182 protein-coding genes and 3 tRNA genes (2 of these 185 only partly in view) are annotated in these 230,686 nt (G+C 66.1%); 101 read left to right on the forward strand and 84 right to left on the reverse strand.

What is annotated here, in order from left to right; translation table 11 throughout:
- The 3 genes in view from ACP2AH_RS18635 to ACP2AH_RS18645 are tightly spaced (at most 31 nt apart) and all read right to left on the reverse strand, a layout consistent with a single transcriptional unit that may run on beyond the window.
- Positions 1-670, reverse strand: the 5' portion of a protein-coding gene (locus ACP2AH_RS18635) for a creatininase (protein ID WP_425107177.1). 107 nt of this gene lie to the left of the window's left edge; 670 of the gene's 777 nt are visible here — the first part of the coding sequence; the start codon lies at positions 668-670; its stop codon lies beyond the left edge, outside the window.
- A gap of 31 nt (positions 671-701) precedes the next feature.
- A complete protein-coding gene (locus ACP2AH_RS18640) occupies positions 702-1,442 on the reverse strand; it encodes an SDR family NAD(P)-dependent oxidoreductase (RefSeq protein ID WP_425107178.1) in 741 nt (246 codons plus the stop codon).
- Complete coding sequence (locus tag ACP2AH_RS18645) at positions 1,436-2,194, reverse strand: SDR family NAD(P)-dependent oxidoreductase (RefSeq protein ID WP_425107179.1); 759 nt, start codon at positions 2,192-2,194, stop codon at positions 1,436-1,438. The genes ACP2AH_RS18640 and ACP2AH_RS18645 overlap by 7 nt, the downstream gene beginning before the upstream one ends.
- 139 nt (positions 2,195-2,333) lie before the next feature.
- Here ACP2AH_RS18645 and ACP2AH_RS18650 point away from each other — a divergent pair, with 139 nt between their 5' ends.
- Positions 2,334-3,245 (forward strand): LysR family transcriptional regulator, encoded by a 912-nt coding sequence (locus tag ACP2AH_RS18650; RefSeq protein WP_425107180.1) that lies wholly within the window; start codon positions 2,334-2,336, stop codon positions 3,243-3,245.
- 98 nt (positions 3,246-3,343) lie between these two features.
- Here ACP2AH_RS18650 and ACP2AH_RS18655 read toward each other — a convergent pair whose 3' ends face one another.
- The 5 genes from ACP2AH_RS18655 to ACP2AH_RS18675 all read right to left on the reverse strand — a co-directional run bounded on the left by ACP2AH_RS18655 (position 3,344) and on the right by ACP2AH_RS18675 (position 8,312).
- Positions 3,344-4,417 carry a serine/threonine protein kinase gene (locus ACP2AH_RS18655; RefSeq protein ID WP_425107181.1) on the reverse strand — a complete coding sequence of 358 codons (1,074 nt, stop codon included), beginning with the start codon at positions 4,415-4,417 and terminating at the stop codon, positions 3,344-3,346.
- Positions 4,414-5,847, reverse strand: coding sequence for a methylenetetrahydrofolate--tRNA-(uracil(54)-C(5))-methyltransferase (FADH(2)-oxidizing) TrmFO (gene trmFO, locus ACP2AH_RS18660; RefSeq protein WP_425107182.1), 1,434 nt, complete (start codon positions 5,845-5,847; stop codon positions 4,414-4,416). Before trmFO ends, ACP2AH_RS18655 begins: the two co-directional genes overlap by 4 nt.
- Before the next feature lie 151 nt (positions 5,848-5,998).
- Positions 5,999-6,160: a DUF1127 domain-containing protein gene (locus ACP2AH_RS18665; RefSeq protein ID WP_244376008.1), complete on the reverse strand. Its 162-nt coding sequence runs from the start codon at positions 6,158-6,160 to the stop codon at positions 5,999-6,001.
- Positions 6,161-6,433: 273 nt separating this feature from the next.
- A complete protein-coding gene (locus ACP2AH_RS18670; RefSeq protein ID WP_307020038.1) occupies positions 6,434-7,726 on the reverse strand; it encodes an O-acetylhomoserine aminocarboxypropyltransferase in 1,293 nt (430 codons plus the stop codon).
- Positions 7,727-7,871: 145 nt separating this feature from the next.
- Positions 7,872-8,312 carry a CoA-binding protein gene (locus ACP2AH_RS18675; RefSeq protein WP_425107183.1) on the reverse strand — a complete coding sequence of 147 codons (441 nt, stop codon included), beginning with the start codon at positions 8,310-8,312 and terminating at the stop codon, positions 7,872-7,874.
- Positions 8,313-8,580: 268 nt separating this feature from the next.
- On the opposite strand from ACP2AH_RS18675, the gene rplM reads away from it, so the two are divergent.
- Both rplM and rpsI read left to right on the forward strand, forming a co-directional pair.
- Positions 8,581-9,042: a 50S ribosomal protein L13 gene (gene rplM, locus ACP2AH_RS18680; protein ID WP_307020040.1), complete on the forward strand. Its 462-nt coding sequence runs from the start codon at positions 8,581-8,583 to the stop codon at positions 9,040-9,042.
- A 2-nt stretch (positions 9,043-9,044) separates the two neighbouring features.
- Positions 9,045-9,521, forward strand: a complete 477-nt coding sequence (gene rpsI / locus ACP2AH_RS18685) for a 30S ribosomal protein S9 (RefSeq protein WP_421700443.1) — start codon at positions 9,045-9,047, stop codon at positions 9,519-9,521.
- A gap of 189 nt (positions 9,522-9,710) precedes the next feature.
- On the opposite strand, the gene glnA is transcribed toward rpsI, so the two are convergent.
- Both glnA and ACP2AH_RS18695 read right to left on the reverse strand, forming a co-directional pair.
- The gene (gene glnA / locus ACP2AH_RS18690) at positions 9,711-11,120 is read right to left on the reverse strand and encodes a type I glutamate--ammonia ligase (RefSeq protein WP_421700444.1); all 1,410 of its coding nucleotides are present in this window, start codon (positions 11,118-11,120) and stop codon (positions 9,711-9,713) included.
- Between the two features lie 132 nt (positions 11,121-11,252).
- Positions 11,253-11,591 carry a P-II family nitrogen regulator gene (locus tag ACP2AH_RS18695; protein WP_018386933.1) on the reverse strand — a complete coding sequence of 113 codons (339 nt, stop codon included), beginning with the start codon at positions 11,589-11,591 and terminating at the stop codon, positions 11,253-11,255.
- A gap of 350 nt (positions 11,592-11,941) precedes the next feature.
- Between ACP2AH_RS18695 and ACP2AH_RS18700 the strand changes: the two genes are divergently transcribed.
- From ACP2AH_RS18700 to ACP2AH_RS18745, 10 genes are all read left to right on the forward strand, one after another.
- Positions 11,942-13,429, forward strand: a complete 1,488-nt coding sequence (locus ACP2AH_RS18700; RefSeq protein WP_425107184.1) for an NAD(P)H-hydrate dehydratase — start codon at positions 11,942-11,944, stop codon at positions 13,427-13,429.
- A gap of 145 nt (positions 13,430-13,574) precedes the next feature.
- Positions 13,575-13,659: transfer RNA gene (locus tag ACP2AH_RS18705), tRNA-Leu, on the forward strand.
- 130 nt (positions 13,660-13,789) lie between these two features.
- The gene (tig, locus tag ACP2AH_RS18710) at positions 13,790-15,145 is read left to right on the forward strand and encodes a trigger factor (RefSeq protein WP_425107185.1); all 1,356 of its coding nucleotides are present in this window, start codon (positions 13,790-13,792) and stop codon (positions 15,143-15,145) included.
- Between the two features lie 152 nt (positions 15,146-15,297).
- Positions 15,298-15,930, forward strand: coding sequence for an ATP-dependent Clp protease proteolytic subunit (locus ACP2AH_RS18715; RefSeq protein WP_425107186.1), 633 nt, complete (start codon positions 15,298-15,300; stop codon positions 15,928-15,930).
- Between the two features lie 375 nt (positions 15,931-16,305).
- A complete protein-coding gene (clpX, locus tag ACP2AH_RS18720; RefSeq protein WP_244376030.1) occupies positions 16,306-17,577 on the forward strand; it encodes an ATP-dependent Clp protease ATP-binding subunit ClpX in 1,272 nt (423 codons plus the stop codon).
- A gap of 252 nt (positions 17,578-17,829) precedes the next feature.
- Positions 17,830-20,268 carry an endopeptidase La gene (gene lon / locus ACP2AH_RS18725; RefSeq protein ID WP_425107187.1) on the forward strand — a complete coding sequence of 813 codons (2,439 nt, stop codon included), beginning with the start codon at positions 17,830-17,832 and terminating at the stop codon, positions 20,266-20,268.
- Between the two features lie 317 nt (positions 20,269-20,585).
- Positions 20,586-20,864, forward strand: coding sequence for an HU family DNA-binding protein (locus tag ACP2AH_RS18730; protein WP_018386927.1), 279 nt, complete (start codon positions 20,586-20,588; stop codon positions 20,862-20,864).
- 816 nt (positions 20,865-21,680) lie between these two features.
- The gene (gene dcm, locus ACP2AH_RS18735; protein WP_425107188.1) at positions 21,681-22,919 is read left to right on the forward strand and encodes a DNA (cytosine-5-)-methyltransferase; all 1,239 of its coding nucleotides are present in this window, start codon (positions 21,681-21,683) and stop codon (positions 22,917-22,919) included.
- A gap of 4 nt (positions 22,920-22,923) precedes the next feature.
- Positions 22,924-23,379 (forward strand): very short patch repair endonuclease, encoded by a 456-nt coding sequence (locus ACP2AH_RS18740; RefSeq protein ID WP_425107497.1) that lies wholly within the window; start codon positions 22,924-22,926, stop codon positions 23,377-23,379.
- Positions 23,366-24,601: a type II restriction endonuclease gene (locus ACP2AH_RS18745; RefSeq protein ID WP_425107189.1), complete on the forward strand. Its 1,236-nt coding sequence runs from the start codon at positions 23,366-23,368 to the stop codon at positions 24,599-24,601. The genes ACP2AH_RS18740 and ACP2AH_RS18745 overlap by 14 nt, the downstream gene beginning before the upstream one ends.
- Before the next feature lie 100 nt (positions 24,602-24,701).
- Here ACP2AH_RS18745 and ACP2AH_RS18750 read toward each other — a convergent pair whose 3' ends face one another.
- Positions 24,702-24,959 (reverse strand): hypothetical protein, encoded by a 258-nt coding sequence (locus ACP2AH_RS18750; RefSeq protein ID WP_425107190.1) that lies wholly within the window; start codon positions 24,957-24,959, stop codon positions 24,702-24,704.
- Positions 24,960-25,406: 447 nt separating this feature from the next.
- Between ACP2AH_RS18750 and ACP2AH_RS18755 the strand changes: the two genes are divergently transcribed.
- Entirely contained in the window at positions 25,407-25,754 is a 348-nt protein-coding gene (locus tag ACP2AH_RS18755; protein ID WP_425107191.1) for an H-NS family nucleoid-associated regulatory protein, read from the forward strand.
- Between the two features lie 48 nt (positions 25,755-25,802).
- Here the strand turns inward: ACP2AH_RS18755 and ACP2AH_RS18760 are convergent, their stop codons facing one another.
- Positions 25,803-26,489 (reverse strand): hypothetical protein, encoded by a 687-nt coding sequence (locus ACP2AH_RS18760; RefSeq protein WP_425107192.1) that lies wholly within the window; start codon positions 26,487-26,489, stop codon positions 25,803-25,805.
- A gap of 749 nt (positions 26,490-27,238) precedes the next feature.
- On the opposite strand from ACP2AH_RS18760, the gene ACP2AH_RS18765 reads away from it, so the two are divergent.
- Genes ACP2AH_RS18765 through ACP2AH_RS18780 form a run of 4 tightly spaced genes read left to right on the forward strand, consistent with a single transcriptional unit; the run spans position 27,239 to position 29,584 of the window.
- On the forward strand, positions 27,239-27,958 hold the full coding sequence (locus ACP2AH_RS18765; protein ID WP_425107193.1) for a hypothetical protein: 720 nt from the start codon (positions 27,239-27,241) through the stop codon (positions 27,956-27,958).
- Positions 27,955-28,113 carry a hypothetical protein gene (locus ACP2AH_RS18770; protein ID WP_425107194.1) on the forward strand — a complete coding sequence of 53 codons (159 nt, stop codon included), beginning with the start codon at positions 27,955-27,957 and terminating at the stop codon, positions 28,111-28,113. The genes ACP2AH_RS18765 and ACP2AH_RS18770 overlap by 4 nt, the downstream gene beginning before the upstream one ends.
- Positions 28,114-28,136: 23 nt before the next feature.
- Positions 28,137-28,541 (forward strand): RusA family crossover junction endodeoxyribonuclease, encoded by a 405-nt coding sequence (locus ACP2AH_RS18775; protein ID WP_425107195.1) that lies wholly within the window; start codon positions 28,137-28,139, stop codon positions 28,539-28,541.
- A 38-nt stretch (positions 28,542-28,579) separates the two neighbouring features.
- The gene (locus ACP2AH_RS18780) at positions 28,580-29,584 is read left to right on the forward strand and encodes a DUF1036 domain-containing protein (RefSeq protein ID WP_425107196.1); all 1,005 of its coding nucleotides are present in this window, start codon (positions 28,580-28,582) and stop codon (positions 29,582-29,584) included.
- Positions 29,585-29,587: 3 nt separating this feature from the next.
- Here the strand turns inward: ACP2AH_RS18780 and ACP2AH_RS18785 are convergent, their stop codons facing one another.
- Genes ACP2AH_RS18785 through ACP2AH_RS18800 form a run of 4 tightly spaced genes read right to left on the reverse strand, consistent with a single transcriptional unit; the run spans position 29,588 to position 31,387 of the window.
- A complete protein-coding gene (locus tag ACP2AH_RS18785; protein ID WP_425107197.1) occupies positions 29,588-29,812 on the reverse strand; it encodes a hypothetical protein in 225 nt (74 codons plus the stop codon).
- A gap of 9 nt (positions 29,813-29,821) precedes the next feature.
- The gene (locus tag ACP2AH_RS18790; protein ID WP_425107198.1) at positions 29,822-30,232 is read right to left on the reverse strand and encodes a single-stranded DNA-binding protein; all 411 of its coding nucleotides are present in this window, start codon (positions 30,230-30,232) and stop codon (positions 29,822-29,824) included.
- A complete protein-coding gene (locus tag ACP2AH_RS18795) occupies positions 30,225-30,605 on the reverse strand; it encodes a hypothetical protein (RefSeq protein ID WP_425107199.1) in 381 nt (126 codons plus the stop codon). Before ACP2AH_RS18795 ends, ACP2AH_RS18790 begins: the two co-directional genes overlap by 8 nt.
- A 2-nt stretch (positions 30,606-30,607) precedes the next feature.
- A complete protein-coding gene (locus ACP2AH_RS18800; protein ID WP_425107201.1) occupies positions 30,608-31,387 on the reverse strand; it encodes a Rad52/Rad22 family DNA repair protein in 780 nt (259 codons plus the stop codon).
- 255 nt (positions 31,388-31,642) lie between these two features.
- Between ACP2AH_RS18800 and ACP2AH_RS18805 the strand changes: the two genes are divergently transcribed.
- The 5 genes from ACP2AH_RS18805 (at position 31,643) to ACP2AH_RS18825 (ending at position 34,079) form a co-directional block, all read left to right on the forward strand.
- Positions 31,643-31,795, forward strand: a complete 153-nt coding sequence (locus ACP2AH_RS18805; protein ID WP_425107202.1) for a hypothetical protein — start codon at positions 31,643-31,645, stop codon at positions 31,793-31,795.
- A gap of 72 nt (positions 31,796-31,867) precedes the next feature.
- The gene (locus tag ACP2AH_RS18810; protein ID WP_425107203.1) at positions 31,868-32,998 is read left to right on the forward strand and encodes a PcfJ domain-containing protein; all 1,131 of its coding nucleotides are present in this window, start codon (positions 31,868-31,870) and stop codon (positions 32,996-32,998) included.
- A complete protein-coding gene (locus ACP2AH_RS18815) occupies positions 32,995-33,426 on the forward strand; it encodes a hypothetical protein (protein WP_425107204.1) in 432 nt (143 codons plus the stop codon). The genes ACP2AH_RS18810 and ACP2AH_RS18815 overlap by 4 nt, the downstream gene beginning before the upstream one ends.
- Positions 33,427-33,486: 60 nt before the next feature.
- Positions 33,487-33,705 (forward strand): hypothetical protein, encoded by a 219-nt coding sequence (locus ACP2AH_RS18820; RefSeq protein ID WP_425107205.1) that lies wholly within the window; start codon positions 33,487-33,489, stop codon positions 33,703-33,705.
- Positions 33,706-33,719: 14 nt separating this feature from the next.
- Positions 33,720-34,079, forward strand: coding sequence for a hypothetical protein (locus ACP2AH_RS18825; protein WP_425107206.1), 360 nt, complete (start codon positions 33,720-33,722; stop codon positions 34,077-34,079).
- Between the two features lie 30 nt (positions 34,080-34,109).
- On the opposite strand, the gene ACP2AH_RS18830 is transcribed toward ACP2AH_RS18825, so the two are convergent.
- Positions 34,110-35,372, reverse strand: coding sequence for a hypothetical protein (locus ACP2AH_RS18830; protein ID WP_425107207.1), 1,263 nt, complete (start codon positions 35,370-35,372; stop codon positions 34,110-34,112).
- An 11-nt stretch (positions 35,373-35,383) separates the two neighbouring features.
- Positions 35,384-36,214, reverse strand: a complete 831-nt coding sequence (locus tag ACP2AH_RS18835; protein ID WP_425107208.1) for a hypothetical protein — start codon at positions 36,212-36,214, stop codon at positions 35,384-35,386.
- A gap of 156 nt (positions 36,215-36,370) precedes the next feature.
- Between ACP2AH_RS18835 and ACP2AH_RS18840 the strand changes: the two genes are divergently transcribed.
- From ACP2AH_RS18840 to ACP2AH_RS18905, 14 genes are all read left to right on the forward strand, one after another.
- Positions 36,371-36,790: a hypothetical protein gene (locus ACP2AH_RS18840; protein ID WP_425107209.1), complete on the forward strand. Its 420-nt coding sequence runs from the start codon at positions 36,371-36,373 to the stop codon at positions 36,788-36,790.
- Between the two features lie 43 nt (positions 36,791-36,833).
- On the forward strand, positions 36,834-37,322 hold the full coding sequence (locus ACP2AH_RS18845; RefSeq protein WP_425107210.1) for a transposase: 489 nt from the start codon (positions 36,834-36,836) through the stop codon (positions 37,320-37,322).
- Between the two features lie 22 nt (positions 37,323-37,344).
- Complete coding sequence (locus tag ACP2AH_RS18850) at positions 37,345-38,679, forward strand: terminase large subunit domain-containing protein (protein WP_425107211.1); 1,335 nt, start codon at positions 37,345-37,347, stop codon at positions 38,677-38,679.
- On the forward strand, positions 38,680-40,800 hold the full coding sequence (locus tag ACP2AH_RS18855) for a portal protein (protein ID WP_425107212.1): 2,121 nt from the start codon (positions 38,680-38,682) through the stop codon (positions 40,798-40,800).
- 310 nt (positions 40,801-41,110) lie between these two features.
- A complete protein-coding gene (locus tag ACP2AH_RS18860; RefSeq protein WP_425107213.1) occupies positions 41,111-42,106 on the forward strand; it encodes a hypothetical protein in 996 nt (331 codons plus the stop codon).
- Positions 42,107-42,112: 6 nt separating this feature from the next.
- Positions 42,113-43,084: an SU10 major capsid protein gene (locus ACP2AH_RS18865; RefSeq protein WP_425107214.1), complete on the forward strand. Its 972-nt coding sequence runs from the start codon at positions 42,113-42,115 to the stop codon at positions 43,082-43,084.
- Positions 43,085-43,129: 45 nt separating this feature from the next.
- Entirely contained in the window at positions 43,130-43,396 is a 267-nt protein-coding gene (locus tag ACP2AH_RS18870) for a hypothetical protein (protein ID WP_425107215.1), read from the forward strand.
- A complete protein-coding gene (locus ACP2AH_RS18875) occupies positions 43,397-43,765 on the forward strand; it encodes a hypothetical protein (RefSeq protein WP_425107216.1) in 369 nt (122 codons plus the stop codon). It abuts the gene before it with no gap.
- A gap of 2 nt (positions 43,766-43,767) precedes the next feature.
- Positions 43,768-44,388, forward strand: a complete 621-nt coding sequence (locus tag ACP2AH_RS18880; protein WP_425107217.1) for a phage adaptor protein — start codon at positions 43,768-43,770, stop codon at positions 44,386-44,388.
- Positions 44,388-45,878, forward strand: a complete 1,491-nt coding sequence (locus ACP2AH_RS18885; RefSeq protein ID WP_425107218.1) for a hypothetical protein — start codon at positions 44,388-44,390, stop codon at positions 45,876-45,878. The genes ACP2AH_RS18880 and ACP2AH_RS18885 overlap by 1 nt, the downstream gene beginning before the upstream one ends.
- Complete coding sequence (locus ACP2AH_RS18890; RefSeq protein WP_425107219.1) at positions 45,878-46,249, forward strand: hypothetical protein; 372 nt, start codon at positions 45,878-45,880, stop codon at positions 46,247-46,249. Before ACP2AH_RS18885 ends, ACP2AH_RS18890 begins: the two co-directional genes overlap by 1 nt.
- The gene (locus ACP2AH_RS18895; protein WP_425107220.1) at positions 46,234-46,656 is read left to right on the forward strand and encodes a hypothetical protein; all 423 of its coding nucleotides are present in this window, start codon (positions 46,234-46,236) and stop codon (positions 46,654-46,656) included. The genes ACP2AH_RS18890 and ACP2AH_RS18895 overlap by 16 nt, the downstream gene beginning before the upstream one ends.
- Position 46,657: 1 nt before the next feature.
- Positions 46,658-47,659, forward strand: coding sequence for a hypothetical protein (locus tag ACP2AH_RS18900; RefSeq protein WP_425107221.1), 1,002 nt, complete (start codon positions 46,658-46,660; stop codon positions 47,657-47,659).
- Positions 47,659-48,777 (forward strand): hypothetical protein, encoded by a 1,119-nt coding sequence (locus ACP2AH_RS18905; protein ID WP_425107222.1) that lies wholly within the window; start codon positions 47,659-47,661, stop codon positions 48,775-48,777. The genes ACP2AH_RS18900 and ACP2AH_RS18905 overlap by 1 nt, the downstream gene beginning before the upstream one ends.
- 48 nt (positions 48,778-48,825) lie before the next feature.
- Here ACP2AH_RS18905 and ACP2AH_RS18910 read toward each other — a convergent pair.
- A protein-coding gene (locus ACP2AH_RS18910; protein WP_425104891.1) for an IS3 family transposase occupies positions 48,826-49,928 on the reverse strand; the annotation gives its coding sequence in 2 pieces (ribosomal slippage) (positions 48,826-49,667 and positions 49,667-49,928; 1,104 coding nt in all).
- 306 nt (positions 49,929-50,234) lie between these two features.
- Between ACP2AH_RS18910 and ACP2AH_RS18915 the strand changes: the two genes are divergently transcribed.
- The 6 genes from ACP2AH_RS18915 (at position 50,235) to ACP2AH_RS18940 (ending at position 54,227) form a co-directional block, all read left to right on the forward strand.
- Positions 50,235-51,668 carry a hypothetical protein gene (locus tag ACP2AH_RS18915; RefSeq protein ID WP_425107223.1) on the forward strand — a complete coding sequence of 478 codons (1,434 nt, stop codon included), beginning with the start codon at positions 50,235-50,237 and terminating at the stop codon, positions 51,666-51,668.
- A complete protein-coding gene (locus ACP2AH_RS18920) occupies positions 51,661-52,947 on the forward strand; it encodes a hypothetical protein (protein ID WP_425107224.1) in 1,287 nt (428 codons plus the stop codon). The genes ACP2AH_RS18915 and ACP2AH_RS18920 overlap by 8 nt, the downstream gene beginning before the upstream one ends.
- Before the next feature lie 65 nt (positions 52,948-53,012).
- Positions 53,013-53,306 (forward strand): hypothetical protein, encoded by a 294-nt coding sequence (locus tag ACP2AH_RS18925; RefSeq protein ID WP_425107225.1) that lies wholly within the window; start codon positions 53,013-53,015, stop codon positions 53,304-53,306.
- Positions 53,307-53,309: 3 nt separating this feature from the next.
- Positions 53,310-53,702: a D-Ala-D-Ala carboxypeptidase family metallohydrolase gene (locus tag ACP2AH_RS18930; protein ID WP_425107226.1), complete on the forward strand. Its 393-nt coding sequence runs from the start codon at positions 53,310-53,312 to the stop codon at positions 53,700-53,702.
- A gap of 52 nt (positions 53,703-53,754) precedes the next feature.
- Positions 53,755-53,961 (forward strand): hypothetical protein, encoded by a 207-nt coding sequence (locus ACP2AH_RS18935; protein ID WP_425107227.1) that lies wholly within the window; start codon positions 53,755-53,757, stop codon positions 53,959-53,961.
- Positions 53,961-54,227, forward strand: a complete 267-nt coding sequence (locus tag ACP2AH_RS18940) for a hypothetical protein (RefSeq protein WP_425107228.1) — start codon at positions 53,961-53,963, stop codon at positions 54,225-54,227. Before ACP2AH_RS18935 ends, ACP2AH_RS18940 begins: the two co-directional genes overlap by 1 nt.
- Positions 54,228-54,284: 57 nt before the next feature.
- Here the strand turns inward: ACP2AH_RS18940 and ACP2AH_RS18945 are convergent, their stop codons facing one another.
- Together ACP2AH_RS18945 and ACP2AH_RS18950 are read right to left on the reverse strand one after the other, a co-directional pair.
- Positions 54,285-54,824 carry a hypothetical protein gene (locus ACP2AH_RS18945; RefSeq protein ID WP_425107229.1) on the reverse strand — a complete coding sequence of 180 codons (540 nt, stop codon included), beginning with the start codon at positions 54,822-54,824 and terminating at the stop codon, positions 54,285-54,287.
- A gap of 94 nt (positions 54,825-54,918) precedes the next feature.
- Positions 54,919-55,863: an ArdC family protein gene (locus ACP2AH_RS18950; protein ID WP_425107230.1), complete on the reverse strand. Its 945-nt coding sequence runs from the start codon at positions 55,861-55,863 to the stop codon at positions 54,919-54,921.
- 61 nt (positions 55,864-55,924) lie between these two features.
- Here ACP2AH_RS18950 and ACP2AH_RS18955 point away from each other — a divergent pair, with 61 nt between their 5' ends.
- On the forward strand, positions 55,925-57,418 hold the full coding sequence (locus ACP2AH_RS18955; RefSeq protein WP_425107231.1) for a type IV secretory system conjugative DNA transfer family protein: 1,494 nt from the start codon (positions 55,925-55,927) through the stop codon (positions 57,416-57,418).
- A gap of 67 nt (positions 57,419-57,485) precedes the next feature.
- On the opposite strand, the gene ACP2AH_RS18960 is transcribed toward ACP2AH_RS18955, so the two are convergent.
- Positions 57,486-58,931, reverse strand: coding sequence for a MobA/MobL family protein (locus ACP2AH_RS18960; protein ID WP_425107232.1), 1,446 nt, complete (start codon positions 58,929-58,931; stop codon positions 57,486-57,488).
- Between the two features lie 296 nt (positions 58,932-59,227).
- Here ACP2AH_RS18960 and ACP2AH_RS18965 point away from each other — a divergent pair, with 296 nt between their 5' ends.
- The 7 genes from ACP2AH_RS18965 (at position 59,228) to ACP2AH_RS18995 (ending at position 64,901) form a co-directional block, all read left to right on the forward strand.
- Positions 59,228-59,668, forward strand: coding sequence for a hypothetical protein (locus tag ACP2AH_RS18965; RefSeq protein ID WP_425107233.1), 441 nt, complete (start codon positions 59,228-59,230; stop codon positions 59,666-59,668).
- Positions 59,669-59,986: 318 nt separating this feature from the next.
- Complete coding sequence (locus ACP2AH_RS18970; protein ID WP_425107234.1) at positions 59,987-60,376, forward strand: helix-turn-helix domain-containing protein; 390 nt, start codon at positions 59,987-59,989, stop codon at positions 60,374-60,376.
- The gene (locus tag ACP2AH_RS18975; RefSeq protein WP_425107235.1) at positions 60,373-61,338 is read left to right on the forward strand and encodes a site-specific integrase; all 966 of its coding nucleotides are present in this window, start codon (positions 60,373-60,375) and stop codon (positions 61,336-61,338) included. Before ACP2AH_RS18970 ends, ACP2AH_RS18975 begins: the two co-directional genes overlap by 4 nt.
- A gap of 7 nt (positions 61,339-61,345) precedes the next feature.
- Positions 61,346-61,421 (forward strand) — tRNA-Val (locus tag ACP2AH_RS18980).
- Positions 61,422-61,584: 163 nt separating this feature from the next.
- Complete coding sequence (locus tag ACP2AH_RS18985) at positions 61,585-63,285, forward strand: methyl-accepting chemotaxis protein (protein ID WP_425107236.1); 1,701 nt, start codon at positions 61,585-61,587, stop codon at positions 63,283-63,285.
- Between the two features lie 189 nt (positions 63,286-63,474).
- A complete protein-coding gene (locus ACP2AH_RS18990) occupies positions 63,475-64,146 on the forward strand; it encodes an HAD-IA family hydrolase (protein WP_425107237.1) in 672 nt (223 codons plus the stop codon).
- Positions 64,143-64,901, forward strand: a complete 759-nt coding sequence (locus ACP2AH_RS18995) for an ATP12 family chaperone protein (protein WP_425107238.1) — start codon at positions 64,143-64,145, stop codon at positions 64,899-64,901. Before ACP2AH_RS18990 ends, ACP2AH_RS18995 begins: the two co-directional genes overlap by 4 nt.
- Positions 64,902-64,960: 59 nt before the next feature.
- Here the strand turns inward: ACP2AH_RS18995 and ACP2AH_RS19000 are convergent, their stop codons facing one another.
- The 3 genes from ACP2AH_RS19000 to ACP2AH_RS19010 form a co-directional block, all read right to left on the reverse strand.
- Positions 64,961-66,145: an acetate/propionate family kinase gene (locus tag ACP2AH_RS19000; protein WP_425107239.1), complete on the reverse strand. Its 1,185-nt coding sequence runs from the start codon at positions 66,143-66,145 to the stop codon at positions 64,961-64,963.
- Between the two features lie 5 nt (positions 66,146-66,150).
- Positions 66,151-67,119 (reverse strand): phosphate acetyltransferase, encoded by a 969-nt coding sequence (locus tag ACP2AH_RS19005; protein WP_425107240.1) that lies wholly within the window; start codon positions 67,117-67,119, stop codon positions 66,151-66,153.
- A 156-nt stretch (positions 67,120-67,275) separates the two neighbouring features.
- The gene (locus tag ACP2AH_RS19010; protein WP_307020080.1) at positions 67,276-67,653 is read right to left on the reverse strand and encodes a RidA family protein; all 378 of its coding nucleotides are present in this window, start codon (positions 67,651-67,653) and stop codon (positions 67,276-67,278) included.
- Between the two features lie 186 nt (positions 67,654-67,839).
- Between ACP2AH_RS19010 and ACP2AH_RS19015 the strand changes: the two genes are divergently transcribed.
- On the forward strand, positions 67,840-68,922 hold the full coding sequence (locus ACP2AH_RS19015) for an aldose epimerase family protein (protein WP_425107242.1): 1,083 nt from the start codon (positions 67,840-67,842) through the stop codon (positions 68,920-68,922).
- 9 nt (positions 68,923-68,931) lie between these two features.
- On the opposite strand, the gene ACP2AH_RS19020 is transcribed toward ACP2AH_RS19015, so the two are convergent.
- Together ACP2AH_RS19020 and ACP2AH_RS19025 are read right to left on the reverse strand one after the other, a co-directional pair.
- A complete protein-coding gene (locus ACP2AH_RS19020; RefSeq protein ID WP_425107243.1) occupies positions 68,932-70,422 on the reverse strand; it encodes a carboxypeptidase M32 in 1,491 nt (496 codons plus the stop codon).
- A gap of 46 nt (positions 70,423-70,468) precedes the next feature.
- Positions 70,469-71,398 carry a LysR substrate-binding domain-containing protein gene (locus tag ACP2AH_RS19025; RefSeq protein ID WP_425107244.1) on the reverse strand — a complete coding sequence of 310 codons (930 nt, stop codon included), beginning with the start codon at positions 71,396-71,398 and terminating at the stop codon, positions 70,469-70,471.
- Positions 71,399-71,559: 161 nt separating this feature from the next.
- Here ACP2AH_RS19025 and katG point away from each other — a divergent pair, with 161 nt between their 5' ends.
- The 6 genes from katG (at position 71,560) to ACP2AH_RS19055 (ending at position 81,267) form a co-directional block, all read left to right on the forward strand.
- Positions 71,560-73,737, forward strand: coding sequence for a catalase/peroxidase HPI (gene katG, locus ACP2AH_RS19030; protein WP_425107245.1), 2,178 nt, complete (start codon positions 71,560-71,562; stop codon positions 73,735-73,737).
- A 134-nt stretch (positions 73,738-73,871) separates the two neighbouring features.
- A complete protein-coding gene (locus ACP2AH_RS19035; RefSeq protein WP_425107247.1) occupies positions 73,872-75,413 on the forward strand; it encodes an FAD-dependent monooxygenase in 1,542 nt (513 codons plus the stop codon).
- Positions 75,414-75,431: 18 nt separating this feature from the next.
- The gene (locus tag ACP2AH_RS19040) at positions 75,432-75,914 is read left to right on the forward strand and encodes a cupin domain-containing protein (RefSeq protein ID WP_425107248.1); all 483 of its coding nucleotides are present in this window, start codon (positions 75,432-75,434) and stop codon (positions 75,912-75,914) included.
- Between the two features lie 139 nt (positions 75,915-76,053).
- Entirely contained in the window at positions 76,054-77,133 is a 1,080-nt protein-coding gene (gene recA, locus ACP2AH_RS19045) for a recombinase RecA (protein WP_425107249.1), read from the forward strand.
- A gap of 199 nt (positions 77,134-77,332) precedes the next feature.
- Positions 77,333-79,984, forward strand: a complete 2,652-nt coding sequence (gene alaS / locus ACP2AH_RS19050) for an alanine--tRNA ligase (RefSeq protein ID WP_425107250.1) — start codon at positions 77,333-77,335, stop codon at positions 79,982-79,984.
- A 26-nt stretch (positions 79,985-80,010) separates the two neighbouring features.
- Positions 80,011-81,267, forward strand: a complete 1,257-nt coding sequence (locus ACP2AH_RS19055; protein WP_425107251.1) for a cyclic nucleotide-gated ion channel — start codon at positions 80,011-80,013, stop codon at positions 81,265-81,267.
- Positions 81,268-81,475: 208 nt separating this feature from the next.
- On the opposite strand, the gene ACP2AH_RS19060 is transcribed toward ACP2AH_RS19055, so the two are convergent.
- The 4 genes from ACP2AH_RS19060 to ACP2AH_RS19075 form a co-directional block, all read right to left on the reverse strand.
- On the reverse strand, positions 81,476-82,234 hold the full coding sequence (locus ACP2AH_RS19060; protein WP_425107252.1) for a SapC family protein: 759 nt from the start codon (positions 82,232-82,234) through the stop codon (positions 81,476-81,478).
- A gap of 68 nt (positions 82,235-82,302) precedes the next feature.
- A complete protein-coding gene (locus tag ACP2AH_RS19065) occupies positions 82,303-82,923 on the reverse strand; it encodes an invasion associated locus B family protein (protein ID WP_425107253.1) in 621 nt (206 codons plus the stop codon).
- A 132-nt stretch (positions 82,924-83,055) separates the two neighbouring features.
- Positions 83,056-122,511, reverse strand: a complete 39,456-nt coding sequence (locus tag ACP2AH_RS19070) for an autotransporter-associated beta strand repeat-containing protein (RefSeq protein WP_425107254.1) — start codon at positions 122,509-122,511, stop codon at positions 83,056-83,058.
- 349 nt (positions 122,512-122,860) lie between these two features.
- Positions 122,861-124,072, reverse strand: a complete 1,212-nt coding sequence (locus tag ACP2AH_RS19075) for an NADP-dependent isocitrate dehydrogenase (protein ID WP_425107255.1) — start codon at positions 124,070-124,072, stop codon at positions 122,861-122,863.
- A 287-nt stretch (positions 124,073-124,359) separates the two neighbouring features.
- Here ACP2AH_RS19075 and ACP2AH_RS19080 point away from each other — a divergent pair, with 287 nt between their 5' ends.
- The 4 genes from ACP2AH_RS19080 to rpsD all read left to right on the forward strand — a co-directional run bounded on the left by ACP2AH_RS19080 (position 124,360) and on the right by rpsD (position 128,427).
- Complete coding sequence (locus tag ACP2AH_RS19080; RefSeq protein ID WP_425107256.1) at positions 124,360-125,196, forward strand: RNA methyltransferase; 837 nt, start codon at positions 124,360-124,362, stop codon at positions 125,194-125,196.
- A gap of 144 nt (positions 125,197-125,340) precedes the next feature.
- Positions 125,341-126,183 carry a glutamate racemase gene (gene murI, locus ACP2AH_RS19085; RefSeq protein ID WP_425107257.1) on the forward strand — a complete coding sequence of 281 codons (843 nt, stop codon included), beginning with the start codon at positions 125,341-125,343 and terminating at the stop codon, positions 126,181-126,183.
- A gap of 114 nt (positions 126,184-126,297) precedes the next feature.
- Complete coding sequence (locus tag ACP2AH_RS19090) at positions 126,298-127,563, forward strand: lytic murein transglycosylase (RefSeq protein ID WP_425107258.1); 1,266 nt, start codon at positions 126,298-126,300, stop codon at positions 127,561-127,563.
- Between the two features lie 246 nt (positions 127,564-127,809).
- Entirely contained in the window at positions 127,810-128,427 is a 618-nt protein-coding gene (gene rpsD / locus ACP2AH_RS19095) for a 30S ribosomal protein S4 (RefSeq protein WP_425107259.1), read from the forward strand.
- A 96-nt stretch (positions 128,428-128,523) separates the two neighbouring features.
- Here rpsD and ACP2AH_RS19100 read toward each other — a convergent pair whose 3' ends face one another.
- From ACP2AH_RS19100 to purC, 7 genes are all read right to left on the reverse strand, one after another.
- Positions 128,524-128,967, reverse strand: a complete 444-nt coding sequence (locus ACP2AH_RS19100) for a contact-dependent growth inhibition system immunity protein (protein WP_425107260.1) — start codon at positions 128,965-128,967, stop codon at positions 128,524-128,526.
- A gap of 255 nt (positions 128,968-129,222) precedes the next feature.
- The gene (grxD, locus tag ACP2AH_RS19105) at positions 129,223-129,561 is read right to left on the reverse strand and encodes a Grx4 family monothiol glutaredoxin (RefSeq protein WP_307018437.1); all 339 of its coding nucleotides are present in this window, start codon (positions 129,559-129,561) and stop codon (positions 129,223-129,225) included.
- 72 nt (positions 129,562-129,633) lie between these two features.
- Positions 129,634-129,867 carry a BolA family protein gene (locus ACP2AH_RS19110; protein WP_244376087.1) on the reverse strand — a complete coding sequence of 78 codons (234 nt, stop codon included), beginning with the start codon at positions 129,865-129,867 and terminating at the stop codon, positions 129,634-129,636.
- A 13-nt stretch (positions 129,868-129,880) separates the two neighbouring features.
- Positions 129,881-132,094, reverse strand: a complete 2,214-nt coding sequence (gene purL / locus ACP2AH_RS19115) for a phosphoribosylformylglycinamidine synthase subunit PurL (RefSeq protein ID WP_425107261.1) — start codon at positions 132,092-132,094, stop codon at positions 129,881-129,883.
- Between the two features lie 50 nt (positions 132,095-132,144).
- Complete coding sequence (purQ, locus tag ACP2AH_RS19120) at positions 132,145-132,843, reverse strand: phosphoribosylformylglycinamidine synthase subunit PurQ (RefSeq protein WP_421700470.1); 699 nt, start codon at positions 132,841-132,843, stop codon at positions 132,145-132,147.
- Between the two features lie 5 nt (positions 132,844-132,848).
- Positions 132,849-133,091 carry a phosphoribosylformylglycinamidine synthase subunit PurS gene (purS, locus tag ACP2AH_RS19125; RefSeq protein ID WP_425107262.1) on the reverse strand — a complete coding sequence of 81 codons (243 nt, stop codon included), beginning with the start codon at positions 133,089-133,091 and terminating at the stop codon, positions 132,849-132,851.
- A 150-nt stretch (positions 133,092-133,241) separates the two neighbouring features.
- Positions 133,242-134,051, reverse strand: coding sequence for a phosphoribosylaminoimidazolesuccinocarboxamide synthase (gene purC / locus ACP2AH_RS19130; RefSeq protein WP_307018429.1), 810 nt, complete (start codon positions 134,049-134,051; stop codon positions 133,242-133,244).
- A gap of 311 nt (positions 134,052-134,362) precedes the next feature.
- Between purC and ACP2AH_RS19135 the strand changes: the two genes are divergently transcribed.
- On the forward strand, positions 134,363-134,686 hold the full coding sequence (locus ACP2AH_RS19135; protein WP_425107263.1) for a DUF1476 domain-containing protein: 324 nt from the start codon (positions 134,363-134,365) through the stop codon (positions 134,684-134,686).
- Between the two features lie 212 nt (positions 134,687-134,898).
- A complete protein-coding gene (locus ACP2AH_RS19140) occupies positions 134,899-135,594 on the forward strand; it encodes an SH3 domain-containing protein (RefSeq protein WP_425107264.1) in 696 nt (231 codons plus the stop codon).
- Between the two features lie 64 nt (positions 135,595-135,658).
- Here ACP2AH_RS19140 and purB read toward each other — a convergent pair whose 3' ends face one another.
- Positions 135,659-136,966, reverse strand: a complete 1,308-nt coding sequence (gene purB, locus ACP2AH_RS19145; protein ID WP_425107265.1) for an adenylosuccinate lyase — start codon at positions 136,964-136,966, stop codon at positions 135,659-135,661.
- 106 nt (positions 136,967-137,072) lie between these two features.
- Here purB and ACP2AH_RS19150 point away from each other — a divergent pair, with 106 nt between their 5' ends.
- The gene (locus ACP2AH_RS19150; RefSeq protein ID WP_425107266.1) at positions 137,073-137,702 is read left to right on the forward strand and encodes an N-acetylmuramoyl-L-alanine amidase; all 630 of its coding nucleotides are present in this window, start codon (positions 137,073-137,075) and stop codon (positions 137,700-137,702) included.
- 4 nt (positions 137,703-137,706) lie between these two features.
- Here ACP2AH_RS19150 and rpe read toward each other — a convergent pair whose 3' ends face one another.
- Positions 137,707-138,393, reverse strand: coding sequence for a ribulose-phosphate 3-epimerase (gene rpe / locus ACP2AH_RS19155; protein WP_425107267.1), 687 nt, complete (start codon positions 138,391-138,393; stop codon positions 137,707-137,709).
- 78 nt (positions 138,394-138,471) lie between these two features.
- Positions 138,472-140,637 (reverse strand): inverse autotransporter beta domain-containing protein, encoded by a 2,166-nt coding sequence (locus tag ACP2AH_RS19160; RefSeq protein WP_425107268.1) that lies wholly within the window; start codon positions 140,635-140,637, stop codon positions 138,472-138,474.
- Between the two features lie 289 nt (positions 140,638-140,926).
- Between ACP2AH_RS19160 and ACP2AH_RS19165 the strand changes: the two genes are divergently transcribed.
- Entirely contained in the window at positions 140,927-141,310 is a 384-nt protein-coding gene (locus ACP2AH_RS19165) for a hypothetical protein (RefSeq protein ID WP_425107269.1), read from the forward strand.
- 267 nt (positions 141,311-141,577) lie between these two features.
- Here the strand turns inward: ACP2AH_RS19165 and ACP2AH_RS19170 are convergent, their stop codons facing one another.
- The 4 genes from ACP2AH_RS19170 to ACP2AH_RS19185 all read right to left on the reverse strand — a co-directional run bounded on the left by ACP2AH_RS19170 (position 141,578) and on the right by ACP2AH_RS19185 (position 145,689).
- Entirely contained in the window at positions 141,578-142,432 is an 855-nt protein-coding gene (locus ACP2AH_RS19170) for a glycine betaine ABC transporter substrate-binding protein (protein WP_425107270.1), read from the reverse strand.
- A 70-nt stretch (positions 142,433-142,502) separates the two neighbouring features.
- Complete coding sequence (locus ACP2AH_RS19175) at positions 142,503-143,357, reverse strand: ABC transporter permease (RefSeq protein ID WP_425107271.1); 855 nt, start codon at positions 143,355-143,357, stop codon at positions 142,503-142,505.
- Positions 143,358-143,369: 12 nt separating this feature from the next.
- A complete protein-coding gene (locus tag ACP2AH_RS19180) occupies positions 143,370-144,569 on the reverse strand; it encodes a quaternary amine ABC transporter ATP-binding protein (protein ID WP_425107272.1) in 1,200 nt (399 codons plus the stop codon).
- 127 nt (positions 144,570-144,696) lie between these two features.
- Positions 144,697-145,689 carry a P1 family peptidase gene (locus tag ACP2AH_RS19185; RefSeq protein WP_425107273.1) on the reverse strand — a complete coding sequence of 331 codons (993 nt, stop codon included), beginning with the start codon at positions 145,687-145,689 and terminating at the stop codon, positions 144,697-144,699.
- A 126-nt stretch (positions 145,690-145,815) separates the two neighbouring features.
- On the opposite strand from ACP2AH_RS19185, the gene ACP2AH_RS19190 reads away from it, so the two are divergent.
- On the forward strand, positions 145,816-146,547 hold the full coding sequence (locus tag ACP2AH_RS19190) for a cytochrome c biogenesis CcdA family protein (protein WP_425107274.1): 732 nt from the start codon (positions 145,816-145,818) through the stop codon (positions 146,545-146,547).
- A gap of 101 nt (positions 146,548-146,648) precedes the next feature.
- Here the strand turns inward: ACP2AH_RS19190 and ACP2AH_RS19195 are convergent, their stop codons facing one another.
- The 6 genes from ACP2AH_RS19195 to ACP2AH_RS19220 all read right to left on the reverse strand — a co-directional run bounded on the left by ACP2AH_RS19195 (position 146,649) and on the right by ACP2AH_RS19220 (position 152,463).
- Positions 146,649-147,749, reverse strand: a complete 1,101-nt coding sequence (locus ACP2AH_RS19195; protein ID WP_425107275.1) for a branched-chain amino acid ABC transporter substrate-binding protein — start codon at positions 147,747-147,749, stop codon at positions 146,649-146,651.
- A gap of 131 nt (positions 147,750-147,880) precedes the next feature.
- Positions 147,881-148,252 carry a DUF6867 family protein gene (locus ACP2AH_RS19200; protein WP_425107498.1) on the reverse strand — a complete coding sequence of 124 codons (372 nt, stop codon included), beginning with the start codon at positions 148,250-148,252 and terminating at the stop codon, positions 147,881-147,883.
- A 101-nt stretch (positions 148,253-148,353) separates the two neighbouring features.
- Positions 148,354-149,130, reverse strand: coding sequence for an ABC transporter ATP-binding protein (locus ACP2AH_RS19205; protein ID WP_425107276.1), 777 nt, complete (start codon positions 149,128-149,130; stop codon positions 148,354-148,356).
- Positions 149,127-150,089: an ABC transporter ATP-binding protein gene (locus tag ACP2AH_RS19210; RefSeq protein ID WP_425107277.1), complete on the reverse strand. Its 963-nt coding sequence runs from the start codon at positions 150,087-150,089 to the stop codon at positions 149,127-149,129. Before ACP2AH_RS19210 ends, ACP2AH_RS19205 begins: the two co-directional genes overlap by 4 nt.
- Positions 150,089-151,534: a high-affinity branched-chain amino acid ABC transporter permease LivM gene (livM, locus tag ACP2AH_RS19215; RefSeq protein WP_425107278.1), complete on the reverse strand. Its 1,446-nt coding sequence runs from the start codon at positions 151,532-151,534 to the stop codon at positions 150,089-150,091. Before livM ends, ACP2AH_RS19210 begins: the two co-directional genes overlap by 1 nt.
- An 11-nt stretch (positions 151,535-151,545) precedes the next feature.
- Entirely contained in the window at positions 151,546-152,463 is a 918-nt protein-coding gene (locus ACP2AH_RS19220; protein ID WP_244376129.1) for a branched-chain amino acid ABC transporter permease, read from the reverse strand.
- 392 nt (positions 152,464-152,855) lie between these two features.
- Between ACP2AH_RS19220 and ACP2AH_RS19225 the strand changes: the two genes are divergently transcribed.
- Positions 152,856-153,380, forward strand: a complete 525-nt coding sequence (locus ACP2AH_RS19225) for a flavin reductase (protein WP_425107279.1) — start codon at positions 152,856-152,858, stop codon at positions 153,378-153,380.
- A 182-nt stretch (positions 153,381-153,562) separates the two neighbouring features.
- Here the strand turns inward: ACP2AH_RS19225 and ACP2AH_RS19230 are convergent, their stop codons facing one another.
- The gene (locus tag ACP2AH_RS19230) at positions 153,563-154,693 is read right to left on the reverse strand and encodes an NAD(P)/FAD-dependent oxidoreductase (RefSeq protein WP_425107500.1); all 1,131 of its coding nucleotides are present in this window, start codon (positions 154,691-154,693) and stop codon (positions 153,563-153,565) included.
- A 53-nt stretch (positions 154,694-154,746) separates the two neighbouring features.
- Complete coding sequence (locus ACP2AH_RS19235) at positions 154,747-155,835, reverse strand: lysine-2,3-aminomutase-like protein (protein WP_425107280.1); 1,089 nt, start codon at positions 155,833-155,835, stop codon at positions 154,747-154,749.
- A gap of 87 nt (positions 155,836-155,922) precedes the next feature.
- Here ACP2AH_RS19235 and ACP2AH_RS19240 point away from each other — a divergent pair, with 87 nt between their 5' ends.
- Both ACP2AH_RS19240 and ACP2AH_RS19245 read left to right on the forward strand, forming a co-directional pair.
- Positions 155,923-156,246, forward strand: a complete 324-nt coding sequence (locus ACP2AH_RS19240; protein WP_244376135.1) for an XdhC family protein — start codon at positions 155,923-155,925, stop codon at positions 156,244-156,246.
- A complete protein-coding gene (locus ACP2AH_RS19245) occupies positions 156,246-157,583 on the forward strand; it encodes an XdhC family protein (protein ID WP_425107281.1) in 1,338 nt (445 codons plus the stop codon). Before ACP2AH_RS19240 ends, ACP2AH_RS19245 begins: the two co-directional genes overlap by 1 nt.
- Positions 157,584-157,594: 11 nt before the next feature.
- On the opposite strand, the gene bcsS is transcribed toward ACP2AH_RS19245, so the two are convergent.
- Positions 157,595-158,353 carry a cellulose biosynthesis protein BcsS gene (gene bcsS, locus ACP2AH_RS19250; RefSeq protein ID WP_425107282.1) on the reverse strand — a complete coding sequence of 253 codons (759 nt, stop codon included), beginning with the start codon at positions 158,351-158,353 and terminating at the stop codon, positions 157,595-157,597.
- A gap of 143 nt (positions 158,354-158,496) precedes the next feature.
- On the reverse strand, positions 158,497-158,955 hold the full coding sequence (locus ACP2AH_RS19255) for a DUF488 family protein (RefSeq protein ID WP_371346682.1): 459 nt from the start codon (positions 158,953-158,955) through the stop codon (positions 158,497-158,499).
- Positions 158,956-159,171: 216 nt separating this feature from the next.
- Here ACP2AH_RS19255 and ACP2AH_RS19260 point away from each other — a divergent pair, with 216 nt between their 5' ends.
- A complete protein-coding gene (locus tag ACP2AH_RS19260; RefSeq protein ID WP_425107283.1) occupies positions 159,172-160,647 on the forward strand; it encodes an ATP-binding protein in 1,476 nt (491 codons plus the stop codon).
- A gap of 68 nt (positions 160,648-160,715) precedes the next feature.
- Here the strand turns inward: ACP2AH_RS19260 and ACP2AH_RS19265 are convergent, their stop codons facing one another.
- The 3 genes from ACP2AH_RS19265 to ACP2AH_RS19275 all read right to left on the reverse strand — a co-directional run bounded on the left by ACP2AH_RS19265 (position 160,716) and on the right by ACP2AH_RS19275 (position 163,995).
- Positions 160,716-162,044 carry a TRAP transporter large permease gene (locus tag ACP2AH_RS19265; RefSeq protein ID WP_425107284.1) on the reverse strand — a complete coding sequence of 443 codons (1,329 nt, stop codon included), beginning with the start codon at positions 162,042-162,044 and terminating at the stop codon, positions 160,716-160,718.
- Positions 162,044-162,673, reverse strand: coding sequence for a TRAP transporter small permease subunit (locus ACP2AH_RS19270; RefSeq protein WP_425107285.1), 630 nt, complete (start codon positions 162,671-162,673; stop codon positions 162,044-162,046). Before ACP2AH_RS19270 ends, ACP2AH_RS19265 begins: the two co-directional genes overlap by 1 nt.
- 182 nt (positions 162,674-162,855) lie before the next feature.
- A complete protein-coding gene (locus tag ACP2AH_RS19275) occupies positions 162,856-163,995 on the reverse strand; it encodes a TRAP transporter substrate-binding protein (protein ID WP_425107286.1) in 1,140 nt (379 codons plus the stop codon).
- A 349-nt stretch (positions 163,996-164,344) separates the two neighbouring features.
- On the opposite strand from ACP2AH_RS19275, the gene ACP2AH_RS19280 reads away from it, so the two are divergent.
- On the forward strand, positions 164,345-166,561 hold the full coding sequence (locus ACP2AH_RS19280; protein ID WP_425107287.1) for an esterase-like activity of phytase family protein: 2,217 nt from the start codon (positions 164,345-164,347) through the stop codon (positions 166,559-166,561).
- A 236-nt stretch (positions 166,562-166,797) separates the two neighbouring features.
- On the opposite strand, the gene ACP2AH_RS19285 is transcribed toward ACP2AH_RS19280, so the two are convergent.
- Entirely contained in the window at positions 166,798-167,418 is a 621-nt protein-coding gene (locus ACP2AH_RS19285; protein ID WP_425107288.1) for a helix-turn-helix domain-containing protein, read from the reverse strand.
- A 133-nt stretch (positions 167,419-167,551) separates the two neighbouring features.
- On the opposite strand from ACP2AH_RS19285, the gene ACP2AH_RS19290 reads away from it, so the two are divergent.
- Positions 167,552-168,541: a threonine ammonia-lyase gene (locus tag ACP2AH_RS19290; protein WP_425107289.1), complete on the forward strand. Its 990-nt coding sequence runs from the start codon at positions 167,552-167,554 to the stop codon at positions 168,539-168,541.
- Between the two features lie 3 nt (positions 168,542-168,544).
- Here the strand turns inward: ACP2AH_RS19290 and ACP2AH_RS19295 are convergent, their stop codons facing one another.
- From ACP2AH_RS19295 to ACP2AH_RS19310, 4 genes are all read right to left on the reverse strand, one after another.
- The gene (locus ACP2AH_RS19295) at positions 168,545-169,600 is read right to left on the reverse strand and encodes a glycosyltransferase family 4 protein (RefSeq protein WP_425107290.1); all 1,056 of its coding nucleotides are present in this window, start codon (positions 169,598-169,600) and stop codon (positions 168,545-168,547) included.
- Positions 169,600-170,457: a UDP-2,3-diacylglucosamine diphosphatase gene (locus tag ACP2AH_RS19300; protein ID WP_425107291.1), complete on the reverse strand. Its 858-nt coding sequence runs from the start codon at positions 170,455-170,457 to the stop codon at positions 169,600-169,602. The genes ACP2AH_RS19295 and ACP2AH_RS19300 overlap by 1 nt, the downstream gene beginning before the upstream one ends.
- Positions 170,458-170,538: 81 nt before the next feature.
- Entirely contained in the window at positions 170,539-171,141 is a 603-nt protein-coding gene (locus ACP2AH_RS19305) for a LysE family translocator (RefSeq protein WP_425107292.1), read from the reverse strand.
- Positions 171,142-171,296: 155 nt separating this feature from the next.
- Entirely contained in the window at positions 171,297-172,112 is an 816-nt protein-coding gene (locus ACP2AH_RS19310) for a universal stress protein (RefSeq protein ID WP_425107293.1), read from the reverse strand.
- A gap of 225 nt (positions 172,113-172,337) precedes the next feature.
- Here ACP2AH_RS19310 and ACP2AH_RS19315 point away from each other — a divergent pair, with 225 nt between their 5' ends.
- From ACP2AH_RS19315 to ACP2AH_RS19325, 3 genes are read left to right on the forward strand one after another with little or no spacing between them, the layout of a single operon-like run.
- Complete coding sequence (locus ACP2AH_RS19315) at positions 172,338-172,778, forward strand: c-type cytochrome (RefSeq protein WP_425107294.1); 441 nt, start codon at positions 172,338-172,340, stop codon at positions 172,776-172,778.
- Positions 172,775-173,482, forward strand: a complete 708-nt coding sequence (locus tag ACP2AH_RS19320) for a cytochrome b/b6 domain-containing protein (RefSeq protein WP_425107295.1) — start codon at positions 172,775-172,777, stop codon at positions 173,480-173,482. The genes ACP2AH_RS19315 and ACP2AH_RS19320 overlap by 4 nt, the downstream gene beginning before the upstream one ends.
- A gap of 58 nt (positions 173,483-173,540) precedes the next feature.
- Complete coding sequence (locus ACP2AH_RS19325; protein ID WP_425107296.1) at positions 173,541-174,467, forward strand: DMT family transporter; 927 nt, start codon at positions 173,541-173,543, stop codon at positions 174,465-174,467.
- Between the two features lie 5 nt (positions 174,468-174,472).
- Here ACP2AH_RS19325 and ACP2AH_RS19330 read toward each other — a convergent pair whose 3' ends face one another.
- Entirely contained in the window at positions 174,473-174,709 is a 237-nt protein-coding gene (locus ACP2AH_RS19330) for an Lrp/AsnC ligand binding domain-containing protein (protein WP_018391378.1), read from the reverse strand.
- Between the two features lie 312 nt (positions 174,710-175,021).
- Here ACP2AH_RS19330 and thiD point away from each other — a divergent pair, with 312 nt between their 5' ends.
- Positions 175,022-175,828 (forward strand): bifunctional hydroxymethylpyrimidine kinase/phosphomethylpyrimidine kinase, encoded by an 807-nt coding sequence (gene thiD, locus ACP2AH_RS19335; RefSeq protein WP_425107297.1) that lies wholly within the window; start codon positions 175,022-175,024, stop codon positions 175,826-175,828.
- 65 nt (positions 175,829-175,893) lie between these two features.
- Positions 175,894-177,072, forward strand: coding sequence for an MFS transporter (locus tag ACP2AH_RS19340; protein WP_425107298.1), 1,179 nt, complete (start codon positions 175,894-175,896; stop codon positions 177,070-177,072).
- Here the strand turns inward: ACP2AH_RS19340 and dgcA are convergent.
- Entirely contained in the window at positions 177,042-178,031 is a 990-nt protein-coding gene (gene dgcA / locus ACP2AH_RS19345; protein ID WP_425107299.1) for an N-acetyl-D-Glu racemase DgcA, read from the reverse strand. The genes ACP2AH_RS19340 and dgcA overlap by 31 nt on opposite strands.
- A 233-nt stretch (positions 178,032-178,264) precedes the next feature.
- Between dgcA and ACP2AH_RS19350 the strand changes: the two genes are divergently transcribed.
- The 4 genes from ACP2AH_RS19350 to ACP2AH_RS19365 are packed head-to-tail and all read left to right on the forward strand — an operon-like array spanning position 178,265 to position 182,017.
- Positions 178,265-179,413 carry an ABC transporter permease gene (locus ACP2AH_RS19350; protein WP_425107300.1) on the forward strand — a complete coding sequence of 383 codons (1,149 nt, stop codon included), beginning with the start codon at positions 178,265-178,267 and terminating at the stop codon, positions 179,411-179,413.
- A gap of 8 nt (positions 179,414-179,421) precedes the next feature.
- Complete coding sequence (locus ACP2AH_RS19355; protein WP_425107301.1) at positions 179,422-180,252, forward strand: ABC transporter ATP-binding protein; 831 nt, start codon at positions 179,422-179,424, stop codon at positions 180,250-180,252.
- 7 nt (positions 180,253-180,259) lie between these two features.
- Positions 180,260-181,306 carry an MlaD family protein gene (locus ACP2AH_RS19360; RefSeq protein WP_425107302.1) on the forward strand — a complete coding sequence of 349 codons (1,047 nt, stop codon included), beginning with the start codon at positions 180,260-180,262 and terminating at the stop codon, positions 181,304-181,306.
- A 60-nt stretch (positions 181,307-181,366) separates the two neighbouring features.
- Positions 181,367-182,017, forward strand: coding sequence for an ABC-type transport auxiliary lipoprotein family protein (locus tag ACP2AH_RS19365; protein ID WP_425107303.1), 651 nt, complete (start codon positions 181,367-181,369; stop codon positions 182,015-182,017).
- Between the two features lie 106 nt (positions 182,018-182,123).
- Here ACP2AH_RS19365 and ACP2AH_RS19370 read toward each other — a convergent pair whose 3' ends face one another.
- From ACP2AH_RS19370 to groES, 3 genes are all read right to left on the reverse strand, one after another.
- Positions 182,124-182,921 carry an outer membrane protein gene (locus ACP2AH_RS19370; protein ID WP_425107304.1) on the reverse strand — a complete coding sequence of 266 codons (798 nt, stop codon included), beginning with the start codon at positions 182,919-182,921 and terminating at the stop codon, positions 182,124-182,126.
- Positions 182,922-183,261: 340 nt separating this feature from the next.
- Positions 183,262-184,908, reverse strand: coding sequence for a chaperonin GroEL (gene groL, locus ACP2AH_RS19375; RefSeq protein WP_425107305.1), 1,647 nt, complete (start codon positions 184,906-184,908; stop codon positions 183,262-183,264).
- A gap of 47 nt (positions 184,909-184,955) precedes the next feature.
- Positions 184,956-185,270, reverse strand: a complete 315-nt coding sequence (groES, locus tag ACP2AH_RS19380; protein ID WP_244376186.1) for a co-chaperone GroES — start codon at positions 185,268-185,270, stop codon at positions 184,956-184,958.
- Between the two features lie 301 nt (positions 185,271-185,571).
- Between groES and ACP2AH_RS19385 the strand changes: the two genes are divergently transcribed.
- From ACP2AH_RS19385 to ACP2AH_RS19395, 3 genes are all read left to right on the forward strand, one after another.
- Complete coding sequence (locus ACP2AH_RS19385; RefSeq protein WP_425107306.1) at positions 185,572-185,907, forward strand: usg protein; 336 nt, start codon at positions 185,572-185,574, stop codon at positions 185,905-185,907.
- A gap of 122 nt (positions 185,908-186,029) precedes the next feature.
- Entirely contained in the window at positions 186,030-186,632 is a 603-nt protein-coding gene (locus ACP2AH_RS19390) for an exopolysaccharide biosynthesis protein (protein ID WP_244376190.1), read from the forward strand.
- A gap of 108 nt (positions 186,633-186,740) precedes the next feature.
- Positions 186,741-188,081: a DUF2235 domain-containing protein gene (locus tag ACP2AH_RS19395; protein ID WP_425107307.1), complete on the forward strand. Its 1,341-nt coding sequence runs from the start codon at positions 186,741-186,743 to the stop codon at positions 188,079-188,081.
- A gap of 18 nt (positions 188,082-188,099) precedes the next feature.
- Here the strand turns inward: ACP2AH_RS19395 and ACP2AH_RS19400 are convergent, their stop codons facing one another.
- From ACP2AH_RS19400 to ACP2AH_RS19425, 6 genes are all read right to left on the reverse strand, one after another.
- On the reverse strand, positions 188,100-188,846 hold the full coding sequence (locus tag ACP2AH_RS19400; protein ID WP_425107308.1) for an SDR family oxidoreductase: 747 nt from the start codon (positions 188,844-188,846) through the stop codon (positions 188,100-188,102).
- 268 nt (positions 188,847-189,114) lie between these two features.
- Positions 189,115-189,855, reverse strand: coding sequence for a peptidase (locus tag ACP2AH_RS19405; protein WP_425107309.1), 741 nt, complete (start codon positions 189,853-189,855; stop codon positions 189,115-189,117).
- A gap of 129 nt (positions 189,856-189,984) precedes the next feature.
- Positions 189,985-190,821, reverse strand: a complete 837-nt coding sequence (locus ACP2AH_RS19410; protein ID WP_425107310.1) for a transglutaminase family protein — start codon at positions 190,819-190,821, stop codon at positions 189,985-189,987.
- A gap of 13 nt (positions 190,822-190,834) precedes the next feature.
- Entirely contained in the window at positions 190,835-191,779 is a 945-nt protein-coding gene (locus tag ACP2AH_RS19415) for an alpha-E domain-containing protein (RefSeq protein WP_244376200.1), read from the reverse strand.
- A gap of 12 nt (positions 191,780-191,791) precedes the next feature.
- Positions 191,792-192,415 carry a LysE family translocator gene (locus ACP2AH_RS19420; protein WP_244376202.1) on the reverse strand — a complete coding sequence of 208 codons (624 nt, stop codon included), beginning with the start codon at positions 192,413-192,415 and terminating at the stop codon, positions 191,792-191,794.
- Between the two features lie 130 nt (positions 192,416-192,545).
- Entirely contained in the window at positions 192,546-193,967 is a 1,422-nt protein-coding gene (locus ACP2AH_RS19425; RefSeq protein WP_425107311.1) for a circularly permuted type 2 ATP-grasp protein, read from the reverse strand.
- A 214-nt stretch (positions 193,968-194,181) separates the two neighbouring features.
- Here ACP2AH_RS19425 and ACP2AH_RS19430 point away from each other — a divergent pair, with 214 nt between their 5' ends.
- The 7 genes from ACP2AH_RS19430 to ACP2AH_RS19460 all read left to right on the forward strand — a co-directional run bounded on the left by ACP2AH_RS19430 (position 194,182) and on the right by ACP2AH_RS19460 (position 199,389).
- A complete protein-coding gene (locus ACP2AH_RS19430) occupies positions 194,182-194,928 on the forward strand; it encodes a competence/damage-inducible protein A (RefSeq protein WP_425107312.1) in 747 nt (248 codons plus the stop codon).
- 136 nt (positions 194,929-195,064) lie between these two features.
- Positions 195,065-195,571: a xanthine phosphoribosyltransferase gene (gene gpt, locus ACP2AH_RS19435; protein ID WP_307018344.1), complete on the forward strand. Its 507-nt coding sequence runs from the start codon at positions 195,065-195,067 to the stop codon at positions 195,569-195,571.
- 9 nt (positions 195,572-195,580) lie between these two features.
- Positions 195,581-195,982, forward strand: a complete 402-nt coding sequence (locus tag ACP2AH_RS19440) for a hypothetical protein (RefSeq protein WP_425107313.1) — start codon at positions 195,581-195,583, stop codon at positions 195,980-195,982.
- 114 nt (positions 195,983-196,096) lie between these two features.
- A complete protein-coding gene (locus ACP2AH_RS19445) occupies positions 196,097-196,507 on the forward strand; it encodes a DoxX family protein (RefSeq protein WP_425107314.1) in 411 nt (136 codons plus the stop codon).
- A 54-nt stretch (positions 196,508-196,561) separates the two neighbouring features.
- A complete protein-coding gene (locus tag ACP2AH_RS19450) occupies positions 196,562-198,256 on the forward strand; it encodes a formate--tetrahydrofolate ligase (RefSeq protein ID WP_425107315.1) in 1,695 nt (564 codons plus the stop codon).
- Between the two features lie 42 nt (positions 198,257-198,298).
- Positions 198,299-198,384 (forward strand) — tRNA-Leu (locus ACP2AH_RS19455).
- A 207-nt stretch (positions 198,385-198,591) separates the two neighbouring features.
- Positions 198,592-199,389, forward strand: a complete 798-nt coding sequence (locus tag ACP2AH_RS19460) for a GNAT family N-acetyltransferase (protein WP_425107316.1) — start codon at positions 198,592-198,594, stop codon at positions 199,387-199,389.
- Between the two features lie 173 nt (positions 199,390-199,562).
- Here ACP2AH_RS19460 and ACP2AH_RS19465 read toward each other — a convergent pair whose 3' ends face one another.
- Positions 199,563-203,039, reverse strand: coding sequence for an indolepyruvate ferredoxin oxidoreductase family protein (locus tag ACP2AH_RS19465; protein WP_425107317.1), 3,477 nt, complete (start codon positions 203,037-203,039; stop codon positions 199,563-199,565).
- An 893-nt stretch (positions 203,040-203,932) separates the two neighbouring features.
- Here ACP2AH_RS19465 and ACP2AH_RS19470 point away from each other — a divergent pair.
- From ACP2AH_RS19470 to ACP2AH_RS19480, 3 genes are read left to right on the forward strand one after another with little or no spacing between them, the layout of a single operon-like run.
- Entirely contained in the window at positions 203,933-207,823 is a 3,891-nt protein-coding gene (locus ACP2AH_RS19470) for a hypothetical protein (protein WP_425107318.1), read from the forward strand.
- Between the two features lie 12 nt (positions 207,824-207,835).
- Positions 207,836-209,623 (forward strand): hypothetical protein, encoded by a 1,788-nt coding sequence (locus ACP2AH_RS19475; RefSeq protein WP_425107319.1) that lies wholly within the window; start codon positions 207,836-207,838, stop codon positions 209,621-209,623.
- A gap of 6 nt (positions 209,624-209,629) precedes the next feature.
- A complete protein-coding gene (locus ACP2AH_RS19480; RefSeq protein ID WP_425107320.1) occupies positions 209,630-211,930 on the forward strand; it encodes a pentapeptide repeat-containing protein in 2,301 nt (766 codons plus the stop codon).
- Positions 211,931-211,970: 40 nt separating this feature from the next.
- Here ACP2AH_RS19480 and ACP2AH_RS19485 read toward each other — a convergent pair whose 3' ends face one another.
- From ACP2AH_RS19485 to ACP2AH_RS19510, 6 genes are all read right to left on the reverse strand, one after another.
- Positions 211,971-212,447, reverse strand: coding sequence for a hypothetical protein (locus ACP2AH_RS19485; RefSeq protein WP_425107321.1), 477 nt, complete (start codon positions 212,445-212,447; stop codon positions 211,971-211,973).
- Between the two features lie 177 nt (positions 212,448-212,624).
- Positions 212,625-213,386, reverse strand: a complete 762-nt coding sequence (locus tag ACP2AH_RS19490) for an SDR family NAD(P)-dependent oxidoreductase (protein WP_425107322.1) — start codon at positions 213,384-213,386, stop codon at positions 212,625-212,627.
- Positions 213,387-213,393: 7 nt separating this feature from the next.
- On the reverse strand, positions 213,394-214,209 hold the full coding sequence (locus tag ACP2AH_RS19495) for an ABC transporter permease (protein ID WP_425107501.1): 816 nt from the start codon (positions 214,207-214,209) through the stop codon (positions 213,394-213,396).
- Complete coding sequence (locus tag ACP2AH_RS19500; RefSeq protein ID WP_425107323.1) at positions 214,209-215,069, reverse strand: ABC transporter permease; 861 nt, start codon at positions 215,067-215,069, stop codon at positions 214,209-214,211. Before ACP2AH_RS19500 ends, ACP2AH_RS19495 begins: the two co-directional genes overlap by 1 nt.
- Before the next feature lie 88 nt (positions 215,070-215,157).
- A complete protein-coding gene (locus ACP2AH_RS19505; RefSeq protein ID WP_244376222.1) occupies positions 215,158-216,321 on the reverse strand; it encodes an ABC transporter substrate-binding protein in 1,164 nt (387 codons plus the stop codon).
- Positions 216,302-217,441 (reverse strand): ABC transporter ATP-binding protein, encoded by a 1,140-nt coding sequence (locus ACP2AH_RS19510; RefSeq protein WP_425107324.1) that lies wholly within the window; start codon positions 217,439-217,441, stop codon positions 216,302-216,304. Before ACP2AH_RS19510 ends, ACP2AH_RS19505 begins: the two co-directional genes overlap by 20 nt.
- Before the next feature lie 140 nt (positions 217,442-217,581).
- Between ACP2AH_RS19510 and ACP2AH_RS19515 the strand changes: the two genes are divergently transcribed.
- Entirely contained in the window at positions 217,582-218,481 is a 900-nt protein-coding gene (locus ACP2AH_RS19515; protein ID WP_425107325.1) for a helix-turn-helix transcriptional regulator, read from the forward strand.
- A gap of 3 nt (positions 218,482-218,484) precedes the next feature.
- On the opposite strand, the gene ACP2AH_RS19520 is transcribed toward ACP2AH_RS19515, so the two are convergent.
- Together ACP2AH_RS19520 and ACP2AH_RS19525 are read right to left on the reverse strand one after the other, a co-directional pair.
- The gene (locus ACP2AH_RS19520) at positions 218,485-219,345 is read right to left on the reverse strand and encodes a hypothetical protein (RefSeq protein ID WP_425107326.1); all 861 of its coding nucleotides are present in this window, start codon (positions 219,343-219,345) and stop codon (positions 218,485-218,487) included.
- A gap of 34 nt (positions 219,346-219,379) precedes the next feature.
- Positions 219,380-220,492, reverse strand: a complete 1,113-nt coding sequence (locus ACP2AH_RS19525; protein WP_425107327.1) for a linear amide C-N hydrolase — start codon at positions 220,490-220,492, stop codon at positions 219,380-219,382.
- A 303-nt stretch (positions 220,493-220,795) separates the two neighbouring features.
- Between ACP2AH_RS19525 and ACP2AH_RS19530 the strand changes: the two genes are divergently transcribed.
- The 5 genes from ACP2AH_RS19530 to ACP2AH_RS19550 all read left to right on the forward strand — a co-directional run bounded on the left by ACP2AH_RS19530 (position 220,796) and on the right by ACP2AH_RS19550 (position 227,044).
- Positions 220,796-221,083: a YtcA family lipoprotein gene (locus tag ACP2AH_RS19530; RefSeq protein WP_425107328.1), complete on the forward strand. Its 288-nt coding sequence runs from the start codon at positions 220,796-220,798 to the stop codon at positions 221,081-221,083.
- 3 nt (positions 221,084-221,086) lie between these two features.
- Complete coding sequence (mdtN, locus tag ACP2AH_RS19535; protein ID WP_425107329.1) at positions 221,087-222,136, forward strand: multidrug transporter subunit MdtN; 1,050 nt, start codon at positions 221,087-221,089, stop codon at positions 222,134-222,136.
- On the forward strand, positions 222,120-223,982 hold the full coding sequence (locus tag ACP2AH_RS19540) for an FUSC family protein (RefSeq protein ID WP_425107330.1): 1,863 nt from the start codon (positions 222,120-222,122) through the stop codon (positions 223,980-223,982). Before mdtN ends, ACP2AH_RS19540 begins: the two co-directional genes overlap by 17 nt.
- A 234-nt stretch (positions 223,983-224,216) precedes the next feature.
- Positions 224,217-225,533 carry a TolC family protein gene (locus ACP2AH_RS19545; protein ID WP_425107331.1) on the forward strand — a complete coding sequence of 439 codons (1,317 nt, stop codon included), beginning with the start codon at positions 224,217-224,219 and terminating at the stop codon, positions 225,531-225,533.
- A 182-nt stretch (positions 225,534-225,715) separates the two neighbouring features.
- Entirely contained in the window at positions 225,716-227,044 is a 1,329-nt protein-coding gene (locus ACP2AH_RS19550; protein ID WP_425107502.1) for a glutamate decarboxylase, read from the forward strand.
- 45 nt (positions 227,045-227,089) lie between these two features.
- Here ACP2AH_RS19550 and putA read toward each other — a convergent pair whose 3' ends face one another.
- Positions 227,090-230,686, reverse strand: the 3' portion of a protein-coding gene (gene putA / locus ACP2AH_RS19555) for a trifunctional transcriptional regulator/proline dehydrogenase/L-glutamate gamma-semialdehyde dehydrogenase (RefSeq protein ID WP_425107332.1). 243 nt of this gene lie beyond the right edge of the window; only the last 3,597 of its 3,840 coding nucleotides appear in the window; its start codon lies beyond the right edge, outside the window; it ends in the stop codon at positions 227,090-227,092.

Genomic DNA, 230,686 nt, shown 5'->3' on the forward strand with positions numbered 1-230,686 from the left:
CGGAGGGCGGCAGGCCGAAATCGTCCGGCACCGGGAAGCGGTCATAGGGCGGGAAGGTCGCCGGGCCGTCGGAAGGCGCCTTGTCCATCTCCACAAGATCGGGCCGCAGCACCAGCATCAGCGAGGTTTCCATCAGGCTGGCATGCTCCAGCTCGATGCCGGGGAAACCGGCGGGGAAGATGCTCTCCAGCGTCGCGCGCTGGGCGAAGTCCCAATATTCCAACCGCATCACAGTGAGGTCGGTGATGCCGTCGCGGGCGATCTCGCGCCGGGCGAGGTCCAGCCCTTCCACCGATGGCCAGAGATTCTCGTAATGGCCGTTGACCACCACCAGACGCCGCACGCCCTGGCGGACAAGGTTGCGGATCACGTCGCGCACGACCAGCGCGAAGGTGTGGGCATCGACGCTCAGCGTGCCGGGGAACTGCTCGCCGCCGCCCGAGCGCGGCATCGACTTGCAGCCATAGGCGACGGTGGGGGCGACGAGGCCGCCCACCTCGCGGGCGATGCGCTCGCACACCCCGGTGGGCAGCACGACATCGACATTGAGCGGAAGATGCGGGCCATGCTGCTCGGTGGAGCCGAGCGGCAGGAACACCGGCGCGCCGGCGGCCATTTTCGCCGCGAATTCCGGCCAGCTGAGTTCGTCGAGACGTACGCTGTCGACCATGCGGTCCCCCTGAGTGTGATGGCGTGCCCGTTCAGTGCATCGCGGCGCCGCCATCGACGCTGAGGCACTGGCCGGTGATGAAGGTGGTGGTGCGGCTCGCCAGGAAGAGAACCGCCTGCGCGACCTCTTCCGGCCGGCCGACACGGCCGGACGGGTTGCCGGTTTCCAGGCGCTTCAGTTCCTCGCTCAGATTGGCGAAGTCGAGCAGCGGCGTGTCGACCGGCCCGGGCGCGATGGCGTTGACGAGAATGTCCGGCCCGAGTTCCCTCGCCCAGGAGCGGGTGAGGGTGAGGACCGCGCCCTTGGTGCCGGCATAGCCGGAGAAGCCGGCGCGGCCGAGATAGGCGAGTTCGGACGCGATGTTGATGATGCGCCCGCGCACCGGACCTTCAGCGCTGAAGCGCGACAGCGCCTCGCGCGCCATCAGCATCGGCCCGCGCACATTGACCGCCGCCATCCGCTCATAGGTCGCGATATTGAGGCTCGCCAGCGGCGTCTCCTCGCAGATGCCGGCGCAGTTGACGATGACATCGAGCCCGCGCAGTTCCGCCACTGCCGCCTCCATGCCGCCAATGACCGAGGCTTCGTCCGCGACGTTCACCAGAATGGTCGGCCAGCGGGTTTCGTCGGGTGGGGGGTGAAGATCGAAGCCGATGACCTTGGCGCCGGCGGCGCACAGCGCATCCGCGCTCGCCCGGCCGATGCCGCTTGCCGCGCCGGTGACGATGACGCGTAAATCCCGGTGGGGGTGGTCCTTGTGGTGGGCTACCATGGCAGTTCTCCGCGATCGACCCCGAGGCTCTGGCCGGTGATGTTGGCCGCCAGGTCCGAGGCGAGGAAGAGATATGTACCCGCCACATCTTCCGGGTCCATGAAGCCCGGCAGAATCTGCGCGGCGACGATTTCCCCCAGCAGCACGTCGGGCGCGAGGCCGGTACGCGCGGCCATGGCGTGGAGCGAGCGCAGCGAGGCTTCCGTGCGCACCCAGCCGGGGCAGACGGCATTCACTGTGATGCCGCGCGGCCCGAGTTCCTTGGCCCAGGTCTTGGTGAGGCCGATCACCGCGTGCTTGGAGGCGACATAGGCGCCGAACAGCTGCTCGGCGCTGCGCGACCAGATGGAGGCGGTGTTGATGATGCGCCCGCCGTGGGCGAGGCGGGGGAGCAGGGCGCGGGTGACGAGAAACGTGCCCACGACATTGATTTCCACCACACGGCGGAACACCGCTTCGTTGTCGCTGCTTACGTCGTCCAGAGGGGTAACGCGCTCCAGCCCGGCATTATTCACCAGAACGTCGAGATGAGGGATCGCTTCCGCCACCGCCGCCACCTCCTCGGCCGAGGTAATGTCGGCGCGGTGGCCGCGCGCGCCGAGGCGTTCGGCGACCTCGATAATCGCGTCGTCATCGGCCAGCATGTGCATTTCCGCTCCCGCTGCGGCGAAGGCGCGGGCGATGCCGAGGCCGATGCCACGGCTGGCGCCGGTGACTAGCACGGTGCGGCCTGAAATGCCGTCGAGGCTCATGAGCGGGGCCGGGTGAGGCGGGGGAAGGAGGGCATGGCGGGCTCCCTTTGGCCCCGCCATGCTGGCGTATCTTCACATCAAGAGAAATCGGAATTAATGGAACGATACATCGGCAAAAGTCGATGTGAGCGGAGGGGCGATGCGCCGTCTCGACAATATCGACCTGCGGCTGCTGCGCGTCTTCGTCACGCTGGCGGAGGAGGGCGGCTTTCAGGACGCGCAGATCGCGCTCAACCTGTCGCAATCCACGCTCTCCACCCATCTCGCGGCACTGGAGCGCAAGCTGGGCGGGCAGCTGTGCGAGCGCGGGCGGGCCGGCTTTCGGCTCACGCCGTTCGGCGAATCGACCCTCGCCGCCGCCAAGCGGCTGTTCGACGACATCGACGCCTTCCACGGCCGCATTGGCCAGGACCAGCGCCGGCTGGTGGGGCGGCTGCGGATCGGCATCGTCGATGGCGTCGTCACCAACCCGCAACTCGGGTTGCAGACGGCCCTGTCGCGCTACATGGCCTATGCGTCCGAGGTGTTCGTCGATCTCGAACTCGGCACGCCGCTGGTGCTGGAGCGGGCGCTGATGGACGGGGCGCGCGACCTCGTGGTCGGGCCATTCTCGCAGAAGGTGCCGGGCCTTACCTATGTGCCGCTCAACCGCGAGGCGCAGGCGCTCTATTGCGGGCGCGCGCACCCGCTCTTCGCGCTGCCGGGCACCGAGATCACCCATGCCCGCATCGAGGAGGCGCTGTTTTCGGTGCGGCGCTATCGCCACCTCGATGACCTCTACCGGGTCAACCACCCGCGCGCCAGCGGCGCCATAGTGCAGATGGAGGCACAGGTGATGATGATCCTCTCCGGCCGCTTCATCGGCTATCTCCCGCGCCATATCGGCGAGGATTGGGTGGCGCGGGGAGAGATGCGGGTGCTGCGGCCCGAGGCCTATGGCTTCGAGACCACCCATTTCGCCGCCACGCGGCGGCTCAAGGGCGAGCAGCCGCTTGTCGATGCCTTCGTGCGCGAATTGAAGGTGCAGGCGGGCGGCGGCGCAGCCGGCTAGAGCGTTTTCGAGCGAAGTGGATAAAGGTTCGCGTGAAGAAAACGCGACAAAACAAAGAATTAGATCATTTCACTGTTTCCGTGAAACGGTGAAATGATCTAGATGCCGCCGCGCACGCGGTCGCTCAGGTTGCGGCGCTCGCGGACGATGACGGCTAGCGCCGCCTCCTCTTCCGGCCCGCGCGGCAACTGGGAGAGCTGATCGAGCTGGTTCAGGGCAACGAGGCGCAGCAGGTCGTCGCGCACCGCGCCTGCAGCGTCGCGGGGGAGGGTCGGCACCAGCTGGAGGTGCTCGGGCGGCAGCAGGTCCGGCAGGCGGGCAGCGAGGTGCGCGCGCAAGGTCTCCTCAGTGGTGCCCTCCGCCTCGACGAAGGCATAGAGCCCGAAGGAATGGCCCGCGGTGGGGAAGTCGCAGATATGCACATGGCGCACACCCGCCACCTCGCCGAGCGCGGCAGCGATGCGCGGGCCCTGCTCCATGGCGCGCGGGCCGCGACCCTCCGTGTCGTGGTAGTTCAGCAGCCGGCGGGTGACGAAATTGTAGATTTTCTTGCCCGTCTTCATCCACACGCGGGTGTACAGGCTCTTGCGGGCGAGGATCTTTTTCTCGCGCGCGGTCAGCGCCTCCGGGCAGTAGCTGCGCTTCTGCTTGAGGAAGTGGCGGATGTCTTCATAGGCCGCGACGCGGAAGGCCTTGCTACGCCGGGAAAACACCATGGCGAGCTGAAAGTCCATCAGCACCGCGCGCCCGTCGGCGGCGTAGAGCCAGTTCTGCGGTTTGGCGAGGTCGTTATGGGCGATGTTGCGGCGATGCACCTCGCGCAAGCCCTTGCGGGCGGAGGCGAAATAGGCGCGATCGCCGCGCGGGCGGGCGATCTGCAGCGGGATTCCGTCGACAAAGCCGCGGACCAGATAGCCTTCCTCCAGCGCATAGACCGGCACGGTGTGGCCGCTGCCCTCCGCACGCATCAGCGCGCGCGCCTCGCGGGCGGCGAAGTGGCGGGCGAGCGGCTTCACCCACCATTTCACCTCGGCATAGTTGCGCCGTACCGCCGGGTAGACGGTACCGGCGGCATCGCGCCAGAAGCCGCGCTCGATGGTGGAGAAGGTGTCGCGCTTGAGCACGGTGTCGAGCTCGAACACGCCGCCCTGGGCGGGGACCGTGAGGCTCACGCGGCGGCCTCGTTCGGCTCATCCGCGTGGGCCTTGGCCCAGGCGTCCATATCGGCAAGGGCGCGGGCGGCGAGCACCTGCTTTTTGGCGACGGTCTTCTGCGTGCCGCGCAGGCGGTTGCCTCCGGCGTCGCGGGTCGGGTTGGCGTCGAGCGGCGGGAACAGGCCGAAATTGACGTTCATCGGCTGGAAGGAGCGCGGGCCCGCCTCCACCGTCTCGATATGGCCGCCGGTGATGTGGTTGAGAAGGGCGCCATGGGCGGTGGTCGGCGGCGGTAGAGCCGGAGTCTCCCGACGCTGCTCCGCGCTGGCGAACAGGCCGGCCATAAGCCCCATGGCGGCGCTTTCCACATAGCCCTCGCAGCCGGTGATCTGGCCGGCAAAGCGCAGGCGCGGCTCGGCTTTCAGCCGCAGCGTGGCGTCGAGCACGCGGGGTGAGTTGAGATAGGTGTTGCGGTGCAGACCGCCGAGCCGCGCGAATTCCGCCTTTTCCAGCCCCGGAATCATGCGGAACAGGCGGGTCTGCTCGCCATGGCGGGTCTTGGTCTGGAAACCGACCATATTATAGAGCGTGCCCAGCGCGTTATCCTGCCGCAGCTGGACCACCGCATAGGGCTTCACGGTGGGATTGTGCGCGTTGGTCAGGCCCATCGGTTTCATCGGGCCGTGGCGCAGCGTTTCCGGGCCGCGCGCGGCCATCACCTCGATCGGCAGGCAGCCGTCGAAATAGGGCGTGTTGGCTTCGAACTCGCGGAAGGGCACGGTGTCGGAGGCGACCAGGGCGGCGACGAAAGCCTCGTACTGCTCCTTGTCCATGGGGCAGTTGATGTAGTCGGCGCCGGTGCCGCCGGGTCCCATCTTGTCATAGCGCGACTGGAACCAGCACACGTCCATGTCTATGGAATCAAAGTGAATTATCGGCGCGATCGCGTCAAAGAAGGCGAGCGCCTGCTCGTCGGCGCGGGCGCGGATCGCTTCGGCGAGGGCCGGGGAGGTGAGGGGGCCGGTGGCAACGATGACGCTGTCCCATTCCGCCGGCGGCAGGCCGGCGACCTCGCCGCGCTCCACCGTGATCAGCGGATGGGCGGCAATGGCGGCGGTGACGGCCTCGGCGAAGCCCTCGCGATCCACGGCCAGCGCGCCACCGGCGGGGATCTGGTGACGGTCGGCGCAGCCCATGATGAGCGAGCCGAGGCGGCGCATCTCGGCGTGCAGCACGCCGACGGCATTATTGGAAGAATCGTCTGATCTGAAGGAGTTAGAGCAGACGAGCTCGGCCAGGCTGTCGGTTTTGTGGGCATCGGTGCCGCGCGTCGGGCGCATTTCGTGCAGCACGACAGGGGTGCCGCGACGGGCGAGCTGCCAGGCGGCTTCGCAGCCGGCGAGGCCGCCGCCGACAATGTGAACCGGGCGCTTTTCGGTGATGCTCATATCCTGCCGCTGCTCAACACATCCGCGCGCGGCTTAGCACGGAACGGGGGCAAAAAAGAACGGCCCCGGAAAATTCCGGGGCCGTACGATCAGTGCAGTGAGGTGGACGATGTGTCCGATTCAGACGCGAGCGTCCGGCCTCAAGGCCGCATCACGCCGCAGCGGCGGCGCGACGGGCAACGCTGGTGATTTCGCCACGCGACACGTTGATGTCGGCGAGGGTGCGGTCGTCGAGCTGGGAGAGCTCAACGAGAGTGCGGCGATACGCCTGGTAGCGGCGGATCTGCTTGGCAACGAGGCCCCAAAGCAGCATGTCAGTCTCCATCGGTTGTAGTTACCGGATCGCGGCCTCCGAGCATCCCCGGCAGCTGCACGTCCGTTAATCATTCCTGTGCCTAGATATTCGACATCCTGCTTGTTTGGTAGGAAATATACCGCATCCCAGCCCTGCGAGGCGCGCATGCCACGCTCACAATTCATTCACGATCTGCAAGGTTGGCGAAACCTTGGTGTGAATCAGGCGCCCGTGGGCGCCTGATCGAGATCGGCCGAGGTCCGCCCGCAGGCGCCCGTTCGCTGGTGGTCCTCAGGCGTTCGCCAGCGCCTGTTCGAGGTCGGCGATGATGTCCGCCGCGTCCTCGATACCCACGGACAGGCGCACCACATCCGGGCCGGCGCCGGCCAGCGTCTTCTGCTCGTCGGCGAGCTGGCGGTGGGTGGTGGAGGCGGGGTGGATGATGAGCGAGCGCGTATCGCCGATATTGGCGAGGTGCGAGAACAGCTTCACCCCGGACACCAGCGCCACGCCGGCTTCGAAGCCGCCCTTGAGGCCGAAGGTGAACACCGCGCCAGCGCCCTTGGGCGTGTATTGCTGGGCGAGGTTGTAATAGCGGTCGCCCGGCAGGCCGGGATAGCTGACCCAGGACACTTTCGGGTGGTCGGCGAGGAATTTCGCCACCGCCAGCGCATTGTCGCAATGGCGCTGGATGCGCAGCGGCAGGGTCTCAATACCGGTAAGCAGCAGGAAGGCGTTGAACGGCGACAGCGCCGGACCGAGATCGCGCAGGCCGAGCACGCGGGCGGCGATGGCGAAGGCGAAATTACCGAAGGTCTCGCCGATGACCACGCCCTCATATTCCGGGCGCGGCTGGGAGAGGAAGGGATAGCGCCCCTCGCGCAGCCAGTCGAAGGAGCCGCCATCGACGATGACGCCACCGATGGAATTGCCATGGCCGCCGAGGAATTTGGTGGCGGAATGGATGATGATGTCGGCGCCGTGCTCGAACGGACGGATGAGGTAGGGCGTCGCCAGCGTGTTGTCGACGATCAGCGGCACGCCGGCGCGCTTGGCGATCTTCGATATGGCGGCGATGTCGGTGACGATGCCGCCGGGATTGGCGATCGACTCGATGAAGATCGCCTTGGTGCGCGGCGAGATGGCGCGCTCGAAGGAGGCGACATCGTCGGAGTCCGCCCAGACCACGTTCCAGCCGAAGCTCTTGAAGGCGTGGTTGAACTGGTTGATCGAGCCGCCATAGAGCTTGCGCGCGGCGATGAACTCGTCGCCGGGAGTCAGCAGCGTCTGGAAGGTGAGCAGTTGCGCGGCATGGCCGGACGCGACGGCCAGCGCGGCGGTGCCGCCTTCCAGCGCCGCGACGCGCTCTTCCAGCACCGCATTGGTGGGGTTGCCGATGCGCGTGTAGATATTGCCGAACGCCTTCAGCCCGAACAGCGAGGCGGCGTGGTCGACATCGTCGAACACGAAGGAGGTGGTCTGGTAGATCGGCGTGGCGCGCGCCTTGGTGGTCGGGTCGGGCGCGGCGCCGGCATGCACGGCGAGGGTGGCGAAGCCCGGAGCGGGGGTGGTTGCGTCGGTCATTGGCGTTCTCCTGTCGACGGCTCGGCGGCCGCGCGAGCGGTGCGCGGCGGCGAGCGTCTTGGGAGGTAGTGTCGCGCCTTGGCTAAAAAACGCAACAGGTCTGGAGAAAGAATTAAACAGCGAAAAGTGGCTGTTGATATTGCGTCTAGGCGAGGCGTGGCAGCCGCAGCCGGGGAATCTCGATGGCGGGGCAGCGGTCCTGAATGACGGCGATGCCCTGCGCCTCGGCGGTGGCGGCGGCCACATCGTCGCGCACGCCGAGCTGGCTCCAGATGAGCTGCGGGCGGGGCGAAAGCGCGAGCGATTCCGCCACCACGGCGGCGAGATATTCCGGCGCGCGGAACACGTCCACCATGTCGATCGGCTCGGGCACATCGGCGAGGCGGGCATAGGTGGGCAGCCCGGCGATGTCGCGCCCGGCCTGGCCGGGATTGATGGCGAACACGGTGTGGCCGTGCAGGGCGAGAAAGCGGGCGACGCCATGGCTGGGGCGGGCCGGATTCGGGCTGGCGCCGACCACGGCGATGGTGCGCACGCGGCCGAGCCACCCGGCGATGAAGGCGTCGTCATAGGAATCGTGATTCACGGGGCCTCCTGGGGCAGATGGAGGGGTTTCTGCCCGCCATATGGTGCGCGGGTGCGGGCACGGGGAGGGGCCGAATGCGCTGGAGAGCGACGGGCCGGAAGGCGAATTTCAAGGGGTTAGAACGTGGTATTAAAATACCTAAATCGTAACTCATTGATTTGTAACATGAATATCCGATAACGTGGGATTGACGTTGCGCGGGCGCTCGTCTAGAACCCCGCCACGAGAGAGGTGCGGGTACTCCGCGCCCTTGCATATGGATTTTCCCATGAAGACGTTTTCGGCAAAACCCGCCGATATCCAGAAGAAGTGGGTGGTGATCGACGCCACCGGCCTCGTGGTCGGCCGTCTCGCCACCATCATCGCCACCCGCCTGAAGGGCAAGCACAAGGCGATCTACACCCCCCACGTCGATTGCGGCGACAACATCGTCGTCATCAACGCCGACAAGGTGGTGCTGACCGGCCGCAAGCGCGATGACAAGGTGTATTACCACCACACCGGCTTCCCCGGCGGCATCAAGGAGCGGACCGCGAAGTTCATCCTCGAAGGCCGGTTCCCGGAGCGGGTCGTCGAGAAGGCGGTGGAGCGCATGCTGGCGCGCGGCCCGCTCGGCCGCAAGCTGATGGGCAATCTGCGTGTCTATAAGGGCGCCACTCATCCGCATGAGGCCCAGCAGCCGGAGACGCTCGATGTCGCCGCGCTCAACCGCAAGAACGTGGGTATCTGATCATGGCTGAGCTCATCCAGTCGCTCGACGGGCTCGAAGCCCTGAAGTCCCAGGCCGCCGAGGCCCCCAAGCATGTCCAGAAGCTGGACAAGCAGGGCCGCGCCTACGCCACCGGCAAGCGCAAGAACGCGGTCGCCCGCGTGTGGGTGCGCCCCGGCACCGGCAAGATCCTGGTCAATGAGCGCGACGTCGAGGTGTATTTCGCCCGTCCCGTGCTGCGCCTCATCATCCAGCAGCCGTTCTCGGCGGCGGCCCGCAGCGGCCAGTATGACGTGGTCTGCACCGTTTCCGGCGGCGGCCTCTCCGGCCAGGCCGGCGCGCTGCGCCACGGCATCTCCCGCGCGCTCACCTATTACGAGCCCGAACTGCGCGGCCCGCTGAAGAAGGGTGGCTTCCTGACCCGCGACTCGCGCGTGGTCGAGCGCAAGAAGTACGGCAAGGCCAAGGCCCGCCGCAGCTTCCAGTTCTCCAAGCGCTGATCGGCGCTTCGGCTTCCAATGCGAAAGGGCGGGTCCTGCGACCCGCCCTTTTTGTTTGCGCATTGCGCCGCGCTAGAGACTGATACGATCAGGTTGAAACGACCTGAGCGGTGGATCGGTGAGTGCTCTAGGGGCACAAAAAAGGGGCGCCTCGCGGCGCCCCTTTCCGTTGGTCGACCGGCGTGCCGATCAGACCGAGTAGTACATCTCGAACTCGACCGGGTGCGGGGTCATTTCGAACCGCATCACCTCGACCATCTTCAGCTCGATATAGGCGTTGATGAAGTCGTCGCCGAACACGTCGCCCTTCTTGAGGAACTCGCGGTCCTTGTCGAGCGAGGCCAGCGCCTCACGCAGCGAGCCGCAGACGGTCGGGATCTTCTTCAGCTCCTTCGGCGGCAGATCATAGAGGTCCTTGTCCATGGCCGGACCCGGATCGATCTTGTTGATGATGCCGTCGAGGCCGGCCATGACGAGCGCGGCGAAGGCGAGATAGGGGTTCGCGCCGGGGTCCGGGAAGCGGGTCTCGACGCGCTTGGCCTTGGCCGAGGTCGTGTAGGGGATGCGGCAGGAGGCCGAGCGGTTGCGCGCGGAATAGGCGAGCAGCACGGGCGCCTCATAGCCGGGGACCAGCCGCTTGTAGGAGTTGGTCAGCGGGTTGGTGAAGGCGTTCAGCGCCTTGGCGTGCTTGATGATGCCGCCAATGTACCACAGGCATTCCTGGCTGAGGTCGGCATATTTGTTGCCGGCAAACATTGGCTTGCCGTCCTTCCAGATCGACTGGTGCACATGCATGCCCGAGCCGTTGTCGCCGAAGATCGGCTTCGGCATGAAGGTGGCCGTCTTGCCATAGACATTGGCGACCTGGTGGATGCAGTACTTGTAGACCTGCAGCTGGTCGGCCATCGTCACCAGCGTGTCGAACTTCAGACCCAGCTCGTGCTGGGCGGAAGCGACCTCGTGATGGTGCTTCTCGACCTTGGCGCCCATGCGGGCCATGGCCGCGAGCATCTCGCCGCGCAGGTCCTGGCAGCTGTCGACCGGCGGCACCGGGAAGTAGCCGCCCTTGGTGCGCACGCGGTGGCCGAGATTGCCGCCTTCATATTCGGTGCCGCCATTGGTCGGCAGTTCCACCGAATCGAGCTTGAAGCCGGTGTTGTAGGGGTCGGCGGTGAAGCGCACGTCGTCGAAGATGAAGAACTCGGCCTCGGGGCCGATATAGATGGTGTCGCCGATGCCGGTGGACTTGAGATAGGCCTCGGCCTTCTTGGCGATGCCGCGCGGGTCGCGCGCATAGGGCTCGCCGGTGGTCGGCTCCAGCACGTCGCACACCACGACGAGCGTGGTCTCGGCGAAGAACGGGTCGATGCTGACGGAGTCGAGATCGGGCTGCAGATGCATGTCCGATTCGTTGATGGCCTTCCAGCCCGCAATGGAGGAACCGTCGAATGCCTGACCTTCGGCGAAGAAATCTTCGTCGACCATCGAGATATCGAAGGTCACATGCTGCCACTTGCCGCGGGGATCGGTGAAGCGCAGGTCGACGTATTTCACGTCGTTGTCCTTTATCAGCTTCATTACATCCTTGGCCGTCGTCATATTGTTCGTACCTCTTCTGATACTGCCGTCTTTTGCAGGGCAGATGGATCCCAAGCGGATGGTCAACGACGATACGCGCCGCATCCGTGGGGATGCGGCGCGCTCATATGCGCCACCATACTACGCTGGCTGTCAGATGGCGTCGACGCCCGACTCACCGGTACGAATGCGAATGGCTTCTTCGATGTTGGAAACGAAGATCTTGCCGTCGCCGATGCGGCCGGTCTGGGCGGCGCGGCGGATGGCGTCGATCGCCGTTTCCACCGTCTCGTCGGCGACCACGATCTCGATCTTCACCTTCGGCAGGAAATCGACGACGTATTCGGCGCCCCGATAGAGTTCCGTGTGTCCCTTCTGCCGGCCGAAGCCCTTGGCTTCCGTGACGGTGATGCCCTGCAAGCCGATCTCCTGCAGCGCCTCCTTCACCTCGTCGAGCTTGAAGGGCTTAATGATGGCCTCAATCTTCTTCATCTGACCTCGTCTCCCTGACTCGTCGATCCGCGACGCCCGGCCGAGTCGGGTCGCGAAGAAGCAGAACCCATGCCAAGCACCCTAGTGTCGCCGGAAACCGTTAATAGCGCATCATCGCATGACGCTACCGCACGGGCCAAACAGCTTCGATTTCCGGGAATGATGAAGTTATGGGCGATGTGCCGGCAAAGTAGGCAAGAGTGGCCGCGCGGCCGGCCGAAGGGCTGCGCTAAAGCTAGGCATTTGCCGTCGATTGTTGCGGCGGCCGCGGCCTCGCACGGCTGATGCTGTTTCCGCTAAGCTAAAGCTGACGCCGCCGCCAGCGCCGGACCGTGCAGGATCAGGGACCGATGGAACTTCTTACCCCCACCGAAATGGCTCGCGCCGATGCCTTCACCATCGCCGCCGGCGTTCCCGGCGCCGTGCTCATGGAACGGGCGGGACACGCTGTCGCAGCCTTCGCCGCGCGTGTGACGGTGGCGGGCGGGCGGGTGCTGGTGCTGTGCGGGCCGGGCAATAATGGCGGAGACGGATTCGTCGCCGCGCGGCTCCTGGCGGCGGCCGGCTACCGGGTGCGGCTCGCTCTGCTGGGCGACCGGGAGGCTCTGCGCGGCGATGCCGCGTTCATGGCGGCGCGCTGGACCGGAGCTGTCGCGCCGGCGGAGACGGTGGACCTCGCCAGCGCTGATCTCATCATCGACGCGCTGTTCGGCGCCGGGCTGGCGCGCGATCTCGACGGCGCGGCGCGGGCGCTGGTGGAGCGGGTGAACGCCGCCGGCCTGCCGGTGCTGGCGGTGGACCTGCCTTCCGGCATCGACGGCGCCACCGGCGCGGTGCGCGGGGCGGCGATCAAGGCGCGGTGGAGCGTCACCTTCTTCCGCGCCAAGCCCGGCCATGTGCTGCTGCCGGGGCGCCTGCATGCGGGGGAGGTGACCGTCGCGGATATCGGCATCCTCCCCGCCGCGCTTGACGTCCTCGCGCCGCGCGCCTTCGCCAATGTGCCGGAGCTGTGGGCCGGCCATTTCCCGGTGCCGGCGCCGGAGGGGCATAAATATTCGCGCGGCCATCTCGTGGCCGTTTCCGGCCCGGCGCAGGCGACCGGGGCGACGCGGCTTTCCGCCCGCGCGGCGCTGCGGGCCGGGGCCGGGCTAGTGACGGTGGCGTGCCCGGCCGAGGCGCTGCCGATCCACGCGGCGAATCTCTCCGCCATCATGGTGCGGCCGGTGGAGGACGCGGCGGGGCTGGCGCATCTGCTGGCCGACCCCCGCCTGACGACGCTGGTGCTCGGCCCCGGCCTTGGCGTCGGGGAGGCGGCCCGCGCCAAGCTTGGCGTGTGCGGCGACCGGCGGCTTGTCATCGACGCCGATCTCCTCACCTCGTTCAAGGGCGAGGCGGACGCGCTGGCGCAGGCGCTGGCGGGCGCGCCAGCGGCGGTAGCGACCCCGCATGACGGCGAATTCGCGCGGATTTTCGAGCGCTGCCCGCAGGTGCTGGAGGCGCCCTCACGGCTGGAGCGGGCGCGTGCCGGCGCCGCGCGCCTGGGCGCGACGCTGCTGCTCAAGGGGCCGGACACGGTGGTGGCGAGCCCGGACGGGCGCGCCAGCATCGCCGCCAATGCGCCGCCTTGGCTGGCGACGGCCGGGGCGGGGGACGTGGTGGCGGGAATCGTCGGCGGGCTGCTGGCGCAGGGCATGCCGCCCTTCGAGGCGGCGAGCGCTAGCGTGTGGCTGCATGGCGAAGCCGCGCGCGAGGCCGGGCCGGGGCTGGTGGCCGACGATCTGATCGACGCGCTGCGTCCGGTCTATCGCCGCCTCTTCGCCCGGCTGGGGGCTGTGTAGCGGCGGGCGGGCGCGCGCATTTTGCACTGGCGCAGCGTCATGACCGTGTTATAAGCCCGCACCCGGCTGGCGGCGCCTTCTCGGGTGCGCGCCCATGTGCCCATGCGCGTCCTCGCGGACGACGTGGCGGGCGACAGGCGCAACCGCGGGCGTGGCGGAACTGGTAGACGCGCTGGATTTAGGTTCCAGTGGCGAGAGTCGTGGGGGTTCGAGTCCCTCCGCCCGCACCAGTGCCTTACCCTTGTCCGGTGCCGCCTTCCGACCCATTTGCACCGAGCGCGGCCGTCGGCGATCACGCGGCCACGCACACCGACATTCGAGAGCCCGCGCACGCGGCAAACTAGACGAAGGCCGATTAAAATGCAGGTCACCGAACTCCTCGCCGAAGGTCTGAAGCGCGAATATCGCGTGGTGCTGCCGGCCTCCGAACTTGACGCCAAGGCCAATGCGCGCCTCAGCGAACTCAAGGACAAGGTCCGCCTCAACGGCTTCCGCCCCGGCAAGGTGCCGGTCGCGCATCTCAAGCGCATGTATGGCAAGTCCGTGCTCGCCGAGGTCATCGACCAGGCGGTGAACGAGGCCAACACCAAGATCATCGAGGATAACGGCTTCAAGCTTGCGATGCAGCCCAAGGTGGAGCTGCCGCAGGACCAGGAACAGGTGAACGAGGTCATCGAAGGCAAGGCTGACCTGTCCTTCACCGTGAACCTCGAAGTGCTGCCGGCGATCACGCTCGGCGACTTCAGGTCGATCACCCTCGACAAGCCGGTGCTCGCGGTCTCCGACGAGGAGGTCGAGGAGACCGTCAAGCGCATCGCCGACGCCAACCGCCCCTATGCCGCCAAGCCGGAAGGCACGGCCGAGAACGGCGACCGCGTCACCATCTCCTTCGTCGGCTCGATCGACGGCGAGAAGTTCGAGGGCGGCGCGGGCGAGGATGTGCCGCTGGTGCTCGGCTCCAGCAGCTTCATCCCCGGCTTCGAGGAGCAGCTGGTCGGCATCAAGGAAGACGAGACCCGCACCGTCACCGTCACCTTCCCCGAGGCCTATCAGGCCGCTCATCTCGCCGGCAAGGAAGCCTCGTTCGAGGTGACGGCGAAGATGATCGAAGCCCCGACCGAGATGGAAATCGGCGACGAGTTCGCCAAGACGCTGGGCATGGACAGCCTCGCCGCGCTCAAGGAGCAGGTGAAGAGCCGCATCGCCCAGGAGCACAACGCGCAGAGCCGCAACAAGGCCAAGCGCCGCCTGCTCGACGCGCTGGACGGCCTGCACCAGTTCGACGTGCCGCCGACCCTGGCGGAACAGGAATTCGATGGCATCTGGGGTTCGGTCACCTCCGAGATGGAAGCCCAGAAGAAGACCTTCGCCGATGAGGGCACCACCGAGGAGGCCGCCCGCGAGGACTACCGCAAGATTGCCGAGCGCCGCGTGCGCCTCGGCCTGGTCCTTGCGGAAATCGGTGAGAAGAACAACATCCAGGTCACCGACGACGAAGTGACCCGCGCCGTCGTCGAGCGCGCCCGGCAGTTCCCGGGGCAGGAGCAGCAGGTGTGGGAGTTCTACCGCAAGAACGCCCAGGCGCTGGCCAGCCTGCGCGCGCCGATCTTCGAGGAGAAGGTCGTCGACTACCTGCTCGAACTCGCCACCGTCAACGAGGTCCCCGTCACCCGCGAGGAACTCTATGCCGAGGACGAGGACGACAAGGCGGCCTGATTTCGGCGGAACGCGCGGAGTCGTGCACGGCGCGCGGCTCCGCCTCCCGCCGCGGCCGCACCGGCGGGCTGGTAGGGACGCGCTTTCCCTTTATTGTGGGGTAGGTGGATTCGCGGGCGGCGCAGGCGCGCCGTGCCGCCGAGGATCGAAATATGCGTGACCCGATTGATACCCTGAACAACTACCTGGTCCCGATGGTGGTCGAGCAGACCAACCGGGGCGAGCGTTCCTACGACATTTATTCGCGGCTGCTGAAAGAGCGCATCATTTTCCTGACCGGGCCGGTCGAGGACGGCATGGCGACCCTCATGGTCGCCCAGCTGCTGTTCCTCGAAGCGGAGAACCCGAAGAAGGAAATCTCGATGTACATCAACTCCCCTGGCGGGGTGGTGACATCGGGTCTGGCGATCTACGACACCATGCAGTTCATCAAGCCGGCGGTGTCGACGCTGTGCATCGGCCAGGCGGCCTCGATGGGCTCGCTGCTGCTGACCGCCGGCGAGAAGGACATGCGCTTCGCCCTGCCGAACGCGCGAATCATGGTGCACCAGCCCTCGGGCGGCTTCCAGGGCCAGGTGACCGACATCATGCTCCACGCCAAGGAGATCATGAGCCTCAAGCAGCGGCTCAACGAGATCTACGTGAAGCACACGGGCCAGGACCTCAAGTCGGTGGAAGACGCGCTGGAGCGCGACAACTTCATGACCGCCGACGTGGCCAAGTCCTTCGGCCTTATCGACAAAGTGATCGACAAGCGCCCGGATGAGGCCGCAGTGAAGCCCTGACGGGCCTTCGCGCCGTGTTTCCGAATGCGGCGCGACTTTCTATATTGACACCTGAGCCCGCGTCGAGATGAAGCGCGGGCTTGCATGCGTCGCGGTATCGCGCTTGCATGGCATCAGCATGAAGTGTCGCCTGGAGGTGTGACGGGGGGACGACGGGCAGGCGCCCATTTTCGCGAAATCGGGGATGGTGCGAATGCCTTCTTGATCGGATCGTGGCCAGCGTGCTTGGCTGTGACGGAACAGGGACCCTTAAGTCGCTTCCTTTTGACGGCCTTTTCGAGCCGTCGCGTTTCTCCCCCCTTGGAGGCCCGCGGCGGCCGCGGGACTGGGGCGGTTCCGGGCAGTGCCTGGACCGCCGAGCGGACGGAGAGACGCATGAGCAAGGTTGGCGGCGGCGACAGCAAGAATACTCTTTACTGCTCGTTCTGCGGCAAGAGCCAGCACGAGGTCCGCAAACTCATTGCGGGACCGACCGTGTTCATCTGCGATGAATGCGTCGAGCTGTGCATGGACATCATCCGCGAGGAGAACAAATCCTCGCTGGTGAAGTCGCGCGACGGCATCCCGACCCCGAAGGAAATCTGCAAGGTCCTGGACGACTATGTGATCGGCCAGTTCCATGCCAAGCGCGTCCTCTCGGTGGCGGTGCATAACCACTACAAGCGCCTGAACCACGCGACGAAGCACGCCGGCGATGTCGAGCTGGCCAAGTCCAACATCATGCTGATCGGGCCGACGGGCTCGGGCAAGACGCTGCTCGCGCAGACGCTCGCCCGCATCCTCGACGTGCCCTTCACCATGGCGGACGCGACCACGCTGACCGAGGCGGGCTATGTCGGCGAGGATGTGGAGAACATCATCCTCAAGCTGCTGCAGTCGGCCGACTACAATGTCGAGCGGGCGCAGCGCGGCATCGTCTATATCGACGAGATCGACAAGATCAGCCGCAAGTCCGACAACCCGTCCATCACCCGCGACGTGTCGGGCGAGGGTGTGCAGCAGGCGCTGCTGAAGATCATGGAAGGCACGGTCGCTTCCGTGCCGCCGCAGGGCGGGCGCAAGCATCCGCAGCAGGAATTCCTGCAGGTGGACACGACCAACATCCTGTTCATCTGCGGCGGCGCCTTCGCCGGCCTCGACAAGATCATCTCCTCGCGCGGCAAGGGCACGTCCATCGGCTTCGGCGCGGTGGTGGCGGCGCCCGAGGACCGCAAGCCGGGCGAAGTGTTCCGCGAAGTGGAGCCGGAAGACCTGCTGAAATACGGGCTGATCCCGGAATTCATCGGTCGTCTGCCGGTCATCGCCACGCTGGGCGACCTCGACGAGGCCGCGCTGAAGAAGATCCTCTCCGAGCCGAAGAACGCGCTGGTGAAGCAGTATCAGCGCCTGTTCGAGATGGAGAATGTCGAGCTGACCATTCATGAGGAAGCGCTGGGCGCCATCGCCCGCAAGGCCATCGAGCGCAAGACCGGCGCGCGCGGCCTGCGCTCGATCATGGAAGGCATCCTGCTCGACACGATGTTCGACCTGCCGGGCCTCGAAGGCGTGGAAGAGGTCGTCATCAGCAAAGAGGTCGTCGAGCAGAACGCACGTCCGCTCTACATCTATGCGGACCGCGCAGCCGGCGATGCGGGCGCGAGTGCGTAGTCGACCGGCGGTGGACAGGGCCGGGCCATCAGGTCCGGCCAGCGACGCGGCCCGCTCCCTTGACGGGGGGCGGGGGCATCGCCATCTGAGCCTCAACCACCGGTCCTCGACCGCATCGACGTGCCCCGCGCGCCTGACGCAGCCCCCGCACAGAGATCAACGTTCGCGTTCCGGCCGCATCGCGGCGCGGTTCTCCCCGGGGACGTGTGTCCTCGGGTCTGGTCGCCTGCCGCCCAAAGAAAGGAAAGAGCCATGACGAGCCCCAAGCCTCGCACCGCGCTCACCCCGGGAGTGGCGCAGACCTTCCCGGTCCTGCCGCTGCGCGACATCGTCGTCTTCCCGCACATGATCGTGCCGCTGTTCGTCGGCCGCGAAAAGTCGATCCGCGCCCTCGAAGAGGTGATGCGCAACGACACCTTCATCCTGCTGGCGACGCAGGAGAACGCCTCGGACGACGATCCGGCGACCTCCTCCATCTACAAGATCGGCACGCTGGCCTCGGTGCTGCAGCTCTTGAAGCTGCCGGACGGCACGGTGAAGGTGCTGGTCGAGGGCATTTCGCGCGCCAAGGTCAACCACTACACCGACCGCACCGACCTCTATGAGGCCGAGGCGCAGGCGCTGGAAGAGGAACTCGGCTCCAAGGTCGAGGCCGAGGCGCTCGGCCGCTCCGTGCTGGCCGAATTCGACAGCTATGTGAAGCTGAACAAGAAGGTTTCGCCGGAAGTCGTCGGCGTCGTCACCCAGATCGAGGATCACTCGAAGCTGGCCGACACCGTCGCCTCGCATCTCGCGGTGAAGATCCCCGAGAAGCAGGCGGTGCTGGAGATTCTCAAGGTCACCAGCCGGCTGGAGAAGGTGCTTTCGCTGATGGAGAGCGAAATCTCGGTCCTTCAGGTCGAGAAGCGCATCCGCACGCGCGTCAAGCGCCAGATGGAGAAGACCCAGCGCGAGTACTATCTCAACGAGCAGATGAAGGCGATCCAGAAGGAGCTGGGCGACGGCGAGGATGGCCGTGACGAGCTGGCCGAGCTGGAAGAGCGCATCAAGACCGTCAAGCTCTCCAAGGAAGCGCGCGAGAAGGCGACGCATGAGCTGAAGAAGCTGCGGCAGATGTCGCCCATGTCGGCGGAAGCCACCGTGGTGCGCAACTATCTCGACTGGCTGCTGTCGATCCCGTGGGGCAACCGCAGCAAGGTCAAGAAGGACCTGCCCTTCGCCCAGAACGTGCTCGACACCGATCATTTCGGCCTCGACAAGGTCAAGGACCGCATCGTCGAATATCTCGCCGTGCAGAGCCGGCAGAACAAGCTCACCGGGCCGATCCTGTGCCTGGTCGGCCCGCCCGGCGTCGGCAAGACATCGCTCGCCAAGTCCATCGCCAAGGCGACGGGCCGCGAATATGTGCGCGTCGCCCTCGGCGGCGTGCGCGACGAGGCCGAGATCCGTGGCCATCGCCGGACCTATATCGGCTCCATGCCCGGCAAGATCATCCAGTCCATGCGCAAGGCCAAGAAGGCCAACCCGCTGTTCCTGCTGGATGAGATCGACAAGATGGGCGCGGATTTCCGCGGCGACCCGTCCTCGGCCCTGCTTGAGGTGCTCGACCCCGAGCAGAACCACACCTTCGCCGACCACTATCTGGAAGTGGATTACGACCTCTCCAACGTGATGTTCGTGACCACCGCCAACACGCTGAACATCCCGCCGGCCCTGCTGGACCGGATGGAGGTGATCCGCATCGCCGGCTACACCGAGGACGAGAAGGTGGAGATCGCCCGTCGTCACCTCATCCCGCAGGCGCTGACCAAGCATGGTCTGCAGCTGAAGGAATGGTCGATCGACGACGAGGCGCTGCTCACGCTCGTGCGCCGCTACACCCGCGAGGCGGGCGTGCGTAACCTTGAGCGTGAGATTTCCAATCTCGCCCGCAAGGCGGTGAAGGACCTGATGCTGACCAAGAAGAAGACGGTCAAGATCACGGTCAAGCAGCTGGAGGACTATCTCGGCGCGCCGAAGTACCGCTATGGCGAGGCCGAGAGCGAGGATCAGGTTGGCGTCGTGACCGGCCTTGCCTGGACCGAGGTGGGCGGGGAAATCCTCACCATCGAAGGCGTCATGATGCCCGGCAAGGGCAAGATGACGGTGACGGGCAATCTGCGCGACGTGATGAAGGAATCGATCTCGGCGGCGGCCTCCTATGTCCGCTCGCGCGCGCTCGATTTCGGCATCGAGCCGCCGCTGTTCGACCGCCGCGACATCCACGTCCACGTGCCGGAGGGGGCGACCCCGAAGGACGGGCCGTCCGCCGGCGTCGCCATGGCCACGGTGCTGACCTCGGTGCTGACCGGCATCCCGATCCGCCGCGATGTCGCCATGACCGGCGAAGTGACGCTGCGCGGCCGGGTGCTGCCGATCGGCGGGCTGAAGGAAAAGCTGCTGGCGGCGCTGCGCGCCGGCATCAAGAAGGTTCTGATCCCCGAGGAGAACGCCAAGGATCTGGCGGAAATCCCGGACAATGTGAAGAACGCGCTTGAGGTCGTGCCGGTGTCGCGGATGGACGAGGTGCTGCAGCACGCGCTGGTCCGCCAGCCCGAGGCGATCGTCTGGGAAGAGAAGGTGCTGGCGCCGGCCACCGAGGTCGAGCCTGTCATCGCCCGCGACGAGATCGGCGTCATCGCCCCGCACTGAGCGGGCGGACCCGGCCTTTACAACGTGAAGATGAGGCGGCGGTGCCCATGGGCGCCGCCGTTTTCGTTTGGCCGGGCCTTGGCCGCTCCGACGCCGATTCGGTGAGGGAAAAGCCAGGCGTTCGCCCAAAATGCGGGCGCGGCAGAACCGTCACAAATTACGGTATCCCATTACACGCAATCGCCCCGAAGTCGTGTATTTGTGCGGGTTTCGCGGTGGGAGCGCTTGCAATCGCCGCAATTTGGGGAAAGTGTGCCCGCCCGTCGTCGGTGCATGCGACCGACGATTCTTGTGCAATCAAGGGAAGGACCGGTCAAATGACCACGAAGAACGAACTCGTCGCCGCTGTGGCCGAGCAGGCCAAGCTGACGAAGGCTGCTGCGGCGGCCGCGGTCGACGCGACCTTCGATGCTATTGCCGCCTCGCTGAAGGCCGGCGAAGAAGTCAAGCTGATCGGCTTCGGCAGCTTCTCTGTCGTGACCCGCGCCGCGCGCGAAGGCCGCAACCCCCGCACCGGCAACCCGGTCAAGATCGAGGCCTCCAAGGCCCCGAAGTTCACGCCCGGCAAGGGCCTGAAGGAAACCGTCAACGGTTGATCCTCGCGGCGTCGCGCCCCCCGTGCCTGAGGGTGCGGGGTGCGGTGCGGCGCCGAGGGCGCAGGTTCGCCGGCCATGCCGGCGGACCCGCGCTGCGCCCACACCCCCGTGGTGGCGCATGGCGGCAGCGACAGACGCGCCGCGCCTGCCTTTTTCAGATATCCATCCGCATGAGCGGCGCGCCCTGTGCGCCCCGACTCAACTGTCGAGATGGCACGGCCACGGGCCGATGGCGCGTCTGCTGGCGCGTCTGCGCCGCCCGTCTCACCCACAGCCTCTTTGACACCGGCGCCGCTTTCTCGTCAGAGGCTCTTGCCGCCTCGCGGCGGCGATGCTTAAACGCGGCCGGCGAAAGCCGTGCGGGCGGTTAGCTCAGTTGGTAGAGCATCTCGTTTACACCGGAACGCCCTAAAACGCCTCTAGGAGCGCCAAGGGCTTGATAGGGGTGGTGTGTCGCCCCGGCATGCGCCGGAAGGCGCCACGGGGCGCCTGAGGGCGGCCAATACGGGACAATTACGCGCCAGCGTTTCCTAGCCTCTGACCATTTCGAGGATATCCTCGAAATGGTTCCCTTTTGGGAACGGCGCAGGCACCCGTTCCCTTTTCCATGGCGGCCGACGCAGGGCGGGATGCTCGCAGGCATAGAGCCAGTGTCTTGCAGGCCACCCGCGCCCACGGGCGGAGAGGGTGGGTTGTAAGGTGCCGAAGGCACGGCGCGGAAATGTCAGAACAAAAAATGAACAAAAAATGGCAAGTCTCGCTTGCTGCCGAGTCCCTCATGTGCCAGCATGTCACAAAATGTCCCGGGGGTGAGTCTTGACCAAGTTCGTGAGTACCAGGCAGCGTGCGCGTCTGTCCGTCAATGAAACGGCAAGACGCGTAAGCCGGACCCGCAGGACGGTCTACCGGTGGCAGAAGGGTGATACGGCTCCCGACCAGAGCGCGATGGAGCTGTTGCAGGGGCTTTGCCCCAAGCCTAGCTCTGCGTCCGCTGCCGATTTCACCTTCATCGACCTCTTTGCCGGCATCGGCGGGCTGCGAAAGGGGTTCGAGGGGGCAGGGGGGCGCTGTGTATACACTTGCGAGTGGGACAAGTACTCGCGCCAGACGTACGAGGCCAATTTCCCTCACGACGATCATGAGATAGCGGGTGACATTCGCGAAGTGTCAGCCGACGAAGTGCCTGACCACGATCTCCTTCTGGCGGGATTCCCATGCCAGCCCTTTTCCATTGCCGGTGTGTCGAAGAAGAACGCGCTGAATCGTCCGCACGGCTTCGCTTGTGAGGCACAGGGGACGCTTTTTTACGACGTCGCCCGCATCATCCGTGAGAAGAAGCCCAAGGCTTTCCTGCTGGAGAACGTCAAAAACCTGCTGAACCACGATCGCGGGCAGACTTTTCGTGTGATCCACGACGTTCTCAAAAACCAGCTCGGGTACCATATTTCGTTCCGAGTGCTGGACGCCAAGTCATGGCTGCCTCAGCATCGCGAGCGCATTTTCATCGTTGGCTTCCGGGAAGAGTGCGGTTTCGACCTCGCAGATCTGGTGGTGCCAGACCCCTTTAAGGGGCCAAAGCTTCGTTCGATTCTTCACGCGGAGGATGGGTCAGAAAGTGTCGATCGCCATTACATCGGCCGCGACGGCAAGGTCTCTGATCGCTACACCCTCACTCCGCACCTCTGGAAATATCTTCAGGATTATGCGGAGAAGCACCGTCAGAAGGGCAACGGGTTCGGATTTGGACTTTTCGGACCTGAAGATGTCGCCCGTACGCTGTCAGCCCGGTATTACAAGGATGGGTCGGAGATTCTGATCCGTCAGGCAGGGGAAACTCCCCGCCGTCTGACGCCAAGGGAATGCGCCAGGCTTATGGGATTTGATGAGCCCGGCAAGAGCGAGTTTTTCATCCCGGTTTCGGATACTCAGGCTTACAAGCAGTTTGGCAATTCGGTCGCTGTCCCGACGGTGAGGGCCGTAGCTGATTTCATGAAGCCATACCTGACCGGTACTGCCGTGAAGCACCAGCTGATACCGGAAGCCGAGTGTGCCTGACATTGTGGATGTCGCTACCCGCAGCCGGATGATGTCCGGTATACGCGCTAAGGACACCAAGCCCGAAATGATAGTTCGCCGCGGGCTCCATTCTTCCGGCCTGCGATACACACTGCATGTTCGATCTTTGCCGGGTACCCCGGACATTGTGTTTCCGCGCAAGAAGGCCGTGATATTCGTTCACGGCTGTTTCTGGCATGGGCATGACTGTCATCTTCACAAGGTGCCGGATACGCGGAAAGAGTTCTGGTCACAGAAAATCGATGGAAACCGCATCCGGGATGTGCGTCACCAGCGTGACCTGTCTTGTCTGGGATGGAGGTATCTTGTTGTCTGGGAATGTGCGCTGCGCGGGAAAACGCGCCGGCCTGTCGATTCGGTGATCGAGGAAACGGCCGAATGGGTCAGGTCGGGTTTAACAAGCGCCGAGATCGGGGGACGAGAAGGTGGCGCTCGCTGATGTAACTGACTGGATGGATGAGTTCGGCAGGCCCGGCTTCCTTTGGTACGTGAAGCGGCTGTCATCAAACGACACGGGCGCCAACGGCACTCATCAAGGCGGGCCGTATATTCCGACTGAGCTTGCCTTTAAGCTTTTCCCCGATCTGCCGGGTTCTACGGAAACGAACCGCGACGCCCGGGTCGACATTTACATTGACTCCCATCCTGAAGTCAGAAATGTGCGTGTCGTCTGGTACAACGGAAAATATCGCGACGGCACCCGCGATGAAGTGCGCATGACACAATTCGGCGGCCGGGCGTCGCCTCTACTCGATTTCGACAATACCGGCGCCCTCACCGTCTTTGCCTTTGAGGTCACTGAGAACGGACACGCACTCAGCTGCCACATCTGGGTTTGTGGAGGCGACGGTACGGAGGCCGACCTCTTTGAAGAGCGATTGGGGCCAGTAGAACCGAAACAGCACATAGTCTGGACGCCAGGCGATATGCTGCCGTCGATGGACCTTTTTGCCGAAGCGGCGAGCGGAAAGTCGAGCTGTCGGCTCCCCTCATCAAAGATTCCGCCTGAATGGTTCGTCAAATTTCCCAGCGGCGAGGAGATCATCCGTCGCACGATTGAAAAGAGGCCTCTCGCCACAGCCAATATCGATGTCCGGCTCATGGCTCGCCGCAAGTGCGAGTATGAGATGTTTCTTGGCGTCGAGGAGGCCGTGTTCCTTCCGCGTATTACCGAGGGGTTCACCAGCATCGACGGCTTTCTCAGCCTCGCGCAGACCGTGCTGCAAAGCCGGAAATCACGGTCGGGCAGATCCCTTGAGCTGCATATTCGGGAGATCCTGAAGGAGGAGGGGCTCGTTGCGGGAACAGACTTCAGCCACAACGCTACCGTGGATACGAACAGCAAACCTGACTTCCTGTTTCCTTGCGACGCCGATTACCGCGACCCGGAGTTTCCTGCTGCCAAACTCCGCATGCTGGCAGCCAAGACGACCTGCAAGGATCGGTGGCGCCAGGTCACCAAGGAGGCCAGCAGGGTGGCTGAGAAGCACCTCCTGACTTTGCAGGAAGGTGTTTCTGAAAATCAGTTCGAAGAAATGCGGGAGGCTGGTGTTCGGCTGGTTGTGCCAGCCTCACTGCATACATCCTACCACGAGAACATTCGCCCTCATCTCATCAGCTTTGAGAGTTTTGTGGCCGATGTTCGTCACCTAAAGCTTTAATCTTCGCCCGCAGATACGCCAGTGGGTCTTCATCATCGAACCGCAGCTCCGGCTTTTTCTCCTCAAGCAAGTGGAAGAAGCCGAGCTGTTCCATGACCGGCTACGCGTACCTGATTTTGCCAGACGTAAACACGGTGGCGTAATGGTCGAATTCCCTGCGCCCGCTAGGAAACTCGGTGGCAATATCCACATTAACGCGGTGGCCAACGTCAGCAGCCAAGCGCTTGGCGGCGTCTAATGCCACCTGCTCTGACTGGTGCAGCGCATCTACGCTTTCATCAAATGCAGCGTCTTCGCTGGCCAGGTCATCGCCATCAAATTGGTTGGGGCAAATATAGTAATATGTAGGCAATTCCAAATCTTTAGCTTTCTTTATTGTGAAAGCATAATGATACCATTAACGCTATACGTCAATATTATTGTGAATAAAGCGAGAAAATTAAAATAAAAAGCCCGGCTTTAACCGGGCGTGTGTCTGACAGAAAAGCCAAGGATGCTACAATCCGGCGCCAGATATACCCCGACACAAGGGCATAATCAGCGTCGGCAAGGCTCTCCCCTAAATCAAGAAATGCGCTGACCTGACCAGCCGTGTACCATCTCGCGCAATGTCCGATGGGCTCATTTCATGCGCTGGCCTGATGGTCATTTCCACCAATTACCTACTCCAGCTTGCTTGAACCGGGTAGAGGCGTAGCCCCAAGCAGGGCCGCATTCGGTGCGCCTTGACTATAAGGCTAAAAGGTATAGGTACGTCAACGGATTTTAATTCCTCACAGTCGTAGCTCGCCTTTAGGAGGCAATCATGGCAATCAAGTCCTCGGCCCTTCCCGACTTTTCCGAAATGTCGATGGCCGAACTGCAAGAGCTGGTTGATGCCGCTCAGGCTGCCTTGAATGAAAAGAAGGACGCCCGACGCCAGGAACTGCTGGCGGAGTTGGAGGCCCTGGGAGGTGTCCCCCAAGCGACGCACCGTACACGGCCCGTGAGTGAAAGTGATGATACACGTACGCGCGCAACCCCGGCTCCTAAATATCGCAGCAAGCGCGATGCTGCGGTGACCTGGACGGGGAGGGGGGCAACGCCCCGCTGGATGCGGGAGGAGATGGATGCGATGAACATATCCACAAAGGACGAGTTTCTGATAAAATAAATTGTAGGTTTTTGTAGAGCAAAAGCCCCGGCAAGCGTCGGGGCTTTTTTATTTGTTGAGCACGCCTTTCTGAATAAATTCAGATTGAAGCCGCTTTAAGCGACGTGAGTGCGGATATTGTTTTAAGGCATCTTGAAAGGCGCTATGTGTATTTGCGTATGCTTGATGAATGCTATAGGGTTCCATTAGGCTCTGAAACCACTCTCGATCCCGAACCTCATCGGCTTGCTGAAAGCCAGCATTCTTGTATTGGATGTAGCGTCGATAGGTGTGTCCATGCATAAGAACTCCCCGATAAACATCCCATACGGCATATTTGTCGACGTAGTTGTATGCGTGTAGTGTCTCTACCAAGGCAATTAGGTCACGGTCCCGCTGCGTTATGTCCTCCGAAGCTTTTGAGAGGTGGTAATAGGCGTCACTATATAGTCCCTTTATGTGAAGTTCATACCGGTAGGATTTTGCAACGGCCCGGCCTTTGGATTCAAGCTCTGCTCTAAGGCACTTTGCGCGGATCATTGGTTTCGAAAGAGATTCATTGAGAAGGCGCAGCTCTTCGATAGACATCTTACGAATAGCCGCTACATCGGGAGCGGGTATCAGATACTCCTCGTCAAGAACTGGTTTATCGATATCGCGTACCAAATCTCTGTAAAGGCAAATCGAGTGCGAGAGGTCTAGCCGTTCCTGTCTCTCTCTCGCCCAACGCCAGAGCTTCTTTATCCATCCGACCATTTTGGTTACCTCTGGCTGCTCGGGATGATGTTACCAGCGTTGAATTGGCATGAGAATGGGAAAAGTCCTCGAAAGCGGTGGTCTTTGTGTTGCGCAATTGCCAGTCGAAGCGCAGCGGCGTTGCAAAATTGCCGGAAGAAACACGTTATCCTGGATGAATGTTCCAAGAGTTAGTCAATAATATTGACGAAAAATGAAGGTTAAGCGAACGTTCTGTTAAGGGCGGCTGCACCACACCGCGTCGCCCTGTCGATTGACGGTGTGGCGACAAACAATAAAGGTGTGGCCTCAACATGCCGAAATATTCGCAATGAATAAGCTCCGCAAACAGCGGGCGTCATTTACCCAAGTTCCCAATGAAATGCTCTGCGACGCGTCTCTTAGCCTGAAGGCGAAGGGTCTTTACGCGCTTATGTACAGCAAGCCTGACGGCTGGCAATTCTATGAAAGCGCCCTCGTCAAAGAGAGTAAGGACGGCAAGGATGCCGTCAGTACCGGCCTGAAGGAGTTGATAGACGCTGGATGGCTGAAGCGCTCAGGAGATCGCGTTGATAGCGATGGGCGGTTTACCGCTTATGACTATGAATTATTTGTATACCAGGGCGGATTTTCCGGAGCGGATAAACCGCAGCGGGAAAACCGCAGCGGAAAACCCGCAACTAATAATACTTATCTAAGTAATACTGAAAAAGATATAATCCCTGTATCCCTTTCGCCGCAGGAGGAACCAAAGAAGAAAGCCACCAAACATGCCAACCCTCGCACAAGCCTTGTCCAGTTTCTCGCAAACACTGACGGACTCCCGCCAGCCGAATGGGCAGAATACCCACGGCAAGAGCATGGATGGAACGCAGAGCGTCTCAACAGCACCTGGCGCGCCTTTAGCCGATACTGGAACAGCCCTGACTGTCCGAAGCCACTCAAACGAGATTGGAAGGGCACTTGGGAAAATTGGTGCGATAGAGAGGCCTCGAACGGCGGACGAAGCCGCCCGGCTGGCCCAGCAGCTGGTGGGAACCTTGCTGCCGCAATCAATGGATTTGTGGCTCGCCGCACAGGAGCGCAAGGCGCTGGATGGGATGGAGGTATATCCGCCGGTTCCCAAGCCGGAACGGACGCCAGAGATGCTGGAATGCCTCTCGCTGACGGTGAAATCCCTTTCTGAGATTACAGCGCCTGCCAAGGGACGGCCCGCCGAGTTGGCGCTGGAGCTGGGCAAGCTCTTCGCCGGGATGAACACGTTCACCGGCGACGCCGCAAAGACCGCAACCATGGTCGAGGTCTGGGGGGAACAGCTGGCGGAATTTCCGCTGTACGCCATCCGCAAAGCTGCTGTGTGGGCTTTGCGCGGCTCGGACAAGCTGCCCTCGCTCGCTGCGTTCATCGCCGATGTGCGCCTGGCAGTCGGCAGCAAGGTGCTGACCCGGCAGAAGCTGCTCCAGCGATACCTGACGGACGAACGGGCATGAGCGACTTGCGAAAAGCTACCGGCGAGCTGGAGCGCTATAGCCCGGCCTGGTGTGAGGTGATGTTGCCTGTCTTGGTGGCTGAAGCCGGAGTACAGCGCGTGCCGGACTACGGCTCCGGCACATTGGTAGAAATCAGCGGAAAGCTGGGCGCATAGAATTCACCGTGCCCCTAAAGCCGATGCCCGCGCCGCGCCCACGGGTCACGCGGGGCGGTATCGCGTACATGCCGGCGGCGTACAAGACGTGGAAGCGCGACTTTGCCCGCTGCGTGCCCTACCAGCTGCGGACGCAGTACGAAGGCGCTGTGAGCGTTTTCATAGACTGCATGGTGTGCGTGCCTAAGAGCTACAGCAAAAAGCAACGTGCGGCAGCGCTGGATGGCTTTGCGTGGCCTGCGGGTGACCTAGATAACAGCGCCAAGTCCGTTCTCGACGCCATGACCGAGGCTGGGGTGTGGAAGGACGACCGGCAGGTGGTGCTGCTCACGGTGCGCAAGCGTTATGCCGAGCAGGACGGCATCTTGGTTCGGGTTCTGCATGCCGCAAACGACAATCACGAGAGGTACGGCTTGACCGGAACCTGACGTTGCGGCGAAGATTCGGCGTGCGGATGGGGGACGGCATGGCAGCGCGTCGGTGGTGGGTTCTGGCGTTCGTGATTGGCATGGCTCCGTCGGCGCATGCGCAGGTATGGAGTACCTATTTCGAGCGGGATGGCTCCGCCGTCACAATGGCGCTGAAGGGTGATGCCAAGGGCACTCAGCCCCATGCATTGCATTGCAGCTACAGTGACAATAACCACATTACGATTGAATTTCCCGCCGGGGATAACTTGCCCGGAGAATGGTCAAGTTTCACTGTGTCAAGCAAGGACACACCGACGGCAGCCGAGGGCGTTGTATGGCTGAACCAAAATAAAGATGGTTATACTTGGCACGTCCGAGTTCTGAGAGATGCAATCGAAAACGTGGTAGATAGTCCCGATCCGTTCAAAGTAACAAAAGGCTTCAAAGATCACGAGATTCCGGTTCAGAAGGCCAGCCTGAAAGCGTTTCTGGACTCGTGCGCAGATGTCAAAGAACCCCGGCGCTCTCGCCGCCAGGATCTGCCGGTCACTCTAGCCGCCTGGAGTAAGGCAATAAAACCGGCTCCGACAAAGCCGATTGAGCCTGTAAAGCCGGTAAAGCCTGTGATGGCCCCTGCGCAGGTTGATGCTGCGGCCAAGAAACTCGCAGCGGATGCACTGGCGTCGATTAATGCAACTGAGGTGCAGCCTTTTGTGCCGGGAATGTCGAATTTGGAATTCTGCAATCGGACAAGCAAGACACTCTGGCTGTTTATAGCCTCACCAATCGATGAAGAAAGTGGAAAATGGCACGTCCAGGGCTGGTTCGAAGCCAAGCCCAAGAAGTGCGGCAATGTCTTGGTGCCAAAGGGCCTAATGCACTATTTTGCGCAAACAGAGACCCGTCAGTGGAAGGGCAAGGACGGCTATTACTGCATGCCCCAACGCGCTGTCGATAAAATCGCGTTCCCAAAGGAAAAGTGCATTGCGGGCGAACAGCGGTTGGGGGCGGTAGAGATGCTTCTGGAAAACGACCAGTCAAAAATCGACTTCAAGCCATAGCAGTTAGCCAGTCCGCACCACCTTGGTGCCCTTGCCGCATGGCCCGCACCACAGGGCCAATCCGTATATGCGGGCCGCACGGTAAACATGCAGGCGGAATGTGCGGTATGGCAAAGGCGCGATAAATGCCTGATCAACCTGTAAGGTCAGCCATGGGTATTTGAGCGGGCGCCCGCGCTTTAATTTCGCGGGCGCTTCCTTGTTTTTGAACACGGTGATTTTGCTCATGGCGACGACCTAGAATGGGATTTCATCGTCAAAGGGGGCATCCGCGACAACCTGCTTCGCTTTGGCAGCTGGTGCCGGGCGGCTGCTCTCGTCGCGGTCGGACTTTTCGCCAAGCAGGATGAAGCTGCCGACTGATAGCTCCAGCGACTGGCGTTCGTTGCCATCCTTGTCTGTCCAAGGACGCAGGGAGGCTTCCCCGGTAAAGCCGATAGGCATTCCCTTTGCGAGGTTGAACTTCTCAAGCGTTTCGGCTGTCCTGCCAAACGCAGTCACATTCCGCCAGGTTGTGCGCTTGTTATCGCCATAGCCGGTGTTCACGGCCAAGGCAGCGTTGAATATCAGCTTGCCTGCCTGTGTTGTGCGAGTTTCCGGGTTCCGGCCAAGGTGGCCGATGATGGTTGCGGATGAGTGGTTAGGCACGGTTTGTAGCTTTCATTGGTTTTAGTTTAAGGCGGACGGCCCAAGTCGTATCGAGCGTCATGCCTTGGTCTGCCAGCCACTGCTCCACCTTTGGCCAGTCAATCGCTGCGCTGATTTTCTCGGTGATGCACTCTGGCGGCAAATCTTTCTTCTCGAAACCGTACTGGCGTTTAAGCCATGCCTCGCTCAAAGCCTCTTTTGTCAGGCTGGAGCTGGCAGTCTCGTTTTCCAGGCAAACCTCGCCTGTCTCCTGGTGGCGCCGCAACAGCTCGCGCTTGATGTCGTCCAGGCGGGCGTAAAGCTCGTCAGCGTGGGCTTTCGTATCCATAGCCTCGGTGATGAGCTGGTCATTGGAAAATGTGGTGAAGTCCATGGCTAGACCCCACCATCTTCAAGAATCTGCGCGGCCTCCGGGTATGCCCAGCAACGCTCAATCACCCTTGCGTTTTCCAGCCGGTAAGCCTTCAACAGCTCGGGATCGGATGGCCTCATCTCAACCAGCGCCTTGGCCTGATAAACGGCCTTGGCGGTTTTCTCCTCCAGAGTCAGTTGTGGTTGTGGTTGGGTCTGAGGGGCGGGGGAGGTCGAAGCGCGTTGGGGCTTCTTGCCATCTAGCAGCGCCGCCAGCCGAGAGAACTCGCTTTTCTCGATGCCTCGAACTATGGGGTTGCCGTTCTTGTCCTTGATTAGCTCGCCGGACTTATCACGAGCCAATTCTAACGCCACCCAAGGGCTTGCCACGTCGTACAGATAACGACCAATTCCCCATTTTACGGCTGCCCGTTTAAAAGCATCGCTCAGTGCGCCTTTCTCGGCCTCAATGTCGCTGTCGCCAGCACCATCGGCCTTTGTGACCCAACTGCTGCGTAGAAACTCTATGACGCCTTCCGGGAAAGTTGTTGAGCCGTCTTTAAATCCTGGGACAAAGGCACGCTGGCAGATGCTCAGGTAGCAGATAGTTTTTCCGCCGTGAACCTCGTACCGATCTTGCCAATTTTCAGGGCCGACGATGGCATCAAGGCGCTCCATAACGTCGCGCGCATCTATGTACGCTAAAGCCAATCCTTTTGTTTTATCTTTACTGGTACTGCCAACCCGCCAACTAATCTTATCGGCGGGAAACGCGGCGGCAAGCTGTGCAAAAACGTCGTTCACTCAATGCTGCCTCCTATTTGTTATAACCAACAGGCGCGCTGTCGTAATCTGCGCTGCCGTTTACCCAATCGACGTCCTCGCCGCCGCCGTGCGAATAGTGCTTAAGTTGTTTCATTATGGTTTCCTTTCTTTGTTGGTATCTGAACCTTACATTAAAGGTATAATAAAGGCAATAATAAAATATGTAATAAATATATTGACGACCTTTAAATATTGGGTCAGAATTAAATTACATAAAGAAAAGGACTATAAGAAATGGAAACGTATAACCCTATCAAGCCCGTTAAAGTGTCAATGGGCGATCTGTTGCGGGAACTCTATTGGGTGCATCGCTTTGAGGTGCACATGAGCGCAGCGCTTTTTGTGGCAGGCTCTGCATTTACCGCCTGCGCACTGGCCATCATCTAACCCTAAGAGAAAGTGAGGAATGTGAATCCGCAGTATCTACAGCAAGCCCGCACCCCAGAAGTGGGGCAGTGGGTGACCAGCAATCTCGCCAACCACCTCAAAAAAAACGAGGAGAACATGGGTGAGATTGAACACATCATCGACTACCTTAACAGCGACAAAGCCCCGCAGCGGCTCAAGAAAATGAGCTACAAGCAAGCTCGTGCGGCTGCCGAGCGTTGGAACACCAGTCTCCAGAAGAAGGGCGCATCAGTACGCGAGGATGAAGCCGACACGGCTGAGTTTATCGATTTTGGAGACGGCTTTCGCTTCGTGCGCCTGGTCGGAAAGAAAGCTTACGAGCGTGAAGGCCACCTTATGCGCCATTGCGTGGCTTCGTACTTTGGCCGTGGGGTTGAAATTTATTCCCTGCGCGATTCCGATAACCAGCCTCACTGCACCATTGAGCGCGACAGCGGCATCAATCAAATTAAAGGTAAGGGAAACGGCCATATTCACCCGCGATATGTCCACTACGTCGTCGCGTTCTTAGAAAAGTGCGGCCTGACGGTACGCGAGAGCGAACTGGCCAACCTGGGTTATACGCCGGTCACAAAAGAGTACCTGCATCTCGCGCAAACCGTATACGTGACGGTGCCAACCGCTGAGATAGGTGGCAAAACGTATTTGTACATTCACGGCGCTATGAAAACGAAACCCTATGATAAGAAGAAGGTTTTGGCGCTTTTAGAAAACAAGGCGGATGAGGCAAGTCTCATTCGAGCCATAAAAGCCAATCACACGCATTTGGCGTCGTTGATGGTTGCGCGCGGCCTGACCGTGGGCGACTGGCTCGACCTGAGGGGCACCGGCATCACGTCTCTGCCCGAGAACCTGACCGTGGGCGACTGGCTCGACCTGAGCGGCACCGGCATCACGTCTCTGTCCGAGAACCTGACCGTGGGCGGCTCGCTCTACCTGAGCGGCACCGGCATCACGTCTCTGCCCGAGAACCTGACCGTGGGCGGCTCGCTCTACCTGAGCGGCACCGGCATCACGTCGCTGTCCGAGAACCTGACCGTGGGCGGCTGGCTCGACCTGAGGGGCACCGGCATCACGTCGCTGTCCGAGAACCTGACCGTGGGCGGCTCGCTCGACCTGAGCGGCACCGGCATCACGTCGCTTCCTAAGTCGGCGAAGCTCAAAGGGAGGGTCATTCGATGAAAAACGCAGCCGTCTTTGGCATCATGATGGAGCAGCTTCAGCGCCATTATGAGCCTGGTCTGCCAATCACGCCAACCGACTTTGGCGTATCGTCAGCGCCTTCGGAACAGCTGTTACGGCCCAAGTCCGCCAACACGCAATGCGGTTACGTTCTGAAGGAGCTGATTGCAGGTCGGCGAGTGTCGTCCATGAGCATCATCTCCGGTGGGAACATCGTGAAGCCCACAAACCGCATTTCTGAGGTGCGCCGGACGTTGCGCTCCCACGGCATCACGTTGCGCCATGAGGTCGTGAAGGCCAACGGAAAGCGGTTCTACTCGTACTTTCTCGATGGGGCAGACCAGGCCCGCGCGGCTGGCCTGTTAAAGCCAGCTCAACCGAAGCCGGAGTGCTCGTGTCTGGACTGCTTAGGGGAGTGCACAGCATGATTGAGGTCATCATCTTTCTGGCTGGCTGCGCATTCTCGGCATGGCTTCGGGAGCAAAGCCATGAATAGCTTTCACGATTTCATGCGCCTGAGATTGTTGTACATCGCTGAATGCCTCATTCGTCTAGCAAATTGGCATCACGCGCGAATGTCACCGCAGGAACCATGGCCAGATTTGCCGTGGAAATCACCGGAACCGGGCTTTCTCCAACGCACAGCAGCGCAGACGGCTTTTGCGATGATGGATAGCTTGCCGGTGGAACAGCGTAAATATCAATAATAGAAGCCCGAATAATGGACACCACACGCATGGCCGAGGAATTGGCCAAAGGCATACAAAACCTGATTGAATCAGCCTATAGCGCGCATGTTATTGCCGATTGGACTGCACTCATCGCCACAGCTCTCGAAGCCGCAGCAAATAGTGAGCAGTCAAAGTGGAACACTGATATGAGCGCAGCGCCCAAGGATGGCACAATTATTAATGTAGTTGCTCGTTATCCCATGGCCACTGCCGGTTCTCCTACATACTCCGGTTATTATGAGGGGCGTTGGTATGAGTATTCCAAAAATCCCCCAGCAGTTGTTATCCCATGGGCGTGGCGCCCACGTGATGAATGGCCGCAAGAGCCCGCCGCGCCCGCAGCCGAATAAGTTATAAATGGCGCCGTGGTGAAATAATGCCTACTTGGATTTATCCTTTAAAGAAAAGGTGACGTCGAACACCTTCCAGCTGTCGTATTTGTCCTTGGGTAGGGTGTCAAACGGAGCGCTCTTGTAGATTGCCGCGATGGCCCGCTGGAAAGCCTGCTGGGCGAGGGGGTGGTCAGGCAACTTGCCACGCAAGGTTGGCGTACTCTCGATGTTGCCGTCTTTATCGAGTTTGATGGCAATATCGATGTTCGGGTAATCCAGCTTCTTCCCACTGGCATCGAGCGTGTTCCAGTTGGCCAGAATGCGCTTAAGAACAGCATTCATCTCGTTTTGTGGCGCTGTTTCGCTCGCTTCCGGTAAGTGGCTCCAATCTATCGGATTGAATGCCATCTCGATATCGTTCCAGCTGGCGTATTTTTCCGGTGGAAGCATGTCGAAAGGTTGCGCCTCGATAATCGAGCGCACGATGCTGTCGCGGGCCGCCATAAAATCCTTGCCAGATCCTTTTGTGAGAATTGCGGGCGGGGAGGATAAAGTGCCGTCGATACTCAATCTTATCCCCACAATGATGGGTTCTTTAAATTCTTCTGGCGCTCTCCATGAAGAATTTATTTTCTTCCTCAGGTCGTCAAGCTCCTGCTGGTTTAGCGGTACGGTTTGAGATTGCGCAGAGAAAGCTCTGGCTGGCTCGTTTAGTTTAGTGCCGAGAAGATCAAAGCGAAAAATTACGTTTTTAAACTGCGAAAATGCCAGAGACGGCAACTTCAGGGTGTTTGCGCACGAGAATACGGCATCCACTGCCAGGCGCTTGAATGCATCGGCGTCTGTTGGAGTCGGGCCGGACACCGTAGGTACCGATGGCGTGCCCGTTACATTACTATCTTCGTTCAGCAGCGCGTGAACTTCGGCAAAATAGCTACCCATATCTGGAAGCATGTTCACGGGAATATCCCAGCAGGCCAGAAAGCGGTCTTGTGCCTCCTTTAATCCCTGCGCAGTCATTAACGATCCTGTAGGCATTCCTTGCGGCAAGGGGTCTCTTATCGTCAGGCTTATTACCAACACCTGATCGGCTCTCGGAAGCTGGTCGGACTTTGCGGCCGAGGATCCCTTTTTAAGAGTATCGGCTATTGCGTTGGGATTGAATGTTTTTGGAGGTAGATCGTTCGGCTTCTTCGGCGCCACGGGCGGTGCCGGGGTTTCTGACCCGGTTCCAACCTGTTGTGCCCATGTTGGCGCCGCGGCCATTGCCAGGCAAACTGCCAGCAACCCGATCCAAAGATGCCTGCGCATGGTTGCTCCGCTCAAAAGTCGGCAATGATGGTCTGCCAGTGCGTGAAGGTGCTCTTCGGCAGGAAGGAGTACGGGGCACATCGGTAGATAGCAGCCTTGGCCCGCTTTATCGCGTTGTCCCTGGCAGCCCCCTTTGGAGCGTTCTTTGATGGCGATGTCGGGTCGTCGTCATAAAACACCGGCTCCTTGGCGACGTTGCCATCCTGCTTCAACTGAAACTGCATGCTGATGCGTGGCAGTTTGTCCAACTCGGCCTTAGCGGCGCTACGTCTCCAGCAGCCGGTCAGCCTTTCCCCAAGCTCCAAGGTCACCGCTTCCGTCACATTCCGCCAGGTGGGCGAGCGAACGTAAACCTCACGCTCCACCACAGTGCTGCCGGACTGAGCTTGTCGCTCAAACGGTGCAAACCGCACCAAAATGACCTTCCAGCGGTCATGCTTGGCTGATGGCAAGTCAACCGGAATGCAGCGTTTGACGCTCCTGATAGCGCTGTCGTGGAGGGCATCCACCGCTGGGTTATTTTTTGGCGAAGGGGTCATATCGCCTATTGGTCCCGCGCGGCTGCCATCCGCATTCAACATCGCCATGATCTCGATGGGCTCTGTATTCAGGCTCTTCACGGCACTCGCTGCAATGCGCCAGCACCCCATCAACTTTGTGCCGAACCCCTTCAGTTCCTCGTCCGTCAGTCGTGGGGATGAACTCCCTTCCGGGTTGGCAAAGACCACTGCGCCATTGAGCGTGAGTGTCACGACAAGAAGCGGGGTAGCCGCCGCGTGAGCAGGAATGACCGGTAAAATCCAAAGGGCCGCGGTTACGGCGAACGCAAGTGAACGGCGCATGCGGCCTCCAGCGGCTGGACGATATCAACATTGAATCAGGCGCCGGCCTCATTCGCAACTCCTTATGCGGCATCGCAGCACCTCTGCACGTCATAATGGTATTGACGGTAATTTAATAAGGTCTCACTCTCGCAATACCCGAAAGGGTTCATTGCAATGAAAGAAACCATAATGAAAAACCTAAAGAAACTTCTGGCCGTATCTGCGCTTGTGGTCGCCGCCAGCTCCGCCAATGCGGTAACCACTATTTGGACTCAGTACGAGAACGGCCCAAACTTCACCGTTTCCCGCGCTAAGGTCACGTCTGGAACCACCCCGGCTGTACTCGGCCCGATCAAGGTCAATCCGCGGGCCAATGTCGCCATCTCTCTCAAGGCCAGCACTCCGGTCAGCGTCACGCTGAGCAAAACGCTGAAAGACGGCACTGTCCTGGAATCCGAGGCCATTGCTGTCGGTACGTCCAACGTATCGCGCTCAATTGTGGCTCCTCTGACGTTTGAATACCTGGTCGTCAGCGCCACCACCGCTTTGTCGGCACAGAACAACGTGTCGGTAAGCCTTATTCAATCCAAATAGCTCCTCACCTATCTGGAATGGATAAACCCCCTCATGGGGGTTTTTGTTTGCCAGCGGCGTAATCCTGCGCCATGCTTTTGGTATGGCTGCACCAATATCCACATCATATACTCCAGAAGAGAAGAGCGAGATAATCACACGCATCTGCGGATTGATTATTCAATCGAGCGTGGCTCAGGCCTGTAAGCAGGCTGGTATTGCGGAATGTACGTTTTACGCTTGGGTGGCTGCTGATGATGAACTTGCCAAGGAATACGCGCGCGCAAGGAAGGCAATTGCATACAAGGACGAGAACGAAATCGACAAGCTGGCCGTAGCAGCGTCCAGCGGTGAAATTGATCCAGCCGCAGCGCGTGTTGCAATAGATGCGCGCAAATGGCTCGCCGGAAAGCGGCACCCAAAGATTTACGGCGACAGACAGGATATCAACCTCGGGGGCCAGGAAGGAAACCCCATTCAGTTAGAACAAACCCTCAAAGGCCTGACGCTTGAGGAGCTAAAAGCCATCGCCAAGCGTGGAACTGAGCAGTAGCCAACAGCGCAAGCTGGCATCAATGGCTCGCGAGGAGCTTAAACTTCGTGGCGAGATATATGAGCCATACGACAAGCAGCTGGAGTTTCACCGGCTGGGCGCCACCAAGCGGGAACGCTGCCTGTCCGCGGGCAACCAGCTTGGAAAGACGCTTGCAGGGGCTGCTGAGACCACGTTCCACCTGACAGGCATCTATCCCGAATGGTGGGAGGGAAAGCGTTTTAATCGCCCTGTGTTGGCGTGGTGCGGCGGGGTGACCGCAGAAAGCACCCGCGACGGCCCGCAGAACAAGCTGCTTGGCACCATGGGCGAGCCCGGAAGTGGCACAATCGCCACATCACTCATCACGAATGTTGCCAAAGCCAGCCACGGCATCCGCGACGCCGTGGACTTCATGCGGGTGCGGCACGTCTCCGGCGGCGAGAGTGTCCTGAACTTCAAGAACTACGCGCAGGGCCGCCAGAAGTGGCAGGCCGCCAGCGTGGACGTGGTGTGGGAGGATGAAGAGCCGCCCGATGATATCCACTCCGAGGCTCTGAGCCGCACCAACGCCACCGGCGGCATCGTCTTTCTGACGTTTACGCCCCTCATGGGCATGACCCGGCTGGTGTTCGACTTCTGGAAGAACCCGACCAAGGATCGCGCCCTGGTCTGCATGGGCATTGCTGACGCCAAGCACATCTCACCGGAACAGCGCCAGCAGATCATCGACAGCTACCGGCCGCACGAGCGCGAGGCTCGCACCAACGGCGTTCCTTCGGTGGGGAGCGGCCTGGTGTACCCGGTGGACATCAACAAGCTTCTGGTCGAGCCGCGGGAAATCCCGGCCTACTGGCCCCGCTGCTATGGCCTCGACTTTGGCTGGCACAATACGGCGGCGGTGTTCCTCGCCCATGACCGGGACACCGACACCGTATACGTGACATCGGAATACAAGCAGGGCGAGCGCACGTTGGAAGGGCACGCTCTGCACCTTCAGGGGATGGGTGCCAACTGGATACCCGGCACCTGTGACCCGGCTGGCGGACAGCGCAACCAGCAGGACGGCGAGACATTCCTGAACCGCGCCCGGCGGGTTGGGTTGAACCTGACGCCTGCCGATAACTCGGTAGAGGCGGGGATTGATGAAGTGCTGACCCGCATGCACACCGGGCGGTTTAAGGTGTTCAATACATGCGCAGCCTGGCAGCAGGAGTTTCACCTTTATGCGCGGAACGAGAAAGGCCTGATCAACAAAGAAAGTGACCACCTTATGGATGCGACGCGCTACGCGGTAATGACCGGGTTAAAGGTTGGTGCTGTACGGCGTAATAATTCCGGGGTATCGTTCAGAATGCCTAAAGTAGGGATAGTTTAGATGGCGCGTAAGGTATTGTCACAAAAGCCAATAAGAACGGACGGTGGCACTGCCGCGTACCTGAACAACCGTTTCCAGTCGGCGTATGACGCCACCAACAAGGTGCGCGAGACCCGCCGCGATATGCTGGAATACTACCGGCAGGAAATGGATCACATCCCCAGCAATGAGGGGGAAAGCCAGATCACCACCGCCGAGGTGCGCGATGTGATCGAAACCCTGCTTCCCCAGATGCTGGAACCCTTCATGACCAGCGAAGGGGCAGGGGTGTTTGAGCCGAATAATGATGACGATGTGGAGCAGGCCAAGCTGGAAACGGCCTATACCCAGCATGTGATGTTTACACAGAACCGTGGCTTTGAGCTGTTTGTGGCATGGGTCAAGGACGGTCTTTTACAGAAGAACGGCTACGTCAAAGCCTGGTGGAACACCGAGGCCAAGGTCGTGCCTGAGAGCTATCAGGGCCTTTCGCTCGATGAAGCAGACAAGGTGACTGCGGACGCCGGGAACATCCTGCAAATCGCCGTCAGGGGCTTCCTGCCCACCGGTAAGGAGATACCAAGCCTTGAAGCGCTTGCCACATTGCCGCCGGAGATGGTGCAGGCGATGACCGTCAATATCGACCTGGTGCGCGAGGATCTGAACGAGCAGGTGCGCATTGCTGCCGTCGCGCCGGAGAACATCGTGGTGGAAGAGGGATACACGAAAGTGGATCTATCCGAGGCCCGCTATGTCGCCGAACGCATCGTGGACAAGACGCGCGGCGAGCTGAAGGCCATGGGTTATGACCCGGCACTGGTGGACAAGCTCTCGACGATCTCGCCGCAGCTGGATGACCCGGAAGCGAAAGAGCGCGCCAGCAATCAGGGAACGTCAAACGATTTGGCTAGCCCGGCCCGCGGTGACGACGCCATTGTGGAGGTGCGCGAGCACTACATCCGCACCGACCTGGACAACAGCGGCATCATCAAGCTCTGGAAGGTGTGCACCGGCGGCGCCGGCAGCAGCATCGTTCTCTCGCAGGAGCTGGTCTCCCGCATTCCCTACCACGCGTGGACGCCTATTATTGCCCCGCACCAGCACCACGGGGGCTCGGCCGCCGAGCTGGTGAACGACCTTCAGGATATTCATACCGTGCTGTGGCGCCAGTCGCTCAACTCTGTCGTGGCCAGCAACCGCCAGCGGCCGGTTTTGAACGAGAACAACACCACAGAAGATACGTTCAACGATCTGATGCAGACCGTTCCCGGCCATCCCGTTCGTGTGCGCGGTAACATTGCTGACAGCCTGCAATGGACAGCACCGCCCAACACCGGGACGATGACGCTGCCAATCATGGAGTACCTGCAAGGGATGCTGGAAGCCCGCACAGGCCTGTCCAAGCAGGCGGCTGGTCTCGATTCACAGGCATTGGCAGACAGCACCAACATGATGGGCGCCATGATCATGAGCCAGAGCCTGCTGCGGGTGAAGATGATGCTGCGCACCTTTGCCGAAACCGGCGTGCGTTCGCTCATGGAGCATGTGCGCGAACTGGTGATGAAGAACGAGAAGCGCGAGCGGATGTTCGAGTTCATGGGCAAATACGTGGCCGTGAACCCCACCGACTGGCGCACCCAGCGCAACACGGTGATCAAGGTCGGCCTCGGCTATGCTGACCGCCTGGAGAAGATTGCCTCGCTCAACAGCGCATACAACGTGATGAAGGAGGTTGTCGGGTTGCAGGGCGGCGTAGATGGCCCGCTGGTGTCGCTGGAGAACGCCTACAACGTGCTGCAAGACCTGCTGGTGGCGCAGGGACTGGTGACCAAGGGCCGCTATCTCACTGACCCTGTGGCAAATCCGCCAGAGCCACAACCCCCGTCCCCAACCGCCATTGATGTGGCTGAAGCGGAACTGGTTTCCAAGAACGCCATTGAGGAAGCCAAGCTTAAAGCTGACGTGCAAAAGCACCAGACAGATACCAAGGTAAAGGTATTGGAAATCTGGTTGCAGGACGTTAGGGAACGTGAAAAGCTACAGATGCAGAGTTTCAAGACTCTGGCCGAAATTGAAAAAATGGTGACCGCGAACGATAATGAGCAGGATAGAGGCAGCCAACCAAGCGCAAACGCTGCTTAATGCCCCATTCTTTAAGGATGCCTGCGAGCGCGTTGAGCGCGACATTATTTCCCGGTGGAAACAAGCTTTAACGGCGGACAAGCGAGAGCTGGCGTGGTGCGAACTGCGCGGGCTTGAAGCCGTTAAGACCGAGCTGGCGAATATCGTCAGTTCCGGGCGCATGGAGGCTGCTGCCCAGGAAGCCAAGGCCCCTCGCAGCGGCGTAACGCAACGAAAGTAAACAGGCGTGACGAACATTAAAGAAGCTCAGACCCCCGCCGCACCAGCGGTGCAAGGGGAACGGAGCCCTGCTGTCGAGCAGCCGAAACAAATGAACGAAAGCGACGCTTTTGCCATGCTCAAGGCAAAGCGTGACGCGGCCTCCGCGAAGGCGGCTGAAGCCAGTGGCCAACCCAATGACGGTGCCGACGCGCCCTCTGCCGATGGGCAGGGAAGCGGCGAAGGAGAGCCCGAGGGAGATGGTGCGGCCGATGCTCCGGCGGATGGTGGCGGACAGGATGATGATGGCGCGGCCGGTTCCGGCGAGCCCACGTTCACCGTAAAGGTGAATGGTGAAGCTCGGCAGGTTCCGTTGTCGGAGCTGACACAGACCTATTCCTCGGCCAAACACCTTGAGGGAAAACAGCACGAGATCCTGGCGCGCGAGCGCGAGGTGACCACGCTGAAAGACCAGGTGAATGGCCTGGCCAACCAATACCAGCAGAATCTGGGTCAGCTCGCGCAGATGATCCGCCCGAACCTGCCGGACCAGAACCAACTGAGTGCGCTGCTTCATGCAGCCACCGTCGAAACCGACCCCGCAAAGCGTGCCGAGGCCAACACCCGGTATCTTCAGGGTAAGGAAGCCATTGACCGCTACCAGGCGGTAGTGGCCGAACAGCGACGCGTGCAAGCACAGCAAGATCAACAGGCCAAAGCCGAGCGTGACCAGTTTGAGGCGCAGCAGGCGGATTTGCTGAAGAAGGCCAACGCCGACTTTGCGAATCCCCAGTACGTGCAGAAGACGGTTGGTTACCTGAAGAGCCTTGGCTTTGAGGATGCGGAGCTAGCCGATTTGGCTGACCACCGCGCCTGGCTGATCGTGGACAAGGCCCGGAAGTGGGACGAGCGTAACCAGAACATCGGCAATGGCGTCCGCAAGGCCGCCAAGGAAGCGAAGGCTCTGGCTCCCTCGGGAGAAGCACCGAAGCAAGACCCGAATGCTGTGCAGAAGTTGGCCGCAAGGGATGCCTTTGAAAAGAACCCGAACGTGAAGAACGCTCTGGCTCGGCTCAAGGCCTCAAAACAACAACCCTTACGGGAATAAAACAAAATGGCTCAGCCAGCAAATACGTACGACAGCTACGACTTAACCAATGACCATGAGGATTATGCCGATACCATCAGCATGATCTCGCCCACCGACACGCCTTTTATGAGCATGATCGGTGATGCGGAGGAAGCCAGCAACACGCAGAAGGACTGGACGACAGATACCTTGGCGGCTGCTGACACAACCAACGCCCGAATGGAAGGCGCGGATGCCAGCCCGGAAGCGCTTACCCCTCCGGTACGCGTGGGCAACGTCACGCAGATCTCCGATAAAGCCTTTGTCGTGTCCGGCAGCGCCCGCGCGATTGACGTGGCCGGTGCCGAGGACGAGTACCTGCGCCAGAAGATCAAGAAGGGTCTTGAGCTTCGCCGCGACATGGAGAAAATCCTGCTCGGCAACCAGTCGGCATCCGCCGGCAGTGATGGTGCCCCAACGCGCCTGACCGGCACGATGCAGGCATGGATCAAGACCAACACCAACAAGGCTAACGACGGCACCGACCCGGTGATCACGAACGGCCTGCCGGTTGCTCGTGTTCCTGGAACGCCGCGGGCGTTTGACGCTGCTCAGATCACTGATCTTGCTGAGAAGTGCTACGACAACAGCAGCGAGTGGCCAACGGTGATGATGGTTGGCACAACGCGCCGCAAGAGTGTCAGCGAGCTGATGACCCAGAACACCATGAATAACCGGGTTGAGTTCATGGAGGGCAAGTTGGTCACCAGCGTGCGCGTCTACGAAACCGACTTCGGCGACCTCAACCTGGTCACCAACCGCCATATGGACGACGACGTGATCGCTCTGCTGTCTCCCGACAAGTGGGGCGTGTCCTACCTGAAGGGCCGGAAGTTCGTCAGCCAGGAACTCGGAAAAACGGGTGACAACACCAAGCACCAGCTCATTTCCGAGTACATGCTGAAGTGCGAAAACGAAGCAGCCAACGGTCTGATTGCTGATCTGATCGCTGCCTAAAACGGGGCGGGCAACCGCCCCCCAATTAATCAAGAAAGAATACCTATGAACAACACTAGCGATATCGCAAAGAACTACGCAAAGAATCAGACGTTGTGTGGTGCGCAGCAGTTGCAGTCCACTGATCAGTTCAGCCAATTAACGGAGGTTCTGCGCACGCTCACTATTGAATACGATAATCGCCTGACAGCGATGAAGGTTCAGGCTGAATCGCTGGATTTCGAGATTAAGCGCATTTCTGAGCAATATAAGCGCGTTCGTGCGGCCTTTGGTATGGTGGCGGATGGCGAAGGCCCTGAAAGGCCGCTTTAAATGGCCAAACCGCTACGCCTTCAGAGTGACGGGCTCATCACCAAGATCGAAATCGAGAATCTTGGTGGTGGGCGCCGCCGGGTAAACGTCACCCGCACGGAGGACGTAGAGGCTGTCCTGAAGCATGCTGCAGACATCCGCACCAGCGGCCTGCGCCATCGCCGGAACGATGCCGAGGCGATAGACCAGCAGCCATTCGCTGTTATTCCCCCAACGGTCGTATTCGAGTGGATCAAGAAGTTTGGCTTTAACGTCACGCTGTCGCCCGCGCGCAACGGCCTGACAAAGGATGAGTTTAAGGCAAAGCTTCGCGCGCTGCTCAACTCGTCGGATTACTGCAATCTTAAAACCTATAACGGAAGACTGTAAGGGTGGCCCTGGATAGCTATGCCGGTTTGAAGGATGAGATTGCGGACTGGCTGGCCAGACCTGACCTTGCGGCCAAGGTTTCGACATTCATCGCGTTGTTTGAGGCCGACCTTCGCCCGAAGGTGAGCGCGCTCGAACAGATTACCACCACCGTCATCACCACCACGCCGGGCACTGCGACGGTAAGCCTGCCTGCCACGGCCAAGGGCGTATCGGCTCTGGCACATGTTCGCGTTGGCATGCCAAAAATGACCCAGCGCTCTCCCTTGGCGCTTCTGGAAGGGCCGCGCGCCAATATCTCCGGCGCCCCGTGCGAGTTCTCATGGGAAGGCGCCAACACCGTGCGCCTGGCGCCCGTTCCCGACGGCGCATATGAGCTGCGGGCCATCTACCGGGAGAACTTTGTTCCGCTGTCGGATGCGGTCACCACAAACTGGGTGCTGGAGGAGTTCCCTAACCTCTACCTCTACGGATCTCTGGGTCACGCCAAGACCTACATGCAGGACGCTCAGATAGCCGAAATCAACACCATGTACGCCCCGGCGCTGGATGATTTCCGCCGCGAGCTGAACCGGCGGAAGCTGGTGCAGGGCTCGACGTCATTTCACCGGAAGTTCATGTAATGCAGCCCGCGCTGTCCGATATTCAGGCTATCGGGGAGTGGCGCCCGGACGTTGCCGGGCCGTTCTCACCCTACAGCAGCGTTGCGCTGAACTGCATCAGCCAGGGCTCGGATTACGCGCCATTCAATTCATTCACCGCTTACGGCGCCGACACACTGGGCGGGGTATGCCGCGGGGCTGTTGCGGTTCGCGACAGCAGCGGGAATGTCCATTTGTTTGCCGGGACGGAAACCGGCCTCTTCAAGCTGAACGGCTTCTCATGGACGGATGTCTCGCGTGAGGAGGGGGGAGCGTATGCCGTGCCGGATGGCGGCCGGTGGGTATTCACGCAGTACGGTGATCGCGTGATCGCCGCTAACTACACCGACGATACGCAGTGTTTTGACCTGGGCGTGAGCACATCCTTTGCCGCGTTGCCGAACGCACCCAAATGCCGCGCCATGACGGTGGTGAACAACTTCGTCATGATGGTCAACACATTCGATGATGAAGATGGCGCCCGCCCAAAACGCAGCCGCTGGTGCGGTCTGGATAATACCGAGGCCTGGGCGGTTTCTCCCATCACGCAGTCAGACTTTCAGGATCTGGAAGACGAGTTTGGCGAGGCGCTGGCCGTCCTAGGCTATCAGAACTACGCCATCATCCTGAAAAGGGCAGCCATCATACGGGCATCCTATGTCGGCACGCCGGGGGTATTTACCTTTGAAACGATAGTTACAAACCAGGGTACGGTGGGAGGAAACACCGTTGTGGGATGGGGTAACCGCATTTTCTTCCGTGCTGAAGATGGGTTCTGTTTGTTTGACGGCACGTCAATTATCGATATCAGCGATAAAAAGATCGAAAAGACGTTCCTGGCCGACCTCAAGCCCGGTTCAATTCCTCAGATTGCCGCTTCCATTAATCCCATGAAGAAGATCGCCACTTGGGCGTATGTGAGCAATCTGAGCCCCAACGGTCTTCCCGATAAAATGCTGGTCTACAGCTGGTCGGATCTGCGCTGGACAATCGTCGAGCAGGATGTGGCGGTGTCGTTCGTCAGCCTACAGGTCGGAAAGACAATCGAGGATCTTGGCGAGGAATACGGCAACCTGGAAGACATTCCCCTGTCGCTGGATAGCGCGGCATATGCCGGCGGCGCCACGCTGCCCGCGGCGTTCAATTCGGACGGCGTGCTCGGGTATTTCAACGGCGAGCCGATGGAGGCCACGCTGGAGTGTGTGGAAGCGCGCCTTAACCTCAATGGCCGGGCGCTCATATCCTCGATTTTCCTGGTGTCGGATGCGCCTACGGTTGACGTGAAGGTTCTCAGCCGGAACCTGCCGACGGAGGCCCACACCGAGAGTGCCAGTCTGGCGTTCAGTGCGGCTACCGGCGAATATTGCGGCCGGGTTGACGCGCGCTTTCACAAGGCGCGGTTCACCTTGTCAGGGGCCTGGAGTTACGTGCGTGGCCTCCAGTTCAGGGCCAAGGCAACGGGGATGCGCTGATGCAGCTTTCCCTGACGGTTCGTACCGATAACAGCCCGGATTATGTCCGCAGCCTGGCCGACAACCTGAAGCGCCTGTTCGACTACGCGCGCCCCTACATCGTCACGGCGAGCGGTGACCACACCATCACCGCGAGCAACGAGTGGGTGGTGGTCGATGCCAGTGGCGGGGCCGTGCTGGTGACCCTTCCGGCCGCAAAGGATTTTGCCCGCGACGTGGTGGCGGTGGTGCGCACCGATGCCAGCGGCAACACGGTCACCATAGCGGCTGCGGACGGGGAGGCGGTGAATGGCGCTGCCAGCGTCACTCTGGCAGGGGGCTATTCAGTCAAGCATCTGGTCAGCACGGGGGTGGAATGGATTGGGGTGTAACCCTTCATGGACTACTGCCGCATGAGCTGGATGCGCTCTGGCCGCAGTTCTGGGAACTTTTGTCCAAGGCCAACGAATTTGATCCCGCGGTGCAGATAGAAAAAGAAGCCACCTTCAAAGCATTATCCCGGAATGAGGTTGTTGGTTTTTACGCTCTTGATGGTGGCCACATGAACATGGCGGTCACATTGGAGATAAAGGAAACGCATCGGGGGCGTGTCGCCGAGGTAACAGCTATCGGCGGCGAGGATATGCCGAAGTGGATAAAAGGAATTGACTTAATTTCTGCTTGGGCAAAGAGTAAGGGCTGTGAATACCTTCAGGCATCTGGCCGCTGTGGTTGGGAGCGTGTCCTGAAAGATAAGGGTTTTCGCAAGGTGGCGATAACGGTGGAGAAAGCTTTGTAGAGTGACTAGCGGCAAGAGCAAGACGCAGACTACGACCTCCACGACGGCGCCGCCTTCGTGGATATCTGATCAGCAGAAATTTGCTCTGGATGAAGCGCGCTCACTCTATGACCAGGGCGCGCCTGCTTTCTACCCCGGCCAGACCTATGCTGACCTGTCGCCGGAGACGCAGCAGGCCATGGATATGACCGTGGCGCGTGCCACAAACGGAAGCCCGGTGGTCGATGCTGCCCAGACCAACATCACGGATACGCTCAACGGAACGTACCTGAACGGCAACCCCTACCTTTCCGGCGCCATCGACGTTGCCAACAGGGGCACCGTGAGCAATTACCAGAGCAGCGTGTTTCCCACTATCGCAAGCGGTAGTGCGCGCTCTGGCCGATACGGCTCCGGCCTGTATGCCAATGCCCAAGACCAGGCCCGCGAAACGCTGGCGCGCCAGCTTTCCGATAACGCCACCACGATGTCGTACAATAACTACAATCAGGAGCGGCAGAACCAGCTGTCAGCTGCCGGGTTGGCTCCCGCATTGGCTGCGCAGGACTACACAGACATTGCGGCACTTGGCCAGGTAGGGGCCAAGAATGAAGCGCAAACGCAGAAGGGCATAGATGAGAGCGTTGCCCGATACACCTACGATGCGAATGCGCAAGGTGAAGCACTGAACCAGTTCCTACAACGTCTTGGTATCCTGACGCCAGGTGCGGGTTCCACAGTTACAAATACACAACAGGTTCCAAAGAGCGATGCGCTCGGCCAGATAGCCGGGTTGGCACTGACCGGAGCAGGTTATTATTTCGGAGGCCCCGCTGGTGGCGCCGCAGCCGGTACTGCATCTCAAGGCCTGTTCGGTGGTGGCGGCGTTCCGGGTACTGGAAGCGCAGGCGGGTGGAACTCGCAACCGATGTCCGACTCCTTGTCCAGGGCTTATGGGATCAACTGGAACTCGCAACCGATGTCCGACTCCTTGTCCAGGGCTTATGGGATCAACTGGGCATAATGGGCATCCTTGATCTCCTTTCGGGCCAACCACAGAGCGGCGTTCTCCGCTACCTGTCGCTGCCGCAGTCTCCAGAGCCACCGGTTGCCGCAGCACCGGCCACCCAGCAGCGCACCAATCCGATTTTGGAAAGCCCGACGTTCGCCAACTCGCTGACGCGGCTTGGCCTAAACTTGATGGCCGCCAGTTCGCAGCCTGGCGCCACCACGCTTGGCGCATTCGGGCAGGCTGGCAGCGCAACGCTTGGGCAGCTTGACCAGATCCGCCAGCAGGGTCTTGAGAACCAGCAGCGCCAGCAGCAGGTGGATGCAATGACGGCTGAGGCACAGCGCAATGCACAATATGGCGTGCGGAGCAGCGGGTTTGAGGGCGATCTTGCCCGTGCCATGCAGGTGCTGCGCGATCCCGCATCCAGCGCCCGCGACAAGTCCATTGCGCAGTCGGTGGTTGATACGGCTTCGCGCCTTTCTCCAACCTTCAACAGCACGACTGGCGCGTTCGTGAACCTGCCGAAAGCAATTCTTCCCGGTAACCAGCCATATCAATCGCCCACTGGCGCTGGTGCAGCCCAGGGCGTGCTGCCACCGCCCAACGCGGCACCATTGCCGGATGGCCAAGTGCTTATGCCGCCGCCAGCACAGGGGCAGGTGCCAGACGCTGGCATGTTCGATTACCAGGGCACGCCTAAGACCCGCGCGTCTCAGGCAGAAGCGGTCACCAGCGGCATTGCCAAGGTCGATACCGACACATTCGGTGAAATTGCCGGACAGACAAAGAAGCTCTCCGACCTGGTGCCTGAGCTGCAACGTGTGCGCTCGCTGGCCAAGAACACGAAGCTGGGCGGAACCGGCGCCGCCCGCCTGGCCTTTGGTAAGGCCCTTGGCCTCAGCGATAACGAACTTGCTGGAATGTCCGAGGCGGAAACCATCCAGTCCATCGCTTCCCGGCTGGCTCCGGCCATGCGCACGCCCGGCAGCGGCTCCAGCAGCGACACTGACGTGCAGATGTTCCTAAACAGCCTGCCGAGCCTCTGGAACTCGCAGAACGGCATCGACAAGATCGTGGACGGCTACGAGCGCATCCTGGATCGCCGGAAACAGGAAGAGAAGATTGCCTGATCCGAGACCATTTTCTGGACCGCCGGAAGCTGGAGTTTCCGGCCTGCTTCACGGCGGTGGGCTGGCTACGCCGCCGGGGTTCTGCAACGCGATCGGGGGCTTGTGGCCGATGGCCCCGTGCGGCCGATCCTCGTTGTAGTATCTGAGCCAAGTCTCCATCTTTTCGGCCGCGTCCGCAAGCGTCAGGAACCAGTGCGTGTTCAGGCACTCGCTTCGGAAGCGGCCGTTGAATGCCTCGATGAAGGCGTTGTCGGTGGGCTTTCCCGGCCGGGAGAAGTCCAGCGTCACCCCCTTCGCATAGGCCCACAGATCGAGGTCGCGGGAGATGAACTCCGAGCCCTGGTCGACACGGATCGTGCGTGGATAGCCCACCTTGGCGCAGACCCTTTCGAGGGTCGCGACCACGTGCTCGGCCCGATAGCTGAAGCGCGGATCGACCACCGGCGAGAAGCGCGAGAAGGTGTCGACGACCGTCAGCACGCGGATCTTGCGGCCGGTGGCGAGCTGGTCATGGACAAAGTCCATGGCCCAGACATCGTTCGGCCGGGTGGCCGGTGCCCGGTCCTCTCTCAGCTTCGCCTTGACCCGATGCTTGGGCGTCTTGTTGCGCAGCTTTAGGCCTAACTCATTATAGATCCTACGGGTTCGCTTCTGGTTGATCATCCAGCCCTCCCGGCGCAGCAGCACCTGCACGCGCCGATAGCCATAGCGGACACGGGTTTCGCAGATCGTCTTGATGCGGGCCGCCAACGGGGCCTGGTCGGGCCGGCAGGATCTATAGTGGTAGGTGGACGTGTCGAACTCCAGGGCCGCACAGGCCCGGCGGATCGACACCTGCCACTCGCCACACATCATGCCGACGAGCTCGCGCTTGCGACCAGGCCTCAGATTTTTCGGCGGACGATATCCTGCAACATCTCCCGGTCGAGCGAGAGGTCGGCGACGAGCTTGCGCAGCTTCGTGTTCTCATCCTCGAGCTGCTTCAGCCGCCTCATCTCGAGCGGGGCGAGCCCCTCGTATTTTTTCTTCCAGTTGAAGTAGGTCGCCTGGCTGATCCCGGCCCGCCGGCAGATATCCGCCACCGGCACGCCGTCTGCTCCCTGCTTCAGGATGAACGCCTTCTGCGCGTCCGAAAACTTCGATGCCTTCATCGTCTTCCGCTCCTCCCAGCCAGGGGATTTTGACGCGGAAAACTCCACCTTCAAACGGTCCAGTTTTCGGGGATCAGATCATGCCCGCCGCCTTCTGCGCTCTGACAACAGCCTGGAGGGATTTTACGACGAAACCGCCAAGCTTGGCCCGATCTTCAAAGAGAACGAGCTGCTTACCCCGGCGGCGTCCTCCACATCGGCCACAACACCGTCCGCACGCGTGCTGAAGTTCAATCCCACCACCGGGAGGGTTGAATAGTGCAAGTGCAGCTCCCGAACGGGGATATCGCGGAATTTCCCGATAGCATGGCGCCGGCCGATGTCGAGGCCGTGTTGCGCCGTCAGTTTGGTGGCACTGGCACGGCGGAGGATGTTGCCAAATCAGCTGCAAGTGGCGTCGGTATCGGCGCAGGGATGTTCGCCGACGCGCTGAACCCGGTAAACTGGGCGCGTGACCTTGTGGGCAACACGCAGGCGCTGGTGACGGGCGATTTTTCAACGGCAGCACCATTCCGCGGGCCGTCTTCCCCGGCTACCGAAGCCATGTCCTCGCTGTATCAACCCCAGACCAAATCGGGCGAGTACGCCCAGTCCATCGCCACAGGTGCCACTACAGGGGCAGTTGGCGGCCTTCCCGGCATCCTCACCAGGGCTATTGGTGCAGCCGGTGGGCAAGCCGGTGGCGATGCTTCTGCAGCAACTCTTGGGGAGTGGGCGCGCCCTTACGGGGGACTGGTAGGCGCTCTATTGGGCGGTAAAATTGGCAGTTCTGCTTACAACGCCACCAGAAATGCGTTCACGCGCCCGGTGGAAACAGCGCGTTCATCGGTGGATGCCAGAGCGAAGGCCGCATATGAGGCAGTTGACCAGTTCGGCGCTCGGATCTCTCGGAAAGCGGTTGGCCAGTTTGCCAACAGCGTGAAAGAAGGCCTGAAGCGCGAGGGATACGTTGAAAGCGCACCGGAATATGCGGCGATCACGCGCAAGCTGAACGAGTTGAAAGCCAAACCTCAGACCGATCTGACCCCGGCTGGCTTTGACGCTTACATGAAGGGCCTCGATGACATTGCAGGGGGCACGACAGAGAGCGCCCGGCTGGCGGGTCGGCTGAAACAGCAGGTCAACGGCTTCCTGGACAACATCACTCCTGCACAGATGCGCTCAGGCACACCGGAAGATGCGCAGCTTATTTCTGCCGCCCGCTCGGCCTGGCGGGACAAGCAAGCCTTTGGACTGGCCGATGATGTAGAGCGGCAGGTTCGCCAGCGCGCACCAGGCACGACGAAGCAGACCCGTGCGCGGGATGTTTTTCGCGGCATAGCTGATGATGAACAGCAGATGTCCTATCTACGCCCTCAGCAGCGCCCCGCTGTCGAGCGCGCAGCCACCACCACCGGGGGCGAACGCGCGTTGCGTGAGGCGGCAAAGCTATCGCCGAACCGCCTACTTGGCTTCGGTGCCGCGGGTGGGGCGATGGGTTCCGCCGCGGCCGGGGCATTCAATCCCGCTTTCCTGATACCTAACGCCATTGGATTGGCTGCGGAGGCTGGCTATCGCGGTTCGGTAAACCGCAGCACCAATGCCGCCCTGAATTCCCTCCGGCAGATACAGCCCGCTCCCGGCTATGCATTGCCCGGCGGAACGATTGGAGTGGCCGCAAGCCAATCTCCCGACATGAATGAATATGCTGGGCTTTTACGGTTTCTGTTCAACGATAATGAAAGCCTGACAGGTGAATAAGTATGCACTGTTATTGTGGACTGCCCTTGTAGCGACATTGGCCGTACCGTCTTTTGCCGACGGCCTCGCTGATTACTCGACCAGCCCTGGCAGCAACGTATTTCTGTTTCCTGAGCCAATGCCCGCCGGTCAGGTGAACGACGCGGCCCGCCAGCTCATGGCGGACGTGCGTGGGTTCTACCAGGCACCTCAGTGGATTGACCTCGGGCTGGCGCCAACGCAGCTCAACAGCAACACGTTCCTGGTTGCTGGGGACCGCACCAGCTTTTTCCCGGCTGGGCGTCGCATAAGAGCCGACGATATCCTGACCTATTACGGAACCGTCAGCAGCAGCATTTACAGCGCGCCGAACACGTCGGTGGAGCTGAAAATGGACAGCGGTGACCTTACGTCATCGCTGGAGAGAATTTACGTTGGGTTAGTTGATGGCCAGAGCAAGCCAATACCTGCAAGCGCCATCAGCGGCTCTCTTGTCAGTGTGGGTCTTGAGGCACCTGCCACGTTCGCAGTAAGCCGCACGCCGGTCACGTCGAGCGATACCATCTCGCTCACCTGGGTAGCACAGCCGAGCAGAACCGTTTTAGCAGGCCCAATTACTGGGGTAAGTGCAACGCCGAATTTTAGAGAGCTGACAAATACAGATACTCCATATCTGCCATTTGGAAGAATGATTGTTTTTACAACATCGTCGACTGACTTTGTTCCTTCAAGCAGCCTGGTATACGTAAAGTTATGGGGCGGCGGCGGCGGTGGTGGTGGGTCTAATGCCACGAACGTACAGGGCGCAGGTGGAGCGTCCGGACAGTTTTCAGAAGGGTTTTTGACAGTTACGCCAAATGTGTCGCTAACCGTTGTCGTTGGAAACGGTGGCGCTGGTGGTAGTACGTCTGCCGGAGCGGGCGCCCAAGGTGGAACGTCTAGTGTAGTAGGGGCCAGCATGACGGTCAGCGCTTCCGGCGGTAATGGCGGAAGAGGAGCGCCATCAGGTAATGCGAGTTGGGCTGGTGGATCTGGAACAATTATTGTGAATAGCGGATTTAATGATATTGCTGGTGTTGCTGGAGCTAACGGGCTTACGGGACCTAATGGAGCCTATCCAGGCGGATTTGGAGGTAATGCTCCTTCAGGAGGATCGGGTGGATCCAATCCTAGTTTATTTTCTGGGCAATCTGCGGGAAGTAATGGTAGCGAACCGGGCGGGGGAGGGGGCGGAAGCTTTGGTACATCACGAGCGGGTGGCCAAGGTGCAAATGGTCGTGTAATTATATACTATCCATAGTCCATTTTAAACAAAGACCTAGATATGCAGCAGTTGAAGCGACGATTCATTCAGTGGCTTAGAGAATGGATTATATTCACAAGCTCTGTATCCAATATGTGGATGCATGCATAATGAGCCGTGATGTTCGCCTTGACCGTCTTGAGAACAAGCTAGATACGGTAGTGGACACGCTCACGCGGCTTTCCACGCAGTTCGACGGGGTTCCAGTCCGCATTCGCTTGCTGGAGGATAAAGCGCTCCAGTGGGAAACCGGGCGGCGCATGTCGCTTTGGTTTCTAGGGGTGGTCGGAAGCGTCGCTGGCGCGATTGGGGCAGCTGTCGGCTGGTTTGTAAAGCTGGTCGCTACGAACGCCTAGGCCATGGACTGGAACGACATTCAGCACTTCAAAGTCGGGGAGTTTGACAGCTCCGATCAGCCTGGTTCTGGCCAGAAGATGGTGCTGTCCTTCGTGGCCAAGCTGGACGCGCTCAGGACGCTTTGGGGCCGTCCGATGCGTGTCACGTCAGGCTACCGGACGAAAACACACAACAGAGCCGTTGGCGGCACCGCCAACAGCGCTCACCTGCGGGGCAGGGCGGCGGACATTCACATTATGCCGGAAGACCAAGCAGCGTTTGCAAAGCTTGCCCGGCAGGTCGGTATGACCGGTATCGGATATTACCGCAGCTGGGTTCATCTCGATGACATGACCCTTGCCGAGGGTTACTCACGCCCAACGGAATGGCCTGGCAGAGGAAGGTCGGGTGAATAGTGGACGGCTTTTTAATTGCGTGAAATAATAAGAATAACGAAAGGGTAAATAGGTGGATGACGTTAAAGGTATTTTGCAAAGCCGTACAGTCTGGTCGGCGCTTGTGAGCGTGTTGGCAATTTTGGCCAGCAAGGCAGGCTACACCATCGTTGAGGCTGATCAGGCGATGATTGTGGATGCAATTGGCACGCTGGTGGCCACTGTGGGTGCCGTCGCGGCAATTGTGTTCCGCGCCAAGGCTACCAAGGCCATTCAATAGTGAAAGAGCTGCTGGCGGCGCTGGGTGCGCTATGGGCGGCGATAAAGGATTACATCCCGCAACTGGTGGCGTTTTTGGTCGGCCGGGAGTGGGAGAAGGGAAAGCAGGCACGGGAGGCACTGAGTGATGTTGAAAAGGCTGCCCGTGCTGCTGCTCGCGTTGAGCTGCTTGCTCATAATGATGTCATGCGCGAGCTTAAGGAGCGAGGCCTCATCCGCGTGTCTGACATACGCGATGAACCGTCCAACCGTGGCCTCGACGGATAGCCCCAATACGCTGCGGGCGGTTCTGAAACTTGACGCAGCGATGGAAGCTGCATGTCATTAGTTCTGCTGTTGGACGCACTCTGACTGGAGCTTGTTAAAAACTTGGCGTCCTGTATGGGAAAATGAGGATTTTATCTTTGAGTTGAATACTTCGACCGAAAACTCATCGCCTTCAAAGGTTTTAAATCGGTTCTCAAATTCAATAACCCCATCGTAAGTGTCTGTATCGTTAGGGTCTGTCCAGTACCAAGTGCTATTTGAATCGGTCTGGGCGCGACATTTCATAATAAATTCCACAAACCGATCTCCAAACTTAACCGTAGCTAAATCAACCCCATAGAGTTTGTTCTGGTCTGTGGCGCAATAGCTATTAAGTCCGGGCGATAGGAAAAAATAACTTCTCCTATTGGCTACACTTTGGTCTGCGTTGCAAAACATTCCGAATGTCAGTTTTGGACCATAATCCCACAAACTGTAGACCGCAACGGTCTTTGAGCCGTCCGCAGACAGGGTGGACTGCCATTCAGGACGCGTTCCCTGAGCGTGAGCTTGGGCACATGCAAATAGGACGCTTGCAACGATAAGGGCGGTTTTCATAGCGGTGTTCCCATTGACGCGTGTGGGTAACATACGACGGATTCAGCGTCACGATGCTGAACAGCAAGAAGCCCGCCATGTGGCGGGCTTCAGCTCAGAACGGGATAGCGTCGTCCATCGCGATGGATGGCTGTGGCGCGCCGTGGTGTGATTTCTCCACCTCCGGCGTTTCCTCCTGCTCGGCATAAAATGCCTGTTCCCACATGAAGTCCGTGGCCTGCGACGCATGGGACGCCGCGCGGAAGATCGCCTGGTTGTCGCCCTTCAGCACCTTTAGCCAGTTCTCGATGTAGGCGGAGCTGCGGAAAGAAGGCGGGATGCCAATCCTGGCGGAGGTGAACGCGCTGCCCAGTTCCGCCACCAGCTCTTCGGCAGCGTAGGCCTCACTGCCAAACCGGCCAGACAGATTGCGGTTCAGCCGTTCTTTGTGGCCGCTGGCGTGGATTACCTCGTGGAAGAAGGTGCCCCAATAGGCATCCTCGTCCTCGAAACTGCCAAAGGCCGGAAGCACGATCTGGTCGCGCTGCGGGTAGTAGGCCGCCTTGTTGCCGCCGTGGACGACGGTGACGCCGCAGTCCTTCTGGTACTGCAAAGCCTCGTCACGGGACTGCTCGATGTCCGAAGGGCCGGGAAGCCGCTCGTACTGCGGAGGCACGTTCTCAAGCTGCGCCTGGTTGAAGACGTAGTAGCTCTTAAGAATGGTGCTTTGCTTCTTCTCGCCGGTCTGTTCGTCCTCCTTTTCCACCCGTTTGACGAACACCACAGGTGTTGCCTTCTCACCCTTCCGGACGCGGGCCTTCATTTCGTTGGCCTGCTGGAAAGTGCACCAGCCGTGGGTGGGGTAGCCCTTGTTCTGGACTTCGCACCACAGGATGAGGGTGTTGATGCCGGAATACGGCCGGGCGGTAACGAGATTGGCCGGAATAAGGAGAGTGGCGTCTGATTGGCCAGACCACGGACGTACCCATGGGACGGTTCCTTTCTCCAGTTCGTTGATGATACGCTGCGTTACAGACGCATAGAGTTCTGCCGTCTTCATGATGAAGAAGCCTCCAAAAAGGTTATAGATGTTTGGGAAATACCCAATAGGATATTAAGCGATGAATATGGTATTGGGAATTATATTGGCGCCAATCATTGTCCTCATTGAGGTTGGCGGAGCTATGTTAAACGCCCTATGGGATGTGGCGAAGTATGCGTATCGGTCATTTTGGGGGCATAAAGAGGCGCCACGGCACGGCGACGCCGCCTGGGCTGACAGGAAGGAGCTAAAGGGCAATGGGAATCTGGAGGCGCGGGGCTTTTACGTCGGCCGAATGGCGAAGCCGGATTTGCCGCTATTCAGCCATTTTGAGCGTAGCTCGATTGTGATGGCCGCACCGGGCACCGGTAAAAGCCAGACCATCATCGCCGGGTTGCACGCGCTAAAGATGCTTCCGCCGGAACAAAGGCCCCACATCATCGTCAGCGATGCGGCAAACGAGATTTACCGGGCCGCGACGCCGCTATTGGTTGAGATGGGTTATTTGGTCGGCAAGATCGACCTGGAAAGCCCTAAAGAGGGTGGAAAATACGACGTTCTGTCGTTCGTTCGCACGACGGATGATACCGACATGGACGGCGATATTGACGCATTATGCGAACTGCTGGTTCCGCGCGACCATAAGGAACGCCAGCCGCACTTCCGCGACTTCGCCCGGCAAATGTTGCATGACGCCATCCTGCTGAACGTCAAATATGAGGGAAACGGTAAGACAATTGGCCAAATTGCCGAGGAGATCATCGACGACGATTTGCGGGACGCGATGATCAAGCGGATGAAAATTCACGGCAGCACGTTTGCTGCCATCAAGACCTTTCAAAAGCTGGGCACAAATGAAGGCCCCAGCATGCTCTCGACCTCGCTGAACCGGCTGAAGATCTGGCGTTCAGAGCGCATCAAGGAAGTCAGCACTTTTGGGCGGGACGAAGAACAGAACGCCCAGCGCGGCTGGAAGTGGGAAGACGTGTTTATGCACGGCCAGCCTACCGTTATGTTCGTGCGGGCTGGCCTGGCGGGAGGTGATACGGGAGGGGAGTTTACCCGTGTTGTGTTTGGCAATGCCGTCAACACCATCATGCGCATGTGGGACAGGATGAACCGTCCCCTGCCGCGCCCGGTTCGCATAATAGCGGACGAAGCAAAAGATATGGGCCACTGCGGTGCCATCGTAAAAGCCCACAACGTGCTGCGGAAGGCGGGCGTGGCCGTGATGCTGTGCTTTTTGTCCAAGAAGGATTTAGACACCACCTACCAGGACGACGCCGACACCTTGTGGAATGGCTGTGATCACGTGGTTTTCGGCGGCTGTAAGGACATGGCCACGAATGAGGCCTACAGCAAGATGGTGGGTGACCGCACGATTGAGAATCAAAGCTATAACGTCAGCTCTCATGGCGAAAGCAAGGGTGCAAGCGAGATGGGCGTGAGGCTGATTAAGCCAGACCAGATACTGCGGCTGAAGCAGGATGAATGCCTGCTTATTCTCGGCAATCTGTCAATAAAAGCAAAAAAGGCTTTCAGGATTACAAAAAGTGGGCCAAAGTATTTATGAAGGTGGTTTTTTCTTTTCTTACGCCTTCTGTTAATAGGGGACCAAAGCCCGCTCAAAAGGCGGGCTTTTACAATTCAGGCCCCTGATCCTGCTGCTGATGGAATTCGTGGTTAGCCAGCTCCTCTGCATCATGGTCGCGCCCCATGATTTGCAAAGCTTCAACGGCCTCACCCACGCTGATTTCCCCTTCTTCAACCATCACCACCAGCTCTTCCATGGAGATACCCTCCATGTAGGCCGTGACGGACGCTTCGTGCGCCTTCAACGCCTCGTCGGCCTCCTGATCTGTGCCATACACTGTCTGAAGGTATTGAACGTGCTTCTCTGCCTGGTCAAAAAGCTCCTGCGCGCGGCGGCTTTCGGTCTGGCTCTGCGCGGATAGCGCGTCCAGATCCTTTTTGGCGAACTCGGCCTTATAGTCGGCGCCCGCCAGGGACTGTTCGGCTTCCTCGGCCTTCCGGTTTGCCTCTGACTGCCACAGTGTCTTGCCGAACACGGCCAGTTTGAACCCTTTGGCCCGGCCGCTCTCAGTGTGCGTGGCTTCATAGGCCTGCTTTGCCTGGTAGTACGCATGCTCTGCGGCCATGGTAACAATGCCCTGCGAGCTGAAGGCCTCAGCTGCCCGCTGTGCCACCAGTCGTGCTGCCTCATAGCGCTGAACGGCGTTGTTCCTGCGCTCGATGGCGCCCTGGATGGCTTTTGCCTCCTGGTGGGCCATACGGGCCACATAAACGCGCTCGGCAGCTGAAAGCTCTTCAGGCTTGCGCTCGTCAACGGCGACGTAGGCCATCTCTTCTTCGCCCTGGCGGGCGTCCTCTTCGTCGGGTTGGGCGACGCTATCCGGTTGGAGGGCCGGCTTCTCGTCGCTTATCGGTGCATGCGGGGGCACAACGTCCAAGGCGTTGTCGTTCTCGGCCTGCCAGCCGCGATGCTCACCAGCCTCTTCAATGCCGCGTTCCAGATTGCTTCGCCGGTCAACCTCAAGGGAGTATCCGAACTCGGAGAAAACGCTGTTGCAGTCGGTTTCCCACGTCTTTCGCAGCCATTCGGTGGCGTTGGGTTCGAGGCCGGCCTTCAGGCGGTTCTGCCGGTTGGCGCCCATCAGGGCAACCGGCTGACCCGTCTGCACATCCCGGTCGAGAAGGATTACGTGCGCATGCGGGTTGTGGGCATGGTCAGAGTGATAAAAGGCTATCGCCCGCGTGCGACCGTCAAAAGTGATGGAGCGCAGGAACCGCCGCAAGGCTTCGTGGCGGTGTTCCTCTGTCAATTCCACCGGCAATGACAGCAGCACCTTATCGGCCACGCGCGCGTTTTTCCTAGTCAGCGAGTACTCGTGGGCTGAGATCAGGTTTTGGATGGCATGGCGGTTGTCAGCGCCATTCACATGGATAATCTGGCTGCACTTGCGCACATTCGCGGCGTAATTGGCATGCGCGGCAAGGTAACCCCAACCCTGTCGGGCGCGGTTTACCGCTGAATGTTCCAGCCGGAAGTAAGCTGCTTGTGCCATGTGTGAATAATACAACCAACAGGCGCAGCTCTGCCGGACAATTCAGCATGAATTGTCTAACTGCGCTATCCCTACATGGCAGCCTCGGCTAACTGATGCTTTTGTGCAACTTACAGTGTCAGCGCATAGCGGTGCATTACGGGGCATGGGATGGTGGGCCTACTCGACACGGGGTTCCCGCATGGGCAGTATCTGATTGCCGCGCGCAAGCCACAGTTCCCCATCTGCTGGTGGAATAGGGGTGAAGAGAAGCGGCATGATAACCGGCGCTGGTTCCGGCTGGGGGAGGGTGGGAGTTGCAGTCGGGCCTTTTCAATATATTTGCGTCGGCTGTTCTTAAAACATGCAAGGCCCCAGCTGGGCTTTATTCCGGCGAACAGCTTAATGAGGTGGTGAGCTGGTTTCCCGAGCCCATCGAAACCATTAAGCTTATGAATTACACGGTCTGGGACATGCCGATTCTATTCCAAGATGTCGGGTTTCAGCATATTGGCCCTTTTTTTATCGATCTTATGAACAGGGGCGAGCCAATGATGCCAGTGTTTTTGGTGCCCCATGATGTGGTTTGGGCAATTCAGGAAGATCCCCATTTCAAAACGCTTGAGGCGCATCTAGGGGCAAACGATATCGCTATCTCGCTCAACATTACCGCGGAGAGGTATATGGTAAGAGGCGAAGATGTTCGGGTGATTGATATTCGCCCTCGATTTTTAAAGGGAATTGCGTGGGAGGGGTAGCTTCCTAGCTGGTTATGAAGTCTGGCAAAAAACATCAGCCATATATTTATGTATTGGGCGTTTTGGTGCTTCTCTATGTGGCGAATTTCATGTTCGTCCAGTGGGGATGGTCGCCGTTTCTGTACTGCGCCGGGAGGCAGGTGGCCACACCCGTTTACGAGGCGGCGGGTGCTTTCTTGACGCTGCCCGCCATAGGGTACTTTGTTTTTATCGTTATAGGGCGGCGATACGATAGAATGGGGGAGGGGGGATTGCTAGTGGTTATAGCCTTTGGGTTGCCGCAATTCTCCGATACCATATTCAGGCTTGGTGGTTCCTGTGGTTGATGAGCGTCAAAAAATGCGCGAGGGAATAGCCCTTGAATACGGCATTGCTCTTTATCGCCAATACGGCGAGGAGCAGGCGGCGCATTTTCTGAACATCGACGTCAGCACCTTGAAGCGCTGGCGGCGGAGGGGAATAACGCCGCACATTCGCATGGGCGAACGCGGTGTTCGATACCTGGGCCAGCATATTGTGGATTTGCTGCTAAAGGGGACTGAGGGATGGGACGACGCTCAACAAGCGACTTCCGGCTCGGAGAGTGGTTCCTTGCCCGGCGAGGTGAAAGCCCCTCATGGTATCGGTGCCGCTTCAACCAAGAGGCCGGACGGACAGACCGTTACAGCCTTGGCACAACAGACTTTCAGGAAGCCCAGCAAAAGTTGACCGAGTGGTTTATCGCCAATGTCAGGCCTCAAAAGGCCGACACGGCGGATATCCCGCTCGCTGACGTTCTTCTGGCTCATTGGGAGCGTCACGCCAAAAAGCAGCGTAGCGCCCCTACGCAGAAGATGGCACTCGCTTATTGGAATGAACATTTTGGGGCGGCTTCCGTGGCGAAAGCCACAACGCGCGCGTCGCGCGACGGCTTCGTGGTCTTCCTTCAAGAGAAAGGCATGAAGCCGTCTGCCGTCGCGCGCGTTATCAGCGTGGGCAAGGCTGCTCTGCGGGCGGCGTGGGAGTATGGCGAGCTGACGAGCCTTCCTCCGTTCAAGAACGTGGAAGAGGGCGATAAGCAGCCTCGTGGTCGTCCGCTGTCTGTTGAGGAAATCCAGAAGCTGCTGGCGCAATCCAGTGGCTACATGCGCACCTACATCATGCTGCTCGCGGGCACCGGTGCGCGGCCTGAGGCGCTTTTGCAGCTTACCTGGGAGCGCATTGACCTAGGCAGTGGGATTATCACCCTGAACCCGCCAGGACGTGCGCAGACCAAGAAGCGGCGTCCTACGGTGCGCGTCTGCGAAGCCACCCGCGCCTATCTCGTCGAACTCCACGCACAGATGCAACCCAGCAACGCCGCCGCGCTGGTCAGCCCGAACGGGGAGGTGCTTGGTAGCGTCAAGACGGCGTGGCGCACGCTGCGAAAGGATGCCGGCCTTGATGACAAGACGGTGCAGCCCACGTCATTCCGGCACACCATCGCGCGCTGGATGAGGTCACACTCGGTTTCGCCATGGGAGGTGGCTGCGTTCCTTGGCCATCGCATGCCGGGATATTCAATCACGGAGGTTTACGCTGCCGCTGACCCGCTTTATATGGCGGCGAGCCGCGAGGCTCTGGAAAAGCTGGTACGCGCCATTTACGGGACACCGTTGAAAGACGGAGAAGCGGAAAAGGCAGCAGCCTGAACAGGTCGGGCGGTTAGCTCAGTTGGTAGAGCATCTCGTTTACACCGAGAGGGTCGGCGGTTCGAGCCCGTCACCGCCCACCATCGCTTCCCGATGCCGGGGCGGCGCATCCGCAGGGGTTGTGACCCAGCGGCACGACAGCTTCACACAAGGCGGCGTTTTCATGGTGGCGACGGTAGGTCTCGGCCGGCACCGCGCAGCGACGCGCCCGGGCTGGGGCTGGGTTAGCTGTCCCGTGGAGCTCACATGTCCTTCAAGAATTTGCCGCTCATCGGCAAGATATCGGCGCTGCTGCTGCTGCTTGCCGCCTTCGCCACCGGCGGGGTGATTTTCGCCGGCACCCGCATGCAGGCGATCAGTTCGCAATATCACGAGGCCCTGACGGGCCCCGCCTCGGCCGCCGTGGCGCTGGCCCGGGCCAACCGCTTCACTGTCTATTTCAACCAGGGTGTCTACCAGTCGCTGTCGGCGTTGACCGACGAGGACAATGAGGCGGCGGCCAAGACCCAGAAGGAGGCCGTCGCCGGCTTCCATGACCGCATGGCGGACGCGGCGACCAAGGACCCGTCGGTGGCCGAGCAGGTGAAGACGATGGTGGCGAAGTTCGACCGTTTCATCGGCGAGCAGTGCGGCGACATCGTCGCGCGCGCCAATGCCTCGACCTCGGTCGAAGAGAACAACAAGACGGCCGCAGAATGGAATGCGCGCTGCATGCCCATTTCCAAGGCGATCATCGCCGACATCGCCGCTGAGGTGAACACGCGGGCGAACGACATCACCAAGCTTTCCGACAGCCTGCGCGCGGACGCCGATTCCACCGTGACCCTGGTTTACAGCGTGATGGCTGCCGGCCTCGTGCTGGTGCTGCTGCTGGCCTTCCTGGCGACGCGCTTCGGCGTGGTGAAGCCGCTGGAGCAGTTGCGGAAGGTGTTCGACAATCTCGCCCAGGGCGTGCTCGCCGTGACCGTGGAAGGCACCGAGCGCAAGGACGAGATCGGCGGCATGGCCCGTTCGGCGGACGTGCTGCGCGGCGCTCTCGTCGATGCCGAGAAGGCGCGCGAGGAGGCCCGCCAGGCCGAAGTCCACGCCGCCCAGCGCGTCGTGGCGCAGCGCCAGGCGATCGCCGACGAGTTCGAATCGAAGATGGGCACGCTCGTCAACGCGCTGTCGAACTCCTCCACCGAAGTGTCGGAAGCGGCCCGCAACCTCGCGGCCAGCGCCGAGGAGACCTCCCGCCAGGCGGCGGCGGTCGGCAGTGCTGCGGCCGAAGCCTCGGGCAGCGTGCAGACCGTCGCGGCGGCGACCGAGGAACTCACCTCCTCGATCCGCGAGATCGGCAACCAGGTCAGCGGCGCCGCCGGGCGCGCGGTGAGCGGGGCCGAGGTGGTGAACCGCACCGCCTCCGAGATCCGCGAGCTTTCTGAGGCCGCGGCCAAGATCGGCGAAGTGGTCAACCTCATCACCGACATCGCCGCCCAGACCAACCTTCTCGCGCTCAACGCCACCATCGAGGCGGCGCGGGCGGGCGAGGCGGGCCGCGGCTTCGCGGTGGTCGCGCAGGAAGTGAAGCAGCTTGCCGAGCAGACCGCCGGCGCCACCAAGGAGATCGGCCTCAAGGTCAACGATATCCAGCAGGCGACCGGCCGCACCGTGGGTTCGATCGAGCACATCGTCACCACCATCGCGCAGATCCGCGATGCCACGACCACCATCGCCAGCTCGGTCGAGCAGCAGGGTTCGGCCACGCAGGAAATCGCTGTGAACACCAACCAGGCCGCCAGCGGCACCGGCATGGTGAGCGAGAACATCGTCGGTGTCGGCCGCGCGGCCGAAATGACCGGCGCCGCCTCCGCGCAGCTGACCTCGCTCTCCGGTGCGCTGGCGCATCAGGCCAGCGACCTGAAGCAGCAGGTGGGTGAGCTGGTGCGCAGCCTGCGGGCGGCCTGACCGTCCACACGCTCCCAGCCCCGCCGCGCGCCGCTTCCCCCAGCGGCGCGCGGTTTGCTTTTCGGGAGGCCGCCCGGCCGGCCCGGCGCCGGGGGTTGACATCCCCGGCCGCATCCCCGACTTCGACGGCTCTCCCGCGCGGCCGTGCCCCCACGTGCCGCGCCCCGTCAGCCGCGCCGTGGTGTGCCGATGAAACTCGTCCTGTTCGATTGCGACGGCACGCTGGTGGACAGCCAGCACGTCATTGTCGCCGCCATGGGCCGCGCCTTCGCCCGCGCGGAGCTCGCCATGCCCTCGCGCGAGGCGGTGCTCGGCATTGTCGGGCTGTCGCTGGTGGAAGCGATGCAGCGGCTGGGCGAAGACGATCCGCGCTTTCCCGCCGAGCGGCTGGCCGATCTCTACCGCGAGGCGTTCCGCGAACTACGCACCGAGCCGGATTTCAGCGAGCCGATGTTCCCCGGCATGCGCGCGCTGATCGACCGGCTCGCCGCCCGCGACGACCTGCTGCTCGGCATCGCCACCGGCAAGTCGCAGCGCGGCGTGGCGGCGGTGCTGGCCCATCACGGGCTGGAAGGGCGCTTCGTCACCATCCAGACGGCGGATGACGCCCCCTCCAAGCCGCACCCGGCCATGGTGCTGCAGGCGATGGCGGCCACCGGCGCGGAGCCGATGGACACGGTGCTGATCGGCGATACCAGTTTCGACATGGTGATGGCGCGTGCCGCCGGCGCCCGGGCGATCGGCGTGAGCTGGGGCTATCACGCGCCCGATCTGCTGACCCAGTCGGGCGCCGAGCGTCTGGCCACGGATGCGGACGAGCTGCAACGGGCGATCGACGAACTCTGGGAGACGGTGGCGTGAGCGGAGGGATCCCCGAAGCGCCGCCGGCGCCGGCCCGGCCGGGCTTCACCGAGCGCAAGCCACTGCCCAAGCGATTCTACCGCGAGGCCGGAGCCGCGGCGACGGAGGGCGGCCTGTTCCGCGTGGAGCTGGACGGACGCCCGGTGCGCACGCCGGGGCGCCACCTCGTCGCGGTGCCGAGCCTGACGCTGGCGCAGGCTCTGGCGCAGGAATGGCAGGCGCAGGGCGAATTCATCGACCCCATGACCATGCCGATGACCCGGCTGGTCAATTCGGCCCTCGACGGAGTCGCGCCGAACATGGCCGAGGTCGGCGGCGAGATCGTGCGCTACGCCGGCAGCGACCTGCTGTGCTACCGCACCGACACTCCGGCGCAGCTGGTGGCGCTGCATGCGGAACTGTGGGACCCGGTGCTGGCCTGGGCGCGCGAGCGCTTTGGCGCCATGTTCATGCTGAGCGAGGGCGTCGTCCATGTCGCCCAGCCGCCGCGCACGCTGGAACTCATCGCCGGCACGCTGCCGGACGATCCGCTGCGGCTCGCCGCGCTCAACCTGATGACGACGCTGAGCGGCTCGGCGCTTCTGGCGCTGGCCGTGGCGCATGGCCATCTCGATGTGGACATGGCATGGCGCGCCGCCCATGCGGATGAAGAGGTGCAGGAGCAGCTCTGGGGCACCGATGCCGAGGCGCTTGACCGCCGCGCCCGGCGGCGCCGCGACTTCGAGGCCGCCGCGCGGGTCTACGCGCTTCTCTAACTCTTTGATTATACGCAATTCCTGGCGCAAAACCGCTATGCACTTTTGCGGGAATTGCTCTAGGCCGGCCGCAGCAGGGCCAGCGTCGCCAGCGCGATCATCCGCTCCTCATCGGTGGGGATGACCAGCACATGCGGTCCGGGCCCGTCGGCGTCGATCCAGGTGGCGTTGGCGCCATTGGCGGCGTCGTCCAGTGCGACGCCGAGCAGGCCGAGCCGGGCGCAGATGCGGGCGCGGATTTCCGGGGATCGCTCGCCGATGCCGGCGGTGAACACCAACGCGTCGAGCCCGCCCAGCGTGACGGCGAGCCGCGCCACCGCCTGCGCCACATGGAGGGCGAAATACTCCACCGCCAGCGCGGCGGCGGGCGCCTCGCTCGCCAGCAATTCGCGCATGTCGCTGGAGAGGCCGGACAGGCCCTTCAGCCCGCTGTCGTGATAGAGCATGTGGCCGACCTCGGCCGCGCTCATGCCCTTCTGCTCGATGAGATGCAGCACCACGCCGGGATCGAGCGCGCCGCAGCGCGTGCCCATGGGCAGGCCGTCCAGCGCGGTGAAGCTCATCGTTGCATCCTGGCTCGCGCCGTCCTTCAGCCCGCAGGCCGAGGCGCCGGAGCCGAGATGGCAGATGACGACGCGCCCGCGCGCCAGTTCCGGCGCCAGTTCGCGCAGCGCGCCGGAGACATATTCATAGGACAGGCCATGGAAGCCGTAGCGGCGCACGCCGTCGCGGTAGAGCGCGTCGGGCAGGGCGAAGCGGTCGCAGATTTCCGGGTGGCTGCGGTGGAAGGCGGTATCGAAACAGGCGACCTGCGGCAGGTCCGGCCGGCGCTCGCGGATGGTGCGGATCGGGTCGAGATTGGTCAGCTGGTGCAGCGGGGCGAGCGGGATGAAGCTCTCCAGCGTGCGCAGCACCTCGTCATTCACCACTTCGGGGTGGGTGTAGTGCGGCCCGCCATGCACCACGCGGTGGCCGACGCCGATCAGATCGAAGCCGTCGAGATGCGGCAGCACCCAGTCGCTGATGGCGTGCTGGGCCTCCGGCGCCTTGGCGATCTCCTCCGGTGTGAAGGTGCGTTCGACCAGCACCGTGCCGGCCTCGTCCTTGGCGAGGAGGCGCGGCCTAGTGCCGATGCCGTCCAGCGCCCCGCCGAGGACCAAAGCGACATCGCGCCCCGCGACGCGGTAGAGCTTGAACTTGATGCTGGACGAGCCGGCATTGACGACGAAAATGGCCTCGTTCATCGCGCTCATCCTCCCAGCCCCGGCTGGCGCAGCCGCGCCTGCCCATAGAGCACCGCCACCGCGCAGGAGGCGAGGCGGGTTTTCAGCGTGTCGGCGCGGCTGGTGAGGATCACCGGCACCCGCGCGCCGAGCACCACGCCGGCGGCATCGGCGCCGGCCATGAAGGTGAGGTTCTTCGCCAGCATGTTGCCGGCTTCGAGGTCCGGCGCGACGAGAATCTGCGCCCGGCCGGCGACCGGGGAGACGATGCCCTTGATGCGCGCGGCTTCCGGCGAGATGGCGTTGTCGAGCGCCAGCGGCCCGTCGAGATCGCCGCCGGTGATCTGGCCGCGATCGGCCATCTTGCACAGGGCGGCAGCCTCGATGGTGCTGGGAATGGAGGTGGTGACGGTTTCCACCGCCGAGAGAATGGCGACGCGCGGGCGGCCGAGGCCGAGCCCGACATGCAGGTCGATGGCGTTCTGCACGATGTCGCGCTTGGCATCGAGATCGGGGAAGATGTTCACCGCCGCATCGGTGATGAACAGCGGCTCGGCATAGCTCGGCACGTCCATGACGAAGACATGGCTGATGCGCCGCCCGGTGCGCAGGCCGGTGTCGCGGGCGGTGATGGCAGCGAGCAGCTCGTCGCTGTGCAGGCTGCCCTTCATCAGCAGCGCGGCCCCGCCCTCGCGCACCAGCTCCACCGCCTTGGCGGCGGAGGCGACGCTGTGCGGCGTATCCACGATCGCGATGCCGGCGAGGTCCAGCCCTTCCGCCTGCGCCACCGCCTCGATGCGGGCGCGGGGGCCGACCAGGATCGGCACGATGAAGCCGGCCTTGGCGGCGTCGAGCGCGCCGTGCAGGGAGGCGGCGTCGCAGGGATGGGCGATGGCGGTGGGCATGGCCTCCACCGTGCGGGCGCGGCCGACCAGGCGCTCATAATTGCCGTGATCGATCGGGGGCACCGTGCCGGGGCTTGTGGCCATGTCCATGTCTTCGCCTCCGTTGCGCCGGTGTCGCGGCGCGGATGTCGCGTTCAGTGTCGCCGCCGTGGCTGACGGCAGAACGACACAGACCGGCCTTTTGTGCCCGCGTCCATGACCTCACGCAAAGATCGCCCGACCCGCACCGGTCGACTGTGGGCGGGTTCAGCCCGGGCGGCGGGCGACGAGGTCGATCTCCACCAGCGCGTCGCGGGCGAGGCCGGTGACGCCGACACAGGTGCGCGCCGGGCGGCGATCGGCCGGGAAGTATGAGGCATAGACCGCGTTCATGGCGGGATAGTCGCCCTTGAAATCGGTGAGATAGACGCGCGCCTGCAGCACATGCGACAGGTCGAGCCCGATGCCGGCGAGCACCAGCACGAGATTGTCCATCACCCGGCGCGTCTGCGCCTCCACGCCTTCCGGCAGCGGGCGCGAATCATCGTCCGGCCAGGTGGGCATCTGCCCGGTGATGAAGACCCAGCCATCCGCCTCCACGGCATGGCTGAACGGGGCGACGGGGGTCGGGGCACCGGCAATCATGTGGAACTGCGCCAAGATCGCGTCTCCTGCGGGGATCGGGGCCGCGAGCTTCCCCCGGCGACGGCGGCGCGGTCAATGCAGGAGGGGGGACGCGCGGCCGGGGGGCTGGCCTTCGCGCCGGAGCGGGTGGACAATGCCGCCCGTGAAAGCGGTGCCGGGCAAACCCGGATGTGTCGTGAGTCGAGCATGAACCAGCATGTGAGCGCCCATATTCTGCGCGAGCCCTTCGGCACCCTCGCCGACGGCACCGAAATCCAGCGCTTCCGCCTGTTCGGGGAGGGGGGCATGGAGGTTTCCGTTCTCGACCTCGGCGCCACGGTGCAGGCGCTGCACGTGCCCGACCGTTCGGGCCGCCGCGCGGATGTCGTGCTCGGCCATGACACGCCGGACGCCTATGTGCGCGAGCCGCGCTTTTTCGGCGTGGCGGTGGGCCGCTACGCCAACCGAATCGCCGGCGGACGCTTCACGCTCGATGGCACCGAATACCGCGTTCCCGCCAATGATGGCGACCACGCCCTGCATGGCGGGCCGGAAGGCTTCGACCGGCGCGTGTGGCGGCTCGCTGAGCTGTGCGAGGGGCAGGCACCCTCGCTGCGCCTCACCCTTACCAGCCCGGCAGGCGATCAGGGCTTTCCCGGCACGCTGGACGCGAGCGTGACCTATACGCTGAGCGGGGCAGGGGAGCTGACCATCGCCTTCGAGGCGACGACGGACGCGCCCACGCTCGTGAACCTGACCCATCACGGCTATTTCAACCTCGGCGGGGTGGAAGCGGGCGGCGATGTGCTCGACCATCTGCTGACCATTCATGCCGACGATTATCTGCCTGTGGACGCGGCGGCGATCCCGCTCGGCGGACCGGAAAGCGTCGACGGCACGCCCTTCGACTTCTGCACGCCGCGCCGCATCGGTGACCGCATCCGCCAGGCGCATGAGCAGCTGCGGCGCGGGCGCGGCTATGACCACAATTACTGCCTCGAAGGCGGCGCGAGCGCACGCCCCCGCCTCGCCGCGCGGGTGGAACACCCCGCTTCCGGCCGGGTGATGGAGCTGCTGACCGACCAGCCGGGGCTGCAATTCTATTCCGGCAATTTTCTCGACGGCACCGCGCTCGGCAAACAGGGCCGGCTCTACCGCCAGGCCGACGGTTTCTGCCTGGAGCCGCAGGTCTGGCCGGACGCGCCGAACCGGGCGGACTACCCCTCGGCCCGGCTGGACCCCGGCCAGACCTATCGCCACGTCTCCGTCTACCGCTTCTCCACCGACTGAGGCCGGCCCTCACGCCGGCAGGTAGCGCCGGGCGAGATGGGCCTTGAACACGCCGGCATCGAGCGGGCGGCCGGTGGCGCGGGTGAGGAGTTCATCCGTGTCGAGAAGCGAGCCGAGCCCATGCACATGGGTGCGCAGCCAGCCGACCAGCGGGGCGAAATCGCCGCGGCCGATGGCGGGCAGCGTGTCCGGTTCGGCCCGGCAGGCGGCGTCGAACAGCTGTGCGGCGGCGATGGCGCCGAGCGTGTAGGTGGGAAAATAGCCCCAGCCGCCGCTCGGCCAGTGAATGTCCTGCAGGCAGCCAAGCCGGTCATTCGGCGGCGTGGTGCCGAGCAGTTCCTTCATCCCGGCATTCCACGCCCCCGGCAGTTCCGCCAGCGGGAGATCGTCGGCGATCATCGCCTTTTCCAGCCGGGTGCGCAGGATGACATGGGCGGGATAGGTGACCTCGTCGGCATCGACGCGGATGAAGCCGCGCTCGATGCGGGTGTAGCGGCGCCACAGCGCCTCCGCCTCCCATTCCGGCCCCGTTCCGCCGAAAGCGGCGCGCATCAGCGGCGCGGCGAAGCCGAGGAATTCGCGGCTCCGGCAGGCCTGCATCTCCATGAGCAGCGACTGGCTCTCATGCAGCACCATGCCGCGTGCCTGCCCGACCGGCTGGTTCATGTAGCCGGCGGGGCGGCCCTGCTCGTAGAGCGCGTGGCCGGTCTCGTGGATCACACCCATCAGCGCCTTGGCGAAATCGGCCTCGTCATAGCGGGTGGTGATGCGCACATCATGGTCGGCGCCGCCGCAGAACGGGTGGGTGGACACGTCGAGCCGGCCCCGGTCGAAATCATAGCCGAGCGCCGCCATCATCCGCTGGCCGAGCCCGCGCTGCGCCTCCACCGCGAAGGGGCCTTCCAGCGCACCCGGCGCGGGGCGGCGGGCCTGCGCCGCCAGCGCTTCCTCGGTGAAGCCCGGCAGGAAGGCGGCGAGATCGTCGAACAGCGCGTCGATGCGGGCGATGCGTGCGCCCGGCTCATAATCGTTCAGCAGCGCGTCATAGGGCGAGAGGCCGAGAATCGCGCCCTTGGCAGCGCCGGCTTCGCACTGCAGCCGCAGCACCTCGGTGAGGTAGGGCAGCAAGGCGGGGAAGTCGGACTCCGCGCGGGCCTGCCGCCACGCCATCTCGCAGGCCGAGATCGCCTTGCTGGAGGCTTCCACGAGATCGGCGGGGAGGGCGGTCTGCGCCGTGAAGACGCGGCGCATCTCGCGCAGATTGGCCCGCTCCCAGTCACTGAGCGTGTCATCGCCGGCGGCGGCCTCCAGCCAGTCGCCAAGGCGCGGGTCCACCGCCATCTCGTGCTGGAGCACGCGCAGCAGCGCCAGGCTTTCCGCCCGGCTGGCGGCGGCGCCCTTCGGCATCATCGTGTCACTGTCCCATTGCAGGATGCCGACGGCGTTGGACATCGCGCTGATGCGGCCGAAATGGGCGGCGAGGGAGGCGTAGGCGGACATGAACCTTCTCCGGCGGCTGCCGGCGCGGGCCGGCCTCGCCCCTGTTCTAGCCGAGGGCCACCGCCGGCGAAACCGTGGTGCCGGGGTCGGGCATGGCGGCCTCGCGGACGATTTCCGCCATCCGCTCGAAGGAGGCGGCGAGCGGATTCGTCCGGCGCCAGACCATGCCGATAGTGCGGGTGGGGCGGGGCGTCGCCAGCCGCGCGACCGCGACGGCGGCGGAGCGCGTTTCAATTCCCACCGCCATTTGCGGAATCAGCGTGACGCCGATGCCGGCGCCGACCATCTGCACCAGCGTGGTCAGCGAACTGCCCTCCATCAGGTCGCGCGGCAGCTGCGAGGAGAGATTGCAGAAGGAAAGCGCCTGTTCGCGGAAGCAATGGCCTTCCTGCAGCAGCAGCAGGCGCATGGTGCGCAGTGTCTCGGAATTCGGCACCGGCAGGTCCGCCTCGCTTGCCGGGCGCACGAGGACGAACTCCTCCTCGAACAGCGCGTGTTCGCTCAGCGAGGGCTCGGAGACGGGCAGGGCGACGAGGGCGGTGTCGAGCCGCCCGTCGATGAGATCGTCGACGAGGCGCTGCGTCACCGCCTCAAGCGGGCGCAGGTCGAGGCCGGGAAAGCGCTCGCCCACCCGCTGCATCACGGCGGGCAGCAGATAGGGGGCGATGGTGGGGATGACGCCGATGCGCACCCTTCCGGCCAGCGGGCTGTGCGAGGCGCGGGCGAGATCGCCCAGTTCTTCCACCGCCCGCAGGATATTGCGCGCGCGGGCGGCGAAATCCTCGCCGAGCCGGGTGAGCCGGATCTGGCGCGGGCCGCGCTCCACCAGCGGCGCGCCGAGAATTTCCTCCAGTTCCTTCACCTGCAGCGACAGCGCCGGCTGGGAGATGGCGCAGGCCTCTGCCGCCCGGCCGAAATGGCCGTGCTGGGCCAGCGCCTCGAAATAGCGCAGATGCCGCATGGAAATGTCTGTCATAAGCTCAGATTATCGTGGCAATTAGAAAATGCAAATTTTCATTATCCCGCGCCTACGATAAGACCTCTTCCAATTCCAAACGCCTGCCCGCGCGCCTCGCGTGCCCGGGCGCGCGCCGGGCGAAGCTCGCCACCGGCCTCTTCTCACGATCGGAGACTGCAATGGACGACATCACGAACAGGCCGGCCGGCAAGTGCCCGGTGATGCATGGCGCGATCACCGAAACCGGCACGTCGAACATGGATTGGTGGCCCAAGGCGCTCAATCTCGACATTCTCAGCCAGCACGACACCAAGACCAACCCGCTCGGTCCGGACTTCAATTACCGCGAGCAGGTGAAGACGCTCGATTTCGACGCGCTGAAGGCCGATATGCGCGCGCTGATGACCGACAGCCAGGAATGGTGGCCGGCGGACTGGGGCCATTATGGTGGGCTGATGATCCGCATGTCGTGGCACGCGGCCGGCTCCTACCGCCTCGCGGACGGGCGCGGCGGCGGCGGCACTGGCGACCAGCGCTTCGCTCCGCTCAATTCCTGGCCGGACAATGTGAGCCTCGACAAGGCCCGCCGCCTGCTGTGGCCGATCAAGAAGAAGTACGGCAACAAGGTGAGCTGGGCCGACCTGATCGTGCTCGCCGGCACCATTGCCTATGAGACCATGGGGCTGAAGACCTTCGGCTTCGGCTTCGGCCGCGCCGATGTGTGGCACCCCTCCAAGGACACCTATTGGGGTTCCGAGCGCGAGTGGCTGGCGCCGAGCGACAACCGCTACACCGATGTGAACGACCCCTCGACGATGGAGAACCCGCTCGCCGCCGTGCAGATGGGCCTCATCTACGTCAACCCGGAAGGCGTGAACGGCAAGCCCGACCCGCTGAAGACCGCCGCGCAGGTGCGCGAGACCTTCGCCCGCATGGCGATGAACGATGAAGAGACCGCCGCGCTCACCGCCGGTGGCCACACCGTCGGCAAGACCCATGGCAATGGCGACGCCAAGGCGCTCGGCCCCAACCCGGAAGCCGCCGCTCTGGAAGACCAGGGCATGGGCTGGTCCAACCCGAACCAGAACGGCCTCGCCAGCCGCGCCGTGACCTCCGGCCTCGAAGGCGCGTGGACGACGCACCCGACGCAGTTCGACATGGGCTTCTTCGAGATGCTGTTCGGCCATGAATGGGAACTGCGCAAGAGCCCGGCCGGCGCCTGGCAGTGGGAGCCGATCAACATCAAGGAAGAGGACAAGCCGGTCGACGCCAGCGACCCCTCGATCCGCCACAACCCGATGATGACCGACGCCGACATGGCGATGAAGGTCGACCCGATCTACAACGCGATCTGCCAGAAGTTCATGGCCGATCCCGAGTATTTCAAGGACACCTTCGCCCGCGCCTGGTTCAAGCTGACCCATCGCGACATGGGCCCGAAGGCCCGCTATATCGGCCCGGACGTGCCGGCCGAAGACCTGATCTGGCAGGACCCGGTTCCCGTCGGCCCCACCGACTATGACGTGACGGCGGTGAAGGCGAAGATCATCAATGCCGGCCTCACCATCGGCGAACTGGTGAGCACCGCCTGGGACAGCGCCCGCACCTATCGCGGGTCCGACATGCGCGGCGGCGCCAACGGCGCGCGCATCCGCCTCGCGCCGCAGAAGGACTGGGAAGGCAACGAGCCCGCCCGCCTCGCCAAGGTGCTGGGCGTGCTGGAAGGCATCGCGGCCGAGACCGGCGCCAGCCTGGCGGACGTGATCGTGCTCGGCGGCAATGTTGGCATCGAGCTGGCGGCCAAGGCGGCCGGCCATGATGTCACCGTGCCGTTCGCGCCGGGCCGGGGCGATTCCACCGATGCCCAGACCGACGCGGCTTCGTTCAGCGTGCTGGAGCCGCTGCATGACGGCTACCGCAACTGGCTGAAGAAGGACTATGCGGTCACCCCCGAGGAAATGCTGCTCGACCGCACCCAGCTGATGGGCCTCACCGCGCCGGAAATGACCGTGCTGGTCGGCGGCCTGCGCGTGCTGGGCACCAATCACGGCGGCAGCAAGCATGGCGTGTTCACCGCCCGCGAGGGCGCGCTGACCAACGACTTCTTCGTCAACCTCACCGACATGGGCAATAGCTGGAAGTCGGTGGGCGAGGGGGTCTACGAGCTGCGCGACCGCAAGACCGGCGCGGCGAAGTGGACGGCCACCCGCGTCGATCTGGTCTTCGGCTCGAACTCGATCCTGCGCGCCTATGCTGAGGTCTATGCCCAGGACGACGCGCAGGAGAAGTTCCTCAGCGACTTCGTCGCCGCCTGGACCAAGGTGATGAACGCCGACCGCTTCGACCTGGTGAAGTGATCGCCTGACGGCTTGCCTCTCCGCCCTGCGGCGGGGAGGGGCGGCTCCTCCAAGGCCCGTTGCGCCCGGCGCGACGGGCCTTTACTTTTGGCGCGCCGACAGCGCCGCGCGCCGTTCGGCCCGGGGGAACGCGCATGACTGACCGCCGTCCCGACCTCCGTCCCGACCTCCGTCCCGACCTCCGTCCCGACCTCCGTCCCGATCCCGTGCTCATCGCCGGCGCCGGCCCGGTCGGGCTGGTGATGGCGCTGGAACTGGTGCGCTATGGCGTGCCGGTGCGGATCGTCGACCCGATGACCGCGCGCGCCACGACCTCCCGCGCCGTGGCGATCTGGCCGCGCACGCTGGAACTGCTGGATCGCGCCGGCGGCGACCTTTCCGCTGAGCTCATCGCCGCCGGCAACAAGGTGATCGCGGCCCATATGCTGGCCGATGGCAAGAGCCTCGCCCACGTGAAGCTGGCCGAAATCGAGTCGCCCTATCCCTTCGTGCTGATGCTGCCGCAGAGCGAGACCGAGCGCATTCTGCTGCATCATCTGGAGGCCCGCGGCGTGCGGCCCGAACTGGCCACGGCGCTGGCGGACTTCACCCCGGACGAGGACGGCGTCACCGCCACGCTCCGCCGCGCCGACGGCACCGAGGAGACCACCCGCTTTGCCGCGCTCATCGGCTGCGACGGCGCCCACAGCCCGGTGCGCCACCGGCTGGGTCTCGCCTTTGCCGGCGAGACGCTGGGCAGCGACTGGGCGCAGGGCGATTTCCACCTCACCGGCATGCCGTTCCCGGTCGATGAATTCGCCACCTGCCTGCACAGCGACGGGCCGGCGGTGCTGTTCCCGCTAGCGCCCGGGCGCTACCGCGTCATTGTCGGCCTCGGCCCGAACCCTGCGCCGACCGCGCCGCCACCGCCGGATATGGCCGGCTTCCAGGCGCTGCTCGACCGGCGCGGGCCCGGCGGCATCACCCTGACCGAGACGCTGTGGTCGACCTCGTTCCGCATCAATGAGCGCCAGGTGGAGAGCTATCGGGTGGGGCGCGTCTTTCTCGCCGGCGATGCCGCCCATGTGCACAGCCCCGCCGGCGGGCAGGGTATGAACACCGGCATGCAGGACGCGGTGAACCTCGCCTGGAAACTCGCTTTGGTGCTGCGCGGTCGCGCGACCTCTCCGCTCTTGCTCGACAGCTACGACCCGGAACGGCGGGCGGTGGGGGCGGCGGTCATCGCCACCTCCGGCCGGCTGATCCGGCTCAGCACGCTGAGCAATCCGGTGGCGCGGCAGCTGCGCAACGTCGTCATGCCCTTCGTGCTTGGCTTGGCGCCGGTGCGGCACGCCCTCGCCGGCGAACTCACCGAGACGGCGATCCACTATGCCGATAGCCCCCTCAACGGCGCCTCCTGGGAGGCCGGCCGCCGCGCCGGCATGCGGGTGGCGCCGCTGGCCGGGGAAGTGCCCTATGGCGCGGGCGATACGCCGCGCTTCACCCTGCGGCTCGGCGACGGCGTGGCCCCGCCGCCGGACGATCTGCCAATGGCCCTGCTCGATCCGGTGATGCGCGCGAACCCGGTGTCCGGCGGCATCGAACTGGTGCGGCCGGACGGCTATCTCGCTCTGGCGGTGGCCGAGGGCGAATGGGAGCCGGTTGCCGCCTATCTGAACCGGCTTGGCCAGGCATGATCGCGAGCGGGAGATCGAATGAGGGTGTCCTTCCTATATTCGCGCGGCAACGAGCCGCCGATCAGGATTCCGGCCATCGGGCTCGACCAGTTCGTCCGTCTGCCGCCCGCGACGAGCGGCGGTGATTTCTGCTTCATCGAGACCATCAACGCCCCCGGTGCCGGCCCGCCCCGCCACCGCCACCGCGAGGCAGAGATCTTCCGGGTGCTCGAAGGGCGCTATCTCTACGAGGTCGACGGCCGGCGTTTCTTTGCCGGGGCGGGCGACGTGGTGAGCATTCCCGGCGGGGCGGCGCATGGCTTCGTCAATGTCACCGACGCGCCGGCCCGCCAGTATATCCTCATGGCTCCGGCGCTGGACGCGGTGGCGTTCTTCACCGAGCTCGCCGGGGTGATGCATGACGGCCTGCCCGACACCGGCGCGCTGAACGCTTTCGGTGCGAAATGGCAGGTGGAGTTCCTCGGGCCGCCGGTGCGGGCGACGGAGGGGCCGACGGGGTGAGGGCGCGGGCGAGGGCGGTCGCCCGGTTTAGACGGTAAAAGGCGCGAGAACATATTGCGAACAGCGAACAAACCAAGTACGTTCGCGTCAGTCCTTGAGCTATCCCCCTTTTCCCTTGCGCACAGCCCGGAGCCCGGCAATGACTCAGTCTTCACTGCGACTCGTTGAAGGATCTTCCATGGACAAGTCCAAGGCGCTCGACGCCGCCCTGACCCAGATTGAGCGCCATTTCGGCAAGGGCTCGATCATGCGGCTGGGCAAGAACGACAAGATCATGGAGATCGAGACGGTCTCCACCGGCTCGCTCGGCCTCGACATTGCCCTGGGCATTGGCGGCCTGCCGCGCGGGCGGGTGATCGAGATTTTCGGGCCGGAATCCTCCGGCAAGACCACGCTCGCCCTGCACACCATTGCGGAAGCGCAGAAGAAGGGCGGGGTATGTGCCTTCATCGACGCCGAGCATGCGCTCGACCCGATCTATGCCCGCAAGCTCGGCGTGGACCTCGACAATCTTCTGATCTCGCAGCCCGATGCCGGCGAGCAGGCGCTGGAGATCGCGGACACGCTGGTGCGCTCGGGCGCGGTGGATGTGCTGGTGGTGGATTCGGTCGCGGCCCTCACCCCGCGGGCGGAACTCGACGGCGAGATGGGCGACAATCAGCCGGGCATGCAGGCGCGGCTGATGAGCCAGGCGTTGCGCAAGCTCACCGCCTCGATCAACCGCTCCCACACCATGGTGATCTTCATCAACCAGATCCGCATGAAGATCGGCGTGATGTATGGCAGCCCGGAAACCACCACGGGCGGCAATGCGCTGAAATTCTATGCCTCCGTTCGCCTCGACATCCGCCGCATCGGCGCGATCAAAGAGCGCGAGGAGGTCGTCGGTAACCAGACCCGCGTCAAGGTGGTGAAGAACAAGCTGGCGCCGCCCTTCAAGCAGGTCGAGTTCGACATCATGTATGGCGAAGGCGTCTCCAAGATGGGCGAACTGATCGATCTCGGCGTCAAGGCCGGCGTGGTCGAGAAGTCCGGCGCCTGGTTCTCCTATGACAGCCAGCGCCTCGGCCAGGGTCGGGAAAACGCCAAGACCTTCCTGCGCCAGCACCCCGAGGTTTCGGGACGCATCGAGGCGACCATCCGTCAGAATGCCGGCCTCATCGCCGAGCAGATCCTGGCGGGTAGTGAAGAGAGCGAGGACGGCGACGACGCCGAGTGAGGCGGCGGCCGGGGTGGCGGCGGGCTTGCCTGCGGTATCTCCGGCTGTTGAGCGACGGGTCGGCAGCGGAGCGGGGACGACGCCCCGCTGCTTTCTGGACAAGGTGTTGATGCGTCGTTAGAACCGTTGCGCCCGCGCCGGTCGGTGCGGGTCGGCGCCCTTCGCGGCGCTGCTATCCAGCATCGGCGGACCCGGGTTCATGAGCGGCGTAAACGAGATTCGCGCGACCTTCCTCGACTATTTCGCCCGCAACGGGCACCAGGTGGTCGACTCCTCCCCGCTCGTGCCGCGCAACGACCCGACATTGATGTTCACCAATGCCGGCATGGTGCAGTTCAAGAACGTCTTCACCGGCATCGAGAAGCGGCCCTATTCGCGCGCGGTCACCTCGCAGAAATGCGTGCGCGCCGGCGGCAAGCACAACGACCTCGACAATGTCGGCTATACCGCGCGGCACCACACCTTCTTCGAGATGCTCGGCAATTTCTCCTTTGGCGACTACTTCAAGGAGAACGCCATCGAGCTCGCGTGGAACCTGATCACCCGCGAATTCGAGCTGCCGGTCGAGAAGCTGCTCGTCACCGTCTATCATGAGGATGACGAGGCGTTCGGGCTGTGGAAGCGCATTGCCGGCCTGCCGGACGAGCGCATCATCCGCATCGCGACGTCGGACAATTTCTGGCAGATGGGCGATACCGGCCCGTGCGGCCCGTGTTCCGAGATTTTCTTCGACCACGGCCCGCATATTCCCGGCGGCCCTCCCGGCTCGCCCGACGCGGATGGCGACCGTTTCATCGAGATCTGGAATCTCGTTTTCATGCAGTTCGAGCAACTGCCGGGCGGCGAGCGGGTGCGGCTGCCGCGTCCGTCCATCGACACCGGCATGGGGCTTGAGCGCATCTCCGCCGTGCTGCAGGGCACGCACGACAATTACGAGATCGACCTCATGCGCGCCCTGACCGGCGCGGTCGAGGAACTGACCGACGTGCCCGCCAATGGCCCACAGAAGGCCAGCCACCGGGTGATCGCCGACCATCTGCGCGCCTCCACCTTCCTGGTCGCCGATGGCGTGCTCCCCTCGAATGAGGGGCGCGGCTATGTGCTGCGTCGCATCATGCGCCGCGCCATGCGCCATGCGCAGCTGCTCGGCGCCCGCGATCCGCTGATGCACCGCCTGGTGCCGATCCTGGTGCGCGAAATGGGCCGGGCCTTCCCGGAGATCGTCCGCGCCGAGGCACTGGTGGCGGAGACGCTGCGGCTGGAGGAAACCCGCTTCCGCAAGACGCTGGAACGCGGCCTGTCCATCCTCGAGACCGAGAGCGAGGGCCTGGAGGCCGGCGCGAAATTCTCAGGCGAAACCGCGTTCAAGCTCTACGACACGTTCGGCTTCCCGCTCGACCTTACCGAGGATGCGCTGCGCGCGCGCGGCGTCGGCGTCGATGTCGAGGCGTTCAACACCGCCATGGCGCGGCAGAAGGCCGAGGCCCGCGCCTCCTGGTCGGGCTCGGGCGAGGCGGCGACCGACACGGTGTGGTTCGCGGTGCGCGAGGATGCCGGGGCGACCGAGTTCCTCGGCTATGACACGACGAGCGCCGAGGGCACCGTGACGGCGCTGGTCACTGACGGGCGGCAGGTCGCGGAGCTGGGTGCGGGCGCCACCGGCCTGGTGGTGCTGAACCAGACGCCGTTCTATGGCGAATCCGGCGGCCAGACCGGCGATACTGGCGTGTTCAGCGGCGAGGATGGACTTAAGGTCCGCGTCACCGGCACGCAGAAGAAGCTCGGCGATGTGTTCGTGCATGAGGTCACGGTCGAGAGCGGCACGCTCAAGGTCGGTAGCGCGCTGGCGCTCACCGTCGATGCCGAGCGCCGTCAGGCCATCCGCGCCAATCATTCGGCCACCCATCTGCTGCACGAGGCGCTGCGCCGCGTGCTCGGCGACCATGTGGCGCAGAAGGGCTCGCTGGTCGCGCCCGACCGTCTGCGCTTCGACTTCTCGCACCCCAAGCCGGTGGAAGCGGACGAACTGCGGCGGGTCGAGGATCTGGCCAACCGCATCGTGCTGCGCAATGAGCCGGTGGTGACCCGTCTGATGGCGGTCGATGACGCCATCGCTTCCGGTGCGCGGGCGCTGTTTGGCGAGAAATATGGCGAGGAGGTCCGCGTCGTCAGCATGGGCACCGACCCCGGCAATGGCGCGCCCTATTCGATCGAGCTGTGCGGCGGCACCCATGTCGGGCGCACGGGTGATATCGGCGTCATCAGCCTCGTCAGCGAAAGCGCCGTCGGTGCCGGCGTGCGCCGGGTGGAGGCGATGACCGGCGATGCCGCCCGCCACGCGCTGACGGCCGACCGCCAGGCGCTGCAGGGCGCGGCGGCGCTGCTCAAGGCGCCGGTCACCGAGGTGGAGGCCCGTCTCGCCCAACTCGTCGAGGAGCGCCGCAAGCTCGAGCGCGAGCTGGGGGAGGCGCGCCGCAAGCTGGCCATGGGCGGCGGTGCGGGGGCGGAAGAGCCCGTGCGCAGCGTCGGCGACGTCAAGCTGCTGGCGCGCGAGGTCACCGGCATCGAGCCGAAGGATCTCAAGAGCCTGGTCGACGAGGGCAAGAAGCGCATCGGTTCCGGCGTGGTGGCGATTGTCGGCGTCACCGAGGATGGCCGTGCCGGGCTCGTGGTCGGCGTCACCGAGGATCTGACCGGGCGTTTCGACGCGGTGGCGCTTGTGCGGCGCGGCGCCGAGGCGCTGGGCGGCAAGGGCGGCGGCGGGCGACCGGACATGGCGCAGGCGGGTGGGCCGGACGGCGCTCGTGCGGCCGAGGCGCTGGCGGCGATCGAGAGCGCTCTGGCCGGCTGATCGCGCCGAGGAGCGGGGGGCCGTTGATGGCGGCGCGCAGACACGAGCCCGGCGGGTCGACGGCGTCTCTGTGGCGCGCGCGGCGGCGGCGCTGCTACGAGATATTGGAGCGCGACGCCGCGCATGACCGCACGGCGCATCGGGTCGAAATCGGCCTGATCGTGCTGGTGGTTCTCAACGTCATCGCCGCCGTGCTGGAGACGGTTCCGAGCCTGTATCTGCGCGACTACCGCGCCTTTCTCGGCTTCGAGCGGCTGTCCCTGCTGGTGTTCGCGCTCGAATATGCGCTGCGCCTCTGGGTGGCGCCGGAGAATCCGCGCTATCGCGGCCTCACACCGCTGCGGGCGCGGCTGCGCTATGCGCGCACGGCGGTGGCGATTGTCGATCTCATCGCCTGGCTTCCCTTCGTGCTGTCGGCGGCGTTCGGGGTCAATCTCGTCACGCTGGCCATCTTCCGCCTGCTGCGCTTCATCAAGCTGGTGCGCTATTCGCCGGGCATGCAGTCGCTGCTTGAAGTGCTGCACCGCGAGAGCCAGGCGCTGATGGCGTGCTTCTGGCTGCTGTCCGCCGCCGTGCTCGTCGCCGCCTCGGCGATGTATGTGGCGGAAGGCCATGTCCAGCCCGAACACCTCGGCTCGATTCCGGCGGCGATGTGGTGGGCCATGGCGACGGTGACCACGGTTGGCTATGGCGATGTCTATCCCGTCACCGTGGCCGGCCGGGTCATCGCCAGCCTCACCATGGTCACCGGCATCGTGATGATCGCCCTGCCGGTCGGCATCATCGCCACGTCTTTCGTCGATGTGATCAAGCGCCGCGATTTCGTCATCACCTGGGGCATGGTGGCGCGGGTGCCGCTGTTCGCCGATCTCGACGCGTCCGGCATTGGCGAGATCCACAAGATGCTCTCGGCCCATACCGCGCAACCCGGCGAGGTGATCGCCCGTCGCGGCGAGGTGGCGCGCTCCATGTATTTCATCGCCTCGGGCGAGGTGGAGCTGGAATTCGCCGACAGCGTGCATGTGCTGGGCGAGGGGCAGTTCTTCGGCGAGATGGCGCTGCTGCACCAGACGCACCGCGCCGCCACGGCGCGGGCACGCGTGCGCAGCATGCTGCTCATCCTGGAGGCGGAATCGCTGGCGGAGGTGATCCGCCGACATCCGGAAATCGGCAAGCGCATTCGCGCCATGGCCAAGGATGAGGAAGGCCCGCATCCGGTACGGCGCAGCGCCGATATCGCCAATGATGAACTGGTGGAGCCACCGGCGCCTGACGGCACATAGGTCGTGCAATTCGGCGAAGACGCCGGGGGATCGAAGGCGCGTTCAGATCAAGATGGGGCAGGTCTGCGGCAGTGTCGCGCCCGGGCCGGCGCCATCGCTGACCTGCGCGCTTGGGTACAGGCGTTGCGGCCTGTCACCCGATTTGGCTTGTGAGGCCGTCTGCGAGCGGCGGCGCTGCCGTGGCGCGCCGCCGTTTCGCTTATGCGCCTCAGGCCGCCGGGAAAGCGCGGGCGACGAGGCCGCGCCAGGCCTGCTGCGAGGCGAGGTGGAGGACGATGAGGTCCGTCCAGCCATTGGCATGGAAGGTCTCCAGCGTCGGGCCGGACAGCGCGCGGAACGCCGCTTCATCGACCAGGCGGAAGCCCTGGATCAGCTTCTCCGTCCCGTCCGGCAGGGTGACGCGGGCCTCGCGGCCGGTCAGCAGGTTTTCGGATTCGAGCGCGGCGGCGAAGGCGCGCGTGCGCTCATGCTCCACCGCGTAGGCCTCGCAAAAGGCGATGGCGGCGGTCGCGACCTCGGTCGCCTTGCCGTCTTCGGCGAAGAGCGGGCGGGCGCCGTCGCGCACCGCGTCGGTCGTCACGTGAGGGGCGGAAAGGTCCACACCCAGCAGGATCGCTTCGCCCTCGCCCGGCGTCATGCCGATGAAGGGGTAGCGGCGCACATAGCTCGGCACATAGTCGCCTTCCGTCCAGCTCCCTTCCGCGCGGACGAACAGGTTCTGGCCAGTGGTGAGCCCGGTCACCGCCAGCGGCGCGGCGCCTTCATCGGTCGCGAACACGATGGGGTAGCTGCGCTGGACGTGAACGAACTCGCTCGCCACCAGCGGGATCGCCGTCGCCGTCCGGGCGAAGCCGAAATCCACGCCGTCGCGCAGACCGATCAGGCGATGGTCAGGGAAGCGCAGGAGCGCGGGGGAGCCGTAAAAGGGCGGAAGCCCGGGAGCAGGAATTGGCGTGCCGGCCGACATGGGAGGAGCTTTCGTGGAGAGGAAGGAGCGCCGCAGCCGGGCCGGCTGCGGCCTTCGGTGGGCAGGGATCAGGGCTTGAGGCTGGCGTCGAGCGCGGGCGCGAAGCCCTTGAACGACACCGGCAGGGTAACGGGACGCTGGGCGCCGTCCTGGAAGGTGAAGCTGCCGGCCTCGGCGGTGGTCTTCATGGTCTGCACCAGGGCGGCGTCGAGCTGGGCTTCGGCGACGCAGACCTGCGCGCAGCGCTTATATTCGAGATCGAGCTCCTTGCCGTTCTCGCCGATCTTCAGCGACATGCCGGCCGGCAGCCACACGCCCTGCGGCACCTGGATGAGGATGATCATCGGCGACTTCGGGTCGGCGCGGCCGACGGCGATGGTGGCGACGAGGCCCTGGCCCTGCACCTGCAGCTTCTGGATCACTTCGCAGGCGCGGGGCTGGTCGGCCGGGGTGACGCAGCGCATCAGCCAGTCCTGATAGGTGGCCGTGGTCTCCGCCGGCTGCGACGCGTCGCCTGCGGCGGCCGCAGGTGCCGGCGCCGCCGGACGGGCGGCGGCGGGCGCCGCCGGGCGGGGCTGGGTCGCCTGGGCCGGCGCCGGGGCGGTGGTGGTCTGCTGCGCCTGCGCGGGCCCAGCGATAAGCGCGCCGGCCATCAGGGCGGCGCCGAGCATTTTCAGGCTCGCATGCATGTCTCTGCTCTTTCTTGAACGCGAGGGAAGGGATGGGAGCGGCGCCGGCCGCGGCTGCGGCACGGCGACGCCGTGTGACGACGTCGGTTCGGCGGCGACGCGAGGCGGCTGACACAAGTCTGCGGCATCCGGTCAGAACCTCACCGAGAACTGGGCGCTGAAGGCGTTCTGGCTCGCCTGCGCGGCGATCTGCCCAGCATAGTTCAGCTGGAGCGTGACCGTATCGGACAGCCCATAGGCGAGGCCGGCGCCGACGAGCAGCGTGTCCTGCGCGATCGGCACGCCCTGGATCTCGAAGGGCGTGGTGCCGGACAGGAAGCGCATCGTCGCCGTCGAGTCCGTGTCGCCGAAGGCGTGCTGCCAGCCAAGCGTCGCGCTCGGCGTTACGGTGCGACCGCCCCACTCGAAGGAGGTCGCCATCCGCGCGCCCACCGTGGAGTAGAACGTGTCCTGCCCGGCGACATCGACCGCGAGCCCCGCCGCCTTAAGCCAGCTCTCGCTGGCCGAGCCGCCGGCCACGCCGACATAGGCGAGACCGACGAAGGGCTCGATCTCGTAGCCGGCATAGGCCATGCGATAGCCGGCCTCGCCGAAGATCTGCGTGGTGCCGACCATGTAGCTCGCGCTCTCCTGTTCGGCGAAGCCGGGGAAGGCCACGGTGCGCTCCACGTCGATATCGTGCCAGCTGTAGGAGGCGCCGCCGCGCAGGCCGAGGGCGCCGAACTGCGCGCCGAGATAGACGCCCAGATCGACATTGTCCATCGAGCCGGACGAGGAGCGACCGTCCACGGCGAAGGTCGAGCGGCTGTAGCCCGTCACCACGCCGGCGCGGACATTGTCGGCGATGGCCGCGTCGACGCCGCCGAGGAAGCCGCCGATCGAGGAGGAGATGGTCGCCGCATTGCCATTGCCGAAGGCATCGCCCCAGGCGCCGTAGCCCTGCGCCCACAGCGTGGGGGCCAGTTCGCGGCTGAGCGCCGCCGTGGCGGGGCCCGCCGCCTTGGCGGCATAGCCGAGCGCGCTGGTGTCCGTGCTCATATCCGCCTGGCGCAGGCGGGCGCCGACCGCGTCGCGCAGATAGACGCTCTCCTGCTGGATCACGGTGTTGATCGACGGGTAAATCTCGCCGGTCAGCTGGTTCAGCGCCGGCGCCACGGCGCTGTCGGGCAGCATCAGCAGCGCCTCGAACACCGCGTTGCCCTCGCCCAGCGCCTGCGCCGCCACTGCGACATGGGCCTGGTTCGGGGTTGTGGCGTAGTCGACGAATTCGGCGCCGCTATAAACGAGGTCAAGATAGACATTGTGCAGGTCGTAGGTCAGCGTCGGCCGCAGGAAGGCGAAGTTCGAGCTGACCGTACCGAACTTGCCGGTCACGGTGCCTGAGGTGGTCAGGATGGTGACCTGGCTCTGGCGGTCATAGGTGCCCGCCGTCGCCACCACCTTCACGCTCGCCCCCGAGGAGATCGTGACATTGCCGGAGGCGACGATGAGGTCATGCGCGCCCTGCGGCGTCACATCGACGGAATAGATCGAGCCGCTATTGAAGGCCACCGGTCCGTTGATGGTCAGCGTGCCCGGCGAATAGCCCGGTGCCACCACGCCGCCGCTGTTGACCGTGAGGCCGGCAATGGTCGCCGAGCCGCCCAGCACGCCGCCGGCATTCACCACGAAGGTGGCGTCCGTCGTCGATCCCGCCACCAGCTTGGTCGTGGAATTCTGCAGCGTCACCTGACCCGCATAGGACGAGTCGAACACCGCCGTGCCGCCGCCGGTGAGGGTCAGGGTGCCGGTGCCGGTGATCTCGCCGCTGATCGTGTAGGTGTCGGAGCGGTTGAACACCAGATTGGCGTTGTTGACGATGTCGCCGACGACCGATCCCGTGGTGCCGCCATTGCCGATCTGCAGCGTGCCGGCGGAAATGGTGGTGGTGCCGGTATAGGTGTTGTTCGCCGTCAGGATCAGCGTGCCGGTGCCGGTCTTCTCCAGATCGCCGCCGCCCGAGACGACGCCAGAGATGGTCAGCGTCTTGCCGCTGTCCACCGCGATCGTCGCGTCGGACGGCGAGGACAGCGCCGTCGACAGCACCACGCCGCCGGCGAAGGTGAAGGTGCCGCTGGCCTGCAGCGTCGCCCCGCGCTCGATGGTGAGCCCGCCCGTGCCCATGCTCTGCGCGGTGAGCACGCGCAGCGTGCCCGCGCCGATGGTGGTGCCACCGGAATAGCTGTTGGTGCCTGCGAGCGTGAGCACGCCCGTGCCGTTCTGCGTCACCGTGCCGGTGCCGGAGATCGCCCCGCCGAAGCTGGTGTCGGCGGAGAGGTCGAACACCAGCGCGGCATTGTTGGCGACATCGCCGAGGATCGCGCCGGTGGCGCCGCCATCGCCGATCTGCAGCGTGCCGGCGCTGATGGTGGTACCGCCGGTGTAGCTGCTCGCTCCCGTGAGGATCAGCGTGCCGCGATCGGTCTTTTCCATGCCCACCGAGCCGGTGAGGGCGCTGGCGATGGTCGCCACCGTCGCGGCGCCTGCGTCGGTGCCGTCACCGACGCGGATCTTGGCCGGCGCGCTGCCGGTGAGCGCGATCGCGCCGCCGCTGAGGCTGTAGCCGCTGGTCACGAACTGCATGCCGCTGGCGCTGACCTGACCGGAGCCATTGTCCACCGTCACCGTGCCGGCCGTGCCCTGGAACACGGCGAAGCCGCCATTCCAAGCTTGCGAAATGGTGCCCGACGCGTTGGTCCAGTTGGTGGCAGCACCCGCTGTCCAGGTGCCGTTGCCGCCATTGACGGACTGCGACGGCGTGGTGGTGGAGCCGTTCCAGAACTGGATCGGCGCGTCCGCGCCCTCGACGATGAGATTGACCTCGCCCGCGACCGAGGTCTGCACCCCGCCCGCGAACCCGCCGGTGAGCGGCGCCACCACCATGCCATTGTCGGTGAGGCTGCCCGTATAGGTGATGAAGCGGTAGACGCCCGCGCCGAAGCCCGCTTCCTGGGTGACGTTCAGCGTGCCGTTCAGCGTCACGTCGCCGTTCACGGTGAACACGTCGCCATCCGTGGTCTGGCCGAGCGCGATGTCCACATTGGCGCCGGCCTGGAGGTCGAGCCCGCCCATGGTCAGCGCGTCCGCCTGCGCCCCCTTGAGCGTGCCGCCGGCCAGCACCTGGACGGTGCCCGCCACCGTGCCATCGCCCGAGAGCGTCGCCCCGCTCTCCACCGTCGCGCCGCCGGCGACGCTGCCGGTCAGAGCCAGCGTGCCGCCGGAGACGGTGGTGGTGCCGGTATAGGTGTTGGTGCCGCTCAGCGTCAGCGTGCCGGTGCCGGTCTTGCCGAAGCCGCCCGTGCCCGACAGCACGCCGGAGAAGCTGGTGGAACTGTTGTCGCTGCCCGCCGTCACGTTGGCCGCGTTCATCTTCACGCTGCCGGCGCCGCTCAGCGCGCCGAGCGCCTTGGTGCCGGTCATCTGCAGATCGAGGATCGCCCCCGCCGCCACCGTCACGGTGCTGCCAGTGGCCAGCGCCCCGGAGCCGTCCGCAACCAGCGTGCCGGCATCGACCTGCAGCGTCGCCGCGCCATTGCTGCCGCTGAGGGTCAGCGTGCCCGCGCCCTGCTTGATCAGCCCGCCCGTACCGGTGATGGCGCCGGAGAAGGTGGTCGTCGTGCCGTCGCCGCCGGCGGTGAGGACATGGGTGCCGAGGGACAGCGTGCCCGCCCCGGCGAGCGAGCCCACCGTCTCATTGGCATCGCCGAGCGCGAGGGTCGCGCCGGCATCGATGGTCAGGCGCGCGCCGTCGGCCAGCGCCGCGCCGCCCATCAGCTGCAGCGTGCCGGCGGCGACGGTGGTGCCGCCGGTATAGGTATTGGTGCCGGAGAGGATGAGCGTGCCGCTGCCCTTCTGGGTCAGCGTGCCGGTGCCGGTGATCTTGCCAGCGAAGGTCACCTCGTCGGAGCGGTTGAAGGCGAGGGCGGCGTTGTTGGTCACATCGCCGCTCAGCGCGCCTGATGTGCCGCCATTGCCGATTTGGAGCGTGCCGGCGGAGACGGTGGTGCCGCCCGAATGGGTGGCGGCGCCGGCGAGGATCAGTGTGCCGCTACCGGCCTGGGTCAGCGTCCCCGCGCCGGAGAGGGCGCCGGCGAAGGTCAACTCATCGGAGCGGTTGAAGACGAGGCCCGCGCCGGAGGCGACGGCGACATCGCCGCCGATCGCGCCCGTGGTGCCGGCATTGCCGATCTGCAGCGTGCCGCCGGTGACAGTTGTGCCGCCGGTGTAGCTGTTGGCGCCGGTGAGGATCAGCGTGCCGAGATCGGTCTTCTCAAGGCCGGTCGAGCCGGCCAGCACCGAGCCGATGATGGCGCTGTAGCCGGCGCCGGCCTCGGTGCCATCGCCGACGCGCACCGGCGTCTTGCCGGAGGCCGCCGCCAGGGTGATCGTCCCATCGGAGACGGTGTAGCCGTCGACCATGAACTGCAGGCCGATTGCCGATACCGTGCCGTCGACCGTCACCGTGCCGGCCGTGCCGGCGAAGGCGGCGAAGCCGCTGTTCCAGGCACGCGACTGGTTGAGCGACGAGGTCAGCCAGTTGGTCTCCGACGGGCTCGCCGTCCAGGTGCCGTTGCCGCCCTGGATGGTGCCGTCCGCCGTGGTGGTGCTGCCGTTCCAGTACAGCATCTCGCCGCTCAGCACGGCAAGATTGACCTGCCCCGGGGCAAGCTGGATCTCATAGGCGAAGTCGGTCGGCGTGGAGCCGAGCACCAAGCCATTATTGGCCGCCAGCGTGGTGTAGTCGATGATGCGGTAAACGCCGACCGCCATCCCGCCGCCATTGGTCACGTTGAGCACGCCGTCGAGCGTCAGCGTGCCGGTGGAGACGACGCCGCCGCTGCCCGGCGCGCCGAGCACGACATCGACATTCGCGCTGCCGGAGAGCACCAGCGCGCTCATGGAGAGGCCATAGGCGCCGGCCGTGGCGCCGGCGCCGGCGCGCAGCGTGCCGCCATTGGCGATGGTGACGGTGCCGGCGATGGTTCCGCCCGCCGTGCCGTCGGTCGCGCCCTGCAGCGTGGCGCCGGACTTCACCTCGACATCACTGGCGAGGCTGACGCCGCCACCCAGCGCGAGCGTGCCGGCGGAGACCGTGGTGCCGGCGCCGGCGCTGTTGGCGCCGGTGAGGTTCAGCGTGCCGGCCCCGCGCTTGTCCAGCGCACCGGTGCCGGTAATGGCGCCGCCGGCCGTCAGGTCGTCGGAACGGTCGAAGACCAGCGTGCCGCTATTGGCGATGGCGCCGGCGATGGAGCCCGTGGTGCCGCCATCGCCGAGCTGCAGCGTGCCGGCGGAGACGGTGGTGCCGCCGGTGTAGGTGTTGGTGCCGGAGAGCACGAGCGTGCCGGCACCGGTCTTGGTCAGGCCGCCGCTGCCGGTGATGACGCCGGAGAGGGTGAGGGTGGTGTCGGTGTCGGTGCTGAGCGTGCCGCCGCCGGAGAGCGTGACGCCGCGCGCTGAGGTGAAGCTGGCGGTGGTCGCCAGCGTGGCGGCAGTGAGGGTGAGGTCGCCGTCCGCATCGCCCAGATTGGCATCCGCGCCGACCTGCAGCGTACCGGCCGAGACGGTGGTGCCGCCGGTGTAGTCGTTGCTGCCGGAGAGGACGAGCGTGCCCGCGCCGGTCTTGGTCAGGCCCCCATCACCGGTGACGACACCGGAGAGGGTGAGGGTGGTGGCGGTGTCGGTGCTGAGCGTGCCGCCGCCGGAGAGCGTCACGCCGCGCGCGGAGGTGAAGGTCGCGGTGGTCGCCAGCGTGGCATTGGCGAGTGTGAGGTCGCCGTCTGCGTCGCCGAGATTGGCGTCGGCCGCGATGGACAACGTGCCGGCGGAAACCGTCGTGCCGCCGGTGTAGTCGTTGGTACCGGAGAGCACGAGCGTGCCGGCGCCCGCCTTGGTCAGGCCGCCATTGCCGGTGATGACGCCGGAGAGGGTGAGGGTGGTGGCGGTATCGGTGCTGAACGTGCCGCCGCCGGAAAGCGTCACGCCGCGGGCGGAGGCGAAGGTCGCGGTGGTCGCCAGCGTGGCATTGGCGAGGGTGAGGTCGCCGTCGGCGTCGCCGAGATTGGCGTCGGCGCCGATCGAGAGCGTGCCCGCCGAGACGGTGGTGCCGCCGGTGTAATCGTTGGTGCCGGAGAGGACGAGCGTGCCCGCGCCGGTCTTGGTCAGGCCCCCATCACCGGTGATGACACCGGAGAGGGTGAGGGTGGTGGCGGAAGCGGAGTTGAGCGTGCCGCCACCGGAGAGCGTCACGCCGCGCGCGGAGCTGAAGGTCGCGGTTGTCGCCAGCGTGGCATTGGCGAGGGTGAGCCCGCCCGCCGCATTGCCGAGATTGGCATCGGCCGCGATGGACAGCGTGCCGGCGGAGACAATGGTGCCGCCGGTGTAGTCATTGGTGCCGTAGAGCACGAGCGTGCCAGCACCGGTCTTGGTCAGGCCGCCGTTGCCGGTGACGACACCGGAGAGGGTGAGGGAGGTGGCCGAGGCGGTGCTGATGGTGCCGCCGCCGGAGAGCGTGACGCCGCGGGCGGAGGTGAAGGTCGCGGTCGTCGCCAGCGTAGCGCCAGTGAGGGTGAGCCCGCCCTCCTCGTCGCCGAGATTGGCGTCGGCCGAGATGGACAGCGTGCCGGCCGAGATGGTGGTGCCACCGGTATAGGTGTTGGTGCCGGAGAGGATGAGCGTGCCGGCGCCGGTCTTGGTCAGGCCGCCGCTGCCGGTGACGACACCGGAGAGGGTGAGGGTGGTGGCGGTGTCGGTGCTGAGCGTGCCGCCGCCGGAGAGCGTGACGCCGCGCGCGGAGGTGAAGATCGCGGTGGTCGCCAGCGTGGCATTGGCGAGGGTGAGGTCGCCGTCGGCGTCGCCGAGATTGTCGTCGGCCGAGATGGACAGCGTGCCGGCCGAGACCGTGGTGCCGCCGGTGTAGTCGTTGCTGCCGGAGAGCACCAGCGTGCCGGCACCGGTCTTGGTCAGGCCGTCCGTGCCGGAGACGACGCCCGAAAGGGTCAGCGTCGTGCCGGTGGCTGTGCTGAACGTGCCGCCGCCGGAGAGCGTGACGCCGCGCGCTGAGGTGAAGGTCGCGGTGGTCGCCAGCGTGGCGCCAGTAAGAGTGAGCCCGCCGTCCGCATCGCCGAGATTGCCATCGGCGCCGATCGAGAGCGTACCGGCCGAGACCGTGGTGCCGCCAGAATAGTCGTTGGTGCCGGTGAGGATGAGCGTGCCGCTGCCCGCCTTGGTCAGGCCGCCCGTGCCGGTGACGACACCGGACAGGGTGAGGGTGGTGGCGGTGTCCGTGCTGATGGTGCCGCCGCCGGAGAGCGTCACGCCGCGCACTGACGTAAAGGTCGCGGTGGTCGCCAGCGTGGCATTGGCGAGGGTGAGCCCGCCCGAGGCATCGCCGAGATTGGCATCCGCGCCGACCTGCAGCGTACCCGCCGAGACGGTGGTGCCGCCAGAATTGTCGTTGGTGCCGGTGAGGATGAGCGTGCCGCTGCCGGTCTTGGTCAGGCCGCCCGTGCCGGTGATGACACCGGAGAGGGTGAGCGTGGTGGCGGAGGCCGTGTCGACGGTTCCGCCACCGGAGAGCGTCACGCCGCGCACTGACGTAAAGGTCGCGGTGGTCGCCAGCGTGGCGGCATTGAGAGTGAGGTCGCCGTCCGCATCGCCGAGATTGGCGTCGGCCGAGATGGACAGTGTACCCGCCGAGACAGTGGTGCCGCCCTCATAGCTGTTGGTGCCGGACAGCACCAGCGTGCCGGCGCCGGTCTTGGTCAGGCCGTCCGTGCCCGCCAGGGTGACGGCGAGCGTGGCCGAGCCGTCGTCCACCTTGATGAAGGGGGCGCTGTCGTCGGCCTGCTTCACCAGGGTCAGGGTCTGGGCGCCGGTGAGCTGATAGCCGTCGACTGCGAATTGCAGCCCGCTGGCGCTGATCGCGCTGCCGAGCGTCACCGTGCCGGCGGTGCCGTTGAAGATGGCGAGGCCGCCCTGGACCCAGGACGCGGCGATGGTGCCGTCGACATTGGTCCAGTTGGCGTTGGCCGCGTTCCAGGTGCCGGCGCCGCCGGTGATGGTGCCGCTGCCGGCGGTGCCGGCGCCGTTCCACCACTGGGTGGAGACGCCGTCGACAATGGCGATCAGATTGACCTGGCCGGCCACCGAGGTCTGGATCACGCTGCCCGACAGCGAGGCGGGCACGCCGGACAGGGTGAGCCCGGTGCCTTCCAGGGTGAGCGTGCCGGCATAGTCGATCAGCCGGTAGCTGCCGGCCTCGAAGCTGCCGCCGCCATTGACGGTGACGAGGCCGCCCGAGAGGGTGAGGTCGCCGGTGACATTGATGCGGTCGTTGAGCGCACTGTCGGGATCGTTGGCCTTGACCAGGTTGAAGGCCAGGGTGGCGCCGGAGGCGACGGAGAGGTCGCCGCCGATGGACAGTTTGCCGGCGGTGCTGGCGGTGCCGGGCGTGAGGGTGGCGCCGGTGGCGAGGGTGACATTGCCGCCGATCGTGCCGCTGCCGGAAAGGGTGGCGCCGTTCGCCACCGAGGCCGCCCCGGCGATGCTGCCATCGACCTGCAGCGTTCCCGCCGAAACCGTGGTGCTGCCGGTGTAGTCATTGGTGCCGGAGAGGACGAGCGTGCCGGCGCCGGCCTTGGTCAGGCCGCCCGTGCCGGTGATCACACCGGAGAGGGTGAGAGTGGTAGCGTCGGCGGTGGAGAACGTGCCGCCGCCGGAGAGCGTCACGCCGCGGGTCGAGGCGAAGGTCGCGGTCGTCGCCAGCGTGGCCCCAGTGAGGGTGAGGCCGCCCGAGGCATTGCCGAGATTGGCGTCGGCGCCGATCGACAGCGTGCCCGCCGAGACGGTGGTGCCGCCGGTGTAGGTGTTGGTGCCGGAGAGGAAGAGCGTGCCGGCGCCCGCCTTGGTCAGGCCGCCCGTGCCGGTGAGGACGCCGGAGAGGGTAAGGGTGGTGGCGGAGGCCGTGTCGAAGGTGCCGCCGCCGGAGAGCGTGACGCCGCGCGCCGACGTGAAGCTGGCGGTGGTTGCCAGCGTGGCGCCGGATAGCGCGAGGTTGCCATCCGCGTCGCCGAGATTGGCATCGGCCGCGATGGACAGCGTGCCGGCGGAGACAGTGGTGCCGCCGGTGTAGGTGTTGGTGCCGGTGAGGACGAGCGTGCCGGTGCCGGACTTGGTCAAGCTGCCCGTGCCGGTGACGACACCGGACAGGGTGAGGGTGGTGGCGGTATCGGTGCTGAACGTGCCGCCGCTGGAGAGCGTGACGCCGCGGGCGGAGGTGAAGCTGGCGGTGGTCGCCAGCGTGGCGGCAGTGAGGGTGAGGTCGCCGTCCTCATCGCCGAGATTGGCGTCGGCCGAGATGGACAGCGTGCCGGCGGAAACCGTCGTGCCGCCGGTGTAGTCATTGGTTCCGGAGAGGACGAGCGTGCCGGCGCCGGTCTTGGTCAGGCCGCCCGTGCCGGTGACGACACCGGACAGGGTGAGAGTGGTGGAGCTGTCGGTGCTGAGCGTGCCGCCGCCGGAGAGCGTGACGCCGCGCGCCGACGTGAAGCTGGCGGTGGTCGCCAGCGTGGCATTGGCGAGGGTGAGCCCGCCCGAGGCATTGCCGAGATTGGCGTCGGCGCCGATCGACAGCGTGCCGGCGGAAACCGTCGTGCCGCCGGTGTAGGTGTTGGTGCCGGAGAGCACCAGCGTGCCGTCGCCGGTCTTGGTCAGGCCGCCCGTGCCGGTCACGACACCGGAGAGCGTGAGGGTGGTGGCGGTGTCGGTGTTGAGCGTGCCGCCGCCGGAGAGCGTCACGCCGCGCGCGGAGGCGAAGGTCGCGGTCGTCGCCAGCGTGGCGCCATTGAGAGTGAGGTCGCCGTCCTCATCGCCGAGATTGGCGTCGGCCGCGATGGACAACGTGCCGGCGGAGACAGTGGTGCCGCCGGTGTAGTCATTGGTGCCGGAGAGGACGAGCGTGCCGCTGCCCGCCTTGGTCAGGCCGCCCGTGCCGGTGACGACACCGGACAGGGTGAGGGTGGTGGCGGAGGCCGTGTCGAAGGTGCCGCCGCCGGAGAGCGTCACGCCGCGCGCCGACGTAAAGGTCGCGGTGGTCGCCAGCGTGGCGGCAGCGAGGGTGAGGCCGCCATCCGTGTCGCCGAGATTGGCGTCGGCACTGACCTGCAGCGTACCCACCGAGACAGTGGTGCCGCCCTCATAGGTGTTGATACCTGTTAGGATGAGCGTGCCGCTGCCCTTCTGAATGAGCGCGCCCGCGCCGGAAATGACGCCGCCGAAGCTCACCGTGTCGGTGCGGTTGAAGGCCAGGTTCGCTCCGGAGGCGACGGCAACATCACTGAAAATGCTGCCGGACGTTCCGTCGGCGCCGATCTGCAGCGTGCCGGCGGACACGGTGGTGCCGCCCCCATAAGTGTTGGTGCCGGTGAGCACCAGCGTGCCGGTGCCAGACTTGGTCAAGCTGCCGATGGGCCCGGACACGACGCCGGTCAGCGTCAGCGTGGTAGCGTCGGCGGTGGAGAACGTGCCGCCCGCCGCGCCCAGGTTCAACTCGCGCGCCGACGTGAAGGTCGCGGTGGTCGCCAGCGTGCCACCAGTGAGGGTGAGCCCGCCCGAGGCATTGCCGAGATTGGCGTCGGCCGAGATGGACAGCGTGCCGGCCGAGACGGTGGTGCCGCCCTCATAGCTGTTGGTACCGGAGAGGACGAGCGTGCCGGCGCCCGCCTTGGTCAGGCCGCCATCGCCGGTGACGACACCGGAGAGGGTGAGCGTGGTGGCGTTGTTGGTGCTGATCGTGCCGCCGCCGGAGAGCGTGACGCCGCGCGCGGAGGTGAAGGTCGCGGTGGTCGCCAGCGTGGCGGCCGTGAGGGTGAGGCCGCCATCCGCGTCGCCGAGATTGGCGTCGGCCGAGATGGACAGCGTACCCGCCGAGACGGTGGTGCCGCCGGTGTAGGCGTTGGTGCCGGAGAGGGTGAGGGTGCCCGTGCCGGCCTGCGTCACCGAACCGGAGCCGGAGATCGTTCCGTCGAAGATGACGGCATCGGAGCGGTTGAAGACCAGCGCGGCATTGTTGGTCACATCGCCGGCGAGGCTGCCGGATGTCCCGCCATCGCCCAGCTGCAGGATGCCGGCGGAGATGGTGGTGCCACCGGAATGGCTATCCGTGCCGGTCAGGACGAGGGTGCCGTTGCCGGTCTTGGCATAGGAGCCGGTCCCGGACACGTCTCCGGCGAGGGTGAGCGTGGTGTTCTCGGCCGTGTCGATGCTGTTGGTTCCGCTGACCGAGACGGCGCGAGCAGAGGTGATGTCATTGGTGTCGATGGCGAGGGTGCCGCCGGCAAGGGCGAGGCCGCCGGTGGCGGCGCCGAGATTGGCGTCGTCGGAAATCCGCAGCGTCCCCCCGTCGGAGAGTGTCGTCCCACCCTCATACTCGTTGGTACCGGAGAGGATGAGGGTGCCGGCGCCGGTGGTGGTCAGGGCCCCGGCCCCGGAAAGGATGCCGCTCCATGTGAGGGTATAGCCGCCATCGGTGTAGATGCTGCTGCTGGCGGTGAGCGTCACCGCGCGCGCCGACTCGAACGTGCCCATCGCGGCCAAGGTGCCGCCGGACAGGGTCAGGCCGGCGGCCGTATTGCCGAGGCTCTGGTTACTGCCAATCTCCAGCCGGCCGGCGGCAATGGTGGTGCCGCCGCTATAGCTGTTCAGCGCATCCAGCGTGAGGGTGCCGGCGCCGGTCTTGGTGAGGCTGCCGCTCCCTGTAATCGTTTCTCCCACGGAAAGCGTGGTGCCGTCCGCCTGGGAGAAGGTGGCGGTGCCGGTGAGCGACACCTGCCTGGAAAGGTTGGATGAGCCCGTGGTGACGAGGGTGCCGCCATCGAGCGTCAGCGGGCCGTCGCCGAGATTGCGGGCGGAGGCGACCTGGATCGTCCCGCCCATGATCAGCGTGCCGCCCGACTGGGTGTTCTCGGCGGTGAGGATGAGCGTGCCGGAGCCAGCCTGGGTGAGCGTGCCGGAGCCGGAGATGGTGCCGGAGAAGGTCACCTCGTCGGAGCGGTTGAAGACGAGGGCGCCAGCGGTCACCACATCCCCGCCGATGCTGCCGGCGGTCCCGCCCGCCCCGACCTGCAGGGTGCCGGCCGAGACAGTGGTGCCGCCGGTGTAGGTGTTGGCTCCAGAGAGCACGAGCGTGCCGCTGCCGGCCTTGGTCAGGCCGCCCGTGCCGGTGATGACGCCGGAGAGGGTGAGGGTGGTGGCAGTGTCGGTGCTAATGGTGCCGCCGCCGGAGAGTGTCACGCCGCGCGCGGAGGCGAAGGTGCCGGTGGTCGCCAGCGTGGCGGCATTGAGGGTGAGGTTGCCGTCGGCGTCGCCGAGATTGGCGTCGGCGCCGATCGACAGCGTACCCGCCGAGACGGTGCTGCCGCCCTCATAGCTGTTGGTGCCGGAGAGGACGAGCGTGCCGGCGCCGGTCTTGGTCAGGCCGTCCGTGCCCGCCAGGGTGACGGCGAGCGTGGCCGAGCCGTCGTCCACCTTGATGAAGGGGGCGCTGTCGTCGGCCTGCTTCACCAGGGTCAGGGTCTGGGCGCCGGTGAGCTGATAGCCGTCGACCGCGAATTGCAGCCCGCTGGCGCTGATCGCGCTGCCGAGCGTCACCTCGCCGGCGGTGCCGTTGAAGATGGCGAGGCCGCCCTGGACCCAGGACGCGGCGATGGTGCCGTCGACATTGGTCCAGTTGGCGTTGGCCGCGTTCCAGGTGCCGGCGCCGCCGGTGATGGTGCCGCTGCCGGCGGTGCCGGCGCCGTTCCACCATTGGGTGGAGACGCCGTCGACGATGGCGATCAGATTGACCTGGCCGGCCACCGAGGTCTGGATCACGCTGCCCGACAGCGAGGCGGGCACGCCCGACAGGGTGAGCCCGTCGCCTTCCAGGGTGAGGGTGCCGGCATAGTCGATCAGCCGGTAGCTGCCGGCGGCGAAGCTGCCGCCGCCATTGACGGTGACGAGGCCGCCCGAGAGGGTGAGGTCGCCGGTGACATTGATGCGGTCGTTGAGCGCGCTGTCGGGATCGTTGGCCTTGACCAGGTTGAAGGCCAGGGTGGCGCCGGAGCCGACGGAGAGGTTGCCGCCGATGGACAGTTTGCCCGCAGTGCTGGCGGTGCCGGGCGTGAGGGTGGCGCCGGTGGCGAGGGTGACATTGCCGCCGATCGTGCCGCGGCCGGCAAGGGTGGCGCCGTTCGCCACCGAGGCCGCCCCGGCGATGCTGCCGTCGACCTGCAGCGTGCCGGCGGAGACGGTGGTGCCGCCGGTGTAGTCGTTGGTGCCGGAGAGGACGAGCGTGCCGGCGCCCGCCTTGGTCAGGCCGCCCGTGCCGGTGACGACACCGGACAGGGTGAGGGTGGTGGCGCTGTCGGTGCTGAGCGTGCCGCCGCCGGAGAGCGTCACGCCGCGCGCCGACGTGAAGCTGGCGGTGGTCGCCAGCGTGGCATTGGCGAGGGTAAGCCCGCCCGCCGCATTGCCGAGATTCGCGTCGGCCGCGATGGACAGCGTGCCGGCCGAGACCGTCGTGCCGCCAGTGTAGTCATTGCTGCCGGAGAGCACGAGCGTGCCGCTGCCCGCCTTGGTCAGGCCGCCATCGCCGGTGAGGACACCGGAGAGGGTGAGCGTGGTGTCGGAGGCGGAGTTGACCGTGCCGCCGCCGGCGAGCGTCACGCCGCGGGTCGAGGCGAAGGTCGCGGTGGTCGCCAGCGTGGCATTGGCGAGGGTGAGGTCGCCCTCCTCGTCGCCGAGATTGGCATCGGCCGCGATGGACAGCGTGCCGGCGGAGACCGTCGTGCTGCCGGTGTAGGTGTTGGTGCCGGAGAGGACGAGCGTGCCGCTGCCGGTCTTGGTCAGGCCGCCCGTGCCGGTGACGACACCGGAGAGGGTGAGAGTGGTGGCGGAGGCGGAGTTGACCGTGCCGCCACCGGAGAGCGTCACGCCACGCACTGACGTAAAGGTCGCGGTGGTCGCCAGCGTGGCGCCAGTGAGGGTGAGGCCGCCGTCTTCGTCGCCGAGATTGGCGTCGGCGCCGACCTGCAGCGTGCCAGCGGAGACGGTGGTGCCGCCAGTATAGTCGTTGGTGCCGGAGAGCACGAGCGTGCCGGCGCCCGCCTTGGTCAGGCCGCCCGTGCCGGTGAGGACGCCGGAGAGGGTGAGGGTGGTGGCGGAGGCGGTGCTGATGATGCCGCCGCCGGAGAGGGTGACGGCGCGGGCGGAGGCGAAGCTGGCGGTGGTTGCCAGCGTGGCGCCCGAGAGCGTCAGCCCGCCCGAGGCATCGCCCAGATTGGCATCCGCGCCGACCTGCAGCGTGCCCGCCGAGACGGTGGTGCCGCCGGTGTAGTCGTTGCTGCCGGAGAGCACCAGCGTGCCGCTGCCGATCTTGGTGAGGCCGCCGCTGCCGGTGATGACACCGGAGAGGGTGAGGGTGGTGGCCGAGGCGGTGCTGATGATGCCTCCGCCGGAGAGGGTGACGGCGCGGGCGGAGGCGAAGCTGGCGGTGGTTGCCAGCGTGGCGCCCGAGAGCGTCAGCCCGCCGGAGGTGTCGCCCAGCGCGCCGTCTGCGGCCACCTTCAGCGTGCCGGCGGTGACAAAGGTGCCGCCCGTATAGGAATTGCCTGTGAAGCTCAGTGTCAGCGTGCCCGTGCCCGCCTGGGTCAGCGCGCCGGACCCATCCATGGACCCCGAGAAGGAGGTGTCGTCGGAGCGGTTGAAGACGACCGCCCCGTTATTGCTCACATCGCCCAGCAGCACGCCGGAGGTGCCGCCATTGCCGATCTGCAGCGTGCCGGCGGAGATGGTGGCGCCACCGTCATTCTCGGTATTGGTGCCGGCGAGGATGAGCGTGCCGGTGCCGGTCTTCTGGATGACGCCGAGGCCGGTGATGGCGCCGGTCAGGGTCAAGGTGGTGCTGTCCGCCACCTGGAACGTGCCGCTGGAGGCGAAGGCGAGCGCCCGGGCCGAGGTGAAGGTGGCGGTGGTGGCCAGCGTGCCGCCATCGAGGGTGAGGCTCCCGAGCGCCCCGCCCGGTATGCCGCCGAGCGGGCCGCCCAGATTGGCGTCGGCGGACACCTGCAGGATGCCGGCTCTGAGCGTCGTGCCGCCGCTATAGGTGTTGGTGCCGCTGAGCACCAGCGTGCCGGCGCCGGCCTTGGTCAGGCCGCCCGAGCCCGACACGGTGCCGCTGAGGGTGAGCTTGCCAGCCCCCGTCGTGAAGATCGTATTGCTGCCCGACAGCGACACTGCGCGGGCGGAGGTGAACGTGTTGTTGGCGGTGTTGAGCGCCGCGTCGGCCAAAGCGAGGCTGCCCGTGTCCTTGCCCAGATTGGCATCGGCCGAGATCTGCAGCGTGCCGGCGGAGACGGTGGTGCCGCCCTCATAGGTGTTGGTGCCGGACAGCACCAGCGTGCCAGCGCCGGCCATGGTGAGCGCGCCCGTGCCGGACACGACGCCCGACAGGGTCAGGGTGGTGCCGGTCGCGGGGGCGAAGGTACCGCTGCCGGTGAGGCTCACCGCGCGGGCGGAGGTGAAGGTCGCGGTGGTCGCCAGCGTGCCGCCGGAGAGCGCGAGCCCACCCGAAGCATTGCCGAGATTGGCGTCGGCCGCGATGGACAGCGTACCCGCCGAGACGGTGGTGCCGCCCGAATAGGTGTTGGTGCCAGAGAGGGTGAGCGTGCCCGAACCCGCCTGCGTCACCGCGCCCGCGGCGGAGATCACGCCTGAGAAGGTGACGGCATCCGAGCGGTTGAAGGCGAGGACGCCATTGTTCACGACATTGCCGAGGATGCGGCCGGACGTACCCCCGTCGCCGATCTGCAGGGTGCCGGCGGAGATGGTGGTGCCGTTCTGATAGGTGTTGGTGCCTGACAGCACCAGCGTGCCCGCCCCGCTCTTGGTCAAAGCGCCGAGATTGCCCGATACCACGCCGCTAAGGGTCAGGGTGGTGCCGCTGGACGGCGCGATGGTGCCCCCGCCGGTGCCAATGTTGATCGCGCGGCTGGAGGTGAACGACGCCGTGGTGGCCAGCGCGCCGCCCGACAGGGAGAGCGACTTGGAGGCGTCACCGAGCGCGCCGTCCGCGTGGATCTGCAAGGTGCCGGCCTGGACGCTGGTGCCGCCCGAATAGGTGTTGGTGTCGGCGAGCACCAGCGTGCCCGCGCCCGCCTGGAGCAGCGCGCCGGTGCCGGACACGATGCCGGACAGGGTCAGGGTGGTGCCGCTGTCCGGGGCGAAGGTGCCGGCGCCGGTCAGCGTCACGCCCCGGGCGGACGTGATGTCGGCCGTGGTCTGGAGCGTGCCACCGGAGAGGACAAGGGCGCTGGAGGCGCCGCCCAGCGCGCTGTCGGACGCCACCTGAAGGACACCGGCCGCGATCGTGGTGTCGCCCGCATAGGTATTGGTGGCCGTCAGAACCAGCGTGCCGTCGCCGGACATGGTGAGCGCGCCGGTGCCGGAGATGATCCCGTTGAGGGTCAGTGTCGCGATGCCGACGGGCGCGAACGCGCCGGTGCCGGTGAGGGTGATGGCGCGGTTCGAGGAGAAGGTGTCGGAGGCGACCAGGGTGCCGCCGCCGGAAAGGCTCAGGCCGCCCGACGTGTCGCCGAGCTTGGCGTCCGAGGAGACCTGCAGCGTGCCCGCCGAAATGAGCGTGCCGCCCGCATAGAGGTTGTCGGCCGTGAGCGTCAGGGTGCCCGATCCGGCCTGCGTCACCGACCCCGTGCCGGAGATCGTACCGTCGAACGTCACCTCGTCGGTGCGGTTGAAGACGAGAGAGCCGTTATTGGTCACATCGCCGGTGATCGCGCCGGTGGTGCCGCCATCGCCGATCTGCAGCGTGCCGGCCGAAATGGTCGTGCCGCCCGTATAGCTGTTGGCGCCCGTCAACGTCAGCGTGCCGGTCCCCGCCTGCGTCAGGGAACCCTGGCCGGAAATCTCGCCCGAGAAGGTGACGGCGTCGGAGCGGTTGAAGACCAGCGCCGTGTCCACGCTCACATTGCCGGCGAGGCTGCCGGAGGTGCCGCCATCGCCGACCTGCAGCGTGCCGGCGGAGATGGTGGCGCCACCGTCATTCTCGGTATTGGTGCCGGCGAGGATGAGCGTGCCGGTGCCGGTCTTCTGGATGACGCCGAGGCCGGTGATGGCGCCGGTGAGCGTCAGGGTGGTGCCATCCGCCACCTGGAAGGTGCCGGCATTGGTGAAGTCGAGGGCGCGGCTCGAGCTGAAGGAGGCCGTGGTGGCCAGCGTGCCGCCGGCCATCGTCAGCCCGCCGGCCGCATCGCCGAGATTGGCGTCGGCGGAGACCTGAAGCGTGCCGGACCTCAGGCTGGTGCCGCCGCTATAGGTGTTGCTCCCCGACAGGATGAGCGTGCCGGCGGAACCCTTGGAGAGCGATCCCGCCCCCGAGATGGTGCCGCTGAGGGTGAGCGCGCCAGCCCCTGTGGTGGCCACCGTATTGCTGCCGGACAGCGACACCGCGCGGGTGGAGGTGAATGTGCTGTTGCCGGTATTGAGCGTCCCGTTGGCCAAAGTGAGGCTGCCCGCAGCGGCGCCGAGATTGCTGTCGGACGAAATCAGCAGCGTCCCGCCCGAGACCGTGGTGCCCCCCTGATAGGTGTTGGTGCCCGAGAGGGTGAGCCGCCCCGTACCCGCCATGGTGAGGCTGCCGGTGCCGGAGATCACGCCGGAGAGCGTCAGGTTGGTGTTCGTGGACGGCGTGAGCGTTCCGCTGCCGGTCAGGGTCACGGCGCGGGCGGAGGTGATGTTGCCGGTGGTCGCCAGCGTGCCGCCGGAGAGGGTGAGCCCACCCGATGCACCGCCCAGATTGGCGTCGGACGCCACGCTCAGCGTGCCCGCCGAAACCGTCGTCCCGCCCGTATAGGTGTTGGTGCCGGTGAGCACGAGCGTGCCAGCGCCGGCCATGGAGAGGGCGTCCCCGGAGACGACGCCCGACAGGGTCAGCGTGGTGGCGGTGGAGGGGGCGAAGGTGCCGGTGCCGGTCAGCGTGACGGCGCGGGCGGAGGTGAAGGTGGCGGTGGTTGCCAGCGTGCCGCCGGAGAGCGTCAGTCCGCCGGAGGTGTCGCCCAGCGCGCCGTCTGCGGCCACCTGCAGCGTGCCGGCGGTGACAAAGGTGCCGCCCGTATAGGCATTTCCTGTGAAGCTCAGTGTCAGCGTGCCCGTGCCCGCCTGGGTCAGCGAGCCGGACCCATCCATGGACCCCGAGAAGGAGGAGTCGTCGGAGCGATTGAAGACGACCGCCCCATTATTGCTGACATCGCCCAGCAGCACGCCGGAGGTGCCGCCATTGCCGATCTGCAGCGTGCCGGCGGAGATGGTGGCGCCACCGTCATTCTCGGTATTGGTGCCGGCGAGGATGAGCGTGCCGGTGCCGGTCTTCTGGATGACGCCGAGGCCGGTGATGGCGCCGGTGAGCGTCAGGGTGGTGCCATCCGCCACCTGGAAGGTGCCGGCATTGGTGAAGTCGAGGGCGCGGCTCGAGCTGAAGGAGGCCGTGGTGGCCAGCGTGCCGCCGGCCATCGTCAGCCCGCCGGCCGCATCGCCGAGATTGGCGTCGGCGGAGACCTGAAGCGTGCCGGACCTCAGGCTGGTGCCGCCGCTATAGGTGTTGCTCCCCGACAGGATGAGCGTGCCGGCGGAACCCTTGGAGAGCGATCCCGCCCCCGAGATGGTGCCGCTGAGGGTGAGCGCGCCAGCCCCTGTGGTGGCCACCGTATTGCTGCCGGACAGCGACACCGCGCGGGTGGAGGTGAATGTGCTGTTGCCGGTATTGAGCGTCCCGTTGGCCAAAGTGAGGCTGCCCGCAGCGGCGCCGAGATTGCTGTCGGACGAAATCAGCAGCGTCCCGCCCGAGACCGTGGTGCCCCCCTGATAGGTGTTGGTGCCCGAGAGGGTGAGCCGCCCCGTACCCGCCATGGTGAGGCTGCCGGTGCCGGAGATCACGCCGGAGAGCGTCAGGTTGGTGTTCGTGGACGGCGTGAGCGTTCCGCTGCCGGTCAGGGTCACGGCGCGGGCGGAGGTGATGTTGCCGGTGGTCGCCAGCGTGCCGCCGGAGAGGGTGAGCCCACCCGATGCACCGCCCAGATTGGCGTCGGACGCCACGCTCAGCGTGCCCGCCGAAACCGTCGTCCCGCCCGTATAGGTGTTGGTGCCGGTGAGCACGAGCGTGCCAGCGCCGGCCATGGAGAGGGCGTCCCCGGAGACGACGCCCGACAGGGTCAGCGTGGTGGCGGTGGAGGGGGCGAAGGTGCCGGTGCCGGTCAGCGTGACGGCGCGGGCGGAGGTGAAGGTGGCGGTGGTTGCCAGCGTGCCGCCGGAGAGCGTCAGTCCGCCGGAGGTGTCGCCCAGCGCGCCGTCTGCGGCCACCTGCAGCGTGCCGGCGGTGACAAAGGTGCCGCCCGTATAGGCATTTCCTGTGAAGCTCAGTGTCAGCGTGCCCGTGCCCGCCTGGGTCAGCGAGCCGGACCCATCCATGGACCCCGAGAAGGAGGAGTCGTCGGAGCGATTGAAGACGACCGCCCCATTATTGCTGACATCGCCCAGCAGCACGCCGGAGGTGCCGCCATTGCCGATCTGCAGCGTGCCGGCGGAGATGGTGGCGCCACCGTCATTCTCGGTATTGGTGCCGGCGAGGATGAGCGTGCCGGTGCCGGTCTTCTGGATGACGCCGAGGCCGGTGATGGCGCCGGTGAGCGTCAGGGTGGTGCCATCCGCCACCTGGAAGGTGCCGGCATTGGTGAAGTCGAGGGCGCGGCTCGAGCTGAAGGAGGCCGTGGTGGCCAGCGTGCCGCCGGCCATCGTCAGCCCGCCGGCCGCATCGCCGAGATTGGCGTCGGCGGAGACCTGAAGCGTGCCGGACCTCAGGCTGGTGCCGCCGCTATAGGTGTTGCTCCCCGACAGGATGAGCGTGCCGGCGGAACCCTTGGAGAGCGATCCCGCCCCCGAGATGGTGCCGCTGAGGGTGAGCGCGCCAGCCCCTGTGGTGGCCACCGTATTGCTGCCGGACAGCGACACCGCGCGGGTGGAGGTGAATGTGCTGTTGCCGGTATTGAGCGTCCCGTTGGCCAAAGTGAGGCTGCCCGCAGCGGCGCCGAGATTGCTGTCGGACGAAATCAGCAGCGTCCCGCCCGAGACCGTGGTGCCCCCCTGATAGGTGTTGGTGCCCGAGAGGGTGAGCCGCCCCGTACCCGCCATGGTGAGGCTGCCGGTGCCGGAGATCACGCCGGAGAGCGTCAGGTTGGTGTTCGTGGACGGCGTGAGCGTTCCGCTGCCGGTCAGGGTCACGGCGCGGGCGGAGGTGATGTTGCCGGTGGTCGCCAGCGTGCCGCCGGAGAGGGTGAGCCCACCCGATGCACCGCCCAGATTGGCGTCGGACGCCACGCTCAGCGTGCCCGCCGAAACCGTCGTCCCGCCCGTATAGGTGTTGGTGCCGGTGAGCACGAGCGTGCCAGCGCCGGCCATGGAGAGGGCGTCCCCGGAGACGACGCCCGACAGGGTCAGCGTGGTGGCGGTGGAGGGGGCGAAGGTGCCGGTGCCGGTCAGCGTGACGGCGCGGGCGGAGGTGAAGGTGGCGGTGGTTGCCAGCGTGCCGCCGGAGAGCGTCAGTCCGCCGGAGGTGTCGCCCAGCGCGCCGTCTGCGGCCACCTGCAGCGTGCCGGCGGTGACAAAGGTGCCGCCCGTATAGGAATTGCCTGTGAAGCTCAGTGTCAGCGTGCCCGTGCCCGCCTGGGTCAGCGCGCCGGACCCATCCATGGACCCCGAGAAGGAGGTGTCGTCGGAGCGGTTGAAGACGACCGCCCCGTTATTGCTCACATCGCCCAGCAGCACGCCGGAGGTGCCGCCATTGCCGATCTGCAGCGTGCCGGCGGAGATGGTGGCGCCACCGTCATTCTCGGTATTGGTGCCGGCGAGGATGAGCGTGCCGGTGCCGGTCTTCTGGATGACGCCGAGGCCGGTGATGGCGCCGGTGAGCGTCAGGGTGGTGCCATCCGCCACCTGGAAGGTGCCGGCATTGGTGAAGTCGAGGGCGCGGCTCGAGCTGAAGGAGGCCGTGGTGGCCAGCGTGCCGCCGGCCATCGTCAGCCCGCCGGCCGCATCGCCGAGATTGGCGTCGGCGGAGACCTGAAGCGTGCCGGACCTCAGGCTGGTGCCGCCGCTATAGGTGTTGCTCCCCGACAGGATGAGCGTGCCGGCGGAACCCTTGGAGAGCGATCCCGCCCCCGAGATGGTGCCGCTGAGGGTGAGCGCGCCAGCCCCTGTGGTGGCCACCGTATTGCTGCCGGACAGCGACACCGCGCGGGTGGAGGTGAATGTGCTGTTGCCGGTATTGAGCGTCCCGTTGGCCAAAGTGAGGCTGCCCGCAGCGGCGCCGAGATTGCTGTCGGACGAAATCAGCAGCGTCCCGCCCGAGACCGTGGTGCCCCCCTGATAGGTGTTGGTGCCCGAGAGGGTGAGCCGCCCCGTACCCGCCATGGTGAGGCTGCCGGTGCCGGAGATCACGCCGGAGAGCGTCAGGTTGGTGTTCGTGGACGGCGTGAGCGTTCCGCTGCCGGTCAGGGTCACGGCGCGGGCGGAGGTGATGTTGCCGGTGGTCGCCAGCGTGCCGCCGGAGAGGGTGAGCCCACCCGATGCACCGCCCAGATTGGCGTCGGACGCCACGCTCAGCGTGCCCGCCGAAACCGTCGTCCCGCCCGTATAGGTGTTGGTGCCGGTGAGCACGAGCGTGCCGCTGCCCGCCTTGGTAAGCGAGCCCGTGCCCGAGATGACGCCCGACAGGGTGAGCGCGGTGGCGTCAGCCGTGACGATGGTTGCGTTGCTGGTCAACGCGACGGTGCGGGCGGAGCTGAAGCTTGCCGTCGTGCTGAGCGTGCCCCCGGCAAAGGTCAACCCGCCGGCCGTGTTGCCCAGATTGGCATCGGCAGAGATTTGCAACGTCCCGGCGGAGATCGTCGTGCCGCCGCCATAGGTGTTGCTGCCGGAGAGCACCAGCGTGCCGGCGCCGGATTTGGTGAGCGATCCGTCGCCGGAGATAGTGCCCGACAGGGTGAGCGTGGTGTCGGCGTCGGTGCTGAAGGTGCCGGCGCCGGTGAGCGTGACGCTGCGTCCCGAGGCGAAGGTGGCGGTGGTCTTGAGTGTGCCGCCGTCGAAAGTCAGGTCGCCATAACCCAGCTTGTCTTCGCTGGACACCTGCAGCGTGCCGGCGTTCAGCTCGGTACCGCCTTCATAGGTGTTGTCTTCGGTGAGAACCAGCGTGCCGGCACCTGCCACCACGAGCGCGCCGCTACCCTCCAGAGAGCCGGTGAGGGTGAGCGTCGTCCCGGTCGCCACGGCGAAGACGCCATCGGCGGTGAAGTCGGCGCGGCGGTTCGAGGTGAAGGACGTCGTAGTGGCGAGCGTGCCGCCGGTGAAGACGAGCGCCCCCGCCGCATCGCCGAGATTGGCATCCGCGCCGACCGACAGCGTGCCGGCGGCGAGGGTGGTTCCGCCGAGATAGGTGTTGGAGCCGGTGAGAGTGAGCGTCCCGGTGCCCGTCTTGGCCAGCCCGCCGTCGCCGGAGAGCGCGCCGGACCAGGTGGCACCGAAGCCGTTGGTGTCGATGGTGGCGGTCGTTTCGGCGACGAGCGTCGCATTCACCGAGGTGACGAGATTGGCTCCGATGACCTGGATCGTGCCGCCGCCGAGATTGAACGCATAGGAGCCGGCCCCGCCGGTGTAGTTGCCCACCAGCCCGTCGCTGCCGCCCACCTGCAACGTGCCGCCGAGCAGATCGTAGCGGCCATTGCCATAGGCGGAGAGGTAGAGGTGCGAGCCCTCCGAGACTGTCAGCGTGCCGCCGGTCTGATAGATGGCGCCGGTGCCGTTATTGCTCGCGCCCACCTCGCGATTGCCGAGCACGAGGCTCGCCGGCCCATTTGCATCGGTCTGCAGGACGACGACCGCTGTGCCGCTGATGTTCAGCGTGCCGTTGCTCGCCGCGCGGGAGCCGGTGCTGCGGCCGAGATTATGGAGGCCGGAGACGAGATTGAGCGTGCCGGCGGAGATGTTGTAGGTGCCGGTGCCGCCCTGATTGCCGATGTTGAGGCTGGCGCAGTGAGAGACGTCGCCGCAGTTCCCCTGGACGTTAAGGGTGCCGCCGGTCTGGTTCACTGTGCCGGTGCCGCCCCAGTCACCGACCTGCAGCGCGACGCCGATATTGAGCGTGCCGCCGGTGAGGGTGAGGGTGCCGGTGTTCGCCGTGCCGGATGTGGTGCCGGAGCCCACCGCGAGATAGTCGATCGCGGTCGTGCCGCTGGCGACGGCGATCGAGCCGCCCTCGATATAGGCTTCGCCGCCGGTTATGGTGGCGTCGGCCAGCGTCAGGACGCCGCTGCCCCTCTTGCTGAACGTGCCGTAGGAGCTGTTCCAGCTATTGCCGGTATTGGTGAGGGTGCCGCTGAAGGTGCTGTCGGTGGCGGAGTCGAGGGTGAGCCGGTAGGTGTTGGTGGTGACCGTGCCGTCGCCGCTCAGGCCGGCGACGGTCTGGCTCGCGGTGAGGTTCAGCGTCGCGCCGTCGGCGATGCTGACCGCCGCGCTGCTGAAGAGCGCGCCCGCCGCCCCGGCGGTGAGGGTGCCCTCAGTGATCGTCAGCGTGCTGGAAGAGCTGTTGGCGCCGGTGAGGACCAGCGTGCCGGCCCCCGTCTTCGTCAGCGCACCTGCGCCGGAAATCGCCCCGGCAAGCGTTGCCGAACCGGAGGCGACATTGAGCGTCGCCGTAACGCCGGTGTTGACGACAAGAGCGTTCGCCACGCTGGTGCCGCTGCCAAAGGCCAGCGCCGCGTCGGCCGCGACCGTCGTCGCCCCGCTACCGAGCGCGCCATCCGCGCCGATCTGCAGCGTGCCGGCGGAAACCGTGGTGCCGCCGGAATAGGTGTTGGTCCCGGAAAGGACGAGCGTGCCCGCGCCGGACTTCACCAGCGCACCGCCCGAGACCACCCCGGAAAGGGTGAGAGTGGTGCCGGTGGCCGTGCTGAAGGTGCCGGTGCCGGTGAGCGTGACATTGCGGCTGGAACTGAAGGTGCCCGTCGTCGCCAGCGTGCCGCCGGCAAGGGTGAGCGTCCCGGTGCCCAGATTCTCGCTGGCGCTCACCTGCAGCGTGCCGGCGGAAACCGTGGTGCCGCCGCTATAGGTGTTGGTGCCGGAGAGGATCAGCGTGCCGCTGCCCGCCTGCGTCACCGAACCGCTGCCGGAAATCGCGCCGCCGAATGTGAAGCTGTCGGAGCGGTTGAAGGCCAGGACCGCGTTGTTGGTGACATCGCCGGCCAGGCTGCCGGAGGTGCCGCCATTGCCGATCTGCAGCGCGCCGGCCGAAATGGTGGTGCCGCCGCTATGCGTATCGGCGCCCGCCAGAATGAGGGTGCCCGCGCCGGTCTTCTGATAGGAGCCGGCGCCGGAAACGCTGCCCGTGAGGGTGAGGGTCAGGCCGGTATCGACATTGATGGCGCTGCTGCCGACCGCGGAGAAGCTGCGGGCGGAGGTGATGGAGTTAGCAACGATGGCCAGCGTGCTGGCGTCGAGCGTCACGCCGCCGGAGGCATCGCCCAGATTGCCGTCGCTGGAAATCTGCAGCGTGCCGCTGCCGGAGAGGATTGTGCCGCCGGAATAGGTGTTGGCGCCGGAGAGCACCAGCGTTCCCTCGCCGGCCATATTGACCGAGCCGGTGCCGGAGACGACCCCGGACAGGGTCAGCGTCGTGCTGGCGGCAGGGTTGAACGAACTATTGCCGGTGAGGGAGACGCCGCTGGCGTAGGTCAGTGTCTGGGTGGTGGCCAGCGTGCCGGTGCCGATGGCGAGCGTGCCGGTGCCGAGATTGCCGGTGCTTGAGATCTGCAGCACGCCGCCCGCGATGGTGGTGCCGCCCTGATAGGTATTCGCGCCCGAAAGCACCAGCGTGCCGCCGCCGGACTTGGTGAGCGCGCCGGTGCCGGAAACGATGCCGGAGAGGGTGAGCGTGGTGCCGGTCGAGGGCGAGAGTGTGCCCGTACCGGTAAGGGTGACGGCGCGCGCCGAGGTGAGGGTCGCCGTGCTGGCCAGCGTGCCACCGGAAAGGGTGAGACCGCCCGACGCGTTGCCGAGTCCGCTATCGGCCGCGACCTGCAGCGTGCCGGCAGAGACCGTTGTGCCGCCGGAATAAGTGTTGGTCCCGGAGAGGACGAGCGTGCCGGCGCCGGTCTTGGTCAGCGCGCCGCTGCTGGAGAGCTCCCCGGAAAGGGTAAGGGTGGTGCCGGTGGCGGTGTCGAATGTGCCTGAGGTGGTGAGCGTGACGGCGCGGCTGGAACTGAACGTGCCCGTGGTCGCCAGCGTGCCGTTGGAGAGGGTGAGCGCGCCCGTGCCCAGATTTGCGTCGGCGCCGACCTGAAGCGTTCCGCCGGAGACGGTGGTGCCGCCGGTGTAGGTGTTGCTGCCGGAGAGAACGAGGGTGCCGGCGCCGCTCTTGGTGAGGCGGCTGGAACCTGAGACGACGCCCGACAGGGTGAGCGTGGTGGCGGATCCGGTATTGATCGTGGCGTTGCCGTTCAGGGCCACGGTGCGCGCGGAACTGAAGGTGCCCGTCGTGGTCAACGTGCCGCTGGTGAAGGTGAGCCCGCCGGCCGTGTCGCCCAAATTGGCGTCGGATGAAATCTGCAACGTGCCAGCGGAGACAGTGGTGCCGCCGCTATAGGTGTTGGTGCCGGACAGGATCAGCGTCGCGGTGCCGCTCTTGGTCAACCCTCCCGTTCCCGAGACGGCACCGGAGAATGTGGTCGTGGCATTGATGGAGAGGGTGGCGTTGCCGTTCAGAGCGACCGTGCGGGCGGACGTCACGGCGCCCGATGTGGCGAGGGTGGCGCCGCCGGAAAGCGTGAGCCCGCCCGCCGCATTGCCCAGATTGGCGTCGGCGCTGATCGTCAGGGTGCCGCCGGTCACCGACGTGCCGCCCGAATAGGTATTGGTCCCCGAGAGGGAGAGCGAACCGTCGCCAGACTTGGTGAGGCTGCCGGTGCCTGAGATCACCCCGGACACGGTCAGCGTGGTGCCGGTGCTCGGGGTGAAGGTGCCGTTGCCGTTCAGCAGGACTGTCCGGGCAACGGTGATGCTTGCCGTCGTCGCCAGCGAGCCGCCGGTGAAGGTAATCCCGCCCGACGCGTTGCCGAGATTGCCGTTGTTGCCGATCTGCAGCGTGCCGGCCGAGATCGTGGTGCCGCCGGTATAGGTGTTGCTGGTGTTGCTGAGGATCAGCGTGCCAGCGCCGGACTTGATGAGTCCCCCTGCGCCCGAGACGACGCCCGACAAGGTGAGCGTCGTGCCCGTGGCGGGGGCGAGGGTACCAGCGCCGGTGAGGGCGACGGTGCGCGCGGACGTGAACGTCGCGGACGTCGCCAGCGTGCCGCCATTGAAGGTGAGGCCGCCGGTGCCGCCCAGATTGTTGTCGGCGCCGACCTGCAGCGTGCCGGCCGCGAGCGTGGTGCCGCCGGTATAGGTGTTGGTGCCCGACAAGATGAGCGTGCCGTAATCGCTCTTTTCCAGCCCCACCGTGCCAGCGAGCACGCTGGCGATGGTCGCGGTCGTGCTCGCGCCGGAAACGGTGCCGTCGCCGACGCGGATGAGGGTCGGCCCGGTACCGGCCAGCGTGAGCGTGCCGCCCGACACGGTGTAGCCGGAGGTGGCGAACTGCATGCCAACCGTGCTGACGGCGGTGGACGTACTGTCCACCGTCACCGTGCCGGCCGTCCCCGCGAAGACCGCGAAGCCGCTGTTCCAGGCCAGCGACGCGGTGCCGGCACTGTCGGTCCAGTTGGTGGTGGCGTCCGCTATCCAGGTGCCGCTGCCGCCCTGAATGGTGCCGGTGGCGGTGGTGGTGCTGCCGTTCCAGAACAGCGTCGACGAGGTGCCGCCACTGACGATGAGGTTGACCTTGCCGGCCACCGAGGTCTGCACCTCGGCGCTGTAGCCGCCCGAAAGCGTCGCCACATCAAGGCCATTGTCGGTGAGGCTGCCGGTGTAGCTGATGACGGTGTAGAGGCCGTTGCCGAAGCCTGCCCCCTGCGTCACGTTCAGCGTGCCGTCCAGCGTCACGCCGCCATTCACCGTGAACACGTTGCCGGCGAATGTGTTGCCGAGCGTGACGTTGACAGTGGAGCCCGAGGCGAGCTCCAGCCCGCCCATGGTGAGGCCGCTTCCCTGCACGCCGGTGAGCGTGCCGCCCGAGGCCACCTGCACCGTGCCGGCCACGCTGCCGGAGCCGGAAAGTGTGCCCCCCGAGACCGTCACCCCGCCTGCGATGCTGCCATTCACCGCCAGCGTGCCGGCGGAAACGGTGGTGCCGCCGGAATAGGTGTTAGCGCCGGACAGGGTGAGCGTGCCGCTGCCGGTCTTGGTCAGGCTGCCCGTGCCGGAGAGAACGCCGGAGAGCGTCAGGGTGGTGCTCGCGGCCGTATCGAGCCCGCTGGCGCCGGTGAGAGTCACGGCGCGCGCGGACGTGAAGCTGCCGAACGTGGCCAGCGTGCCGCCGGAGAGGGCGAGGCCGGTGGTGGAGACGCCGAGCGCGCTGTCGGCCGCGATCCTCAGTGTGCCGCCGGACACCGTGGTGCCGCCGGAATAGGTATTGGCGCCGGACAGGGTCAGGGTGCCGGTGCCGGTCTTGACCAGCGCGCCGGTGCTGGAGACCACCCCGCTGATGCTGAGCGTCGTGTCGGTGGCGGTGTTGAAGGTGCCGATGCCGGTGAGAACCACGCCGCGGTTGGAACTTATGTTAGCGGTCGTCGCCAGCGTGCCACCGTTGAAGGTGATGGAGCCGCCGCTATTGCCGAGATTGGCATCGGCGCCGATCTGCACGGTGCCGCCCGAAATCGTCGTGCCGTTCGTATAGGTATTGGTGCCGGAGAGCACGAGCGTGCCGGTACCGGTCTTGGTGAGGCTGCGGCTGCTGCCGCTGATAGCGCCCGAGAGGGTCAGCGTGGTGCCATCGGCCGTGTCGATGGTGCCATTGCTGGTCATGGTGATGGTGCGGGCGGAGCTGAAGGTGGCGATCGTCTCCAGCGAGCCGCCCGAAAAGGTGATTCCGCCCGACGCATTGCCGAGATTTTCATCGGCGGAAATCCTCAGCGGGCCGGCCGAGATCGTGGTGCCGCCGGTATAGGTGTTGGTGCCCGAGAGGATCAGGCGGCCGGCGCCGGCTTTGGTGAGTCCGCCGCTGCCGGAGATCGTGCCGGACACGGTCAGCGTGGTGTTGGCCTGGCTGAGGGTGCCGCCGCCGTTCAGCACGATGGCGCGGGTGAGAGTGAAGTTGGTGGCCGCGAGCGTGCCGCCGGCGAGCGTGATGCTCCCCGCCGCATTGCCGAGATTGGCGTCGGAGGTCACTGTCAGCGTGCCGCCTGATATCGTCGTGCCGCCGCTATAGGTGTTGGTGCCGGACAGGGTCAGGCTGCCGGTGCCGGCCTTGGTCAGGCCGCCCGAGCCGGAAATGACGTTTGAAAGGGTCAGCGTCGCGCCGCTGCCGGGGCTGATCGTGCCGCCGCCGCTCAGAGTGACGGCGCGGGTGGAGGCGAAGGTCACGGTGGTCGCCAGCGTGCCGCCCGCGAGCGTCAGCCCGGCCACTGCGCCCAGATTGGCGTCGGCGCTGACCTGTAGCGTGCCGGCGGAGATCGTCGTGCCGCCGGTATAGGTGTTGGTCCCGGACAGGATCAGCGTCCCGGCGCCGGACTTGGTGAGCGCGCCGGTCCCGGAGACCTCGCCGGACAGGGTCAGTGTCGTGGCACTGGCGGGAGAGAACGTGCCCGCCCCCGTGAGGGCGATGGTGCGGGCGGAGGTGAAGGACGCCGTCGTCGCCAGCGTGCCGCCATTGAAGGTCAGGCCGCCGGTCGTATCACCGAGATTGCCGTTGTTCGCGACCTGCAGCGTGCCGCCCGAGATCGTCGTGCCGCCGGTATAGGTGTTGGCGCCGGAGAGGATCAGCGTGCCGTAATCTCTCTTCTCCAGCCCCGCCGTGCCGGCGAGGATGCTGGAGATGGTCGCGGTCGTGCTCGCGCCGGACACGGTACCATCGCCGACGCGGATGGTGGCCGGTGCGGTGAGCGTGATCGTCCCGCCCGAGACGGTGTAGCCGGACGTGACAAACTGCATGCCGGTGGCATTGACGGCCCCGGCGCTGGTGTCCACCGTCACCGTGCCGGCGGTGCCCGAGAATACCGCGAAGCTGCCGTTCCACGCCTCGGAGACGCTGCCCGTGCTGTCGGTCCAGTTCGTCGTGCTGCCCGCCGTCCAGGTGCCGGTGCCGCCCTGGATGGTGCCGGTGGCGGTGGTCGTGCTGCCGTTCCAGAACAGCACCGTCGCGGCGCCGCCGCTGACCAGCAGATTCACCTTCCCCGCCACGGAGGTCTGCACCTGCGTCGTGTAGCCGCCGGTGAGCGGCGCTACCTCAAGCCCATTGTCGGTGAGGCTGCCGGTATAGCTGATGAAGGTATAGACGCCGGAGCCGAAGCCACCGGCCTGTGTCACGTTCAGCGTGCCGTCCAGCGTCAGGTCGCCATTCACCGTGAACACGCCGCCGGAGAAGCTGGTGGCGAGCGTGACGTTGAGGTTGGAGCCGGAGACGAGCTGCAGTCCGCCCATGGTCAGGGCGCTGCCCTGCGTGCCGGCGAGCGTGCCGCCCGAGGCGACCTGTACGGTGCCCGCCACGCTGCCGGTGCCGGCGAGCGTGCCGCCCGAGACCGTCACCCCGCCGGCGATGCTCCCGGTTACCGCCAGCGTGCCGGCGGAAACCGTCGTGCCGCCGGAATAGGTGTTGGCGCCGGACAGGCTGAGCGTGCCGGTGCCGGTCTTCACCAGCGCGCCGGTGCTGGAGACCACCCCGGAAAGCGTCAGGGCGGTGCCGGCGGCGGTGTTGAACGTACCGCTGCCGGTAAGCGTCACGGCGCGGGCGGAAGTGAGGCTGGCGGTCGTTGCCAGCGTAGCGCCGGAGAGGGTGAGGCCGGCGGAAGGGCTTCCAAGCGCGTTGTCGGCGGCGATCTGCAGTGTGCCGGCGGAAACCGTGGTGTCGCCAGTATACGTGTTCGTGCCGGTCAGGGCGAGAGTGCCGGTGCCGGTCTTCACCAGCGCGCCGGTGCCAGAGACCACCCCGGAGAGGGTGAGAGTGGTGGCGTCGGCGGTGTCGAATGTACCTGACGTGGTGAGCGTGACGGCGCGGCTGAAGCTGAAGGTCCCTGTCGTCGCCAGCGAGGCACCATTAATCACGAGGCCGCCTGTGACGCCGAGATTCGCGTCGGCGCTAACCTGCACGGTACCTGCGTTGATGGTTGTCCCGCCTTGAAAGGTGTTGGTGCCGGTGAGGACGAGCGTTCCCCCCCCGCCCTTGATGACCCCCCGGGCGCCGGACACAACGCCTGATAGGGTCAGGGTGGTGCTCGCAGCCGGCGTGATTGTTGTTGTGTTGACGGACAGCGTAATTGCGCGGGCGGAACTGAAGGTCGCCATCGTCTCCAGGGTGCCGGCGGACAGCGTCAAACCGCCAGAGGGGTCTCCCAGATTGGCATCGGCGAAAATCCGTAGCGTACCCCAAGTCAAGCTCGTTCCGCCGGCGTAGGTATTTGTGCCGGAAAGTTCAAGGCGGCCAGCGCCGCTTGCCGTCAGACTTCCCGAACCGGAGATGGTGCCGCTCAGGGCGAGTACGCCAACCAATGGTCTAATAGTGTTCGAGCCGGTCAGCGTGATGGACCGGGCGCTGGAGGGAACAGCTCCCGCACCGATGAAGAGCGCATTGGAGAGCGTTATCCCGCTCGCCGCGCTGCCTAGGTTGGCGTCGGAAGAGAATTGCAGCGTGCCGCCCGTCACGAACGTGCCGCCGGAATAGGTGTTGGCGCCGGACAGGATCAGCGTGCCGGCGCCGGACGCCGTGAGGCTGCCCGTGCCGGAAATCACACCGGACAGGGTCAGCGTGGTGCTGGTCGCGGGGCTGATCGCGCCGTTGCCGCTCAGGGTGATCGCGCGGGCGGAGGAGAAGGTCCCCGTCGTCGCCAGCGTGCCGCCGGTGAAGGTGAGGCCGCCCGAGGCATCGCCCAGATTGGCATCGGCCGCGACCTGCAGCGTTCCGGCCGCGAAGGTGGTGCCGCCCGTATAGGTGTTGCTGGCCGAGAGGATCAGCGTGCCGGCGCCGGTCTGGGCCAGCCCGCCGGTGCCGGACACCGCGCCGGAGAGGATCAGCGTGCCGGCGCCCGAGGAGGCGAGTGTGCCGGTGCCGGAGATCGCGCTGGTCAGGGTGAGCGTGGTGCCGGTGGCGGCGGCAATTCCCGAGGTGCCGCTGAACGTCACCGCGCGGGCGGAACTGAACGTGGCGGAGGTTGCCAGCGTGCCGCCGGAAAGGATGAGGCCGCCCGCCGCGTCGCCCAGATTGGCGTCGGCACCGATCTGCAGCGTGCCGGTCGAGATCGTGGTGCCGCCGGTATAGGTGTTGGCGGCGGAGAGGATCAGCGTGCCGTAATCGGTCTTTTCAAGTCCGCCCGTGCCGGTGAGCACGCTGGCGATCGTCGCCACCGTGCCGGCGCTGGAGACGACGCCGCTGCCGACGCGGATGAGGGTCGGCCCGGTGCCGGCGAGCGTCAGCGTGCCGCCCGTCACTGTATAGCCCGAGGTGACGAATTGCAGGCCGGTGGCGCTGACCGTGCCGGCGCTGTTGTCCACCGTCACCGTGCCTGCGGTGCCGGAGAAGATGGCGAAGCGGCCATCCCAGGCCTGCGAGACGGTGCCGAGGCCGTTGGTCCAGTTGGTAGTGCCGCTGCTCGCCGTCCAGGTGCCGCTGCCGCCGACCACCGTCCCGGTCGGGGAGGTCGTGCTGCCGTTCCAGAAGCGGTTGGTCGGGTCGGTGCCGTCGACGATGAGGTTGACCGCCCCCGCCACCGAGGTCTGCAACTGGCCGGTGAAGCCGTCGGTGAGCGGGGTCACCTCCATGCCGTTGTCGGTCAAGGTGCCGGTGTAGCTGATGATGCTGTAGACGCCGGTGCCGAAGCCCGCCGCCTGCGTCACGTTCAGCGTGCCGTCCAGCGTCAGGTCGCCATTCACCGTGAACACGGTGCCGGAACCGGCGGTCCCGAGCGTCACATTGACGTTGGTTCCGGAGGCGAGCTGCAGCCCGCCCATGGTGAGGCCCGCCCCCTGCGCTCCGGAGAGCGCCGCGCCGGAGGCCACCTGCACAACGCCCGCCACACTGCCGGTGCCAGAGAGCGTGCCGGCGGAGACCGTCGTGGTGCCGGTATAGGTGTTGGCGCCCGAGAGCGCGAGCGTGCCGGTGCCGGTCTTGGTCAGGCCGCCACTGCCGGAGATCACGCCGGAGAAGGTGGAGTCGGTGTTGTCGCCGCCGGCGGTGAGGCTATGGCTGCCCATCGCGAGCGTGCCCGCCCCCGCGAGGGAGCCGACCGTCTCACTGGCGTCGGTCAGCGTGACGCTGGCGCCGGAGGCGATGGTGAGGCGCGCGGCGTCGGCCAGCGCATTGCCCCCGCTCAGCGTCAGCGCGCCGGCCGAGACGCTCGTCGCGGCAGTCGAGCTGTTGGTGCCCGAAAGGGCGAGCGTGCCGGTGCCGGTCTTGGTGAGCGTTCCGCTGCCGGAAATGGCGCCGGAGAGGGTCAGAGTCGTTCCGCTGGCGGTGTTGAACGTGCTCGTGTTGCTGAGCGTCACCGCGCGGGCCGAACTGAAGCTCGCCGTGGTCGCCAGCGTTCCGCCGGAAAGGATGAGCGCGCTGCTGGCGCCGCCGAGATTGCTGTCGGCCGCGACCTGCAGCGTGCCGGACGCGACCTCGGTGCCGCCCGTATGGGTATTGGTCGCGGTCAGAACCAGCGTGCCGGCGCCGCCCATCACCAGCCGGCCGGCGCCGGATGTGGTGCCGGTGGCGGTCAGCGCGGTCCCTGCGGAGGGGGCGATCGTGCCGGTGCCGGTGAAGGTGAGGGCGCGGGCGGTGGAGAAGCTGGCGGTGGTCGCCAGCCGGCCGCCATTGAAGAACAGTCCGCCGCTCAGATTGCCGAGAAGCGTGTCCCGCGAGACCTGGATCGTGCCGGCATTGAAGCCTGTGCCGCCCGCATAAGTGTTGGCGCCAGCATAGGCCAGAACAAGCGTGCCCGTCCCGTTCTGAATGACGGAAGGTTCGGTCGGAAGAGTGCCCAGCGTCCCGATAAGACTGGTGAACGTCAGGGTGTCCGAGCGGTTGAAGACTACCCTTGTGCCATAGGCGAGTCGGATATACCCCGCATCACCGGTCGTGCCGCCATCGCCGATCTGCAACGTACCTTCGCGGACCGCGACCACGGTGGCGTAGAAATTTCCGGTCAGCGTAAGCGTGCCGCTGCCATATTTCTGGACGGAACCGGTGCCGGTGACGTTTCCAGAATAGGCGATATCATCATCACGGTCGAAGTTCAGCGCCCCACCCGTCATCGTGACATTGCCGACGAAGCTGCCGCTGGTGCCGTCGCCGATGGTCAGGTTGCCCTGCGTCACGGTGGTGCCGCCGGTATAGGTGTTGGTCCCGGTCAGGACATAGGTGCCGGCGCCCTTCTTCTCGAAGCTGCCGGTACCGGAAATATTGCCCGAGAAGGTCGTCGTTGTCGCAAAGCCGACATTCACCGCCAGCTGGGCGTTGTTGACGACATTGCCGGTGAGCGAGCCGCTGGTGCCGTCGCCGATTTCCAGCCGCCCGGCGGAAATCGTCGTTCCGCCGGAGAAATCATTGCTACCGGTGAGGAACAGCGTGCCGGCCCCGGTCTTGACGAGGCTGCCGGTGCCGGTGATCGCGCCGGCATAGGTCACATCGTCCGAGCGGTTGAACACCAGCGAAGCATCGTTGACGACACTGCCGACCAGCGAGCCCGTGGTGCCGCCATTGCCGATCTGCAGGATCCCGGCGGCGATGGTGGTGAGCCCGGTATAGGTGTTGGCGCCGGTCAGCACCAGCGTGCCGGTGCCGGTCTTGGTCAACGCGCCGCTGCCTGAGATCACGCCGGAAAGGGTCAGGGTGGTGCCGTCGGCCGGGTCGAGCGCGCCGGAGCTGGCGAGCGAGACATTGCGCGCCGAGGTGAAGCTCGTCGTTGTCGCCAGCGTGCCGCCATTGAGGATGAGCCCGCCCGCCGCGTCGCCGAGATTGGCGTCGGCGCTGACCTGCAGCGTGCCGGTGGAGAGCGTGGTGCCGCCGCTATAGCTGTTGCTGCCGGTGAGGATCAGCGTGCCGTAATCGGTCTTCTCCAGCCCGCCGGAGCCGATGAGCGTGCTGTCGATGGTCGTCACCATCGTCGCGTCGCTGACCGCGCCGCTGCCGACACGGATCTTCACCGGTGCGCTGCCGGAAAGGGTCAGCGCGCCGCCGGTCACCACATAGCCCGAGGTGACGAATTGCAGCCCCGTGGGGGTGATCGCCCCGTCGCTGGCGTCGATCGTCACCGTGCCGGCGGTGCCCTCGAAGATCGCGAAGCCGCCATTCCAGGCCTGCGCCACCGAGCCCGCGCTGTTGGTCCAGTTGGTGGTGCCGCCCGCCGTCCAGGTGCCGCTGCCGCCGGTGACGGTCCCCGACGCCGTGGTGGTGCTGCCGTTCCAGAACTCGATGGTCGAGACCGTGCCGTCGACGAGGAGGTTGACCTTGCCCGGTGCCGAAGTCTGCACCTCGCCGACATAGCCGCCGGTGAGCGGCACAAGATTGATGACGTTATTGGTGAGGCTGCCGGAGTAGCTGATGACGGTGTAGAGGCCGGTGCCGAAGCCCGCCGCTTGCGTCACATCAAGCGTGCCGTCGAGCGTCAGGTCGCCGGCGACATCGAAGACCCCGGCACTGGTGCCGAGCGTCACGGCGACTGTGGAGCCGGAGGACAGCACCAGCCCGCCCAGGGTGAAGCTGTCGCCCTGCACGCCCGCGAGCGTGCCGCCATTTTGCACCTGCGCGGTGCCGCCCAGCGTGCCGGTGCCCCGCAGCGTCGCGCCGCTGCTCGTCACCGCACCGCCGGCGAAGCTGCCGGTGAGGTTGAGCGTGCCGGCCGTGATATTGAGCGTGCCGGTGGCGCTGCTGGCGCCCGCAAGGGTCAGTGTGCCGGTGCCGGTCTTGGTGAGGCCGCCGGTGCCGGTGACGGCGCCGCCAAAGGTGAAGCTCTCATCGGTGCCGCCGAGGGTAAGGCTGTGGCTGCCGAGCGCGAGCGTGCCGGTGCCGGTGAGCGCGCCTATCGTCTCGTCGGCATTCAGCGACGCGGTGGCGTCGGTTTCGATGGCCAGCCGTGCGGCATCGGCCAGAGCGGCACCGCCGCTCAGCTCGAGCGTGCCAGCGGCAACCGCCATCGTGCCGGTAAAGCTGTTGGCGCCGGTCAGGACCAGCGTTCCGGTGCCGGACTTGGTGAGCGTGCCATCGCCGGAGATCACGCCGGAAAGCGTGAGGGTGGTCGCGTCGGCGGTGTTCAGCGTGCCCGTGCTGGCCAGCGCCACCGTGCGGGCGCTGGTGAAGCTCGCCGTCGTCGCCAGCGTGCCGCCATTGAAGGTAAGGCCGCCCGCCGCATTGCCGAGATTGGCGTCGGCCCTGACCTGCAGCGTGCCGGCGGTGAGCGTCGTGCCGCCGCTGTAGATGTTGGCCCCGGTGAGGATCAGCGTGCCGTAATCGGTCTTTTGCAGTCCGGCCGTGCCGGTCAGTTCACTGGCGATGGTCGCCAACGTCGCGGCGCCGGCCGTGGTGCCGTCGCCGACGCGGATCGTCGCCGGGGTGGAGCCGGTCAGCGTGAGCGGTCCGCCCGTCACCACATAGTCGGAGGTGACAAATTGCAGGCCGCTGGCGCTGACCGTGCCGGCGCCATTGTCCACCGTCACCGTGCCCGCCGTGCCCTGGAACACGGCGAAACCGCTGTTCCAGGGCAGTGCGGTATTGCCGAGGCCGTTGGTCCAGTTGGTCGTGCCGTCCGCTGTCCAGTTGCCGGCGCCGCCTTCGACCGTGCCCGTCGCCGTCGTGGTCGTGCCGTTCCAGAACCGGATCGTCGCATCCACCCCGTCGACAACGAGGTTGACCGCCTGCGGCACCGACGTCTGGATGGTGCCGGTGAGCCCGTCGCTCAACGGTGCAACATCAAGGCCGTTGTTGGTGAGAGAGCCTCGATAGGTGAAGATGCGGTAGACGCCGGTACCGAAACCCGCCGCCTCGGTCACATTCAGCGTGCCGTCCAGCGTCAGGTTGTTGTCCACGTCGAACACGCCGCCGACGGCGGCATCGCCCAGCGTGACATTCACCTGGGCGCCGGCATTGAGCGTCAGGTCGCGCGCGATGGACAGGCCCGCGCCCTGCGTGCCCTGAAGCGTGCCGCCGCTGGACACCACAACGGAGTTGAGACCGTTTCCGACAGTGCCGGTGCCGGTCAGCGTCCCGCCGCTCTGAACAGCAACCGGCCCGGTCGCAAGGCCGGTCACGTTGACCGTGCCGGCGGCGATGGTCAGCGTGCCGGTCGCGGGGCTGATGCCGCTGAGCGTCAGCGTCCCGGTGCCGGTCTTGGTCAGGCCGCCCGTGCCGGACATGGCGCCGGAGTAGGTCGAATCGGTATTGTCGCCACCGGTGGTGAGCGTGCTGCTGCCCAGCGCGAGAGTGCCGGCTCCGGCCAGCGAGCCCACGGTCTCGTTGGCCGCCAGCGAGACCGTCGCGCCAGTGCCGATGGTGAGGCGCGCCGTGTCGGAAAGCGAGGCGCCGCCGCTCAGCGCCAGCGTGCCGGCCGAAACCGTCGTCGCGCCGGTATAGGTGTTGAGGCCCGAAAGGGTGAGCGTGCCGGTGCCGGACTTGGTCAGCGTGCCGCTGCCGGAGATCATCCCGGAAAGGGTGAGGGTGGTGCCGGTGGCCGTGCTGAAGGTGCCGGTGCCCGTCAGCGTGACATTGCGGCTGGAACTGAAGGTGCCCGTCGTCGCCAGCGTCCCGCCGGAGAGGGTGAGGCCACCCGACGCGTTGCCGAGCCCGCTGTCGGCCCCGATCTGCAGCGTGCCGGCGGAAACCGTGGTGCCGCCGCTATAGGTGTTGGTGCCGGAGAGGATCAGCGTGCCGGTGCCCGCCTGCGTCACCGAGCCGCTGCCGGAAATCGCGCCGCCGAATGTGACGCTGTCGGAGCGGTTGAAGGCCAGGGCCGCGTTGTTGGTGACATCGCCGGCCAGGCTGCCGGAGGTGCCGCCATTGCCGATCTGCAGCGTGCCGGCGGAAACGGTCGTGCCGCCGACATGCGTGTCGGCGCCCGCCAGAATGAGGGTGCCCGCGCCGGTCTTCCGATAGGAGCCGGAGCCGGAGCCGGAGACACTGCCCGTGAGGGTGAGAGTCAGGCCGGTATCGACATTGATGGCGCTGGTGCCGACCGCGGTGAAGCTGCGGGCGGAGGTGATGGAGTTAGCAACGATGGCCAGCGTGCTGCCGTCGAGGGTGACGCCGCCGGAGGCGTCGCCCAGATTGCCGTCGCTGGAAATCTGCAGCGTGCCGCTGCCGGAGAGGATGGTGCCGCCGGAATAGGTGTTGGCACCGGAGAGCACCAGCGTTCCCTCGCCGGCCATGTTGACGGAGCCGGTGCCGGAGAGGACTCCGGAAAGGGTGAGCGTCGTGCTCGCGGCAGGGGTGAACGAACTGTTGCCGGTGAGGGAGACCCCGCTGGCATAGGTCAGGGTCTGGGTGGTGGCCAGCGTGCCGGTGCCGATGGCGAGCGTGCCGGTGCCGAGATTGCCGACGTTCGAGATCTCCAGCACGCCGCCCGCGATGGTGGTGCCGCCGTGATAGGTATTCGCGCCCGAAAGCACCAGCGTGCCGGCGCCGGACTTGGTGAGCGCGCCGGTGCCGGAAACGATGCCCGAGAGGGTGAGCGTGGTGCCGGTGGAGGGCGAGAGTGTGCCCGTGCCGGTGAGGGTAACGCCGCGCGTCGAGCTGAACGTCGCTGTGGTCGCGAGCGTGCCGCCATTGAAGATGAGCCCGCCGGCCGTGTCGCCGAGCGCGCTGTCGGCCGCGATCTGCAGCGTGCCGGCTGTGAGCGTGGTGCCGCCCGTATAGGTGTTGACGGCCGAAAGGGTGAGCGTGCCGGCGCCGGTCTTGTTCAGCCCGCCGCTGCCCGACAGAATTCCCGAGAGGGTGGCGCTGTTGCCGTTGGTGTCGACGGTCGCTGTTGCGCCCGTCTTCAGCGTCATGGCGTTCGAGGTGGTCAGCGTCGAGCCGACCTTCAGCGTGCCATTGCCGAAATTGAACGCGCCGGTGCCGCGAATGCCGTTGGTGCCGCCGACGGTAAAAATGCCGCCATCGAGGTTGAAGGTGCCGGTGCCGGAACCGAAGGAGAGATAGCTGCTGCCCGAAAGCGTGAGCGCGCCGCCGGTCAGGTTGACCGTGCCGGTGGAGCCGGAGACGCTGGCGAGAATGAGCGTGGTCGCCACGTTGGCGGACCCGCCCGAGATATTGAAGGTACCAGTACCCCCCGAGGCGGCGCCGAAGATCAGCTGCGGCGAGCCACCGGCATTCTGCACCGAGAGCGTGCCGGCGCTGAGGTTGTAGGTGCCGGTGCCGCCGGTGCCGTAATTGCTGTTATCGCCGCCGAAGCGGATGGGATTGACGAGCGCCAGCGTGACGACCGAACCGGCGCCGTTCTGGGTGATGGTGCCCGAACCCTTGGAATCGCCGACATAGAGTTGGCCGCCGGTGAAGCTGCCAGTGGTGATCGAGAACTGCGCGTTGTCGGAGATCGTGAGCGTACCGCTGGCAGTGGTTCCGCTTCCTCCCGCGCCGGACGTGCGCGAGCCGATATAGGCGGTCATTCCGCCCGACGAGGCGTCGAACACCGCGTCGCCCGAGAGGGAGTAGGTGCCTGTGCCGCCCTGCGTGCCGAGATCCAGACTGCCGACGCTGCTGAAGCGCACCGTGCCGCCGGACTGGTTGAAGGCGCCGGTCACGCCAGTGCCGCGGCCGATGGCGAGGCCGCCATAGTTCAGGCTGCCGGCATTGGCGACATAGAGCAGTTCGCCATCCGTCATGTTGACGGTGCCGGTGCCGCCTGTCGTGTTGGTGGCGCCGCCGCCTACCCAGATGCGGCCGATCGACGTTCCCGGCGCGGTGCTGGTGTCGGCCAGGTTCACCTGGATGGTGGCGCCGTCAATGTTTAGCGTGCCGGTGCCGCCATTGCCGATCTCGAGGCGGCCCGCCGAACTGCCGCTTGTAGTGTTGAGCGTGAGGACCGAGCCGGACTGGAGCGTGAGCGTGGCGTCCCCACCCGCGGTGCCGATATCGAAGGGCGAGGTGTTAAACGTCAGGTTCAGCGTGGTGCCGGCGCCCGGCAGCGTCCAGTCGGCTCCCGCGACGAAGGTGCTTCCGCCCTGGGCGGTAATGATGTCCGGCTGACCACTGGCGATGGCTGCGTTGACGGCCGCCGTGAAGCCGCTCTGGTCGGTGACGACGACGCTGTCGGCCCGGGCCTCGCCGGTGGGGGCGACATGCGCCAACACAGACAGTGCGGCGACACCCGCACACAGCCGCGCTGCGCGTGCTTTCAACAAGCCAGCCACTCAACGTACCCCGCACTGTTTTTCGGCTTCGACCGCGGGCGAATTCGCCTCACGGCCGCGCATAATTGGGTACCGTTCTACGCTGCCCAGCGCGGAATGTGCAACGAATGCCAACAGTTGAGGGTGTCGATTTTTGTGTGTTTCCATCCGATCCTGTGGGCCGCTTGGGGGCTCAACAATCGGAGGTATTCGGGTGGTGCGAACGGCTCGCTTAACGGCTAAGCGGCGGTCGGCGCTCTGGTATTAAAGGCGAGGGTGGCCGCTGGGCGGGTCTCCTGCCCCGTTGCGGCGCGGCAAGGAGCCCCGGGGCGCGGAGCGCCCCGGGGGGGTGGAAAACTCAGGCGAGCGCCTTTCCGAGATTCTCGGAGATCTTGTCGAGAAAGCCGGTGGTGGAGAGCCACTTCTGGTCGGCGCCGACCAGCAAAGCGAGGTCCTTGGTCATGTAGCCGCTCTCGACCGTGTCGACGCAGACCTTCTCCAGCGTTGTGCAGAAGGTGGCGAGTTCGGCATTGTCGTCGAGCTTGGCGCGATGGGCGAGGCCGCGCGTCCAGGCGAAGATCGAGGCGATGGAGTTGGTCGAGGTCTCCTTGCCCTTCTGGTGCTCGCGATAATGGCGCGTCACCGTGCCATGGGCGGCTTCCGCTTCCACCGTCTTGCCGTCCGGCGTCATCAGCACCGAGGTCATCAGGCCGAGCGAGCCGAAGCCCTGCGCCACGATGTCGGACTGCACATCGCCATCATAGTTCTTGCACGCCCAGACATAGCCGCCGGACCATTTCAGCGCCGAGGCCACCATGTCGTCGATCAGGCGGTGCTCGTACCAGATCTTGTGCTTCTCGAATTCGGTCTTGAACTCGGCGTCGTAGATCTCCTGGAAGATCTGGCGGAAGCGGCCGTCATACTGCTTGAGGATGGTGTCCTTGGTGGACAGGTACACCGGGTACTTCCGCATCAGGCCGTAATTGAGCGAGGCGCGGGCGAACTCGGCGATCGACTCGTCGATATTGTACATCGACAGCGCGACGCCGGCGCCCGGGTACTTATAGACCTCGTGCTCGATCACCTGCCCATCGTCGCCGACGAACTTGATGCTCAGCGTGCCCTTGCCGGGAACGAGGAAGTCGGTGGCGCGGTACTGGTCGCCGAAGGCATGGCGGCCGACGATGATCGGCTGGGTCCAACCCGGCACGAGGCGCGGCACGTTCTTGCAGATGATCGGCTCGCGGAAGATCACCCCGCCGAGGATGTTGCGGATGGTGCCGTTGGGCGAGCGCCACATCTTGGTGAGGTTGTATTCGGTCATGCGGCCGGCATCGGGGGTGATGGTGGCGCATTTCACGCCCACGCCCACGCGCTTGATAGCCTCGGCGGCGTCGATGGTGACCTGATCGCCCGTCGCGTCGCGATTGGGCAGGCCGAGATCGTAATATTCGAGCGGCACATCCAGATAAGGATGGATGAGCTTGTCCTTGATGTACTGCCAGATGATCCGGGTCATCTCGTCGCCGTCGAGCTCGACGACCGGATTCGCCACCTTGATCTTCGCCATGAAATAGCACCTCGCACGGAAATCGTTGTCGGAGGGGTCGCGGCGCGTGTCCGCGCGGGCAGACGCCGGATGGGCGGGTGATACCCCGCCGGGCCCCCAAGGGAAAGCAGGGACCGGGCCAATTTCCGGCAAATCTGCCGCGCCGGCGGCCCTTTATCCTCCGAGACAGCTGGCATCTGGTATGCCGTGCGGCAGATACATAGTGAAAGCCGCTTGCCGCTTCGCAAGCGGGCCCGGCGCCGCTATAGGAGCGCAGCTTTCAAAAGGCGAAGCAGCGGGGAGACACGATGTCCGGCGCCGGCACCGATAGCACCAAGCCCTGGCCGGAAAACGGGCCGGTGGTGATTCTGGTCGAGCCGCAGCTCGGCGAGAATATCGGCTCCGCCGTGCGCGCCATGGGCAATTTCGGCCTGACGCGGCTGCGCATCGTCAATCCGCGCGAGGGCTGGCCCAACCCGAAGGCGGTCACATTCGCTTCCGGCGCCGACCGCATCCTCGACAATGCCGAGATTTTCCCGGATCTGCGCGCGGCGCTGGCGGATCTCAATTTCGTCGCTGCCGCAACGGCGCGCGAGCGCGGCATGCAGAAGGCGGTGCTGGGCGCCGACGCCGTTGCGGTGGAAACCGCCTCCCGCATCGCCGGCGGCGAGCGGGTGGGGCTGGTGTTCGGGCGCGAGCGCACGGGGCTCTACACGGAAGAAGTCTCGCTCGCCGATGTCATTCTCACCTTGCCGGTCAATCCCGCCTTCGCCTCGCTCAATCTCGGCATGGCGGTGGCGGTCGTGGCCTATGAATGGTTCAAGCTGGCCTCGGGCGGCGCGCTTCCCTTCCAGCAGCCGGACCGCTACCCCATCGCCGACAAGGCCGACCTTCTCGCCTTCTTCGACCATGTGGAGCGCGAGCTGGATGAGGCGCTGTTCTTCCGCTCGCCGGAAAAGAAGCCGGTGACGATCCGCAACATCCGCAACATCTTCCATCGCGTCGGGCTGACGCGGCAGGATGTGGCCACGCTGCACGGCATGGTGGCGGCGCTGGTGGAGGGCAGGCGGGTGCGCGAGGCGCGCACCGCCGCACGGCTGGAGGGGCGGACCGGCGTGCCGGAGGAGGGCGCAGGCGAAAACTGAGCCGGGTGCAACGAAGCGTTCACCAAGATGCGCCACAATGATGCCTGGGATGGAGGACATCAGATGCGTATCGAGGCTTCTCCCGTAACCGTTGCCGGCCTACGCGGCGTCTCGCCACCTGCTTCGTCCACCGGGACTGTTGCCGTGTCGTCCTTGCCGCCTGCCACCGCTCTGCGCGCGCCGACCATACTCGTGTTCGATTCCGGGCTCGGGGGCCTCTCCGTGTTTCGCGAACTCGCCCGCGCCCGGCCGGATGCCCGCTTCGTCTATGCCGCCGACGATGCCGCCTTTCCCTATGGCGCGCTGAGCGAGACGGCGCTGGTCGCCCGGGTGATGGCGGTGATGGAGCATCTCATCGCCCGCCACGCCCCCGACGCGGTGGTCATCGCCTGCAACACCGCCTCCACGCTGGTGCTGGCGCCGCTGCGGGCGCGCTTCGACCTCCCCTTCGTCGGCACCGTGCCGGCGATCAAGCCGGCCTGCGAAAGCTCGCTGACGCGGCAGGTGAGCGTGCTGGCGACGCCCGGCACGGTGCGGCGCGACTACACGCAGAAGCTGATCCAGGATTTCGCCGGCGACTGCCAGGTGACGCTCGTGGGCTCCACCCGGTTGGCGCCGCTGGCCGAAGCGGCGATGCGCGGCGAGGGCGTGAGCGACGCGGAGATCGCTGCTGAGATCGCGCCCGCCTTCGTGCGCGAGGGCCGTGCGCGGACGGACACGGTGGTGCTTGCCTGCACCCATTATCCGCTGCTGCTCGACCGGCTGCAGCACGTGGCGCCGTGGCCGGTGCGCTGGATCGACCCCGCCCCGGCGATCGCCCGGCGCCTGTCCTCGCTGATCGGCCCCGTCGCCTTCGCCGCCAGCCCGGCACCGCTGCGGCTGTTCTCCACCGGAGAACGGCTCGACGCGGGGATGGTGGAGCGCATCGTCGGGCGTCGCGCCCGGGCCGGCGAAATCCTGGCCATGGACGCGCCCGCGCCCGCATGATCCACTGCGCGGTATCCCGTTGTGCGGGGGGCATGGCGCGGGCGTTCTCTGAACAGGGTGCCTTGCCGGCGCCGCGATCCCTGCCCAACATGCCGCAACGGCAGGAGCATTGACGTGACGCGCGACCTTTCCACCGCCCCGCTGCGGGCACGGCCCAGCAGCCGGCGGGCCTTCCTTCTCGGCGCCGGGGCCAGCCTTGGGGCGTTCGCCCTTGCGGGCGGGGTGCAGGCGCAGGTGGCGAAGGAGCGGTTCGAGGCGTGGGTGGTGACCTTCCAGCCGCGCGCCCGCGCCAAGGGCATTTCCGATTCGGTGTATGAGCGGGTGATGGGCGGGCTGCAGCCCGACCTCTCCGTCTACGCCAAGGACAGCGGCCAGCCGGAATTCCGCGAGCAGCTCTGGCAATATCTCAACCGGCGGATATCCGACTGGCGGCTGATGACCGGCCGGGCGGCGGCAAAGAACAATGCCGCGCTGATGAAGCGCCTGCAAAAGGATTTCGGCGTCGAGCCGGATGTGCTCTTGGGCCTGTGGGGCATGGAGAGCGCCTTCGGCGAACTTGTCACCGATCCCGACCATATGAAGCCGGTGTTTCCCGCGCTCGCGGCGCTCGCCTGGGGTGAGCCGCGCCGGCGCAGCTATTGGGAGACCGAGCTCATCAACGGCCTCGCCATCGTCCAGCGCGGCTGGGCGAACCCGGACGACATGCTCGGCTCCTGGGCCGGGGCGATGGGTCATACCCAGTGGATGCCGGAAGTCTGGCTCAATCTCGGTGTCGATTACGACGGCGACGGCGCGCCCTCGCCCTACCGCGTGGCCGACGCGCTGGCGGGCTCCTCGCTCTACCTCATCAAGCGCGGCAACTATCAGCGCGGCCTGCCCTGGGGCTTCGAGGTGCGCATGGACGGCGTGCCCGAGAAATACGCCGACGCCAAGGCCTGGCGCGCGGTGGAGGAGTGGGCCAAGCTCGGCATTACCCCGGCCGGCGGCGGGCGCTTCGACCTTCCCAAGGCGCGGGCGCGGCTGTGGGCGCCGGTGGGGCCGGAAGGGCCGTGCTTCCTGCTGACGCAGAATTTCTACGCCGTGCGCAGCTATAACCCGTCGATGAACTACGCGCTCGCCGTCTGCCATCTCGGCGACCGGGTGCTGGGCGGCGATCCCTTCCTCACACCCTTCCCCGGCGGCGAGCGGGCGCTCACCCTCGCTGAAATCCAGGAAGTGCAGCGCCGGCTGACGCGGGCGGGATTCGACACCGGCGGCGCCGATGGCCGCGTCGGCAACATGACCATGCGCGCCGTGGCCGATTTCCAGCGCAAGATGGGGGTGGAGCCCGACGGCTATGCCAGCCTCGAGGTGCTGGCGGCGCTGCGGGGCGGGCGGTAAGCGCGTTTATCGCGTCCTCCCGTCTCGGTCGCGCCTTCCGGATGACGGAAGGACGACAGGAACTTGACCTTTCGGCCTTTTGTGCCTATGCACCCGGCCAAGCGCGGGGCTGGAAACGGCCCCGCGTGGTGTTTCACGCACCCGTGGGCCTTTCCGGCGCGTTCGGAAAGATCCTGTCGGCTCCCGAAATGGGGGTAGAGGAGGGGGCGCGATCCAAACCGCAACGATATGCGAGAGGACCTGCGCATGAGCAAGCGCGTTTCGGCCAAGCACAAGCTTGACCGCCGTATGGGCGAAAACATTTGGGGCCGCCCGAAGAGCCCCATCAACAAGCGTGAATACGGCCCCGGCCAGCACGGCCAGCGCCGCAAGGGCAAGCTTTCCGACTTCGGCGTGCAGCTGCGCGCCAAGCAGAAGCTGAAGGGCTATTACGGCTCGATCGGCGAGAAGCAGTTCTATTCGGTCTATGTCGAGGCCTCGCGTCTCAAGGGCGACACCGGCGCCAACCTGATCGGCCTGCTCGAGCGCCGTCTCGACGCGGTGATCTACCGCGCCAAATTCGTCCCGACCGTGTTCGCCGCCCGCCAGTTCGTCAGCCACGGCCACATCAAGGTCAATGGCCGCCGCGTCAACGTCCCGTCCTACCAGGTGAAGGTCGGCGACGTGATCGAGGTGAAGGAAGCCTCCCGCCAGCTCGTGCTGGTGCTGGAAGCCGTCGCCTCCGGCGAGCGCGACACCCCGGACTATCTCGAAGTCGATCACTCCAAGATGACGGCCAAGTTCGTCCGCATCCCGGAGCTCAACGAGGTGCCCTATCCGGTCGTGATGGAGCCGAACCTCGTGGTCGAATACTATTCGCGCTGATCCTTCCCCGGATCGCGAGAAACGGAAAAGCCGCCCGGTGGGGCGGCTTTTTTGTTGGGGTCGACGCCGCTCGGTTTCGGACCGAAGCCGGTAAAGCTATTTGTCGGCCATCTCGATCCACCCCTGTACGGCCGCAGCCGCTTCCTTTGGCAAGTCGGCCATGTCGGCGTCTCCAAGCGCGCGTGGGAGAATGTCGTTCAAGAGCTGGGCCTTTTCGGCCGGATGTTCGGCCCAGTAGGGGGCCGGAACGCGCACGACACTGGCCAGCAGATCGCCGGAATAGAGGCTGACACATCTCAAGGGTTCTTCCACAAGCAGGCTCAGGGCGAGAGGCACGAGCCAGGGAAGGCCGATGCCCTGGCCGATCACGAGCCTCAGTTCCTCCGGCGTCAATGTCCGCAATGGCTTGCGTCGGGCCGCGTGGCAGGTGGTCACGACATAGGAATTGAAGCCGGGCTCGCCCCACCGCTCGCCATCCAGCTCCTCCAGCGTGTAATCGAGCGGACCTTTTGAGCGCCGCTCCTTGCTGCTGCGCCCCATATGCCTCACCCCTTGATTGGCGACTGCTGCCGCTTTTGCCTAAGGTGGAGAAAGCGTCCAATGCAGGCAAATGGAAGCAGGCTCGTGAGCGGTCGCAACCTCCTCAATGAAGGTGGACGGCTCGCGCGACACAGCTTTCGGGTTGGATCAGCGCAAAAAGCCCCGCCACTCGAACACGAATGGCAGGGCTTTGCAATGTCTGGCCTTGGTCTGCCCGGCTGTCGGAAAGCTCCAGCCGCGGTAGAGCCGGGAGCCTCAGGCCGTCGCCTTGCCCATGACCGGGACGCCCTTCTCTTCCAGCAGGGTCTGCAATTCGCCGGACTGGTACATCTCGCGCACGATGTCGCAGCCGCCGATGAACTCGCCCTTGACGAAGACCTGCGGAATGGTCGGCCAGGAGGTATACTCCTTGATGCCATTGCGGATCTCGTCGGAGTCGAGGACGTTGATGCCCTTATAATCGACGCCGAGCAGGGCGAAGACCTGCGCCACCTGGCCGGAGAAGCCGCACATCGGGAATTGCGGCGTGCCCTTCATGAAGACGACGACGTCGTTGCTCTTCACCTGGCCGTCGATGAAATCGTGAATGCTCATCACATTGCCTTTCGCCCTTGCGGGCCTCGCGAGATGGTGTCGTGGCGGCGCGGCTCAGCGCGCCGGCCGCCTTCAGTCAGGTACATTGGTCTGAAGCGCGAGGGCGTGCAACACGCCGCCCATCTGGCCCTTCAGCGTCGCATAGACCATCTGATGCTGCTGCACCCGGCTCTTGCCGCGAAAGCTCTCGGCCACCACCGTCGCGGCATAGTGATTGCCGTCGCCGGCGAGATCGCGGATCTCCACCGAGGCGTCCGGCAGCCCTTCCTTGATGAGGCGCTCGATTTCCGCCGCTTCCATCGCCATCAGACAGGCTCCCTCACATCAAGCCCGCGCCCATATAGATGGGCAGCCAGGCCTCGTGCCGCTCGCGCAGCGCGTCCACTACAATTGGGCGCTCGCCCGCAATATTCAATCGGTCGCCGCCCGTGGTGCCAAGCTTGGCGAGCGGGATGCCGGCCAGCTCCGCCCGGCGCGCGACCAGCGCCTTGGCGCTGCCCTCGACGGTGACGATGTAGCGGGCCTGATCCTCGCCGAACCAGAAGGCGAAGGGGTTCATGTCAGGCGGCGGCGCGGCGAGGGTGGCGCCGATGCCCGATGCCAGCGCCATTTCCGCCAGCGCCACCAGCAGACCACCATCGGACACGTCGTGCACGGCGGTGACGAGCCCGTCAGCGATCAGCGCGCGCACCAGATCGCCGGTGCGGCGTTCCAGATCGAGATCGACCGGTGGCGGGGCGCCATCCTCGCGGTCGAGGATTTCCGAGAGGAAGGCGGACTGGCCGAGCCAGCCGGTGGTGGCGCCGAGGACCAGGATGGTCTCGCCGCCGGCCTTGAAGTCCAGCGTCGCCATCTTCTCGATGTCGTCGAGCAGGCCGACGCCGCCAATGGTCGGGGTCGGCAGGATGCCGCGGCCATTGGTTTCGTTGTACAGGCTGACATTGCCGGACACGACGGGGAAGTCGAGCGCCAGCGCCGCCGCGCCGATGCCGCGCAGGCAGCCGACCAGCTGGCCCATGATCTCCGGCTTTTCCGGATTGCCGAAATTGAGGTTGTCGGTCAGCGCCAGCGGCTTGGCGCCGACGGCGGTGATGTTGCGCCAGGCTTCCGCCACCGCCTGCTTGCCGCCCTCGAACGGGTCGGCCTCGCAATAGCGCGGGGTCACGTCGCAGCTCATGGCCAGCGCCTTGGGCCCGTTCTCCACCCGCACCACCGCCGCATCGCCGCCCGGGCGCTGCGCGGTGTTGTTGAGGATGAGATAGTCGTACTGCTCCCAGATCCAGCGCTTGGAGGCGAAATCGGGCGAGCCGATCAGCCGTTCCAGCGCGCCGGGAATAGTCGCGGTGATGTCGAGCGAGGCGGGGTCGATGCGCTGCTGCTTGGGCGTCTCCACCCAGGGGCGGTCATAGAGCGGGGCCTCGTCGCCCAGTTCCTTGATCGGCAGGTCGGCCTTGATCTCGCCCTTGTGCTTGACGACGAAGCGCAGCGTGTCGGTGGTGTAGCCGACAATGGCGAAGTCGAGGCCCCATTTGCGGAAGATGGCTTCCGCCTCGTCTTCCTTGCCCGGCGCGATGACCATGAGCATGCGCTCCTGGCTCTCGGACAGCATCATCTCATAGGCGCTCATGCCCGCCTCGCGGCAGGGCAGCTTGTCGAGGTCGAGTTCGATGCCGAGGTCGCCCTTGGCGCCCATTTCCACCGCCGAGCAGGTGAGGCCCGCGGCGCCCATGTCCTGAATGGCGACGACGCAGCCCGCCTCCATGATCTCAAGGCAGGCTTCGAGCAGCAGCTTTTCGGCGAAGGGGTCGCCAACCTGCACGGTCGGGCGCTTTTCTTCCGCGCCCTCGCCGAATTCGGCCGAGGCCATGGTGGCGCCGTGAATGCCGTCGCGGCCGGTCTTGGAGCCGAGATAGACCACGGGAAGGCCGACGCCGGTGGCCTTGGCGTAGAAGATCTTGTCGGCGTCGGCGAGGCCGACCGCCATGGCGTTGACGAGGTTGTTGCCGTCATAGCGGGTGTGGAAACCCACCAGACCGCCCACCGTCGGCACGCCGAAGGAATTGCCGTAGGAGCCGATGCCGCTCACCACGCCGGCGAGCAGATGCCGGGTGCGGGGGTGCTTGGGGTCGCCGAACCGTAGCGCGTTCAGCGCCGCGATCGGGCGGGCGCCCATGGTGAACACGTCGCGCAGAATGCCGCCGACCCCGGTCGCCGCGCCCTGGTGGGGCTCGATATAGGAGGGGTGGTTGTGGCTTTCCATCTTGAACACGGCGGCCTTGCCGTCGCCGATATCGATGACGCCGGCATTCTCGCCCGGGCCCTGGATCACCCACGGCGCCTTGGTCGGCAGGCCGCGCAGGTGCAGGCGGGAGGATTTGTACGAGCAGTGCTCGTTCCACATCGCCGAGAAGATGCCGAGCTCGGTGAAGGTCGGCTCGCGGCCGATCAGCTTTAGGATGCGCTCATACTCGTCGGGCTTGAGGCCGTGCTCGGCGACGAGTTCGGGAGTGATTTTCGGTTCGGAGGGGATCATGTGAAGGCCGTCATTCCGTTACGCGGTCGGGCAGGGCGGGGGAGGCGGGGTCACGCCTTCTCCAGCACCCCGACGAGGCTCTCGAACAAAGCGCGCCCGTCGGTCGGGCCGACCTGCGGGTCCACATGGTTTTCCGGGTGCGGCATCAGGCCGAGCACGTTGAGCTTCTCGGAGACGATGCCGGCGATGGAATTGGCGGCGCCGTTCAGCACCTGCGCGTCGTCGCGGTGGCCGTCGGGCATCACATAGCGGAACAGCACCCGGCCCTCATCCTCCAGCTTCTTCAGCGTGGTGGCGTCGGCGGTGTAGTTGCCCTCGCCATGGGCGACGGGGAAACGCACGACCGCGCCGCGCGCGTAGCGGCGGGTGAAGGGTGTGTCATTGCGCTCCACCTTCAGGAGCGCCTCGCGGCAGATGAAGCGCAGCCGGGCGTTGCGCACCAGCACGCCGGGCAGCAGCCCGCTCTCGCACAGGATCTGGAAGCCGTTGCAGATGCCGAGCACCAGCCCGCCGCGGGCGGCGTGGGCGCGCACCGCGTCCATGATGGCGGCGCGGGCGGCGATGGCGCCGCAGCGCAGATAGTCGCCATAGGAGAAGCCGCCCGGCAGCACGACGAGGTCGGTGCCGGCGGGCAGGGCGGTGTCGGCGTGCCAGACCAGGGCCGGCTTGACGCCCGAGACCAGTTCGAGCGCGCGCGCGACATCGCCCTCGCGATTGGAGCCGGGGAAAACGAGGACGGCGGCTTTCATCGTCGTCAGCCCACCAGCTCGATGCGGTAGGATTCGATCACCGTATTGGCGAGCAGCTTCTCGCAGGCGTCCTTCAGTGTCGCCTCGGCCTTGGCGGCATCGCTGGTTTCCAGCTCGACATCGAAGACCTTGCCCTGGCGGACGCTGGACACGCCGGGAACGCCGAGCGAGCGCAGGGCGCCCTCGATGGCCTTGCCCTGGGGGTCGAGCACGGCGGATTTCAGGGTGACGAGGACGCGCGCCTTCATGGATCACTCTCGGGGAGGTTCGTGCGACAGAAGCACCGAAAACAGAAACGGGGGCTTTGAGGCCCCCGCCTACCATCTGGCCGCGAACGGCTCAATGCTCGAATGCGGAATGGCTGACCCGAGGGCAGGACATTCCGCATCCGGCACGTTTCATTCGTCGGGTTCGGATTTCACCAGGACAGGGCCGCCCGGCTGGGCGCGCTCGTTCTCGGTCATGATGCCGAGACGGCGGGCGACCTCCGAATAGGCCTCCACCAGCCCCCCCATGTCGCGGCGGAAGCGGTCCTTGTCGAGCTTGTCGTTCGACTTGATGTCCCACAGCCGGCACGAATCCGGGCTGATCTCGTCGGCGACGACGATGCGCATCATGTCGCCTTCCCACAGGCGGCCGCATTCCATCTTGAAGTCCACGAGACGGATGCCGACGCCGAGGAAGAGGCCGGACAGGAAGTCGTTGACGCGGATCGCCAGGGCGATGATGTCGTCGATTTCCTGGGTGGTGGCCCAGCCGAAGGCGGTGATGTGCTCTTCCGAGACCAGCGGGTCGTTGAGCGCGTCGTTCTTGTAATAGAACTCGATGATCGAGCGCGGCAGCTGCGTGCCTTCCTCGATGCCGAGGCGGGTCGACAGCGAGCCGGCGGCAACATTGCGCACCACGACTTCGAGCGGGATGATCTCGACCTCGCGGATGAGCTGCTCGCGCATGTTCAGCCGCTTGATGAAATGCGTGGGGACCCCGATCTCGTTGAGTTTCAGGAACACATATTCCGAGATGCGGTTGTTCAGCACGCCTTTGCCGTCGATGACGTCGTGCTTCTTGTTGTTGAAGGCGGTGGCGTCGTCCTTGAAGTGCTGGATCAGGGTGCCGGGCTCAGGACCTTCATAAAGGACCTTCGCCTTACCTTCATAAATGCGGCGGCGGCGGCTCATGGGTGGGTACCGTCGGTTGAGGAAGTCCATTAGGATGCCGGGGCTCCGGTTCCGGGTTCACGGCTGGGGGCGCCGCGTCTGCGCGAACTCTCCGCGCTCTGACGATTCGTCTCGCATGGCGCGGGCACCCTCAAGCGCGACACTATCGCATCGGGGGGGCGGATACAAACGCCGCCGCATGCACGGCGCCGCATGGCGGCGCTTGCTGCGGGGCTATCCACCGCGCCGGCGCGGGCGAGCGTCACATTGCCCTAGGTAATGGTCGCGATGGTGCCGGGCGTTGATTTGGGGGCGGCGTCGCGATAATCAAGCCGCGCTTTCCAAAGACACGGGGCGACCAGATGAGCACGTTTGACAAGCGCGAAGACGCGTTCGAGGCGAAGTACGCCCACGACCAGAATCTGCGCTTCAAGGCGCTGGCGCGCCGCAACAAGGCGCTCGGCCTGTGGGCCGCCGAGAAGCTCGGCCTGGCCGGCGAGGAGGCGAACGCCTATGCCGGTTCCGTCATCGCCGCCGACCTCGAAGAGGCGGGCGACGAGGATGTCTACCGCAAGCTGAAGGGCGATTTCGATGCCAAGGGCGTCGATGTCTCCGAGCACCGCATCCGCCGCACCATGGAAGAGCTGCTGGCCGAGGCGATCGAGACGCTGAAGAAGGAAGGCTGAGCCCTTCCGCCTGCTGCGGGGCGGTGCCCGCCCAAGCGGGTCTCGCTGGCGGGGCATGCCTTTCCGCCCGCCGCCGATCCCGGCGGCGGAATCTGCGCTGTTTCCTCCGCTAGGTAATGCAACCAATTTCGCCGGATTTGATTGCTATCGAGGATGGATAGCGAGCGGGTCCGACGGAGATCTTTGCCGGACGCTCCCGCAGGGAGGTTCACATGCAAAAAATCATGAAGACGCTGGCGCTCGCCGCCAGCCTGCTTGTCGGAGGGGCGGCGCTGAGCGCGGCCTCGGCGGCGGTGGTGACGCGCGATCTCAACGTGCGCGCCGGTCCCGGCACCAATTTCCGCGTCATCGGCTCGCTGCCGGGCGGCACGCGGGTGAATGTGGGCGCCTGCCAAGGCAATTGGTGCCAGGCGGCGGGCGGCTGGGTCAGCGCCAGCTATCTCGCCGGCGGCAATCAGACGGTGATCGTCAACCCCAACACTTATGTCGCTGACGATGTCGCGCTCGGCGTCGGCGCCTTCGCGCTCGGCGCGGTGGCGGGCTCGGCCTGGGGGCCGGGCTGGGGTGGTGGCTATTACGGCCCCGGTCCCGGCTGGGGCTATTACGGTCCGGGCTGGCGCCCGCGTCCGGTGTGGTGGGGCCGTCCGGGCTGGGGTCCGCGCCCCGGCTGGGGTCCGCGTCCCGGTTGGGGTCCGCGTCCGGGTTGGAACGGCCCGCGTCCAGGCTGGGGTCCGCGTCCCGGTTGGGGTCCTCGTCCGGGTTGGGGTGGCCCGCGCCCGGGAATGGGGCCGCGTCCGGGCTGGGGCGGTCCGCGTCCCGGCATGGGGCCGCGTCCGGTCTTTGTGCGCGGTGGCGGCTTCGGTCCCGGCCCGCGCGGCTTCGGCGGCGGCGGTCGCGGCTGGCGCTGATCGACCTACACAGGCATGTGAAACGCGAGAGGCCGGGGAAACCCGGCCTCTTTTGCGTGTAGGGTCAGCTGCGGCCGAACACGCGCTGGAAGATCGTGTCGACATGCTTGAGGTGGTAGCCGAGATCGAATTTCTCGGCGATCTCCTCTTCCGACAGATACTGCCGCACCTCGGGGTCGGCATTCAGCAGCCTCTGGAACTCCCCCTCGCCGCGCCAGACGGGCATGGCGTTGCGCTGCACGAGGCGATAGGCGTCCTCGCGGCTGGCGCCCTTCTGGGTCAGCGCCAGCAGCACGCGCTGGGAATGCACCAGCCCGCCGAGGCGGTCGAGATTCCGCTGCATGTTCTCGGGATAGACCACCAGCTTCTCGATGACGCCGGCCAGCCGGTTCAGCGCGAAATCGAGGGTGACGGTGGCATCCGGGCCGATCATCCGCTCCACCGAGGAGTGGGAGATGTCCCGTTCATGCCAGAGCGCCACGTTTTCCAGCGCCGGCGTGACCATGCCGCGCACGAGGCGGGCGAGGCCGGTGATGTTCTCGGTCAGCACCGGGTTGCGCTTGTGCGGCATCGCCGATGAGCCCTTCTGGCCGGCGGAGAAGAATTCCTCCGCTTCCAGAACCTCGGTGCGCTGCAGATGGCGGATCTCGATCGCCACCCGCTCCATGGAGGAGGCGACGACGCCGAGCGCGGCGAAATAGGCGGCGTGGCGGTCGCGCGGGATGACCTGGGTGGAGACCGGCTCCACCGTCAGCCCCATCTTCGCCGCGACATGTTCCTCCACCCGGGGGTCGATCTGGGCGAAGGTGCCGACGGCGCCCGAGATGGCGCAGGTCGCCACTTCCTCGCGCGCGGCGACGAGGCGGGCGCGGTTGCGCTGGAACTCGGCATGGGCCTGGGCGAGCTTGAGCCCAAAGGTGGTCGGCTCGGCATGGATGCCGTGCGAGCGGCCGATGGTCGGGGTCAGCTTGTGCTCGAAGGCGCGGGCTTCCAGCGCCGCCAGCAGCCGGTCCACATCCTTGATCAGGATATCGGCAGCCCGCACCAGCTGCACCGACAGGCAGGTGTCGAGCACGTCCGACGAGGTCATGCCCTGATGGACGAAGCGCGCTTCCGGGCCGACGATCTCGGCGAGATGGGTGAGGAAGGCGATGACGTCGTGCTTGGTGACGGCCTCGATCTCGTCGATGCGCGCGACATCGAAAGTCGCGTCCTTTGCCATTTCCCAGATCTTCGCCGCCGCTTCCTTCGGCACCACGCCGATTTCCGCCAGCGCGTCGGTGGCGTGCGCCTCGATCTCGAACCAGATGCGGAAACGGGTCTGCGGCTCCCAGATGGCAGCCATTTCGGGGCGGGTGTAGCGCGGGATCACGGGCGGGCTCTTTCGTCGTGGCCGGGGGACAGGCGCGGCATTAGCAGGGCGCCGGATCGCACGCAACCAAGCGGCGTCGCCTAGGCATATACAACCTAATAGTGTAATGCTTCATGTCTCAACCAATGGGGGCTTCCATGGGCTTCGACGTGAAGGGACACAGGCTCCGTCGCGACGGCGAAAATGTGCGTTTCGTCGCCACACCGAACCAGGGCGGAAAGGTGCAGCCGCTCTATCTGATCATGCACTCGGGCCGACGGCGGCCGGGGCCATCAGCTGGCTGGCCAATCCCGCGGCGAAGGCATCGGCGCATCTGGTGATCGACCGCGACGGCACGGTCACGCAGATGGTGCCTTTCGACAGGGTGGCCTGGCATGCCGGCAAGTCGCGGTGGCAGGATCTCGAGGGCATGAACGCCTACTCGATCGGCATCGAGCTGGCGAATGCCGGCAAGCTGGAGAAGGTCGGCGGGAAGTGGGTGAACTGGTCAGGCAAGGCCGTGCCGGACGCGGAGGTGATGGAAGCCACCCACAAGCATGAAACCACGCCCGCCGGTTGGCACACCTATCCCCCGGCGCAGATCGAAGCGTCCATCGAGGTCGCGGCGGCGCTGAACGAGGCCTACCACTTCCTCGACGTGCTCGGGCACGAGGACGTGTCGCGGGGACGCAAGGTCGATCCCGGCCCGGCCTTTCCGATGCGGAGCTTCGAGTCCCGCGTGATGGGCCGCGCCTGAGCTCTCACACCAGCTCGCCGCGTGCCCGCAGCGCGGCGCTGCGGATGGCGTCGATATTGCCGGCATAAGCGTCGGCGCCGCCCTTGAACACGGCGGAGCCGGCGACCAGCGCGTTGGCGCCGGCCTTGATGCAGGCGGCGGCGGTGTCCTTGGTGACGCCGCCGTCGATCTCGATATGGATCGGCCGCTCGCCGACCATGGAAGCTAGCGTCGTCACCTTGTCCATGACCGAGGGGATGAAGGCCTGGCCGCCGAAGCCGGGATTGACCGTCATCACGATGATCACGTCGATGAGGTCGAGCACATGCTCGACCGCGTTGGCCGGGGTGGCGGGGTTGAGCGCGACGCCCGCCTTCTTGCCCAGCGCGCGGATCGCCTGCAGCGAGCGGTGCAGATGCGGCCCGGCCTCGGCATGGACGGTGATGTGGTCGGCGCCGGCCTTGGCGAAGGCCTCCAGATACGGGTCCGCCGGCGCGATCATCAGATGCACGTCGAAGGGCTTGGCGGAATAGGGCCGCACCGCCTTCACCACGTCAGGGCCGAAGGAAATGTTCGGGACGAAATGCCCGTCCATGACGTCGATATGGATCCAATCCGCGCCGGCGGCATCGACCGCGCGCACTTCCTCGCCGAAGCGGGCGAAGTCGCAGGCGAGGATGGAGGGGGAGAGGATCAGCGGACGGGTGGTCATGGTGGGGGCTCCGGCTGTGTGCCGGGGGCGTAGCATCACGGGGCCGGGGCGGCAATGCCGTCCCGGCCCGCGCGGGGCCTAAAGGCCGCAGCTGGCGGAGAGCGTGCCGGCCGGGACCGTGGCCCCGCCAATGGCGAAGACCTGCCCGCCGGTCTGGGTGAGCTTGGTGCCGGACCATTGACCGGCATCGGCCGAGCAGGGGGAGGAAACGTCGGTGGTGCCGATGTTGCCGGAAATGTCCTGGATCGGGCCGGAGACATAGACGGCGGAACTGCCGCTGGCGATCACCTCGACATCGGTGAAACTCACCCCGGTTACCGGCCCGCCGGCGAAGCCATAGGCGTCGCCATAGAAATAGACGCCATAGCTGCCGGGGTTGGAGATGGTGACATTGGTGAAGCGGATGTCGCTCGACGGGTTGAGGAAGATGCCGGCGCGGTAGGTGTCGGCGATGAAGGCATTGGACACCGCGATGTCGGTGGTCACGCCCGGCAGGTTGAAGGAGGAGGCGAACATCAGTGCGTTGATCCCGCCACGCAGGGTGAGATCGTCAAGCGTGGCATGTGCCGTCTTCTGCAGCACGATCAGGTCCATCGAGCGGGCCATGGCGGAATTGTCGATGCTGATGGAGCGCAGCGCGGCGCCATCGACGCCGACCAGCAGGATGCCCTCGCGCCGGCTGTTGACGATGGAGAGGTTCTCGACCGTCAGGTTGCCGCTCTGGCCGGTGATCACGTTCTCCCAGTCGATCTCCTCATAGCGGCTGCCGACGAAGAGGCCGTAGGTGACATTCTCCATCGCCACATTGCGCAGGGTGAGGTCTTCCACCGCCAGCGCGGCGATGCCGGCGTTGTGCACCACGTTCGGATCGAAGATCGACCATTCACAGTCCGTATTGCTCTCGCACAAGGCGAGGTCATGGATGCGGGTGGCGCTGATCGTGGCGCCGGAGACCGTGTCGAGCGCGATGCCGTGCTGGCTGGTGCCTGATATGTCGAGATCGCGCATCACGATGCCGGAGACGCCCTCCGCCACCACGCCGGAACGGCCGCCACGGATGGAAAGCGAGGCTACCGCGCTGCGGTCGCCGTCGAGCGAGACCACGTCGTCCAGCGGGTCGGTGCCGGTCAGCCGCGCCGCCGGCAGGGCGTTGCGGAACAGCGCGGTGCCGCCGCTCACCGCGCCGCGCACGGAAACCGCGCCGCCGCCGCCGAGCAGATACTGGCCCGCGCCGAGCGAGACGGCGGAATCGACATTGATCGCGCCGGAGGCCAGCGCCAGCGCGCCATTGCCCGCCTCGGCCAGCCGGGCATTGATGCTGCCGGCGTCGTCGCCGGCGCCGATGGCGACCACGCGGCCGGCGACCGCGCCGGTCTCCGTATAGACCGCGGCCTCCGCGGCGCCGGTGGCGCCGACATGCGTGCGGATGGCATCGGAGCGCTCGACCCGGCGATAGAGCGGGTCATAGGGCGCCTGGCCTGAGGTGTCGCCGAGCGGGACGCGCAGGCGGGCGAGGAAGATGCCCTGCGTGTCGTACTGCTCGTCATAGGTCAGGCCGGCAATGAGGGTGAGGCGCGAGCCGTTGCCGAAGGCCGGCAGGCCGGCGCGGGAAAGCTCGATGCGGGCGGAGACGCCCGGCACGTCCTCGACGCCCTCGCCCGTGTACCAGTAGCCGCCGGTAAACAGCTTGATCTGGGTGAGGTCCTCCGGGGAGAGGAAGGGCAGGCGGTAGCCGATTTCGCCGTTGAAACCCTTCATTGCGGTTTCCTCGCCGGCGCGGAACACCAGCCGCCCGGCCTCGATCAGCGCGGCATTGGCGCTGGCGAGCGCTGCCTCGATGTCGCCCACGGGGAGATAGCCGTTGGCGCGCAGTTCCCAATCCTGGCTCAGCGCCTCGACGCCGATCCCGATCTGGGTGAAGTCGTTGTCATAGGTGCTGTTGAGATAGTCGAAATAGCCGTTGACGCCGTAGACCCAGCCATTGTCGTGGCGGAAGCGGTAGCCGAGGCCGAGCGAGCCCTGCTCGATCTCCTGCTCGCTGCCGAAGCTGGCGCGGGCGTCGAGGAACAGCAGCCTGTCGCTGTCGCCCAGCATGGGCAGGAACAGGTCGAAGCTTCCGAAGGCTTCGTTTCCAACGCTGCCGAGCGTGGCTTCCACCGAAGCGGGGGACGGACCCCGCGGTTCGGCCATCGCCGGCAGACTCACCGTTGCCGCGACCATCACGGGAAATACGGCGCGTCTCATGTGCACTCTCCTGGGCAAGGTGCCGGGGGCATTTGCGCGCCCCGGCCCGGCCCGTGCGATAGCACCAATAATCGACATGCAGAACGACGAATGACTCTAAGTTATTGAAAATAAATGTAATTTCTAATTGTTCGTATTCTAATGAGGTCTATGGACGGTGCTTTTCCAGCGGCGGCGCGCGACCGTGCGGAACTCGCTTATTGCCGCAGGGGCAGAAAAGGCGTCCCATTACCGTCTCGAATCCACGGCGCGCGAGCCGGCGCCGGAGAGACCCTGAGGAGCGAATGTGATGATGAAGAAGAGCGTTCTTGCCAGCCTGGCGCTGCTGTCGAGCGTCGGCCTGCTCGGTACGGTGCAGGAAGCCAGCGCCTGGCGCGCGGCCGGCTGCGGCGCGCGTGGGTGTGGCGTTGCGTGGGGAGGTGCCTGGCGGAGCCCGGGTCATTATTACGGCCCCGGCCGCTATTACGGCCCGGTGCCGCGCGGCGGCGGCGTGGTCGTGGTCAATCCGCGTCCCTATTGGCCCCCGGGCGGCGCGGTCGCGGCCGGTGCCGCGCTCGGCTTCCTCACCGGCGTCGCCGCCGCGAACCTCGCCGGCCCGCCGCCGCAGCCGAATTATTGCTGGTTCTACACCAACCCGCAGCGCACCCAGGGCTTCTGGGAACCGTGCCCCTGAGCCCTGCCTGACAAAAAAGGGCGGCCGGAACGCGCCGGCCGCCCAAGGGGAGGCAAACCCGACCGGCACGACCCGGCCGGGCTCGTTCACGAGGGCGGGCGAGGGCCCGCGCACTCGTACCGACGCTCGCGCGTCGATCTCGTTGCGGCCGGCGCCGCGTGGCGCCGCGTTGTTCCTAAGCGGGCGCGTCGTGGCGCCCGCCTTGTTCCTAAAGCGGGCGCATCGTGGCGCCCGCTTCATCTGGGTTGGCGCGGCATCGCGCCGGGATCACTTCATCCAGGCGTCGACCTTGGCCTTGTTGGCGGCGACCCAGGCCTTGGCGGTGGCGGCGGGATCGGCGCCGGGCTTGTTGTTCTCGACCATCACCTTCTGCTCGTCGTCGAGCGTGAGGCTGAAATTGTCGAGGATCTTGTAGGCCTCCGGCGCCTCGGTCTTCAGCTTGGTGGAGACGATGGTGTTGACCGTCTCCTCGCCGCCGAACACGTTCTTGGGGTCGGCGAGATACTTCAGGTCCCACTCCGCGAACATCCAGTGCGGCGTCCAGGTGGTGACGATGATCGGCTCCTTCTTGGCGTAGGCGTCCTTGAGCGCGGCGACCATGGTGGCGTCCGAGCCCTCCACCAGCTTCACCTTCAGCCCGTAGTCCTTGATCGCCTTTTCCGAGGCCTTCATCAGCCCCGCGCCGGGATCGATGCCGATGACCTTGCCGCCGAACTTGGCGGGGTCCTTGTTGATGTCCTCGATCGAGGTGATGTCGACATAGGTCGGCACGGCCCAGCCAATCTTCGCGCCGGAGACGTTGGGGCCGAGATTGACCACCTTGTCCTTGAGCTTGGCGTAATAGGCCTCATGCGTCGCCGGCAGCCAGCCGGCCACCATCGCGTCCGCCTCGCCGCTCGCCACCGCCTGCCACATGGCGGCGCCGGAGAGCGGGACGAGCTTCACCTTGTAGCCGGCGTCTTCCAGCACCGTCTTGACGATGTTGGTGGCGACCACGGTGTCGGACCATTCGACATAGGCGAGGGTGAGGTCTTTCTTTTCCGCCTGCGCCGCGCCGACGGCAAGGCCGAGCGCGGTGGCGGCGATGGCCGCGGTCTTGAAGACGTTTCCGAGGAATGACATGTCGCTAGGCTCCACTCTAAAAAGGGGTGTTTGGGTCCGGAAGTCGTTCGCTGCTTCCGTTTGAGAAGGTTCAGCCCTGCTGGCGGTCGCGCCGCATGTGCCGGGCGATGTGCTGGGTGATGCGGTCGAGGATGACGGCCAGCACGACGATGGCGATGCCGGCCTGGAAGCCCTGGCCCGCCTCCAGCCGCTGGATCGCCCGCCACACCTCGCCGCCGAGCCCGCCGGCGCCGATCATCGCGGCGATGACGACCATGGACAGCGCCAGCATGATGGTCTGGTTGACACCGGCCATGATGGTGGGGATTGCGAGCGGCAGCTGGATCTTGAACAGCTTTTGCCAGCGGCTGGAGCCGAAGGCGTCCGCCGCCTCCACCAGCTCCGGCGGCGTCTGCAGGATGCCGAGCGCGGTGAGGCGGATGGTCGGCGGCATCGCGAAGACGATGGTGGCGAAGCAGGCCGACACCGCACCCAGCCCGAAGAACGGAATGGCGGGGATCAGATAGACGAAGCTCGGCATGGTCTGCATCATGTCGAGCGCCGGGCCGACAACGCGCCAGAACCGCTTGCTGAGCGCCGCCGCGACGCCGATCGGAATGCCGATAGCGAGGGCGAACAGGGTCGACACCAGCACCAGCACCAGCGATTGCAGCGTCGCCCGCCAAAGTTCGAGGTTCCACAGGAAGGCGAAGCCGAGCACGGTGCCGAGGGCGATGCGCCAGGTGGTGAGCCGCCACACCAGCAGGCCGCAGCCGAGGATGACCAGCCAGGGCGGCAGGCCGACGAGAAAATCGGTGGTCGATTCGATGGCGGTGCCGACCACGGCGCTGAGCGCGCGGGTGACGCCGGAGAAATGCTCCGTCGCCCAGTCCAGCGCGACATCGCACCATTCGGCGAGGGGGATGCGCGGTATCTCGAAGTTCATCCGTCCCTCCCGTCAGTGCGCCGTCTCGACCCGGCGCCGCGCCAGCGCGGCGACGAGGTCGGCATTGGCGATGACGCCGAACAATTCGCCGTCCGGCCCGGTGACCGCGATTTCGCCGCGCCCGGAGGCGAGGCGGGCCACCGCCTCATTCAGCGTGGCGGAGCGGGGCACGAAGGCATCGCGGTCGCTCAGCAGCAGGCGCAGCTCGGTGGTGCCGGCGCGGCTGAGGGTGTCGGCATCGACCGTGCCCTGGAACCGGCCCTGTTCGCACACCACGGTGACGACAGGTTCGCCGGACTGGGTCAGCACCGCCAGCGCCTCGGCCGCCGTGCTCTGCCAGGGGCGCACCGCGGCCGGGCGGCGCATGGCATCGCCGGCGGTAACGACGCCGAGCACGTCGATATGCTCGACGAAGCGGCGCACATAGTCGTCGGCGGGGTTGGCGAGGAAATCGGCGGCGGTGCCCTGCTGCACCACGCGCCCGTCCTTCATCAGCACGATCCGTCCGCCGAGCGCGATCGCCTCGTCGAGGTCGTGGCTGACGAAGACGATGGTCTTCTTCAGCCGCTTCTGCAGCGCCACGAGCTCCTGCTGCATGTCGCGGCGGATCAGCGGATCGAGGGCGCTGAACGCCTCGTCCATCAGCAGTACATCCGGGTCGAGCGCCAGCGCGCGGGCGAGGCCGGCGCGCTGCTGCATGCCGCCGGAGAGTTGCGAGGGAAAATGCTGGTCCCAGCCCTTCAGCCCCACCGTCTCGATGGCGGCGAGCGCCTTGTCGCGCCGGGCGGCCGGCGGCACGCCCTGCACTTCGAGCCCATATTCGACATTGCGCTGGATGGTGCGATGCGGGAACAGCGCGAATTGCTGGAACACCATGCCGAAGCGGGTGCGGCGCAGTTCCATCAGCTCGCGCTCGCCCAGTGCGGTGACGTCGGTGCTGTCGATGTGCACCGAGCCGGCGGTCGGCTCGATCAGCCGGTTGATGCAGCGCAGGCAGGTGGACTTGCCGGAGCCCGACAGCCCCATGACGACGAGGATCTCACCCTCGGCGACATCGAAGCTCACATCCTGCAGTCCGATTACCGCGCCGGTGGCCTTCTGCACCTCGGCGCGGCTCTGGCCGGCGCGCAGCAGCGGCAGTGCCCGGCCGGCCTCGTCGCCGAAGATTTTGGTAAGTCCCCGCACCCGGATGCGTGGTTGCGTCTCGTTCATGCGCCCCCCTCTTATTGAGGTGAGTGTCAGACGCATGGCAGCCATGCCGATTGGACAGATGCGACAAGCGGAGCGTCAAAGCCGACAGAGGCCCCGTGCTTATTGCGTGCGACGCAATAAGCCGGTGTCAGCCGCCGAAACGCTGCCGCCAGCTGGGAAGGGTATCCTGTTGCGGCAAGGGTTTAGCCTCGAACACCGCTCGGGCGCAGGCGCGGGCGAGGGTGCGCACCACGGCATCGCCAAGGAGGGCGAGGTCGAACACCGGGTCTTCCAGCGGGCGCCGGCCGGTGGCGGCGGCGAAGATGGTGTCGCCGTCGAGCGGGGTGTGCACTGGCCAGATGGCGTGGGCGTAGCCGTCATGCGCCATCACCGCCAGCCGCTTGCACTGCGCCTTGGTCAGTACGGCATCGGTGGCGACGATGGCGATGGTGGTGTTGGCGCCGGGCGGCAGCCCCTTCAGCGCCGGACGCACCGGCAAGGGTGGCAGCGGATGGGGCAGGCCGAGGCCGCCGAACTCGTCCTTCTGCTCGAAGGGGGCCGCCCAGAAATGCGGCCCGCCGGGGAAATTGGTGGCGCCGCAGGCGTTCACCGCCACCAGCGCCCCGACCGTGTGGCCGGTGGGGCAAATCATCGAGGCCGAGCCGAGGCCACCCTTGAGGTCCACCGTCGTCGCCCCGGTGCCGGCGCCCACCGTGCCGAGCGGGAAGTCGCGCCCGGCGGCGTTGGCGGCGGCATAGCCGAGATCGCGATAGGGCGGGAAGCGCCCCCAATTCTTGTCGCCGCCATTCAGCAGGTCGAACAGCACCGCGCCGGGCACGATCGGCACCCGGGCTGCGCCGACGGGGAAGCCGATGCCGCGCTCGGCCAGCGCCGCCGCCACCCCGCCCGCCGCATCCAGCCCGAAAGCGGAGCCGCCGGACAAGGTGAGGGCGTGGACGGCGCCCACGGTCTCGTCCGGCGCCAGCAGGTCGGTCTCGCGCGTGCCCGGCCCGCCGCCGCGCACATCGACCGAAGCGACGGTCGGCTCGTCGAACAGCAGCACGGTGACGCCGGAGGCGAGGGCGAGGTCGGTGGCGTTGCCGACGGTGAGGCCGGCGACATCGGTGATCAGGTTACGCATGCGCTCCTCGCTCGCGCCGCGTGGAATCGCGGCATCACATCACGGGTAGAGGCCAAGCCGCCGCATTGCGCCGACGGGTAGGCCGGTGCATTGGGAAGCCTCGGATAGGCTAGGGTTGCTCATTTCATGGCCGACGTCACTCTTCCGGCTGCCTTCGTGGCCGGTATCGCCAGCTTTGCCTCGCCCTGCGTGTTGCCGCTGGTGCCGCCCTACCTGTGCTACCTCGCCGGCACCAGCCTCGATCAGATCACCCACAAGGCACCGACCGATGCCGCCGCCCGCCGCACGCTGGGCGCGGCCGTGCTGTTCGTCGCCGGGTTCTCCACCGTGTTCGTGGCGCTGGGGGCGGGGGCCTCGGTGGCGGGGGCGTATCTGCGCTATTACTCGCAGGAACTCGCCATGGTGGCCGGTGTCGCCATCCTGCTGATGGGCCTGCACTTCCTCGGCATTCTACGCTTCAGCTGGCTCACCCGTACCAAGCGGGTGCATGTGGACGCGCCCTCCACCTTTCTCGGCGCCTATGTGATGGGGCTCGCCTTCGCCTTCGGCTGGACGCCCTGCATCGGGCCGGTGCTGGCGGCAATTCTCGCCGTGGCGGCGAGCGAGCAGACGCTGACCCATGGTGCCGGCCTGCTGGCGGTCTATTCCGCCGGACTCGGCGTGCCGTTCCTCGCCGTGGCGGCGATGGCGCGCCCGGCGCTCGGCGTGCTTGGCCATGCCAAGCGCTACCTGCCCATGGTGGAAAAGGTGATGGGCGCGCTGCTGGTGCTCACCGGCATCGGCTTTCTCTCCGGCTGGATGGCGCAGGTGAGCTTCTGGCTGCTGGAGACCTTCCCGGCGCTGTCCGCCTTCGGCTGAGCGCGCCGGCATCCTTGGCCGGACATAAGCAAAACCCGCCGGATCGCTCCGGCGGGTTTCGTCTTTCAGGCCTGTCGCGGCGCGCCGTGGCGCGCTTCGCCTCAGAGCTCGGTGTAGCCGCCGTCCTTCCAGACATAGACGACGTAGTCGAGGTTGGTGCGGTCACCCTTCTTGTCGAAGGTCAGGGTGCCGAGGACGGTGTTGAACTTGGCGCCGGAGTGGATGTACTCGGCGACCTTCTTGCCATCGAGCGACTTGGTCGCCTCGACCGCCTGCTGGATCACCTGGCCGGCGGCGTAGGAGTAGAGCACGTAGCCTTCCGGATCGATGCCCTTCTTCTTGAACTCCTCGACGACCTTGGCGGCGGCCGGGTTGTTGCGCGGGTCCGGGCCGAAGGTCATGAGGGTGCCGGCGGCGCCCGGACCGGCGATGGTCCAGAACTCCTTGTCGGTGATGCCGTCGCCGGAGAACAGGACGGTGTTCTGGCCCTGGTCGCGCAGCTGGCGCACGAGCAGGCCGGCTTCGGTGTGCAGGCCGCCGTAATAGAGAATGTCGACGTTCGCGGCCTTCAGCTTGGAAACGAGCGCGGAATAGTCCTTCTCGCCCGGGTTGATGCCTTCATAGACGACTTCGGTGACGCCACCGGCGTTGAGCGCCTTCTTGGTCTCGTCCGCCAGACCCTTGCCGTAGGGGGTCTTGTCGTGAACGATGGCGATCTTCTTGCCCTTCAGGTTCTGAAGGATGTAGGCGGCGGCCACCGCGCCCTGCTGGTCGTCACGGCCGCAGGTGCGGAAGACGTTGGTGAGGCCGCGCTCCGTCAGCTTCGGGTTGGTCGAGGCCGGGGAGATGGCGACCACGCCGGCTTCGGCATACTGCTCGGAGGCCGGGATCGACACGCCCGAGTTGAAGTGGCCGATCACGAATTTCACGCCATCGGCGATGAACTTGCTGGCGACCGAGACGCCCTGCTCGGGCTTGGAGGCGTCGTCGCCCACCACGATCTCAACCTTCTGGCCGAGGAGGCCGCCGGTGGCGTTGACATCCGCCGCCCACTGCTCGGCACCGTTCTTGAGCTGGGCGCCGAAGGTGGCGTTCGCACCGGTGATCGGGCCGCCGACGCCGACCTTGACCTGCGCCGAGGCCGGCGCGGCCAACGCCGCCATGGCGCCAAGCGCCAGGCCGGCAAACAGAAGCTTCTTCATGAACGTCTCTCCTGATTCTGGAAGGTTGGAAAGCGCGGCCTCAATGGCTCGGCGGCTGTCGCCCCGGGCCGATATCATGCCCTTTTCGGTGCTCTTGTCGATGAGCAAGCGAAACACGGTAAAGTTGCCTTTCACCGCTCCCCGGAACGGGAGCCGGGAGTACCTTCGAGCCAGCCGAACACGCCGGACTGACGGTAGATCCAGCCATAGCGGGTCGCCATCTGGCGCGCCCGCTCGGCCCGGAAGCCGAGCGTGGCGAGGGCGACCAGGAAGGCGGTGTCGGTGACGAAATAGTGCAGCGAGAGCAGCGTGCCCTCGAACAGCGCGAAATGGAAGAAGCGCACCACGCAGCCCAGCAGCAGCGCGTAGACCACCGCCTGCCGGTAGGGCCGCCAGGTGGAGGCGATGGAGCGCCCGGTGAGCCATGCCGCGCCGCCGCCCAGGAACAGGGTGACGAGCACGAAATCGGCGCGCGACACTTCAACCACAAGTTCCGGCTTCAACGCGGCCGAAATGAGGACGAGGGCGACCACCAGCAGCGGCAGCACGACGGCGAGGCTCGCCGAACTGCCCTTGGAGACGAGGGTGCCGGAAACGCGGGCCATCAGTGCGCTCCTCCTTCGAGATAGGCGGCGCGCACTTCCGGGCGCTCCAGCAACTCGCGGCCTTCACCCGAGAGGGTGATGGCGCCGTTGACGAGAACATAGCCGCGATGGGCGAGCTTGAGCGCGTGGAAGGCGTTCTGCTCCACCAGCAGCACGGTGAGCCCTTCGCTGCGGTTGAGTTCGCGGATGGCATCGAAGATCATCCGCACCACCAGCGGCGCCAAGCCGAGCGACGGCTCGTCCAGCATCAGCAGGCGTGGACGGCTCATCAGCGCCCGGCCAATGGCCAGCATCTGCTGCTCGCCGCCCGAAAGCGTGCCGCCGCGCTGGTTGATGCGCTCCTTGAGGCGGGGGAACAGGGTGAAGACCTTTTCGAGGTCGGCGTCGAAATGGGCGAAGCCGTCAAGCGCCGCGCCCATCTGCAGGTTCTCGAACACGCTCATGCGCGGGAAGATGCGCCGCCCTTCCGGGGACTGGGCGATCTTGAGATGGGCGATCTCGTGGGTCGGCACCTTGGTGATGTCCCGGCCCTCGAACAGGATCGAGCCCTCGCGCGGGCGCGGCTGGCCGAAGATGGTCATCATCAGCGTCGACTTGCCGGCGCCGTTGGAGCCGATCAGGGTGACGATCTCGCCCTTGTAGACATCCACATCGACGCCCCTGAGGGCCATGATGTTGCCGTAGAAGGTCTTGACCCCGCGCACCTGCAGCATGGGCGTGTCGGTGCGGGCGGGGGCCGTCGTTGCGGCGGCGGGAGGGGTGAGAGTGTCGCTCATGCGCTGGCTCCCGGCGCGGAAGACTCCATTTGCAGCTCGGCCTCGACCTCCTCGATCGCGTCCTCGTCGACACCGAGATAGGCGGCGATGACGCGCGGGTCGTTCTTCACCGCTTCCGGCGTGCCGTCGGAAATCTTGGTGCCGTAATCGAGCACCACGACGTGGTCGGAAATCTCCATCACCACGCTCATGTCATGCTCGATCAGCAGGATCGAGGTGCCGTGCTCGGCGCGGATGGCGCGCAGCAGCGTGTTGAGTTCGAGGCTTTCGCGCGGGTTGAGGCCGGCGGCGGGCTCGTCGAGGCAGAGCAGGATCGGCTCCGAGCACATCGCGCGGGCGATTTCCAGCCGGCGCTGGGCGCCATAGGGAAGATCGCCGGCCGGGTCGTCGGCGCGGTCGGTGAGGCCGACCTTGTCGAGCCAGTATTTCGCCTTGTCGGTGGCGGCGCGCTGCGCCTTCGTCCAGCCGGGCAGGCCGAACAGTCCCTTGAGCGAATAGCCCGACGCCGCCATCAGCGCGTTGTGCTGCGCCACCATCAGGTTCTCCAGCACGGTCATGCCGGTGAACAGGCGAATGTTCTGGAAGGTGCGGGCAACCTTTGCCTCGCCGGACACGCGGTAATCCGGCAGGCGCTCCAGCAGGTAGACGCCAGCGTCGCGGCCGGTGAGGGAGCGCTCGCCGATGCGGGTCACTTCAGCGATCTCGTCGGGCGTCGGGGCGCGGCCCTGGGCCAGTATGAGGCGTCCCTCGCTCGGCTTGTAGAAGCCGGTGATGCAGTTGAACACCGTGGTCTTGCCGGCACCGTTGGGGCCGATCAGGGCGGTGATGTCGCCGCGCCCGACCTTGAAGCTGAGGTCGTTCACCGCGATCAGGCCGCCGAAGCGCATGAACAGGTGTTCGACGATGAGGATGGGGTCGGCTTCCCAGCGCGGGAGGCCGGTTGCGGGAGAGGTTGCCATCAGCCGTGGCCCTCCTTCACGAGATCACCGGAGACCGCCTTGCGTTCCTTCAGGAAGATCGTCGGGTCGCGGGTGGAGACGAGACCGCGCGGCTTCCACACCATGATGGCGACCATGGCGAAGCCGAAGATCAGCATGCGGTACAGGCTGGGGTCGAAGTCGCTGCCGAAGAACTGCTTGAGGAAGCCGAGATTGCGCAGCATCTCCATGCCGCCCATCATCACCGCGGCCGACACGGCGACGCCGATCTGCGAGCCCATGCCGCCGAGCACGACGATGGCCAGGATCATCGCCGACACGTCGAAGGTGAAGCTTTCCGGGCTGACGAAGCCGGCGCGCACGGCGAAGAAGCAGCCGGCGAAGCCGCCGAACATGGCGCCGGTGGCGAAGGCCGAGAGCTTGGTCGTGGTGGTGTTGATGCCGAGCGAGCGGCAGGCGATCTCGTCCTCGCGCAGCGCTTCCCAGGCGCGGCCGACCGGGAGCCGGCGCAGCCGCACGGTGACGAAGGCGGTGAGCAGCGCCAGCGCCAGGATGACGAAATAGAGGAAGACGATGCGGTGCATCGGGTTGAAGGGCAGCCCGAACAGCGCGGCGAAGCCGTTCGGCTCGGCATTGAAAGGAATGCCGAAGAAGGTCGCGCGCGGGATCGAGGCAATGCCGGCGCCGCCATTGGTGAAGTCCACCCAGTTGATCAGCACCAGGCGGATGATCTCGCCGAAGGCGAGGGTGACGATGGCGAGATAGTCGCCGCGTAGCCGCAGCACGGGAAAGCCGAGGATCATGCCCCAGACGCCGGCGAAGATTCCGGCCATCGGCAGGCAGATCCAGAACGCCCAATTGGCCCAGAAGGTGACGCCGAACAGGCCGGCGAAGAAATCATTGATCGGCGCCGAGGTCGCCAGCAGCGCATAGGTGTAGGCGCCGACCGCGTAGAAGGCGACATAGCCGAGATCGAGCAGGCCGGCGAGGCCGACGACGATGTTGAGGCCCCAGCCGAGCATCACATAGGTGAGGATGAGGATGCCGAGGTCGATGAGGTAACGGCTCTCGTTCAACCCGCCCATGAGGAAGGTGGAGAGGAACGGGAACGCCACCGCAAAGGCCAGCAGCGCCGGCTTGACACCGGGGCCGATGGCGGTGCCGAGCCGGTCGAACACGCTCGGGCCGGTGCGGGCAGCGGGGCGGCGGTTCGGCGACCACAGGGTGAGGTTCAGCAGCAGCCTGCCGACGAAGATGATGCCGACCATGATGGCCAGAAGCGACGGGCGGTAGGCGAGGCCCAGCGCCCCGTCGATGACGACGGTCTGGAACCCGATCAGCGGGCCGAACAGGCCGAGCGCGATCAGGCCGGTGATCAGCGCGTCCTTGAAGGCATGGCCGAGGAGGGACGGGGAGCCGGCGGCCGGGGCCGCGGGCGCAGCGGTGTCGGCGGTCTGGACAGCCATGATGCGCGACCTCAGACCTTCTCGACCTCAGGCCGGCCAAGCAGGCCCTGCGGCATGAAAATCAGGGTGATGGCGAGGATGGAGAACGCCGCCACGTCCTTGTACTCGATGGAGAAATAGGCCGACCAGAAGGTCTCGATCAGGCCGATCAGCAATCCGCCGAGCACGGCGCCGGGCAGCGAGCCGATGCCGCCGAGAACCGCCGCGGTGAAGGCCTTCACCCCAGGCACGAAGCCGTCGGCGAAGTTCGCGACGCCGTAATACATGAGGTACAGCGTGCCGGCGACGGCGGCGAGCGCGGCGCCGATGACGAAGGTCAGCGAGATGGTGTGGTCGACATTGATGCCGAGCAGCGCCGCCATCTTGCGGTCCTGTTCGCAGGCGCGCTGGGCGCGGCCGAGCGAGGTCTTCTGCACGAGGTACCAGAACCCGCCGAGCAGGGCGGCGGTGACCACCATGATGATGACCTGCTTCCAGGCGAGGGTGACCTGGTAGGAGCCGGAATCCATCAGCACGATCACGTCCGTGATCATGGGCGGCACCGGCTTGTTGCGCGGGCCCTGCGTCACCTGCACGAAATTGGCGAGGAAGATCGACATGCCGATGGCCGAGATCATCGGCGCCAGCCGGAACGAGCCGCGCAGGGGCCGGTAGGCCACCCGCTCGATCGCCCAGTTGAGCAGCGAGGTGAAGAACATCGCCACAACAAGCACGATCGCCAGAGCGAGGAAGATCGAGGTGATGCCGAGCACCGTGGTGACCAGCAGGAAGCAGATCAGCGCGATGAAGGCGGAGACCATGAACACGTCGCCATGGGCGAAGTTCACCATGCCGATGATGCCGAACACCATGGTGTAGCCAATGGCGATCAGCCCGTAGATCGAGCCGAGCGTCAGCCCGTTTATGAGCTGCTGAACGAAAATTTCCATGATTGTGCCGGCTCCCCTCAGCCGAATTTGCGCAAGGCGCCGCCGTCGGGCTTTTGCACAGTTTATGACCGTGCCCGTACGACAAGCGCCCTTACTCTTAGCTCGCGCCCGTTTCCGATACAATTCGATCGAAAGACGAAATGCAATCGATCGAAAAGCATGATATTAGGGTATTTAATTACCTTTTAAAGTAAATCTCATTGCAACTCAAGCGGTTAATGTGACGAGACTGCGTCCGACCTGTGTCGGTCTCCGTCATTTTTGTCTTCACATCGTCATGTCGACATGGGGGGTGGAGGCGCGGTTTCCAAAACCGGCCGCCAGAGGTTATGCACAGCGCATATGCGTGCGGGGGCCTTCGATCCGCGCGCCGGTGCAGGAGGCACGGCAGATTGGATCAGCCAAAGGCGCCTGAGGCGCATCACGACGCCGGGCACGCAGTCGAGGCCGGGCTCTATCGCGAGGCGATGAGCCGGCTGGTCGCCGCCGTGCATGTCATCACCACCCATGGTGCGGAAGGCCGCGCCGGCTTCACCGCCACGGCCGTTGCCTCGGTGTCCGACAGCCCGCCGACCCTTCTCGTCTGCCTCAACCGCCGCATCCGCTCCGCTCCCGCCTTCCGCCAGGCCGGGCGGTTCGCGGTGAACATGCTGGCCGCCGAGCAGCAGGCGGTGGCGGAAGCGTTTGGCGGGCGCGGCGGGCTGGAGGGCGAGCAGCGATTCGGCGCAGGTCAATGGCATGAGGGCGCGCTGGGCCTGCCCTGCCTCACCGGGGCGATCGCGGTGTTTCACTGCCGGCTGGTGGAGGCACGCAGCATCGCCACCCATGATGTACTGGTCGGCCGGGTCGAGGCGGTGACGCTCGGCCCGGACAGGGCGAAGCTCGCCTATCTCGGGCGCGGATTCATTACGGTGTGAGGGGTCGCAACCGTCGGCCGTGCTCGGCTCCGCTCCGCGACGTCATCCTGAGGTGCGCGCGCAGCGCGCCTCGAAGGATGCCTAGGGTGAGCGCCGGAATGACCATCCTTCGAGGCCCGGCCCGAGGCCGGGCACCTCAGGATGACGGCCTTCGTCCTCCGGCGAATGGCAGGGCAGCGTGTTCACGCCACCTGCCCGGCGACCCAGCCGGATGACCACGCCCACTGGAAATTATAGCCGCCGAGCCAGCCGGTGACGTCCACCACCTCGCCGATGAAATACAGGCCCGGCACGGTGCGGGCTTCCATCGTGCGTGAATCGATGCCGGCCGTGTCGACGCCGCCGAGCGTCACCTCGGCGGTGCGGTAGCCTTCCGAGCCGGTCGGCTTGAGCCGCCAGCCATTCACCGCCTCGTCGATCCGGCGCAGCACCTTGTCGGAGAGGTCGGCGAGGTTGCCGGCAGCGGCCTCGCGCTCGGCGATGAGCTGGGCGAGGCGCTTGGGCAGAAGCGTCGCCAGCGCGGTGACGGGCGCCTGCCGGCCATTGGCGGCGCGCATGTCGCGCAGCCGGGCGAAGATGTCGGTGTGTGGCGCCAGCGCAAGCGTGATCTCGTCGCCTTCGCGCCAATAGGAGGAAATCTGCAGGATCGCCGGGCCGGACAGGCCGCGATGGGTGAACAGCAGCCCTTCCTCGAACCGCGTCTTGCCATGGCTCACCCGGCCTTCCACCGCCACGCCGGCGAGCGGGGTGAGCCGTTCCAGCTGCGCGGGATCGAGCGTCAGCGGCACGAGCCCCGGACGGGTGGGCTGCAGCGCCAGCCCGAAGCGTTCCGCGATCTCATAGCCGAAGCCGGTGGCGCCCATTTTCGGGATCGACTTGCCCCCCGAGGCGACTACCAGCGAGCGGCAGATGAAGCTCCCGGTCGTCGTCGTCACGGTGAAGCCGTCAGCCGCCCGCTCGATGCCTGTTATGGCGGTGGCAAGGCGCAGTTCGCCGCCGGCCTCGCGCAGATCGTCGGTGAGCATGTCGACCACCTGCCGTGCCGAGCCGTCGCAGAACAGCTGGCCGAGAGTCTTTTCGTGCCAGGCGATGCCGCGCCGGTCCATGCGGGCGATAAAGTCCTGCGCGCGGTAGCGCTTCAGCGCCGAAATGGCGAAGCCGGGATTGGCCGAGAGATAGTTGCGCGGGCCGGCGTCGCGATTGGTGAAGTTGCAGCGCCCGCCGCCGGATATGCGGATCTTCTCGCCCGGCGCGCGGGCATGGTCGAGCACCACGACCCGGCGCCCGCGCCGCCCGGCCTCGATGGCGCACATCAGCCCGGCCGCGCCGGCGCCGATCACCACCACATCGACGGGCGTGGGGCGGCTCACACGCCCTCTCCATACGCATGCACGCCGCCGCAATAATCGGTGACGCGCCAGCCCTCGGGCGCCGGTTCCAGATAGGACGGGCCCACCGGCACCTTGCCGTGGCCGCCGGGAATGTCGAGCACATAGGTCGGAAGCGCGAGACCGGAGACCCGCCCGCGCAGCGCCGCCATCAGCGCCTGCCCGCGCTGAATGGGCAGGCGGAAATGCGCCGTGCCGGGGGCGAGGTCGGGATGGTGGAGGTAATAGGGTTTCACCCGGCACTCCACCAGCGCGCGGAACAGCGCGGCGAGTGTGCCGGCGTCGTCGTTGACGCCGGCGAGCAGCACGCTCTGGCCAACCAGCGCGATGCCGGCATCGGCGAGACGGGCCAGCGCCGCGCGGGCTTCGGGGCCGAGTTCGCGCGCATGGTTGGCATGGATGGCGACATAGGTCGTCACCCCGGGCGCCCGCAGCGCCTCCACCAGCGCGCCGGTGACGCGCTCCGGCGCGGCGACCGGCACGCGGGTGTGGAAGCGCACGATCTTCACATGGGCAATCGCGGCGAGGCGGGCCATCAGTTCCGCCAGCCGGCGCGGCGAGGCGACCAGCGGATCGCCGCCGGTGAGCACCACTTCCCAGATATCCGGCCGGCCGGCGATATAGGCGAGGGCGGCGTCGAGCGCGTCGTCGGACAGGTTCGTTTCCGCGCCCGGTCCGACCATTTCCCGGCGGAAGCAGAAGCGGCAATAGACGGCGCAGACCCCGACGAGTTTCAGCAGCACCCGGTCGGGGTAGCGGTGGACGATGCCCGGCACCGGGCTGTGCGCGTCGTCGCCGATCGGGTCGTCGCGCTCGTCCGGCCGCGTCTCCAGCTCGCGCGCATCGGGCAGGAACTGCCGGGCGATGGGGTCGGCGGCGTCGGCGGGGTCGATCAGCTGAGCCAGCGTCGGTGTCACCGCGACGGCGTAGCGCGCTTCCACCGCTTCCAGCGCCGGATCGGCCGTCACCAGCCCAGCCTGCGCCAATTCCCCCACGCGGCGCAGGGTGCGGGCGGGCAGGGCTTTGGGCGCCGGCGGGGCGAGGGGCGTGCGGATGGGCGAATTCATGCGCGGTCTTGTGATCGTTTCCGCGCGCGCGGGCAAGGCGCGTTTGCTGCGGCGCGTTATAGTGCGGGAGAGACCGAAGGAGAAAGCATGCTCACGCGCGAAGACGATGTGCTGCAGGTGGCGGCCGATTGGCGGCGGGCCGGCCGGGGCGTGGCGCTGGCCACGGTGATCGAAACCTGGGGCTCGGCGCCGCGCCCGGTGGGCAGCCATCTCGCCATCGATGAGGACGGCAACTTCCTCGGTTCGGTGTCGGGCGGCTGCGTCGAGGGCGCAGTGGTGGCCGAAGCGGCCGAGGTGATCGCCGACGGGCGGGCGCGGCTGCTGGAATTCGGCGTCGCCGATGCCACAGCCTGGCAGGTCGGCCTGTCCTGCGGCGGGCGCATCGCCGTCTATGTCGAGAAGGTCGGCTGATGGACCTCGCTTTGCTCGACGAACTGAATGCCGAACGCGCCGCCCGTCGCGCCGCCGTGCTGGTCACCGATCTCGATAGCGGCGCCCAGCGGCTGGTGCGTGCCGGCGACATCGCGGCCGATCCCTTGGCCCCGCATCTCGCCGAGGCGCTGCGCAGCGGGCGCAGCGGCAAGGTGGAGGCGGAGGGCCGGCGGCTGTTCCTCACCGTGCAGCTTCCCGCGCCGCGTCTCGTCATCACCGGCGCGGTGCATATCGCGCAGGCGCTGGCGCCGATGGCGGCGGCGGTAGGCTTCGCGGTGACGATCATCGATCCGCGCACCGCCTTCGCCACGCCAGAGCGCTTTCCCGGTGTCGACGTACGGGCGCAATGGCCGCAGGACGCGCTGGCCGAGCGGCCGCTCGACCCGTTCACCGGCGTGGCGGCGCTGGCGCATGACCCGAAGATCGACGATCCCGCGCTGGAAGCGGCGCTCAGCGCCGGCTGCTTCTATGTCGGCGCGCTCGGCTCGCGCAAATCCCATGCCGGCCGGCTGGCCCGGCTCGCGGAACGCGGCGTGCCGCGCGCGGCGCTGGAGCGCATCCGCGCGCCCATCGGCCTCGATATCGGCGCGGCGACGCCGGCGGAAATCGCCGTCTCCATCCTCGCCCAGCTGGTCGGTGAACTGCGCCGCCGCCCGGCCCGTCCGCCGGCGGCTCTGGTGCTCGCCGCCGGGCAGGGCACGCGTCTGCCCGCCGCGCACAAACTGACCCTGCCGCTGGGCGGCGTGCCGCTGGTGCGCCGCGCGGTGGAGGCGGCGCTCGCCGCCCGCGCGCGGCCGGTGATCGTGGTCACCGGCCATGAAGACGCGTTGGTGCGGGCGGCGCTCGACGGGCTCGATGTCACCTTCGCCCCCAACCCCGATTTCGCGCGGGGGCTCTCCACCTCGCTGCGCACCGGTGTCGCTGCGCTGCCGAAGGAGACGGAACGCGTGGTGGTGCTGCTCGGCGACATGCCGAAGGTGGAACCGGCGCTCATCGACCGCCTCGCCGATGCGCTCGATCCCGCGCGCGGGCGGCTCGCGGCCGTGCCGGTGGCGGGAGGCCGCCACGGCAATCCGGTGGCGCTGGCGCGGGCGCTGTTCCCGGCGCTGATGACGCTGGAAGGCGATGTCGGCGCCCGCCGCATCCTCGCCGACAATCCTGATTTCGTGGTCGAGCTGCCGGTGGAGGGGCAGGGTGCCTTTGTTGATGTCGACACGAGGGAGGATCTCGAGGCACTGGAAATCCACGAGATCGCCGCCGCGAGCGATGTCGATGCCGACGCCGCGCTGGAGGCGATGCGGGCGGAGGACGCCTGAGCCGGCGCGGCTCAGAACGGGATGAACAGGGACAGCGTGCCATAGGGGCTGTCTTCGCTGTCGCCGCTCCAGTTCCAGCCGGCGGCGGCGCGCAGTTGCCAGTTGAGCAACTCACCGCTTTGAAGCGGGCAGGCGAGGAACAGGCCGAGCCGGGCGCTCTCATCCGGCCAGTCGGAGGTGGCCCCGGCCTCGACGCCGAGATCGAGCCAGGGGAAGGCCTGCCAGCCGGCCGTGGCGCGCCCGCTGATGCTGCCATCCGCCGTGGAGCCACCGAGCGAGGCGGTCAGCGTCCAGCGCGCATCGAGGCGGTAGAACCATTCAACGACGGCTTTGCCGCCCCAATGCGTGCCCTGGTCGCGATTGCCGGGATCGGGGGTGTCGAGCCGGTTGTCGATGACATTGACGCCGGCATAGAGCGCCAGCGCGTGCGGGCCGCGCAGGAACTGCCAGCCGAGCAGCACCTCGCCATCGGTCTTGTCGACGCTGTTCCAACCGCCCGGCACGGCCTGCGTGCGGTAGTCGTAGCGCCCGCCGCCGGTCTGGGTGCGCAGCCGCAGCCCTTCCTGGTCCATCGGCGCGAAGGGTGCCCAGGCCATGCCGCCCCAGCCGTAGCCGCTGTCGCGGGCGATATCGACGCCGGTGTAGAAATAGAGCCGCCGCCGCAGCGACGCCTCCGTACCCTCCTCGGCCGCCGCGCCGGGAGCCGGGCACGCGGCAGCGACCGTTGCCGCGAGGAGAGGCGCGAGTAAACGCGCCGGCGAAGAGGGCATCGCCGCGCTCACGGTTGTGGGGCTTCAGGAAGTACGCCTTATCCGAGCACCCGCCGCGGCTGGCCTCAATCAACCGAAGGGCGAGCTTGGATGGGGATGCACGCCAAGGCATGCCGCATTTTGTCGCAGGGCGGGCGCCCGGTTCAGACGGGCGGCGCCATCAGATGCTCGACGCTGACGCCGACGCGCTCGCAGATGAGATCGGCCACCATCTGCCGGTGGCAGTGCTCGGGATGCCGCTCGAAGCAGAGCACGCAGACCCGCCGGCCGGCCTTCACCAGCGCGGTCAACTCGTCGAGCTGCTCCTGCGCGGTCGGGGTGGCGAGGTGAGCGTCGTAGATGCGGCGCAACTCGCCGTAATGCCCGCTGCGCGCCGCCTGCCGCCCCTCCGCCGGGGTGCCGAGGCCGCGCAGATGCAGATAGCCGATGCCGCGCTCGCTCACGCCGGCGGCGAGGTGGCTTTTGGAAAAGCCGGCGCGGCGGGAGGCGGCGACGGCCCGGACATCGACCAGCAGGTCCACCCCGGCGCCGCTCAGCGTGTCGAGCACGGCGGCGGAGGAGACCTGTTCATAGCCGATGGTGAAGAAGGGCGGGGACGACATGGCGGCAGAGTGGCGCGAAGCACGGGGCTTGTCGAGCCGGGCCGAATCTGTGGAGTTCTTGGCGGCTGTCGGCGCGGGCCCTTGCCACGTGCTAAAGGCAGGGCCGGGCGCGGCGGCCGCAGCGGCTTCCCGCCGGATCGGCCGGCTGGGGGGCGGGCAATCGAACCATGCGGCTCGTGCTTAGGGCAGGGCCGGTGCAGGGATGCGTCACCGCAGATGAAGATCGGTATCGAGCTTGGAAGCAGCAACGCCGGACAGCCGGTTCGGCTCGATCTGGAAGAGCTCCTGTCCACGCGCCTTCTGGTGCAGGGCAATTCCGGCTCGGGAAAATCGCATCTGCTGCGCCGCCTGCTCGAACAGAGCGCCGGCCATGTGCAGCAGGCGATCATCGACCCGGAAGGTGATTTCGTCGGGCTGGCCGAGCGCTTCGGCCATGTGGTGATCGACGCCGAGCGCACGGCCGGCGAGATCCAGCGCATCGCCGCCCGCATCCGCAAGCACCGCGCTTCGGTTGTTTTCAACCTCGAAGGGCTGGATGCCGACGCGCAGATGCGCTCGGCCGCCGCCTTCCTCAACGGCCTGTTCGATGCCGACCGCGAATACTGGTACCCGATGCTGGTCGTGGTTGACGAGGCGCAGCTGTTCGCGCCCTCGGGCGGTGGCGAGATTTCCGACGAGGCGCGGCGCATCTCGCTCTCGGCCATGACCAACCTCATGTGCCGTGGCCGCAAGCGCGGGCTGGCCGGCGTCATCGCCACGCAGCGCCTCGCCAAGCTGGCGAAGAACGTGGCGGCGGAAGCGTCGAACTTCCTCATGGGCCGCACCTTCCTCGACATTGACATGGCGCGCGCCGCCGATCTGCTCGGCATGGAGAAGCGGCAGGCGGAGAGTTTCCGCGATCTCAACACCGGCTCCTTCGTCGCGCTCGGCCCGGCGCTGGCGCGTCGCCCGGTGGCGGTGAAGATCGGCCATGTCGAGACGGCGAGCCGCAACGGGCGCCCCTCGCTGCTGCCGCCGCCGGAACTCGGCACGGCGGAAATCCAGGACCTGATCTTCGACGATCTCGGCACCGAGCCCTTGCCCGCACCGCCCGCCCGGACGGAGCCGCGCGCCACCGAGGCCATTCTGGAGACGCTGGAGGACGCGCCGCCGCCCGAGGCCGCGCCGGTCGACCCGGAAGTCGCCGCCGCCTTCGCGGCGGAGCGCGAGGCGCTGGTGGAGGAAATCATCCGCCAGTTCGTCTCCGATCCCGAAGCGCCGTTCCGCTCCGCCGCCGCGCTCTACCCGGATTTTCTCGTGCATTGCCGGGTGCGCCGGGTCGGCTCGAAGGTGCCGGACCTCGCCGAATTCACCCGGCGGCTCGCCATCGCCCGCGCCGGGCTGGAATCCCGCAGCGGCGATGAGGGCTGGGCGCGCGCTGTCGACCAGGCGGCCGGCCTGCCGGAGGAGATGCAGGGCGTGTTCCTGCTGCTGGCGCGGGCCGGCATGGAAGGCGCGCCCTCGCCGGCGGACGAAGCGCTGGCCAAGGCCTATGGCAGCCGGTCGCCCTCGCGCGGGCGCTGGCTGCTGACCTATATGGAAGAGCGCGGCCATCTCGTCTGCGAGGCCGATTTCCGCGGCCGCCGCGTGGTGCGCTTCCCCGCTCTCGGCTGGAAGACCGCGCCGGGCGATCCGCGCGCGCCTGCGGCCTGAGAACGTTCAAGCTGGCGGACATGAAAACGGGCCCTTGCGGGCCCGTTTGCTTTTGCGGGTCGCGACCGTCAGCCGCCATAGAGATAGTTGGGCAGCCAGAGCGCGAAGCCGGGGAAGGTGTAGAGCAGCACCATCGCGAAGACCACGATGAGGATGAACGGCATCACCCCGGAGAAGATCTCGTCGATCGACACATGCTTGGGCGCCACGCCTTTCAAGTAGAACGGCGCCATGGCAACCGGCGGCGAGAGGAACGAGGTCTGCAGGTTCAGCGCCACCAGCACCCCGAAGAAGATCGGGTCGATGCCGAAATGGTCGAGCAGCGGCAGGAAGATGGGCAGGAAGATGACGATGATCTCCGTCCATTCCAGCGGCCAGCCGAGCACGAAGATGATGACCTGGGTAAGGATCAGGAAGCCGATCGGCCCGAGGTCCAGCCCCATGATGAACTCTTCGACCACGCGCTGCCCGCCCAGCAGGGCGAACACGGCGGAGAACACCGCCGAACCCACGAACAGCCAGCACACCATGGCCGAGGCGCGGGCGGTGAGGAACACCGAGTCCTTCAGCTTCTCGAGGCTGAACGTGCGATAGGCCAGCGCCAGCAGGATGGCGCCCGCCGCGCCGATGGCCGCCGCTTCCGACGGGGTGGCGAGGCCGAGAATGATGCAGCCGAGCACCGAGACGATGAGCAGCACCAGCGGGAAGAACGAGGTCAGCAGCGCCCAGATGACCGTCAGCACGGGAACGTTGCGTTCCTCCGGCGGCAGCTTCGGCGCCAGCGACGGGTTGATGATCACGCGGATGATCACATAGGCCATATACATGCCGGCCAATGCGATGCCCGGGAGGAAGGCGGCGGCGTAGAGCTTCACCACCGACACGCCCGCCGTCGCGCCATACAGGATCAGCATGACGCTGGGCGGGATCAGGATGCCGAGGCAGCCGCCGGCGCAGACCACGCCCGAGGCGATCTTGGTGTCGTAGCCGGCGCGCAGCATGGCCGGGAAAGCGAGCAGGCCCATCAGCGTCACCACGGCGCCGACAATGCCGGTCGCGGTGGCGAACAGGGCGCAGGTGATGAGCGTCGCCACGGCGAGCGAGCCGGGAATCCAGCCGGCAGCGAGCTGGATGGCGCGGAACAGCCGGTCGAGAATATTCGCCCGCTCGATCACATAGCCCATGAACAGGAACAGCGGGATCGAGATCAGCACGTCGTTGGCCATCACCGAATAGGTGCGCTGCACGAAGAGCTGGAAGATGCCGTCGCCGATGGAGAGGTAGCCGAAGGCGACGCCCAGTGCCATCAGGGTGAAGGCGATGGGGAAGCCGAGCATCAGCAGGATGAGGAAGACGACCAGCATCAAGATGCCGAGCGCGGGATCGGAAAGAAACATCACAGGGTCCCCCGCGTGGTGGAGTCGCGCTCGACGGTGTTGAGCAATTGTTCTTCGGCCTCGGCCTTGGCGGCGGCCTCGTCGAGAATGACCTTCTCCAGTTCCTCCACATCGTGCAGGCGCTGCGGCCATTCCCCGTCGCGGATGCAGATCCAGCAGCGCACGACCTCGACCATGCCCTGCAGCAGCATCATCACGCCGGTAATGGGGATCAGCGCCTTGAACGGCCAGATGACGGGGCCGTCCGGACTGAACGAGGAATGCTCGTTCAGGAGATAGGACAGGTGGAAATAGCCCCAGCCGGAATAGATCAGCGCCAGGATGCCGGGGAAGTAGAACAGGAAGTAGAGCACCAGATCGCTCTTGGCCTGCGTGCGCGGCGTCCATTTGCGGTAGATGAAGTCGCCGCGCACATGGCCGTTGCGCGAGAGCGTGTAGGCGCCGGCCATCATGAACAGGGCGCCATACAGCATCAGGCTGACGTCATAGGCCCAGGTGGTGGGGTCGCGCAGCACGTAGCGGCAGAACACTTCGTAGCAGATCGCCACCATCAGGATGACGATGCACCAGGCGAACAGCTTGCCGATGAGGGCATTCAGCCGGTCGACGCCGAGAAGGATGGATTGCATGGGAAGGGGCCTCTTGGTGGCACGTCATCGGGGCCGCGCGGTGTCGGGACGGAGGCAGTGGCGCAAGCATCAGCGTCGGCCCGTCACGCCACGCAGGGATGCGCGGCCAGGCCGGAAACCGGTGCCTACCGAAACCAAAAGCCCCTCTCCGTTGCCGGAGAGGGGCGCACGCGAACCCGGGATCAGGCCGGCTTGAAGAAGTGGTCGTAGGCGAACTTGTTGTCCGGCTCATATTCCAGCCGGAAGCCGACGATGCGCTTGGCCCATTCCTTCTGGCTTTCGACCACCTTCTTGAACACCGGATCGGCGGAAAGGTTGGCGATCACCACGTCCCAGGCCTTGAGCTGGGCTTCCAGCACGGATTTGGGCGTCTGCAGCACCTTGACGCCGCGCGCCTTGATCGCCGCGAGGTCCTTGGAATAGCGATCCTGCGCCTTCCACATCATGGTGGAGGAGGTGGCGTCGGAGGCGCCGCGCAGGATTTCCTGCACGTCCTTCGGCAGGCCGTCGAACTTGGTCTTGTTGAACAGGATCTCGAAGCATTCGAGCGCCTGATGGTAGCTGCCGAGCATGTAGACCTTGGCCACGTCAGGGAAGCCGAGCACCAGGTCGGAGGACGGGTTGTTGAACTCGGCGCCGTCGAGCAGGCCGCGATCGATCGCCGGCACGATTTCGCCGCCGGGCACGATCGTCACCGCCGCGCCGAACTCCTTGAACAGGTCCGCGCCGAGGCCGACGGTGCGGTACTTCATGCCCTTCATGTCTTCCGGGCCGGTGATTTCCTTCTTGAACCAGCCGAGCGGCTGGCTCGGCATCGGGCCGGTGAGCATGCCGACCACGTTCAGCTTCAGCGTGTTCTGTACGAGGTCGTCATAGAGCTCCTGGCCGCCGCCGAAGCGGATCCAGCCCAGCAGCTCGTCCGCGTCCCAGCCGAAGGCGGGGGCGGTGCCGAACAGCGAGAACGCCTTGCTCTTGCCGTACCAATAGGCGGCGACGCCGTGGCCGCCATCGAGAATGCCCGAGGATACCGCGTCCAGCATCTGGAAGGCCGGAACGACCGAGCCGGCGGGAAGAATTTCCAGCTCGACGCGCCCGCCGGTCATGGCGTTGACGCGCTTCACATAGTCGCCGGCGAATTCGTGGAAGATGTCCTTGTTCGGCCAGGTCGACTGGAATTTCAGCTTGATGGGAGCCTGCGCATGAACCGCCGGGGCGGCGACGGTGGCGCCGGCGGCTGCCGCTGCGGCGGTGGCGATGAAGCGGCGACGGCTGGTGCGGACATCCGGACGCGCGTCCGTGGTCTTCCCTGACGTTTCGGTCATGGGGCGGTTCCTCCTGTGGCGTTTCCTTGCGGGTAGTCCCCCGCCGGGCGGCGCTTCGGCGCCTTGTCCCGATGCGCCAAGGAGACGATGCCGAAAGGGCGAGTGCAAGCCCTAATTGATGATTTTTACTGTAATCCTTTCGTCCGAAAGTCGAATGCTGCACGGTTGACGCAGAGGTCGCGTGTCCGGCCTCGCCGCGACGCTGCGGAAGGAGAAGCCGGCTGCCGTAACTGAGGTTATCCGCCGTCCATCGCGTGCAGGCGACGGGATCGTCATGCCTTTGTCATGGTCAGGCCGTTGAACCGCAGCAGCGCGGGCCGGTTCCGCCCGCATCCGATCGGAGACCCCCATGCGCCCGATGCTTCTCGCCACTGCCTCCGCCGCCGTGCTCGCCCTCGTCGCCCTGAGCGCCCCTTCGCTGGCGGCCGACGCGCCGTTCAACCGCATCGCCACCTTCAACGTGGTGGAAAACCTCCCGGCCGGTGCCGATCCCGCCAAGCCGACGGCGGCGGAAATCATCACCTATACCGAGGACGGCAACACGCTGATCTACAGCGACAGCCCCGGCGAGCGCATCGGCTTCATCGACATCACCGATCCGGCGGCGCCGAAGGCGGCGGGCGTGGTCGCGCTCGACGGCGAGCCCACCACCACGGTCGTGATCGGCTCCAAGGCCTATGTCGGCGTCAACACCTCGGAATCGAAGGCGAAGCCCTCAGGCCATCTCGCGGTGGTGGACCTCGCCACCCGCAAGGTGGAGGACAAGATCGATCTCGGCGGCCAGCCGGATTCGATCACCAAGAGCCCGGATGGCCGCTATCTCGCCATCGCCATCGAGAATGAGCGCGACGAAGAGGTGAATGACGGCGCGCTGCCGCAGCTGCCGGGCGGCAACCTCACCACTTTCGAGGTGAAGGACGGCCGCGTGGTCGACGCTTCCAAGCGAGTGATCGACCTCACCGGCCTCGCCGCGATCGCGCCCGAGGACCCGGAGCCGGAATATGTCGACATCAATTCCCGCAACGAGGTCGTGGTCACGCTGCAAGAGAACAACCACATCGTCGTGGTGGATCTGCCCACCGGCAAGATCCTCTCGCATTTCTCCGCCGGCACGGTGGACCTCGACAAGATCGACACCAAGAAGGACGGTGTGATCGACCTTTCCGGCTCGATGAAGGCGGTGCCGCGCGAGCCCGACACCGTGCAATGGATCGACGACAACCGCTTCGTCATCGCCAATGAGGGCGACTGGAAGGGCGGCACGCGCGGCTTCTCCATCTTCGACAAGACCGGCAAGCTGCTGTTCGAGAGCGGCACCGCGCCCGAGCACATGGCGGTGCGCCTCGGCCATTACCCTGAGAAGCGCAACAAGAAGGGCATCGAGATGGAAGGCGCGGAAGTCGCGACCTTCGGCGATGACCGCCTGATCTTCGTCGCCTCCGAGCGCGGCTCGTTGGTCTTCGTCTATCGCGACAAGGGCCCCGGTGCGGCGCCGGAATTCCTGCAGGTGCTGCCCGGCGGCGTCGGCCCGGAAGGGCTGATGGCGCTGCCCAAGCGCGACCTGTTCGTCACCGCCGCCGAGACCGACAACCGCAAGGATGGCGGCATCGGCTCCGTCGTCACGCTCTATCAGCGCCAGCCCGGCGCGACGGCGACCTATCCCACCCTGCTCTCGGTCGACGGTCCCGACGGCCTGCCGATCTGGTGGTCGGCGCTGTCCGGCTTCGCGGCGGACGCGAAGGAGGCGGGCAAGCTCTATGCGGTGACCGACAGCGCCTATGCGCAGGCGCGCATCCTGACCATCGACGCCACGGCGAAGCCGGCGAAGATCACCGCCGCCACCGTGCTGACCAAAGACGGTGAGCCGGCCAAGGGGCTCGACCTCGAAGGCATCGCGGTGCGTCCCGAAGGCGGCTTCTGGGTGGCCTCCGAAGGCAATCCGGAGAAGAAGGAGAAGCCGACGCAGAACCTGCTGCTGCGCGTCGGTGCGGACGGCGCCATCGCGGAAGAGATCGCGCTCCCCGAGGCAGTGGCGGCGCAGGCCGGCCGCTTCGGCTTCGAGGGCGTGGCGGTGGTCGGCACCGGCGCCGACGAGACGGTGTGGATCGCCGTGCAGCGCGAGTGGAAGGACGACCCGAAGGGCTTCACCAAGCTCCTCGCCTACAAGCCGGCCGACAAGAGCTGGGGCGTCGTGCGCTACCCGCTCGACAAAGCCGCCAAGGGTTGGGTCGGCCTGTCCGAGGTCTCGCCCTACAAGGACGGGCTGATCGTCATCGAGCGCGACAACCAGATCGGCAACGACGCCGTGATCAAGAAGCTGGCCTTTGTCTCGCTCAAAGACGTGAAGCCGGCGCCGCTCGGCAGCGAGGTCACGCCGCCGGTGCTGGTGAAGAGCGAGGTGAAGGACCTGCTGCCGCTGTTCAAGGCGACGCATGGCTATGTGCTCGACAAGGTCGAGAGCTTCGCCATCGACGCCGCCGGCAACGCCTTCATCGTCACCGACAATGACGGCGTCGACGGCTCCTCCGGCGAGACGCAGTTCATGTCGCTCGGCAAGCTGAACTGAGGCAAGCGGCCCGCGCTCCGCTTCGCCACCCCCTCATCCCCGGGCGTGACCCGGGGATCCAGCTCTGCCGCTGGCGCGAGACGCCCAGGGCCGCACTGGCCCGGCTGCTTCGAGGCCCTGCTACGCAGGGCACCTCAGCATGACGACGCGCTTCTTTTCCAAGAAGGGAGCAGCGTCATCCTGAGGTGCGCGCGCAGCGAGCCTCGAAGGATGGTCGGTTCGCTCCAGCGGGAGCCTTAATCCAGCACGGCGGCCTTCAGCAGGCAGACCATGGTGGCGTGGGCGGGCTCGGTGGTGAGGTTGCGGATGACGTGGCGGCGGTCGCAGCGATAGCGCAGCGTCTCGCCGGCGCGGGCGGTCTCGATCACGTCGCCGCACTCCACCTGCAATTCGCCCGAGAGCACCGACAGGCATTCCACCGCGCCGCGCTGGTGGCCGTCGGAGATCAACTCGCCGCCCGGCCCGGCGACGAAGTCGAACCATTGCAGCCATTCCACCGTCTTGATCCAGCCGGTGATGGTCAGCCGGCACTTGCCGTCCTCCGACACCAGGATCGGCGTGTCGGCGCGGGTGAGGTGCTCGACAAAGGGCTCGTCATCGGTCGCCGCCATGAAGCGGTCGATCGACATGTCGAGCGCCTGCGACAGCCGCCAGACGGTGGCGAGCGTCGGGTTGGTCTCGTTGCGTTCGATCTGGCTGATGATCGACTTGGCGACGCCGGACTGCTCGGACAGTTCGGACAGCGACAGATTATAGGCCTTGCGCAGGCGCTGGATGGTGCGGCCGAGCTGGCCGGTGATCGCCTGCGCCCCGGCATCCATGTCGCCCCGATCGAGGCTGCGCGTTCGGCCCGACATGCCGGCTCCCGTTTGGCTTATGAGGCATGTATTTAGGTCGCCCGGGCCCGCCCGCGCAAGCCGGCGCGAAAAAGCTGAGCGCGGGCGTCGGAAAGCACATGCGCGCGCGCCGTCGCGGGATTAAGCTCAGCCCATGATGCAGAGCAACGCCCTTCCCACCTATGACGACGTGACCTCGGCCGCCGAACGCCTCGCGGGCGTGGCGGTGCGCACGCCGCTTCTCTCCTGCGCCCGCCTCGACGACATCACCGGCGGGCGGGTGTTCCTGAAGCCGGAGCCGCTCCAGCGCACCGGCTCGTTCAAGTTCCGCGGCGCCTATAACCGCATCTCGCGCATCCCGGCCGATGAGCGTGCCGGCGGCGTGGTCGCCTGCTCCTCCGGCAACCACGCGCAGGGCGTGGCGGCGGCGGCGGCGCTGATGGGCATGGCCTCGGTGATTGTGATGCCGAAGGACGCGCCTGCGATGAAGAAGGCGCGCACCATCGCCTTTGGCGGCGAGGTGGTGGAGTATGACCGCGAGACCGACGACCGCGACGCCATTGCCGGCGACATCGCGCGGGCGCGCGGCGCCATCTTCGTGCCGCCCTATGACGATTTCCACATCATTGCCGGACAGGGCACGGTGGGGCTGGAAATCGCCGAGGATCTTCTCGCGCGCGGCCTGACCCCGGATGTGGTGGTGGCGAACGCCTCGGGCGGCGGACTCGTTTCCGGCATCGCGCTGGCGGTGCGGCATCATTTTCCGGACGCGCGCATCCTCACCGCCGAGCCGGCGGGCTTCGACGACCACGCCCGCTCCTTCCGCTCCGGCGGGCGCGAGCGCAACAACCAGGCGACAGGCTCGATTTGCGACGCGCTGCTGGCGGCGACGCCGGGGCGGCTGACCTTCGAGATTTCCTCCCGCCTCGTCGGCGAGGGCGTGTCGGCGACAGACGAGGAAGTGGCGCGGGCGGTGGCGTTTGCCTTTGAGGAGCTGAAGCTGGTCGTCGAGCCCGGCGGGGCGGTGACGCTCGCCGCCGTGCTGGCCGGCAAGCTCGACCTCACCGACAAGCTCGCCGTGCTCGTGCTGTCGGGCGGCAATGTGGATGCCTCCACCTTTGCCCGCTGCCTCGCCGTGGCGTGAGACTCAGCCCGCGGCGACGCTGGGGACCGCGTGGGCGCGGGCGTGGGCGGCCTCGATATTGTGCAGGAACTGCTCGGTGCAGGCGCGCCAGGAAAAGCGCAGCGCATAGGCGCGCGCCGCCGCGCGGTCGATGTCGAGCGCCGCCAGCGCCGCCTGCCGCAGATCGTCGCTGAGCACGCCGACGGAGAGGTCCGCCTCGCCGATCACGTCCTTCGGCCCGGTGACGGGGAAGGCGGCAACCGGCAGGCCGCTGGCCAGCGCCTCCAGCAGCACGATGCCGAACGTGTCGGTCAGGCTGGGAAACACGAACACATCCGCCGCCGCGTAGATGCGGGCCAGTGCCTCGCCTTCTTGCAGGCCGAGGAAATGCACGTCGGGGTGGCGGGCCTGAAGCTCGGCGCGGGCTGGGCCTTCGCCGACCACCACCTTCGAGCCGGGCAGGTCGAGATCGAGGAAGGCGGAGATGTTCTTCTCCACCGCCACCCGGCCGACCGAGAGAAAGACCGGGCGGGGCAGGGCGGCGACGAACGCGTCCATTTCCGCTTCCGGGCGCGGGCGGAACAGCTCGGCATCGACGCCGCGTGACCAGCGCAGGATGTTATGGAAGCCGCGCCCGCGCAGCTCTGCTTCCAGCGTTGCGGTGGAGACCATGATGCCGGCGCCGGCATTGTGGAAGCGGCGCAACCAGGCATAGGACAGCACTTCCGGCACCGGCGCGCGGGCGGCGAGATATTCGGGGAAGCGCGTGTGGTAGCTAGTAGTGAAGCTCTGGCCGCGCGACAGGCAGGCGCGGCGCACCATGATGCCGATTGGCCCTTCGGTGGCGATGTGCACGTAATCGGCGCCGATCTCGTCCATCCGCCGCCGCACCCGCCCGGGCGTCGCCAGCGCCAGCCGGATTTCCGGGTAGGTCGGCATCGGCACGGTGCGGAAATCGGCGGGGGTGAGGAAGTCGATGCGGGCGCCAAGCTTCTCGGCTTCGCGCGCCGTGTTCTGCAGCGAGCGGACGACGCCGTTGACCTGCGGCAGCCAGGCATCGGTAGCGACGAGAATGTGCATCAGGCGGCGACCTTCGGCCGTTCGAGCAGCAGCGGCGCCTTCACCCGCGCCCGTGTCTGGCGCGCCCAGTCGATCAGCTCGAAGCGCCCGTCGGCATGTTCGACGATCGCCGTGCAGCTTTCCACCCAGTCGCCGCAATTAATGTACTCGACGCCGAAGCTGTCGTGAATGACCGCGTGGTGAATATGCCCGCACACCACCCCGTCCACCTTGTGCCGGCGCGCCTCGGTGGCGACCGCTTCCTCGAAGCGGCCGATGAAATTGACCGCGTTCTTCACCTTCAGCTTGGCCCATTGGCTCAGAGACCAATAGGGAAAGCCGAATTTCCGGCGGGCCCAGTTGAGATAGGTGTTGAGGCCGAGGGCGGCGGTGTAGGCGCCGTCGCCGAGGAAGGCGAGCCAGCGGGCGTGGCGCACCACCACGTCGAACACGTCGCCATGAATGACGAGGTAGCGCTTGCCATTGGCGGCTTCGTGGATCGCCGTTTCGACCACTTCGATGCCGCCGAAATGATTGCCGTAATAGTCGCGGAGGAATTCATCGTGGTTCCCCGGCAGATAGACCATGCGGGTGCCCTTGCGGCTCTTGCGCAGCAGCTTCTGCACCACGTCATTATGGCTCTGGGGCCAGTACCAGCCGGCGCGCAGCCGCCAGCCATCGACGATGTCGCCGACGAGATAGATGGTGTCGGCGTCGTGGTAGCGCAGGAAGTCGAGCAGCAGATCGGCCTGGCAGCCCTTGGTGCCGAGATGGACATCGGACAGGAACAGGCTGCGGTAGCGGCGTGCCTCGGGTGCGTCGTTCACCTCGGAAGCCCCCTCGATCAGGCCCGCAAATGGGCTGGGCAATGTCTCCATGGGGAAAGCATAAGCCCGACTCGCATCACGCTTTTATGACGATGCTGCGCTGCACCGTGCTTCCGGCCGATCACCGGAGCGTCAGAGGAACAGCATCACCACGCTTGCCGCCACCAGGGCCGCCATCGCGTAGTTCACCAGCCGCTGCTGGCGCGGGGTGGAGAGCAGCCGGGCGAGCAGCGCGCCGAAGCCGGCCCACAGGCACAGGCTGGGAAGGGTGACGATGGCGGAGACCAGCGCGATCATCGCCACTTCGCCGAACAGATTGTCGCCGCCCACCGTGGTGAAGGCCGGCACGATGGAAAGCGCGATGGTCCACGCCTTCGGGTTCACCCATTGGAACAGTGCTGATTGCAGCAGCGTCATCGGCTTTTCCACCTCCGCCCCGCCGCCCGGCCCGCCGGCATGGGCGATCTTCCAGGCGAGGTAGAGCAGATAGAGCGCGCCGACGATCTTCAGCGTCTGGTGCATATAGGGGATGGCGAGGAACAGCGTGCCAAGACCGAGGCCGATCGCCACCACCATGACCGCGAAACCGACCGTGACGCCCCAGATCTGCGGCAGGGTGCGGCGAAAGCCGAAGGCGGCGCCGGAGCCGGCCGAAATCATGTTGTTCGGCCCGGGAGTGAGCGCGCCGGCAAGGGCGAACAGGAACAGCGGCAGAAGCTGGGAGGACAGCGGCACGGGCATTCCTCGGGCGGTAGGCCGGAACGGCGCGCCAGAGCTAGGCCGTCCACCCGCCCGCCGCAACCCGGAAAGGTCGGCGGCACAAATGAAACCGCAGGCCCCTCCCAGGGCCGGCGGCGAAGAGACAGCGGCCGGGCGCGCGGCCCGGCGGCTCAATGCGCAACGAACAGCGGCGCGGGCGGATCGACCAGCAGCGAGGCGGTGACGCCGCCGAGGATCATTTCCGCAAGGCGCGAGCGGCTGTAGATGCCCATCACCAGCAGGTCGGCGCCGAATTTCTGCGTCTCCTGCGGGATGATCGTCGCGGCGGGGCCTTCCGCGACATGCCGGTGCTTGGCGTTGACGCCATGGTTGGCGAGATAGGCGGTGAGCTTGGCGCCGGAGGCGGCGACATCGGACTTCGCCTCCTCCACGGTCAGCACTTCCACCTCGTCCGCCAGGGCGAGGATCGGCAGGGCGAAGCGCACGGCATGGCCGGCCTCGCGCGAGGGCTTCCACGCCACCAGCACCTTGCCGAGCCGGCCCGGCACCTTCTTGCCGGTCGGCACCACGATGACGGGGCCGTTGCAGGCGAGGGCGAGATGCTCGGGCAGGGTGGCGGCGAGTTCGTCGTCCACCGTGCCGTAGCGGGTTTCGCTGACGATGGTGACATCGGAGAAGGTGATCTCGTCGCGTAGGGCGGTGGTGACCTCGCCTTCCACCGTGTGCCACACGCCGGTGACGCCGGCTTCCGCCACGGCGGCTTCGAACTGCGCCTTGAGGGTCGCTTCCTTCTCCTTCGCCTCGCGCACCAGCTCGTTCACATAGATGGACAGCGCCCGCCCGACGCGGGGAACGCCGGCGGGATAGAGCGTGTAGACCGCCCGCAGCTGCCCTCCGGTCTGCCGTGCGAGGCCGATGGCGAAGGCCAGACGGTCATTGAACCCCGAATCGGGGGCGGCGTGCAGCAGGATGGTGCGGATGGACATGGCGTTTCTCTCTCTCCTGACGGCTGTGACACTGACGTAGGGTCATTGTGCCCGAAAGGAAATGCGGGAAACCACGATCCGCAACAGGCATTAGGTATTCACCATACCCGCGCTCTCCCATCACGAGCGCGCGAACAGGCTTCCGCGCCGATTGCCATCTTACCGCCCGCCAATAAGGTCGGCCGGCGCGCGCGCCTTCCCGGCGCGTGAATGAGGGAGCATTTCATGGTTCGCCGACTGACGGCTGCGCTTGCAGCCGGCATGATCACCGCCTTTGCCGCCAGCATGGCGATCGCCCAGGCCGACGTGGTGAAGGAGCGCCAGGCGCTGCTGAAGCAGTTCGGCGATGCCACCAAGCCGGTCGGCGGCATGCTGCGCGGCAGCACACCGTTCGATCTCGCCCAGGTGCAGGCGGCGCTCGATCTCTATGTGAAGAACGCCAAGGCGCTGCCGGCGCTGTTCCCGGAAGGCTCCGGGCCGGGCAGTGACGCGCTGCCGGCGATCTGGAGCAACAAGGCTGATTTCGACGCCCGCTTCGCCAAGTTCGGCTCCGACGCCGCCGCCGCCCGCGCGGCGATCACCGATGAGGCCAGCTTCAAGGCCAATTTCCCCGGCGTGATCCGCAATTGCGGCGCCTGCCACGACAGCTACCGGCAGAAAAATTGACCGGCGCGCCGCTCTCCCCTCCCGCGCCGGTGCTGCTGGCGTGGGACCTGCCGACGCGGCTGGCGAAATGGAGCCTCGCCGCGCTGGTCGGGCTCGCCTTTCTCAGCCGCTATTACGGCGATGCCGGGCTGGTCTGGCACCAGTGGAACGGCCTTGCCATTCTCGTCGTGGTGGTGTTCCGGCTGTTCTGGGGGCTGGTCGGTGGCTCTACGGCGCGCTTTGCCGGCTTCCTGCGCGGCCCGCGCGCGGCGCTGCGCTATGTCGCCTGCCTGCTCAGGGGCCGGCCGCAGCATTTTCTCGGCCATAACCCGCTCGGCGGCTGGGTGGTGATGGCGCTGCTGGGTCTGGTGGCGGCACAGGCCCTCACCGGCCTGTTCACCAGCGACGACATCATCGTCTATGGCCCGATGACGCCCGTGGTGAGCGACGAGACCATCCGCAGCGCCTCGGTCTGGCACCAGCGGCTCTATCCCTATCTGCTGGCGCTGATCGGCCTGCATGTGGCGACCAACATCGCCTATTCGCTGTTCGGGCGGGACAATCTGATCCGCGCCATGATGTCAGGCACCAAGCCGGCGGCGTCCTATGCCGACCGGGCACCGGCGACGCCGGGCGGGATCGGGCGGGCGCTCGCCTGCCTTGTGCTGGCGGTGGTCGTCGTCTTCGGCGGTATCGCGCTGGCGGGAGGGCACCCCTTCCCCTGATGTTTAAGCCTTTCGGCGCGCTTGCGGGGCGCCGGGAACCGTGCTCCATGGCGACCTCATGAACGCGCTCAAGGGCATCGCGCTGCAGGTCGGCGCGACGTTCCTCTTCACCATCATGTCGGCCCTCGTCCGCATCGTCTCGGATCATGTTCCGACGGGCGAGATCGTGTTCTCGCGCTCCTTCTTCGCGCTGTTTCCGCTGCTCGCCCTTCTCGCCTGGCGGCGGGAGATCGGGGCGGCGGTGCGCACCGCCCACCCGCTCGGCCATATCGCGCGCAGCACCATCGGCGTCTGCGCCATGGGGCTGAGCTTCGCCGCGCTGGCACGCATCCCACTGGCGGACGCCACTGCCATCGGCTTCGCCGCGCCGCTGCTCACCGTCATGCTGGCGGCGCTGCTGCTGCGCGAGCGGGTGCAGGCCTATCGCTGGGCGGCGGTGGTGGTGGGGCTCGGCGGGGTGGTGGTGATGCTGTGGCCGCACATGCAGGGCTCCTTCGACACGCCCGGCCATCTGTTCGGCGCGCTGTTCGCGCTCATGGCGGCGGCGTTCACCGCCGGGGCGATGGTGCAGGTGCGCCGCCTCACCCAGACCGAGACCACCGCCTCGATCGTGTTCTACTTCCAGGCGCTGGCGGCGCTGGCGGGCCTGGCCACCGCCGGCTGGGGCTGGGTGCTGCCGAGCGGGCGGGAAGGGCTGCTGCTGCTGACCATCGGCTTTATCGGCGGGGTCGGGCAGATCCTGCTGACCGAGAGCTACCGCTACGCGCCGGCCTCGGTGGTGGCGCCCTTCGCCTATTCCGCCATGCTGTGGTCGCTGCTGCTCGGCTTCATCCTCTTTGCCGAGGTGCCGCCGCTCCTGGTGCTGCTCGGCGGCGCCATCGTCATCGGCGCCGGCCTGTTCGTCATCTGGCGCGAGCGCCAGCTCGGCATCGACCGGACGCAGGACGAGGCGGCGTCGACCCCGCCCGCCGCGCCGGCGCCCTGAGACCGTCAGAACGCCTTGAAGGTGATCAGAGTGCGGGTGTCCTGGATGCCCGGGAACAGCTGCACCTTCTCATTGACGAAATGGCCGATGTCCGTGCCCTCGGGCACATAGAACTTCACCAGCAGGTCGAACTCGCCGGCGGTCGAATAGATCTCCGAGGCGATCTCGGCGTCGGCGATGGCGTTCGCCACCTCATAGGCGCGGCCGAGCTGACATTTGATCTGCATGAAGAAGGGAACCATGGCGGTCTTCCGGCTGAACGCGGGGAGGCCGATAGGAAACAGAAGGCGGACCCTGGCGCAACCCCCGCCGTCCCGTGGCGCGACGACGCCTTGCGCGCGCGCGCGTCCTCGCCTATCTCGCGGCAGACGATCACGTTGGGGTGCCCAAGGCGCGCAGGCGCTAAGGGCTGAGAGGCGAAGACGGGCCGAAAGGCGCGTCGCCAACCCACGAACCTGATCCGGGTCATGCCGGCGGAGGGAACGGATCGCGCGCGCCGGGGGCCGGTATCCCGTCGCGACGCCTCCACCCCGCACGGCGAGGGGAGGCGTAGCATGGTAGGCTCCACACCGATTGCGGTGACGATGGCGGGCTCGGACAGCGGCGGCGGCGCCGGCATCCAGGCCGATCTCAAGACCTTTTCCGCGCTCGGCGTCTATGGCGCCAGCGTCATCACCGCGCTCACCGCGCAGAACACGCGCGGCGTCACCGGCATTCACGACGTGCCGCCCGCCTTCATCGCCGCGCAGATCGACGCCGTGTTGTCCGATCTCGCGGTCGATGCGGTGAAGATCGGCATGCTCTCGCGCCCCGAGGCGATCACCGAGGTGGCGTCGGGCCTCGCGCGACACGGCGTGTCGGCGGTGGTGCTCGATCCCGTGATGATCGCCGCCTCCGGCGACCGGCTGCTGGTGCCGGAAGCCATCGACACGCTGCGCCGCGAACTGCTGCCGCAGGCGCTGCTGATCACGCCGAACCTGCCGGAAGCCGCCGCGCTGCTGGAGGCGGCCCCGGCGGAAGACCTCGCCAGCGTGCGCGCGCAGGCGCAGCTGCTGCTGGCGATGGGGCCGCGCGCGGTGCTGATCAAGGGCGGCCATGGCGAGGGGCCGGACAGCATCGACGTGCTGCTCGATTCGGACGGTTTCGTAGAGTTCACCGCGCCGCGCATCGTCACCCGCAACACCCATGGCACGGGCTGCACGCTGTCTTCCGCCATCGCCGCCGGCCTCGCCAAGGGGCTGGGCCTGCGCGAGGCGGTGGCGGCGGCGAAGGATTATCTGACCAAGGCGCTGGCCCGTTCGGAAGAACTCGCCATCGGCCAGGGCCACGGGCCGGTGCACCACTTCCACGCCTGGTGGTGAGCGCGCCGGTGGTGCGGCGGCGCGCGGCCTGCTAAGCCGGGCGACGCCTCCGCGAGCCGCCACCCGTGCCCCTCATCGCCCCCCGCCACGCCATCGCCGCCGTCTATGCCGGGCTGTTCTTCGGCATCGGCGTGTTTATGCCATTCTTCCCCGTCTGGCTGGAGGGGCGGGGCTTCGACGCGGCGATGATCGCGCTGGCGCTCGCCGTGCCGCAGGTGGTGCGGCTCGTCACCATGCCGCTCGGCGGCCTGCTGGCGGACCGCAGCGGGCGCCCGCGCGCCACGCTCATCGTCTATGCCGCCGCCACCGCCCTGTGCTTCGCCGGCATCGCTTTCGCCCCCAGCCCGACCTTCATCCTCATCGGGCTCGGCCTCGCCGCCGTGTTCTGGCAACCGAGCCTGCCGGTGCTCGACGCCTATGCGGTGGCGCGCCGCCGGGAAGGGCTGATCGATTATGGCCGGGTGCGGCTGTGGGGCTCGGCGGCGTTCATCGGCGGCAACCTGCTCGCCGGCGGCCTGCTCGGCGGCGCGTTTCTCGTCGCGGTCCCGCCCGATACGGTGATCTGGCTCATCGCCGGCGCCAGCGTCGCGGCGGCGCTGGCGGCGGCAACCCTGCGCGAGGTGCGCCCGGCGCCGAATGAGACGGCGCGGCCGAGCGGCTTAGCCCTCGCCGGCCTCGCGCCGGTGCTGTTCGTCGGCATGGCGGCGGCGGCGCTGGTGCAGGGTTCGCACGCCGTGCTCTACGCCTTCGCCTCGTTGATGTGGCAGGGCAAGGGACTCTCCAGCACGCTCATCGGCCTGCTCTGGTCGCTCGGCGTGCTGGCGGAGGTGGTGCTGTTTCATTACGGCACGCGGGCGACGCGGCGGCTGGGTCCGGAAAAGCTGCTGCTGATCGGCGGGCTGGCCGGGGTGCTGCGCTTTGCCGTCATGGCGATGGACCCGCCGCTGCTGCTCCTCCTCCTGTTGCAGCCGCTGCACGCCTTCACCTTCGGCTGCACCTATCTCGGCGCGGTGGAACTCGTCGCCCGCCATGCCCCGCCCGGGCGCGGGGCGAGCGTGCAGGCGCTCGCGGCCTGGGCAACGGCGATCGCCATGGCCGGGGCGACGCTCGCCGCCGGCCCGCTGTGGCAGGCTTTCGGCCCCGGCGCGTTCTTCGCCTCCGCCGGGCTGGCGCTGGCGGGAACGGGGCTTGCGCTCCTCGCCGGCCGGCTGCGTCAGCCCCAGAGCGCGGGTTCGGGCGGGTAGACCAAGCTGCCCTCATAGCGCAGCGCCGGGGTGCGGTCGGCCGCCAGCAGCAGCGGGCCGTCGAGATCGACAAACCGCGCCAGCGGCGCCAGCAGCAGCGCCGGCGCCATGGCGAGCGAGGTGCCGACCATGCAGCCGACCATGATGTCGAGCCCGGCCGCCTGCGCGGCGCGGGCGAGCAGCAGCGCCTCGGTCAGCCCGCCGGTCTTGTCCAGCTTGATGTTGAGCGCATCATAGCGCCCGACGAGCGCGTCGAGGCTCTCCAGCCCGTGTGCGCTCTCATCGGCGCAGACCGGCACCGGACGGGCGATGGCGGCAAGACGGGCATCGTCGGCGGCGGGCAGGGGCTGTTCCACCAGTTCGACCCCCACCTTCGCGCAGGCGACGAGATGGGCCTCCAGGCTTTCGCCGGTCCAGCCCTCATTGGCATCGACGATCAGCCGCGCCTGCGGCACCGCCGCGCGGATGGCGTTGAGGCGGGCGACATCGCCCTCGGCACCGAGCTTGAGCTTGAGCAGTTCGTGCCCCGCCTCCTCAATCGCCGCGCGCGCCGCCTGCGCCATCGCTTCCGGCGTGTCGAGGCTGAGCGTATAGGCGGTGACCACCGGCTGCGGCGCCGGCAGGCCGGCCATCTCGAAGGCGCGCATCCGCGCCCGCTTGGCGTCGAGGTCCCACATGGCGCAGTCGATGGCGTTGCGCGCCGCACCGGGCGGGAGAACGCTCATCAGGTCCTCGCGCCGCAGCCCCTCCGCGACCAGCTTTTCCAGCGCGGCGAGGTGCGCGATCACGCCCTCCACGCTCCCACCATAACGGGCATAGGGCACGCATTCGCCCCGCCCCACATGCGCACCGTCGCGCAGCTCGACCGTGACGACGGCGGCCTCGGTCTTGGAGCCGCGGGCGATGGTGAAGGTGCCACGTATGGGAAAACGCTCGGCGGTGATGAGAAGCTCGGTCATGGCGGAAGCCGTCCGGAGGGAGAATCGCACCGCCCATGATAAGGCCCCGCGTGCGCCGCCGGGCGTCGCCGTGAAAGCACACCTGCGGGGATTAAGTCACTTCGCCGCCGTCCCTAATCGCGAATCGCCGCCGGCTCTCTCGACGGCTGCGGCACCCCCCGCTAGAAACGCGGAGCGAGTTCTGGTGTCGGCGTCGCGGCCGTGGCGTGGTCGTGTCCGCAGGGAGGGTCATCTTGGGAGCTGCTGAAGCGCCGCTTCTGGCCACCGCCCGCAATGGCCGCGAACTCGTGTTCGTGGGCAATGGCCGCTGGGTGGCCGGGCAGGGCCGTGCGCTGGAAGGCTCCGTCGATGCCGCCCTCGCCGAGGTCGCTTCCGGTGCCAGCGAAACCGCGCGCATCGACCTTTCCGGCGTGCGCAGCCTTGACACGCTCGGCGCCGTGGTGCTCGACCGGTTGCTGCAGGCGCTCGACAAGGCGAACATCCGGTTCCAGATCGTCGGTCTGGAACGCCGCTTCCGCCCGCTGCTCGACGACATCATCAAGGGCAGCCACGCCCGTCCGCCGCGCCGGCGGCAGGTGAACCCGATTCTCGGCGGCATCCAGCTCATCGGCAAGACCATGGCGTCGACCGCCGAGGATGGGCTGGCGCTGCTGTCCTTCATCGGCTCCGTGGTGGCCGCGCTGCTGCGCGTGCTGCTGCGCCCGCTCAGCTTCCGCTTCACCTCGATGATCTATCATCTGGAGCGGACGGGGCTGCGCGCGGTGCCGATCGTCGCGCTGATCACCTTCCTCATCGGCTGCATCATCGCCCAGCAGGGCATTTTCCATTTCCGCAAATTCGGCGCCACCACCTATGTCGTCGACATGGTGGGCATTCTCACCCTGCGTGAACTCGGCGTGCTGATCGTCTCGATCATGGTCGCCGGCCGTTCCGGCAGCGCCTTCACCGCCGAGCTCGGCTCCATGCGCATGCGCGAGGAAGTCGACGCGCTGCGGGTGATGGGTTTCGATCCCAACGAGGTGCTGGTGCTGCCTCGACTGATCGCGCTCATCATCGCCGTGCCGCTGCTTACCTTCATCGGCAATATGTGCGCGCTCTTCGGCGGCGGGCTGGTGGTCTGGCTCTATGGCGGCATTTCGCCGGCGATCTTCATCGCCCGGCTGCAGGAAGCCATCGCGCTGAACACCTTCGAGGTCGGCATGATCAAGGCGCCGTTCATGGCAGCGATCATCGGCCTCATCGCCTGCATGGAAGGCATGCGGGTGGGCGGCAGCGCCGAGTCGCTCGGCGCCCACACCACGGCCTCTGTGGTGAAGGCCATCTTCCTGGTGATCGTGGTGGACGGGCTGTTCGCCATGTTCTTCGCCGCGATCGACATGTGAGGGGGGCGATGCAGGCGGACAGCGCAACCCAGCCTTCCAATGGCGCGGTTCCCGAGGTGGCACCGGGCGAACCGATCATCCATGTCCGCGACCTCGTGGTCGGCTTCGGCGAGCGCACCATTCTCAAGGGGCTGTCGCTCGACGTGATGCGCGGCGAGATTCTCGGCTTCGTCGGCGCGTCCGGCGGCGGCAAGTCGGTGCTCACCCGCACCATTCTGGGGCTGGTGCCGAAGCGCGCCGGCACGGTGGCAGTGTTCGGGCAGGATCTCGACGGCCTGACCTTCGAGGGTCGCCGCGCGCTCGAACAGCGCTGGGGCGTGCTGTTCCAGCAGGGGGCGCTGTTCTCCTCGCTGAGCGTGCGGCAGAACATCCAGTTTCCGATGCGCGAATATCTCGATTTGTCGCAGGGGCTGATGGACGAACTCACCATCGCCAAGCTGGAAATGGTCGGCCTGACCGCCGACGCGGCGGAAAAGGCACCTTCCGAGCTTTCCGGCGGCATGATCAAGCGCGCCGCGCTGGCGCGGGCGCTGGCGCTCGACCCGGAAATCCTGTTCCTCGACGAGCCGACCTCGGGTCTCGACCCTATCGGCGCCGGCGAGTTCGACGAACTGATCGCCACGTTGCAGCAGACTTTGGGGCTGACCGTATTCATGGTAACCCACGATCTCGACAGCCTGCACACGGTCTGCGACCGCATCGCGGCTCTCGCCGATGGCAAGGTCGTGGCGGTGGGGCCGATCGACACCATGCTGGCGTCGAAGCACCCTTGGGTTTCGGCTTATTTCCACGGAAAGCGGGCGCGCGCCGCCGGCTTCGGTTCTGAGGGGGCGCGCTGAGGAGACCATGGAGACACGCGCCAATTACACGATCATCGGGCTGTTCACCCTGGCTGTCGTCGCGGCGGGGTTCGCCTTTGTCTGGTGGTTCACCGGCTCGGCCAGCCGTGGGCCGCGTACCTCCTATGACGTGGTGTTCAGCGGCGTGGTAAGCGGGCTGCAGACCGGCTCGGCCGTGACCTTCAACGGCATTCCCGTCGGCGAGGTGACCGGGCTGCGGCTCGACGCCAAGGACCCGCGCAAGGTGATCGCCCGCATCGCGGTGCAGCCGGACACGCCGATCAAGTCTGACACCCGCGCCACGCTGGATTCGCAATTGCTCACCGGCCTCGCCTCGGTCGGCCTCGTCGGCGGCTCCACCCAGGCGACGCCGTTGCCCGCGCCGCCGGAAGGCCAGCTGCCGATGATCGACGCCGACACCTCGGCGGTGCAGGACCTGGTGCGCACGGCGCGCGAGGTGCTCGGCCGGGTCAACGACATCGCCATCCGGGTCGACGACCTCGTCAAGGCCAACGATGCCAAGATTTCCTCGGTGATCGACAATGTCGACAAGTTCACCGCCGCCCTCGGCGAGAACTCCGGCAACATCGACACCTTCCTGAAGGAAATGGGCGGCGCGGCGAAGCGCATCTCCTCGCTGGCCGAGAATCTCGACAAGCTGGTGGTTTCCGTCGACCCGGAGAAGCTCGGTAATACGGTGAACGATATCAGCGCCTTCACCGCCCAGCTCGGCACCATGGCCGATAAGGTCAACGGCATCCTCGACAATGTGAACGCGATGACCACGAGCGAGGAAGGCAAGGGCATGTTCAACGAGATTTCCGGCGCGGCCGCCGAAGTGCGCAAGCTCGCCGCCAATCTCGACACCCGCACCGCCGAGCTTTCCGCCAATCTCAACAAGTTCACCGGGCCGGGCCTGCGGCAATACGAGGCGCTGGCGGTGGACGGACGGCGCACGCTGGGCGAGATCGAGCGTGTGTTCCGGAATTTCGAGCGCAATCCGCGCCAGTTCATCTTTGGCGGGTCGAACGTACCCAGCTACAATGGGCGCTAGGCGATGGGGCGCCATATGATGGGAATTCGGGAAGCCGGCGACGGGGGCAGGGGCGTTCGCGTGAGTGTTGACGAAAGGGACGCCCGTTCCGCCGGGCACGGGACGCGGCCGGGCCGGGTTGTCGGCGCTGTCGGCCTGCTGATGCTGGCGCTGTCGCTCGGCGGCTGCGGCACGCTGCTGTCCGGCGGCGACAAGGCGGTGCCGACCTTCGATCTCAGCGCCCCCGCCGATTTCAACGCCCCGCGTCGTGGCACGGGCCTGCTCGTGGTCGGCCCGCCCACCGCGCTGGCGGTGCTCGACACCGAGCGGATCGTGGTCGAGCCGCAGCCCGGTCAGATCACCTATCTCGACCAGGCGCAGTGGAGCGACCGGCTGCCGGCGCTGTTCCAGGCGCGGCTGATCGAATCCTTCGAGAACGGCAACCGCGCCCGCTCCGTCGGCCGGGCCGGCGAGGGTCTGAACGCCGACTACACGCTGCTGTCGGATCTGCGTGCCTTCGGCATCCGCACCTATGAGGGCGGGCCGGTGGCGGTGGTCGAGGTGTCGGTGAAGATCGTCGGCGCCAGTTCGGGCCGCATCGTCGCCGCGCAGGTGTTCACCGCCCGCGCGCCCGCAGCCTCCACCAGCGGGCCGGACGCCACGGCGGCGCTCGATCAGGCCTCCGACCAGGTGTTCGTCGAGCTGGTGCGCTGGGCGTCCAGCCGGTTCTGAGACGGCACGGCGCCCGGTGGCGCCGGCCCCCAAATCCTCGCCCCAGATGCAAAAAAGCCCGGCTCGCGCCGGGCTTTTTCATTCATCGGACAATCGGCCGGGTGGATCAGAACTTGTAGCTGATCGCGGCGCGGACGATGTTGCTGGTCAGGTCCGCCTTGGCGCTGACATAGCTGCCCGGGGCGCCGGCGAGATAGCTGGTCACGTTGGTGTCCCCGAGGTCGACATAGAGATATTCGCCGCGCAGGATCCAGTTATCGGTGATGGCGTATTCGAGACCGGCACCCAGCGTCCAGCCAGTGTTCACATTGTCATGCGAGCCGGTGGCGGCGGTGGTGATGTCCGGCGCGCCAGCGCCGTCGAGCCCCATCACCGTGGTCGAGCTGCTGACCTTGCCATAGGCGAAGCCGCCGGTGCCGTAGACCAGCAGGCGGTCGAAGGCGTAGCCGAGGCGGGCGCGCACGGTGCCGAACCATTCCAGCTCGGCGCTGGTTTGGAAGTAGGGGCCGCCCGTCGTGGCGTAGAAGGAGCGGCTGTCCTCGGCGCCGGTCCACTGGAAATCGGCCTCGAGGCCGACGACCACATTATTGGTGAACTGGTAGTTGTAGCCGATCTGCCCGCCGGCAACCCAGCCGTCCATGTTGCCATAGTTCACGTCGCTGCCGGGATAGAGGCCGCCCGGCGTGTAGACGCCGCCGGTGCTGTCGAAGAACAGGACATCCGTCGCCTTGGAATCGCCCCAGGCATAGCCGGCATTGCCGCCGAGATAGAAACCGGTCCAGGAGAAGGCCGGCACGAACACTTGCACCGGCTGGGCCTTGACGGGGTAGGGAAGGTCGGCGGCGAAGCTGGCGGTGCCGGTGGCCAGCAGGGCGGCCGCGCCGAGAAGCAGCGAGCGGTTCATGGGGTTCTCCAGGGTGAACGAACTGCCGGGATAATGACATTGCCGGCAATAGGTTCGGTCGTGGGTGGATACCCCGCGCGTTGTTCCGGGTGGTGTGTCGGAAATACGACACTTCTGGTTGTTTGATACCATTCTCGGCCAAGAATGGCCCTTCCAGGTCTTCGGCTGACAAAAAAGGGCGCGGCTTGCGCCGCGCCCTTCCGTCTTTCTCTCGCAGTGCCGGCTTCGGCACTCAACCAACCGCAGGGGCGGAGGGACTTCCTCAGAAGTCCATACCGCCACCTGAGCCGGGCTTGCCCGGCTCAGGCACTCAGCGAAAAGCAGGGGCGTATGGATTTCCTCAGAAATCCATACCGCCCATGCCGCCCATGCCGCCGCCGGGCATGGCGGGGGCCGCGCCGCCCTTCTTCGGAATGTCGGCGATCATCGCTTCGGTGGTGATCAGCAGCGAGGCCACCGAGGCCGCGTTCTGGATCGCCGAGCGCAGCACCTTGGCCGGGTCGATAACGCCGGCCTTGTACATGTCGACATATTCGCCGGTCTGGGCGTTGAAGCCGAAGGCGTAGTCGTTCTTCTCCAGAATACGGCCGACGATCAGCGAGCCGTCTTCGCCGGCATTGCTGGCGATCTGGCGCGCCGGGTACTGCACCGCCTTGCGGACGATGTCGACGCCGGTCTTCTGATCGGCATTGGCGGTGACGACACCGTCCAGCGCCTTCATGGCACGCAGCAGGGCCACGCCGCCGCCCGGCAGCACGCCTTCTTCCACGGCCGCGCGGGTCGCGTGCAGCGCGTCGTCAACGCGGTCCTTCTTTTCCTTCACTTCGACTTCGGTCGCGCCGCCGACGCGGATCACCGCGACGCCACCCGCGAGCTTGGCGAGGCGCTCCTGCAGCTTCTCGCGGTCGTAGTCCGAGGTGGTTTCCTCGATCTGCGCCTTGATCTGCGACACGCGGTCCTCGATGTCCTTCTTGGCGCCGGCGCCGTCGACGATCGTGGTGTTCTCCTTCTCGAGCACGACCTTCTTGGCGCGGCCGAGCATGGCGAGCGTCACGGTGTCGAGCTTGATGCCGAGATCGTCGGAGATGGCGGTGCCGCCGGTGAGGATGGCAATATCCTGCAGCATGGCCTTGCGGCGATCACCGAAGCCGGGAGCCTTCACCGCCGCGACCTTCAGGCCGCCGCGCAGCTTGTTGACCACGAGGGTGGCGAGCGCCTCGCCCTCGATGTCCTCGGCGATGATCAGCAGCGGCTTGGAGGTCTGCACCACGGCTTCGAGCACCGGGAGCAGCTCCTGCAGGCCCGAGAGCTTCTTCTCGTGGATGAGGATGTAGGGGTCCTCGAACTCGACCCGCATCTTCTCGGCATTGGTGATGAAGTAGGGGGAGAGATAGCCACGGTCGAACTGCATGCCTTCGACCACGTCGAGCTCGGTCTCGGCGGTCTTGGCTTCCTCGACGGTGATCACGCCCTCATTGCCGACCTTCTCCATCGCCTCGGCGAGGTACTTGCCGATCTCGGAGTCGCCATTGGCGGAGATGGTGCCGACCTGGGCGATCTCGGCGTTCGAGGTCACCTTGCGGGCGTTCTTCTTGAGGTCGGCGACGATGGCCTCGACCGCGAGGTCGATGCCGCGCTTGAGGTCCATCGGGTTCATGCCGGCGGCGACCGACTTGGCGCCTTCGCGGACAATGGCCTGGGCGAGCACGGTGGCGGTGGTGGTGCCGTCGCCGGCGAGGTCGTTGGACTTCGAGGCCACTTCGCGCACCATCTGCGCGCCCATGTTCTCGAACTTGTCCTCGAGCTCGATCTCCTTGGCGACGGTGACGCCGTCCTTGGTGATGCGGGGAGCGCCGAAGCTCTTCTCGATCACGACGTTGCGGCCCTTGGGACCGAGCGTGACCTTGACGGCGTTGGCGAGAATGTCGACGCCGCGCAGCATCTTCTCGCGCGCGTCGCCAGCGAACTTAACTTCTTTGGCGGACATGATGTTTTACTCCGGTGATGCGTTGCGAGCAGCGGGAAGAGGCTGGCTCAGGCGGCCTTCTTGGAGGCGGCGACGCCTTCGAGCACGCCAAGGATGTCGGACTCCTTCATGATGAGGTAGTCGACGCCGTCGATCTTGACCTCGGTGCCCGACCACTTGCCGAACAGCACGCGGTCGCCCGCCTTCACATCGAGGGGGACCAGCTTGCCGGCCTCGTCGCGGGCCCCGGGGCCGGCAGCGACGACTTCGCCCTGCGAGGGCTTTTCCTTGGCCGTATCGGGAATGATGATGCCGCCCGCGGTCTTCTCTTCCGCTTCGATACGCTTGACCACCACGCGGTCATGCAGGGGACGGAACTTCATCGGCTCTCTCCAATCGTGAACGATCGTTTGATCCTGCCACCGCGCCCGCCAGCCCGGACGGCATGGGGTATCGCGCGGTGCCGTGCGACATCTAGGCGCCAGGGCAAGGGGGCGCAAGGTGCGGGCGGCAAAAAATTGGCAGTCTCGGGAAGAGAGTGCCAACGCGAGCCGGCAGGCGCTGTCAGCACTCCGTCGTATATGCTGCTAGTGCTTTGATTTTGAACGTTTATTGCTATTTTTAACCTTGCCGCGCCGTCGTGCCGGCGGCACACTTCCCTCTCGTCACGAAAGGAGGTTCCGCATGACCGATCATGAAGGTTCGTCGCGTGGTGTTGTCTCGACCAAGGCGGCGGAGGGGGCAGGGGGGCGCGTCTCGGCGGATTTCCGCCGTCAGCTGGAAGGCTACGGCCTCACCACCGCTCATATCCTCTACCGCATGCCCGACCATCCCGGCATTCTACAGAGCTTTCTCTGGCAGCATTACGACCTCTGCCCGCATTTCCCCGAGCTGAAGCGCTTCCTGGATTTCTGGGCGCGCGAGCTGGAAGGGCCGCTGCATTCCGTGCGGGTGGCGCATGCGCGGCTCATCGGGCCGGCGGAGCTGCGGCGGGTGGACAGCGAGTTCCGGCTGAACTGAGGCTGGACGCTTGCCTTTCTTTTGAGCGTGCCTGCCCTCTTCTTGCCGCGCGCGACGTGCTATGAGCGCGGAAGAGGGGGCCGGTCCGGCGCCCGAGGAAAGTCAGGCAGCTGGTCACGCTGGTGGATCATCGTTCTCCCCGCACGTCGGAATTGCTCTCGGCGATCGTCACCGCCCATTCGGCGGAGCGCATCGGCGTGGGCGAGATCGTGCACGCGCTGCGCAACCGCGCCTTCGGCCTGTCCATCCTGCTGCTCGGCCTGCCGAACTGCCTGCCCATGCCGCCCGGCCTGCCGGTGCTGTGCGGCATTCTGCTCTGCCTTGTCGGCGGGCAGATGCTGCTGGGGCGCGACGAGCTGTGGCTGCCGCGCTGGCTCGCCAACCGCACCATTTCCCGCGCGCTGCTGGAGAAGATCGTCAATGGCTCGCTGAAGCTGATCCGCCGCTTCGAGAGCTATTCGCGCCCGCGCCTGCCCTATTTCTCCTCGCCCTCGGCGCGCTTCGTGCTCGGCGGGCTTGTGGTGGTGCTCGGCCTGCTTCTGCTGCTGCCGATCCCGATCTTCGGCAACCTGCCGCCCGGCATCGCCGTGGTGATTCTCGGCCTCGGCCTCGTCGAGCGCGACGGCGTCTTCATTCTCGCCGGCGTGGTGGCGACGCTGGTCAGCTTCGGCGTGATGGGCCTGCTCAGCTGGCTGCTGTTCCAGGGCGCGCTGGCGGTGTTCTGAGCTTCTGCGCGTTGCGCGCGCAGAGTGACGTACCTGGTTGCATTGTACCGTGCACAACTTAAGATGGCCCTATGTCCTGACCGCACGTCGATGTGGAGGAGATGGGGAATGTCAACCGAGCCTGCCAGCCAAGCGAAACCGGCCCCGGCGACGACCCGCCGGCGGCTCATCCTCTGCCTCGACGGCACCTGGAACACGGCCGATAGCGAGGAGATCACCAATATCGTCCGGTTGCGGGACATGCTGCAGCCGGGAGTGACCGAAGGGGTCGAGCAGCGCATCTATTATGACGAGGGCGTCGGCACGCTTGGCGGGCTCGATAAATATGTCGGCGGCGGTATGGGGCGGGGGCTCGATGTCAATGTCCGCCAAGCCTATCGCTTTCTCGCCCAGTTCTACGAGCGCGGCGACGAAATCTATATCTTCGGCTTTTCGCGCGGTGCCTTCACCGCGCGCAGCCTCGCCGGCTATATCGGCGCTGCCGGTCTTCTGCTGCGGGACAACTGCACGCGTGAGAATGAGGAGGCGACCTGGCTGCATTACCGCACCGACACCAAGGATCGCTATCCCAAAGACGGTCTTCGGCTTGCTGAGCTTTGCCACCGCGAACTCCGCATCCGGGTGCTCGGTGTTTTCGACACGGTGGGGGCGCTGGGCATCCCGCTTGACGCTGCCGACTGGCTTACGGGCCGTCGCCGCCAGTACCAGTTTCACGATACGACACTGTCGTCGATCATCGATCATTCCCTGCATGCGCTGGCGATCGACGAGATGCGGCGCTTCTTCCCGCCCTCGCTCTGGCAGGTGCCGCAGCACGCCAACTACACCACCGTCGAACAGGTCTGGTTTCCCGGCGTCCATTCCGACATCGGCGGCGGCTATGGCGAGGGCGGCGTCGGCGCGGTGACGCTGGACTGGATGCTCACCCGTATCGACCAGCTCAATGCCAATGCCGGGCAGGCCTCGCTCACCTTTCGGCCCGGCCACCGGACGGCCCCGTCGGGCTCTGCGCCGGTGGCGATCCATGAATCCCGCCATGGCTTGCGGTCGATGCGCAGCAATTGGAAGCCGTCGCTCCGGGTGATCGCCCAGCAGCGACCGCCGGACACCGGCTACACCCTGGCCGCACTGCCTCCGCATGCCAAGCCGTTGGGGGAATATGTGCATCTGTCGGCGCTGGAGAGGCTGACAGTGGGCAAAAATGCCAAGGGGAAGGCCTATCGGCCGCGCAATTTGGCCTTCGCGCTCGAACAGTTCTTCGCGCCGGCGCATGTGGCGCTGGATCATCCCACGGTGGATCTCGGCTTCATGGGCGGGCACGGCCCGCTCGACTGGCTGAACGACCCGGCCGCCTTCGCCACGCTGCAGAGCGCGTTGCCGCCGGATCATCGCCCTGCTCTGGCGACGGCACGGGCGAACTGGGCACCCCCGCCGCCACCGCCACCGTAGAGCGCGCCCTAGCGCGCCTCAGCCGCGCCCGACAAAGGGAGCGCTGCTGGCCATGATGGTCATGGTAAGGATATTGGCGTCGAGCGGCAGGCTGGCCATATGCGCCACGGCGCGGCCGGCATGGATGGGGTCGAAGGTCGGCTCGACCATGATCTGGCCATTGGGCTGCAGGATGCCGGTCTTCATTTTCACCGCCATGTCGGTGTCGGCATTGCCGATGTCGATCTGGCCGCAGGCGATGTTGTGGGCGCGCCCTTCCAGCGCCACCTGCTTGGTCAGGCCGGTCACCGCGTGCTTGGTGGCGGTATAGGGGCCGGTCAGCGGGCGCGGGGCGTGGGCCGAGATCGAGCCATTATTGATGATGCGCCCGCCCTTGGGCTCCTGCGCCTTCATCAGCCGCATGGCGTGCTGGATGCACAGGAACACGCCGGTGAGGTTCACATTCACCACGTGCTGCCAGTCGGAAAGCGGCACGTCCTCGATCGGCGTGGCGGGCGACCAGCCGCCGGCATTGTTGAACAGCACGTCGAGCCGGCCGAAGCGCGCCGCCACCGCCTCGAACAGCGCCGCCACCGAGGCCGGGTCGGAGACATCGGCGGTGATGGGGTGGCCCCGGCCCTCCATAAGCTCCGCCACCGCCTCCAGCGGCGCGGCGCGGCGGCCGGCGAGCACCACGGTGAAGCCGGCCTCACTGAGGGCGAGCGCGGCGGCCTTGCCGATGCCGGTGCCGGCGCCGGTGACGAGGGCGATGCGAGTGGCGTTCATGGTGTCCTCCCCATTGTTGGCCGGCGCGAAGCGAGTTTAGGAACCCTATAGCAATTCCGGCGTTGTCAAGGCGAACCGCACATCTTGCAAACCGGAGGTCGACATCATGCCGATTCTTTTGTGGCTTATTGGTATTCCGATTCCGATCATTCTGCTGATCTGGCTGCTCACCTGACGGTGAGCCGTCATTGCCCGCTGAAATGGGCAATGAAGTGTGAAATGGGCGGCCGTCTACTGTGATGGGCCGCCCTTTTTCTATGGCGGCCGGCTACCGACCGTAAGGCGGGCGGGGAATCGACGTATGGGCCGCCCGCAGCGCCGCCGACCAGCGCTCGCGCAGATCGTGGAAATAGGGCTCGCCCGGCTCGATGCGGTAGTTCAGCTCGGCCTGCGCGCCATCGCGCCGCGCTACCAGAATGTCGATCGGCATGCCGACGCCGAGATTCGAGCGCATGGTCGAATCCATGGAGATCAGGCCGGATTTCAGCGCGTCGTAGAGGTCGGTCTCATAGGTGATGGAGCGGTCCAGCACCGGCTTGCCATATTTGTGCTCGCCGATCTGCAGGAAGGGCGTGTCACTGGTGCATTCGATGAAATTGCCGGCGGCGTAGATCATGAACAGCCGCATCCGCCCGCCATTCACCTGCCCGCCGAACAGGAAGGACACGTCGAAGCGCAGATCCGCTTCCTTCAGCGCCGCGCCGTAGAGGTCATAGACATGGCGCACCGCCCGGCCGACCAGTTGCGTCGCGCGGAACATGCTGGTGCAGGTGGAAAGCGTTTCCTTCGCCCCCGTTTCCGGGTTCTCCAGCCCCTCCTGCAGCGTGCTGATCACCGCCTGCGAGATCGAGAGATTGCCGGCGGTCGACAGCGCCAGCACATGCCGCCCGGGCTCCTCGAACACGTGGAGCTTGCGGAAGGTCGAGACATTGTCGAGGCCGGCATTGGTCCTCGTATCGGCGATCATGACGAGGCCGTCACGCACCAGAATGCCGCAACAATAGGTCATGAAAGGCACTTCCCCCATCCGCGCCGGCGCTGAAACGGCGCTGCCCCGCGCCCTTATACCGGGCCGCTTTCCCGCCGGGCAACCTCGGCGGCGATGTTCCCATGGTCCTTTGAGCGAACTTAGCCCAGCCTAGCCCTGAACCTGCCGGCTGGATTGGTCCACTTTGAGGGCGACGGTGAGATGCTCGTCGCCGCCGCCATAGCGGTTGCCGCGCACGGGCGCGGCACCGAGATAATCGAGCCCCACCGCGAGACGCACATAGGCGTCGGTCGGGCACTGGCTCAGCACCGGGTCGAAACCGACCCAGCCGAGCCCTTCCACATAGGCTTCCGACCAGGCGTGCCCGGCCTGATGGCCGGCGCGCTGCTCGGCCACGGCGCCGTCACCGACGAGATAGCCGGTGACATAGCGCGCCGGCACGCCGATATGGCGGGCGCAGGCGGTGAAGACATGGGCGAAATCCTGGCACACGCCGCGCTTCTGCTTGAAGGCGGTGGCAGCCGTGGTGGAGGCATGGGTCGGGTCGGCGTCGAACTCCATCGCCGCTGATATCGCCTCCATCAGCGCGTGCAGCCGGGCGATGCGGTCGCCCTCGCCCTTGCCGGCGCTCTCGGCGAAGGCGGCGAGGTCGGTGTCGGGCAGAGTGAGGTCGGTGCTGCGCAGGAACAGCGAGGGCGGAAAGCGCTCGCTGATGCCGCGGATGACGCCGGCCGTGTCCTGCGTCTCGACCTCGCCCTCCACCAGCACGCGCAGCTCGTTGATCGGGCCGTCGAGCGCGAAAGTGTGAGTGAGGTTGCCGAAGGCGTCCTGATGGGCGCGCAGCTGGCAGCCTTCGGACACGTCGATGCGCCAGGCGACGACATATTGGCCGTCATGGTTGCGCGGCGTCAGGCGCAGGGTCTGGATCGCGCCATTTGCCGGCGGATCGTAGGAATAGGTGGTCGCGTGGTTGACATGGATACGCATGACGCAGGCCGGATCAGAGCAGGTACTGCTCGTTGACGAGGGAGCCGAGGCGGTTGTTCTCGGTCACGAAGCTGTCGATGTATTCGTGCAGTCCGGTCTGGAAGATGTCCTCCATGCGGCTGTTGCCGAGCCGTGTCAGGGTCGAGCGTGCCAGCCGCTGCGAGCTGCCCTGCCGCCCGTAGTAATTGGCGATATCGTCGAGATAGCGCGTGATGTTCTGGTAGCAACTGGTGAGCGAGCGCGGCATCTGCGCGTTGAGGATCAACAGATCCGCCACCAGCCAGGGCTTGACGCTCTCGCGATACACCCAGTGGAACGAGGTCAGCGCCGACACCGAGCGCAGGATCGAGGCCCACTGGAAATAGTCGAGCGGGCCGCCAATGTGCTCGGAATCCGGCAGCAGCACGTGATATTTCACGTCGAGAATGCGGGCGGTGTTGTCCGCGCGCTCGACATACATCCCCACCCGCGAGAACCAGAACGCATCGTTGCGCAGCATGGTGCGGTAGGCGGCGCCGTCGAAGCGCAGCGAGGTTTCCTTGACGAAGGACATGAAGCGCGCCAGCTCCTCGCGCGTCATGTTCTTGGTGGAATAGCGCTTCAGCTCCAGCCAGGAGGAGTTGATGGTCTCCCACATCTCCATGGTCAGCGCGGTACGCACCGAGCGCGCATTGGTGCGGGCGATCTCGAAGCAGTTGCGGATCGAGGACGGGTTTTCCGGCGCGAAGGCGAGGAAGTTGATGACGTTCTGTTCCGTCACCTCGTCGCCATGCACCGCCTTGTATTGCTCGGCGCAGCCGGCGGTGAGCAAGGCGGAGCGCCACTCATTGGTGGAGCCGCCATAGGCCGCCGGCAGCTGGGCGAGGCGCTGGGTCACGTCGAGGATGCGGGCGAGGCAGTCCGCCCGCTCCATGTAGCGGGCCAGCCAGTAGAGATTGTCGGCAGTACGAGAAAGCATGGGACCCGCGTTCTATTTGGCGTTGCGCCAGGCGAGCGTGGCGACGCCCGCCGCGATCAGCAGCGAACCGCCGACCCGGTTGAAAAGGGCGACCAGGCGCGTGTTCTGAACCGCGCCGCGCAGGCGGCCGGCGAGCAGCGCATAGCCGAAGGCATTGGCGGCAGCGAGGGTGAGGAAGGTTGCCTCGAAGATCGCCAGCTGGGTCAGGAAATCCCGGCCCGGATCGAGGAATTGCGGCAGGAACGCCACGAAGAAGGTGATGCTCTTGGGGTTCAGCGCCGTGACCACCCAGGCATGCGCCATCATGCCGAAGGCGGAGCCTGCCGGGCGCGCCTCACCGAAGCTCGCCGTGCCGCCGGCCCGCCAGAGCTTGATGCCGAGCCAGATGAGATAGAAGGCGCCGATCCATTTCAGCACGGTGAACAGCGTCGCCGAAGTGGCGAGCAGCGCGCCGAGGCCGAGCATGGACAGCGTCATGGCGGTGAAGTCGCCCAGCGCCACGCCGAGCGCGACGGGGAAGGCGACCTTCCGCCCTTGGCCGAGAGCATAGGAGACGACAAGCAGGATGGTCGGTCCGGGTATCACCAGCAGGACCGCCGAGGCGGCGACGAAGGCCAGCCATGTTTCAATCGGCATTTGTTACACGCTCCCACCCAGCGTCATCCCGGCCGCAGCGCAGCGAAGAGCCGGGATCGCTCACCTAAGTCCACGGACGATCCCGGATCGGCCTTCGGCCGTCCGGGATGACGGTCAGATCGCAGCCCGCTCAGCTCTCCTCCAAAACCCAGGTGTCCTTGGTCCCGCCGCCCTGGCTGGAATTGACCACCAGCGAGCCCGCCTCCAGCGCCACGCGGGTGAGACCGCCCGGAACGATGCGCACCCTGTCGGCGCCGGTCAGCACGAAGGGGCGCAGGTCGACATGGCGCGGCGCGATGCCTTCCTCGACGAAGGTCGGGCAGGTCGACAGAGCCAGCGTCGGCTGGGCGATGAAATTGGTCGGGTCCTGCTTCAGCTTGGCGCGGAACAGCTCGATCTGCGCCTTGTCGGCGCGCGGGCCGATGAGCATGCCGTAGCCGCCGGAGCCGTGGACTTCCTTCACCACCAGCTCGCTCAGATGATCGAGCACATATTTCAGATGGTCCGCCTCGCGGCAGCGCCAGGTCGGCACGTTCTTCAGCAGCGGCTCCTCGCCGAGATAGAAGCGGATGATGTCCGGCATGTAGCTGTAGACCGCCTTGTCATCGGCGACGCCGGTGCCGACGGCATTGGTCAGCGTGACATTGCCGGCATTATAGGCGCTCATCAGCCCCGGCACGCCGAGCGCACTGTCGGGCCGGAAGGCGAGGGGGTCGAGGAAGTCGTCGTCCAGCCGGCGGTAGATCACGTCGACCCGGCGCGGGCCTTCGGTGGTGCGCATATAGACAACGTCGTTGCGCACGAAGAGGTCGCGGCCCTCCACCAGTTCCACGCCCAGCTTGTCGGCGAGGAAGGAGTGCTCGTAATAGGCGGAATTGTAGATGCCGGGGGTCAGCACCACCACGGCCGGGTCGCTGCTGGAACTCGCCGGCGCCAGCGATTTCAGCGTCGCCAGCAATTCGTCGGTGTAGTTCTCCACCGGCGCCACGCGGTTGTCCGCGAACAGCTCCGGGAACAGCCGCATCATGATCTCGCGGTTCTCCAGCATGTAGGAGACGCCGGAGGGGGTGCGGGCATTGTCTTCCAGCACGTAGAAGGTTTCCGCGTCCACCCGCACCACATCGATGCCGGCGATGTGGACATAGAGATCGTGCGGCACCTTCTGGCCGTTCATCTCCGGGCGGAAGGCCGGGTTCTGGTAGACGAGGTCCTCCGGCACCACGCCGGCTTTCAGGATCTCGCGGCGGGAATAGATGTCCTTGAGATAGAGGTTCAGCGCCTTCACGCGCTGCTCCAGCCCGCGCGACAGCCGGCGCCATTCGGTGCCGGTCAGGATGCGCGGGATGATGTCGAAGGGGATCAGCCGTTCCTGCGCATCGCTGTCGCCATAGACGGCGAAGGTGATGCCGATGCGGCGGAATATGAACTCCGCCTCCTTGCGGCGCATGTCCAGCACATCGGGCGGGACATCGCTCAACCAGCGCGAGAGGGCGGTGTAGGCGGCCCGGATCGAACCGTCCGCGTTGGTCATTTCGTCGAAGGCCACGCTCATTGGTGCAAATGTACTCCCCAACTTCGCCAAGTTAGCTACAAAGCTCGTGCCAGCGGAAGGGGAGGCGGGCGCCTCTCGGCGATAATTGCGAGTTTGCGCACCAATTGCCCAATCGGAAGGCAGTGTGCCGCCGGTTGCGGCGAAAACTGCGGTGAATTGCGGCGACGGGCGGCAGATGGCAGCTTCGGCGGCGTCGGTGAGGGAGGGGAATCGGATGACGGCTTCGGCAGAGCAGGTGACGGCGGCGGTTCTCGTCATTGGCGACGAGATCCTTTCGGGCCGCACCAAGGACCGCAACATCGGCTACATCGCCGAATATCTCACCGCCGTCGGCGTCGATGTGCGCGAGGTGCGGGTGGTGCCGGATGTCGAGGAGGAGATCGTCGGCGCCGTGAACGCGCTGCGCGCGCGGTACAGCTATGTGTTCACCACCGGCGGCATCGGCCCGACGCATGACGACATCACCGCCGACAGCGTCGCCAAGGCGTTCGGCGTCGGCATCGATATCGATCCGCGTGCCCGCGCCATGCTGCTGGAATATATCAAGCCGGAAGACCTCAACGAGGCCCGGCTGCGCATGGCGCGCATCCCGCACGGCGCCGAGCTGGTGGAGAACCCGGTCTCCAAGGCGCCCGGCTTCTGGATCGGCAATGTCATCGTCATGGCGGGCGTGCCCACCATCATGCAGGCCATGCTCGACCAGGTAGCGCCGAAGCTGAAGACCGGGGTGCGCATGCTCTCGCAAACGGTGCGGGCCGATGCGCGCGAGGGCGATGTCGGCGGGCCGCTGGGCGAGATCGCCAAGGCCAACCCCGAGGTGAGCATCGGCAGCTATCCTTTCATGGGCGAGGATGGCCGCCCGAACACCAATCTCGTGCTGCGCAGCCGCGATGCGGCGAAGCTGGCGGCGGCGGTGGCGCAGGTGGAGGCCATGGTCGCGGCGCTGCCGCGCCGGGCGTGAACCTTCCGGTCCGATTTTCCCGTGCGAAGGCTGGAATTTCCACCCTCCGGCACTGGAGAAGGGGCGGCACTGCCGCTAATGATCGCCGCAGACGCCTGTTGAGCCTTATCGAACCGAGCTGCCGGGGCCTTTCCTGATGACCGACGACCGCCAGAACAAGGCCTTTCCGGTGTCCTGGGATCAGTTCCACCGCGACGCGCGTGCGCTCGCCTGGCGGCTGGCCGGCGCGGGGCCGTTCGAGGGCATTGTCTGCATCACCCGTGGCGGGCTGGTGCCGGCGGCGATCGTGGCGCGCGAGCTTGGCGTGCGGCTGATCGAGACCGTGTGCATCGCCAGCTATCACGACTACACCAAGCAGGGTGAGATGCAGGTGCTGAAGCCGATCGCCGATGTGGTGACGGCGGCGGCGGGCGAGGGCGGCCGGGGGCTGCTGGTGATCGACGATCTCGTCGATACCGGCAAGACGGCGCGGGTGGTGCGCGAGATGTTGCCCTCAGCGCATTTCGCCACCGTCTACGCCAAGCCGCTGGGGCGCCCGCTGATCGACACCTTCATCACCGAGGTGAGCCAGGATACGTGGATCTATTTCCCGTGGGATATGGGGCTGAGCTTCCAGCCGCCGATCCGCGACGGGGTGGCGTGAGGACAAGACATGGCCGACAGCTACGACGAGCCCGAGAACGACACCGATGAAGGCTATGATGCCGCCTTCGACCAGCACCGCGCGGCGCTGTACGACATGCTGATGGAATATGCCGACGAGCACGATCTGAGCGATAGCTTCATGGCGGTGCTGGCCTCGGATATCGGCCTGTCGCTGCGCATGGTCGCCTATGCTTCCGAGACCGAGAAGCCCTCGGTCGGCGGGCTGCGTCTCGATCTCGACCGCTATGCCCGCGAGCTGGGCGACAGCGTGCGCGACGCCAAGAAATACGCCGCCGAATTCATCGCCGAAGCCAAGGCCGCGCAGGAAGCGGAAGAGGCAGAGGACGACGAGGCGGAAGGCGAGGAGGACGGCGAGGGCGCGGACGACAAGGCGGGCCGCCCGTCCTGAAGGCTTGCCGGTCGGCGGGGCGCGCGCGTGCGCCTCGCCTTTCGGCTTCCCTTCCCGGCTTCCCTTGCGCTATGCCGGGGTGCGGCAAAATGTGCCGCTTAAGGGTCCCTACCGATGACACCCACGCTCATCTCCGGCATCCTGCTTTCGCCGCTCACGGCCTTCGTCGCGCGTCTCCTGCTTGTCTTCATGTTCCTCGGCAGCGCCATCAGCAAAGTCACCGATTTCGCCGGCGCCGAGGCCGAGATGGCCCATTTCGGGCTCAACCCACCGTGGCTGTTCGCGGTGGGCACCATCCTCACCCAGCTCATCGGCGGCGTGCTGATCCTGCTCAACCGGGCCACCTGGCTCGGGGCCGGCGCGCTCGGCATCTTCACCCTGCTCACCATCCCCATCGCGCACCATTTCTGGCGCATGGAAGGGCCGATGGCGCAGTTCGAATTCTATGTCGCGGTCGAGCATCTCTCGGTGCTCGGCGGCATGCTGTTGGTCGCCATTCTGGCCGAGCGCATGCGCGCGGCCTGACGGCGAAAGGCGACCGGCGACACGTGGCCGGCGCAAAGTGTAACGGGAGCCTTCATGAATACCGCGGCGCGCACCATCGACCCCACCAGCGACGCGGCGATCGCCGCCTCCGTGACGCCGCGACCCATCGAGGAGATCGGCGCCCGGCTCGGCGTGCCGGCCGCCGATCTCTACCGCTACGGCCATGACAAGGCGAAGATCGCGCTCGGCTTCGCCCGCGCCGCCGAGGCGAAGGCCGACGGCAAGCTGATCCTCGTCACCGCCATCAACCCGACCCCGGCGGGGGAGGGCAAGACCACGACCACGATCGGCCTCGGCGACGCGCTGGCCCGTGCCGGCAAGAACGTCGCCATCGCCCTGCGCGAGCCGAGCCTTGGCCCGGTCTTCGGTTCCAAGGGCGGCGCCACCGGCGGTGGCCATGCGCAGATCGTGCCGATGCAGGACATCAACCTGCATTTCACCGGCGATTTCCACGCCATCAGCGCCGCGCACAACCTGCTCGCCGCGGCCATCGACAACCACATCTACTGGGGCAACGCGCTCGACATCGACACCCGCCGCATCAACTGGCGGCGCGTGGTCGACCTGAACGACCGCGCCCTGCGCAGCGTCGTCGTCGGTCTCGGCGGGCCGGGCAACGGCTTCTCGCGCGAGGACGGCTTCGACATCACCGTCGCCAGCGAGGTGATGGCGATCTTCTGCCTCGCCCGCTCGCTGGAAGACCTGGAAGAGCGGCTTGGCCGCATGGTGGTGGCGCAGAACCGCGCCCGCCAGCCGATCACCGCCGGCCAGCTCAAGGTGACCGGGGCGATGACCGCGCTGCTGCGCGACGCCTTCCAGCCCAACCTTGTGCAGACGCTGGAAGCGACGCCGGCCGTGGTGCATGGCGGCCCCTTCGCCAATATCGCCCATGGCTGCAATTCGGTGATGGCGACGCGCACCGCGCTCGGCCTTGCCGATTATGTGGTGACGGAAGCCGGCTTCGGCGCCGATCTCGGCGCGGAGAAGTTCCTGGACATCAAGTGCCGGCAGGCGGGGCTCGCGCCCTCCGTCGTCGTCATCGTCGCCACGGTGCGGGCGCTGAAGATGCATGGCGGCGTGGCGCAGAAGGACCTCGGGCCGGAGAATGTCGCAGCGGTTGCCGCCGGCACCTCCAATCTCGTGCGGCATATCGAGAACATGAAGGCGTTCGGCCTGCCGGCGGTGGTGGCGATCAACCGCTTCACCAGCGACACGCCGGCCGAGATCGACGCCATCAAGGCCGCCTGCGCGGCGGTGGGTGCCAGGGTGCATCTGTGCTCGCACTGGGCCGAAGGCTCGGCCGGGGCTCTGGGGCTCGCCGAGGAGGTGGCGGCGCTCGCCGAGGCCCCCTCCGCCTTCCGCCCGCTCTATGACAGCGCCCTGCCGCTGGTGCAGAAGATCGAGACCATCGCCACCCGCATCTACCGCGCCGGTTCGGTGGCGATTGAGCCCGCCGCGCTGCGCAAGCTTGCCGAGTTCGAGGCGCAGGGCTATGGCGATCTGCCGATCTGCATGGCCAAGACGCAGTACAGCTTCTCCGCCGATCCGGCCAAGCGCGGCGCGCCGGAAGGCTTCGTGCTGCCGGTGCGCGACGTGCGGCTCTCGGCCGGCGCCGGCTTCGTGGTGGCGCTGTGCGGCGACGTGATGACCATGCCCGGCCTGCCCTCGCGCCCGGCGGCGGAAGACATCTTTGTCGACGAGACCGGCTTCATCGGCGGGGTGTTCTGAGGACCCCTCCGAAGGCGGCGGATCGCCACCGCTGAACGCCTTGCGGGCGTGGCGAAACAGGTAGACGCAACGGACTTAAAATCCGTTTCTCTCTGAGAGTGCCGGTTCGAGCCCGGCCGCCCGCACCAGTGTTCGTTGATGCTTCGCAGCGGCACTCCGCTCGGCAAAGGCACAAACGCCCAGCATGGACGGGTCCGACGCCAGGCGGCTGACGTCGTTTGAGTAGGAGAATGCGCGGCTGGAGAAGCCGATGAGGGAGAGGGCGGCGTTCCCCGAGAACGAGAAGGACAATATAAGGCACCCATTACCCGTGGGATCTCCCATGAGGAGCGGACATGCAACAGCCTGTAATGGAACGGACATCGGGGCCGGGGTTGGAGTTGGTCCACCATCTCAACCCCTGGGACTGCGCGACCTTCCAGGGCAACACGGCATCGATCGCATCGGTCAGCATGACCGGGACGGAGGGGGCGGCCGACACCTTCTCTGCCTTTCGCGACTGGTGCCTGGAAAACCGGGTGCTGCTGGTGAATTGCCGGCTGAGACACGACCAACTGGCCGAATGCGCCGTGCTCCAGGGATTTGGGTTCCGCTTCATCGAACTGAGCTACCGGCCAGCCATCACAGATCTCGCACGGTTCCTCCCCGATCCGGAACTTACCGTTTCGCCCGCATCGGAGGCTGATCGCCCCATCGTCAGCGCCATTGTGGCCGGGTCCTTCCAGACCGGCAGGCTGCATGCGGACCCCGAGGTGGGACCCGAGCTGGGGACCCGCCGCTACGTCATTTGGGCGGATCGCGCGTTCGTCTCGCCCGGAGAGTCCGTGCTGGCGTGCCGGCTGGACGGAAAGACCATCAGTTTCATGACCGTGACGGAGCGGGGCCCGACGCGGCGTCAATGGAATCTGACAGCGCTGCCGCCGGAGCTGCAAGGACGTGGATTGGCAAAGCGGATCTGGAAGGCCGTCCTGCACTACCAACATCTGGAGGGGGTAGAGGAGGTGACGACGTCCGTTTCCTCCCTCAACGCCAAATCGTTCAACCTGCTGGCGTCCATCGGCTTTCGTTTCCCGGCCCCGGAAATCAATCTGCACTGGTGCCCGCTTGGCCCCTTGAACCGCGATGGTCGGTGACCTGAGCCCCCTTTTTGACCTGAGACCCTTTTCTCCTCCGGTTGAGGAGAGACGCCGAGGGTTGATGACGTGGCCCCACAGGCATCGCACGGGCGGCGTGACGGAGATCGGAACCGGGCTCAACCGAGCCGCCACTCTGTCCGCCAAAGGCGGACCGCCTCAGAGAAGGAGGCTCAGCTCATTTGCAATTGCTCCATCAGCGCGCGCTGTCGGCTGCGCGCCTTTTCAATACTCGCAGCCTTCACGTGACCATAACCACGGATCTGCATCGGCAAATTGGCGAGCTGCAGCGCGATGTCGTGTGTCGACATGTTGAGCGTCTTGAGCGCCATGTTCATGCACTGCTCGTACTCCACAATGAGCGCACGTTCCTGACGACGTTCCTTCGTGTAGCCGAAAGGGTCAAACCGTGTCCCGCGCAAGCCTTTTAACTGCGCTAGAACGCGGAAGAGGTGTTGCGCGGCGTGTCCATACGTCCGTTTTCGCGGGACGCCACCGTCCAGTAGCGAGACTATCGGCGGTGCGAGATGGAAGCGCAGCTTGAAATCGCCCTCGAACGTCTCAGACAGAGCTTGGTGAAATTCTTTGCCCGTGAGCAGGCGTGCCACCTCGTACTCGTCCTTGTAGGCCATCAGCTTGAACAGGTTATGCGCGACCGCCAACGCTATTGCGTCCTTGCCGGTGGCGGTGGATTCGGCTTGCCGGACCTGCTCAACAAAATTCACGTAGCGTGTGGCGTAGGCTGTGTTCTGGTACTCGACGAGGAAGTCTCGGCGGAGGGTGAGAACGTCATCCAGGCGCGTCTGCTTAGTCGGCTTCGCGAATTTTGCCGGCAAGGACGTGCGCGTATCGTCGGTCAAGCTCGACGCTGCATGGCGTCCCCACTGGAATGCGCGTTGGTTGGCAGCAACGGCGACACCGTTTAGCTCAATGGCGCGCATGATCGACGCTTCAGTAAGCGGTAGGAATCCGCGCTGGAACGCATAACCGACCATGAGCAGGTTCATATAGAGGGCGTCTCCCAGGTGATGCTGTGCAAGACCACCTGCATCGACAAAGTGGAGCTTAGCCCCGGCCGTCGCCCCCAGAAGACGGCGCAATTGTTCTGAGGGAAATTTCCAGTCCATTTGGCGGATCGCATATCCGGGAGGAGTCTCCTCCGTGCTGAGTACGATCTGTGTGTGGTCAGGTTTGATCGTGTCCACCGCCTCGCGCGCGCCCGCGGCGAGGATGTCGTAGGCAAGCACCAGGTCGGCCTGGCCTGTCGGGATGCGCTGAGAGTGCAGGGACTCGTCCCGCTGCGCTAATCGCACATGCGACATCACCGCACCATTCTTCTGGGACATGCCCGTGATGTCCAAGACCGAGGCTGCCTTGCTTTCCAAATGCGCGGCCAAGCCGAGGATGTTGCCGACCGTTATGACGCCCGTGCCGCCGATACCGCAGATGAGGATGTTAAACGGCCGATCGGGCATCGCCGGCAGAGGCGGTGGGGGCGGCAGTACAGGAGCGCTCTCGGTGTGATGAGCCGCGCCGCGCAGGCGCCCCCCTTCTATCGTGACGAAGCTGGGGCAGAAGCCTTGCGCACACGATCTGTCTTGGTTGCACGAACCCTGATGAATGGCTCGCTTATATCCAAACTCCGTTTCCACAGGCTGGATAGACGAGCAACTCGATTGCGTTGCGCAGTCGCCGCAGCCTTCGCAAACCAGTGTGTTGATAAAGAGATGTCGTTCGGGAACCGTTGTCGCCTGCTTCTTCTTGCGGCGACGCTTCTCAGCCGCACACACCTGCTCGTAAATCAGCACGCTGGTGCCTCGCACCTCGCGTAATTCACGCTGCACGGCGTCGAGCTTTTCGCGCGGGTGAATGGTAATGCCCGCCGGCAACCTGCTTTCGCCGACATGACGCGACGTATCTTCCGATACAAGCGCAATGCGCGTGACGCCTTCCGACATCAGCTGACGCGCGAGATCCGGAACGGTCAACGTGCCGTCCACCGGCTGGCCCCCCGTCATGGCCACGGCGTCGTTATAGAGCAGCTTGTAAGTGATGTTCACTTTGGCGGCAATTGCCGCGCGAATGGCAAGGATGCCGGAGTGGAAATACGTGCCGTCGCCAAGATTGGCGAACATATGCGTCAAATGCGAAAACGGCGCTTGTCCAATCCACGTAACGCCTTCACCGCCCATCTGTGTGAAGGTCTTATTTTGATCTGGAAATATCTCGGTCGCCATGATGTGACAGCCAATGCCGCCAAGTGCAAGACTTCCTTCGGGCACCTTGGTGGACGTGCTGTGTGGGCAACCCGAGCAGTAGTAGGCGGAGCGCGCGGGCGCGGTCACCGCGAGGTCGAGAAAGGCCTGGCGCTCGCGAAACGACGCTGCCATCTCGACGAAGCGGCTGTGCGGGTAGAATTGTGCCAACCGGTCCGCAATACCGAGGGCGATCTGGGCGACGGAGAGGTCCGTTTTGGCCGAGAACACACCCTTGACCGTCGAACCCACGCACTCGCCCGCCGCGTCAGACTTGCCGACGATACGTGGCCGCGCGCCATTCGGCTGGTCGTACAGGATCTGCCGCAGCTGAGATTCCACGACCGGACGCTTCTCTTCAATGACGAGAATCTCGTCCAGTCCCGAGGCGAAATCACGGATGCCTTCCGGCTCCAGCGGCCAAGGCATCGCCACCTTGTAGATGCGTAGAGCGGCCATCTCGCCCGAGTCCGCACCGATGTCGAGCAGGGATAATGCCTCGACCACATCGCGGTAGCTCTTTCCGGATGCGACTATGCCCAAGTGTGCGTGGGGCGTGTCGTGTGTGATGCGGTTGAGACGATTGACGCGCGCATAAGCAAGCACGGCCGGCAGTTTGTGATCCAACAGCAGCGCTTCTTGCTTTCGCGCGGTCACACCGACCGGCTCGGACGACAGCCGACTGTTGAGGCCACCCGCAGGCATTTTAGGGCTCTCAGGCCGCGTGATCTGCAGCGCGAACGGATCAGCATCTACGCTGGTCGATGATCCGGCCGTATCAGCCACTGCCTTGAGGGCGACAGGGCACCCCGAGTACCGGGACATGGCCCAGCCGTGCAGGCCAAGATCAAGAAACTCCTGCGCATCCGCCGGGTACAGCACCGGGATCATGGACGCGTGGAACAGATGGTCGCTCTGGTGCGGCAATGAGGACGAATCGGCGCCATGATCGTCACCAGCCACCAGAAGCACGCCGCCGCGCGCACTGGTGCCGTAGTAGTTCATGTGCTTGAGCACGTCCGCCGAGCGGTCCACGCCGGGACCTTTGGCATACCAAAGGGCGAACACGCCGTCGTATGTGGAGTCGCCGAGCAGGTGCACCTGCTGTGTGCCCCACACGGCGGTGGCCGCGAGTTCCTCGTTCAGGCCGGGCTGGAAACGGATGTCGTGCGCTGCCAGCGCATCCGTCGCCTTCCAAAGTGCCTGGTCCAACCCGCTAAGAGGGGAGCCGCGATAGCCTGAAACGAAGCCGGCCGTGTTAAGCCCGGCTGCGCGATCACGAATCTGCTGCACCACCAATAGCCGAACGAGCGCATCGATCCCGCTGAGGAAAACGCGCCCGCTTGTCACCGTATATTTGTCCGCGACATGGCCCGCTGGTGACATGGATTGCATGAGAGTCTCGCAAAGCTTGATCGAGTCGACGCGGCAAAAGAGAAACCTGCCCCATCACTGGGTGACCGGCATGCCGTTTGCGCAAAGCGTTTCTGCTAATGTCGCATCATCGCCGGATCAGGCAGGCGCTCCACGAAAGCCCTGCACCAAAACGGATTGGAACGACCCTTCCGCTGCGGTACCGGGCGTGGGTGTTTATGGACCGACGGGCGCGCGGTGTATCGGCCTTCCCTCAATTGCAAAGTGCGCGTCCTGCCTGCCATCGCTACCCTGCCTGATGACCGAAATTCCGGGTGAAATCCGGGAGAAGCTAAGGAAGAGAGTCGGCAATAGCAAAGGTTGTGAGCGATACCAACGATTTTGAAATTTTTGGGTTTTCGCCCGGCCGCCCACCATTGACCGGGGGCTGGCATCCGGGCCGCAAGCGCCCTTCCGTCCAAAGGGTGCATCGCTGTGGCGCGCGGTATCCCGGTCGGGTCGGCCGCCCTTCGCGACAGAAACTGGTAAAAGTGTACAAACGATAGTTGCAACCAAAGATCGCACTTGACAGTCGGCGCTCGTCCGCCGAACCTGATGTCGGATGCAACGTGGGGTAGATATCTTCGTTCTATACACGTATTCCAGCCTTTCCTCGCCTGTTTGAAGATGGCTGCGCGATTCCGCCCTCCGGCCGCCGCCGGAAGGCGGGTCAGCGGAGGAGTGTGTCTGAACCGCCGCGATCCCGGTCGGGTCTGCGGTCCATCCCGGAAAGGCGAAAGGCCGGTCCGGGATGATACCGGCGCGCCAGTTTCCTGAGCGGTTGTTTAGCGGCACCCGCCCTTTTCTCAAAAGGTCGAGTGTCGGCGGAAGATTATCTCTGAATTTACGTCACAGCGGGTTTGGGGGCCGTCATCATGAAGACGTTTCACGTCGATCTCAGCGATCTCGATATTTCCGGGGATCTTCAACTTGCCATTGGCGCGCGGCATTTCGACATTCGCGAGCATGACGACCGGACGTTGAACGCTGCCGTCGATTCAAACCGCCTGTTCGCTTATTCCGACACCGCCCGGTCGAAATTCACCCATTACATCCGGCTTCCCCCGGAGGACATCGCGCCGCGCGGCGTGACCCTTGTGCGGCTGGTAATGCCCGAGCGCCCGGAGGTTCATCTCCGGCAGATGGTGCGCATGACCCACCACATTCCCGAGGAAGCGCTGCGGGAATTCTTCCGGATGCAGATCGCCTATTACAGGCGCCCTTCCATCGAGCATGCTGCCTTCGGCGTGCGCGGGTCGTTCGTGCGGCCCAGCAGTTTTTCGGCGATCCTCGACGGGCTCGGCGTCAAGGAATTGCCGAAGAACACGGAGGAGGCGGTGCGCCTCCTCGTCGCCAGCAATGCGGTGCTCAACCTCACCTCCACCGCCGGCAGCCTGGTCGGCCACCATCCCGATCTCGCCAGCGTTCAGCCCTATACCCAGTCCGTGCTGATGTACGACCACATATTGGGCGATCCGCGCACTGATCCCGACCAGTTCAATAACATCCAGATCCTCAGCGCCGCGATCGACGCTGCCGGTGCGGACTGGGCCCCTGTCGTCGCCTGCACCGACCATGAGGGCAATCCGCTCACGGCCGAATATGATCTCGACCCGGAGCAGGGCGGGTTCAGGGCCGGCCAGCCGCTCTACACCTACACGGTCGTGCCCGGCGTCGAGGATGCCATGGGTGCGCCCATCGCGCGCGCCAATCTCACCGCTGCCAACGACACAAGGCTGCAGGGAAAGACCTGGTCCCCGACTTCGGGGCAGACCGCGACGCGCCGCGACGGCGTCGACCCCGACCGTTCCGCCGCCCGGCGCGCTGCGGCGGCGGACACGGCCTCCTACAAATGGACGCTCGACCATACCGGCACCAGCTTCGGCGTGCGGGCCGATGCCGCGTCGATCAAGGTCAACGCGCAGGACCGCTTTTCGATCAACGCCGGCAACGTGTTCATGCGGACGCTCTATGTCGGCTATCGCCTGCTGGACGAGGCGGGGAAGCCGCTCAGCGGGGTCAGGAAGCTCTGGTCGATCTCCGCCACCAATGCCGTCCTCGGCATTCCCATGCCGACCGACCCGACCGCGCTCGAATTCGACCTGGAGGGCGCGGCGGCGGTGGAGCTGCTGTTCGGTAGCCTCGGAACATCCGATTGGGTCGAGGAGGTCTCGACCCCCGGCGCGCTGCTCACCGGCCTGTGGCAATACGGCATTCCCGGCATCTTCATGGTCGCGGGCAAGATCATCACCTCGACCCAGACCTTCAACGCCATCGTCAGCGACCGCGACCTCACCGCCGCGGCCATCGCCATCGGCATACCGGTGGTCGGCGGCGGGTCGGCCACGGCGGCGGCGCTCACCAATGTCAAGAAGGTGGTGTTCGCGCTGGCCAGCGCGGCGCTCGGCCTCATCCTGAAGAAGGGCCTGGAAAAGCTGGGCGCATGGGTGGTCAAGCAGGTCGCGGCCGGCGAGCTTTCCAGCGCCTTCGGCCCGGTGGGCCTCATTCTCAAGGCGGCGGCGGTGGCGGTCGGCTTCGTTGCCATTGCCGAGACCACCATCCAGGTGCTGTCCTCGCCCGCCACGGTGCGGATCAAGGCCAAGCGCGCCATCGACGTGACGCTGACCATGCATCCCGACCCCGCCCATGGTGAGGCCGGCAATCCCTCCACGGCGGTATGGCCGGCCGTGGGAACGCGCTACTACGCGCTGCTGCAGTACAAGGGCGGCACCAATTTCGAACTCAAGGGCCCCATGCCCGCCACCACCTCGGCCGCGCCGATAGCGCTGAGATTCGAGGACGTGCCGGCGGGGGGCGCGTTCAAGATCATCTTCGGCATCTATTCGAGCAATGGATGGCTGGCCGGGTCGTGGGAGAGCGGCAGCCTCAAGGCGGTGCCGAACGAGGGCACCACGCTGGTCCTGCCCGATGCCACCATCAAGGAGGCGCTGGTGCCGCTGTCGGCGGACACCCAGTATCGCTTCAAGGAGCAGATCGCCTTCGAAAACGGCGCCTATGTCTGGAAGGCCGGCGCCCCGCCGCAGACCACCCTTTCGGCGCTGGATTGCGGCACCGGCGGCACGCTGTGCCAGCCCGTGGCCATAACCGTCAACAACTCGGCGTTCCAGATCGGTTACATCTGGCGCGCATCCGGCATGTCGCTGCCGCCGGACCGGCTTTCGGCGCCGCCGAGCAACGCGCAGCTCTATGCGGTGCAAAACCTCTCCGTGCTGGAGAAACCATCGTCCCGGCTGAAATTCTCCAAGATCGGCTTCACCCAGTCGCCGCAGATCGCCTATGCGCCGGTCGTGGGCGACGGGCAGACTATCAACCAGCAGAATTTCATTCTCGATCCCCGCGACGGCGGCAACAATCTGCGGCAGGTGGTGCTCAATGACGGGTCGAACGATTTCGGCCTGACCGGCAGCGACCTGAAATCATGGGCGCGCTTCCCGATCAACCAGCTCGACGCGCTGGCGGTTCATCCCTCGAACATGGTCGTCGCGGCCTCGTTCCAGAAGCAGAAGATCCTGCTCGCGCCCCTGCCGGAGGTCCCGACCGAGGATGACAAGGCGCCGGAGGCTTTCTACGTCTCGGGCGAGGGCATTCGCGAGGGTCTGATCCGGGGGCCAAAGGCGATGGCGGTGGCGCCCGACGGCCGCCTGCTGCTGCTCGAATCCATCAACAAGCGCGTGCAGGCCTTCGACACCAAGGGCAACCCGGTGCCCTGCTTCACCTGGGCGGGCACGCTGTTCGAGCTGCCCACCGCCTCGATCGCCAAGGAACTGAATGCCGGCCGGATTCCCGAGGTCTTCGACACCGCGCTGGTCGCCGCCGGCCAGACCCTTCTCGGCATCATCGATGCCGATGTCGCGGCCGAACTCGACACCGGACACTACACGCCGGACGGCCCGCTGATCGCCGCCCTGTCGAACACTGGCATCACGCCGAGCTTCGATCCCGCGCAAATGGACAATCCCGAGGTCAGCGCCCAGCTCCACGTCCTCTGCGCCGGGCAGGCCTGGCGCATCGTCGATCCGCGCGGCCTTGTCTGGCAGTTGGAGGTGGTGGACGAGGCGATCAGCGTCTACGGCCTTCCGGGCCGGGCGCAGATCGAGGTGATCGATCCGGGCAAGGCGTGGGCGATCACGGCGCCCCTGCTCGGGCAGTCCTGGGACATTTCCCCGTCGAGTGCCGATCCGGGCCAGTCGCTGGTCAAGCGCTGCCTCTCCTTTTTCCCGCTCGCCCCCGCGCCCTCCGCCCCGACCTATCTCGATCTCGGCGTCGAGGCGCAGGGCCACATCTATGTGCTGAGCTATCACGGCGACGGCAGTCAGCCGCAAAACTACATGCTCGACATCTACGCCCCGGACGGAACGCACCTGTCACGCAGCCCCGATCCTTCGGTGATCCAGGACTTGCAATATCCGGTGATGGCGAAGATCGCGGTCGATGTCTGGCGCAACGTCTTTGGCCTGGGCTTCGGCACGCTGCGCGGCGCCGAAGGGCGCCCCGAGCCGCAGGTGAGCCACTGGATGCCCACCCCGCCGCTGTTCGATCTGGATATCGCGCTGCAGAAGGCGCTGAACGACCGCAACATCACGGTGGTCGCGGCGGCGTTCAAGGCCAAGGGCCGTCCGCTCACCGCGAAAGCCTCGATCGAGGTGATCGACCGCGAAGGCGCCTGGGCGATCAAGGACGGGCTGGTGGTCTACCACATCTATCGCACCGGCCAGACGATCCAGGTCTACACGGTTCCGGCTTGAGGAGTATCAGAGATGACCGTTCAAGGCGTTACCTTTGCCATCGGCAAGAAGGGCATCGAATTCTTCTCCCAGTCCCTGCTAAGCGGCGTGGCTGTCAAGAAACTGCAGAACCTGACCCCGCCGCCCAACACGATCAACATACCGGACTTCACCCAGGCGGGCTTCGGTTACTTCAGCTCTTACTCCCAGTTCAAGATCGCGCTGTCCAATGGCCGGCTGAACGGCTTCAACCCGACCTATTCCTCGGTCACGCAGGGTACGGGCGGCACGCCAGCGGGAAACCAGTTCCAGCTGATCCTGAGCGCCGGGGCCTTTTCGGCAACCTATGACTGGCGCGAGACTTACAAGGTCTATACCTGCTTCAATTCCGGCGACATGGCGCCGCCCGCCTGCGACACGCGATATCCGGACAATACGTTCAGCTACAATCCCGGCTTCGGGGGGATGACCGTCACCGTGCCGACCGAGTTCGTCTATAACGCGGCCACCAACACCTACAGTTTCAACGTGACGGCGGCGACCGGCGCGGCGAGCGGCGCGACGGCGAATATTCCCGGCAAGAGCGCGGTCAACGGACAGACCAGCGCCGGCTGCTTCTCAACCAAGGTCAGCGACGCCACGGCGTCGGCGATCTCCAATATCGACTTCAAGACACCGATCAGCCAGATTCTCTCGGGCGTGCTGAAGTCCATCGACGGCAACACCGATCTCGGCAACGGCATCAAGTTCAATTATGCGCTCGGGCCGGCTGGCCTCGGCTTTCCCAACGCCAAGGGTGTGACGGTCGGCGCCACCGGCGTCGCCTCCTATAACGGCCAGGCCTATGCCGGCGGCACCCCGCCCGTCCTGCCGATCCCGGCCGTGCCGGCGGATGACGACGATCACTTCATGAACATCTACGTCTCGGACTGGGCCATCAACGGCCTGTCCTGGGCCTATTTCAACGCCGGCCTGCTCAATCTGACGGTGCGGCCGGCGGATTTGCCCAATCCCGCCGCCCTGAAGGCCGCGACCTATGCCGCCTATGAGCCGGCTTTCGGGCAGTACGGCATGGCCGCGCTCACCGCGAAGATCACGCCGCTTGCCGCCCCCGTCACCGCCTTCCAGCAGGTCTGGCTGTTCACCACCGACGCCATGAAACTGCTGGAGACGCAGCTGCCCGCCTCGGTCTATCAGCTTCTTCTGGGGTTCTCGGGCAACGCCTATGCCAGCCAGACCAAGCTCGAAGCCGATCTGACGGAGACTGGAATCGACAGCCAGTATTTCACCACGATCGAGAACGCGGTGCGGCAGAAGGGCAAGGTCACGACGCAGTCGATGCAGTTCGAAATTCTGGTCGAGAACGGGGCGACGCCCCGCCCGAACCTGATCTTCGATCTCCAGCGCACCGATGTCATGACCGATCTGTCGCTGGGCACGACCAGCACCAACGCCCAGTCCATGATGTTCAGCTTTGCCAATGCAGGGAACGCGGTCACGTTCAAATCGACCACCATTCCCCGTTTCTCCAAGCAGAATTTCGGCACGATCCTGTGGCCGGTGGCGGGCGAGAGTTCCTATGCCGCCGCCATGCAGGGCATGGGACAGCGCGGCGTGGCGATCCCGATCGCCCAGGGCTTCTCCTTCCTGCTGACCAATTCGACGCTGAGCATCCAGGACGGCTACATCTCGATCTCCTCGCAGCTTGAGTTCAAGCCGGCGCAACTGCCGATGGCCGTGCGTGGCCTGGTTCACACGCTGGTCCAGAAGCGGGATGAGGAGACCGGCGAGATGCGCGTCTACGCCATCGCGGCGGAGTAGACGCTCGTGGCGGGGGTCTTTGCAGGCAAGTTCACCTTCGCCTCGTCCGGCGTCGCCGCTGCGGTCTATCTCGCCCCGCAGCGCGTGCGCGTCTCCGGCTCCGAGACGATTGAGCTGCCCTGCATGGGCCTCGCCAGCCCGGGCGCGACGGCGGTCGCCACCCTCTACCAGAGCGGGGCGGACGGCGATGTCCTCATCCAACTGGCGAATGGCCGGTGGCTGAGCCTCGACACCACGAATGAGCTGAACTGGATTGTCTTCGTCGACGCCCGCGCTCAGGCGTCGCCGTTTCGTCGCACCGCCAGCGGCGGGGGGATCGAGAGCTGGAGCCTGTTCGACGGCACGGCGTGGCGACCGGTCTACTATTCCACCAATCTCGCGGCCCCGCTGCTGACGCTCAACCCCTCGGAAACCAGCGGGCGCGATTTCCGCCCGGCGACTATCACCCCCTCGCTCGCCGAACTTCGGCGCGCCGGCGCGCGCAATGCCAACCTTGGGGGCGTCGACTTCACCGGCGAGGACCTGAGCGCCATCGATTTCACCGGCGCCGACCTGTCGCGCGCGGTGCTGGACGGTGCCGTGGCGCGGGGCGCCACTTTCTCGACTGCGCGGATGGCGGGGCTGCGGCTGGGGTCGGCGACGGCGGACGACGCCGTCCTTGACGGCGCCGACATGACGGGGGCGGATCTGCGCGCCGCCGCCTGGGGGCGTCCGAAATCCGCCCGCAACCTGGTTTTGGTTCAGGCCGCCGCGGGCGGCGCGGTGCTGGGCTCGTCCTCCGGCGCGCTCGACATGCGCGGGGCCAATCTCACCGGGGCGGATCTCACCGGGGCGACGCTGGACGGGATCGATCTCTCGGGCGGCACGCTGGCCGACGCCATTCTGACCGAGGCGTCCCTGCAAAAGACCGTGCTCGACCAGGCCTCGCTCGACCGGGCGACGATGACCCGAAGCCGGCTGAACAAGGCGAGCCTGCGCGGCACGCGCGCGCATGGCGCCAATTTCATCGGCGCCGACTTCTCGGGTGCCGATCTGGCGAAGGCGGCCTTCGGCACGCGCTCTTATCTTTTCGCCCTCGCGGCGAGCTTTGCCGACGATCTCGACCACAAGGCCTATCCGACGCCGGCGCTGATCGCGGCGTTCCAGGCGGCGGGCGTCACCCTCAATGGCAGCGCCCCCGTGCTGGTGCTGGCGGCGGGGATCAAATGGCGGATAGACGACGAGCAGAACGGGCCGTTCCTGCTCACGCTGCTGTACGGGAAGATCGAGGTGTTCCGGGAGACCGCGTTGCCGCCCGCCTGCCTCGCGGGGGTGCTGGCCTTCGGGACCCGTGCCAGCGGTGCCGGGCTGTCGGGCGCCGATCTCAGCTTCGCGCGCTGGTATGGCGACGGCGCCACGCTGGACCATGCCGATCTCGAAAATGCCGCTCTGGCGAACGGGTTTTTCGTCGGCACCGATTTCACCCAGGCGTTCCTGTCGGGCGCCGATTTCAGCAATGCGGTTCTGTGCCAGGCGAAGATGTCCGGCGTGCTGGTGGCGGCCGGCGCCGGCAACGGCATGACGCGCTTTGCCGGTGCGGCGGTGGTGGGGGTGAATTTCGCGCAGGCGACATTGCTGTCGGCGCAGTTCTACCGCGCGCTGGTGGCGACCGAAAAGGGCGTGCCGATCCTTATCCTGCCGGGCGACCAGAAGCCGAAGCTGGCGGCGGGAGACCTTTCGGGCGCGGCGCCTCTCTTCGCCGCCGCGGGCTATCCGTTCGGCGCGCAGGCGCGGGTGTCGAGGGTCGATGTCTGGCAGATCGACAACAGGGCGGCCCCGGACCCCACCGCACCGCGCCTTTATCGCGTCGAGGCGGCGCCCACCTCGTTTCTTGTCTTCGACGCGAATTCGGGCGTCTTCCTGTTCCCGCTGTCGAAGACGAGCGCGGCCGATCTGAAGAAGCCCGCCGCCAGCGCCGCCCTGGTCGCCGCCTTCCGGGGCAATGGCTACGCGCTGGCCGATCAGGCGCCGATCGCCAGCGGCAGCTATTTCTCCATCGTTCCCGCCGCCACCGCCTTTGCCGGGCCCTATGGTTTTTCCAGGATCGCGGTGTTTGACGACGATGCCGGGCTCAGTGCCTATGGAACCGATCTGCTCCTGCTGCGCGACTGGTCGATCTTGCCGCAGGGGGCGGCCTTCACCGGCAGCGTCGGTTTCACCGATGCGCTCGGCGATGCCGTCATCGGGCCATCGGGGTCGCGCTATGCGCTGGTGCGCAGCGGCCGGATGACGCTATTCGCGTTTCTGGCCGCCCGCCGCGTCGGATGAGCCGCCAGCCGGCCGTCGGGCGCCGGCTCAGTCGACCAGTTCAGTCCACCAGCTCGATCTTGTGCTCGTAATGGCCGGCATCGCGGCGGGTGGTGGTCATCTGTCCGCGCTTGCCGATGAAGCGGCCGGTGCCGCCGACAATGGCGCGCACCTGCGGCGCGTCCACCACCATCTCGCCGGCGCCCACCGCATAGACCGAGCGGCCGGCGATGACGAGCGTGTCGGCATTGCCGAAGTCGAGCACGATGTCGGCGAGGCGGTCGAAGAACTTGTCGCCGGCCCCGTCCGGCACGTCCACCGTGGTGATGAGCCCGTTCATCGTGCCCTTCTTGCCGTCAGCGGTGGTGAAGGCGGCTTCGAACGCCAGCATGTCGCCATGCGAGGCGCCTGCCTTGCCGAGGTCGATATGGGTGAGTTCCGGCTTGTCTTGGATGATGCTGAAGGTGTCGCGCGCCTGCGCCGCGCCGCTCAGCAGCAGCGCGCCGGCGAGGCCCGCCAGCAGGGAAAGACGTGTCATGTTGGGCGTCCTTGGCTGTCGATACCGTTAGGGAACCCGTTGGCTCCGCCATCCCGCTACCAATCGGGTCGCCGCACCGTCAAAGCCGATTTTTGGATGGATCGCCTGCGGCCGTCCCCGCACGCGCCGGGCGGCTCCTAAAGCCCGCCCGACGCCCATCATAAGCCGGCTAATCTCTTAGCCGATGCTCTCGCCGCCATCCACCACCAGCGCCTGGCCGGTCATGAAGGAGGAGCGGTCGGAGACGAGGAACAGGATCGCCTCGGCGATCTCCTCCGCGCTGGCCCAGCGGCCCATGGGGATTTTCTCGCGCACATAGGCCTCGATGGCGGCGCGCCCGCCCATCTGGGCGATGAAGGGCTCGTTGAACGGGGTGTCGACCCAGCCCGGGCACAGCGCGTTCACCCGCACATTGTGCCGGGCATAGTCGATCGCCATCTGCCGCGCCATGGCGATGACCGCGTGTTTGGAGGTGGTGTAGGCGATCATCTCGCGGTCGTAGAACACGCCGGAATTGGAGGCGGTGATCAGGATCACCCCGCCGCCCTGCGCGATCATCGCCGGCATGGCGAGCCGGGCGGCGAGATAGGAGGCGCGGACATTGATCCGCCAGGAGCGGTCCATGCCATCCGGCGCCACCTCGGTCAGCGGCCCGCCCACCTGCACGCCGGCATGGCTGTGCAGAATGTCGAGCCGGCCATGACGCGCCAGCGCGCCGCCCACCAGCGCCTCCACCTCGGCATCGACATCGACATCGGTGCGCACCGCCTCGGCCCGCCCGCCCGCCGCGTGGATGGCCGCCACCGTCGCCTCGCCCGCCGGCCCGTCGCGGTCGGCGACGATGACATGCGCGCCCTCGCGGGCCATGGCCAGCGCCCCGGCACGGCCGATCCCCGAGCCGGCGCCGGTGACGATGGCGATCTTGTCCTTGAGAATCATGATGTACCTACGAGGAAGCCTGCGGGCGCCGGCGCAGCAGCAGCTGCGCCGCGATGACGAGGACGATGGACGCCGCCAGCACCAGCGCGCCGATGGCGTTGATCTCCGGCGTGACGCCGCGCCGGATCGAGGCGAAGACATAGATCGGCAGCGTGGTCTGCGATCCCGCGACGAAGAAGGCGACGATGAAATCGTCGAAGGAGAAGGTGAAGGCCAGCAGGAAGCCGGCGAGGATGGCGGGCAGGATCTGCGGCAGGACGATGCAGCGGAAGGTGGTGAACGGCCCGGCATAGAGGTCGCTGGAGGCTTCCACCATGTCGCGCCCCAGCGCGCCGAGCCGGGCCCGCACGATCATGGTGACGAGCGCGGTGGAGAACAGCCCATGCGCGGCGATGATCGAGCCATAGCCGAGCGACAGGCGCGGCGGCGTATCGCCCGGCCACAGCGCCGCGAGCACCGGATTGACGATGCCGAACAGCTGCACCAGCGCCACCAGCGTGGCGATGCCGATCACCACGCCCGGCACGACGATGGCGGCGCCGAACAGCGCGTCGAACACGGCCCGGGTGCGCGGCCCGGCGCGGCCGAGCCCGATGGCGGCGGCGGTGCCGCAGAGCGAGGCCAGCGCGGCGCTGGTCGTCGCCACGATCAGGCTGTTGGTCAGCGCTTCCATCAGGAAGGTGTTGGACAGCGCCCGCCCGTACCACTGCACGGAAAAGCCGGTGAACTCGCTCGCATGCCGCCCCGCATTGAAGGAGAACAGCACCACCAGCGCGATGGGCAGATAGAGGAAGCCGTAAACGGCGGTGACGAAGGCGCGCATCATAGGAGATCGACCTGTCGGGCGCCGGAAAGCCGGGCGGTGAGGCGGTTGGCGGCCAGCAGCAGCACCACGGCGATCGCCACCAGCGCCACGGCGATGGCCGAGCCGAACGGCCAGTTGCGCGATTGCAGGAACAGATCCACCAGCGCATTGCCGATGAAGAACACCTTGCCGCCGCCGAGCAGGGTCGGGATCAGGTATTCGCCCAGCAGCAGGATCAGCACCAGCGAGAAGCCGGTCATCATGCCGGGCAGCGAGAGCCGCAGGGTGACACTGAAGAAGGTGGAGAACGGCGTCGCGCCGAGATCGGCCGAGGCTTCCAGCAGCCGGCGGTCGAGCCGCTCCAGGCTGATATAGATCGGCAGGATCATCAGCGGCAGATAGCCATAGACGATGCCGAGCAGCACCGCGCCGGGCGTGTTGATGAAGCGCATTTCCGGCAGGCCGATGAACTCCAGCCAGGCCGGGATGCCGCGCGCGCCGAGAATGTACATCCAGGCATAGGTGCGGATCAGCAGGCTGGTCCAGAACGGGATGACGATCAGCGCCACCAGCAGCAGCCGGCGCTGCGGCAGCACCTTCAGCGCGAGGTAATAGGCGACGGGATAGGCGATGAGCAGGCAGGCCAGCGCGCCGGCCGGGGCCAGCACCAGCGTGTTCCAGAACGCCGTCGCCCGCGCCGGCAGATTGGCGTACTGCGCCAGTGTCAAAGCCGGGGCGTAGCCGCCGGCCGGCGCCCGCTCGCCGAGGCTGAACACGACGATGGCGGCGAAGGGCAGCACCAGGAACAGGAACAGCCACACCGCCGCCGGGGCGAGCAGCAGGGCCGTGACCAATCGCTTGCGGGCGGCGCTCGACATGGCGGTCCACTTCACGGGGAGGAGGGCAGGAGCGCGGGCCGCGCTCCCGAAGCGGGGCCGGGAGCGTGCGCCCCCGGCCGGCGCCGGCTCAGGCGGATTTGAAGCGCGCCATCAGCTCGGCGCGGTTCGGGTCGGTCAGCGTCGCCGCCGCGCCGAATTCCAGCGGGGCGAGCAGGTCGGCGGCGGGGTAGAGGATCGGGTTGTCGAGCAGGTCCTTGGGCAGCAGGGCGTTGACGCGCGCATCGGTGGAGGGCGCGCCATTGGCGATGTGCTCCTTCACCGCCACCTTGGGGTCCATGAGGTGGTTCAGCAGCGCATAGGCGGCCGGCTTGTTCGGCGCGTCCTTCGGGATGGCGTAGAAATCGGTCCAGATCTCGCCGCCTTCCTTGCCGAGCACATAGTTGATCTCGGGGATGTCGCGGTGCAGCTGGGCGCCGTCATTGGTCCAGCACATGGTCAGCCAGGCGTCGCCGCTGCGCATGGCAGGCTGGTAGTCGCTGGAAATGGCGAAGAGGTGCGGCTTGACCTTGAGGAGCAGCTCCTCGGCCTTGGCCAGTTCGTCCGGCTTCAGCGAGTTGAAGGAGTAGCCGTAATATTTCAGCGCGTTGCCGATGGTGGTGAGCTGATAGTCATGCACCATGGAGCGGCCGCTGCCGGTGGTCATGGCGACATCGAAGAAGCTCTTCCAGCTGTCCATGGGCGCGGTGAGCTTCTTCGTGTTCACGGCGAAGCCGGTGGTGCCCCAGTTCTTCGGCACGGCGCAGAGCACGCCGGCCACCTCGCCCTCGGCGGTGAAGCGCTTGTTCTGCGCGGCAGCGTCGTAGTTCGGCAGCTTGGCGAGGTCGAGCGGGTCGATGAGGTCGAGCTGGCGATAGGTCGAGATGGTGTAGTTGGTCGGCACGAACAGTGACCAGCCCGAGCCGCCGGCCTGAAGCTTGGCCAGCATTTCCTCATTGGAGCCGAACACGTTCACCTCGACGGCGACGCCGGTCTTGGTGGTGAAATCGACGAAGGTCTGCGGGTCATGGTAGTTCGGCCAGGTGGCGATCGACATGCGGTCGCCCAGTTCGCCGGCCGCGAAGGCCGGCATCGGCTTGAGGCCGAATTCGCCGGCGAGCACCGCGGTGGCGGCGCCGAGGCCGGTCACGCCGAGAAAGTGCCGGCGGCTGATGGAGCCGCGGCGGAAGCGCAGCAGCTGATCGATAAATTCCCGCGCCGAGAGCGGCAGGCCGTCACGATAGGACTTCGACATGGCTGGTTTCCCTCTGGGTGGTCTTGTTGTCCGCCGCCGGAAACGCCAGTGGCGCGCCGGGGTTGAAGCTGATGGCGACGCTGTCGCCCGGTTTCAGCAGGTCGCTGCGGGCCGCGTCATGGTCGGCGGTGGCGAGCAGCGTGCCGAGACCCGGCACCTCGATGGCGTATTCTGCGGTGGAGCCGAGGAAGATGCGGTTGCGGATGATGCCGCCGAGCCCGGTCTCGCCCGTCGCGGCGCCGAGGCGCAGCGCCTCGGGGCGCAGGCTCACCGACACCGCCGCGCCGGGGGCGCCGCCGCCGGTCAGCCTCGCGCCGATCTCCAGGCCGTTGGCGAGGCGGATGCGGGCGGCGCCGCCGCCATTCTCCGCCACCGTGCCGTCGAGGAAATTGGTCTTGCCGACAAAGGCGGCGACGAAGCGGTCGGCCGGGCGGTCATAGATCTCGTCCGGCGCGCCGAGCTGGACGATGCGCCCGCCATTCATCACGCACACCACGTCGCTCATGGACAGCGCTTCTTCCTGGTCGTGGGTGACGAGGACGAAGGTGATGCCAAGTTCGCGCTGCAGATTCTGCAGTTCGATCTGCATGTCGGTGCGCAGCTTCTTGTCGAGCGCGGCGAGCGGCTCGTCGAGCAGCAGCACGGAGGGGCGGTTGACCAGCGCCCGCGCCAGCGCCACGCGCTGCTGCTGGCCACCGGAGAGCTCGTGGACCTTGCGCCTGCCGAAGCCGGCGAGCTGCACCATGGCGAGCGCATCCGCGGTGCGCCGGGCGATCTCGGACGAGGTCAGGCGCGGGCGCACCTGCCGCAGCCCATAGGCGACATTGGCGCTGACATCGAAATGCGGGAACAGCGCATAGTGCTGGAACACCATGTTCACCGGCCGGCGATAGGGCGGCACCTCCGCCATGTCGGCGCCGCCGATCAGCACCTGGCCCGTGCTCGGCTGCTCGAAGCCGCCGATCATCCGCAGGCAGGTGGTCTTGCCGCAGCCGGACGGGCCGAGCAGGGCGATGAACGCGCCTTTCGGCACGGCGAAATCGGTCGGGTGGACGGCGGTGACATCGCCATAGCGCTTGCTGACGCCGCGAAACTCGATGTCGAGGGTCTCAGAAGCCACCGGCGTTCTCCGCAGCTTCCGGTCGCTCTACAGAGTGGCGGCCGGATCCGTATTCGTTAAAATGCTAATACCGGCGCGTTTCAGGGGATATACCTTTGGAGTGGTAGAAAGGGCCTATTTATCAGTCACAGGGGGTATAGATGGTGAGCACGGGCAAGGTTGCCGTGACCCCCGCCGCCACCGGGGGCGGCGAGGGGCGGCAGGAGGAAAGCGAGCGCGCTCTGGCGGCGCGGCTTCTGGCCGAGGCCATCGCGGCCGCGCATGAGCGCAGCGCCAATGTCCGCACCGGACCAGGCGACGACCCGTTCGGCCACGCGCTCATCGCCTGGCTGCGGGCGCATGTGCCCTTCGACCATTGCGTGGCCTTCGGCTATCGCGGCACGGCGCGCCCGCCGCTGCTGTTCGAAACCTTCAACCGGCAGGAGAGCCATGTCTATGTGACGCTCTACCAGGTCGGCCCCTATCTGCTCGATCCCTTTTACCACGCCGCCATTGAGCGGATCGAGGGGTTCCGCCGCATGCGCGAGCTGGCACCGGACCGCTTCTATGCCAGCGAATATTACCGCTCCTATTACAGCCAGACCGTGCTGGCGGAGGAGGTCGGCTTCTTCGTGCCGCTGGCCAATGGCGCGAGCGTGGTGGTGTCGCTGATGCGCAAGGCCGCTTCCGGCGTGTTCGGCGCGGCGCAGGTGCGGCTGCTGCGCGAACTGGCGCCGGTGGTGCTCAGCCTGTGCCGGCTGCGCTGGGGCGCGGAATTGATCGGCGAGGAGGCCGGCGACCGCAGCGGGCGCGGCGAGGGCAGGGCGCCGCGCGAACTGGACCGGGGCAAGATCTGGCAGGACCTGTCGCTCACCGAGCGTGAGGGCGAGGTGGTCGATCTCATCCTTCAGGGCCATTCGGCCGATTCCATCGCCCGGCTGCTGTCGATCTCCGCCGGCACGGCCAAGGTTCACCGCCGCAACATCTACCGCAAGCTCAACATCAACTCGCAGGCGGGCCTGTTCGCGCATTTCGTCGCCATCATGCGGCGCAAGCCGTAAGGCTCAGCCCTTCGCCGCCGCCGCGCTCTCGCGCATCATCAGCGCCGCGCCGAGAAAGAAGCCGAGCGCGCCGAGGCCGAGCAGGCCATTGGCGAGGTCTTGTATCCACGCCGCTTCGCCGCCGCGCGGCACATAGGCCAGCGTCGAGGCGGCCATGAAGGCGACGCAGCCGAGAAGATTGATGAACACGATCTGCCAGTCGAGCTGGCGCGGCCGCCAGCTCCAGTAGCGGTGCGCGGTCTCGACAAAGGCGAGATAGCCCGAGACGAGAAAGAGCACCGAGCCGATCATCCCCGGCAGCCACACGGCAAGGTCCTGCGTCGCCCAGCCGGCGCCTGCCACCAGCGGGTCGAAGGTGTTGAAATTGAACGCCACCGTGCCGACGAACTGGCAGAAGGTGCTCAGCCATCCCGCGCTGTGCGGGTGCCAGCCGATCAGCGAGATATGGCGCGGCGCGGCGTCGTCGTTCGGGTCGAGCGTGAAGGCGCTCTGATTGGCGGCCTGGAAGTGCTGGAGATAGCCCGCCAGCGTGAACGGGAGCGAGCCGAGGAAGAACACGATGTTGATCGGTGTCGCCGCCGGCGCGATGCCCTCGGGGAGCAGGCTGAGCAGGCTGCCGGTGAGGAACAGCAGCGAGCCGAGCGCGAACAGCGCGCCGGTCCACCAATTATAGCCCTGCGTCTGCCAGAACGGGACCGGCGCGTTTTCCAGCGCCCGCGCCGCGCGCGCCAGTCCCTTGCGGTGTTGGCGCGCCTGCCAGACGATGCGCCGCCCGGCCAGCGCATAGCTGCGCCGTGTGATGAAGGGCCACGGCCCGGCCACGCGGATGCGCAGGCCGGAGGGGTGAACATGCACGCCCTTCATCGGCCCGGCTCCTCCTGTGCGCGGCGGTTCTCGCTCACACCCCTGACGCCGCCTTCAGCGCGGCGGTGGCGTCGGCCGCCTCGGCGAGCCGTTCCAGCGGCAGCACGCGCGGCGCGGCGAGGTCGGCGAGCGCGCCGAGGTCGAAACGGGTGAAGTTGAGGCTGCGATAGTCGCGCAGGAAGAACAGCTTGCGGTCGAGGTCCGAAAGGCTGGTCCAGCAGGTATATTCGGTGGCGTAGCTCTGGCCCTGCGGCTGGTCGAGCCCGGCTACCTCCATATGCCCGCCGCCCTGGCCGGGGTAATCGATGCTCACCCCGCGCGGCCGGTCGAAAGTGTTGAGGATATGGGCGAGCGTGCGTACCGCGAGGTCCGGCGTCGCCGCCTTTTCGGTGAACTCGGCATAATAGGCGGCGCGGACGAAGCGGCCGACCGAGGTGTTGGACGAGGGCAGGCCGGCCGTGGCGATGCCGGAATCCGGCTGCACCGCCTTGTACGCGCCAAAGCGCCCAGCCGACTTATCGACATTGGAGAGGAAGCTGTAATTGTCGAGATTGGTGAGATGCCAATCGAAATTCGGCCCGTTGGTCATCACCCCCACGGGGTTGTCATAGAGCTTCATCTCGCCGCGATCGAACTCGATCACCAAAGCCGCGCCGGTCGCGTCGTGCACCACATAGTGGAAGGGGGATTCCACCCCGCCCAGGATCGCCAGCGGCACCAGCAGGATCGGCTGCGCCGCCACCGCCTCCTTCACTTCCGCCACCGTCGCGAACTGGCCAAGGCACCAGCTGCCGAGATCGGAAGCGGAGAGCACGGCCTGCGTCATCTCCACGCCGCGCTGCTTGCCGCCGGCGGTGGGGTAGGACAGCAGGCTGAAGGTCAGCCCCTTGTCGTTCAGCCCTTCCAGCACCTTGAGGTCATCGATGCCGATCGGCGCCTCGGCGGTGGGGACGCGTCCCGGCATGGTGACCGCGAGCACGGCGTGGCGCGCCCGGTAGTCCACCGGCGCGTGGCCGTCCACCTGCGAGCGCGTGGCGAAGCCGGCGGGGAAATACGCCATCTGGTAGGGCAGATCGAGCGTGAGTTCGAGCGTGCGGCCGAAATAGGCCCTGCCGTCCGCGTCGCGATAGCCGAGCGATGTGCACATCCCCTGCGTCCTCCGGTTCGGGCGCGGGCCTGCGCCCCGCCGCGTCTCTCCTGTTGCGCCGCCGACGGACGGCGGGTTCGCTGCTGAGCGGCGGGTCTTTGGCCGCGCGGCGGGTCTCGTGGTTGGTGGCATGATTCAGCCGGTGGCGAAAGGCCGTGCGGCGGCCGCCGCATCGCGGCAACGGAAATTTGCCCCGGCGGCAAGGGCTTGCTACCCCTTTACCCGACGTCTCCGACTCGGGGGCTCTGCCGGAGAGCGACGTTGGCCTTTTGGTGTTCCGTCACAGCTGCTGCGGGCCGATTGTTGTCCCGCCGCCAGGCTGGCGCGCTGCTGCGCGCCGGGGCCGTGAGCTTTGCTGGCTTGCCGCTCGCCGGCTGCCTTTCGTCCGGGGCGCCGGCCATCCCGCTGTTCGGCGCCTATTTCCCTTCCTGGCTGCTCTGCGCCTTCATCGGCATTCTCGGCGCGGTTCTGGTGCGGCTGGTCTTCATCCGTGCCGGTATCGACGACGCGCTGCCGATCCGCCTGCCGGTCTATATCTGTATCGCCGCCGCCATCGGCTTTGCCGTCTCGCTTCTCGGCTTCGGGCGCTAGACGGTGGAGGAGCACACGCACCCCGCCCCCCGCCGCAGCCTCGGCGTGCTGGTGAGCCTTCTCGCCCTCGCCGGGGCGGTGCTGCTCGGCTGGCACTATCTGCGCGATGCCGAGCTGAACCCGCTGTCGCAGGACGCGGAGCTGACGGCGGATGTCACCGCCATCGCGGCCTCCGTGCCCGGCCGCATCGCCACCATCGCGGTGCGCGAGAACCAGGCGGTGGCGAAGGGCGAGCTTCTGTTCGCGCTCGACCCCGCCACGTATGAATTGCAGGTGGCGCAGGCGCGGGCCGACCTTGCCCTTGCCGAGGCGGGGCTGGCCGACAAGCAGCGCGCGGTGACCGCCGAGCGCGCCAATGCGGTCATTGCGCAGGAACAGGTGACGCGGGCGCGGCAGAACCTCGCCCTCGCCACCCAGACCCTCGCCCGGCTGGAGGCGCTGCGGCCCAAGGGCTATGTCAGCGCCCAGCAGGTGGATGACGCCGCCACCGCCAAGCGCGACGCCGAGGTGAGCCTGAAACAGGCGCTGCAACAGGAGGCGGCGGCCCTCGCGCTGGTCAGCGACACGGCGGCGGCGGTGGCGCTGGTGGAAGCGCGGCGCGCGGCCCTCGCCATCGCCGAGCGTGCTCTGGCCGACACCAAGGTCGTTGCCCCGTTCGATGGCAAGGTGGTGGGGCTGGAGACGGCGGCGGGCGAATATGTGCTGCCGGGCCAGTCGGTCTTCGTGCTGATCGACACCGGCGCCTGGTACGCCTCTGCCGCCTTTGTCGAAACCGAGCTGGCCGGCATCCGCGTCGGCAATTGCGCCACGGTCTACACCCTCGCCAACCGCGCGGTGAAGATGCGCGGCCGGGTGGAGGGTATCGGCTGGGGCGTGCAGTCGACCGAGCAGATCACCCTGCCGCGCAAGATGCCGATCGTGCCCAAGAGCCTCGACTGGGTGCGGGTGGCGCAGCGTTTCCCCGTGCGCATCCGCCTGCTCGACCCTGCCGCCGACCTCATGCGCATCGGCGCCTCCGCCACCGCGACCGTGCACCATGACACGGATTGCTGAAACGCCCGGCGGCGGTCTGCTGCGCGAGGTCTGGGCCGACCTCCAGCCGACGCCCGGCCGCTTCGCCATGACCTGGCGGATCGCGCTGCTGTGCGCGCTCGTCTGCGGCACGGCGATGCTCTACAAAGTGCCGGAGGCGGCGATCAGCTGCTACCTCATCATTTTCCTCACCAGGCCCAACGGGGCGGAAAATGTCGGGCAGGCGCTCGGTCTCATCGTCCTCGTAAGCCTCATCGTCCTCCTCATCGCACCGATCATCCAGTGGACGGCGGAGCTGCCGCTGCTGCGGATCGTGGTCATCGCCGCCACCTCCTTCGCCTTTCTCTATCTCAGTTCGGCGTCCCAATTGGGCGAGATCGGCGCCATCATCGCGCTCGTCATCGCCTTCGTGCTGACCCTGGTCGACCAGGTACCTGCCGGGGAAATCGTCACCCGCGGCCTGCTCTATGCCTGGCAGATGGCGGTTATGCCTATGGTGTTGCTGGCGATTTTTTCCATGGTGCTCGGCACCTCGCCGCACCGGCTGCTGCGCGAGACGCTGGTGGACCGACTCAATGCAGCGGCGCAGGCGCTCGCCGGCCGGGGACGGCGGGCGCTCGACGCGGCGCTCGCCGAGGGGCTGGAGACAAGCGCCAAACAGGTCATGCTGGCGCGTCTGTTCCACACCGCGCCGACGCGCGCCATCGATCGGCTTTCTGCTTCTGCTGCAACGACTTATCGCCTGTTGCTGGCCGTGGCGGCGCTGCCTCCCGGCAGTGAGGAAACCGGGCTGGCGCAGCGCTGCCGCGCGGCGGCCGAGGCTCTCCGCGCCGGCCGCCGGCCCGCTCAGGACGCCGCCGCCGGGGAGGGCGAGGGGCCCCGCGCCGCCATCGCACAGGCGTTGAACGACCTCGGAAAAGGCAATGAAGGCAAGGGGTTGGTTGCCTCGAAACCGTCTTTCCTCGCGCCCGATGCCTTCACCAATAGCGACCATCAGCGCTACGCGCTGAAGACCACGGCGGCGGCGATCACCTGCTATCTCATCTATTCGCTGATCGACTGGCAGGGCATCCACACCGCCATGGTCACCTGCTACGTCGCCGCGCTCGGCACGACCGGCGAGACGGTGCACAAGCTGGCGCTCCGCATCGCCGGCTGCCTTGTCGGCGCGGCACTGGGGCTTGCGGCGATCCTGTATATTATCCCGCATCTTCAATCGGTTGGCGGGTTGATGGCGCTGGTGTTCGCCGGCGTTCTGGTCGCTGCCTGGGTGTCCTCAGGCAGCGAGCGCATCTCCTATGGCGGCGTGCAGATCGGTCTCGCCTTCCTCCTCACCATCCTCAACGGCTTCGGACCCAGCACCGACATGGACGCCGCCCGCGACCGCGTCGTCGGAATTTTGCTTGGCAATCTCGTGGTTTATCTCATCTTCACGCAGATCTGGCCGAAAAGCGCGGTGGTCGATGTGCGCGAAAGGCTCGCCCGGGCGCTGGCCGCACTGGCGCGACTGGCGGCGCTGGATCCCGCCACCCGCCGTCAGGCGGTGGCGGAGGCGGCGACAGTGGAGAGCGAACTTGCCAAGTCGCGGGACGTGCTGGCGCTTTTGCCCTTTGAACCCGCACGCCTGCGCCCGTCCGCGACCACCGAGCGGCGTCTTCACCGGCTAGTGGAGGAGGCCGACGCGGTGCTGCCGGCGCTGATCTTCGCCCCTGACGTGCCGACCGACACCGCGCAGCGCTTCGCCGCGGCGGCGGAGCGGCTCGCCCGGGGTGGGAGCGGGCAGGGGGTGCCCGCGACAGAGTTCCCCGAGTCGTCGGACGCTCTCGCCCGTCGGGCCGAACGCATCGCAACACTGGCGGCGGGGTAAGGCATGGCCGCGCATCGCCCTCGCCACCACGCATTCCTACTCTTAGCCGTTGTTTTGGCGGGTCTTTTTCTTGCCGGCTGCGCGACGAGCGCTCTGAAAACAGCGCCCCAGGACCCCGCGCAACCCTGGACGCCGGAAGCCAGCGTCGCTGCGACGGGCGCCGCAGGCGAAGGAGGCGCAACGGAAGCGTCGGCCAAGGTGTTCAGCGTAACGCCTGATCTGGACGTCGCCCAGATGGAGCCAACACCGGGCATCGACCCCCGCCGCGCCTATGGGCTGCCGGAACTTATCGACATCGCCCAGATGCAGAATCCGCAAACCCGCATCGCCTGGCAGCAGGCGCGGCAGGCGGCGCTGAGCACGGGCATGGTGGAGGCGACCTATCTGCCTTTCATCTCTGCCAATGTCATCGGCGGCTGGCAGGACGTGTCGTCGACGCTGCCGGTCACGGTGGGCAGCGTGAACCAGGTGTCGAGCCGGGTTGAGGGCGTGTCGCCGCAGGTGGCACTGCAATGGCTGGTCTTCGATTTCGGCCAGCGCGATGCGTTGCATAAGGCCGCTCGCCACAACGCGACCGCCGCCAATATCCTGTTCAACGGCACGCATCAGAAGATCATCCACGATGTGACGCGCGCCTACTTCCTTTATGGCGCGGCGCGCAGCCGCGTGCGGATTGCCGAGCAGAATGCGGCCAATGCCCGCAAGATTTCGGCGGCGGCGCAGGCACGCAATGATCAGGGACGCGGCACGACGGTAGAGGTGGCGCAGGGGCGGCAGCTGGTGGCGCAGGCGCAGTTCGGCCTCGTGCAGGCGCAAGGCGCCGAGCGCGATGCCTATCAGCTGCTGATGGGGGCGATGGGCGTGTCCCCGCTCACCCGCATCGCCATCCGCGAACCCGGTCGGCGGGCGCTGCCACCCTCGGTGGCTACGCCGACGGAAGAAATGATCAAGGTCGCGCTCGCCCGCCGCCCGGATGTGCTGGCGTCGTTCTCCGCGATGAAGGCGACCCGCTCCGCCGTCGGTGCCGCGGAGGCGGAGTTCATGCCCAAAGTGTTCCTCGGCGCGGTCGCTGCGGGCGGAGGGGCGAGCTTCAGCGCCACCGGCCTGCCGACCATCGGCCAGCAGGCCTCGACCACTGGCGTGCTGCTGGGGGTGACGATGCCGCTCTACGATGGCGGGCTACGGGCAGCGCAGCTGAAGAAGGCGGAATCATTGGCTTCCACCAGCGAGGCGACGTTCGAGGCGACACGCGACGCGGCCGCCCGTGAGATCGTCATCGCCGCCGATACGCTGCGCTCGGCGCTGGCCTCCTACCGTGCGGCCACAGCACTCGCAGAAGCTGCGGCGGTAACTTATGACGCGGCGCTCGGCGCCTATGAGAGCGGCGTCGGCGACATCACCGCCGCCACCACCGCCGAAAGCGGACTTCTCACCGCCCGTCTGGCGCAGTCCGACGCTCACGCGGCCTCACTGGTCGCGGCCGCCAATCTCGCCTTCGTGCTCGGCGCGATGACCTCGCGCGAGGTGCCCGCCGCACTCGATGCCCGCTGAGGCAGCGAAAGGTCGGCGTCGGCTGAGGCGGCGCCAGCCGCTTGCCTTTGGCGCCCCCATGTCGCTTACTCCAGCGGCTTCACCAGCCTGAAAGGACGCCAGCCTTGACGCCCGAAAAGTCCAGCGCCGCTCTGCGTGACGATCTCCTCGACGACATCTATTCCTCGCCCGACCTGCTGGGGATGCTGCCGAAATCCGGTTTCCCGGTCGACCAGAGGGAGCCGCGCCATGTGTTCGCGGCGGTGCGCGACGAGCTGATGCTGGATGGCAATTCGCGCCAGAACCTCGCCACCTTCTGCCAGACCTGGGTCGACGACGAGATCCGCGATCTCATGGAATTGTCGATCGACAAGAATATGATCGACAAGGACGAGTATCCGCAGACGGCGGAAATCGAGGCGCGTTGCGTGCGCATGCTGGCCGACCTCTGGAACGCGCCGGATCCGCTCACCACGCTCGGCTGCTCCACGGTCGGTTCGTCGGAAGCGGCGATGCTGGGCGGACTCGCGCTGAAGTGGCAGTGGCGCAAGCGCCGCGCCAAGGAGGGCAAGCCCACGGACCGGCCCAACCTGATCTGCGGTCCGGTACAGATCTGCTGGCACAAATTCGCCCGCTATTTCGATGTCGAACTGCGCGAGATTCCGCTCGAAGGCGACCGGCTGATCATGACGCCGGAGGAGGTTCTCGCCCGTGTCGACGAGAACACGATTGGCGTGGTGCCGACGCTGGGCGTGACCTTCACCTGCCAGTACGAACCCGTGAAGGCGGTGAGCGACGCGCTGGACCGGCTGCAGGCCGAGACGGGCCTCGATATCCCTATCCATGTCGACGGTGCCTCGGGCGGCTTCCTCGCGCCCTTCTGTGCACCAGAACTTTCCTGGGATTTCCGCCTGCCGCGGGTGAAGTCGATCAACACGTCGGGCCACAAATTCGGCCTCGCCCCGCTGGGCGTGGGCTGGGTGATTTGGCGCGAGGCGGCCGACCTGCCGCCGGAACTCGTCTTCGACGTGAACTATCTCGGCGGCGACATGCCGACCTTCGCGCTGAATTTCTCGCGCCCCGGCGGGCAAGTCGTTGCCCAATATTACAACTTCGTCCGGCTGGGCCGCGAGGGCTACGCCAAGATCCAGAACGCCTGCTACGACACGGCCGAGTATCTCGCGCGGGAGATCGCCGCGCTTGGACCGTTCGAAATTCTCTACGACGGCAACCGCCACACCGGCATTCCGGCGCTATGCTGGAAGCTGAAAGACGACAAGGGGTTCGGCGGTTACACCCTTTACGACCTCGCGGACCGGCTGCGCTCGCGCGGCTGGCAGGTGCCGGCCTATTCCATGCCGGCGAACCGGCAGGATCTCGTCATCCAGCGCATTCTGGTGCGCCACGGGGTGAGCCGCGATCTCGCCAGCCTGCTGCTCGACGATTTCCGCCGGGCGCTCGACTTCTTCGCCAAGCATCCGGTCACCCACCCGCTGACCGATGACGAGGCGGCAGGGTTCAACCACAATTGAGCGTGACGCCCGGGCGCGTCGCTGCGCCCGGGCTTTCCTGCCGGGTCAGCCCAGCGTCATCAGGCTGGCGTTGCCGCCAGCGGCAGCCGTGTTGGTGCTGGTGGAGCGTTCCATCATCAGCAGGTCGAGCGGATAGACTTCGCCGCGCGCGATGTCGTCCGGCGCGAGCCCGTGGACAAGCACGATCGGCCCCTCGCGGGCGGCGATGGCTTCGTTCAGACGGCGCAGCGCATCGCCATCGCCCTCGAACAGGACGGCATCGAACGCCGCCCCATCATAGCTGTCGGTGAGCTGCACCCAATCTTCCAGGCCGCTGGGGAGCGCCGGCATCTGCGAGCCTTCCAGCAACACGCGATTGCCCGTGGCAAGGGCGGAGGCGATCTGCACGGCGAGTCCCCGCTCCGTGGCCGCCAGGCACAGCACGGTGCCGCGTGGCGAGAGCGCATAGACATTGCGTTCGCCCACCGGGCCGGGCAGCTCCGCCATATGGCCGAAAGGCGTGCTGTCGAGCACCGCCCCGCACATGGTGCGAATGCCGGTATCCCATTGGAAGTCTACCCAGAGCCGGGCTGGGGATGGGGCCTCGCGTGCCGGCAGCAGAGCGGCCGGGCGGCGTGCGAGCAGACGCCCGAGATAGAGCGGCCCGCCCGCCTTCGGGCCGGTGCCGGAAAGCCCATGCCCGCCAAAGGGCTGCACGCCGACGACGGCGCCGATGATGTTGCGGTTCACATAGACATTGCCGACCTCAATCCGCGCACCGACATGGGCGATGGTCTCGTCAATGCGGGTGTGCAGGCCGAAGGTGAGGCCGTAACCGGTGGCGTTAATGGCGTCGATGAGCCGGTCCAGCCCGTCACGGGCATAGCGCACGACATGCAGGACCGGGCCGAACACTTCCCGGCTGAGGTCTCCGATGTCGCCGATCTCGATCAGCGTCGGCGGGACGAAGGTGCCGTGCGCCGCCTCCTCGCCGAGTTGAAACTGCTCCACCCGGCAACCGGCCTTGCGCAGGCGTTCGATATGGGCCTCGATTCCGGCCTTCGCTTCGGCCGAGATGACCGGGCCGATATCGGTCGACAGGTTCACCGGATTGCCGACGCTCAGCTCCTTCAGCGCGCCGCGCAGCATGGCGAGCATGCGGTCGGCCACATCCTCCTGCAGGCAGAGCACGCGCAGGGCCGAACAGCGCTGGCCGGCGGAGTCAAAGGCGGAGGACAGCACATCGGCCACCACCTGCTCGGCCAGAGCCGAGGAATCGACGATCATCGCGTTCTGTCCGCCGGTCTCGGCGATCAGCGGGATGACGCTGCCATCCGGGCTGAGCCGGGTGGCGAGCTGGCGCTGGATCAGCCGCGCGACCTCGGTGGAGCCGGTGAACATCACCCCGCGCGTGCGGCTATCGGCGACGAGCGCCGCGCCGACCTTGCCATCGCCGGGGACGAGCTGCAGCGCGCCCTCGGGCACCCCGGCCTCGCGCAGGATTTCGACCGCCGTGAAGGCGATGAGCGGGGTCTCCTCGGCCGGCTTGGCTACCACCACATTGCCGGCCGCGAGCGCCGCGCTGATCTGGCCGGTGAAGATGGCGAGTGGGAAATTCCACGGGCTGATGCACACCACCGGTCCGAGCGGCCGATGAGTGTCACCAGAATAGCCATGACGTACCTGGGCGCCGTAATAGCGAAGAAAATCAACGGCTTCCCGTACCTCGCCCACGGCGTTCGGGTAGGACTTGCCGGCCTCGCGGATGATGAGGCCGATGAGGGCCGGCAGGCGCGCTTCCATCAGCTCGGCGGCGCGGAACAGGCAGGCCGCGCGCTCGTCCGGAGGGGTAGACTGCCAGATCGGCGCCGCCGCATTGGCATAGGCCATCGCCCGGCTCACCATCTCCGGCGCGGTCTCCTCCACCGTGCCGACCGTATCGCGATGATCGGCAGGGTTCAGCACCGGGCGGGTCGGGCCGTCCATGGTCAGAGGTCCCGCCAGCAAAGGCTTTGCCGCCAACGGCGCGGCGCTGCCCGCGAGCAGGGCGGCGGCGAGGGAGGCGAGGCGCTGCTCGTTGGAGAGGTCCAGTCCGGCCGAATTGCGCCGTTCCGCGCCGAACAAATCGGCCGGCGCGGCGATGCCGGTATGGGGGGCGCCCATTGGCTCGATGCGCAGGGCGGCATCGACCGGGCTTTCGATCAGTTCGTCGACCGGCACATCGGGATCGGCGATGCGGTTGACGAAGGAGGTGTTGGCCCCGTTCTCCAGCAGGCGGCGGACAAGATAGGCCAGCAGCGTCTCATGGGTGCCGACGGGCGCGTAGATCCGGCAGGGGCGGCCGAGCTTCTCGCGGCCCACCACTTCCTCATAAAGCGGTTCGCCCATGCCGTGCAGGCACTGAAATTCATATTGCCCGGCATAGTAGTTAGCCCCCGCCATCTCCATGACGGTGGCGAGCGTCTGCGCGTTGTGGGTGGCGAATTGCGGGAACACAGCATCCGGTGCCGCCAGCAGCTTGCGGGCGCAGGCGAGATAGGCGACGTCGGTGTGGATTTTGCGCGTGTAGACCGGAAAGCCTTCCAGCCCCTCTACCTGCGCCCGCTTGATCTCGCTGTCCCAATAGGCGCCTTTCACCAGCCGGATCATCAACCGGTGGCCGGAGCGGCGGGCGAGGTCGATCAGGTAATCGACCACATAAGGGCAGCGTTTCTGATAGGCCTGAATGACAAAACCGATGCCATTCCAGCCGCTTAGCGCCTCATCGAAACAAAGCGATTCAAGCAGATCGAGCGAGATTTCCAGCCGGTCGGCTTCCTCGGCGTCGATGTTGAGCCCGATGTCGTAATGGCGCGCCAGCTTGGCGAGCGCGGCGACGCGGGGCAGCAACTCATTGATAACGCGCGAATATTGCGCGCGGCTGTAGCGCGGGTGCAGCGCCGACAGCTTGATCGAGATGCCCGGCCCCTCATAGATGCCGCGTCCTGCCGAGGCCTTGCCGATGGCGTGGATCGCCTGTTCGTAATCGATGTAATAGCGCCGGGCGTCCGCCTCCGTCGTGGCGGCTTCACCAAGCATATCAAAGGAATAGCGGAAACCCTTCGCCTCCATGCGGCGGGAATTGGCCAGCGCCTCGGAGATGGTCTGGCCGGTCACGAACTGCTCGCCCATCATGCGCATGGCGACATCGACGCCGCGCCGGATCAGCGGCTCGCCACCGCGACCGATGAGTCTGGTGAGAGCGCCAGTGAGACCAGCCTCACTGGACGTCGAGGTCAGCTTGCCGGTCAGCACCAGCCCCCAGGTCGCGGCGTTGACGAACAACGAGGGGCTGTGGCCGAGATGCGCCTGCCAGTCGCCATGGCCGATCTTGTCGCGGATCAGCGCGTCGCGGGTGGCGCGGTCGGGAATGCGCAGCAGCGCCTCGGCGAGGCACATCAGCGCGACGCCTTCCTGGCTGGAGAGCGAATATTCGTGGATCAACCCTTCGACCGGGCCCTTCTGGCCCTTGGCGCGCAGCGCTTCCACCAGCTCCCGGGCGCGGGCGCGGGCGGCCTCTGCTTTCGGCGCCGGCAGGGTGGCGGGGCCGATGAGAACCGGCACGGCCTCGGTTTCCGGCACGCGATAGGCGGATGTGACGCGGGCGCGCAGCACGCTCTGGGG

The organism is Ancylobacter sp. (assembly GCF_965249975.1).
Lineage (GTDB): Bacteria > Pseudomonadota > Alphaproteobacteria > Rhizobiales > Xanthobacteraceae > Ancylobacter.

Excerpts from the sequence above, each read along its gene's own strand:
- ACP2AH_RS18640 (WP_425107178.1), bottom strand. The coding sequence starts at position 1,442 with ATGGTAGCCCACCACAAGGACCACCCCCACCGGGATTTACGCGTCATC.
- ACP2AH_RS18645 (WP_425107179.1), bottom strand. The coding sequence starts at position 2,194 with ATGAGCCTCGACGGCATTTCAGGCCGCACCGTGCTAGTCACCGGCGCC.
- ACP2AH_RS18650 (WP_425107180.1), top strand. The coding sequence starts at position 2,334 with ATGCGCCGTCTCGACAATATCGACCTGCGGCTGCTGCGCGTCTTCGTC.
- trmFO (WP_425107182.1), bottom strand. The coding sequence starts at position 5,847 with ATGAGCATCACCGAAAAGCGCCCGGTTCACATTGTCGGCGGCGGCCTC.
- ACP2AH_RS18665 (WP_244376008.1), bottom strand. The coding sequence starts at position 6,160 with ATGCTGCTTTGGGGCCTCGTTGCCAAGCAGATCCGCCGCTACCAGGCG.
- ACP2AH_RS18670 (WP_307020038.1), bottom strand. The coding sequence starts at position 7,726 with ATGACCGACGCAACCACCCCCGCTCCGGGCTTCGCCACCCTCGCCGTG.
- rplM (WP_307020040.1), top strand. The coding sequence starts at position 8,581 with ATGAAGACGTTTTCGGCAAAACCCGCCGATATCCAGAAGAAGTGGGTG.
- rpsI (WP_421700443.1), top strand. The coding sequence starts at position 9,045 with ATGGCTGAGCTCATCCAGTCGCTCGACGGGCTCGAAGCCCTGAAGTCC.
- glnA (WP_421700444.1), bottom strand. The coding sequence starts at position 11,120 with ATGACGACGGCCAAGGATGTAATGAAGCTGATAAAGGACAACGACGTG.
- ACP2AH_RS18695 (WP_018386933.1), bottom strand. The coding sequence starts at position 11,591 with ATGAAGAAGATTGAGGCCATCATTAAGCCCTTCAAGCTCGACGAGGTG.
- ACP2AH_RS18700 (WP_425107184.1), top strand. The coding sequence starts at position 11,942 with ATGGAACTTCTTACCCCCACCGAAATGGCTCGCGCCGATGCCTTCACC.
- tig (WP_425107185.1), top strand. The coding sequence starts at position 13,790 with ATGCAGGTCACCGAACTCCTCGCCGAAGGTCTGAAGCGCGAATATCGC.
- ACP2AH_RS18715 (WP_425107186.1), top strand. The coding sequence starts at position 15,298 with ATGCGTGACCCGATTGATACCCTGAACAACTACCTGGTCCCGATGGTG.
- clpX (WP_244376030.1), top strand. The coding sequence starts at position 16,306 with ATGAGCAAGGTTGGCGGCGGCGACAGCAAGAATACTCTTTACTGCTCG.
- lon (WP_425107187.1), top strand. The coding sequence starts at position 17,830 with ATGACGAGCCCCAAGCCTCGCACCGCGCTCACCCCGGGAGTGGCGCAG.
- ACP2AH_RS18730 (WP_018386927.1), top strand. The coding sequence starts at position 20,586 with ATGACCACGAAGAACGAACTCGTCGCCGCTGTGGCCGAGCAGGCCAAG.
- ACP2AH_RS18755 (WP_425107191.1), top strand. The coding sequence starts at position 25,407 with ATGGCAATCAAGTCCTCGGCCCTTCCCGACTTTTCCGAAATGTCGATG.
- ACP2AH_RS18760 (WP_425107192.1), bottom strand. The coding sequence starts at position 26,489 with ATGGTCGGATGGATAAAGAAGCTCTGGCGTTGGGCGAGAGAGAGACAG.
- ACP2AH_RS18765 (WP_425107193.1), top strand. The coding sequence starts at position 27,239 with ATGCCAACCCTCGCACAAGCCTTGTCCAGTTTCTCGCAAACACTGACG.
- ACP2AH_RS18770 (WP_425107194.1), top strand. The coding sequence starts at position 27,955 with ATGAGCGACTTGCGAAAAGCTACCGGCGAGCTGGAGCGCTATAGCCCG.
- ACP2AH_RS18775 (WP_425107195.1), top strand. The coding sequence starts at position 28,137 with ATGCCCGCGCCGCGCCCACGGGTCACGCGGGGCGGTATCGCGTACATG.
- ACP2AH_RS18780 (WP_425107196.1), top strand. The coding sequence starts at position 28,580 with ATGGCAGCGCGTCGGTGGTGGGTTCTGGCGTTCGTGATTGGCATGGCT.
- ACP2AH_RS18785 (WP_425107197.1), bottom strand. The coding sequence starts at position 29,812 with ATGAGCAAAATCACCGTGTTCAAAAACAAGGAAGCGCCCGCGAAATTA.
- ACP2AH_RS18795 (WP_425107199.1), bottom strand. The coding sequence starts at position 30,605 with ATGGACTTCACCACATTTTCCAATGACCAGCTCATCACCGAGGCTATG.
- ACP2AH_RS18805 (WP_425107202.1), top strand. The coding sequence starts at position 31,643 with ATGGAAACGTATAACCCTATCAAGCCCGTTAAAGTGTCAATGGGCGAT.
- ACP2AH_RS18815 (WP_425107204.1), top strand. The coding sequence starts at position 32,995 with ATGAAAAACGCAGCCGTCTTTGGCATCATGATGGAGCAGCTTCAGCGC.
- ACP2AH_RS18820 (WP_425107205.1), top strand. The coding sequence starts at position 33,487 with ATGAATAGCTTTCACGATTTCATGCGCCTGAGATTGTTGTACATCGCT.
- ACP2AH_RS18825 (WP_425107206.1), top strand. The coding sequence starts at position 33,720 with ATGGACACCACACGCATGGCCGAGGAATTGGCCAAAGGCATACAAAAC.
- ACP2AH_RS18830 (WP_425107207.1), bottom strand. The coding sequence starts at position 35,372 with ATGCGCAGGCATCTTTGGATCGGGTTGCTGGCAGTTTGCCTGGCAATG.
- ACP2AH_RS18835 (WP_425107208.1), bottom strand. The coding sequence starts at position 36,214 with ATGCGCCGTTCACTTGCGTTCGCCGTAACCGCGGCCCTTTGGATTTTA.
- ACP2AH_RS18840 (WP_425107209.1), top strand. The coding sequence starts at position 36,371 with ATGAAAGAAACCATAATGAAAAACCTAAAGAAACTTCTGGCCGTATCT.
- ACP2AH_RS18850 (WP_425107211.1), top strand. The coding sequence starts at position 37,345 with ATGGCTCGCGAGGAGCTTAAACTTCGTGGCGAGATATATGAGCCATAC.
- ACP2AH_RS18855 (WP_425107212.1), top strand. The coding sequence starts at position 38,680 with ATGGCGCGTAAGGTATTGTCACAAAAGCCAATAAGAACGGACGGTGGC.
- ACP2AH_RS18860 (WP_425107213.1), top strand. The coding sequence starts at position 41,111 with ATGAACGAAAGCGACGCTTTTGCCATGCTCAAGGCAAAGCGTGACGCG.
- ACP2AH_RS18865 (WP_425107214.1), top strand. The coding sequence starts at position 42,113 with ATGGCTCAGCCAGCAAATACGTACGACAGCTACGACTTAACCAATGAC.
- ACP2AH_RS18870 (WP_425107215.1), top strand. The coding sequence starts at position 43,130 with ATGAACAACACTAGCGATATCGCAAAGAACTACGCAAAGAATCAGACG.
- ACP2AH_RS18875 (WP_425107216.1), top strand. The coding sequence starts at position 43,397 with ATGGCCAAACCGCTACGCCTTCAGAGTGACGGGCTCATCACCAAGATC.
- ACP2AH_RS18885 (WP_425107218.1), top strand. The coding sequence starts at position 44,388 with ATGCAGCCCGCGCTGTCCGATATTCAGGCTATCGGGGAGTGGCGCCCG.
- ACP2AH_RS18890 (WP_425107219.1), top strand. The coding sequence starts at position 45,878 with ATGCAGCTTTCCCTGACGGTTCGTACCGATAACAGCCCGGATTATGTC.
- ACP2AH_RS18895 (WP_425107220.1), top strand. The coding sequence starts at position 46,234 with ATGGATTGGGGTGTAACCCTTCATGGACTACTGCCGCATGAGCTGGAT.
- ACP2AH_RS18905 (WP_425107222.1), top strand. The coding sequence starts at position 47,659 with ATGGGCATCCTTGATCTCCTTTCGGGCCAACCACAGAGCGGCGTTCTC.
- ACP2AH_RS18915 (WP_425107223.1), top strand. The coding sequence starts at position 50,235 with ATGGCGCCGGCCGATGTCGAGGCCGTGTTGCGCCGTCAGTTTGGTGGC.
- ACP2AH_RS18925 (WP_425107225.1), top strand. The coding sequence starts at position 53,013 with ATGGATTATATTCACAAGCTCTGTATCCAATATGTGGATGCATGCATA.
- ACP2AH_RS18930 (WP_425107226.1), top strand. The coding sequence starts at position 53,310 with ATGGACTGGAACGACATTCAGCACTTCAAAGTCGGGGAGTTTGACAGC.
- ACP2AH_RS18945 (WP_425107229.1), bottom strand. The coding sequence starts at position 54,824 with ATGAAAACCGCCCTTATCGTTGCAAGCGTCCTATTTGCATGTGCCCAA.
- ACP2AH_RS18950 (WP_425107230.1), bottom strand. The coding sequence starts at position 55,863 with ATGAAGACGGCAGAACTCTATGCGTCTGTAACGCAGCGTATCATCAAC.
- ACP2AH_RS18955 (WP_425107231.1), top strand. The coding sequence starts at position 55,925 with ATGAATATGGTATTGGGAATTATATTGGCGCCAATCATTGTCCTCATT.
- ACP2AH_RS18960 (WP_425107232.1), bottom strand. The coding sequence starts at position 58,931 with ATGGCACAAGCAGCTTACTTCCGGCTGGAACATTCAGCGGTAAACCGC.
- ACP2AH_RS18985 (WP_425107236.1), top strand. The coding sequence starts at position 61,585 with ATGTCCTTCAAGAATTTGCCGCTCATCGGCAAGATATCGGCGCTGCTG.
- ACP2AH_RS18990 (WP_425107237.1), top strand. The coding sequence starts at position 63,475 with ATGAAACTCGTCCTGTTCGATTGCGACGGCACGCTGGTGGACAGCCAG.
- ACP2AH_RS19000 (WP_425107239.1), bottom strand. The coding sequence starts at position 66,145 with ATGAACGAGGCCATTTTCGTCGTCAATGCCGGCTCGTCCAGCATCAAG.
- ACP2AH_RS19005 (WP_425107240.1), bottom strand. The coding sequence starts at position 67,119 with ATGGACATGGCCACAAGCCCCGGCACGGTGCCCCCGATCGATCACGGC.
- ACP2AH_RS19010 (WP_307020080.1), bottom strand. The coding sequence starts at position 67,653 with ATGATTGCCGGTGCCCCGACCCCCGTCGCCCCGTTCAGCCATGCCGTG.
- ACP2AH_RS19015 (WP_425107242.1), top strand. The coding sequence starts at position 67,840 with ATGAACCAGCATGTGAGCGCCCATATTCTGCGCGAGCCCTTCGGCACC.
- ACP2AH_RS19020 (WP_425107243.1), bottom strand. The coding sequence starts at position 70,422 with ATGTCCGCCTACGCCTCCCTCGCCGCCCATTTCGGCCGCATCAGCGCG.
- ACP2AH_RS19025 (WP_425107244.1), bottom strand. The coding sequence starts at position 71,398 with ATGACAGACATTTCCATGCGGCATCTGCGCTATTTCGAGGCGCTGGCC.
- katG (WP_425107245.1), top strand. The coding sequence starts at position 71,560 with ATGGACGACATCACGAACAGGCCGGCCGGCAAGTGCCCGGTGATGCAT.
- ACP2AH_RS19035 (WP_425107247.1), top strand. The coding sequence starts at position 73,872 with ATGACTGACCGCCGTCCCGACCTCCGTCCCGACCTCCGTCCCGACCTC.
- ACP2AH_RS19040 (WP_425107248.1), top strand. The coding sequence starts at position 75,432 with ATGAGGGTGTCCTTCCTATATTCGCGCGGCAACGAGCCGCCGATCAGG.
- recA (WP_425107249.1), top strand. The coding sequence starts at position 76,054 with ATGACTCAGTCTTCACTGCGACTCGTTGAAGGATCTTCCATGGACAAG.
- alaS (WP_425107250.1), top strand. The coding sequence starts at position 77,333 with ATGAGCGGCGTAAACGAGATTCGCGCGACCTTCCTCGACTATTTCGCC.
- ACP2AH_RS19055 (WP_425107251.1), top strand. The coding sequence starts at position 80,011 with ATGGCGGCGCGCAGACACGAGCCCGGCGGGTCGACGGCGTCTCTGTGG.
- ACP2AH_RS19060 (WP_425107252.1), bottom strand. The coding sequence starts at position 82,234 with ATGTCGGCCGGCACGCCAATTCCTGCTCCCGGGCTTCCGCCCTTTTAC.
- ACP2AH_RS19065 (WP_425107253.1), bottom strand. The coding sequence starts at position 82,923 with ATGCATGCGAGCCTGAAAATGCTCGGCGCCGCCCTGATGGCCGGCGCG.
- ACP2AH_RS19075 (WP_425107255.1), bottom strand. The coding sequence starts at position 124,072 with ATGGCGAAGATCAAGGTGGCGAATCCGGTCGTCGAGCTCGACGGCGAC.
- ACP2AH_RS19080 (WP_425107256.1), top strand. The coding sequence starts at position 124,360 with ATGTCCGGCGCCGGCACCGATAGCACCAAGCCCTGGCCGGAAAACGGG.
- rpsD (WP_425107259.1), top strand. The coding sequence starts at position 127,810 with ATGAGCAAGCGCGTTTCGGCCAAGCACAAGCTTGACCGCCGTATGGGC.
- ACP2AH_RS19100 (WP_425107260.1), bottom strand. The coding sequence starts at position 128,967 with ATGGGGCGCAGCAGCAAGGAGCGGCGCTCAAAAGGTCCGCTCGATTAC.
- grxD (WP_307018437.1), bottom strand. The coding sequence starts at position 129,561 with ATGAGCATTCACGATTTCATCGACGGCCAGGTGAAGAGCAACGACGTC.
- ACP2AH_RS19110 (WP_244376087.1), bottom strand. The coding sequence starts at position 129,867 with ATGGCGATGGAAGCGGCGGAAATCGAGCGCCTCATCAAGGAAGGGCTG.
- purL (WP_425107261.1), bottom strand. The coding sequence starts at position 132,094 with ATGATCCCCTCCGAACCGAAAATCACTCCCGAACTCGTCGCCGAGCAC.
- purQ (WP_421700470.1), bottom strand. The coding sequence starts at position 132,843 with ATGAAAGCCGCCGTCCTCGTTTTCCCCGGCTCCAATCGCGAGGGCGAT.
- purS (WP_425107262.1), bottom strand. The coding sequence starts at position 133,091 with ATGAAGGCGCGCGTCCTCGTCACCCTGAAATCCGCCGTGCTCGACCCC.
- purC (WP_307018429.1), bottom strand. The coding sequence starts at position 134,051 with ATGGACTTCCTCAACCGACGGTACCCACCCATGAGCCGCCGCCGCCGC.
- ACP2AH_RS19135 (WP_425107263.1), top strand. The coding sequence starts at position 134,363 with ATGAGCACGTTTGACAAGCGCGAAGACGCGTTCGAGGCGAAGTACGCC.
- ACP2AH_RS19140 (WP_425107264.1), top strand. The coding sequence starts at position 134,899 with ATGCAAAAAATCATGAAGACGCTGGCGCTCGCCGCCAGCCTGCTTGTC.
- ACP2AH_RS19150 (WP_425107266.1), top strand. The coding sequence starts at position 137,073 with ATGCTTCATGTCTCAACCAATGGGGGCTTCCATGGGCTTCGACGTGAA.
- rpe (WP_425107267.1), bottom strand. The coding sequence starts at position 138,393 with ATGACCACCCGTCCGCTGATCCTCTCCCCCTCCATCCTCGCCTGCGAC.
- ACP2AH_RS19160 (WP_425107268.1), bottom strand. The coding sequence starts at position 140,637 with ATGAGACGCGCCGTATTTCCCGTGATGGTCGCGGCAACGGTGAGTCTG.
- ACP2AH_RS19165 (WP_425107269.1), top strand. The coding sequence starts at position 140,927 with ATGATGAAGAAGAGCGTTCTTGCCAGCCTGGCGCTGCTGTCGAGCGTC.
- ACP2AH_RS19170 (WP_425107270.1), bottom strand. The coding sequence starts at position 142,432 with ATGTCATTCCTCGGAAACGTCTTCAAGACCGCGGCCATCGCCGCCACC.
- ACP2AH_RS19175 (WP_425107271.1), bottom strand. The coding sequence starts at position 143,357 with ATGAACTTCGAGATACCGCGCATCCCCCTCGCCGAATGGTGCGATGTC.
- ACP2AH_RS19180 (WP_425107272.1), bottom strand. The coding sequence starts at position 144,569 with ATGAACGAGACGCAACCACGCATCCGGGTGCGGGGACTTACCAAAATC.
- ACP2AH_RS19185 (WP_425107273.1), bottom strand. The coding sequence starts at position 145,689 with ATGCGTAACCTGATCACCGATGTCGCCGGCCTCACCGTCGGCAACGCC.
- ACP2AH_RS19190 (WP_425107274.1), top strand. The coding sequence starts at position 145,816 with ATGGCCGACGTCACTCTTCCGGCTGCCTTCGTGGCCGGTATCGCCAGC.
- ACP2AH_RS19195 (WP_425107275.1), bottom strand. The coding sequence starts at position 147,749 with ATGAAGAAGCTTCTGTTTGCCGGCCTGGCGCTTGGCGCCATGGCGGCG.
- ACP2AH_RS19205 (WP_425107276.1), bottom strand. The coding sequence starts at position 149,130 with ATGAGCGACACTCTCACCCCTCCCGCCGCCGCAACGACGGCCCCCGCC.
- ACP2AH_RS19210 (WP_425107277.1), bottom strand. The coding sequence starts at position 150,089 with ATGGCAACCTCTCCCGCAACCGGCCTCCCGCGCTGGGAAGCCGACCCC.
- livM (WP_425107278.1), bottom strand. The coding sequence starts at position 151,534 with ATGGCTGTCCAGACCGCCGACACCGCTGCGCCCGCGGCCCCGGCCGCC.
- ACP2AH_RS19220 (WP_244376129.1), bottom strand. The coding sequence starts at position 152,463 with ATGGAAATTTTCGTTCAGCAGCTCATAAACGGGCTGACGCTCGGCTCG.
- ACP2AH_RS19230 (WP_425107500.1), bottom strand. The coding sequence starts at position 154,693 with ATGTGCGCCATCGAGGCCGGGCGGCGCGGGCGCCGGGTCGTGGTGCTC.
- ACP2AH_RS19235 (WP_425107280.1), bottom strand. The coding sequence starts at position 155,835 with ATGAATTCGCCCATCCGCACGCCCCTCGCCCCGCCGGCGCCCAAAGCC.
- ACP2AH_RS19240 (WP_244376135.1), top strand. The coding sequence starts at position 155,923 with ATGCTCACGCGCGAAGACGATGTGCTGCAGGTGGCGGCCGATTGGCGG.
- ACP2AH_RS19245 (WP_425107281.1), top strand. The coding sequence starts at position 156,246 with ATGGACCTCGCTTTGCTCGACGAACTGAATGCCGAACGCGCCGCCCGT.
- bcsS (WP_425107282.1), bottom strand. The coding sequence starts at position 158,353 with ATGCCCTCTTCGCCGGCGCGTTTACTCGCGCCTCTCCTCGCGGCAACG.
- ACP2AH_RS19255 (WP_371346682.1), bottom strand. The coding sequence starts at position 158,955 with ATGTCGTCCCCGCCCTTCTTCACCATCGGCTATGAACAGGTCTCCTCC.
- ACP2AH_RS19260 (WP_425107283.1), top strand. The coding sequence starts at position 159,172 with ATGAAGATCGGTATCGAGCTTGGAAGCAGCAACGCCGGACAGCCGGTT.
- ACP2AH_RS19265 (WP_425107284.1), bottom strand. The coding sequence starts at position 162,044 with ATGTTTCTTTCCGATCCCGCGCTCGGCATCTTGATGCTGGTCGTCTTC.
- ACP2AH_RS19270 (WP_425107285.1), bottom strand. The coding sequence starts at position 162,673 with ATGCAATCCATCCTTCTCGGCGTCGACCGGCTGAATGCCCTCATCGGC.
- ACP2AH_RS19275 (WP_425107286.1), bottom strand. The coding sequence starts at position 163,995 with ATGACCGAAACGTCAGGGAAGACCACGGACGCGCGTCCGGATGTCCGC.
- ACP2AH_RS19280 (WP_425107287.1), top strand. The coding sequence starts at position 164,345 with ATGCGCCCGATGCTTCTCGCCACTGCCTCCGCCGCCGTGCTCGCCCTC.
- ACP2AH_RS19285 (WP_425107288.1), bottom strand. The coding sequence starts at position 167,418 with ATGTCGGGCCGAACGCGCAGCCTCGATCGGGGCGACATGGATGCCGGG.
- ACP2AH_RS19290 (WP_425107289.1), top strand. The coding sequence starts at position 167,552 with ATGATGCAGAGCAACGCCCTTCCCACCTATGACGACGTGACCTCGGCC.
- ACP2AH_RS19295 (WP_425107290.1), bottom strand. The coding sequence starts at position 169,600 with ATGCACATTCTCGTCGCTACCGATGCCTGGCTGCCGCAGGTCAACGGC.
- ACP2AH_RS19300 (WP_425107291.1), bottom strand. The coding sequence starts at position 170,457 with ATGGAGACATTGCCCAGCCCATTTGCGGGCCTGATCGAGGGGGCTTCC.
- ACP2AH_RS19310 (WP_425107293.1), bottom strand. The coding sequence starts at position 172,112 with ATGTCCATCCGCACCATCCTGCTGCACGCCGCCCCCGATTCGGGGTTC.
- ACP2AH_RS19315 (WP_425107294.1), top strand. The coding sequence starts at position 172,338 with ATGGTTCGCCGACTGACGGCTGCGCTTGCAGCCGGCATGATCACCGCC.
- ACP2AH_RS19325 (WP_425107296.1), top strand. The coding sequence starts at position 173,541 with ATGAACGCGCTCAAGGGCATCGCGCTGCAGGTCGGCGCGACGTTCCTC.
- ACP2AH_RS19330 (WP_018391378.1), bottom strand. The coding sequence starts at position 174,709 with ATGGTTCCCTTCTTCATGCAGATCAAATGTCAGCTCGGCCGCGCCTAT.
- thiD (WP_425107297.1), top strand. The coding sequence starts at position 175,022 with ATGGTAGGCTCCACACCGATTGCGGTGACGATGGCGGGCTCGGACAGC.
- dgcA (WP_425107299.1), bottom strand. The coding sequence starts at position 178,031 with ATGACCGAGCTTCTCATCACCGCCGAGCGTTTTCCCATACGTGGCACC.
- ACP2AH_RS19355 (WP_425107301.1), top strand. The coding sequence starts at position 179,422 with ATGCAGGCGGACAGCGCAACCCAGCCTTCCAATGGCGCGGTTCCCGAG.
- ACP2AH_RS19360 (WP_425107302.1), top strand. The coding sequence starts at position 180,260 with ATGGAGACACGCGCCAATTACACGATCATCGGGCTGTTCACCCTGGCT.
- ACP2AH_RS19370 (WP_425107304.1), bottom strand. The coding sequence starts at position 182,921 with ATGAACCGCTCGCTGCTTCTCGGCGCGGCCGCCCTGCTGGCCACCGGC.
- groL (WP_425107305.1), bottom strand. The coding sequence starts at position 184,908 with ATGTCCGCCAAAGAAGTTAAGTTCGCTGGCGACGCGCGCGAGAAGATG.
- groES (WP_244376186.1), bottom strand. The coding sequence starts at position 185,270 with ATGAAGTTCCGTCCCCTGCATGACCGCGTGGTGGTCAAGCGTATCGAA.
- ACP2AH_RS19385 (WP_425107306.1), top strand. The coding sequence starts at position 185,572 with ATGACCGATCATGAAGGTTCGTCGCGTGGTGTTGTCTCGACCAAGGCG.
- ACP2AH_RS19395 (WP_425107307.1), top strand. The coding sequence starts at position 186,741 with ATGTCAACCGAGCCTGCCAGCCAAGCGAAACCGGCCCCGGCGACGACC.
- ACP2AH_RS19400 (WP_425107308.1), bottom strand. The coding sequence starts at position 188,846 with ATGAACGCCACTCGCATCGCCCTCGTCACCGGCGCCGGCACCGGCATC.
- ACP2AH_RS19405 (WP_425107309.1), bottom strand. The coding sequence starts at position 189,855 with ATGACCTATTGTTGCGGCATTCTGGTGCGTGACGGCCTCGTCATGATC.
- ACP2AH_RS19410 (WP_425107310.1), bottom strand. The coding sequence starts at position 190,821 with ATGCGTATCCATGTCAACCACGCGACCACCTATTCCTACGATCCGCCG.
- ACP2AH_RS19415 (WP_244376200.1), bottom strand. The coding sequence starts at position 191,779 with ATGCTTTCTCGTACTGCCGACAATCTCTACTGGCTGGCCCGCTACATG.
- ACP2AH_RS19420 (WP_244376202.1), bottom strand. The coding sequence starts at position 192,415 with ATGCCGATTGAAACATGGCTGGCCTTCGTCGCCGCCTCGGCGGTCCTG.
- ACP2AH_RS19425 (WP_425107311.1), bottom strand. The coding sequence starts at position 193,967 with ATGAGCGTGGCCTTCGACGAAATGACCAACGCGGACGGTTCGATCCGG.
- ACP2AH_RS19430 (WP_425107312.1), top strand. The coding sequence starts at position 194,182 with ATGACGGCTTCGGCAGAGCAGGTGACGGCGGCGGTTCTCGTCATTGGC.
- gpt (WP_307018344.1), top strand. The coding sequence starts at position 195,065 with ATGACCGACGACCGCCAGAACAAGGCCTTTCCGGTGTCCTGGGATCAG.
- ACP2AH_RS19440 (WP_425107313.1), top strand. The coding sequence starts at position 195,581 with ATGGCCGACAGCTACGACGAGCCCGAGAACGACACCGATGAAGGCTAT.
- ACP2AH_RS19445 (WP_425107314.1), top strand. The coding sequence starts at position 196,097 with ATGACACCCACGCTCATCTCCGGCATCCTGCTTTCGCCGCTCACGGCC.
- ACP2AH_RS19450 (WP_425107315.1), top strand. The coding sequence starts at position 196,562 with ATGAATACCGCGGCGCGCACCATCGACCCCACCAGCGACGCGGCGATC.
- ACP2AH_RS19460 (WP_425107316.1), top strand. The coding sequence starts at position 198,592 with ATGCAACAGCCTGTAATGGAACGGACATCGGGGCCGGGGTTGGAGTTG.
- ACP2AH_RS19465 (WP_425107317.1), bottom strand. The coding sequence starts at position 203,039 with ATGCAATCCATGTCACCAGCGGGCCATGTCGCGGACAAATATACGGTG.
- ACP2AH_RS19470 (WP_425107318.1), top strand. The coding sequence starts at position 203,933 with ATGAAGACGTTTCACGTCGATCTCAGCGATCTCGATATTTCCGGGGAT.
- ACP2AH_RS19475 (WP_425107319.1), top strand. The coding sequence starts at position 207,836 with ATGACCGTTCAAGGCGTTACCTTTGCCATCGGCAAGAAGGGCATCGAA.
- ACP2AH_RS19485 (WP_425107321.1), bottom strand. The coding sequence starts at position 212,447 with ATGACACGTCTTTCCCTGCTGGCGGGCCTCGCCGGCGCGCTGCTGCTG.
- ACP2AH_RS19490 (WP_425107322.1), bottom strand. The coding sequence starts at position 213,386 with ATGATTCTCAAGGACAAGATCGCCATCGTCACCGGCGCCGGCTCGGGG.
- ACP2AH_RS19495 (WP_425107501.1), bottom strand. The coding sequence starts at position 214,209 with ATGCGCGCCTTCGTCACCGCCGTTTACGGCTTCCTCTATCTGCCCATC.
- ACP2AH_RS19500 (WP_425107323.1), bottom strand. The coding sequence starts at position 215,069 with ATGTCGAGCGCCGCCCGCAAGCGATTGGTCACGGCCCTGCTGCTCGCC.
- ACP2AH_RS19505 (WP_244376222.1), bottom strand. The coding sequence starts at position 216,321 with ATGTCGAAGTCCTATCGTGACGGCCTGCCGCTCTCGGCGCGGGAATTT.
- ACP2AH_RS19515 (WP_425107325.1), top strand. The coding sequence starts at position 217,582 with ATGGTGAGCACGGGCAAGGTTGCCGTGACCCCCGCCGCCACCGGGGGC.
- ACP2AH_RS19520 (WP_425107326.1), bottom strand. The coding sequence starts at position 219,345 with ATGAAGGGCGTGCATGTTCACCCCTCCGGCCTGCGCATCCGCGTGGCC.
- ACP2AH_RS19525 (WP_425107327.1), bottom strand. The coding sequence starts at position 220,492 with ATGTGCACATCGCTCGGCTATCGCGACGCGGACGGCAGGGCCTATTTC.
- ACP2AH_RS19540 (WP_425107330.1), top strand. The coding sequence starts at position 222,120 with ATGACACGGATTGCTGAAACGCCCGGCGGCGGTCTGCTGCGCGAGGTC.
- ACP2AH_RS19545 (WP_425107331.1), top strand. The coding sequence starts at position 224,217 with ATGGAGCCAACACCGGGCATCGACCCCCGCCGCGCCTATGGGCTGCCG.
- ACP2AH_RS19550 (WP_425107502.1), top strand. The coding sequence starts at position 225,716 with ATGCTGCCGAAATCCGGTTTCCCGGTCGACCAGAGGGAGCCGCGCCAT.